Annotated in this window: 215 protein-coding genes, 2 tRNA genes, 5 pseudogenes, 1 CRISPR repeat array, 1 riboswitch and 1 other annotated feature (2 of these 225 cut by a window edge); of the genes and pseudogenes, 158 read left to right on the top strand and 64 right to left on the bottom strand. The window is 54.3% G+C overall.

Annotated elements, in window-relative coordinates; translation table 11 throughout:
* The 7 genes in view from MTP36_RS02475 to fabZ are tightly spaced (at most 12 nt apart) and all read left to right on the top strand, a layout consistent with a single transcriptional unit that may run on beyond the window.
* Nucleotides 1-650 carry the 3' portion of a beta-ketoacyl-ACP synthase 3 gene (locus MTP36_RS02475; RefSeq protein WP_249253240.1) on the top strand. 301 nt of this gene lie to the left of the window's left edge, so the window shows 650 of its 951 coding nt (coding positions 302-951); the start codon falls outside the window, past its left edge; it ends in the stop codon at nucleotides 648-650.
* Nucleotides 651-655: 5 nt separating this feature from the next.
* Nucleotides 656-1,591, top strand: a complete 936-nt coding sequence (locus MTP36_RS02480; RefSeq protein WP_249253250.1) for a nitronate monooxygenase — start codon at nucleotides 656-658, stop codon at nucleotides 1,589-1,591.
* Complete coding sequence (locus MTP36_RS02485; protein WP_249253252.1) at nucleotides 1,585-2,652, top strand: NAD(P)H-dependent flavin oxidoreductase; 1,068 nt, start codon at nucleotides 1,585-1,587, stop codon at nucleotides 2,650-2,652. Before MTP36_RS02480 ends, MTP36_RS02485 begins: the two co-directional genes overlap by 7 nt.
* Complete coding sequence (fabD, locus tag MTP36_RS02490; protein WP_249253254.1) at nucleotides 2,649-3,581, top strand: ACP S-malonyltransferase; 933 nt, start codon at nucleotides 2,649-2,651, stop codon at nucleotides 3,579-3,581. Before MTP36_RS02485 ends, fabD begins: the two co-directional genes overlap by 4 nt.
* Nucleotides 3,578-4,327 (top strand): 3-oxoacyl-[acyl-carrier-protein] reductase, encoded by a 750-nt coding sequence (gene fabG / locus MTP36_RS02495; RefSeq protein ID WP_015537417.1) that lies wholly within the window; start codon nucleotides 3,578-3,580, stop codon nucleotides 4,325-4,327. Before fabD ends, fabG begins: the two co-directional genes overlap by 4 nt.
* A gap of 12 nt (nucleotides 4,328-4,339) precedes the next feature.
* Nucleotides 4,340-5,578, top strand: a complete 1,239-nt coding sequence (fabF, locus tag MTP36_RS02500; protein WP_249253265.1) for a beta-ketoacyl-ACP synthase II — start codon at nucleotides 4,340-4,342, stop codon at nucleotides 5,576-5,578.
* Between the two features lie 3 nt (nucleotides 5,579-5,581).
* Nucleotides 5,582-6,052, top strand: coding sequence for a 3-hydroxyacyl-ACP dehydratase FabZ (fabZ, locus tag MTP36_RS02505; RefSeq protein WP_005921009.1), 471 nt, complete (start codon nucleotides 5,582-5,584; stop codon nucleotides 6,050-6,052).
* An 87-nt stretch (nucleotides 6,053-6,139) separates the two neighbouring features.
* Here fabZ and MTP36_RS02510 read toward each other — a convergent pair whose 3' ends face one another.
* Nucleotides 6,140-7,186, bottom strand: a complete 1,047-nt coding sequence (locus MTP36_RS02510) for a glycerophosphodiester phosphodiesterase (RefSeq protein WP_249253267.1) — start codon at nucleotides 7,184-7,186, stop codon at nucleotides 6,140-6,142.
* Nucleotides 7,187-7,266: 80 nt separating this feature from the next.
* Nucleotides 7,267-8,706, bottom strand: a complete 1,440-nt coding sequence (locus MTP36_RS02515; RefSeq protein WP_249253277.1) for a 6-phospho-beta-glucosidase — start codon at nucleotides 8,704-8,706, stop codon at nucleotides 7,267-7,269.
* Nucleotides 8,707-9,029: 323 nt separating this feature from the next.
* On the opposite strand from MTP36_RS02515, the gene MTP36_RS02520 reads away from it, so the two are divergent.
* The 5 genes from MTP36_RS02520 to MTP36_RS02540 all read left to right on the top strand — a co-directional run bounded on the left by MTP36_RS02520 (nucleotide 9,030) and on the right by MTP36_RS02540 (nucleotide 14,703).
* On the top strand, nucleotides 9,030-9,899 hold the full coding sequence (locus MTP36_RS02520) for a phosphoribosylaminoimidazolesuccinocarboxamide synthase (RefSeq protein WP_112090827.1): 870 nt from the start codon (nucleotides 9,030-9,032) through the stop codon (nucleotides 9,897-9,899).
* A 161-nt stretch (nucleotides 9,900-10,060) separates the two neighbouring features.
* A complete protein-coding gene (locus MTP36_RS02525; protein ID WP_118657852.1) occupies nucleotides 10,061-10,543 on the top strand; it encodes a MarR family winged helix-turn-helix transcriptional regulator in 483 nt (160 codons plus the stop codon).
* A gap of 29 nt (nucleotides 10,544-10,572) precedes the next feature.
* Nucleotides 10,573-10,719, top strand: a complete 147-nt coding sequence (locus tag MTP36_RS02530) for a hypothetical protein (RefSeq protein ID WP_155515372.1) — start codon at nucleotides 10,573-10,575, stop codon at nucleotides 10,717-10,719.
* A gap of 313 nt (nucleotides 10,720-11,032) precedes the next feature.
* On the top strand, nucleotides 11,033-12,784 hold the full coding sequence (locus MTP36_RS02535) for an ABC transporter ATP-binding protein (protein ID WP_249253279.1): 1,752 nt from the start codon (nucleotides 11,033-11,035) through the stop codon (nucleotides 12,782-12,784).
* Nucleotides 12,784-14,703 carry an ABC transporter ATP-binding protein gene (locus MTP36_RS02540; RefSeq protein WP_249253281.1) on the top strand — a complete coding sequence of 640 codons (1,920 nt, stop codon included), beginning with the start codon at nucleotides 12,784-12,786 and terminating at the stop codon, nucleotides 14,701-14,703. Before MTP36_RS02535 ends, MTP36_RS02540 begins: the two co-directional genes overlap by 1 nt.
* Here the strand turns inward: MTP36_RS02540 and MTP36_RS02545 are convergent.
* Complete coding sequence (locus tag MTP36_RS02545) at nucleotides 14,700-14,873, bottom strand: hypothetical protein (RefSeq protein ID WP_249253283.1); 174 nt, start codon at nucleotides 14,871-14,873, stop codon at nucleotides 14,700-14,702. The two genes, MTP36_RS02540 and MTP36_RS02545, sit on opposite strands and share 4 nt — an antisense overlap.
* A gap of 78 nt (nucleotides 14,874-14,951) precedes the next feature.
* Here MTP36_RS02545 and MTP36_RS02550 point away from each other — a divergent pair, with 78 nt between their 5' ends.
* On the top strand, nucleotides 14,952-16,721 hold the full coding sequence (locus MTP36_RS02550; RefSeq protein ID WP_249253291.1) for a glycoside hydrolase family 2 protein: 1,770 nt from the start codon (nucleotides 14,952-14,954) through the stop codon (nucleotides 16,719-16,721).
* A gap of 73 nt (nucleotides 16,722-16,794) precedes the next feature.
* Here the strand turns inward: MTP36_RS02550 and MTP36_RS02555 are convergent, their stop codons facing one another.
* The 5 genes from MTP36_RS02555 to MTP36_RS02575 all read right to left on the bottom strand — a co-directional run bounded on the left by MTP36_RS02555 (nucleotide 16,795) and on the right by MTP36_RS02575 (nucleotide 23,857).
* Nucleotides 16,795-17,922 carry a foldase gene (locus MTP36_RS02555; protein ID WP_249253293.1) on the bottom strand — a complete coding sequence of 376 codons (1,128 nt, stop codon included), beginning with the start codon at nucleotides 17,920-17,922 and terminating at the stop codon, nucleotides 16,795-16,797.
* Between the two features lie 35 nt (nucleotides 17,923-17,957).
* Nucleotides 17,958-21,473, bottom strand: coding sequence for a transcription-repair coupling factor (gene mfd / locus MTP36_RS02560; RefSeq protein ID WP_249253304.1), 3,516 nt, complete (start codon nucleotides 21,471-21,473; stop codon nucleotides 17,958-17,960).
* Between the two features lie 370 nt (nucleotides 21,474-21,843).
* Nucleotides 21,844-22,422, bottom strand: coding sequence for an aminoacyl-tRNA hydrolase (gene pth / locus MTP36_RS02565; protein WP_249253313.1), 579 nt, complete (start codon nucleotides 22,420-22,422; stop codon nucleotides 21,844-21,846).
* A gap of 133 nt (nucleotides 22,423-22,555) precedes the next feature.
* On the bottom strand, nucleotides 22,556-23,074 hold the full coding sequence (locus MTP36_RS02570; protein ID WP_055185468.1) for a hypothetical protein: 519 nt from the start codon (nucleotides 23,072-23,074) through the stop codon (nucleotides 22,556-22,558).
* 24 nt (nucleotides 23,075-23,098) lie between these two features.
* A complete protein-coding gene (locus tag MTP36_RS02575) occupies nucleotides 23,099-23,857 on the bottom strand; it encodes a DapH/DapD/GlmU-related protein (RefSeq protein WP_249253315.1) in 759 nt (252 codons plus the stop codon).
* A 417-nt stretch (nucleotides 23,858-24,274) separates the two neighbouring features.
* On the opposite strand from MTP36_RS02575, the gene ppdK reads away from it, so the two are divergent.
* The 14 genes from ppdK (at nucleotide 24,275) to MTP36_RS02645 (ending at nucleotide 37,618) form a co-directional block, all read left to right on the top strand.
* Nucleotides 24,275-26,941, top strand: a complete 2,667-nt coding sequence (gene ppdK, locus MTP36_RS02580) for a pyruvate, phosphate dikinase (protein WP_015537435.1) — start codon at nucleotides 24,275-24,277, stop codon at nucleotides 26,939-26,941.
* 118 nt (nucleotides 26,942-27,059) lie between these two features.
* Nucleotides 27,060-27,977, top strand: a complete 918-nt coding sequence (locus MTP36_RS02585; RefSeq protein WP_055185466.1) for a hypothetical protein — start codon at nucleotides 27,060-27,062, stop codon at nucleotides 27,975-27,977.
* Between the two features lie 267 nt (nucleotides 27,978-28,244).
* Nucleotides 28,245-28,817, top strand: coding sequence for a hypothetical protein (locus MTP36_RS02590; RefSeq protein ID WP_155515371.1), 573 nt, complete (start codon nucleotides 28,245-28,247; stop codon nucleotides 28,815-28,817).
* Nucleotides 28,810-30,480, top strand: coding sequence for a DNA primase family protein (locus tag MTP36_RS02595; protein WP_249253317.1), 1,671 nt, complete (start codon nucleotides 28,810-28,812; stop codon nucleotides 30,478-30,480). Before MTP36_RS02590 ends, MTP36_RS02595 begins: the two co-directional genes overlap by 8 nt.
* A gap of 71 nt (nucleotides 30,481-30,551) precedes the next feature.
* Complete coding sequence (locus tag MTP36_RS02600) at nucleotides 30,552-30,695, top strand: hypothetical protein (RefSeq protein WP_249253319.1); 144 nt, start codon at nucleotides 30,552-30,554, stop codon at nucleotides 30,693-30,695.
* Between the two features lie 80 nt (nucleotides 30,696-30,775).
* Nucleotides 30,776-32,515 (top strand): recombinase family protein, encoded by a 1,740-nt coding sequence (locus MTP36_RS02605; RefSeq protein WP_249253321.1) that lies wholly within the window; start codon nucleotides 30,776-30,778, stop codon nucleotides 32,513-32,515.
* Nucleotides 32,516-32,914: 399 nt separating this feature from the next.
* Entirely contained in the window at nucleotides 32,915-33,850 is a 936-nt protein-coding gene (locus MTP36_RS02610; RefSeq protein ID WP_249253322.1) for a DUF932 domain-containing protein, read from the top strand.
* An 11-nt stretch (nucleotides 33,851-33,861) separates the two neighbouring features.
* Nucleotides 33,862-34,200, top strand: a complete 339-nt coding sequence (locus MTP36_RS02615) for a DUF3848 domain-containing protein (RefSeq protein ID WP_249253328.1) — start codon at nucleotides 33,862-33,864, stop codon at nucleotides 34,198-34,200.
* Nucleotides 34,197-35,129, top strand: coding sequence for a YqaJ viral recombinase family nuclease (locus tag MTP36_RS02620; RefSeq protein WP_249253330.1), 933 nt, complete (start codon nucleotides 34,197-34,199; stop codon nucleotides 35,127-35,129). The genes MTP36_RS02615 and MTP36_RS02620 overlap by 4 nt, the downstream gene beginning before the upstream one ends.
* A gap of 59 nt (nucleotides 35,130-35,188) precedes the next feature.
* Nucleotides 35,189-35,905 (top strand): Sak single strand annealing protein, encoded by a 717-nt coding sequence (locus MTP36_RS02625; protein ID WP_249253332.1) that lies wholly within the window; start codon nucleotides 35,189-35,191, stop codon nucleotides 35,903-35,905.
* Nucleotides 35,906-35,917: 12 nt separating this feature from the next.
* Nucleotides 35,918-36,256: a DUF3846 domain-containing protein gene (locus MTP36_RS02630; protein ID WP_249253334.1), complete on the top strand. Its 339-nt coding sequence runs from the start codon at nucleotides 35,918-35,920 to the stop codon at nucleotides 36,254-36,256.
* A gap of 13 nt (nucleotides 36,257-36,269) precedes the next feature.
* Nucleotides 36,270-36,623, top strand: a complete 354-nt coding sequence (locus tag MTP36_RS02635) for an LPD28 domain-containing protein (RefSeq protein WP_249253336.1) — start codon at nucleotides 36,270-36,272, stop codon at nucleotides 36,621-36,623.
* Between the two features lie 141 nt (nucleotides 36,624-36,764).
* Nucleotides 36,765-37,481: a recombinase family protein gene (locus MTP36_RS02640; RefSeq protein ID WP_005920917.1), complete on the top strand. Its 717-nt coding sequence runs from the start codon at nucleotides 36,765-36,767 to the stop codon at nucleotides 37,479-37,481.
* Nucleotides 37,478-37,618: a hypothetical protein gene (locus MTP36_RS02645; RefSeq protein WP_005920915.1), complete on the top strand. Its 141-nt coding sequence runs from the start codon at nucleotides 37,478-37,480 to the stop codon at nucleotides 37,616-37,618. Before MTP36_RS02640 ends, MTP36_RS02645 begins: the two co-directional genes overlap by 4 nt.
* A 62-nt stretch (nucleotides 37,619-37,680) precedes the next feature.
* Here MTP36_RS02645 and MTP36_RS02650 read toward each other — a convergent pair whose 3' ends face one another.
* Nucleotides 37,681-38,013 (bottom strand): helix-turn-helix domain-containing protein, encoded by a 333-nt coding sequence (locus tag MTP36_RS02650; protein WP_249253346.1) that lies wholly within the window; start codon nucleotides 38,011-38,013, stop codon nucleotides 37,681-37,683.
* 141 nt (nucleotides 38,014-38,154) lie between these two features.
* Here MTP36_RS02650 and MTP36_RS02655 point away from each other — a divergent pair, with 141 nt between their 5' ends.
* Complete coding sequence (locus MTP36_RS02655) at nucleotides 38,155-38,415, top strand: hypothetical protein (protein WP_044959618.1); 261 nt, start codon at nucleotides 38,155-38,157, stop codon at nucleotides 38,413-38,415.
* A gap of 16 nt (nucleotides 38,416-38,431) precedes the next feature.
* Nucleotides 38,432-40,036 carry a hypothetical protein gene (locus MTP36_RS02660; RefSeq protein WP_249253348.1) on the top strand — a complete coding sequence of 535 codons (1,605 nt, stop codon included), beginning with the start codon at nucleotides 38,432-38,434 and terminating at the stop codon, nucleotides 40,034-40,036.
* 131 nt (nucleotides 40,037-40,167) lie between these two features.
* Here MTP36_RS02660 and MTP36_RS02665 read toward each other — a convergent pair whose 3' ends face one another.
* Both MTP36_RS02665 and MTP36_RS02670 read right to left on the bottom strand, forming a co-directional pair.
* Nucleotides 40,168-40,344, bottom strand: coding sequence for a helix-turn-helix domain-containing protein (locus MTP36_RS02665; protein WP_081028407.1), 177 nt, complete (start codon nucleotides 40,342-40,344; stop codon nucleotides 40,168-40,170).
* A 71-nt stretch (nucleotides 40,345-40,415) separates the two neighbouring features.
* A complete protein-coding gene (locus MTP36_RS02670; RefSeq protein ID WP_249253350.1) occupies nucleotides 40,416-41,519 on the bottom strand; it encodes a hypothetical protein in 1,104 nt (367 codons plus the stop codon).
* Between the two features lie 409 nt (nucleotides 41,520-41,928).
* Here MTP36_RS02670 and MTP36_RS02675 point away from each other — a divergent pair, with 409 nt between their 5' ends.
* The 15 genes from MTP36_RS02675 (at nucleotide 41,929) to MTP36_RS02745 (ending at nucleotide 59,247) form a co-directional block, all read left to right on the top strand.
* On the top strand, nucleotides 41,929-42,372 hold the full coding sequence (locus tag MTP36_RS02675) for a DUF4869 domain-containing protein (RefSeq protein ID WP_055185452.1): 444 nt from the start codon (nucleotides 41,929-41,931) through the stop codon (nucleotides 42,370-42,372).
* 67 nt (nucleotides 42,373-42,439) lie between these two features.
* Entirely contained in the window at nucleotides 42,440-42,712 is a 273-nt protein-coding gene (locus MTP36_RS02680) for a hypothetical protein (RefSeq protein WP_207685836.1), read from the top strand.
* 31 nt (nucleotides 42,713-42,743) lie between these two features.
* Complete coding sequence (locus tag MTP36_RS02685; RefSeq protein ID WP_249253352.1) at nucleotides 42,744-44,120, top strand: AAA family ATPase; 1,377 nt, start codon at nucleotides 42,744-42,746, stop codon at nucleotides 44,118-44,120.
* On the top strand, nucleotides 44,117-44,812 hold the full coding sequence (locus MTP36_RS02690) for a hypothetical protein (RefSeq protein ID WP_055185450.1): 696 nt from the start codon (nucleotides 44,117-44,119) through the stop codon (nucleotides 44,810-44,812). Before MTP36_RS02685 ends, MTP36_RS02690 begins: the two co-directional genes overlap by 4 nt.
* 562 nt (nucleotides 44,813-45,374) lie before the next feature.
* Nucleotides 45,375-46,202 carry a PRD domain-containing protein gene (locus MTP36_RS02695; protein ID WP_005920859.1) on the top strand — a complete coding sequence of 276 codons (828 nt, stop codon included), beginning with the start codon at nucleotides 45,375-45,377 and terminating at the stop codon, nucleotides 46,200-46,202.
* 194 nt (nucleotides 46,203-46,396) lie between these two features.
* Nucleotides 46,397-47,995, top strand: coding sequence for a PTS transporter subunit EIIC (locus MTP36_RS02700; RefSeq protein WP_249253361.1), 1,599 nt, complete (start codon nucleotides 46,397-46,399; stop codon nucleotides 47,993-47,995).
* Nucleotides 47,996-48,051: 56 nt separating this feature from the next.
* Nucleotides 48,052-49,479, top strand: coding sequence for a glycoside hydrolase family 1 protein (locus MTP36_RS02705; protein ID WP_005920853.1), 1,428 nt, complete (start codon nucleotides 48,052-48,054; stop codon nucleotides 49,477-49,479).
* A complete protein-coding gene (locus tag MTP36_RS02710; RefSeq protein WP_015537459.1) occupies nucleotides 49,472-50,329 on the top strand; it encodes a YitT family protein in 858 nt (285 codons plus the stop codon). The genes MTP36_RS02705 and MTP36_RS02710 overlap by 8 nt, the downstream gene beginning before the upstream one ends.
* A gap of 232 nt (nucleotides 50,330-50,561) precedes the next feature.
* Nucleotides 50,562-51,962 carry a Wadjet anti-phage system protein JetA family protein gene (locus MTP36_RS02715; RefSeq protein ID WP_005920849.1) on the top strand — a complete coding sequence of 467 codons (1,401 nt, stop codon included), beginning with the start codon at nucleotides 50,562-50,564 and terminating at the stop codon, nucleotides 51,960-51,962.
* Complete coding sequence (locus MTP36_RS02720; protein ID WP_249253363.1) at nucleotides 51,959-52,606, top strand: DUF4194 domain-containing protein; 648 nt, start codon at nucleotides 51,959-51,961, stop codon at nucleotides 52,604-52,606. Before MTP36_RS02715 ends, MTP36_RS02720 begins: the two co-directional genes overlap by 4 nt.
* Nucleotides 52,557-55,940: an ATP-binding protein gene (locus MTP36_RS02725; RefSeq protein WP_249253365.1), complete on the top strand. Its 3,384-nt coding sequence runs from the start codon at nucleotides 52,557-52,559 to the stop codon at nucleotides 55,938-55,940. Before MTP36_RS02720 ends, MTP36_RS02725 begins: the two co-directional genes overlap by 50 nt.
* A 202-nt stretch (nucleotides 55,941-56,142) precedes the next feature.
* A complete protein-coding gene (locus MTP36_RS02730) occupies nucleotides 56,143-57,138 on the top strand; it encodes a Wadjet anti-phage system protein JetD domain-containing protein (RefSeq protein ID WP_249253366.1) in 996 nt (331 codons plus the stop codon).
* A 245-nt stretch (nucleotides 57,139-57,383) separates the two neighbouring features.
* On the top strand, nucleotides 57,384-57,821 hold the full coding sequence (locus MTP36_RS02735; protein ID WP_249253368.1) for a DUF4869 domain-containing protein: 438 nt from the start codon (nucleotides 57,384-57,386) through the stop codon (nucleotides 57,819-57,821).
* Nucleotides 57,822-57,835: 14 nt separating this feature from the next.
* The gene (locus MTP36_RS02740; RefSeq protein ID WP_249253369.1) at nucleotides 57,836-58,798 is read left to right on the top strand and encodes a translation initiation factor 2; all 963 of its coding nucleotides are present in this window, start codon (nucleotides 57,836-57,838) and stop codon (nucleotides 58,796-58,798) included.
* A 23-nt stretch (nucleotides 58,799-58,821) separates the two neighbouring features.
* Nucleotides 58,822-59,247 carry an IS1096 element passenger TnpR family protein gene (locus MTP36_RS02745; protein WP_005920837.1) on the top strand — a complete coding sequence of 142 codons (426 nt, stop codon included), beginning with the start codon at nucleotides 58,822-58,824 and terminating at the stop codon, nucleotides 59,245-59,247.
* 193 nt (nucleotides 59,248-59,440) lie between these two features.
* Here the strand turns inward: MTP36_RS02745 and MTP36_RS02750 are convergent, their stop codons facing one another.
* The 4 genes and pseudogenes from MTP36_RS02750 to MTP36_RS02765 form a co-directional block, all read right to left on the bottom strand.
* Entirely contained in the window at nucleotides 59,441-59,581 is a 141-nt protein-coding gene (locus MTP36_RS02750) for a hypothetical protein (RefSeq protein WP_155515368.1), read from the bottom strand.
* Nucleotides 59,532-60,248, bottom strand: coding sequence for a DUF3846 domain-containing protein (locus tag MTP36_RS02755; RefSeq protein WP_249253371.1), 717 nt, complete (start codon nucleotides 60,246-60,248; stop codon nucleotides 59,532-59,534). The genes MTP36_RS02750 and MTP36_RS02755 overlap by 50 nt, the downstream gene beginning before the upstream one ends.
* An 89-nt stretch (nucleotides 60,249-60,337) precedes the next feature.
* Entirely contained in the window at nucleotides 60,338-62,011 is a 1,674-nt protein-coding gene (locus tag MTP36_RS02760; protein ID WP_249253373.1) for an AAA family ATPase, read from the bottom strand.
* A gap of 218 nt (nucleotides 62,012-62,229) precedes the next feature.
* Nucleotides 62,230-62,728: pseudogene (locus MTP36_RS02765) on the bottom strand (DUF3427 domain-containing protein); the annotation flags it as partial.
* A gap of 142 nt (nucleotides 62,729-62,870) precedes the next feature.
* Here MTP36_RS02765 and MTP36_RS02770 point away from each other — a divergent pair.
* Nucleotides 62,871-63,158 carry a hypothetical protein gene (locus MTP36_RS02770; RefSeq protein ID WP_055185439.1) on the top strand — a complete coding sequence of 96 codons (288 nt, stop codon included), beginning with the start codon at nucleotides 62,871-62,873 and terminating at the stop codon, nucleotides 63,156-63,158.
* A gap of 85 nt (nucleotides 63,159-63,243) precedes the next feature.
* Here the strand turns inward: MTP36_RS02770 and MTP36_RS02775 are convergent, their stop codons facing one another.
* Nucleotides 63,244-64,050 carry an AIM24 family protein gene (locus MTP36_RS02775; protein ID WP_249253375.1) on the bottom strand — a complete coding sequence of 269 codons (807 nt, stop codon included), beginning with the start codon at nucleotides 64,048-64,050 and terminating at the stop codon, nucleotides 63,244-63,246.
* A 622-nt stretch (nucleotides 64,051-64,672) separates the two neighbouring features.
* Between MTP36_RS02775 and MTP36_RS02780 the strand changes: the two genes are divergently transcribed.
* From MTP36_RS02780 to MTP36_RS02805, 6 genes are all read left to right on the top strand, one after another.
* Nucleotides 64,673-65,383, top strand: coding sequence for a LytR/AlgR family response regulator transcription factor (locus tag MTP36_RS02780; protein WP_118657822.1), 711 nt, complete (start codon nucleotides 64,673-64,675; stop codon nucleotides 65,381-65,383).
* Complete coding sequence (locus tag MTP36_RS02785; RefSeq protein ID WP_249253377.1) at nucleotides 65,380-65,850, top strand: hypothetical protein; 471 nt, start codon at nucleotides 65,380-65,382, stop codon at nucleotides 65,848-65,850. The genes MTP36_RS02780 and MTP36_RS02785 overlap by 4 nt, the downstream gene beginning before the upstream one ends.
* Nucleotides 65,756-66,664, top strand: a complete 909-nt coding sequence (locus tag MTP36_RS02790) for a GHKL domain-containing protein (RefSeq protein WP_249253379.1) — start codon at nucleotides 65,756-65,758, stop codon at nucleotides 66,662-66,664. The genes MTP36_RS02785 and MTP36_RS02790 overlap by 95 nt, the downstream gene beginning before the upstream one ends.
* A 262-nt stretch (nucleotides 66,665-66,926) precedes the next feature.
* Nucleotides 66,927-68,846, top strand: a complete 1,920-nt coding sequence (locus MTP36_RS02795) for a glycoside hydrolase family 2 protein (RefSeq protein ID WP_249253380.1) — start codon at nucleotides 66,927-66,929, stop codon at nucleotides 68,844-68,846.
* A gap of 112 nt (nucleotides 68,847-68,958) precedes the next feature.
* A complete protein-coding gene (locus MTP36_RS02800; protein ID WP_249253389.1) occupies nucleotides 68,959-71,985 on the top strand; it encodes a beta-glucosidase in 3,027 nt (1,008 codons plus the stop codon).
* Nucleotides 71,986-72,082: 97 nt separating this feature from the next.
* A complete protein-coding gene (locus MTP36_RS02805; RefSeq protein ID WP_118657817.1) occupies nucleotides 72,083-73,648 on the top strand; it encodes an MFS transporter in 1,566 nt (521 codons plus the stop codon).
* 82 nt (nucleotides 73,649-73,730) lie between these two features.
* Here MTP36_RS02805 and MTP36_RS02810 read toward each other — a convergent pair whose 3' ends face one another.
* The 9 genes from MTP36_RS02810 to MTP36_RS02850 form a co-directional block, all read right to left on the bottom strand.
* The gene (locus MTP36_RS02810; RefSeq protein ID WP_097778528.1) at nucleotides 73,731-74,675 is read right to left on the bottom strand and encodes a bile acid:sodium symporter family protein; all 945 of its coding nucleotides are present in this window, start codon (nucleotides 74,673-74,675) and stop codon (nucleotides 73,731-73,733) included.
* A gap of 108 nt (nucleotides 74,676-74,783) precedes the next feature.
* Nucleotides 74,784-75,043: a binding site (T-box leader), on the bottom strand.
* A gap of 201 nt (nucleotides 75,044-75,244) precedes the next feature.
* Entirely contained in the window at nucleotides 75,245-75,997 is a 753-nt protein-coding gene (gene cas6, locus MTP36_RS02815) for a CRISPR system precrRNA processing endoribonuclease RAMP protein Cas6 (protein WP_249253398.1), read from the bottom strand.
* Nucleotides 75,994-77,094, bottom strand: coding sequence for a type III-A CRISPR-associated RAMP protein Csm5 (gene csm5, locus MTP36_RS02820; RefSeq protein WP_249253410.1), 1,101 nt, complete (start codon nucleotides 77,092-77,094; stop codon nucleotides 75,994-75,996). The genes cas6 and csm5 overlap by 4 nt, the downstream gene beginning before the upstream one ends.
* Entirely contained in the window at nucleotides 77,091-78,056 is a 966-nt protein-coding gene (gene csm4 / locus MTP36_RS02825) for a type III-A CRISPR-associated RAMP protein Csm4 (RefSeq protein WP_249253418.1), read from the bottom strand. Before csm4 ends, csm5 begins: the two co-directional genes overlap by 4 nt.
* The gene (gene csm3, locus MTP36_RS02830; protein ID WP_249253425.1) at nucleotides 78,037-78,708 is read right to left on the bottom strand and encodes a type III-A CRISPR-associated RAMP protein Csm3; all 672 of its coding nucleotides are present in this window, start codon (nucleotides 78,706-78,708) and stop codon (nucleotides 78,037-78,039) included. Before csm3 ends, csm4 begins: the two co-directional genes overlap by 20 nt.
* Nucleotides 78,709-78,710: 2 nt before the next feature.
* Nucleotides 78,711-79,253: a type III-A CRISPR-associated protein Csm2 gene (gene csm2 / locus MTP36_RS02835; RefSeq protein WP_249253427.1), complete on the bottom strand. Its 543-nt coding sequence runs from the start codon at nucleotides 79,251-79,253 to the stop codon at nucleotides 78,711-78,713.
* On the bottom strand, nucleotides 79,237-81,648 hold the full coding sequence (gene cas10, locus MTP36_RS02840; protein WP_249253429.1) for a type III-A CRISPR-associated protein Cas10/Csm1: 2,412 nt from the start codon (nucleotides 81,646-81,648) through the stop codon (nucleotides 79,237-79,239). The genes csm2 and cas10 overlap by 17 nt, the downstream gene beginning before the upstream one ends.
* A 498-nt stretch (nucleotides 81,649-82,146) precedes the next feature.
* A CRISPR array of direct repeats spans nucleotides 82,147-82,585; the repeat unit is 32 nt; unit sequence GTTTCCGTCCCCTTGCGGGGATAAGTTGAAAT.
* 190 nt (nucleotides 82,586-82,775) lie between these two features.
* Nucleotides 82,776-83,144, bottom strand: a complete 369-nt coding sequence (locus MTP36_RS02845) for a hypothetical protein (protein ID WP_249253430.1) — start codon at nucleotides 83,142-83,144, stop codon at nucleotides 82,776-82,778.
* 71 nt (nucleotides 83,145-83,215) lie between these two features.
* Nucleotides 83,216-83,410 carry a hypothetical protein gene (locus MTP36_RS02850; protein WP_249238016.1) on the bottom strand — a complete coding sequence of 65 codons (195 nt, stop codon included), beginning with the start codon at nucleotides 83,408-83,410 and terminating at the stop codon, nucleotides 83,216-83,218.
* 154 nt (nucleotides 83,411-83,564) lie between these two features.
* Between MTP36_RS02850 and MTP36_RS02855 the strand changes: the two genes are divergently transcribed.
* Genes MTP36_RS02855 through MTP36_RS02865 form a run of 3 tightly spaced genes read left to right on the top strand, consistent with a single transcriptional unit; the run spans nucleotide 83,565 to nucleotide 86,628 of the window.
* Nucleotides 83,565-84,173 carry a TM1812 family CRISPR-associated protein gene (locus tag MTP36_RS02855; protein ID WP_249253439.1) on the top strand — a complete coding sequence of 203 codons (609 nt, stop codon included), beginning with the start codon at nucleotides 83,565-83,567 and terminating at the stop codon, nucleotides 84,171-84,173.
* 6 nt (nucleotides 84,174-84,179) lie between these two features.
* Nucleotides 84,180-85,184: a hypothetical protein gene (locus MTP36_RS02860; protein WP_249253441.1), complete on the top strand. Its 1,005-nt coding sequence runs from the start codon at nucleotides 84,180-84,182 to the stop codon at nucleotides 85,182-85,184.
* Between the two features lies 1 nt (nucleotide 85,185).
* Complete coding sequence (locus tag MTP36_RS02865) at nucleotides 85,186-86,628, top strand: TM1812 family CRISPR-associated protein (protein ID WP_249253443.1); 1,443 nt, start codon at nucleotides 85,186-85,188, stop codon at nucleotides 86,626-86,628.
* A gap of 803 nt (nucleotides 86,629-87,431) precedes the next feature.
* Here MTP36_RS02865 and MTP36_RS02870 read toward each other — a convergent pair.
* Both MTP36_RS02870 and serC read right to left on the bottom strand, forming a co-directional pair.
* Nucleotides 87,432-88,592, bottom strand: a complete 1,161-nt coding sequence (locus tag MTP36_RS02870; protein WP_249253445.1) for a phosphoglycerate dehydrogenase — start codon at nucleotides 88,590-88,592, stop codon at nucleotides 87,432-87,434.
* A gap of 15 nt (nucleotides 88,593-88,607) precedes the next feature.
* On the bottom strand, nucleotides 88,608-89,690 hold the full coding sequence (gene serC / locus MTP36_RS02875) for a 3-phosphoserine/phosphohydroxythreonine transaminase (RefSeq protein WP_015536611.1): 1,083 nt from the start codon (nucleotides 89,688-89,690) through the stop codon (nucleotides 88,608-88,610).
* Nucleotides 89,691-90,296: 606 nt separating this feature from the next.
* On the opposite strand from serC, the gene MTP36_RS02880 reads away from it, so the two are divergent.
* The 3 genes from MTP36_RS02880 (at nucleotide 90,297) to MTP36_RS02890 (ending at nucleotide 92,679) form a co-directional block, all read left to right on the top strand.
* Nucleotides 90,297-90,734, top strand: coding sequence for a BlaI/MecI/CopY family transcriptional regulator (locus tag MTP36_RS02880; RefSeq protein ID WP_249253447.1), 438 nt, complete (start codon nucleotides 90,297-90,299; stop codon nucleotides 90,732-90,734).
* Nucleotides 90,735-90,852: 118 nt separating this feature from the next.
* A complete protein-coding gene (locus MTP36_RS02885) occupies nucleotides 90,853-92,211 on the top strand; it encodes a citrate/2-methylcitrate synthase (protein WP_249253449.1) in 1,359 nt (452 codons plus the stop codon).
* A 15-nt stretch (nucleotides 92,212-92,226) separates the two neighbouring features.
* Nucleotides 92,227-92,679, top strand: a complete 453-nt coding sequence (locus tag MTP36_RS02890; RefSeq protein WP_249253450.1) for a MarR family transcriptional regulator — start codon at nucleotides 92,227-92,229, stop codon at nucleotides 92,677-92,679.
* A 68-nt stretch (nucleotides 92,680-92,747) separates the two neighbouring features.
* On the opposite strand, the gene MTP36_RS02895 is transcribed toward MTP36_RS02890, so the two are convergent.
* The 4 genes from MTP36_RS02895 to MTP36_RS02910 form a co-directional block, all read right to left on the bottom strand.
* A complete protein-coding gene (locus tag MTP36_RS02895) occupies nucleotides 92,748-93,854 on the bottom strand; it encodes a ComEC/Rec2 family competence protein (protein ID WP_249253458.1) in 1,107 nt (368 codons plus the stop codon).
* Nucleotides 93,827-95,884, bottom strand: coding sequence for a YgiQ family radical SAM protein (locus tag MTP36_RS02900; RefSeq protein WP_249253460.1), 2,058 nt, complete (start codon nucleotides 95,882-95,884; stop codon nucleotides 93,827-93,829). Before MTP36_RS02900 ends, MTP36_RS02895 begins: the two co-directional genes overlap by 28 nt.
* 12 nt (nucleotides 95,885-95,896) lie before the next feature.
* Nucleotides 95,897-98,761 (bottom strand): FtsK/SpoIIIE family DNA translocase, encoded by a 2,865-nt coding sequence (locus MTP36_RS02905; protein WP_249253462.1) that lies wholly within the window; start codon nucleotides 98,759-98,761, stop codon nucleotides 95,897-95,899.
* Nucleotides 98,762-98,855: 94 nt separating this feature from the next.
* Nucleotides 98,856-99,539 carry a ClpP family protease gene (locus MTP36_RS02910; protein ID WP_249253464.1) on the bottom strand — a complete coding sequence of 228 codons (684 nt, stop codon included), beginning with the start codon at nucleotides 99,537-99,539 and terminating at the stop codon, nucleotides 98,856-98,858.
* 255 nt (nucleotides 99,540-99,794) lie between these two features.
* On the opposite strand from MTP36_RS02910, the gene MTP36_RS02915 reads away from it, so the two are divergent.
* The 5 genes from MTP36_RS02915 to MTP36_RS02935 all read left to right on the top strand — a co-directional run bounded on the left by MTP36_RS02915 (nucleotide 99,795) and on the right by MTP36_RS02935 (nucleotide 105,400).
* Nucleotides 99,795-100,436 (top strand): redox-sensing transcriptional repressor Rex, encoded by a 642-nt coding sequence (locus tag MTP36_RS02915; RefSeq protein ID WP_055187049.1) that lies wholly within the window; start codon nucleotides 99,795-99,797, stop codon nucleotides 100,434-100,436.
* 4 nt (nucleotides 100,437-100,440) lie between these two features.
* A complete protein-coding gene (locus MTP36_RS02920) occupies nucleotides 100,441-101,046 on the top strand; it encodes a thymidine kinase (protein ID WP_249253466.1) in 606 nt (201 codons plus the stop codon).
* Nucleotides 101,047-102,024: 978 nt separating this feature from the next.
* Nucleotides 102,025-103,416 (top strand): ABC transporter substrate-binding protein, encoded by a 1,392-nt coding sequence (locus MTP36_RS02925; RefSeq protein WP_249253468.1) that lies wholly within the window; start codon nucleotides 102,025-102,027, stop codon nucleotides 103,414-103,416.
* Between the two features lie 186 nt (nucleotides 103,417-103,602).
* Nucleotides 103,603-104,532 (top strand): carbohydrate ABC transporter permease, encoded by a 930-nt coding sequence (locus MTP36_RS02930; RefSeq protein ID WP_005927102.1) that lies wholly within the window; start codon nucleotides 103,603-103,605, stop codon nucleotides 104,530-104,532.
* Between the two features lie 16 nt (nucleotides 104,533-104,548).
* Nucleotides 104,549-105,400, top strand: a complete 852-nt coding sequence (locus MTP36_RS02935; protein WP_442900242.1) for a carbohydrate ABC transporter permease — start codon at nucleotides 104,549-104,551, stop codon at nucleotides 105,398-105,400.
* Nucleotides 105,401-105,483: 83 nt separating this feature from the next.
* Here the strand turns inward: MTP36_RS02935 and MTP36_RS02940 are convergent, their stop codons facing one another.
* Nucleotides 105,484-106,302 carry a helix-turn-helix domain-containing protein gene (locus MTP36_RS02940; protein WP_249253472.1) on the bottom strand — a complete coding sequence of 273 codons (819 nt, stop codon included), beginning with the start codon at nucleotides 106,300-106,302 and terminating at the stop codon, nucleotides 105,484-105,486.
* 111 nt (nucleotides 106,303-106,413) lie between these two features.
* Between MTP36_RS02940 and MTP36_RS02945 the strand changes: the two genes are divergently transcribed.
* From MTP36_RS02945 to MTP36_RS02955, 3 genes are all read left to right on the top strand, one after another.
* Entirely contained in the window at nucleotides 106,414-107,970 is a 1,557-nt protein-coding gene (locus MTP36_RS02945) for a glycoside hydrolase family 28 protein (protein ID WP_055186956.1), read from the top strand.
* Between the two features lie 3 nt (nucleotides 107,971-107,973).
* Complete coding sequence (locus MTP36_RS02950) at nucleotides 107,974-109,119, top strand: glycoside hydrolase family 88/105 protein (protein ID WP_055186955.1); 1,146 nt, start codon at nucleotides 107,974-107,976, stop codon at nucleotides 109,117-109,119.
* Between the two features lie 160 nt (nucleotides 109,120-109,279).
* Nucleotides 109,280-110,044, top strand: a complete 765-nt coding sequence (locus MTP36_RS02955) for a M23 family metallopeptidase (protein WP_249253474.1) — start codon at nucleotides 109,280-109,282, stop codon at nucleotides 110,042-110,044.
* Between the two features lie 45 nt (nucleotides 110,045-110,089).
* Here MTP36_RS02955 and MTP36_RS02960 read toward each other — a convergent pair whose 3' ends face one another.
* Nucleotides 110,090-111,283: an MFS transporter gene (locus MTP36_RS02960; RefSeq protein ID WP_249253475.1), complete on the bottom strand. Its 1,194-nt coding sequence runs from the start codon at nucleotides 111,281-111,283 to the stop codon at nucleotides 110,090-110,092.
* 79 nt (nucleotides 111,284-111,362) lie between these two features.
* Nucleotides 111,363-112,007, bottom strand: coding sequence for a TetR/AcrR family transcriptional regulator (locus MTP36_RS02965; protein WP_249253477.1), 645 nt, complete (start codon nucleotides 112,005-112,007; stop codon nucleotides 111,363-111,365).
* A 177-nt stretch (nucleotides 112,008-112,184) separates the two neighbouring features.
* Between MTP36_RS02965 and MTP36_RS02970 the strand changes: the two genes are divergently transcribed.
* From MTP36_RS02970 to MTP36_RS03030, 14 genes are all read left to right on the top strand, one after another.
* Complete coding sequence (locus MTP36_RS02970; RefSeq protein ID WP_249253479.1) at nucleotides 112,185-113,477, top strand: NAD(P)/FAD-dependent oxidoreductase; 1,293 nt, start codon at nucleotides 112,185-112,187, stop codon at nucleotides 113,475-113,477.
* Between the two features lie 57 nt (nucleotides 113,478-113,534).
* The gene (gene cmk / locus MTP36_RS02975; protein ID WP_249253488.1) at nucleotides 113,535-114,200 is read left to right on the top strand and encodes a (d)CMP kinase; all 666 of its coding nucleotides are present in this window, start codon (nucleotides 113,535-113,537) and stop codon (nucleotides 114,198-114,200) included.
* Nucleotides 114,201-114,226: 26 nt separating this feature from the next.
* Nucleotides 114,227-114,838 carry a lysophospholipid acyltransferase family protein gene (locus tag MTP36_RS02980; protein WP_249253490.1) on the top strand — a complete coding sequence of 204 codons (612 nt, stop codon included), beginning with the start codon at nucleotides 114,227-114,229 and terminating at the stop codon, nucleotides 114,836-114,838.
* 2 nt (nucleotides 114,839-114,840) lie between these two features.
* Nucleotides 114,841-116,751 (top strand): bifunctional 4-hydroxy-3-methylbut-2-enyl diphosphate reductase/30S ribosomal protein S1, encoded by a 1,911-nt coding sequence (locus MTP36_RS02985; protein ID WP_249253492.1) that lies wholly within the window; start codon nucleotides 114,841-114,843, stop codon nucleotides 116,749-116,751.
* Between the two features lie 96 nt (nucleotides 116,752-116,847).
* Nucleotides 116,848-117,468, top strand: coding sequence for a GtrA family protein (locus MTP36_RS02990; RefSeq protein WP_097784729.1), 621 nt, complete (start codon nucleotides 116,848-116,850; stop codon nucleotides 117,466-117,468).
* Between the two features lie 20 nt (nucleotides 117,469-117,488).
* The gene (locus MTP36_RS15925) at nucleotides 117,489-117,623 is read left to right on the top strand and encodes a hypothetical protein (protein WP_005927141.1); all 135 of its coding nucleotides are present in this window, start codon (nucleotides 117,489-117,491) and stop codon (nucleotides 117,621-117,623) included.
* 18 nt (nucleotides 117,624-117,641) lie between these two features.
* Nucleotides 117,642-118,307, top strand: a complete 666-nt coding sequence (deoC, locus tag MTP36_RS02995) for a deoxyribose-phosphate aldolase (protein WP_005927144.1) — start codon at nucleotides 117,642-117,644, stop codon at nucleotides 118,305-118,307.
* A 38-nt stretch (nucleotides 118,308-118,345) separates the two neighbouring features.
* A complete protein-coding gene (locus tag MTP36_RS03000; protein WP_249253494.1) occupies nucleotides 118,346-118,501 on the top strand; it encodes a hypothetical protein in 156 nt (51 codons plus the stop codon).
* A gap of 22 nt (nucleotides 118,502-118,523) precedes the next feature.
* A complete protein-coding gene (locus MTP36_RS03005; RefSeq protein ID WP_249253496.1) occupies nucleotides 118,524-119,693 on the top strand; it encodes a GGDEF domain-containing protein in 1,170 nt (389 codons plus the stop codon).
* Between the two features lie 82 nt (nucleotides 119,694-119,775).
* Nucleotides 119,776-119,874: riboswitch (SAM riboswitch) on the top strand.
* A gap of 99 nt (nucleotides 119,875-119,973) precedes the next feature.
* The gene (gene metK / locus MTP36_RS03010; RefSeq protein WP_015536632.1) at nucleotides 119,974-121,128 is read left to right on the top strand and encodes a methionine adenosyltransferase; all 1,155 of its coding nucleotides are present in this window, start codon (nucleotides 119,974-119,976) and stop codon (nucleotides 121,126-121,128) included.
* A 344-nt stretch (nucleotides 121,129-121,472) separates the two neighbouring features.
* Complete coding sequence (locus MTP36_RS03015) at nucleotides 121,473-122,615, top strand: ribose-phosphate pyrophosphokinase (protein WP_118657789.1); 1,143 nt, start codon at nucleotides 121,473-121,475, stop codon at nucleotides 122,613-122,615.
* Nucleotides 122,616-122,943: 328 nt separating this feature from the next.
* A complete protein-coding gene (locus MTP36_RS03020) occupies nucleotides 122,944-124,851 on the top strand; it encodes an alpha/beta hydrolase family esterase (RefSeq protein ID WP_249253498.1) in 1,908 nt (635 codons plus the stop codon).
* A 207-nt stretch (nucleotides 124,852-125,058) separates the two neighbouring features.
* Nucleotides 125,059-125,763 (top strand): ABC transporter ATP-binding protein, encoded by a 705-nt coding sequence (locus MTP36_RS03025; RefSeq protein ID WP_249253499.1) that lies wholly within the window; start codon nucleotides 125,059-125,061, stop codon nucleotides 125,761-125,763.
* Between the two features lie 41 nt (nucleotides 125,764-125,804).
* The gene (locus MTP36_RS03030) at nucleotides 125,805-129,035 is read left to right on the top strand and encodes an ABC transporter permease (protein WP_249253501.1); all 3,231 of its coding nucleotides are present in this window, start codon (nucleotides 125,805-125,807) and stop codon (nucleotides 129,033-129,035) included.
* A gap of 283 nt (nucleotides 129,036-129,318) precedes the next feature.
* Here the strand turns inward: MTP36_RS03030 and MTP36_RS03035 are convergent, their stop codons facing one another.
* The 6 genes from MTP36_RS03035 to MTP36_RS03060 all read right to left on the bottom strand — a co-directional run bounded on the left by MTP36_RS03035 (nucleotide 129,319) and on the right by MTP36_RS03060 (nucleotide 137,985).
* Nucleotides 129,319-130,689: an NCS2 family permease gene (locus tag MTP36_RS03035; RefSeq protein ID WP_249253503.1), complete on the bottom strand. Its 1,371-nt coding sequence runs from the start codon at nucleotides 130,687-130,689 to the stop codon at nucleotides 129,319-129,321.
* 299 nt (nucleotides 130,690-130,988) lie between these two features.
* Nucleotides 130,989-133,742, bottom strand: coding sequence for an insulinase family protein (locus MTP36_RS03040; RefSeq protein ID WP_249253505.1), 2,754 nt, complete (start codon nucleotides 133,740-133,742; stop codon nucleotides 130,989-130,991).
* A gap of 48 nt (nucleotides 133,743-133,790) precedes the next feature.
* Nucleotides 133,791-134,102, bottom strand: a complete 312-nt coding sequence (locus tag MTP36_RS03045; protein ID WP_055185601.1) for a hypothetical protein — start codon at nucleotides 134,100-134,102, stop codon at nucleotides 133,791-133,793.
* A gap of 114 nt (nucleotides 134,103-134,216) precedes the next feature.
* A complete protein-coding gene (locus MTP36_RS03050; protein ID WP_055185602.1) occupies nucleotides 134,217-135,215 on the bottom strand; it encodes an ABC transporter permease subunit in 999 nt (332 codons plus the stop codon).
* 18 nt (nucleotides 135,216-135,233) lie between these two features.
* Entirely contained in the window at nucleotides 135,234-136,775 is a 1,542-nt protein-coding gene (locus MTP36_RS03055) for a sugar ABC transporter ATP-binding protein (RefSeq protein WP_097778563.1), read from the bottom strand.
* A 163-nt stretch (nucleotides 136,776-136,938) separates the two neighbouring features.
* A complete protein-coding gene (locus MTP36_RS03060; protein WP_249253506.1) occupies nucleotides 136,939-137,985 on the bottom strand; it encodes a substrate-binding domain-containing protein in 1,047 nt (348 codons plus the stop codon).
* 712 nt (nucleotides 137,986-138,697) lie between these two features.
* On the opposite strand from MTP36_RS03060, the gene MTP36_RS03065 reads away from it, so the two are divergent.
* The 10 genes from MTP36_RS03065 to MTP36_RS03110 all read left to right on the top strand — a co-directional run bounded on the left by MTP36_RS03065 (nucleotide 138,698) and on the right by MTP36_RS03110 (nucleotide 148,290).
* On the top strand, nucleotides 138,698-138,985 hold the full coding sequence (locus tag MTP36_RS03065) for a hypothetical protein (protein ID WP_005927190.1): 288 nt from the start codon (nucleotides 138,698-138,700) through the stop codon (nucleotides 138,983-138,985).
* On the top strand, nucleotides 138,982-140,427 hold the full coding sequence (locus tag MTP36_RS03070) for a terminase large subunit domain-containing protein (protein ID WP_249253507.1): 1,446 nt from the start codon (nucleotides 138,982-138,984) through the stop codon (nucleotides 140,425-140,427). Before MTP36_RS03065 ends, MTP36_RS03070 begins: the two co-directional genes overlap by 4 nt.
* 25 nt (nucleotides 140,428-140,452) lie before the next feature.
* Nucleotides 140,453-142,237 (top strand): portal protein, encoded by a 1,785-nt coding sequence (locus tag MTP36_RS03075; protein WP_249253508.1) that lies wholly within the window; start codon nucleotides 140,453-140,455, stop codon nucleotides 142,235-142,237.
* Between the two features lies 1 nt (nucleotide 142,238).
* Complete coding sequence (locus MTP36_RS03080; protein ID WP_249253510.1) at nucleotides 142,239-143,165, top strand: ribosomal-processing cysteine protease Prp; 927 nt, start codon at nucleotides 142,239-142,241, stop codon at nucleotides 143,163-143,165.
* A gap of 24 nt (nucleotides 143,166-143,189) precedes the next feature.
* Nucleotides 143,190-144,188 (top strand): N4-gp56 family major capsid protein, encoded by a 999-nt coding sequence (locus tag MTP36_RS03085; protein WP_117949255.1) that lies wholly within the window; start codon nucleotides 143,190-143,192, stop codon nucleotides 144,186-144,188.
* A gap of 10 nt (nucleotides 144,189-144,198) precedes the next feature.
* Complete coding sequence (locus MTP36_RS03090; protein ID WP_249253512.1) at nucleotides 144,199-144,411, top strand: hypothetical protein; 213 nt, start codon at nucleotides 144,199-144,201, stop codon at nucleotides 144,409-144,411.
* A 74-nt stretch (nucleotides 144,412-144,485) separates the two neighbouring features.
* A complete protein-coding gene (locus tag MTP36_RS03095) occupies nucleotides 144,486-144,869 on the top strand; it encodes a hypothetical protein (protein ID WP_249253514.1) in 384 nt (127 codons plus the stop codon).
* Nucleotides 144,870-144,881: 12 nt separating this feature from the next.
* On the top strand, nucleotides 144,882-146,762 hold the full coding sequence (locus tag MTP36_RS03100) for a hypothetical protein (RefSeq protein ID WP_249253516.1): 1,881 nt from the start codon (nucleotides 144,882-144,884) through the stop codon (nucleotides 146,760-146,762).
* Entirely contained in the window at nucleotides 146,750-146,935 is a 186-nt protein-coding gene (locus MTP36_RS03105) for a hypothetical protein (RefSeq protein WP_112090412.1), read from the top strand. The genes MTP36_RS03100 and MTP36_RS03105 overlap by 13 nt, the downstream gene beginning before the upstream one ends.
* Before the next feature lie 14 nt (nucleotides 146,936-146,949).
* Nucleotides 146,950-148,290: a cell envelope biogenesis protein TolA gene (locus MTP36_RS03110; protein ID WP_249253517.1), complete on the top strand. Its 1,341-nt coding sequence runs from the start codon at nucleotides 146,950-146,952 to the stop codon at nucleotides 148,288-148,290.
* A gap of 106 nt (nucleotides 148,291-148,396) precedes the next feature.
* On the opposite strand, the gene MTP36_RS03115 is transcribed toward MTP36_RS03110, so the two are convergent.
* From MTP36_RS03115 to MTP36_RS03130, 4 genes are all read right to left on the bottom strand, one after another.
* Nucleotides 148,397-148,473, bottom strand: a tRNA-His gene (locus MTP36_RS03115).
* Nucleotides 148,474-148,481: 8 nt separating this feature from the next.
* Nucleotides 148,482-148,555 (bottom strand) — tRNA-Arg (locus tag MTP36_RS03120).
* A 166-nt stretch (nucleotides 148,556-148,721) separates the two neighbouring features.
* Nucleotides 148,722-149,258 carry a phosphatase PAP2 family protein gene (locus tag MTP36_RS03125; RefSeq protein WP_249253519.1) on the bottom strand — a complete coding sequence of 179 codons (537 nt, stop codon included), beginning with the start codon at nucleotides 149,256-149,258 and terminating at the stop codon, nucleotides 148,722-148,724.
* A 28-nt stretch (nucleotides 149,259-149,286) separates the two neighbouring features.
* Nucleotides 149,287-149,850: a DUF1643 domain-containing protein gene (locus MTP36_RS03130; RefSeq protein ID WP_097778571.1), complete on the bottom strand. Its 564-nt coding sequence runs from the start codon at nucleotides 149,848-149,850 to the stop codon at nucleotides 149,287-149,289.
* Between the two features lie 179 nt (nucleotides 149,851-150,029).
* Between MTP36_RS03130 and MTP36_RS03135 the strand changes: the two genes are divergently transcribed.
* A complete protein-coding gene (locus tag MTP36_RS03135; RefSeq protein WP_249253521.1) occupies nucleotides 150,030-151,961 on the top strand; it encodes a BMP family ABC transporter substrate-binding protein in 1,932 nt (643 codons plus the stop codon).
* Between the two features lie 20 nt (nucleotides 151,962-151,981).
* Complete coding sequence (locus MTP36_RS03140) at nucleotides 151,982-152,647, top strand: metallophosphoesterase family protein (protein WP_249253523.1); 666 nt, start codon at nucleotides 151,982-151,984, stop codon at nucleotides 152,645-152,647.
* 124 nt (nucleotides 152,648-152,771) lie between these two features.
* On the opposite strand, the gene MTP36_RS03145 is transcribed toward MTP36_RS03140, so the two are convergent.
* The 9 genes and pseudogenes from MTP36_RS03145 to MTP36_RS03185 form a co-directional block, all read right to left on the bottom strand.
* Complete coding sequence (locus tag MTP36_RS03145; RefSeq protein WP_055185614.1) at nucleotides 152,772-153,062, bottom strand: DUF6465 family protein; 291 nt, start codon at nucleotides 153,060-153,062, stop codon at nucleotides 152,772-152,774.
* 527 nt (nucleotides 153,063-153,589) lie between these two features.
* A pseudogene (locus MTP36_RS03150) lies at nucleotides 153,590-153,727 on the bottom strand (glycoside hydrolase family 2 TIM barrel-domain containing protein); the annotation flags it as partial.
* Between the two features lie 66 nt (nucleotides 153,728-153,793).
* Nucleotides 153,794-154,780, bottom strand: a complete 987-nt coding sequence (locus MTP36_RS03155) for a TRAP transporter substrate-binding protein (protein WP_249253527.1) — start codon at nucleotides 154,778-154,780, stop codon at nucleotides 153,794-153,796.
* 132 nt (nucleotides 154,781-154,912) lie between these two features.
* Entirely contained in the window at nucleotides 154,913-156,214 is a 1,302-nt protein-coding gene (locus MTP36_RS03160) for a TRAP transporter large permease (RefSeq protein WP_005931714.1), read from the bottom strand.
* 3 nt (nucleotides 156,215-156,217) lie between these two features.
* Nucleotides 156,218-156,772, bottom strand: a complete 555-nt coding sequence (locus tag MTP36_RS03165) for a TRAP transporter small permease (RefSeq protein ID WP_005931716.1) — start codon at nucleotides 156,770-156,772, stop codon at nucleotides 156,218-156,220.
* A gap of 11 nt (nucleotides 156,773-156,783) precedes the next feature.
* Entirely contained in the window at nucleotides 156,784-157,818 is a 1,035-nt protein-coding gene (locus MTP36_RS03170; protein ID WP_249253529.1) for a TRAP transporter substrate-binding protein, read from the bottom strand.
* 216 nt (nucleotides 157,819-158,034) lie between these two features.
* On the bottom strand, nucleotides 158,035-158,826 hold the full coding sequence (locus MTP36_RS03175) for a response regulator transcription factor (protein WP_249253531.1): 792 nt from the start codon (nucleotides 158,824-158,826) through the stop codon (nucleotides 158,035-158,037).
* Nucleotides 158,823-160,310, bottom strand: a complete 1,488-nt coding sequence (locus MTP36_RS03180; protein ID WP_249253533.1) for a sensor histidine kinase — start codon at nucleotides 160,308-160,310, stop codon at nucleotides 158,823-158,825. The genes MTP36_RS03175 and MTP36_RS03180 overlap by 4 nt, the downstream gene beginning before the upstream one ends.
* A 131-nt stretch (nucleotides 160,311-160,441) precedes the next feature.
* Nucleotides 160,442-161,107: a Crp/Fnr family transcriptional regulator gene (locus MTP36_RS03185; protein WP_249253535.1), complete on the bottom strand. Its 666-nt coding sequence runs from the start codon at nucleotides 161,105-161,107 to the stop codon at nucleotides 160,442-160,444.
* Nucleotides 161,108-161,207: 100 nt separating this feature from the next.
* Between MTP36_RS03185 and MTP36_RS03190 the strand changes: the two genes are divergently transcribed.
* Complete coding sequence (locus MTP36_RS03190; protein ID WP_249253537.1) at nucleotides 161,208-161,927, top strand: ATP-binding protein; 720 nt, start codon at nucleotides 161,208-161,210, stop codon at nucleotides 161,925-161,927.
* An 89-nt stretch (nucleotides 161,928-162,016) separates the two neighbouring features.
* Here MTP36_RS03190 and MTP36_RS16020 read toward each other — a convergent pair whose 3' ends face one another.
* Nucleotides 162,017-162,088: an IS3 family transposase gene (locus MTP36_RS16020; protein WP_442900283.1), complete on the bottom strand. Its 72-nt coding sequence runs from the start codon at nucleotides 162,086-162,088 to the stop codon at nucleotides 162,017-162,019.
* Nucleotides 162,089-162,117: 29 nt separating this feature from the next.
* Between MTP36_RS16020 and MTP36_RS03195 the strand changes: the two genes are divergently transcribed.
* The 3 genes from MTP36_RS03195 to MTP36_RS03205 are packed head-to-tail and all read left to right on the top strand — an operon-like array spanning nucleotide 162,118 to nucleotide 163,918.
* A complete protein-coding gene (locus MTP36_RS03195; protein WP_249253539.1) occupies nucleotides 162,118-162,276 on the top strand; it encodes a hypothetical protein in 159 nt (52 codons plus the stop codon).
* Nucleotides 162,273-162,491 carry a plasmid mobilization protein gene (locus MTP36_RS03200; RefSeq protein WP_118658986.1) on the top strand — a complete coding sequence of 73 codons (219 nt, stop codon included), beginning with the start codon at nucleotides 162,273-162,275 and terminating at the stop codon, nucleotides 162,489-162,491. The genes MTP36_RS03195 and MTP36_RS03200 overlap by 4 nt, the downstream gene beginning before the upstream one ends.
* Before the next feature lie 44 nt (nucleotides 162,492-162,535).
* A complete protein-coding gene (locus MTP36_RS03205) occupies nucleotides 162,536-163,918 on the top strand; it encodes a relaxase/mobilization nuclease domain-containing protein (RefSeq protein WP_249254388.1) in 1,383 nt (460 codons plus the stop codon).
* A 66-nt stretch (nucleotides 163,919-163,984) separates the two neighbouring features.
* On the opposite strand, the gene MTP36_RS03210 is transcribed toward MTP36_RS03205, so the two are convergent.
* A complete protein-coding gene (locus tag MTP36_RS03210) occupies nucleotides 163,985-165,865 on the bottom strand; it encodes a DarT1-associated NADAR antitoxin family protein (protein ID WP_249253541.1) in 1,881 nt (626 codons plus the stop codon).
* On the opposite strand from MTP36_RS03210, the gene MTP36_RS03215 reads away from it, so the two are divergent.
* A complete protein-coding gene (locus MTP36_RS03215; protein ID WP_249253543.1) occupies nucleotides 165,849-166,163 on the top strand; it encodes a hypothetical protein in 315 nt (104 codons plus the stop codon). The genes MTP36_RS03210 and MTP36_RS03215 overlap by 17 nt on opposite strands.
* Before the next feature lie 36 nt (nucleotides 166,164-166,199).
* On the opposite strand, the gene MTP36_RS03220 is transcribed toward MTP36_RS03215, so the two are convergent.
* Nucleotides 166,200-166,535 (bottom strand): hypothetical protein, encoded by a 336-nt coding sequence (locus tag MTP36_RS03220; protein ID WP_249253545.1) that lies wholly within the window; start codon nucleotides 166,533-166,535, stop codon nucleotides 166,200-166,202.
* 604 nt (nucleotides 166,536-167,139) lie between these two features.
* Between MTP36_RS03220 and MTP36_RS03225 the strand changes: the two genes are divergently transcribed.
* The 27 genes and pseudogenes from MTP36_RS03225 to MTP36_RS03355 all read left to right on the top strand — a co-directional run.
* The gene (locus MTP36_RS03225) at nucleotides 167,140-168,294 is read left to right on the top strand and encodes a tyrosine-type recombinase/integrase (protein WP_249253547.1); all 1,155 of its coding nucleotides are present in this window, start codon (nucleotides 167,140-167,142) and stop codon (nucleotides 168,292-168,294) included.
* Nucleotides 168,295-168,345: 51 nt separating this feature from the next.
* Complete coding sequence (locus MTP36_RS03230) at nucleotides 168,346-170,571, top strand: Helicase associated domain protein (RefSeq protein WP_249253549.1); 2,226 nt, start codon at nucleotides 168,346-168,348, stop codon at nucleotides 170,569-170,571.
* A 90-nt stretch (nucleotides 170,572-170,661) separates the two neighbouring features.
* Complete coding sequence (locus MTP36_RS03235) at nucleotides 170,662-172,020, top strand: sugar transferase (protein WP_249253551.1); 1,359 nt, start codon at nucleotides 170,662-170,664, stop codon at nucleotides 172,018-172,020.
* Nucleotides 172,020-172,844 (top strand): glycosyltransferase, encoded by an 825-nt coding sequence (locus MTP36_RS03240; RefSeq protein WP_249253553.1) that lies wholly within the window; start codon nucleotides 172,020-172,022, stop codon nucleotides 172,842-172,844. Before MTP36_RS03235 ends, MTP36_RS03240 begins: the two co-directional genes overlap by 1 nt.
* Entirely contained in the window at nucleotides 172,834-173,871 is a 1,038-nt protein-coding gene (locus MTP36_RS03245; protein WP_249253555.1) for an acyltransferase family protein, read from the top strand. The genes MTP36_RS03240 and MTP36_RS03245 overlap by 11 nt, the downstream gene beginning before the upstream one ends.
* Nucleotides 173,872-173,915: 44 nt before the next feature.
* Entirely contained in the window at nucleotides 173,916-174,092 is a 177-nt protein-coding gene (locus MTP36_RS03250; protein ID WP_249253557.1) for a hypothetical protein, read from the top strand.
* 32 nt (nucleotides 174,093-174,124) lie between these two features.
* Nucleotides 174,125-175,411 carry a glycosyltransferase family protein gene (locus MTP36_RS03255; protein ID WP_249253559.1) on the top strand — a complete coding sequence of 429 codons (1,287 nt, stop codon included), beginning with the start codon at nucleotides 174,125-174,127 and terminating at the stop codon, nucleotides 175,409-175,411.
* Nucleotides 175,412-175,425: 14 nt separating this feature from the next.
* Nucleotides 175,426-176,238 carry a hypothetical protein gene (locus MTP36_RS03260; protein WP_249253561.1) on the top strand — a complete coding sequence of 271 codons (813 nt, stop codon included), beginning with the start codon at nucleotides 175,426-175,428 and terminating at the stop codon, nucleotides 176,236-176,238.
* 12 nt (nucleotides 176,239-176,250) lie between these two features.
* On the top strand, nucleotides 176,251-177,459 hold the full coding sequence (locus tag MTP36_RS03265) for a glycosyltransferase (RefSeq protein ID WP_249253563.1): 1,209 nt from the start codon (nucleotides 176,251-176,253) through the stop codon (nucleotides 177,457-177,459).
* Between the two features lie 7 nt (nucleotides 177,460-177,466).
* On the top strand, nucleotides 177,467-178,603 hold the full coding sequence (locus tag MTP36_RS03270) for a hypothetical protein (protein ID WP_249253565.1): 1,137 nt from the start codon (nucleotides 177,467-177,469) through the stop codon (nucleotides 178,601-178,603).
* Nucleotides 178,600-179,805: a glycosyltransferase gene (locus MTP36_RS03275; protein WP_249253566.1), complete on the top strand. Its 1,206-nt coding sequence runs from the start codon at nucleotides 178,600-178,602 to the stop codon at nucleotides 179,803-179,805. The genes MTP36_RS03270 and MTP36_RS03275 overlap by 4 nt, the downstream gene beginning before the upstream one ends.
* Entirely contained in the window at nucleotides 179,777-180,319 is a 543-nt protein-coding gene (locus MTP36_RS03280; protein WP_249253568.1) for an acyltransferase, read from the top strand. The genes MTP36_RS03275 and MTP36_RS03280 overlap by 29 nt, the downstream gene beginning before the upstream one ends.
* The gene (locus MTP36_RS03285; RefSeq protein ID WP_249253570.1) at nucleotides 180,316-181,596 is read left to right on the top strand and encodes a flippase; all 1,281 of its coding nucleotides are present in this window, start codon (nucleotides 180,316-180,318) and stop codon (nucleotides 181,594-181,596) included. Before MTP36_RS03280 ends, MTP36_RS03285 begins: the two co-directional genes overlap by 4 nt.
* Before the next feature lie 24 nt (nucleotides 181,597-181,620).
* A complete protein-coding gene (locus MTP36_RS03290; protein ID WP_249253572.1) occupies nucleotides 181,621-182,667 on the top strand; it encodes a polysaccharide biosynthesis protein in 1,047 nt (348 codons plus the stop codon).
* Nucleotides 182,660-183,226 (top strand): PglD-related sugar-binding protein, encoded by a 567-nt coding sequence (locus MTP36_RS03295; RefSeq protein ID WP_249253574.1) that lies wholly within the window; start codon nucleotides 182,660-182,662, stop codon nucleotides 183,224-183,226. Before MTP36_RS03290 ends, MTP36_RS03295 begins: the two co-directional genes overlap by 8 nt.
* Before the next feature lie 11 nt (nucleotides 183,227-183,237).
* Nucleotides 183,238-184,434 (top strand): polysaccharide biosynthesis C-terminal domain-containing protein, encoded by a 1,197-nt coding sequence (locus MTP36_RS03300; protein WP_249253575.1) that lies wholly within the window; start codon nucleotides 183,238-183,240, stop codon nucleotides 184,432-184,434.
* 33 nt (nucleotides 184,435-184,467) lie between these two features.
* Complete coding sequence (locus MTP36_RS03305) at nucleotides 184,468-185,655, top strand: UDP-N-acetyl glucosamine 2-epimerase (RefSeq protein ID WP_330220868.1); 1,188 nt, start codon at nucleotides 184,468-184,470, stop codon at nucleotides 185,653-185,655.
* 146 nt (nucleotides 185,656-185,801) lie between these two features.
* Complete coding sequence (glmM, locus tag MTP36_RS03310) at nucleotides 185,802-187,187, top strand: phosphoglucosamine mutase (protein ID WP_249253577.1); 1,386 nt, start codon at nucleotides 185,802-185,804, stop codon at nucleotides 187,185-187,187.
* Between the two features lie 213 nt (nucleotides 187,188-187,400).
* On the top strand, nucleotides 187,401-187,760 hold the full coding sequence (locus MTP36_RS03315) for a hypothetical protein (protein WP_015536669.1): 360 nt from the start codon (nucleotides 187,401-187,403) through the stop codon (nucleotides 187,758-187,760).
* The gene (locus MTP36_RS03320; RefSeq protein ID WP_249253579.1) at nucleotides 187,747-188,286 is read left to right on the top strand and encodes a hypothetical protein; all 540 of its coding nucleotides are present in this window, start codon (nucleotides 187,747-187,749) and stop codon (nucleotides 188,284-188,286) included. Before MTP36_RS03315 ends, MTP36_RS03320 begins: the two co-directional genes overlap by 14 nt.
* Nucleotides 188,287-188,405: 119 nt before the next feature.
* Entirely contained in the window at nucleotides 188,406-189,182 is a 777-nt protein-coding gene (locus tag MTP36_RS03325) for a hypothetical protein (protein WP_249253581.1), read from the top strand.
* Nucleotides 189,183-189,370: 188 nt separating this feature from the next.
* Entirely contained in the window at nucleotides 189,371-189,652 is a 282-nt protein-coding gene (locus MTP36_RS03330; protein WP_249253583.1) for a hypothetical protein, read from the top strand.
* Complete coding sequence (locus MTP36_RS03335; protein ID WP_249253584.1) at nucleotides 189,652-190,359, top strand: ImmA/IrrE family metallo-endopeptidase; 708 nt, start codon at nucleotides 189,652-189,654, stop codon at nucleotides 190,357-190,359. The genes MTP36_RS03330 and MTP36_RS03335 overlap by 1 nt, the downstream gene beginning before the upstream one ends.
* Nucleotides 190,360-190,886: 527 nt before the next feature.
* Nucleotides 190,887-191,147, top strand: coding sequence for a hypothetical protein (locus tag MTP36_RS03340; RefSeq protein ID WP_249253586.1), 261 nt, complete (start codon nucleotides 190,887-190,889; stop codon nucleotides 191,145-191,147).
* 33 nt (nucleotides 191,148-191,180) lie between these two features.
* On the top strand, nucleotides 191,181-191,447 hold the full coding sequence (locus MTP36_RS03345) for an N-terminal phage integrase SAM-like domain-containing protein (protein WP_249253588.1): 267 nt from the start codon (nucleotides 191,181-191,183) through the stop codon (nucleotides 191,445-191,447).
* 192 nt (nucleotides 191,448-191,639) lie between these two features.
* Nucleotides 191,640-192,155, top strand: coding sequence for a helix-turn-helix domain-containing protein (locus tag MTP36_RS03350; protein WP_097776410.1), 516 nt, complete (start codon nucleotides 191,640-191,642; stop codon nucleotides 192,153-192,155).
* A gap of 125 nt (nucleotides 192,156-192,280) precedes the next feature.
* A pseudogene (locus tag MTP36_RS03355) lies at nucleotides 192,281-192,730 on the top strand (replication initiator protein A); the annotation flags it as partial.
* Between the two features lie 256 nt (nucleotides 192,731-192,986).
* On the opposite strand, the gene MTP36_RS03360 reads toward MTP36_RS03355, so the two are convergent.
* Complete coding sequence (locus MTP36_RS03360) at nucleotides 192,987-194,192, bottom strand: IS110 family transposase (protein ID WP_154244678.1); 1,206 nt, start codon at nucleotides 194,190-194,192, stop codon at nucleotides 192,987-192,989.
* 273 nt (nucleotides 194,193-194,465) lie between these two features.
* Between MTP36_RS03360 and MTP36_RS03365 the strand changes: the two are divergent.
* The 6 genes and pseudogenes from MTP36_RS03365 to MTP36_RS03385 form a co-directional block, all read left to right on the top strand.
* Nucleotides 194,466-194,888, top strand: a pseudogene (locus tag MTP36_RS03365) (DUF6017 domain-containing protein); the annotation flags it as partial.
* On the top strand, nucleotides 194,888-195,724 hold the full coding sequence (locus tag MTP36_RS03370; protein WP_117475933.1) for a ParA family protein: 837 nt from the start codon (nucleotides 194,888-194,890) through the stop codon (nucleotides 195,722-195,724). The pseudogene MTP36_RS03365 and the gene MTP36_RS03370, both read left to right, overlap by 1 nt.
* Nucleotides 195,681-196,625 (top strand): ParB/RepB/Spo0J family partition protein, encoded by a 945-nt coding sequence (locus tag MTP36_RS03375; RefSeq protein ID WP_097791889.1) that lies wholly within the window; start codon nucleotides 195,681-195,683, stop codon nucleotides 196,623-196,625. Before MTP36_RS03370 ends, MTP36_RS03375 begins: the two co-directional genes overlap by 44 nt.
* A 67-nt stretch (nucleotides 196,626-196,692) precedes the next feature.
* Nucleotides 196,693-197,115, top strand: coding sequence for a hypothetical protein (locus MTP36_RS03380; RefSeq protein ID WP_249253590.1), 423 nt, complete (start codon nucleotides 196,693-196,695; stop codon nucleotides 197,113-197,115).
* An 8-nt stretch (nucleotides 197,116-197,123) separates the two neighbouring features.
* On the top strand, nucleotides 197,124-197,255 hold the full coding sequence (locus tag MTP36_RS15930) for a hypothetical protein (RefSeq protein ID WP_256466535.1): 132 nt from the start codon (nucleotides 197,124-197,126) through the stop codon (nucleotides 197,253-197,255).
* Nucleotides 197,242-197,679 carry a DUF3846 domain-containing protein gene (locus MTP36_RS03385; protein WP_330220880.1) on the top strand — a complete coding sequence of 146 codons (438 nt, stop codon included), beginning with the start codon at nucleotides 197,242-197,244 and terminating at the stop codon, nucleotides 197,677-197,679. Before MTP36_RS15930 ends, MTP36_RS03385 begins: the two co-directional genes overlap by 14 nt.
* Nucleotides 197,680-197,931: 252 nt before the next feature.
* Here the strand turns inward: MTP36_RS03385 and MTP36_RS03390 are convergent, their stop codons facing one another.
* Nucleotides 197,932-199,107 (bottom strand): IS110 family transposase, encoded by a 1,176-nt coding sequence (locus tag MTP36_RS03390; RefSeq protein ID WP_249253593.1) that lies wholly within the window; start codon nucleotides 199,105-199,107, stop codon nucleotides 197,932-197,934.
* Between the two features lie 252 nt (nucleotides 199,108-199,359).
* On the opposite strand from MTP36_RS03390, the gene MTP36_RS03395 reads away from it, so the two are divergent.
* From MTP36_RS03395 to MTP36_RS03530, 29 genes and pseudogenes are all read left to right on the top strand, one after another.
* Nucleotides 199,360-199,824 (top strand): PcfB family protein, encoded by a 465-nt coding sequence (locus MTP36_RS03395; RefSeq protein ID WP_249253595.1) that lies wholly within the window; start codon nucleotides 199,360-199,362, stop codon nucleotides 199,822-199,824.
* Complete coding sequence (locus MTP36_RS03400; protein ID WP_249253597.1) at nucleotides 199,821-201,587, top strand: VirD4-like conjugal transfer protein, CD1115 family; 1,767 nt, start codon at nucleotides 199,821-199,823, stop codon at nucleotides 201,585-201,587. Before MTP36_RS03395 ends, MTP36_RS03400 begins: the two co-directional genes overlap by 4 nt.
* Before the next feature lie 140 nt (nucleotides 201,588-201,727).
* Complete coding sequence (locus tag MTP36_RS03405; RefSeq protein ID WP_055186938.1) at nucleotides 201,728-201,943, top strand: Maff2 family mobile element protein; 216 nt, start codon at nucleotides 201,728-201,730, stop codon at nucleotides 201,941-201,943.
* Between the two features lie 84 nt (nucleotides 201,944-202,027).
* On the top strand, nucleotides 202,028-202,510 hold the full coding sequence (locus tag MTP36_RS03410) for a DUF3990 domain-containing protein (RefSeq protein WP_005943070.1): 483 nt from the start codon (nucleotides 202,028-202,030) through the stop codon (nucleotides 202,508-202,510).
* A complete protein-coding gene (locus MTP36_RS03415) occupies nucleotides 202,488-202,931 on the top strand; it encodes a hypothetical protein (RefSeq protein WP_112122232.1) in 444 nt (147 codons plus the stop codon). Before MTP36_RS03410 ends, MTP36_RS03415 begins: the two co-directional genes overlap by 23 nt.
* A gap of 15 nt (nucleotides 202,932-202,946) precedes the next feature.
* Nucleotides 202,947-203,324: a hypothetical protein gene (locus MTP36_RS03420; protein ID WP_133303651.1), complete on the top strand. Its 378-nt coding sequence runs from the start codon at nucleotides 202,947-202,949 to the stop codon at nucleotides 203,322-203,324.
* A gap of 327 nt (nucleotides 203,325-203,651) precedes the next feature.
* Complete coding sequence (locus tag MTP36_RS03425) at nucleotides 203,652-204,518, top strand: VirB6/TrbL-like conjugal transfer protein, CD1112 family (RefSeq protein ID WP_117506353.1); 867 nt, start codon at nucleotides 203,652-203,654, stop codon at nucleotides 204,516-204,518.
* A gap of 13 nt (nucleotides 204,519-204,531) precedes the next feature.
* The gene (locus tag MTP36_RS03430; RefSeq protein ID WP_112146658.1) at nucleotides 204,532-204,897 is read left to right on the top strand and encodes a PrgI family protein; all 366 of its coding nucleotides are present in this window, start codon (nucleotides 204,532-204,534) and stop codon (nucleotides 204,895-204,897) included.
* Nucleotides 204,869-207,241, top strand: coding sequence for a VirB4-like conjugal transfer ATPase, CD1110 family (locus MTP36_RS03435; protein ID WP_249253599.1), 2,373 nt, complete (start codon nucleotides 204,869-204,871; stop codon nucleotides 207,239-207,241). Before MTP36_RS03430 ends, MTP36_RS03435 begins: the two co-directional genes overlap by 29 nt.
* Nucleotides 207,238-208,971, top strand: a complete 1,734-nt coding sequence (locus MTP36_RS03440) for a C40 family peptidase (protein ID WP_249253601.1) — start codon at nucleotides 207,238-207,240, stop codon at nucleotides 208,969-208,971. The genes MTP36_RS03435 and MTP36_RS03440 overlap by 4 nt, the downstream gene beginning before the upstream one ends.
* 14 nt (nucleotides 208,972-208,985) lie before the next feature.
* Nucleotides 208,986-209,249, top strand: a complete 264-nt coding sequence (locus MTP36_RS03445; RefSeq protein ID WP_097785686.1) for a DUF4315 family protein — start codon at nucleotides 208,986-208,988, stop codon at nucleotides 209,247-209,249.
* Nucleotides 209,233-209,976 carry a DUF4366 domain-containing protein gene (locus MTP36_RS03450; RefSeq protein ID WP_249253603.1) on the top strand — a complete coding sequence of 248 codons (744 nt, stop codon included), beginning with the start codon at nucleotides 209,233-209,235 and terminating at the stop codon, nucleotides 209,974-209,976. Before MTP36_RS03445 ends, MTP36_RS03450 begins: the two co-directional genes overlap by 17 nt.
* 100 nt (nucleotides 209,977-210,076) lie before the next feature.
* Nucleotides 210,077-212,119, top strand: a complete 2,043-nt coding sequence (locus tag MTP36_RS03455) for a type IA DNA topoisomerase (protein ID WP_249253605.1) — start codon at nucleotides 210,077-210,079, stop codon at nucleotides 212,117-212,119.
* The gene (locus MTP36_RS03460; RefSeq protein WP_249253607.1) at nucleotides 212,119-213,006 is read left to right on the top strand and encodes an LPD16 domain-containing protein; all 888 of its coding nucleotides are present in this window, start codon (nucleotides 212,119-212,121) and stop codon (nucleotides 213,004-213,006) included. The genes MTP36_RS03455 and MTP36_RS03460 overlap by 1 nt, the downstream gene beginning before the upstream one ends.
* An 8-nt stretch (nucleotides 213,007-213,014) precedes the next feature.
* A complete protein-coding gene (locus tag MTP36_RS03465; protein WP_249253609.1) occupies nucleotides 213,015-213,530 on the top strand; it encodes a YodL domain-containing protein in 516 nt (171 codons plus the stop codon).
* Nucleotides 213,520-213,723: a transposon-transfer assisting family protein gene (locus tag MTP36_RS03470; protein WP_128117708.1), complete on the top strand. Its 204-nt coding sequence runs from the start codon at nucleotides 213,520-213,522 to the stop codon at nucleotides 213,721-213,723. The genes MTP36_RS03465 and MTP36_RS03470 overlap by 11 nt, the downstream gene beginning before the upstream one ends.
* 173 nt (nucleotides 213,724-213,896) lie before the next feature.
* Nucleotides 213,897-214,244: a DUF6054 family protein gene (locus tag MTP36_RS03475; protein WP_249253611.1), complete on the top strand. Its 348-nt coding sequence runs from the start codon at nucleotides 213,897-213,899 to the stop codon at nucleotides 214,242-214,244.
* A 1-nt stretch (nucleotide 214,245) separates the two neighbouring features.
* Complete coding sequence (locus MTP36_RS03480; protein ID WP_015565177.1) at nucleotides 214,246-214,632, top strand: DUF2500 domain-containing protein; 387 nt, start codon at nucleotides 214,246-214,248, stop codon at nucleotides 214,630-214,632.
* Nucleotides 214,633-214,666: 34 nt separating this feature from the next.
* Nucleotides 214,667-215,389: an AAA family ATPase gene (locus tag MTP36_RS03485; RefSeq protein WP_249253613.1), complete on the top strand. Its 723-nt coding sequence runs from the start codon at nucleotides 214,667-214,669 to the stop codon at nucleotides 215,387-215,389.
* 21 nt (nucleotides 215,390-215,410) lie between these two features.
* Entirely contained in the window at nucleotides 215,411-216,346 is a 936-nt protein-coding gene (locus MTP36_RS03490) for a hypothetical protein (RefSeq protein ID WP_249253615.1), read from the top strand.
* A 1,184-nt stretch (nucleotides 216,347-217,530) separates the two neighbouring features.
* Nucleotides 217,531-217,887 (top strand): TnpV protein, encoded by a 357-nt coding sequence (locus MTP36_RS03495; protein WP_207699186.1) that lies wholly within the window; start codon nucleotides 217,531-217,533, stop codon nucleotides 217,885-217,887.
* On the top strand, nucleotides 217,815-220,043 hold the full coding sequence (locus MTP36_RS16025) for a hypothetical protein (protein WP_442900246.1): 2,229 nt from the start codon (nucleotides 217,815-217,817) through the stop codon (nucleotides 220,041-220,043). The genes MTP36_RS03495 and MTP36_RS16025 overlap by 73 nt, the downstream gene beginning before the upstream one ends.
* Nucleotides 219,929-220,468, top strand: a pseudogene (locus tag MTP36_RS16030) (DEAD/DEAH box helicase family protein); the annotation flags it as partial. The gene MTP36_RS16025 and the pseudogene MTP36_RS16030, both read left to right, overlap by 115 nt.
* A gap of 720 nt (nucleotides 220,469-221,188) precedes the next feature.
* On the top strand, nucleotides 221,189-222,583 hold the full coding sequence (locus MTP36_RS03505) for a reverse transcriptase domain-containing protein (RefSeq protein WP_249253617.1): 1,395 nt from the start codon (nucleotides 221,189-221,191) through the stop codon (nucleotides 222,581-222,583).
* A complete protein-coding gene (locus tag MTP36_RS03510) occupies nucleotides 222,546-223,106 on the top strand; it encodes an HNH endonuclease (protein ID WP_249253619.1) in 561 nt (186 codons plus the stop codon). Before MTP36_RS03505 ends, MTP36_RS03510 begins: the two co-directional genes overlap by 38 nt.
* Nucleotides 223,107-223,321: 215 nt before the next feature.
* Nucleotides 223,322-225,274, top strand: a complete 1,953-nt coding sequence (locus MTP36_RS03515) for a helicase-related protein (protein WP_249253621.1) — start codon at nucleotides 223,322-223,324, stop codon at nucleotides 225,272-225,274.
* Nucleotides 225,271-225,603 carry a plasmid mobilization protein gene (locus MTP36_RS03520; protein ID WP_097785780.1) on the top strand — a complete coding sequence of 111 codons (333 nt, stop codon included), beginning with the start codon at nucleotides 225,271-225,273 and terminating at the stop codon, nucleotides 225,601-225,603. The genes MTP36_RS03515 and MTP36_RS03520 overlap by 4 nt, the downstream gene beginning before the upstream one ends.
* 102 nt (nucleotides 225,604-225,705) lie before the next feature.
* On the top strand, nucleotides 225,706-225,981 hold the full coding sequence (locus tag MTP36_RS03525; protein ID WP_097785779.1) for a hypothetical protein: 276 nt from the start codon (nucleotides 225,706-225,708) through the stop codon (nucleotides 225,979-225,981).
* Between the two features lie 53 nt (nucleotides 225,982-226,034).
* On the top strand, nucleotides 226,035-227,423 hold the full coding sequence (locus MTP36_RS03530) for a relaxase/mobilization nuclease domain-containing protein (RefSeq protein ID WP_097785791.1): 1,389 nt from the start codon (nucleotides 226,035-226,037) through the stop codon (nucleotides 227,421-227,423).
* Nucleotides 227,424-227,535: 112 nt separating this feature from the next.
* Here MTP36_RS03530 and MTP36_RS03535 read toward each other — a convergent pair whose 3' ends face one another.
* From MTP36_RS03535 to MTP36_RS03560, 6 genes are all read right to left on the bottom strand, one after another.
* Nucleotides 227,536-227,922, bottom strand: a complete 387-nt coding sequence (locus MTP36_RS03535) for a hypothetical protein (RefSeq protein WP_097785778.1) — start codon at nucleotides 227,920-227,922, stop codon at nucleotides 227,536-227,538.
* A gap of 336 nt (nucleotides 227,923-228,258) precedes the next feature.
* Nucleotides 228,259-228,699 carry a hypothetical protein gene (locus MTP36_RS03540; protein WP_005929376.1) on the bottom strand — a complete coding sequence of 147 codons (441 nt, stop codon included), beginning with the start codon at nucleotides 228,697-228,699 and terminating at the stop codon, nucleotides 228,259-228,261.
* Between the two features lie 95 nt (nucleotides 228,700-228,794).
* Nucleotides 228,795-229,307 carry a hypothetical protein gene (locus tag MTP36_RS03545; protein ID WP_015565839.1) on the bottom strand — a complete coding sequence of 171 codons (513 nt, stop codon included), beginning with the start codon at nucleotides 229,305-229,307 and terminating at the stop codon, nucleotides 228,795-228,797.
* Nucleotides 229,304-229,444 carry a hypothetical protein gene (locus tag MTP36_RS03550; RefSeq protein WP_156072621.1) on the bottom strand — a complete coding sequence of 47 codons (141 nt, stop codon included), beginning with the start codon at nucleotides 229,442-229,444 and terminating at the stop codon, nucleotides 229,304-229,306. The genes MTP36_RS03545 and MTP36_RS03550 overlap by 4 nt, the downstream gene beginning before the upstream one ends.
* Before the next feature lie 74 nt (nucleotides 229,445-229,518).
* Nucleotides 229,519-229,749: a hypothetical protein gene (locus MTP36_RS03555; protein ID WP_015565838.1), complete on the bottom strand. Its 231-nt coding sequence runs from the start codon at nucleotides 229,747-229,749 to the stop codon at nucleotides 229,519-229,521.
* Between the two features lie 471 nt (nucleotides 229,750-230,220).
* Nucleotides 230,221-230,686 carry the 3' portion of a hypothetical protein gene (locus MTP36_RS03560; protein WP_143406017.1) on the bottom strand. 380 nt of this gene lie beyond the right edge of the window, so only the last 466 of its 846 coding nucleotides appear in the window; its start codon lies off the right edge, out of view — the gene reads right to left on this strand; its stop codon occupies nucleotides 230,221-230,223.

The raw sequence follows: 230,686 nt of genomic DNA on the forward strand, positions 1-230,686 counted from the left end.
TGCCGGAAAACCGCCCTGCACTGGACGTGAACGCCGCATGCTCCGGCTTTTTGTATGGCACGGCGGTGGCGCGCGGCCTGCTGGCTACGCTGGGCGGGCAGTACGCGCTGGTCATCGGCACAGAGGCGCTCTCCCGCCTGATGGATCCCGCCGACCGTTCCACCTGTGTGCTGTTCGGCGATGGTGCCGGTGCAGCGGTGTTTGAACTGACCGACACCTCCGTGCCCTTTGCCATCACGCTGGGTGCCCGGGGCGATGCCGCCATCCATGCCGGCGGCCCCAGCCGCGCAGGCTCGGCACCCATCAGCATGGACGGCAGGGCGGTGTTCCGCTTTGCGGTGGATGCCCTGCCCAAATGCCTGCACAACGTACTGGACGAGACCGGCCTTACGCTGGACAATCTGGACTGGGTGGTCTGTCATCAGGCCAACAGCCGCATCATCGACCACTGCGTCAAGGCGCTGCACGCCGACGGTGCAAAGTTCTACAAAAACATGGATCGCCACGGCAACACCAGTGCGGCCAGCATCCCGGTGGCACTGAACGAGCTGGCTGAGAGCGGCCAGCTGCACCCCGGCCAGACCCTTGCCTGCATCGGCTTTGGCGGCGGCCTGACATGGGGCGGCATGATCGTGGAATATAAAGGATAAAGACCATGAAACTTTTAAACGAGATCTTGGGGACGAAATACCCCATCATTCAGGGCGGCATGGCAAACATTGCCACCGGCGAGTTCGCTGCTGCCTGCTCCAACGCCGGTGCGCTGGGCATCATCGGTGCGGGCGGCATGAATGCCGATACCCTGCGCCAGAACATCCGCCGCTGCCGGGAGCTGACCGACAAGCCCTTTGGCGTGAACATCATGCTCATGCACCCGCAGGCAGATGAGTTTGCCCAGATCGTGGTGGAGGAAAAAGTCGCCGTGGTCACCACCGGCGCAGGCAACCCGGGAAAGTACGTTTCCATGTGGAAAGCTGCCGGCATCAAGGTGATCCCGGTGGTGGCTGCTGCCGTGCTGGCACGGCATCTGGAGCCGCTGGGCATTGACGCCGTCATTGCCGAGGGCACCGAAAGCGGCGGCCATGTGGGCGAGATGACCACCATGGCGCTGGTGCCGCAGGTAGTGGATGTGGTCAGTGTGCCGGTCATCGCGGCGGGCGGCATTGCAGATGGCCGTCAGCTGGCGGCTGCGCTGGCGCTGGGCGCCTGCGGTGTGCAGGTGGGTACCTGCCTGCTGGCAAGCGAGGAGTGCCCCATCCACCCCAACTACAAGGCCGCGCTGCTCAAGGCCGGGGACAGTGACACCATCGTTACCGGGCGCACTGTGGGTGCACCGGTGCGTGTGCTGAAAAACCGCATGAGCCGGGAGTATGTCCGTCAGGAAAAGGCGGGCGCGGACAAGATGGAACTGGAAAAATACACGCTGGGCAGCCTGCGCCGCGCCGTCTTTGAGGGCGACACGGTAAGCGGCAGCCTGATGGCCGGTCAGGTAGCCGGAATGCTGCACGAGGTACGCCCCGTGGCCGACATCCTTGCCGACCTGTGGCAGGGCGGGAGGCAGCGCATTGCAGCGCTGAACACCGAATGCTGACCCTTGGCGGCAAGCCCCTGCAACTACCCATTTTGCAGGGCGGCATGGGCGTGGGCGTCTCGCTGGGCGGGCTGGCCGGTGCGGTAGCAGCCTGCGGCGGCATGGGGTGCATCTCCACCGCCGATGCAGGCTACCGCGAGCCGGATTTTGCCCGCGACCCGGCGGCAGCCAATCACCGCGCCCTGACCGCAGAGATTCAAAAGGCCAAGGCCATTGCCGGGGGCATGGGTCTGGTGGCCATCAACGCCATGGTAGCCACCCGGGACTATGCCGACGCCATCCGCACCGCCGTGGCGGCGGGGGTGGATGCCGTGGTCTCCGGTGCGGGTCTGCCGCTGGAGCTGCCGGGCATCGTGGGCACCAAAGAGGTGGCCATTGCGCCCATCGTATCCAGCGCCCGGGCGGCAAAGCTCATCCTGCGCCGCTGGGCAAAGGGCTTTGACCGCACCGCCGATTTTGTGGTCATCGAGGGCTGCAAGGCGGGCGGGCATCTCGGCTTTGCCGAGGAGGACCTGCTGGCCGACCGCTGCCAGACCTTGGACGAAATTCTGCCCGGGGTGCTGGCGGAGGTAAAACCCTACGAGGAGCAATACGGCCACGCCATCCCGGTATTTGTGGCGGGCGGCGTGTACACTGGTGCCGACATGGCACACTTTACAAAGCTTGGCGCTGCGGGTGTGCAGCTTGCCACCCGCTTTATCCCCACCTACGAGTGCGACGCCTCCCAGACCTACAAGGACGTGCTGCTGGCGGCAAAGCCGGAGGATGTGCGCATCATCCACAGCCCGGTGGGAATGCCCGGCCGCGCGCTGAACACCCCGCTGGTGCAGGCGCTGGCCGAGGGCAAGCGCTTCCCGCCCAAGCACTGCGCCCGGTGTCTCAAGACCTGCGACCCCGCCGCCGTGCCCTACTGCATCACCCACGCCCTCATCGAGGCGGTGAAGGGCAACGTGGAGGAAGGGCTCTTCTTCTGCGGCGAAAACGTGGGCAGGCTGGACCGGATGCGCACCGTGCGCGAGCTGATGGACGAACTTGTGACCGAATGGAGGCAGAATTTATGAAGCTTGCCGTACTTTACGCCGGTCAGGGTGCGCAGCACCCCGGCATGGGCAAGGAATTTTACGAAGCATCTCCCGCCTTCCGGGCGGCCTTTGACAGCGCAGCGCTGGATTTTGACCTGCACCGCGTCTGCTTTGAGGACCCGGACGGCGTTTTGAACCAGACCGAATACACCCAGCCCTGCATGGTGGCCTTTGCCTGCGGCGTGACCGCCGTGCTGGCCGAAAAGGGCGTAAAGCCCGCCTATCTGGCGGGGCTTTCGCTGGGCGAATACTCCGCGCTGCAGGCAGCCGGGGTATTCACCGCAAAGCAGGCCATCGAGTTGACCGCCTTCCGGGGCAAGGCCATGGCCGAGGCTGCAAAGGGCCTTGCCTGCGGCATGACCGCCGTGCTGGGGCTGGACAGAGAAAAACTGTCCGCCTGCTGCGAGCAGGCGGCTGAGGCAGGCTGTGTGCAGATCTGCAACTACAACTGCCCTGGGCAGCTGGTCATCGGCGGCGAAAAGGCCGCTGTGGAGCAGGCTGCCGCGCTGGCAAAGGAAGCCGGTGCCCGCCGCTGCATCCCGCTGAAGGTCAGCGGCCCCTTCCACACAAAGCTGATGGCTCCCGCAGGGGATGCGCTGGCACAGCGCTTTGCGGGCGAAAGCTTCGGCACCATGGAGACGCCGGTGCTGTTCAACTGTCTGGGGCATGAAAAGGCCGAGACCGACAGCATCCCGCAGCTGCTGGTAAAGCAGGTGCAGAGCAGTGTCTACATGGAAGATACCCTGCGCCGTCTGGGCGAGCTGGGTGTGGACCACATTCTGGAAGTCGGCCCCGGCAATGCCCTGAGCGGTTTTGTGAAAAAGACCCTGCCCGGGGTGGTCTGCACCGCAGTGGAGACCCCGGAACAGCTGGATGCGGTGCTGACCGCATGGAAGGATGCAGAATGAGTGAAGAAAAGCTGACCCGCGCCGCCATTGTTACCGGCGGCAGCCGGGGCATTGGCCGCGCAGTGTGCGTGGCACTGGCAAAGCAGGGCTGCAATGTGGTGGTGAACTACTGCCACGGCGCAGAGCCTGCGGAGCAGACGGCAGCCCTCTGCCGCGCCGAGGGCGTGCAGGCGGTGACCGTGCAGGCGGATGTATCCACCGCCGAGGGCTGCAAGGCGCTGTTCGATGCTGCCGCCGAGGCCTTTGGTCGGGTGGATGTGCTGGTGAACAACGCGGGCATCACCCGGGACAACCTGATTTTGCGCTTGACCGAGCAGGATTTTGACGCGGTGCTGGACACCAACCTGAAAAGCGCCTTTCTCTGCTGCAAGGAGGCCGCCCGTCGCATGGTGCGCCAGCGCTATGGCCGCATCGTGAACCTTTCCAGCGTGGTGGCGCTGCGCGGCAACGCCGGGCAGACCAACTACGCCGCCAGCAAGGCGGGGCTCATCGGCCTGACCAAGAGCCTTGCCCGGGAGCTGGCTGCGCGGAACGTGACCGTGAACGCGGTAGCACCCGGCTTTATCGACACCGACATGACTGCCGTGCTGCCGGAGGCGGTGCGCACCGGCATGACGCAGGGCATCCCCGCAGGCCGTGCAGGCCAGCCGGAGGATGTGGCACAGGCAGTGGCGTTTTTTGCCGCAGAACAAAGCAGCTATCTCACCGGGCAGGTGCTCTGTGTGGACGGCGGCATGGCAATGTAAAGGAGAACCCTTATGGAAAAACGCAGAGTTGTGATCACCGGCCTTGGCACGGTGAACCCGCTGGGTAACAATGTGGCCGACAGCTGGGCGGCAGCCCGTGCCGGTAAATGCGGCATCGGCCCCATCACCCAGTTCGACACCACCGACTTCAAGTGCAAGCTGGCCGGTGAGGTAAAGGATTTTGACCCCGCGACCGTGGTGGACAAAAAGGAAGTCCGCAAGATGGCGCGCTTCACCCTGCTGGCACTGGGCGCTGCCGCCGAAGCCATTGCAGACAGCGGCCTTGATACCGAGGCCGAGGGCAAGGACATTGGCGTCATCCTGTCCAGCGGCATCGGCGGTCTGCCCACGATCGAGGAGCAGCACGCCCGCGGCGAGGAAAAAGGCATGGAGAAGGTAAGCCCCTACTTTGTGCCCATGGCCATTGCCAACATGGCAGCGGCACAGGTGGCTATCCGCTTTGGTCTGAAGGGGATGTGCACCTGCCCGGTCACGGCCTGCGCCGGCGGCACCAACGCTGTGGGCGACGCCTTCCACCGCATCCGGGACGGCTACGAGTCGGTAATGGTCTGCGGCGGCGCGGAGAGCTGCATCAGCCCCTTGGGCATCGGCGGCTTTACCAGCATGAAGGCGCTTTCCACCGCCACCGACCCGGACGCTGCCAGCCTGCCCTTTGACGCCCGCCGCGGCGGCTTTGTCATGGGCGAGGGCAGCGGTGTGCTGGTGCTGGAAGAGCTGGAGCACGCAAGAGCGCGCGGCGCACACATCTACGCCGAGGTGGTGGGCTACGGTGCCAACTGCGATGCCTACCACTTTACCGCCCCGGCTCCCGGCGGCGCAGGTGCCATCGACTGCATGAAGCTGACCTTGGCGGATGCTGGGCTTGCACCGGAGCAGGTGGACCACATCAACGCCCACGGCACCGGCACCCACATGAATGATGCCTGCGAGACTGCCGCCATTCACGCGGTGTTCGGCGCACATGCCAAGGAGATGACCGTGGTCAGCACCAAGAGCATGACCGGCCATCTGCTGGGCGGTGCGGGCGGCATTGAAGCCGTGTTTACCGCGCTGGCACTGCGGGACCAGTTTGCACCGCCCACCATCCACTACGCCCAGCCTGACCCGGAGTGTGATCTGGATTATGTGCCCAACACCGGGCGGCAGCAGGAAATGCAGTATGCGCTGAGCAACAGTCTGGGCTTTGGCGGCCACAACGCCTGCATCGCCCTGCGCAGATGGGAGGGCTGACCCATGGCAGAGCCTCGTACCGTGCGTGAAAACGCCAACACCCTGAGCAGTGTGCAGATCGCAGAAATTCTGCCCCACCGCTACCCCTTTGCCCTCGTGGACCGTGTTCTGGACTACGAGCCGGGGCAGTGGGCCATCGGCCGCAAGTGCGTCACCCGCAACGAGGAATTTTTCAACGGCCACTTCCCGGCGCAGCCGGTCATGCCCGGCGTACTGCTGCTGGAGGCGCTGGCACAGACCGGTGCTGTGGCAGCGCTGAGCCTGCCGGAAAATAAGGGCAAGCTTGCGCTGTTCGGCGGCATCAAGAGTGCCCGCTTCCGCAAGCAGGTCACCCCCGGGGACGTGCTCACCCTCCACTGCGAGCTGGTGCAGCAGCACGGCGCTGTGGGCGTAGGCAAGGCCTCGGCATGGGTGGACGGCAAGTGTGCCGTCACCGCAGAGCTGACCTTTGTGCTGACCGAAGCAGCAGAATAAAATGAATGCAAAAAGAGATAGGCGATCCCTTTTCGGGAAAGCCTATCTCTTTTTTGCTGGGGTTATTTGTGCTTATTCCAAGCTGGCTTACTCTGCGGCGGCTGTCCCGGCGTCTGCTTCAGCAGTGGGGGCAGACTCTGCCGTGGCGGTTTCGGTTGGGGCGGTCGCCGCCTGCTCCTTCTCCACCCACTCCCGCACACGGTCGGGGCGGTTGGTGATGTAGGCATCGGCGCTGGTGCGCAGCAGGCTGCGGACGGAATCTTCCGTATCCACCGTCCACAAAGACACCTTGATGCCCATCTCGTGCAGTTTGTCAATGAAACCGGCGTTTTTGTAGGCGGTGTGGTACTCGCAGCTGACCCACTCCGGCACAAAGTCCAGACTGCGGATGTAGGCGGGCAGATCTCGCTGCGCCATCAGGTTTTTGTAGATCTCGTTCAGGCTCTCGCCGGGAAAGTTTGCCCGCAGCATACTTACCTTATCGGTCATCCAGCGGGTCATCCAGCTGCAATTTTCCTCGTCGGCTGCGCTCTCCGGCAGGGCAGCATCCATGGCTTCCATGTCCTCTATGCCGTTGGTCAGTCCCAGATCCTTCCAGATGATGGGTGGCGGCAGCAGCATGCTTTCCAGCTCGCCGTATACCAGTGCACCTACCCGCAGTTCGGGCAGCAGCTGCTTAGCCTGCCGCAGCAGCGCGTGGTTGAAGGAAACAAGAATCACCTGTTTTACCATCTCGGTCTGCTGCAGCACCTCCAACACCCGGGGCACAAAGTCCGGGTCGTTGTTCATGGTGGATTTCAGCTCCAGATGCACGGTGCATCCCGGCATCTGCTTGCACAGCTCCATGGCTTCCTGCAGGGTGGCGATCTTTTCGTCCTGATAGATGGCGTCCTTCCAGCTGCCGAAATCCAGCTCTTTCAGATCGCCCATGGTCATATCGTAGATCTTGCCGGAAATATCCGTGTGCAGATCGATCATATAGTCATGGTGGATCACAAGCCCGGCGTCAATGGTCTGCTGTACGTCCATCTCTACGCCGTCCGCGCCAATCTCCATGGCTTTTTTAAAGGCTGTCAGGGTGTTTTCCGGTGCAAGATAGGAAGCACCGCGGTGTGCAATGATCTGTGGTGTCATAAATTTTCTCCGTTATCGGTTCGTCCTCACACGTTTACGCCCCGGCGCTGCCATACCGCAAACAGTGCCGGGGCGCTTGCTCAGGTCAGATCCTCGCCGTCTGAAGCGATGACCTTTTTATACCAGTAAAAACTGTCCTTCCGGCTGCGGGCAAGGGTGCCGTTGCCGTCGTTGTCCTTGTCCACATAGATAAAGCCGTACCGCTTTTTCATCTCGCCGGTGGAGGCGCTTACAAGGTCGATGGGGCCCCATGTGGTGTAACCCATCAGGGGCAGACCGTCCTCGTTGATGGCCTTTTCCATCTCCTCGATGTGCGCCCGCAGGTAGTCGATGCGGTAGCTGTCGTGGATGGAGCCGTCCGGCTCTACGGTATCCACCGCGCCCAGACCGTTTTCCACGATGAACATGGGCTTTTCGTACCGGTCGTAAATGGTGTTCAGGGTCACCCGCAGACCCACCGGGTCGATGGCCCAGCCCCACTCGCTGGTCTTCAGGTAGGGGTTCTTCACCGATGCCGACACAGCGTTGCCTTCCGCATTCTCTGCCGCCATCAGCTCCTTATCCACCGTGATGCAGCGGCTGGAATAGTAGCTGAAGGATACAAAATCCACGGTGCCCTCCCGCAGCGTGCGGTCGTCCTCGGGCTGTGTGTGCAGCTGCACCCCGGCGCGCTCCATCCGCTTTTTAGCCCACACGGGGTAAGCGCCGCGCACCTGTACATCGGTAAAGAAGTAGTTGTCCCGGTCTGCCTCCTGCGCCGCCCGCACATCCTCCGGGGCGCAGGTGCGGGGGTAGAACTGCCCTGCCGCCAGCATACAGCCCACCATGGCGTCCGGCATTTTTTCGTGCGCCAGCTTTACCGCCTTTGCGCTGGCCACCAGCTCGTGATGGGCGGCCTGATACTTGACCTGCTCCACATTTTCGCCGGGGTAGAATACCAGCCCTGCACCGGTAAAGGACAGGTGCAGCAGCATGTTGATCTCATTAAAGGTGAGCCAGTACTTCACCTTGCCTTTGAAGCGGTCGAACAGCACCTCGCAGTAGTGGACGTAGGCGTCCACCATGCGGCGGTCTTTCCAGCCGCCGTATTTTTTGATGAGGGCAATGGGAGTGTCAAAGTGACAGATGGTGACCAGCGGCTCGATGCCGTACTTATGGCACTCGTCAAAAATGCTGTCGTAGAAGGCCAGTCCTGCCTCGTTGGGCTGGGCGTCATCGCCGTTGGGCAGGATGCGGGTCCATGCAATGGACAGCCGGAAGCACTTGAAGCCCATCTCTGCAAACAGGGCGATATCCTCTTTATAATGGTGATACAGGTCAATGGCCTCGTGGCTGGGGTAGAAATGTGCGTCATCGCAGCCCAGCATTTCCATATAGCCCGTTGCCACCGGAAAACGGTCCGGGCCGAAGGGGGTCACGTCCACCGTTGCCAGACCCTTGCCGTCTGCCTGCCATGCACCCTCGCACTGGTTGGCGGCGGTAGCGCCGCCCCACAAAAAGCCCTTGGGAAATTTGCCCATACTCTTTACCTCCTTGTTTACTTTTGCGCCCCTGCGGAGCGCAGATATACTCATACTACTATGATACCGCAACCGGCGGCACTTGTCCATGACTGCATTTTGCAAAGGCGGGTGTATTTGGGGATAAAGTACGACTTTTATCGTCAAAACGCCGAAATTCCCTGCTGTTTTTTGCGCACTTTTCACGATAAAAACACAAAACTTGCCCGTTTTTCTTTTATTATGTTCCTTTTAAACCGCGCGGCAGTATGGTAAAATAGTAAGGTAAGAACTGCGCCGCGCTGCTGCGCTGCTGAGAACATGGAAAAATGGAGTGTTTGATTATGACAGAGTTCAAACCCATCAAAGAAGGCAAGGTCCGCGAGATCTACGACAATGGCGACAGCCTGATCATGGTTGCTACCGACCGCATTTCTGCGTTTGACGTCATCCTGAAAAACAAGGTCACCAAAAAGGGCACCGTGCTCACCCAGATGAGCAAGTTCTGGTTCGATTACACCCGCGATCTGCTGCCCAACCACATGTTGAGCGTGGATGTGCAGGATATGCCGGAGTTCTTCCGCCAGCCCCAGTTCACCGGCAACAGCATGATGTGCCGCAAGCTGACCATGCTGCCCATCGAGTGCATTGTGCGCGGCTACATTACCGGCAGCGGCTGGGCAAGCTACCAAAAGACCGGTAAGGTATGCGGCATCCAGCTGCCCGAGGGTCTGAAGGAGTCCGATAAGCTGCCCGAGCCCATCTACACCCCCTCCACCAAGGCAGAGATCGGCGACCACGACGAGAACATCTCCTACGAGCAGAGCATCGACGTGCTGGAGAAGCAGTTCCCCGGTCACGGTCTGGAGTACGCCACTAAGCTGCGCGACTACACCATTGCCCTGTACAAGAAGTGCGCCGAGTATGCACTGTCCCGCGGCATCATCATTGCCGATACCAAGTTCGAGTTTGGTCTGGACGAGGACGGCAACGTGGTGCTGGGCGATGAGATGCTGACCCCGGACTCCTCCCGCTTTTGGCCGCTGGAGGGCTACGAGCCGGGTCACAGCCAGCCCTCCTTCGACAAGCAGTTCGTGCGCGACTGGCTGAAGGCCAACCCCGACAGCAACTACGACCTGCCGCAGGATGTCATTGACAAGACCATTGCCAAGTATCTGGAGGCTTACGAGCTGCTGACCGGCAAAAAGCTGTAAGCGTATCCCGTATCCATAAAAATCAAGGCTGCTGCGGAAAATTTTCCGCAGCGGCCTTTTTTGCACCCACCTCTTGACATTGAGCAGGGAGATGAGTAATATATGTATCGTATCAAACAGTTTCACATCGAACGATTTGACCGAAACAGAGGAAAACCATTATGTGTACACAACACCCTATTGAAGAGCACTGCAAGCTGGACCCGCCGTGGGATGGGCCGCAGGTTATTCCCGCCCAGCTGCGCCGGGTGGATAACCTGATCTTCCGCAGGCTGAACCAGTTTTCCCGCGCCAACGGGGTAGAACAGACCACCCCCATGCACGGGTGGATCATCGAGTATCTCTACCGCCACCGGGACGAGCCGGTGTTCCAGCGGGACATCGAGAGGGAGTTTTCCATCACCCGCTCCACCGTGACGAACATTTTGCAGCTGATGGAGCGCAAAGGCTACATCCGGCGGCAGAGCGTGCCGCAGGACGCCCGGCTCAAGCAGCTGGTTTTGACCGAGGAGGGCATCCAACGGCACGAAAAGACCCTGCTTTCCTTCCACCAGACCGACGATTATGTGGCCGGACTGCTGACCGAGGAGGAGAACGCAGAGCTGCTGCGGCTGCTGAACAAGCTGCGGGAGGCGTTGAAATAACGTTGCTTGCCGAGGGATGTTCTCTTTTGGTGGCAAAAGAGAACCAGAAAACCACCAGCGATTTCGACGCGCTGGAGCCACGAAAAAGGGGCTGCTCGCCCCTTTTAACCCCAAAGAAGTGGGCTACACCGGAAAAAACTGAAGATTCACGCCTGTTCGGCGTGAAGATCTTTTAACCGTTTTTTCCGGCTCCGCCGATTTAAAGCCCCTCAGTCTCGCTACGCTCGACAGCTCCCCCCGGGGGAGCGGGTACGCCCGAAAACTTTGCGGGTTAGCCTAAGACTTTCCCACCATGCCAAAGGCTCCCTCCCAGAGGGAGCTGTCGCCGCAGGCGACTGAGGGAGTTCAGCTACCTTTTCCGTCAAAGCGCCGAAAAAGGACTTGCTAAATTAGCAATTATGAACATTTTGCGAAACGTCTTGACATTTAAATTGTTTTGTATAAAATTGTTTTGTAACAAACAAATAAATTCAACAGGAGGGAACTCAGATGATCAAAAAGCTTGTGTCGCATCTGGGCGAGTATAAAGCCGCCTCGATCAAGACACCGCTCTTTGCTGCGCTGGAAGCCATTATGGATGTGCTGCTGCCCACCATCATGGCCTTTATCATCGATCAGGGCATTGAAAAGGGCGATATGAACGCCATCATCCGCTACGGCCTGCTTACCTTTCTGGTGGCAGCCATTGCGCTGGTGCTGGGCGTGCTGGCGGGCAAGTACGCCGCCGAGGCATCCACCGGCTTTGCCGGAAATCTGCGCGATGCCATGTATGAAAACATCCAGCATTACTCTTTTTCCAACATCGACAAATTTTCCACGGCAGGTCTTGTCACCCGCATGACCACCGACGTGACCAACGTGCAGAACGCCTTCCAGATGATTTTGCGCATGTGCGTGCGCGCCCCGGTGCATCTGGTGTTTGCAATGTTCATGGCTGTGGTCATCGGTGGCCCGCTGTCGCTGGTGTTCGTGGTGGCGGTGGCCTTTCTGGTGGCGGTGCTGGCTGCCATCATGATCCCCACCTTCCACATCTTTGACCGTGTGTTCAAGAACTACGATAACCTCAACGCCTCGGTGCAGGAGAATGTTTCTGCCATCCGCGTGGTAAAAAGCTTTGTGCGCGAGGGCTTCGAGAACGAAAAATACACTGCCGCCTGCGAGAGCCTGTACAAGCAGTTCGTCAACGCGGAAAGCCGCCTGAGCTTCAATAACCCCGCTATGCTGGTGGCGGTGTACGGCTGCAACATCGCGCTGAGCTGGTTCGGCGCAAAGTATGTGCTGCACGGTGCCATTACCACCGGCCAGCTGAACGCCCTGTTCGGCTATATCATGAACATCCTCATGGCACTGATGATGCTGAGCATGGCCTTTGTCATGATCGCCATGTCCGCCGCTTCTGCCAAGCGTATCGTGGAGGTGCTGGACGAGCACACCGACCTGCCCCCGGCAAAGCAGCCGGTGCAGCAGGTGGCAGACGGCAGCATCCAGTTTGACCACGTTACCTTCAAGTATAAGCACGGCAGCGGTCAGCCGGTGCTGAACGATATCAGCTTTACCATCCAGCCCGGCGAGACGCTGGGCATCATCGGCGGCACCGGCAGTGCAAAGTCCAGTCTGGTGCAGCTGATCCCCCGCCTGTACGATGCCGAGAGCGGCACCGTGCGTGTGGGCGGCGTGGACGTGCGGGATTATAACCTTGACGTGCTGCGCCGCGAGGTCTCCATGGTGCTGCAGAAGAATGTGCTGTTCAGCGGCACCATTCTGGATAACCTCCGCTGGGGCGATGCCAACGCCACCGAGGAAGAGTGCATCCGCATGGCAAAACTGGCCTGCGCGGATGAATTCATCCAGCGCTTCCCGGATAAGTACAATACATGGATCGAACAGGGTGGCTCCAACGTGTCCGGCGGCCAGAAGCAGCGCCTGACCATCGCCCGCGCCCTGCTGCGCAAGCCCAAGGTGCTGATCTTGGACGACTCCACCAGCGCCGTGGATACCGCGACCGATGCCAAGATCCGCAAGGCCTTCCGGGAGGAGATCCCCGGCACGACCAAGATCATCATTGCACAGCGTATTTCCTCGGTGCAGGATGCAGACCGCATTCTGGTGCTGGAGAACGGTCAGATCAACGGTCTGGGTACCCACGCAGAGCTGCTGGCGACCAACGCCATCTATCAGGAGGTCTACAACAGCCAGACGCAGGGCGGCGGCGATTTTGACAAGCAGGGAGGTGCGCAGTAATGGCAGTAAAAGAAGTACATGGCCCCGGCCCGCGGGGCGCACGGGGGCCGCGCCCCAAGGTGGAAAACCCGGGCAAGCTGCTCAAGCGCATTATGGATGAAGTGTTCCGCAACTATCTGCCTCACTGCATCCTTGTGCTTATCTGCATCGTGGTCAGCGCGCTGGCCAATGTGCAGGCCAGCCTGTTCTTGCAGACTTTGATGGACGATTACATCGTGCCCATGACCCGCCAGCAGAACCCCAGCTTTGCACCGCTGGCGGGTGCACTGGTGCGGATGTGCTGCATCTACCTTGTGGGTATTCTGGCCGCATGGGCCAACGCCCGCATTATGGTCAACGTAACGCAGGGCACGCTGCGCAATCTGCGCACCAAGCTGTTCACCCACATGGAAAGCCTGCCCATCCGGTATTTTGATACCCATCCCCACGGCGATATCATGTCCGTGTACACCAACGACGTGGATACCCTGCGCCAGATGCTCAGCCAGAGCATCCCGCAGCTGGTGTCCAGCGTCATCACCATCGTATCCGTGTTCTTCAGCATGTGCATGCTCAGCTGGCAGCTGACCATCGTTACCATGCTCATGGTGGCGCTGATGCTGTTCTGCTCCAAGCAGATCGCAGAAAGCTCCTCCAAGTACTTCATCCAGCAGCAGCGGGATCTGGGCAAGGTGAACGGCTACATCGAGGAGATGATGGAGGGCCAGAAGGTGGTCAAGGTGTTCACCCACGAGCAGCAGACCCTTGCCGGCTTCCGTGCGCTGAATGACCAGCTGAAGGAAAGCGCCAAGCAGGCCAACGCCTTCTCCAACATCATGATGCCGGTCAACGCCCAGCTGGGCAACATCAGCTATGCCATCTGCGCACTGACTGGTGCAGCCATGGCTGTGGGCGGCGTTGGCGGCATGACCCTTGGCACCGTGGTGGCTTTCCTCAGCCTGAACAAGGGCTTCAATATGCCCATCAGTCAGGTGTCCATGCAGGCCAACAGCGTCATCATGGCACTGGCCGGTGCCGAGCGCATCTTCAAGATGATGGACGAGCCCAGCGAGACCGACGAGGGCTATGTGACGCTGGTGAACGCCAAGTACGACCGCAACGACCAGCTGGTGGAAACTGCCGAGCGCACCGGCCTGTGGGCGTGGAAGCACCCCCACCACGACGGCACCGTTACCTACCACAAGCTGGCGGGCGATATCACCTTTACGGACGTAGACTTTGGCTATGTGCCGGAAAAGACGGTGCTGCATGACATCAACCTGTATGGCCGTCCGGGGCAGAAGATCGCCTTTGTCGGCTCTACCGGTGCGGGCAAGACTACCATTACCAACCTGATCAACCGCTTCTACGATATTCAGGACGGCAAGATCCGCTACGACGGCATCAACATCCACAAGATCAAAAAAGCCGACCTGCGCCGCTCGCTGGGCATCGTGCTGCAGGACACCCACCTGTTTACCGGCACGGTGATGGAGAACATCCGCTACGGCCGGTTGGAGGCCACCGATGAAGAGTGCATCGCCGCCGCCCGCCTTGCCAACGCCGATGGCTTTATCAAGCGCCTGCCGGAGGGCTACAACACCATGCTGACCGGCGATGGCGCCAACCTCTCGCAGGGACAGCGTCAGCTGCTTGCCATTGCCCGCGCAGCCGTTGCTGATCCCCCGGTGCTGATCCTGGACGAGGCGACCTCCTCCATTGATACCCGCACCGAGGCGCTGGTGCAGCGCGGCATGGACGGCCTGATGTACGGCCGCACCAGCTTTGTCATCGCGCACCGCCTGTCCACCGTCCGCAATGCAGACTGCATCGTGGTGCTGGAGCAGGGCCGCATCATCGAGCGCGGCAGCCACGACGAGCTGATCGCCAAAAAGGGCAAGTATTACCAGCTTTATACCGGTAATCTGGCCGAGAACTAAGCAATTTCCAACCTTCTCACAAAGCCGCCGCACAGCCATGCCGCCGTGCGGCGGCTCTTTTTTACTCCTATGAAGAAGCAATTCTGGAAAATCCGCAGATTTTCCAGAATTGCAAATATAAAAATAATTTTCCGCTGAAGATGGCCAAAGCGCACGCGGCGGCCATTCAAAATCGTCCGCTCCCCGGTATACAAACGCCCCGGGCTGTGCTAGAATGGAGCAAACGAGTAGAAAAGGCTGGTGAGTGTATGCATCCTTTGACGGAATATCCCCGCCCCGCCATGCGCCGGGACAGCTACGAGAACCTGAACGGCCCGTGGCAGTACGCCATCACCGCCTCGGCACAGCGCCCGGCGGGCTGGGACGGTGAGATCTTAGTGCCCTACGCGCCGGAGTGCCGCGCCTCCGGGGTGGGGCGCACATTGCAGCCCGGGCAGTGGCTGCACTACCACCGATATTTTGCGCCGCCCGCCGGGACGGGCGGACGGGTGCTGCTGCATTTCGGTGCAGTGGACTACGCCTGTGCCGTGCAGGTGAACGGCCATCTGGTGGGCGGTCACCGGGGCGGCTACTGGCCCTTTACGCTGGATATCACCGCGCAGCTCAACGGCACAGGCCGCAACAGCCTGTGGGTGGCGGTGCAGGACCCCACCGGCCACGGCACACAGGCGCGGGGCAAGCAGACCTTGCAGCCCGGCGGGATGTTCTACCCCGCGCAGAGCGGCATCTGGCAGACCGTCTGGCTGGAGCGCGTGCCGGAAAATTACATCCAGTCTCTCACCGTTACGCCGGACTACGATGCCCGCACCGTGACCGTGAAAGCCCATACCTCTGCACCCGGCGGCGCGGCGAACCTGTGGGCTGTAGTGCGCGCCGGGGGCGTGACCATTGCCGAGGACTGGGGCAGCGATGAGGCCGGCCAAGACGGTGAGGTGACGCTGCATATTGCGGACGAGTATTTCTTCCCATGGAGTCCGGACACGCCCTTTTTGTACGACCTGACCGTGGGCACCACGCAGGGAGAGGAAGAACAGTTCGACACTGTGCACAGCTACTTTGCCCTGCGCAAGTGGAGCTGCGCACCGGACGCAAGGGGCGTGCTGCGCTTTTGCCTGAACGATAAGCCTATCCTGCTCAACGGCCTGCTGGATCAGGGCTACTGGCCGGAGGGACTGTACACCCCGCCCTCGGATGCGGCGGTGGAGCGGGAGCTGAGCGAGGTAAAGGCGCTGGGCTACAACCTGCTGCGCAAGCACGCAAAGATCGAGCCGCAGCGCTGGTACTACCACTGCGACAGGCTGGGGCTTGTAGTCTGGCAGGATATGGTCAACGGCGGCAGTAAGTATAACCTGTGGTTCGTCACCTACCTGACCAATGTTTTGCAGCCGCTTATGCGCCGCCTGCCGGACAAGGCGGCGCTGTGGGGGCTGCTGAGCCGGGGGAGCGAAAGCAGCCGCACCGAATACCGCCGGGAGCTGGAAGATACGGTACAGGCGCTGCGCTGTCACCCCTGCGTGGGCTGCTGGGTGCCCTTTAACGAGGGCTGGGGACAGTACGATGCCGCCGGGGCGGTGCAGGCCATCCGCGCGCTGGACGACACCCGTCTTGTGGACGAAGCCAGCGGCTGGTACGATCAAGGCGGCGGGGATGTATACTCCCTGCACAACTACTTCTACCCCCTGCGGGTGCGCCCGCAGACCCGCACCATAGCCCTGAGCGAGTACGGCGGCATTGCATGGCCCATGCCCGGGCACGAGCCGCCCCGCAAGACTTACGGCTACGGCACGGCCAAAAGCCGGGAGGAGCTGACCGCCCGCTACAAAAAATTGCAGCTGGGCACGGTGCTGCCGCAGCTGCAAAAGGGGCTTTCGGCGCTGGTATACACCCAGCTGACCGACGTGGAGGACGAGGTGAACGGCCTGTTCACCTACGACCGCACCGCCATCAAGCCGGACGCCAACGCCGTCCGCTCGGTGAACGCCGCCCTTGCCGCAGAGTTTGCAAAAGTAATAAAATAAAAACAACGCCCGGGTTTTCCACCTCCCGCAGAAAGGATGTGGAAAACCCGGGCGTGTTGTTTTTACAAAGCCATTAGCTGTTGGCGCTGTTGGCGCTGGTGGCGTTCACGATCTTGGCGGCGGGCAGCTTGCTCATGGCAGAGCTGCTCAGGCTGTTATCCAGCTGAGCACCGTAGGCGGCAAGGGCGTCGTCCAGCTCCTCGCCCTTCAGGTCGCTCAGGATCTGGCTGCGCAGAGCATCCAGCGTGGAAACGCCCAGCGGGTCCAGACGGACGGCCAGCATCAGGGCGTAGCCGGAGTACTGGATGGCGGCTGCCTGCCCGTAGGCAAGGCCGCGCAGGGTATCGGCGGCACCCTCCTGCGTAAAGGCATCGGTCAGGTCGCTTTCGCTCAGCAGGTCGGTCTGCAGGGTGCTGGTGGAGGGAACCTCTGCGTCCAGCACGGCGCAGATATCGGTCAGTGCGCTGCTTGCGATGCTGTTAAAGACGGTCAGTTGGCTGGAAGTGTCCTCCGGGGCAGCGGCGTTGTAGCTGTCCGCAGCCTTCTGGGCAAGGGAGAGCATCTCGGCCTTCTGGTCGTCGCTGGCAAAAGCAAAGGTGCTGGTGTTGTACAGGGGCACGGTGATAAAACCGATCTCGTACATGGTGCTGTCCAGATGCTCGGTCAGCTCGCCGTCCTCCACAGGGGTCTCGCCGTCCTTGCCGTAGACAAGATCCAGCAGCAGGGTGTGCTTGTATTGCAGCTGCTGGAACAGCTTCAAGGTCTCCAGCCCGATGCCGTTGGCGGTGTAGGCATCGCCGTAGTTGTCCATCAGCTGCTGGGCGTAGCTGTCGGCGGCAGACTTCTGCTCCTCGGTCAGCTCACCGCCCAGTTCAGTAAAGCGGGCATCCACGGCGGCAAGGGTCTGCAAAGTCTCAAGGGTCTTTTGTGCCACATAGTCCTTTACCACGGCGGTCTCGCCGGTGTCGGCATCGGTGGTGATGGTGGCCTTGAGGAAGGACTTTACCTTGCTGGTGTCCTGCTCAGAGCCTGCCAGCTGCGCAGCCTGCTGGTAGGCATCGTACTGCGCCAGCAGATACAGGCCGCTGGTCACCTCAAAATCGCCGATCTTGCCCACGGTGTCCGGGGTGGAGAGTGCGCAGCCCACAAGGCTGACGGTCAGTGCAAGTGCGCATACCAGCGCAAGCAGTTTCTTTTTCATGCGTTTTGCTCCTTGTTTGTTTTTATAAAACCTGCTCAGTCACGTTTGCGCGTGCCAGCTCCCCCTGTTTGGGGCGCTTTTTCGCGTTCGGTGCCGGTCAGGATATCTGCCATTGCTTTCAGGATGTTTTGCAGCAGTTCCAGCGGCTTTTCGTCCGGCTGTAATACCACCGAGAGATAGGGCTTTGTGCCCGCGCCGGCGGTGACACGGCCATTGAAAGCCTGTAACAGGCCGCGGATCATGGCAAGGTCCAGCGTTTCCAGATTCAGCACAAGGGTATCCTTCTTCTGGGTCACCTCATACACGCCCACGGCAGCGGCCTGTACGCGGACAAGGGAGACGTTGACCAGATCGCTCACCGAGGGCGGCGGGTCGCCGTAGCGGTCGATAAGCTCGTCCAGCACATCGGCGGCGTCCTCCGGGGTCTGGATGGCGGCAATGCGCTTGTAGGCTTCGATACGTCCTGCGCCGTCCGGGATATACTTTTCCGGGATAAAGGCGTCCACCCGCAGGTCCACAAGACAATCGCTCTTGTCCCGCTGGACGGGCTCGCCCCGCGCCCGGGCAATGGCCTGTCCCAGCATTTTAACGTAGAGGTCGTAGCCCACGGCTTCCATGTGGCCGTGCTGGCTGTGCCCCAGCAGACTGCCTGCGCCGCGAATCTGCAAATCCCGCATGGCGATGCGGAAGCCCGAGCCAAAAGCGGTGAACTCCCGGATGGCAGAAAGCCGCTTCTGGGCGATATCGGTCAGGGTCTTGTCCCGGCGGAAGGTAAAGTAGGCGTAGGCCTTGCGGCCGGAGCGCCCCACCCGCCCACGGATCTGGTACAGCTGCGCCAGACCCATGCGGTCGGCGTCCTCAATGATGAGGGTGTTGCAGTTGCGCACATCAATGCCGGTCTCAATGAGAGTGGTGCAGACCAGAATGTCGATCTCGCCGTTCAGCAGGTGCTGCCATACGGGGTTCAGCTCCTCCTCGGTCATCTTGCCGTGGGCAATACCCACCCGCGCCCCCGGCACCATCTGGCTGACATGGGCGGCGCAGGCTTCAATGTTGTCCACCCGGTTGTGCAGGTAGTACACCTGCCCGCCCCGGGCAAGCTCCTTCTTCATAGCTTCGGCCAGAATAACGTCGTTGTATTCCAGCACAAAGGTCTCCACCGGCTGCCGCTCAATGGGCGGCTGCTCGATGGTGGAAAGATCCCGGATGCCGCTCATTGCCATGTTCAATGTGCGGGGAATGGGGGTGGCCGACAGGGTGAGCATATCCACCCCGATGAAGTTTTCCTTCAGCTTTTCCTTGTGCTTTACGCCAAAGCGCTGTTCCTCGTCGATGATGACAAGGCCGAGGTCGTGGAACTTCACATCTTTGGACAGCAGCCGGTGGGTGCCCACCACGATATCCACGCTGCCGGCCTGTAAGCCGCGTAACGTCTCCTTTTGCTGTTTTGCGGTGCGGAAGCGGGACAGCATCCCGATCTTCACCGGGAAGGCCTCCATGCGGGAGAGCAGGGTGTTGTAGTGCTGCCACGCCAGCAGGGTGGTGGGGGCCAGCAGGGCGCATTGCTTGCCGCCCATGATGCACTTGAAGGCGGCGCGCAGCGCCACCTCGGTCTTGCCCACGCCCACATCGCCGCAGAGCAGCCGATCCATGGGGTAACCCTTTTCCATGTCCTGCTTGATCTCGGCGGTGGCGTGCAGCTGGTCGTCGGTCTCGTCGTAGTCAAAGCGGGTCTCAAAGTCCCGCTGCCAGTCGCCGTCCGGCGGGAAGGCGTAGCCCGTGGCCTGACGGCGGCGGGCGTAAAGCTCGATCAGCTCCTGCGCCATCTCCTCGGTGGCTTTTTTCACCTTGGCGCGGGTGCGCTGCCACTCGGTGCCGCCCAGCTTTGCCAGCTTTACCTTTTCCTCATCGCCGGGGGCGGTGTAGCGGCTGAGCAGATCCAGCTGGGTCACCGGCACATACAGCACGTCCGAGCCGGAATACTGCACCTTGAGGTAGTCCTTGGTAGCGCCCTGCACCTCCAGCCGCTGGATACCGGCGTACATCCCGATGCCGTGGCTCTGGTGCACCACATAGTCCCCGGGCTTGATGTCCGAAAGGCTGGACAGGGCGTTTTTGTTCTTCTTGCGCTTTTTGGCTTCGGCGGCGGCTTCCTCGTCCAGCCCGTGGCGGCGGCTGGAAAGCACCGCCGCATGGGCAAAGGGGAAGGTGCACCCGGCGGTCAAGTGCCCGGGCAGCACCTGCAAAATGCCCTTGGCGGGGCGCACATCCCGGCTCATGCTCACGGCGTAGCCCTTGTCGGCAAGGTCGCGGGTCAGAGCGGCTGCGCCCTTGGGTGTGCCGGCAAACAGGGTGATGGCGTAGCCTTGGGCAATGAGCGGGTCTAAGTCCTCCCGCAGGGAGGCAAGGTCGCCGTTCCAGTTGGGGGCGGCAAAAGCCTCGGCGTTGATGAGGTCTTTCAGCTTGAACTCGTTCATCCCGCGCAGGAAATTCTCGCACAGCAGGGTGCTGTGGTTCTGGGCGGCAATGACAAGATCGTCCATGGTCTGGTACAGCACATCCAGCCCGGGGCAGAGTACGCCTTCTTCCAGCAGTCCGGTCAGCTCCTCGCTGCGGCGGAACTCAGTGGCCTTTTGGGCATCCCGGATGCCGCCAACTTCATCCAGAATGAACAGCGGCGCGTCCAGATGGTCCAGCAGCGTGGCGGGGGCGGGGTAGCGGATGCCGTAATATTTATCCATAGCCTCCGGCATCAGGCCGGAATCCAGCTGGGAAAGATCGGCTTCGGTGGCCTTTTCCAGCGCGGTGCGGTGCTTGCCGCGCGCCTTTTTGATGGCGCTGCGCAGCGCCTCGGCAGTCTCGGCGGTGCTGCCGAACAGCACCTCGCGGGCAGGGGAGAGGTATATTTTTTCCAGTGCGCCGTCCCGCCGCTGGGTCAGCAGGTCAAAGGAGGACATGGAGTCGATCTCGTCGTCCCAGTACTCCACGCGGGCGGGCTGACGCATATCCGGCGCGTAGATATCCACGATATCGCCGCGCACGCTGAACTGTCCCGGGCCGTCCACCTGACTGCGCCGCACATACCCGGCGGCAAACAGCCGCGCTACCAGTGCTTCGCGGTTATACACCATGCCGGGCTTTAAGGTCAGGGTATTCTGGATGAATTCAGCCCGGGGCACGGTGTACTGCAAAAGCGCTTCGGCGGGCACGCAGACGGCCTGCAGTCGCCCGCCCGCCAGTGCGCCCAGCACCGAAAGGCGGCGGTACTCATACTCGCGGCCTGCGCCCTCCACCGGGCGCAGCATAAAGTCCCGGGGCGGGAACACCGCAGCAGTAAGCCCCAGCGCCTTGAGGTCGTCCGCAAAGTGGGTGGCCTCGGCTTCGCCGGGGGTCACGATGCAGAGCACCCGCCCAAGGTCTTTTTGCAGGGCGGCATACAGCAGCGCCCTGCCTGCGGGCGGCAAGCCGAACAGCGCCGCCGGCCCGGCAGAGCCAAAGCTTGCGGCGACCTTCTGATATTCCGGGGTGGCCTTGAGTAAGGCTTCGTACATGGAAAAACCTCCTTTCCTGTCAGGATGCGGGAGAATAACGATTTTGAATATCCTCCGCTTATCGGGTTGCGGCACCCAGCATCCGCAGCGTGCCTTGGGCGGCACGTGCGTCTTGCTGGCCGCTGCCCCAACAACTCCTCCCTGTTTCCGCCACTGGCGGCGGTCGTCGTCGTTGCGCTCTGGATATTTTCAGCGGAAGAATTATTTATAATTTCGCGTTTGGAGCGACCGCGTTTGCGGAGCGCAGCGTAGCAATGAAAGCCCCAGTGGGGCTTTTAAGCGGCAGAGCGGTCTGCGCTAGCAGATGGAGGGGCTTTGCCCCGACAAGCTCTGCGGAGCGCTCCAAACGCATTTTTACGAGTGGGGGCGTTTACCCGTTATACTTGCTCTGTGCCAGACTGAGCTTGCCGTCCATGATAAGCTTTGCGGCGGCTTCAAGGTCAGAGTAGCGGTCGGCGATGGCCTTGGCGTCCTCGGGCGGGAACTTGCCCAGCACCCATGCGGCAAGGTCGTAGTCCGGGTGGGGCTTTGCGCCGATGCCGATGCGGATGCGGGGGAAATTCTCCCCGCCCAGCCGGGCGATGATGCTCTTCAGGCCGTTGTGCCCGCCCGCAGAGCCGGAGGGACGGATGCGCAGCTTGCCGGGTGCCTGCGTAATGTCATCGCACAGCACCAGCACATGGTCGGCAGGAATCTTGAAAAAGCCCGCCATAGGGGCGATGGAATCGCCGGAGAGGTTCATGTAGGTCAGGGGCTTCAGCAGCACTACCTTGTGGCCGTCCACCTCGCCCTGTCCCCACAGGCCTTGGAACTTGGTCTTGCCCACAGAGATGTTCCACTTGTCGGCCAGCGCGTCCAGCGCGGCAAAACCGGCGTTGTGGCGGGTGCCATCGTACTTTGCTTCGGGGTTGCCCAGCCCTGCAATGAGCCAGATATCGGTTTCATTCATGATATGATAATACCTTTTCCTGATAATAGTGTGATACAACATCTAAGTATAACATACGCGCGCGCAAAAAGATATACATTATAAGCAAAAAATACCCCCGTGCCGCAGGGCACAGGGGCAGAGAAGCATTATATTACAGGTTCAGCGTGATGGCAGAGGCTTTCCAGCGACCGTCCTCCTTCACCATGGTGATGGTGCCGGATACCTGCGCGGCGGTGCTGTCCGTGGAGGTCAGCAGGGCGGCGGAAAAGTCGTAGCAGTTTTCTGCCCCGGCGCGCTTTTTCAGGGTGAGGTCAGCGGGCACCAGCTTATCACCGGATTGCCCTGCCAGCGCAGTGATGCGGGTGGGCAGACGGTTTGCCATGACTTTATCAAGGCAGTCGGCTGTCATGGCATCGCCCAGCTGCGCCTGAAGAAAGGCGTACAGGCCATCGGTGTCCACAGCAGCAAGCCCCGGTTCACTGCCGGCGGGCGCGGCGGCATCCACGGCCTGCTCTACGGCAGAGGAGCAGGAGAGCAGCTGCTGCACCACGAACTCGGCCTGCTTTTTGGCGGGGTCGCTGCGCAGACGGGTCAGGGCAAACACGGCGGCAATGGCCGCGAAGAAAAGGACAAGGCTCAGCGCCTGCTTGCGAAAGCTTTCAGACTTCATACGTAGCTCCCTTCCGGCAGAGCGTTACTTGCTCTGCTCGTTTTCCAGCTTCTGCTTTTTGGCGATGTAGGCTTCCATCTTGGGCTCTGCCCAGCCGTCCAGATTGGTCTGGCGCTCCCGGGCAATGCCCAGTGCCTGTGCGGGCACATCCTTGGTGATGGTGCTGCCGGCGGCGGTATAGGCACCATCGCCCACCTTGACCGGGGCCACAAGGTTGGTGTTGCAGCCGATGAAGCAGTAGTCGCCGATCTGGGTGCGGAACTTATCCTTGCCGTCGTAGTTGCAGGTGACGGTGCCGCAGCCGAAGTTGCAGTACTTGCCCACATCGCTGTCGCCGATGTAGGTCAGGTGGCTCACGGTGTTGCCGCGGGCAAAGTTGGAGTTCTTGGTCTCCACATAGGCACCCAGATGCACGCCGTAATCGGTGACAGTGTTCACCCGCACATGGGTGAAGGGGCCGATGTTGTTGTGGGGGCCGATATGGCTGCCGTAGATCTGGCTGGCGTTCACGGTAGTGCCCTCGTCCACGGTGCTGTCCTCGATCAGGGTGTTGGGACCGATGACGCAGCCTGCGCCGATGACCGTCTTGCCCCGCAGGATGGTGCCTGCAAGAATGACAGCACCCGGGGCAATGACCACCTCCGGGGCAATCTGCACGGTGCGGCTGTCAATGACCACGCCGTTTGCAATGTGCTGCACAAGGATGTCCTCACGGGCAGCCTCGGCGGCGTCCAGCTGTGCCAGAGCAGCGGCGCGGGCCTGCTCAGAAATAGGATTCTGCATGAAAAAAATCTCCCTTCCCACCAAAGCGCGCGGCGGAAGAGAGGCAGAAAAGGCGACCGGAAAATTGTTGCCTGTCCGCCCCAGCACCCCGCTGCGGAAAGCTTTGTTCCGACAAAATAGAATTTGAAAAGTTACAGGGATAGAAAGTTGTATCCAACAGGACGAGAAATCGCGTGTACAAACAAAAAACCTCTCGAACTTTCTCCCATTCTATACTACCTTAAAACTTGGCAAATTTCAAGGGATTTGCATAAAAAATAACAGACAAATTCGGGATTTTGCATGGTGGAAAGGAATGGATTTTCTGGTATAATAGTTTAGCATTCATAAAACAATGTTCATCGTACGTTCAAGACAAGGCAAACGATGAGACCGCGGCCGCCATGCCGCCGGTCACGAATGGGAGGTAAACAACGCATGAGCAAAAAGTATCTGTACTACTTCAGCGAAGGCAATGAAGCTTTCGGCGGTGACAAGGTCACCATGAAGAACACGCTGGGCGGCAAGGGTGCCGGTCTGGCCGAGATGACCGCAGCCGGTATGCCGGTGCCGCAGGGCTTCACCATCACTACCGACGCCTGCACCCAGTATTACGCAGACGGCCGTCAGATCAATGACGAAATTACTGCTGACATCTTTGAGCACCTCAAGGGCTTGGAGAAGATCACCGGCAAGAAGTTCGGCGACAACACCAACCCCCTGCTGGTCTCCGTCCGTTCCGGCGCACGTCAGTCCATGCCCGGTATGATGGACACCATCCTGAACCTGGGCCTGAACGACGAGGCTGTTGAGGGTCTGGCTAAAAAGACCGGCAACACCCGCTTTGCATACGACTGCTACCGCCGCTTCGTGCAGATGTTCGCCGACGTCGTTATGATGGTCCCGAAGAGCCTGTTCGAGGTCGAGATCGACAAGATGAAGGAAGCCAAGGGCGTCAAGAACGACGTTGACCTGACTGCTGATGACCTGAAGGAACTGGTCGGCACCTTCAAGAAGATCTACGAGGAGAACGAAGGCCGTCCCTTCCCGCAGGATCCCCGTGATCAGCTGATCGAGGCTGTCAAGGCCGTGTTCCGCAGCTGGGATAACCCCCGTGCAAACGTCTACCGTAAGATGAATGAAATCCCCTACGAGTGGGGCACCGCTGTCAACGTGCAGCAGATGGCCTTTGGTAACTCCGGCGACCGTTCCGGCACCGGCGTTGCATTCACCCGTGACCCCGCCACCGGCGCTAAGAAGCTGATGGGCGAGTACCTGATCAATGCACAGGGCGAGGACGTTGTTGCCGGCGTGCGCACTCCTTCTCCCATCAGCCACCTGAAGGATCAGATGCCTGAGGTGTACGATCAGTTTGTCGAGATCGCTACCCGTCTGGAGAACTACTTCCGCGATATGCAGGATATGGAGTTCACCATCGAGGACGGCCACCTGTATATGCTGCAGACCCGTAACGGCAAGCGTACCGCACAGGCTGCTCTGCAGATCGCCTGCGATCTGGTGGACGAGGGCATGATCACCGAGCAGGAGGCTGTCCTGCGCGTGGAGCCCAAGCAGCTGGATACCCTGCTGCATCCCCAGTTCGATGCTGCTGCCCTGAAGGCCGCAGAGGTCGTCGGCAAGGGTCTGGCAGCTTCTCCCGGTTCTGCCTGCGGCCAGATCGTCTTTACTGCTGAAGAGGCAGAGGAGATGGTCAAGTCCGGCAAGATGAAGAAGGTCGTTCTGGTGCGTCTGGAGACCAGCCCCGAGGATATCGTGGGTATGCAGGTCTCTCAGGGCATCCTGACCGTCCGCGGCGGCATGACCAGCCACGCAGCCGTTGTTGCCCGTGGTATGGGCACCTGCTGTGTCTCCGGCTGCGGCAACGACAACGAGGTCAAGATCGATGAGGAGGCAAAGACCTTCGAGATCAACGGCCACAAGTTCGTTGAGGGCGACTGGATCTCCATCGACGGCTCCACCGGCAACATCTACGGCGAGCAGGTCGCAACCGTGGCAGCTACCGGCAACAAGAACTTCAACCGCTTCATGGGCTGGGCAGACGCAGCTCGTCAGCTGCTGGTCATGACCAACGCTGATAACCCGCGTGACGCACAGCAGGCAGTGGATCTGGGTGCTGAGGGCATCGGCCTGTGCCGTACCGAGCACATGTTCTTCGCTGAGGACCGCATCAAGGCTGTCCGCGAGATGATCTGCGCACGCACCGTGGAAGAGCGCGAGGCTGCTCTGGCCAAGGTCGAGCCGTTCCAGCAGGGTGACTTCGAGGCCATGTACCGCATCATGGGTGAGCGCCCGATGACCATCCGTTATCTGGACCCGCCCCTGCACGAGTTCCTGCCCACCAAGGACGAGGACATCAAGGAACTGGCTGCCGACATGGGCATGACCTACGAAGACCTGAAGAACGTGGTTGCTTCTCTGCACGAGTTCAACCCCATGATGGGTCACCGTGGCTGCCGTCTGGCTGTTACCTACCCTGAGATCGCTGCTATGCAGACCCGCGCTGTGATCAAGGCTGCTCTGAACGTCTCTGCTGAGACCGGCCATGTGATCACCCCGCACATCATGATCCCGCTGGTCGGCGAGGTCAAGGAGCTGAAGTTCGTCAAGGACGTTGTCGTCAAGGTTGCTGACGAGCTGATCGCTGCTGCTGGCGTTGACATGAAGTATCAGGTCGGTACCATGATCGAGATCCCCCGTGCAGCCCTGACTGCCGGCGAGATCGCCAAGGAGGCTGAGTTCTTCAGCTTCGGCACCAACGACCTGACCCAGATGACCTTCGGCTTCAGCCGTGATGACGCTGCCAAGTTCCTGGGTGCATACTACGAGAACAAGATCTACGAGAGCGATCCGTTCCAGCATCTGGATCAGGTCGGCGTCGGCAAGCTGGTCAAGATGGCTGCTCACGACGGCCGTGAGACCCGCCCCGATCTGGGTCTGGGCATCTGCGGCGAGCACGGCGGCGACCCCACGAGCGTGGAGTTCTGCCACAACGTCGGTCTGGACTACGTCAGCTGCTCTCCCTTCCGTGTGCCTATCGCACGTCTGGCTGCTGCTCAGGCTGCTATCAAAAATCCCAGAAAGTAAGATTGTTGCATGAAAATGCACTAATCGTGCAAAACATGGGAAGATAAACGTATGATAAACCCTCCCCGGTGAAACTGAATGGTTTTGCCGGGGAGGGTTTGTTTTTTAGGAGGAAACTATGGAATTGTCAGAAGGCGAAAAAATTATACAGGAAGCAATTAGAAGAAAAAAAGAGGATGAAAAAAGAGAGCGAAAGTGCAATCAAGAACTAAAAAAATGGGATGAAGTATATAAAGAAATCGTTTCACGATATGAAAATGTAAAGGAATCTCAGGAGACATTGACATTTCAAGAATACTGCCTGAAACAGTGGATGCGAAAAAATGGAGTTGAATTGAAGATATGTAAGATCACGGACGCAAAGGTTCAAAACTATCTTGATGAACAAGCAAAGAATAATGCTAAAAATAATAAGGCAGAAGATCCTGAATATAACCTTGACGTAAGAGAGAAAAGAGAAAAAATAGGAAAGGAAATTAAAAAGAAACTCAAAATTATCATCGGAAATGAATATAAGAAATTGGTTACAATGATAGCGGATAAAACACTGCTTACAGCATCAAATATGGTGTTCTTTGATTTGCTTTTAGAGAGAAAAGAAGATGAATGGAAGAACTTTGTAGATAGACGTGAAAATCAACTTACATATCAGTTAGTGCAGTATCAGCTATCGGACATTGTGCTAGAAGAAATAATAATTAGAGGTTTTCAATCATTATGGGAGAATAAGGCAATGCATTTTAGTAAGAAGGCGATGATGACTAGGATGCAAGACCTTTTAATTGAAGAAAAAATGGAACTGACAAAATCCAAGACATGGATTTTGATTGAGGCAATGTATAATACAATAACAGATTTTGATAATAATTATGATAGAAAAGAGAATAAAGCAGTATTTGATTTTGTGGATGGAGAACTAGAAAGCTGTATGGAGAAAATTACATACTGCTTAGAGACAATTGATTATGATATGGCTCATGATATGAAAAAGGAAGTGATACGCCAGTTAAAGCGGTATGAGAAGAAAAACGAATGAAAGGGTGTACGGATGAAAAAAGTTTTTAACTGATATATATGAAGTAATGTTGCAGAATGTTGAAAAAATAAGGACGGTTTTTGTATATTGAATTGAAGAAACAACAAATAGTATCAATATATGAACGGAATATGAACAACGGTGCTCTTTTTTGAAAAAGAGCACCGTTGTTTTTTACGTGAAGCTGAAAGCAGGGCTGAGTATAATCATACCTGCAAACGACAGATACATTGTCGAAGCAAATTATTATTTATTTGGGAGGTCATAATGATGACACAGAAAAGCAACGAAGAAATCTACAAATCACTGAGCGAGGAGGAACGCAATGTTACAGTGACCAGTGTTGAATTGACTGACAAGGCATTCAAAGGAAAAACTGACTACTCAGCTATTGCTCGATTAAATGGTAAGGTAGTCTTCCGTGAAGGAGAATATTTCTCCACCCTTGAGGGACTTCAGCTTTTTGTTTTCAAGAATGGAAAGCAGATCACGGCCTACAATTGGAAAATTGAGGATGGAACTAAGAACTTTCGGATTCTGTACAGCACGAAAACCGACAAATCTGGAAAAATCTTCTTCGGCCTTATTCTCAGAGGAGATGTACCAATCATCGTTGGTCATACCGAAGATATTGAACAGGAGACTCACTACGAGCTTTTGGTTCATGCTTGGGATACGGAAACTGGATACATCTGGGTTGGTGACAACCAGGATGGTGGACTGACGAGAATTGATTATCTCATTTCTGGCAATACGACAGGTAAGCAGAACTTCATCGAGAATCTTATCGCGCAAAGCTACGTTCAGAAAACTTCTAAGGAGGAAGAAAAGCATGAATAAAGCCGAATTCAAGGAAAAACGAAAGAAATTGCTTGAGCAGCGTGTCCGGCCGACTGAAGGGACAGAAGCTGTGTCCGCATGGGATTACGATTTCAATGATTCTAATGAAGTTCTCCAGTCTGGTGAGGTTGAGCTATTAGAGAATATGACGTCGATTGTCCCTGAGGATAGACCGAAGACCGGCGAGATATTTAAGGAGAAACGGAACAAGACACGGCATAAGTTGGATGCGCCGATACTCTCCGAACAGTTTTCGGACTATCCCGGTTCTCTCAATGCGAGAGATGCAGTACCACCAATGGTCTTGATGATGGATGACGTACCAGATGATGTGCAGAAAAGCACATTGTCTGATCCAGTAAGTCTTCCAACACCAGAACTGGCCGTCAAGAAAGTTTCTAAAGATCAGTCCCTCGTGGACTTGACAAGGAAAGTGAAAAAAAACGTCCACATCATTTCCTATGGAAATACGCTGTATTATTACAACAACTATTACTACACACAGCTTGATGCAAAGCAACTGATCAAGCTATATCGTAAGTATGTGGACTATGAACTCAATCATGAATCCAGCCTCCATGGGTATAAGGATCTCTACGAGTGTTTCTTGACGGATCCCCAAATTGAGTGCAGTGAATCGGAAAATGGGCCGATTTATGCACCTTTGAAAAATGGTGTCTTTGAACTTGTAGAGTGGAAGCTTCACCCACACAGTCCTGATCAAATAACCTTTACCTATATTAATGCAAAATACGATCCTGACGCAAAATGCCCGATATTTGAGGGCTATTTGCATCAGGTCACGGGCGGTGATCCCCAGCTGATGGAGCGATTTTGGATGGTAATCGGGTATTTGCTTATCTATCCTGCACGGGGAAAGTTTTTCATTTTCATGAAAGGCGTCGGAAATAGCGGTAAGAGCGTTCTGGGAAGCTTTATCAAACACCTGTACCCCAAAGAATCCATCAGCAATATCAAGCTCAAGCAGCTGACAAACCAATTTGGGATGGCATCCCTGGCAACTTCCGTCATCAATTTTGACATGGACATGTCCAGTTCCAAAATCAACGAGGAAGCGGCCTCCCGGCTGAAACAAATCACCGGAGGAGATTCAATGAATATTCCACGAAAATATCGCGATGATGCGTTGCTGGAAAGACGAATTAAGTTTGTCTTTTCTAGTAATCACCCGCTCTCCATTGACGGAGACGATGATGCTTTTCTGAAGCGTATCGTATATCTGCCCTTTAATTATGCAATCCCGGATAATCAGCAAGACCCGGATTTGGGAGACAAAATCTGGGCCGAGCGGGACGCCATTGTTACAAAGGCACTGTATTATGCGCGAAAGCTTGTACAATACAACTACATCTTCCCGGAGATTCCCTATGTGGACAGTGCGAAATATTCGCCTGTAAAAATGTTTGTGCAGGAGCGTTGTGATATAAGTGATATGGATGCAATGACTGCATTGGATGACTTGTACAATGCCTATCTGCACTTTTGCAAGGAGAAGAACATAGGAGTGTGCAAAGACTCGGATCTCAGAAATGCGTTGAAAGCTATGGGGTTTGAACACATACGTTCCAGATGTCCGGGCAATGACATGGTTATCCGCAGGAATGCTGTGTCAGCGTTCCGGGGTATCCGCCTTCGTCCGTAACGTCTGAATTTTCGATGATACGTTATATCTGTGAGCCGAAGCACGATCACAAGCACTACGGAGGTGTTACGATGATGGACGTTGACGAAAAGGCGATGGCTTACTGTCTGATCGAAGCTCTTTTTGCGGCAGGACTGCTGAACCTGCCTACCTATCAGAACTTCCTTCGGATGAAGCGTGAGCAGGAGGAAGAATCGCCTGCAAAGGCTTCGTAAGCGACAGAGAGAGGCTCTGGTGGAGATTTCTGCCAGAGCTTTTCTTTTTATCCTGAAATCTCAAAATGTGGAGGTAAAATATGCGAGTAGCAGTATATGCGCGTGTCTCAACCGAACATGAGGCACAGATCAATGCACTGGGAAACCAGTTGGAGTGGTATAAAATTGAAAGCTCCCGGCACTCGGACTGGGAAATCGTGGAGGTCTATGTGGATCAAGGCATCACCGGAACACAGGCACAGAAGCGGCCAGAGTTTTTGCATATGATAGAGGATGCAAAGAAAGGTAAATTTGACCTTATCATTACCCGTGAGGTGAGCCGGTTTGCACGAAATACAGTTGATACGTTGTCCTATATCCGTGAGTTGAAGGCTGTGGGCGTGAATCTATTTTTCATCAACGATGGTATCAACACGGCCACCGATTATGGTGAGCTTCGGTTGACGATTATGTCTTCCTTGGCACAGGATGAAAGCCGAAAAATTTCAGAGCGCGTCAAGGCGGGGCAAGAAATCAGTCGGGAGAAGCATGTTTTGTATGGCAACGGAAATATCTTGGGATACCGCAGAGAGAATGGAACCTATGTTCCAGATCCGGATCAGGCACAGACCGTAAAACTGATTTACCAGATGTATTCGACTGGAAAGGTTGGGCTTCAAAAAGTGGCAGCAGAATTATACAGGCTAGGCAGATTGGATGCAAGCGGCCATGTTTCGTGGGACGCTTCCAAGGTGAGCCGGGTGTTACATAATGCGACCTATAAGGGTTGTATCTGCTACAATAAATCCCACAGTGACGGCTACTTGACGCAAAAACGTGTCAAAAATCTGGACGAAAGCAGCTACGTCTATGTGAAAGGCGATTTTGAACCGCTGGTGTCAGAAGAAACGTGGGACAGGTGCCAGCAGATTCTGACTTCAAAATCAGAACGAGTAATCGATGAAAACGGAAAGAAGCACAAGTATATGCGGAACACGCCGAAATCCATCTGGACGGCAAAATTGCGTTGCAGTTGCGGTGCAGGATTTATTCAGTTCAAGTGGCGTGTGAACCGGGATGGTGCTGTAATTCATGGATTTCAGTGCTACCGCCGTACACGCAGGCCGAGCATCAGCTACTTGCAGGAACATGGCCTTGATTTGAGCATCAGCTGCCAAATCAAGGCCATCAGTGAGTGGAAGCTGGATTTGATGGCGGCAAAGGTGTTTGAACATCTCACATTTGACAAAGGCAAGACCGTCAAAGAGGTATACCGGATTCTGAACCGCTGCATGGCAGAGGAAAAGACTGTGCGTATTTCCAGAAAGGCAATGCTGGAAAAGAGCATCGCTAAGCAGAGAGAACGGCTGGACAAGTATATTGACCTGTGTGCTGATGGCATCATCACCAAACAGGAACTTATGGAACGTCGCAAAGGCTTAGACAACCAGATCGCAGATCTGCAATCTCAGTATGAGAGCGTAGAACAGGAGGATGAACGCAGTGGAGCGCTGGACATGAATCTGATCTCACAGAAGCTGGATGAATGGCAGCGGGCATCAAAGAACGATGTTGATCGGGAGCTTATCAACAGCTGTGTGGCGCAAATCACGCCTTTGACAAATGAAGAATTTCGCTGGGTACTCGACTTTCAGATGTCAGAGGTACAGGCGAGAAACGCCGCAGCGTATACGATGGATGGCTTTGTAGAGATGGCACGCTTTTCGATTTCCTTCGAGGAGGCAAAGGCTTTTAAGGCATACCGAAATCAGGGAATCCGCAAAAATGAATGGCAGGATCTCACGGTGGTTGTGGGAATCTGGTCGAAAACGCAGAAGTAGGAGACTGTGTCAGCTGTGCCGGTTGTGTCAGAGATTTTCAAAACAAGTTTTTTATATCCTTATATCTCCACCCATAAAACACCTGAAAGACACGAAAACACAAGACTGATTCGCAAAAACACGGACACATCGGACACACTTGGTACAAGTTAGGCGTATCTGAAGCAGATATAATGATATATTATACCCTTGGATAGAAAGACCAGTAAGCAATCACATCAGCTTACTGGTCTTTGATTTTTACAGAAAGACGGAGGAAAAATCAATGGCAGAAATCTTTGAAAAAGTATTGGTGGAGGTGATGAAAGCAGTCGGAAAAGGTGCTGCGAAAATCATTGTCTGGATGGCTCATCAAATCGAAAAGAAATAAGACAATCAAAAATTTTGGAGGTAAAGATTATGTCCGCAAACGTTGAAACCATGTTCTCTGTCCGTGAGACCCCTTGGCACGGTCTTGGCCGTATCGTGATGGATGCCCCTGCAAGTCGTGAAGCCTTGGAGCTGGCTGGTCTGGATTGGCAGGTGGAAAGCCGCAACATCTATTCCGGCACGGGTGCTATGATCCCCGGCTATCGTGCCAATGTCCGCAGCACCGATGAAGCTGTTCTGGGCGTGGTGTCTGACCGCTACCGCATTGTGCAGAACGAAGAAGCGTTCCAGTTCACCGATGACCTGCTGGGTGAGGGTGTTACTTACGAAACTGCCGGTTCCTTGCAGGGTGGCAAGAAAGTCTGGATGCTGGCAAAGCTGCCGGAGAAATACATCATCGCCGGAGATGAAGTGACCCCATATCTTGTGTTCTTCAATAGTCACGATGGCAGTTCTGGTGTAAAAGTAGCCATGACTCCGGTTCGTGTGGTCTGCCAGAACACTTTGAATCTGGCACTGGGTACTGCAAAGCGCATCTGGACTGCTCGCCATACCGAAAACGTTCTGCTCCGGGTGCAAGATGCTCGTGAAACCTTACAGCTTGCCAACAGCTATATGGGGGAACTGGGCAAGGGCATCCATGAGCTGACCACCATCAAGCTGTCTGATCGCAAGGTGCAGGAGTTTATCAACGAGTTTTTCCCTGTCACTGAAGATCTGACCGATGGCCAGCGGAAGAACAACCTGCGCTTGCAGGAAGATTTGAAGGCTCGCTATTATAATGCACCCGATCTGGAGTGGGTCGGTAAGAATGGCTGGCGGTTCGTGAACGCTGTTTCCGACTTTGCCACCCATGCAGACCCCATCCGTAAAACTCGCAACTACAACGAAAACCTGTTCCTGCGCACCGCAGAGGGCAACCCCATGATCGACAAGGCTTATAAAATGGTGCTGGCAGCAGCCTAAAGGAGCGAACTATGAATGATGTGAGCAACCGGGCTGTCCGGGAATTTTCTGAGTTCCTGAACAGCCTTGAAGCCGATTTTCCAAAGCCGACTTACACCACGGCATACGAGATCACGATGAAAAGCACTATCGTCAGTGCCTTGATTACGTTGGACACCGAAAAGCAGATGGACGAGCGTTTCTGGAACCATCTCCGGGTGCAGCGGAACATTCTGGATTTCCTGTATACCCTGTGGCTGGATGATGACCGCACCTTGGTGGATGAGTTTTCCACCATTATCAAAGACTTGGTGGAATATGATTTCTCTATCGTAGAAGAACAGCTGAAAGAGAGGCTGAACATTGCATGAAAAGGCTTGTATCTACATTGAATTTGTCCAAGGAAGATTGGCTTCGCTATCGCAAATGCGGCATTACCGGCACGGATGCCGGGGCTATCCTTGGCCTGAATCCCTATCGCTCTGCATTTCAGGTGTACCACGATAAAATCAGCGATACCATTGAAAATATCGACAACGAAGCCATGCGGCAGGGTCGTGACTTGGAGGATTATGTGGCGCAGCGGTTCTCCGAAGAAACGGGCTTTAAGGTGCGCCGTGCAAACGCTATCTACCAAAGCGAGGAACATCCGCTGCTTCTGGCAGACTTCGACCGCCTGATCGTTGGACAGAAGGCCGGGCTGGAATGCAAAACGGTCTCGCCGTTCTCCGCAGACAAGTGGGCAGATGGCAAAATCCCGGCTCACTATCTGGCGCAGGTTGACCACTACTTAGCCGTCAGCGGCTTCGACTGCTGGTATGTGGCGGCTCTGATTTTCGGCAGAGAGCTCGTGATCCACAAAATCGTGACGGATAAGCAAGTGCTTTCTGATCTTATTGATAAGGAAGAGCTTTTCTGGACGAACCATGTTGTGCCCCAGATTCCCCCTGCACCCAACGGTTGCGATTGTGACACCCAGCAGATCAACCAGATGTATGAGGTAGACAACCGAGACAAGACTGCTGACCTGAGTGCTCTGCATGGACTTCTGGATAAGCGGCAGGAGCTTTCCGAGCAAATCGAGCAGATGGAACAGGAAAAGACGGCCATCGAGCAACAGGTCAAGCTGCAAATGCAGGATGCCGCCTATGGCACAGCACCGGGTTATAAGGTATCGTGGGTATCCTCCGAAAGCAAACGAGTGGATTCCCAACGTCTGCGGAGAGAGCAGCCGGATATTTTCAACCAGTACAGCAAAAATGTAAGCAGCCGCAGGTTCACCATCATTCATGCGGCATAACATTTGTAATTGGCGGCAGGGAGTAAATGCTCTGCCGCCTTTTTTCTTGGAGGTTTATTATGTCCACAGAAAATCCATTCATAAAATTATTTGCGATTGACTTCAAAGATCATCTGGAAGTCAAAAAGTCCGGCAACACGGAGCTCAAATATGTGAGCTGGGCGTATGCCTGGGCAGAGGTGAAAAAGTTGTATCCTGCTGCCAGCTATGAGGTCAAGAAATTCAACGGCCTGCCCTATGTTTATGACCCCATAACCGGGTTTATGGTGTACACCTCAGTCACGATTGAGGGCGTTTCGCATGAAATGTGGCTGCCTGTACTGGATGGCGCAAACAAAGCCATGAAAGCTGTGCCTTATACCTACACCACTCCGAAATGGGACTACAATCCGCAGACCCGTCGCCGTGAAAAGATCGGCATGGAAGAACGTACCGTAGAAGCAGCCTCCATGTTCGATGTGAATAAGGCTATCATGCGGTGCTTGGTGAAGAACCTTGCTATGTTTGGTCTGGGCCTGTATGTTTATGCCGGAGAGGATTTGCCGGAAGATGCGGCACCGCAGCCGGAGGCTGAACCTCAAAAGCAGCTGAGACCGAGATCCGCTACCCCGAAGCAGGAACAGCCGCCCATGCCCTGCATCTGTGCCCGGTGCAATCAGCCCATCAAGAGGGTCAAGCTGAAGGATGGCTCCATCATGCAGGCGGCAGAGTTTGCAGCCACCCATGAGGGAATGTGCGCTGACTGCTATAAGGCTACAAGGCTAAACGTGGCATAAGGAGATTTTACGATGAAAGAGAAAAAAATCAAAGTCCTTGCGCTCATTCCAATGGAGCTGCCAAAGGAGATCGAGCTGGACAACACCCTTGAAGCCATGCAGAAATTTGTAGGCGGGCTGATTGAATGCATCACCTTAAGTGACACCGGTTCAGAGATTACACTGGTCTGCAATGATGAGGGCAAGCTGCTTGGCCTGCCTCTCAATCGTCCGCTGTGGGATGGAGCCGATGTTCTTGCCGGGCCGGGATTTCTGGCCGGATGTGACAACGAAGGGAATCTAACTTCCCTGCCGCAGAGTGCAATGGATTACTACAAAGAGACATTCAGGGCTTTTATCATTGAAATCTAAGGAGGAACGCTTTATGACCTTTAATGCAATGACCGAACGTTACGAAGAAATCACGGTTTGCGGAAAGCCTGCGCTGTTCACCAGCATCCGTATCAAGAGAGATACTGTCCCGGACGGCCTGTACGCCTACGATGTCCGGCATGATGATGAGTGCCGGGGCATCCCTTGTGAGATCGCGCCCTTTGTGATGGTCAACCACTGGGGCACCATCATCCTTGCGGAACCTCTGGAACTACCGAACAATGGGCGGCGATATATTGACGAGGACACCGACTGGAACTATGCTCCGTTTGGAGGAACAGAGAAAAATCAAAAGCCATGTGTCACAGTGGAAGAATTTATAGAGACCTATTTGAAGCAGGAATAGCAGAAAACTTGTGCCGAAAAGGTATTAAAAATGCCGTTCGTCATTTTAGCGTTATCAATCTGCTAAGATAAATTGCCCAATCTCGCTGTAATTGATACTTTTCTGCACCTACGGCATTTTTGATACAGAAAGAAAAAAGTTATGAGTATTTATGGCTATTGCAGAATTTCCACTGCAAAACAGAGTATCGACCGCCAGATCCGCAACATCAAGGCAGAATACCCGACTGCCCACATTGTACAGGAAGCCTACACCGGCACATCCATTTTTCGCCCGGAATGGCTGAAGCTCTACCGGATTCTGAGAGCCGGAGATGTGGTAGTGTTCGATTCGGTGTCCCGGATGTCCAGAAATGCAGAAGAAGGTTTTACTCTGTACGAAGACCTTTACCACAAGGGCATCCGGCTGGTGTTCTTGAAAGAGCACCACATCGACACCGAGACCTACAAAAAAGCCCTGTCCGGCAGCATTGCCATGACAGGGACAAATGTGGACTTCATCTTGAAGGGCATCAACGAGTATCTGATGGCCTTGGCAAAGGAGCAGATCAAACTGGCCTTTGAGCAGTCCGAAAAAGAAGTTGCCGATCTGCACCAGCGCACCCGTGAGGGCCTTTTGACCGCCCGGCTGAACGGCAAGCAGGTTGGCCGTAAGAAAGGCATTGGCTTTGAAACCAAAAAGTCCAAAGCAGCCAAGGAGAAGATCCGTGCCCATTGTAAGGCGTTTGGCGGCACATTGGATGACATGGAGTGCATGAAATTGACTGGACTTGCCCGGAATACATATTATAAGTATAAGAGGCAGATTCGGGCTGATTTGACTGACGAGGGAAAACTTAAAAAGGAAGAGCTGTTATGAAAAACGAAAAATGTGTAAAAGATGAACCCCATAGCGACTTTACAAAGGAGGAACAACAGGAATTTTTGAAGTTGTTGAATCGCATAACCCCGGAACAGCGTGAAGCACTGAAAAAAGTTCTGAAGTCCTTTATCTAATGAAGAAGGATGCCAGGTGACGCAATGGTCGCCGGCATCCTTCTTTTTTGTAAGGGTTTGCTTTATTCAGGCAGAAATGCCCGAATCAAATCCAAAATAGCGGTTCTTTGCGAGGGCGAAAGTCTATCCCAGATGGTCAAAAGGGATTTCTGCTCCTCTGTCAAATGGTGAACAGCAGCGTCCTCTTCAAAAAATTGCGAGAGTGTGATGCCAAAGCCGTGACATATTTTTTCAATAGAGGTCACATTAGGCTGAAGATTTCTTCTGCGCCACGTTGATAAGGTGGATTGCGTTAGACCGGAGTTCTCGGCAAGTGTGTATTCAGACCATCCACGAGCCAACCGCTCCCGGTCGATCCTTCCCAGAATGTCAAAGTTTGGTTTCTCGCGTTCCATGTCATAGACCTCCTTGGATAAATCGTAGTGTTACTTACGATTTTAAGGGTGGATAGCTTGACATGTAATTCTATAAATCGTATAATTTTTACAAGATAAATCCAATTACAGGCGAGTGCATTGAGCGTTATGGAAAAGGGGATGAATCGAAAACAGCAAGTTGCAAGGGTTCAATTCTGTGTGGCGGTACATTTGAGAAAGGTTGGAGCAAAAAAGATGGAAATGGTTGTCTTTATCGTGTATTGTGTGTTGAGTTACTGGGCGGTCGGGCAGACCATCTACGCAAACAAAATTCAAATTGGGCCAATGAAGGATATTTTCCTGACAAGATTTGTTCTTGGCGTGCTGCTGGGACTGATTTTGATTCCAGTGGCGATTCTGAAAAAGCTGTTCATCCATTGAGATGGGAGGAAACATCATGAAAGAACGATTTGAAATCTATGATGGCAGTGCAGAAGCTAAAAAAGCCAAAGGAAAATCCAAAAATCTGAGCGGCTTTCATCCGCTGTTTACCGCAGCTGCCCGCAGAAGCATTGCGCTGGATTCCTTAAAGATCTGGCTGCTGCTGGGGTTCGTTGTGGGCGTGGTGACAGGTGTTGCAACCGGTGCCGGAGCAGTGTCGGTCCTTTTGGGGCTTCTGATCGCCGCAGTGATCTACTTCGGCTTCCGGGATGATGTCTACAAAAAAGTATACGGCCCGGAGCATGATAGAGGCCAGCTGCCGTTGCCGGAAGGAATGAGCTGGGAGGAAGCCGTAGACCGCATCCGCCGTGGATTTGCCAACCCGGACGTTGAACAGGTCACAGATACTGCGGATGCCATGACCTTTTACAGCAAAAAGCGTGGTACTTATCAACTGAAAAACACAGCCGATGGTCTGAAAATGACCATCCTGACCAAACCGTCCAAAAGCAGTAAGAAAGAATATCTGTATGCAGTTTTCAGCAGCGTTCTGCTGTCGCAGGTGATCGCCATCCTGTACCCTGAAAAAATTTCTGCGGAGCAGGTGGAAGAAGAAAAGGCAGCGGTTCGGAAGCTGTTCGGCGCACACAAGATGCCGTTGTTGATTGAGCTGGCGATTACGGCGGCGTTTGTCGCGTTTGCGGTATATATGTTATATCCTGTGCTTTACTCAGACAATGCTCGCTCCAAAGGAATTTCGGACGGATACTTTAGTGCTTTTCCGGCAGGAGCAACGGTTGGCGAGGTATTGGACGATTTTTTTGCAAATGGAACGTGGGAAAACTATGAACAGGACGGAGTGACTTTTGTCCACTACAGCGGTGAGTGCGTCAGCACACAAACGGGAGAAAAAGCCACCGTTGGCATCTATTTCAAGTTGAATGATGACGGCTCTTTTGAAATCGACCGGATGACCATGGACGGTGAAACGATGAACCTATTAAGGCAGAACATCACGCTTTCCGAGATCAGTAACAGCTATTGCAACGATCATGGAATTGCCAGCAGCAATGCGCTTGACGAATTGGAAAATGCTTTGGATGATGCGCTTGCAGATTCATCTTCCAGCGTCAGCATGGCAGAACCTGAGAGCGAAACCTACACAGAGGATACGGATTCCGACAATTCTGCCCAGACGGCTACCAGATCAGACCGTAAAGTTGTTAGCACGAATGGAATGGATACCTATTCGGAACTTTCTGGCGAGATCTCTGTAGACGTCAACTCCTATGAGTTTGGAGAAATGCCGGAAAGCACGAAAGAGTACTACCTCAGCTATGGGAGTGATTTTAAGACTGCATGGCTGAATGCAATGTATACGGATGTATACGAATACAGTGGAAAGTATAGCAATCTGGATGCTTTGTCACGATTTATAGAGTATCTGAAGTTTTACGATGAAGCTACTGATTATATGGAAGTTGAGGGGATGATACAAGACCTTCATGAGATATGGTATGATTTTGACATCGAAACATTGACGGAGGAAGATGCGGGAGTATATGTGGACAGAGTGATTCAGATGGCTGAAGCCAACGGTGCTGAAATACAGATTTGGTAAAAGTACAAGAGTGTAAAATCCTTCTGGAAATTTGGCGGACGAACGCATTAAAAATCAATAAGATTAAATCCCGCTGGATTCCTGCTGCGGAGTCCAACGGGATTCTTTTTGCCCCAAACGAAGGATACGGCTCACTGACAGTGGCTCATATACTGGATCAGGTCTTGTTTGTAAACCTTCCAGAGTTTTCCCATCTTGAAGGCGGGAATTTCGCCGCTGTTCAGAAGACGAAGCAGTAGATTTCTTCCAACATGTGTAATTTCCATGACCTGCCGGAAGCTCAGGACATCGGGATAGTTGTCTAGCATTGAAAATCAACTCCATTCTTGTGATTCTGGTGAATTTTCGTTCTGTTTTGCACGGATCATTTTTTGTTCGCTCAAAGCCCTTGTATCCTTGTGCATAAGGGCGCACATGGAAATCTGCCGCATTGACGATCGTTCAGGATGCGGCAAGGGATGATCACGTCGTTGATCTCTAATTTTTCCAAAGCCTTTGCGATTTTCTTTTTATGATGTATCTTATCAGTCAGTTCCGGCTCATCCTGCGCTGCGATATACGCAGCGACAAGTTCTTTGGTATCGTCATCAAGGTTGCTCGTTTGTACGGCTTTCAGAGCAGTTGGAACGTTATACCACGAATGCTTGCCAAAAAAATCGACGGCATACCGATATAGAAAGAACGGAATATCATCGCTGATTTTATCAAAATAATGAAACAGCGCATGATTCCTAAACCGGAGTTTTGAAGATTCCAACTTATCGTGTTCAAATTCTTTCAGACTGGGGCGCTTTAATTGAATTTCATATCGAATCAGATTTTTTGAGCGTTCCAAATCATCTGGAGAAATCGGATAGCTCTCCTTTTCACAATTCAAGAGCTGCTGATGCTTGTCATAGAGTGCAAAATCGTACCATGTTTTTTCAAATTTACAGCTTCGGATCTCATTGTGCTGGTTATAGTGCAGTGCGCGACCTTTCCTGTACGGGTCAACGCTTCCTGCATAACGAATAATTTTTACCATCAGCGAGGGATCGCATTTCACATAGAAGTCTTGTGTAATATCCAACCGATGTATTTTCCATTTAACAGACTCCTCAATTTCAAGGAGTCCAAGCTGCTCCAATTCATCCAGAAATGCCTGCTCTTGCATGACCAAACCTTCTGGTGATAAGTCTGTTAAACTTAAACGAGATGGATCACCTGCAATCCGAGCGAGGTTCACACCAGATAACGTTATGTATCGCTTCTTAAAATCTGGATAATCTGCCAATGTGATGGTCAAACCGCCATCTTTTCTTTTATAAGAGTAGCCTTTTTTCGAGGAGCCATGATACGGAATCCGATAGTATTTTCCAGCGGATACCATTTTTTGAATTGCCATAAAAACTGTGCGTTTCGCTTCGCAATCCGTGTACGTTCCGTTCACTTCAAATGTATGAATGGAAGGTGCTAAAAGTGGGAGTTTCTTTGCCATTGTCATAAAAAACACCTCATTTTGTGATTTATCAGGATGTTATGAATCAAATAGAAATTGATCGGGAGGAACAACGACTATAAAAACGCATAGCATTCTATCTGGTGATTTATGACACTGTTATCCATAGATCGAAATCTAATAGAATGATAATAAACTGCTTTTTGGGGCTTTCTTATAGGGCGATTTGATCAAAGGCAGCGTATTTTCTATCTTTGCACTTCAAATTCATTGTGACAAATGAAAAAATCATTACAGATCACAGTAAATCCAGTTTCGACATTTGGGATGGTTTTCGTCCGATCAGACAGGTCTGGTTTTCTTTATCAAGAGCCAGCGGGCATTTTGTGTCTTGTTTTGTGAGTGGAAAGAAGGTACAATAATAGCAAATGACTCACATCTGCGAGGTGATACCATGCTGAACATCTACTTTGGAGATATGCCGGAGGCAGTCTACAATACGTCGGTCTATTTTAACTATACCTACGAGGACGAGTGGCTGACTTCTGACTTTGCTAAAGAGGTCATCAAGAAAATTGATAAGTCCGACGTCAAAGGCCCTCATGCGGTGGAAAGCCCGGTTCTGGGGGTCATCTCGCCGGAAAAACTGTCTGGCGGCACGAAAACGCTTTTGCTGATGGCAAACGACCCGGAAAAGGTATTCAATGCCTCGACTTGTGGCGATAACTGTGCACCTTTTATTCTGAAGCTGGCGAAAAAGAAGAACTTGACCATCAACCTGCGGCATCTCATGGATTTCGGCAAGAAGAAATTCCCGGTGGATGTGAAAGTACTGAATACCGGTGATGTGGTGCACAGCATGGAAGAACTGATGCCGATTGCATTTCAGTTTGTGTGACAGCTGAAAGTGAGTTTTTTTTTGACGAATTGAAATGAAATTCTGAGATTGATGTTTTTCGGTTGCTATGGTAAAAAAGCAGGTTGCTGATCTGCCCGCCATCGTCAGTAAAGACGAAGCCTATCAGAATGCTATAAAAAACTCAGATGCACGGAATGCTCGTGTTGAAAGCGACCGTGCAACGATGCAGGCGATTCTCGATTCCATGAGTACGACGATTGAACTGTATAAGGCAGTGAACGAAAACCCGGCACTCTGTAGGTGGATTCAGGATATGGTTTTTGCCAACACGTATCAGACTTCGCCGCCTGCCAAAGAAGATCAGCCTGATTTCGATTGAAACACCAAAAGATATGTGATAAAATCAACTTATGATAGGGGATTATGCCCATCACCGGGTGCTCGGCCTATCAATTCGCATGAAATCTGGATTTTGGAAGGAAGCAGCTATGCGTATTGACAATCTGACCTTGAAGAATTTCAGGAACTTTGAAAATGCCGAGATTCCGCTGAATCCTAAAATGAATATTGTGATCGGCAACAACGGAAGCGGAAAAAGTTCTCTGCTTATGGGTGCATTGACCGCCGCCAGCACTTTCTTCCTTGGAATTGACTATGCTTCTCCACGCAGCATTAAAGCGGAAGACGTTCGCCATGTGGCGTATGAAACCAATAAAATTTACCAGCAGCGCGAAGTTTATCCGGTTGAAGTGTCCTGTCAGGGTGTTGTAAACGGTAGTGCTTGTACATGGTCTCGCTCTCTGAGTGGACCAAAATCCAACACTACCTATGGTGCTGCATCGGATCTGAAAAAAATTGCATCGGAACTTCAAAAAGAAGCAGCACTTCCTTCTTCGCAAACGGTACTGCCACTCATTGCTTACTATGGTACGGGTCGCCTGTGGGCACAAAAACAGGCGAAGCAGAAGGAAAAACAGAAGCTGAAGTCCCGCTTTGAAGGCTATCAGGACTGCATCGCAGAGCAGGCCACGGACAAGCAGCTTATGGAGTGGTTCAGCGACATGACTCTCCTTGTCAGTCAGGAAGGACCTATTCCGCAGGTGAGTGCAGTCCAGCGGGCGTTGGAATGCTGCTTTGCGGATTTGATCGACCATGATGAAACGCAGCGCGTTAAGGTGGAATATCGCCAGAGGTATCGGGCGATTGTTGTTGAATACGTTAATCGGAATGGTGAACATGAGCTTCATCCGATGTCTGAGATGAGTGATGGATACCGGTCTGTGCTGAATATGGTAGCAGATATTGCGCACCGGATGGCTGTTTTGAATCCTCAGCTCGGCGATTCTGTTTTGGAAACACCCGGTATCATCATCATTGATGAGATTGAATTGCACTTGCATCCCGGCTGGCAAAAGCGAATTCTGAATGATTTGACAACGGTTTTTCCCAATATTCAGTTTATTGTATCCACGCATTCCCCGGAAGTGATTACTTCCTATAAGGATGCAAATCTTATTCTGCTGAAACATGAGGGCAGTGCAACACAAATCGATTCTGCCTATGGCAAGGATGTAAACACTGTTCTGCGAAGCATCCTGCTGGTTGGAGATCGTCCGATTGAAATTGAAAAGCTCTTTGATAAATTCTCGGAGCTTCTCCATAAGGAGGATTACGCAAAAGCCAAAGAGGTGCTGGGAAATCTGGAACAGATTTTGGGATATGATGATCCGTCCGTCTATGAGGCCAGAAGCAGTCTGGAAATCGAGCAAATGGAGTGGCCGGAATGAGGTATATCAAAAAGTCAGAAACGGAACCGCGAGACTTGCGAGAGTATAAAAAGAACTGTCGCAAAGCATCCCCGCCGTTAAAAATCACCTATAAAGATATGCCGAAGGACGGTACACGGCAGCAGTTGGCACGAGACCAAGGTTACCTTTGCGCATATTGTATGCGTCGTGTAAGTCTTGATCCGGCAGACCAACTCAACTATCTGAATATTGAACACCTTGATCCGCAAAATCAGTTGACGGATGAGGCAGCTACGGATTTTTCAAATCTTCTGGGCGTGTGTCCCGGAAATCGGAGTTCTACGGAAAATGCAAAAAAGACTTGCGATGCCTACCGTGGAATCTTGGAAGAAGATCAGCAGACAATGCGCTTGAATCCGCTGGATGAAGCTCAGATGGATACAATCTTCTACCAAAGAAATGGTGAGATAGGATCAACCGACACGGAACTTAACAAGGAACTTTCCGACAAGCTCAACCTGAACAGTGAAGCGGCCTACTTACCGCAAAATCGTGAAACTGCTTACAGTCAGTTGGTAAGATTTCTGAAAGCCAAAAAGCCCATAGGTGAATGGTCAAAGCCATTTCTTCAGCAGGCATGGCAGTTGTTTTGTACGCCGGACAAAACAGGGCTCTATCGGGAATATGTTGGGGTCTATGAATACTGGCTCAAGCATTGGATGAAGAAGTGATTTCGTGCTAAGTGTTAGTCTGCTATACCGGTGCTTGAAACACAAAGTCTGCTGCCAGGCTCAATATCATGTGTTTTATAGCCTGCTTAAAATAAAAACGGCATACCACCGTAAATCCCAATACTCTGTAATTTTGGCACCCGCCCAGGCTGCGATTAAGTCTCCCCGGAAATAAAATCTGATAGGACAAAGAAGAAAAAAGCTCTTAGCTTCTGTAATGGAGGCCAAGAGCTTTTTTGTATCTTGTTTTGTAAGCGGAAAGAGGTTCCAATAATAGAAAAGAAAGCGTACATTGGTCGAATAAGGTGGTGGATTTATGAATAGTTTAAAGTTAAAAGAAGAAGTATTTATGCACAAAAAATGACCGATAAAATTGTAAAAAAGGCGAATGGAATCTCTACGAATTTTATGTTAACATCTTATTACAACACGTGATTCCTCGGAAGCGTCAGTTGTACTTGTGAACAAAGGATAGTGCTCGGTAGAGTGTCTATACCTGCAGGTATAATTGTGACTGCAGTCCGAGGTTTTTTCTTTATCCGAAACGGAGAGGGTGGGTGCTATGCGAATTGTTCGGAAAATCAATAACAGTGCCGCTGTTGCTCAGGACTCCCGCGGGAAGGAACTGATCGTGATTGGTAAGGGCATCGGGTTTCCGGCGGTTCCATACGAACTGACGGATATGTCGCGGATAGACCGCACGTTTTACGATATCGACCCGCGTTATTTTGAGATGATCAGTACTCTTCCGCAGGAGATTCTTCTGGCGAGTGCCGACATTACAGAAGATGCGCAGGTCGTACTGAATACGACCCTTAACTCCAACCTGCCGCTGACACTGGCCGACCACCTGAACTTTGCGGTGGAGCGTTTTCGCAGCGGGTTGAACCTGACGATCCCCATTGCCTATGATATCCGTCATCTGTATCCCAATGAGTTTGATCTGGGCGTAAAAGCATTGGATATCCTGAAGGAATACACGGGGGTCTCACTTCCGGATTCCGAAGCGGTCAGCATTGCAATGCATTTGATCAATGCTGAAATCGAAAACAGCGAGATCCATTCCCTCGTAAAGGCGTTGGAGATTCAGGAAGGCGTGGAGTCCATTGTGGAGCGGGAAATGAACCTGAAACTGGATAAGGACAGCTACAGTTACTACCGGTTCACGATGCATATCCGCTATCTCATCCAACGGCTGATGAGCGGTACTCAGAGCGAAACGGGGAGTGGCAGCATGGTAAAGATGCTGGCCAATGATTACCCTAAAACATATATCTGTGCTAAAAAGATTGCGGCTTTCTTGCAAAAGCAGGAGAATTGGTGCTGTAATGATGAAGAGCTTCTCTATTTGATGTTGCATATCAACCGCGTCTGCCAGAAAAATACATAAACAGCTTCCGTTGCTTGGAGCGGCACTCGCCATTTGCGGGACGTGATCCGGGGACAGAGCGCATCCTACCTGAAAACGCTTGCGTTTTCAGGTAGTTTGAAGGCGCTTTGTGCCCGGATCTTTTATTACATATTGAATGAACAGCGGTGCAGGGCCCGCATCGTTTTTCAGATAAAAAATCAGGAGGATTAGCCATGAAACAGGATGCATTCTTTCAAACTATCATACATCGCATCGGTGGTGAAGGCAATGTTGCACGAAAACGTTTTGACGGAGAGCACCTGTATGTCACTGTGAAAGACAGCGGTATGGCAGATCTAGAAGAACTGAACCGTTTGGATGGGGTTTCCGGTACGGAACTGAACCGGAACATTCTGTCCGTTACCATCCAGGAAGATTTTTTGGAGGATGTTACAATGGCAAAAAATTTCAAACAGCTGGCGCAGAATATCATGACGTTGGCTGGAGCAAAGGAAAATGTTACTTCCGTATTTCACTGCATGACCCGTCTGCGTATGACGGTCAAGGACGTCAAGAAGGTAGACCAGAAAGCTATCAATGATCTGGACGGCGTGTTGGGCGTCACCTATCAGGGCGGTCAGCTGCAGGTCATCATCGGCAAGGATCTGCTGAAGGTTTATGAAGAGGTGCTGAAGCTGGGTTACAGCGATGGCGGTGCTGTGGACGAAAAACTGGACGGTGACCTGAAAGGCGAAAAGATTTCGGTTGGGCAGGCAGTGATTGGTTACATTTCCGCTGCCGTACAGCCTATGGTTCCGGCACTGATCGGCGGCGGTATGATTAAGGTGTTCCTGCTGCTGATCTCCAAGGTTTATGCTCCCTTTGCGGACAGTTCTACTTATACGCTGCTGAGCATCGTGGGCAATGCGGTGTTTTATTTCATGCCCATTCTGGTCGCTTATGGAGCGGCTAAGAAACTGGGTGCGACCCCCACGTATTCCATGGTCGTGGCCGGTGCACTGGTCGCTCCTGAATGGACGGCTATTGTAAGTGCTGGCGATCCAGTCACCATGTTTGGTATCAATGTTGCCCTGAAAGGATACGGCAGTTCTCTGCTTCCTGCGCTGCTGCTGGCAATCGTTGCGTATTATGTGGAAAAATTCCTGAACAAAGTGATCCCCGGCGTGTTCAAGCCTATCTTTGTCGGTACGTTGACAATGGCCGCCACCTATGCCGTCTCGATCCTTGCACTGGCGCCTCTGGGTCAGCTGGCAGGTACCTATGTCACCGCCGCGATCCTGTGGTTGTATAACATTGCAGGCCCCATCACGGTTGCTCTGTTTACGGCTCTGTTCCCCTACATGGTCATGACCGGTATGCACATGACCTTGGGAGCTCCCATGATCCAGCTGCTGTCGGAAACTGGTTTTGATCCCCTGTTCCGCCCCGGTATGCTGCTGTCCAACATGGCAGAAGGCGGCGCTTCTCTGGGCATCGCCATCAAGGCAAAGGACAAGGCAATCAAATCCGAAGCACTGTCCGTTGCAGTGGGCTGCATCTTTGCTAGTGTGACCGAGCCGGCCATTTACGGTTTTAACCTGCCGCTGAAGAAACCTATGTGGGCTGTTTCCCTCGGCGGCGCCATCGGTGGTGTCGTGGCTGCTCTGCTGGGTGCCCATAACTACGAGTATGGTTCTTCTTCCCTGTTTGCCCTGCCGATCTTTGAGGATACCATCGTGGCTATGGTTATTGCAATCATCGTGACGATCGTAGCATCCTGTGTACTTACGATTCTCTTTGGCTTTGACGAGGAAATCTTGAAGAAACACTGATCTCAAAATTTTGTTCGCCCCGGGGAGCGCATGCGTCCCGGGGCGTTGGAGGTATTATGAAACTTAAGTCCGATTTTTTGTGGGGTGGAGCACTTGCGGCTAACCAGTGCGAGGGTGCCTGGCAGGAAGACGGCAGGCTGCCTGCGTCTGCTGACTTTCTGCCGGATGCAGCCCACGGCAGATGGAATGCCATGCTGCATCCGGGAAACATTCTGGAAACGCGGTACGATTATTATCCTAGTCGGGAAGCAATTGATTTTTATCATCGATACAAAGAGGATATCCGCCTTCTTGCAGAGAGCGGGATCAAGGCGCTGCGTTTGTCCATTTCATGGACGCGGATCTATCCGACCGGGGAAGAGAACGCCCCGAACGAAGATGGCCTGCGTTTTTACGAGGAGCTGTTTACGGAGTGTCGTAGGTACGGGATAGAGCCGGTGGTCACCCTGTGCCACTTTGATGTGCCGGAAGCCCTGATCCGGAAATATGGTGCCTGGGCAGACCGCAGGCTGATTGCACTGTATGAAAAATACGCTGCCACCATGTTTGACCGCTACCGGAATCTGGTAAAATACTGGATGACCTTCAATGAGATCAACATGATCACCCACATCCCTTATCTGGGCGGTGGCCTGCTGGTGGACAAGGACGACCCGGAGTTCAACCAGATCGTGTACAATGCCGCGCATAACCAACTGGTGGCAAGTGCCTGCGCGGTGCGGATCGGTAAAAAAATCAACCCGAATTTCCGAATTGGATGCATGATGGCGGCCGGAAGCTTTTATCCCTATTCCTGTAACCCCAATGATGTGATGGAAGCACGTATCAGTAACAACAAAAATTACATTTTTCCGGATGTCCAATTGAACGGCTGTTACTCCGGATTCGCCCGGAATTACTTTGCAAAATTGGGCATCACGCTGGACGAACAGCCGGGTGATGACGAACTTCTGGCTCAGAACACCTGCGATTTTCTGGGGTTCAGTTACTATTCCTCCAGACTGATCTCCACGGATCCGGAGCATCTGAAAAATGTGGCGGATGGCAACGCCATTACTACCCTGCGCAACCCGTATCTGCAGATCACGAAATGGGGACGTCAGATCGACCCGGTCGGCCTGCGCGTGACCATGAATGATCTGTATGATCGCTATCACAAGCCGCTGTTCATTGTGGAAAACGGTTTGGGCGTGGAGGATACTCTGGAAGTGGACGGGTCCGTCCATGACCCCTACCGGGTGGAGTATCTCGATGCTCATATCACCCAGATGAAAAAAGCCGTTCTGGAGGACGGCATTCCCTGCATGGGATATCTGGTCTGGGGCATCATCGATCTGGTCAGCGCGGGCGGCGGTGAAATGGATAAGCGGTACGGACTGGTCTATGTAAATAAACATAACGACGGCACCGGAGACCTCGCCCGCTACAAAAAAGATTCTTTTGGCTGGTACGCACAGAAGATTCGGGAAGAGTGCTATGAATAAAGCATATAAGCAGTATTTTGATCTGATATTTGGCTCCACACTACTGACTTTGGGTATCTACCTGTTTGTCACCCCCAATGGTATCAACTTTGGCGGTGTGATAGGCCTGGCTCAGATTATAGAGATTTTTCTGCGTAGGTTCATTGCAATCCGCAGTGATGCAAACCTTGTTGGTATGATCAATTTCCTCATCAATGTACCGCTGTTCCTGATAGGATACCGGGTCATGAGCCGCAGGTTCTGCATCAAAACCATGCTCTCGGTAGCAGTGCAGACGTTGCTTCTCTCAGTACTTCCGCCGCTCAAAGCACCCCTTGTGGAGGATGTGCTGCTAAACAGTATCTTCGGCGCTATTCTCTGTGGTGTAGGTGTCGGCTATGCGCTGCGGGGCAGTGGGTGCTGCGGCGGCATGGACATTGCATGCATGTGTCTGGTAAAGAAATACCCGGATTTTAAAAGCGGACGGCTTTCTATTTATGTCAATGCGGTTCTCTTTTCGGTCTGCCTATTCCTTTTTGATTTGGAAACTACGATGTACTCCATCATCTTTGTGGCAATCCTGTATACGGTGGCAGATAGGTTTCACGACCAGAACATCAATGTGGCGGCCCTGATATTTACGGATGTTTCCACTGTGCAGACTGAAATCCTGCAGAAGATGGGCCGCGGCGTCACCTTCTGGAACGGATACGGTGCGTACACCAACCACCCTAAGAAGATCCTTTTCTGTGCCGTGAACAAGTATGAAATCGGGGAGCTGCAGGAAATTATTCACGAGCAGGATCCCAATGCCTTCGTCACATTCTTTGTAGGTCCTCTGATCCATGGCGGATTTGAAAAAAGGCTATGAGATTGAGGGTAATCACATAGAACAAATGAAGCGAAGAACGCTCTGCAATTTTGGCACCCGCTCAGGCTGCGATTAAGTCTCCCCGGAAATAAAATCTGATAGGACAAAGAAGAAAAAAGCTCTTGGCTTCTGTAATGGAGGCCAAGAGCTTTTTGCATCTTGTTTTGTAAGCGGAAAGAGGTTACAATAATAGAAAAGAAAGCGTATATCAGTCGAATAAGGTGGTAGGCCTATGAAGTTTTTCGAAGTGGTTCCCAGTGAACTTTTCTCGCCGTTGGCTTCGCCCAACCGTATTTTATATGCGGATGCACTGGACGTACTGTACGCAGCATACCAAGAAAACTTGAAAATACGGGAAGATGTCTTGTATTCAATGCTGCGCGGCAGGCTGGAGCAGGAACTGGCGGATGCTACGTTTGAAGATGAAGACATTGACGAAGAGGAACTGAGGGATATCTCTGGCCGCGCCCGTTTTTTGATCCGCAAGCTGTGTAGTAAGGGGTGGTTTGAGAAGGAACGTGGGGATGATTTTGAAGAGTACATCACGATTCCTAATTACAGCAGTCGCCTGCTGGAACTATTTCATCAACTCAGGGATGATAGTCCGGCTCGTGGATATTCCTATGTGTTCGGAACTTTCTCAGTCTTAAAGACCGCCGACGACAGCAACAATGCTTACGATAAAATGACGGCTCTCTATAGTGCCTACGATAACACAACGGCGCTGATTAGCTTGTTGCAAATGGTCTATCATAATGTGAAGCATTATTTTCAGACGCAGATCGATATGCAGGATGTCAACCAGGTGCTGGCTGCACACTTTAACGACTTCGGACAAAAGGTTGTGGAGGCATATATCCGTCCGCTGAAAATCAAAGATTCAGTGCCGAAGTATCGTGTGCCCATTCAGTCTGTGCTTAGGCGCTGGGAAGAGGATGATACCTTGCTGATGGCGATGGCAAATGAAGCATTGCGTGATAAGCGGGGCAAGACATTGGAAGACTGCCGTGCCGATCTGCTGAGGAAAATTTTCTGGATCGAAGAACGCTATGACAATTTAGAGAAGGACTATCTTGAGGAAATTGATACGCAGGTCCGGCGCTATACCAGAGCAGCAACACAGAAAATCGAGAACCTGACGAACCGAGATCAAAGCGTGCGCGGCAATTTGAATGTTTTGCTGACGGCACTGTCCAGAAACCGCAGGGCGGCTGAGCTGGTGGACCAGATACAACTGGCATTTCAATTGTATGAGCAGTCTTTTTTGTCAGAAAAAAGTCTGTGGTACCGTAAGCGCCCCGAAAAACGGACAAAAACCGCGTCGGTGCTGATACAAGATGATCAGGCACCGAATACGGAAGAACAGGTCAGAGCGGCACAGTTACTGCAATCGAAATATGGCCGGGCAGCAGTAAATGCTTACGTGCAGGGATGGCTGGGAGACGCTGACATTCGTTGCTCGGAGGAGCTCTCGCTTGAAGAGGACAAGGATTATATCATGAGTTTACTGGCAATCCTTGGAAGCAAGGATGCATCTGCCGGTTATGTGGTCCAGGAACTCGATGGCATTTTTTGCAAAAATGGCTATTCGATCCCGCAAATGCAGATCCGGAGGAAGGAGAAGAAGCCGTGAATTTTGATTTTGTTACCAATGCAACGGCAAAAGAACTGGAACAGTTCAAATCTGTCTGCAATCAGCTGCTCAGCCGCACATACATTGTGCGAACCATCTACCAGCCGGGAAAAGGCAGGGTGGACAACCCAGAATATCTTTTTCTATCACGGCACTATGAGGCTGTACAGGAGTACCTGAGCCTGCTGGACTGGGATTTGCGCAGGGATGAACTGAACGGATACTTTTATGTGTTGAACACAGACGAGGCTAACCGTTGCAACCTCAATAAAAAAGAAACGGCGATTTTGCTGGCATTACGGCTGATCTACGAAGAAAATATGGAGCGTTTGGGTTTGGAGCAGGATGCCGTGTGTACTGTGCGGGATGTGCTGGAAAAAGTGGTGACCGACTATCCCGTTTTTCCGGCTAAGCCGAATATGGAAGAGGTCAAACGCGCGTTTACGGTACTGGAAAACCATTCTGTGATTCAAAGACTGGAAGGAAAATTCAACCAGGGCAGCTGCAGGATCGCAATATTGCCCACCATTCTCTCTGCGGTCTCCAGCGAAAAGCTGAACTTGGTGGTGTCTGTTTTGAAAAAGGAGGAAACAGATGAAAAAGCTGAAGAAGATCCTGCTGATCAACTGGCTCTATTTCAGTAAGGAACTGATTGAAGTGGGCGACATCAATTTTCTGACAGGCAAGAACGGCGCCGGAAAGTCAACGGTCATCGATGCACTGCAGATCGTACTGCTGGGCGAGACCAACGCCCGCAACTTTAATCAGGCGGCCAACGAAAAATCGCAGCGCACACTGGAAGGCTATCTGCGCGCCGACATGGATGATAACAGCCCGTATTCCCGTCGTGGTAAGGACTTTTCCACCTATATTGTCTGCGAATTTCAGGATGAGATGGAGGGCAGCAGCTTTGTGACGGGCGTTACCTTTGACTGCCGCAGCGATGGAAGTTACCGTGATACATTCTTTATTTACACGGGGACACTGCCGGAAAATTGCTTTATTGAGCAGGGTGAGGCAATGGAGACTTCTGCACTTCGCCGTTTTTTGAAGCAGAACTATGCACGGGCAGAATTTTACGATACTCAAAAAGAGTATCGCTGCAACATGCTTGCAAAGTGGAACGTCCACAACGAGCAGGTCTTACGGATGATGAAGAAGGCTGTTTCGTTCCGGCCAATTGTGGATATCCAAAAATTTATTACGGAGAACATCTGTGATATTCCGGATAAACCCAATATTGAGCTGATGCAGCAAAACATCCGGGATTATAAACGGCACGAATTGCTGGCGCAGCGTCAGCAGGAAAAGCTGGATGCGCTGCAGCAAATCAGCAGGCTGTATCAGGAGATGAACCAAGCCATAGACCGCTGCCAGATCCAGAAGTTTCTGGTACGGTGGGCCGAAAAAGAAGCTGCGCAGACAGAGATCGACCAGAGGGAATTGGAACGAACTGAATGCAAGGAGAACCTTGCAAATGTGAATGAGCAACTGAAGGAGCTTGAGCGGCAGATCGAACAGAAAGAAACGCGCCGCAGTGAGCTGGAGCTGGCCTGTAGGCAGAGCAACGTTTTCCAGGAGGAAGAGCGTCTGCTCAACACGGAAAAGGCTCTGAGAGATGAGCAGAAAAAGCTGGAACAGGGTCTGCAAAATCTTGAAGTGGAGATTAAGCGGGAAGCACGGCATTTGCAGAGATTCTGTGGGGAGATACAAGAACTGGAACCGGAAGAACTTCTCATACCGGTGCAGGAAGCGGCGAACACTGTGCAGAAAGCATATGCTGTATTTACTGGGGACGAGAAGGGATTGTTTGCCCGGCCTGTGGAGTTGTTTGAAACGGGGCAGCAGGCAGCGGCTGAATTGTCGGATGCTGTCCGCAGTGCGGCTCATAAAACAGAGGATCGTATTGTAGAGCTGAAGAAGCAAGCCGACCAGAAAAGTGCGGTGCTTGCAAATCTGCGCAGGAACATCAAAGATTATCCCCATGGGCTTCTGCTGTTCAAAGACCGGCTGGAAAAGGATCTGGCGGATAAAACGGGGCATGCGGTTCCCGTTTATATTCTGGCTGATGTGCTGGAAATGGCAGATGAGCGCTGGCGTGGAGCGGTAGAAGGCTACCTAAATAACCAGAAATATTATCTGCTGGTGGAGCCGGGACGTTATCAGGATGCACTTAACATTTACGACCGGCTGAAGCAGGAAGCAGAGTACCGTGCGTTTGGTCTGGTAGATATCGGAAAACTGCGGGAAAAAGAAACACTTCGCCCGCTGCCCGGCAGTCTGGCAGAAAAGGTGGAGACAGAAAACAAGCTGGCACGCAGCTATGTGGACTATCTTCTGGGTCGGGTGATATGCTGCGACACGGCAGAACAGTTGCGCTGCTATAAGACGGCAATTACGGCAGAGGGAATGCTGTATCAGGGCTATGTGGCCCGCGCACTTCGGAAGGGCTGGATGGAAGACGCCTTCATCGGGCGGCGTGCGGTGCAGCTCCGCATCGACCATCTGGAAAAGGAACTGGCCTGTCTGCAGGAAGAGCTGCGGCATTGGCAGCCGCTCCAGAAGCAGCTGACCGGCCTGCAGGAGCCGCTTTTTACCCAAAGATTTGTCCGAATCGATGTGGCGCAAAAGCAGGAGGACTACCAGCGCGTCCAGACGATCATCAAGGAAATCGCAGAAGTCAAAAATCAGCTTTCCCAGTTGAATCTGTTCTGGTTGGATGAGCAGCGACGCATCATTGAACAGTTGAAAGAAGAAATCCTTGCATTCAATAAGGAAAAAGATGCGAAAAATGTGCAAAAAGGGAAGTTGGAAGACCGCATCCATCAGCTGGAATATGAGATCTTGCCGGAAAAATACCAACGGTATGAGGCCATCGAAGATGTTTTGAACGAGGAGTTCACGAAGGAATACCGAGAAACCATCGGCGTTCCCCGCTATCGGCAGGAGCTTGTCCGCTTGAAAAAGGCAGATGTCATCCGCAAAAACTTCGGCGACAGTTTGGCGCAGAGCACAAAGGCGATGGACGGGGCTCAGAAGAAACTGCTTGCAGCACGCAGAGAATATGCAGAACGGTTCAAACCCTGTGCATTCCAGATCGAGGTGATGGATAACACCGAATACGAGGAAGAACGGCGTACTCTGCAGGAAAGCGAGCTGCCCCGATACAAAGAAAAGATCCGGGCGGCACGGGAAAGCGCAATGGAGCAATTCCAGAACGATTTCCTTGCCAAACTGAAATCCAGCATCGACCAGGTGCAAGACCAGGTGCACAATCTGAACAAGGCCCTGCGCCAGGCACAATTTGGCACAGACAAGTACCAATTCCGCGTAGGGCCAAACCCGGATTATCTGGATTACTATAACATGATCACGGCAGATGAACTGATGGAAGGCGAATCCGGTCTATTCGCACTGCCCTTTCAGCAAAAATACGGCCCATTGATCGAAAAACTGTTCAGCCAGATCACAATGGCAGACGATACGCAGCTCAATGTCCGCAAACAGAGCGAACTGCAGGAGAATATCGTCCGCTATACAGACTTCCGGACGTATCTGAAGTTTGATTTGGAAACGACCGATCAGAACGGTTCCAAGCAGCTGCTTTCTCAAACACTGAATATGAAGTCCGGTGGCGAAACACAAACGCCATTCTATATTGCGGTGCTGGCCTCGTTTGCCCAGCTGTACCGCGTCAACGATGCTACCCGTTTTGGTAATACGGTGCGTCTGGTGGTGTTCGATGAAGCTTTCAATAAAATGGATAGTGACCGGATCACGGAGAGTGTACTCCTTCTCCGAAAGATGGGGCTGCAGGCGATCATCTGTACGCCGCCGGATAAGGTCTCGGACATTATGCCCATTGCAGACCGCACATTATTAGTGGACAAATCCGGATACCGGATGCATATTATTCCATTTGGAAAGGAGATGCAGAATGAAGGAAGCACAGGTGATCCTGAATCGTCTGCTGGATAAGTTTGAAAACAGTAAGCATCTTTCTGAACCCAACACATCCAGACGTCGGGTAATGCTGCGCATTGATAAAAGGGAGTTGCCGGAGTATCAATACGAAGATGCGGTGGTTCGGGATGCTTACAATATTGCAGCGCGGGAGCTGGAGCAGCAGGCTTTGGTGCGTCTGGAATGGGCGAGAAAGCAGAGCGTTCTCTCCTGCATTGTGCTGGATCTGGAACGGGTCGCACAGTGCTATGAATGCGCCGACAGAGTGCATCCGCGAAAAAAGGCAGAAGAGGTTGCAAACATCATCATGCAGAAGCTGGCAGACAATCCCGTTCCATGGATCGCGGCATGGAGGGATGCTGTATGTGCTCAGGTGCGGAACAGCATGAAAGTGCCGACGTATTGCAGGGGAAACGACGGTCTGCTGCAGGAGCTTTTGCTCACGTTTCAACGATATGCGGAGCTGTCCGGCAGTGTGACGATGCGTGCATTCAGCAGCCAGTGTTTTCACGATACCAAGTATTTTGAGCGAAATGTACGGGAGCTGTTTCTTACCATTGCACGAAAGTACAATACCCAACTGGCGGCGGCCTGTACAGAAGCGGAACTTGGTGCGCGGGATCAGCTTGCATTTCTGGGAATCTATGCCCGCCCGGAGCTTTACGAACTCTCGGGCGATTGCGCAATCTGCTTGAAGAAGGGAGAACTACGGCTCAGCGCAGCAGAACCTTATGGATTGGCTTTGCCCAGTACACTTGTGTCAGAGATTGTGGACATTGAACTGAAAAACATCTGCTGCATTACCTTTATCGAAAATAAAACGAACTATGATGAATATTTGCTGGCGGAAAAACAGCCGGAAGAACTTGTTGTTTATCACGGCGGCTTTCTGAGCCCGCGGAAGAAAAAACTTTTTGAAAAACTGGCTGCTGCGGCAGGGGAAACCATGCAAATTCGATTCTGGGCAGATATTGATCTGGGCGGTTTTTGTATGTTTGAAAACCTGCAAACGGTGTTTCCACAGCTTGAACCCATGCGTATGGAAGGGCGCTTTGTGGAACAGTACCACAAAAATGGCCTGAAGCGGCCGGAGCAGTATCTGAAGAAGCTGAAGGAAGAGCGGAATGCGGGAAGACATACGCTGTTTGTTGATGCAATTGATAAGATTTTGCAATATGGGGTCACAATCGAACAAGAAACATTTCTGGAGTAGAATTCGTGCGAAGATAAAAACGCTTGTTGCCCCATAAAAACGTACTATTATTCTTTCCAACGCTCTGCAATTTTGACATCCGCTCAGGCTGCAATTAAGTCTCCCCGGAAATAAAATCTGGTAGGACAAAGAAGATAAAAGCTCTTGGCTTCTGTAATGGAGGCCAAGAGCTTTTTGCATCTTGTTTTGTAAGCTGAAAGAGGGTACAATGATAGCAGAAGTACGCACATCGATGAGGTGATAAGATGCTGAACATTTTTTACGGTGATATGAAGGAAGCGGTGTACAATACGGCTTCTTATTTCAAATACGATTACGAGGAAGACTGGATCGTTGACCCGATGGTCAAGGAAATGATTCAGGATGTGGATAAGTCTACCGTTATCGACAGTGGTGTAATTGACAGCCCGGTCTTGGGTAAAATTCCACCGATTGGTTTGTCTGGTGGCGTAAAGACACTGATTTTGGTAAAGTTTGAGCCGGAGAAAGTGTTCAATGTATCGACTTGTGGCGACAACTGTGCAAAGTGGCTGCTCAAAATTGCAGAGCAGGAGGATCGCACGGTGAATCTGCACCACCTGATGGATTTTGGTAAAAAACCATTTACAGTAAAAGTGCTGAATACAAATCAAATCGTTCACAGCATGGAAGAACTGATTTTGGCCGCAGGTGAGTTTGTGTAAAGGGGCTGACAGAAATGAAAGGCATTCATAAAGTGGTTGTCGGCACAAAGTATCTAAAGTATGAGTTTGAACTGCGGCGCAACTTAACCGTCATTCGCGGGGATAGCGCAACGGGTAAAACGACCCTCGTGGATATGATTCGTACTCATATGAACGATGGAGAAAGTGGGCCGGTCACTCTAAATTGTGATAAAGGTTGCTATGTGGTAGAAGGAAATCTTTGGAAGGGACAACTTGACAATATTCAGGACAGCATTGTTTTTATCGATGAAGGAAACGAGTTTGTCAAGACCAAAGATTTTGCGCGTGCGATTCAGCAGACGGATAACTATTATGTTATCGTGACCAGAGAGGGTTTGCCGGCCTTGCCATACAGTGTGGAAGAAGTGTATGGAATCCGAACCTCTGGAAAGTATGGGACACTGAAACGGAGTTATCATTCGTTCTATCGAATTTACCCGGATAGTACGACTGAAAATATTAAACCGGAGAAGATCTTGACAGAGGACAGCAATTCGGGGTATCAGTTTTTTGATGCGGTCTGTAAAGAACAGCAAATACAGTGTGATACTGCGAACGGAAAATCTAATGTATTTTCCTATTTGAAGGTTCATAAGGATGAAAAGATTCTGGTGATTGCAGATGGTGCCGCTTTTGGCCCGGAAATGGACAGGGTGTTGCAGTTGGTGCAGACAAGAAAAAATCTGGCACTATATCTGCCGGAATCTTTTGAATGGCTGATACTTTCCTCTGGAATTTTGAAAGATGCAGAGACCACACAGATTTTGCAAACACCGTCTGGCTACATCGATAGTAAGGAATATTTTAGCTGGGAGCACTACTTTACGGCACTTTTGATAGAGAAAGCGGCTGGGACATATCTGAATTATACTAAGAAAACGCTGAATGAGGCCTATCTGAGGGATGGTGTGAAAAACGCGATTTTGGGACAGATGCAGAAAGTCGAATTGAAATAAAATCAAAAGAAAGTGGAATCGTAATGAGGATACAGTATACATTAAAGGTTTATCCGGCAGGGCTTGGGCGCAGCGTATACAGAACGATAACCATCTGTGGTACGGATACACTGGATCAGCTCTGCATGGCGATTTTGAATGCATTTGATTTTACGGCAGAGCATCTGTATGAATTTTGCATGGACAACAAGATGTACAGCGAAGACTGCTATCGATTCAATCCGATGGAAGATGACCTGTTTGACGAAGATGATGCAGAAGGAACCGATATTGCATTGGATGAACTGGGGCTGATCGAAGGACAAAAATTCTCGCTCCATTATGACTTTGGCGACGATTGGATGTTTGCCATCCGTGTGATGAAAATAGAAGAAGTAAAAAAACATCGCAAGCCGATGCTGCTCAGTTCAAAAGGAAGCGTTGAGCAGTACCCGGAGGGAGAAGAATGATGCCCAACGCTCTGTAATTTTGGCACCCGCTCAGGCTGCTATTAAAAAAACGAGAGCATAAGGGATTTATAGCGAGTTATCGTTAAAAATCAAGCTTAAAATAAGGCTCACCGTCAATTTTGACGGTAGGCCTTATTTGTTTTCTCATGTATGAGATGAATTGCGTTTAACACAGGGCTGCTTCCCAGAAGCATCACAGATACACCTCCACAGTCAGGTCGGTCCACGCTGCACGGCGGAACTGGTGGGGCATCTTGCTGGCTTCCCAGTAACGCTTGGCAGTTTCAAAGTCGATGGTGAAGGTAAGGATGGGCTTTTCCGATACAGCCATCAAATCGGTGCGCTCCTCTTTGGACTTCTTGCAGCCGGTGTTCAGCTTCCAGCGGTAGGAGTAATCGGCAATGGGGGGTGACCACTTCAACGAACCGGTCAATCAATTCGGGAGCAAGACGGGCACCGTGCACATCGAACTTCTGAGAGAGAAAATCGTGGATCTCTTTCATGCCCGAAGAAACCGTCTGGGGATCGGGCGCAGGGGAGATGGCTTTCAGCTCCTGCTCTAAGTGTGCAATCTCGTCATCTGCCTGTTTGCAGAGGGCTTGGTATTCCTCTCTTGGCAGTTTTCCGTCTGCACGCATGGCAGCGTAGTTCAGATTGCGCTTTTTGATTTTTTCGATAAAAGCTCTGAATTTCTCTTTGTAGAAATCCATTGCACTCTGCGGCAGGGAAGTCAGATTCCCTTCGTTGTCGCATCCGGCCAGAAATCCCGGCCCGGCAAGAACATCGGCTCCATCCCACAGCGGACGATTGAGCGGCAGGCCAAGCAGCTTGCCTTCATCATTGCAGACCAGTGTGACCGCTGAACCGGTGTCACTTAAGGTGATGCATTTGATCAGCCCGCCTACAAATTTCTGCATGGCTTCAAGGGTGTTGTCCAGCTCGATCTCCTTTGGCAGCTCCATTGGCAGGAGTGCAAGGACTTTGATTTTTTCTTCTTTCATTGTGTGCCTCCAAATAAAAACAGGACAATCCACTCGGACTGCCCTGCAAAAGTAAAGAGGAGCATCCGAAGATACTCCCCAGTAGATAATTATTTTTTCCTTACCATACAGCGTTTTTTGAAGAATGCAATGCCATAGCAGAGGATGTCATCATAGTCGTCCCGGAAGTCCGCCGCGTACATCCGGTCATTGATCTGCTGAATGGCAGTATCGCAAGCATCCGGCAGAGCATCCAGAGTTTTGGCATACTTGGCTTCAAAAATTGCCACACGACCATTGCGGATGTCCTTTACAATAACATCGCTGCGACCCTCGCCATGCTCTTTGTTAGATTCTACCACATAGCCAGCACCAGTAAAGATGCCTGCAAGGAAAGCGTGGTAAAAATCCTCCCGATAGTCATGGTAGCTGATGGTCATGCGAAGCAGCTTGGTCATTTCCTGTGTCAAAGCTTCGCTGTTTCCGCTCCAGACTGCATCAAACAAAGGGCTGCGGTTCCACGCCTTTGCACTGTCATCAAACCATTTGCTTACAGTGGTTTCAAAAATTTCCCGAATCTCTGCATTGGGAATCATCAGCGCAGAGCAACCATCCGGCAGCGAATCTGTCAGATCCTTATCCCGCACCTTGGTCAGATAGCCTGCCAGATACAACACACTCCAAAGATTTTCCTCAGAGGAGTGCAGATAATCGTAGGTCAGGTTTTCTTCAATGTGCTGAACAATAGAGCCGCCAGCCATCAGCGTTTCGAGCTTCGTGGTGATATTGTCACCTGCATAGTCGATGAAAGAACGGATGATGGCGTTATCACTGGTGTTTTTCCAATAGCTTTTCGGCTTCTGTGCTACACCATACTGGAAATCCCGCAGATAACTGATTACGTCCCACGGACAATAAATGTCTGCATCGCCAAAATGATAACCGTCGTACCATGCCTTGATTTCAGCAGACTGCGATTCAAGATCAGCATCTTTCAGCATTTGATCTACATCTGCCTGTGTAAAACCAAAGGATTCGCTCAACCGGGGAGAAAGAATCGTATCCGAAACGAAATTGTTCGTCCCGGTAAAAATGCTTTCTTTTGCAATTTTCAGGCAGCCAGTAACAACAGCAAAGTCGAGGGAGGTGTTGTCTTTGAGCGTGGTGCTCATCATAGCCCGCATCACGTCCAGCATCTGCGAATAATATCCGTTGCTGCTGGCTTTGGCAATGGGAACATCATACTCATCCAGAATGACGACCGCCGACTTTTTGAAATGGATTTCCAGCATCCGGGTCAATAGCAAAAAGCAGCTTTTTGTTTCATCCATGGATGCAGTGCGTCCCAGAATCCGCTTAAAGATGCCTTTGTCATCGTCGGAAATAGCAGCGTCATCCAAAAGAAACTGATAATCCTGAAATGCAAATGCCAGTTTCATGCACAGCATTCCATAGGCACTTTCAAAGGTCAGACCATCCGTGTCCTTGAAAGAGAAAAATACCACAGGACACTGGTTCATCCATTTTTTGCAAAGCTCTGTATTTTTGGAAATCGCCAATCCCTCAAACATCTGCTTGCTGTCTTTGCGGATATTCAGAAAATTTGCGAGAGTGCTCATGCCAAGAGTCTTTCCGAAGCGGCGAGGGCGAGTAATTTGAGTTACTTCAACCGGCCCTTTATCAAGGAGGTCAACGATCAGATTTGTTTTGTCGATATAATAGTATCCGTTGTTGCGCATCTCGGCAAAATCCGAGATTCCGACAGGAAACTGCAAATCTTTCATGCAATGCTCCTTTCCGCTCACAGAGGAGAGCTTTCAGAACTCACTACTGTAAGTGTACCATGAAATATAGAATCATACAAGAATTAAGTGACATCGAAATAGAGCAGTTTTATTATGCTACGTTCAATCTGGTGGCTTTGTAGCAGTCTGCGCACATTCCCTCATGGGGAGCTGCAAACTCTGCCGCCTGCATGATGGAGCCGTCCTCCTTCAGCTTGACCCTCTTGATGGGCTGGTTGCACCGGGCACAGATAGGTATACGCTCCTGCACCGCCAAAACGGGCATCTGCCTTGAACTCGCGCACGAACAGCAGCACCCGGCTTCCCTTTGCCCGGTGATGGATGTACCGCTGCCCGGTGGCAGAGTTTTCGGCGGTGGTGCTCTGGCTCTGCCAGTGGAACAGGCTTTCGTTGATGGAATAGTCCTTGTACATGGTGGTGGGGGAGTAATCCTTATCCGCTTTGTTCAGGGTCACAAAGAATACGTCCAGCTGCTTTTCCGGCAGCCACTTCACGCCCTCGCGGACAGTGGCAGGCTTCAAAAAGTCCAGTGCCACTAGCAGCTGGTCGCGGGTATAGGTGCAGTGCAGGTCCAGCGGACAAGCAAAGCCCACATCCACAGGTTCGTCGATAAAATCAATGCGGTCATATTGATACTGCAAAAGTGCCTGCAGCTCCCCCCAGCAAAACGGGACTATCCGAGAGAGCATACAGGTTATGATGCTACAATAAAAAGAGACTGATGCAGTGCAACCCGTGCATTGCTTTCGTTTGGTTGCAGGAGTAAAATAAAAATGATTTATTATAGATTGTCAGAACCTCTAAAAGGTGATAAGGTTTAAAATAACAGGCGACCATCATGGAGCCAAAAGCAACCGGTGTCAACAGCCGTGCAGAGGAGCTGTTTGTACAGCTTTTCTGTGAGGCTTTTGGCCCAGAAAAGACCGAAAATCTGCAGGTCCAGTACCCCTGTGTGGACATCTATGGTCGGCACCGCTATATCGACTTTGCGCTGGAATCTCCTGAGTCCAAAATCGCAATCGAAATTGACGGCGAGACCTACCACAACCCCAGCAAGGTGTCCGAAAACAAATACGCTGATGACCTCCTGAAACAGAAGTTCAGCGGCAAGCAAAAAAGCTCTTGACCTCTATATTAAAGGCCAAGAGCTTTTTGCAAAGATGATGCTGTAAAGAAGTAAAACAGTGAAAGCAATAAGAACAGGTGGTCAATTACTTTGCATTTTTTGCATGCGTTGCGCTAACCAGTGATTGAGAAGGCGTTAATGGAGCAAGCCATACTTTGCCAGTTCCCTTATAAACATTTACCAGACCCTCACCGGATGCGGCAGAACCAAGCAAGGTTTTTCCGGAACGTTCAACCGTAAAGCTGAGACTGCCGGACCAGCAAATCGCAAAGCTGCCATCAATTTTTAAAACGTCGTCTTGAAGGTCGATTTCTACGATTTCCGAACGGGGAACATTGCTTTCCAGTACACATACACCATTGCCAGCAAGCCGTAGATTGAAGAGCTCTTCATTTCCGAGTGCTGCAGAAGAAAGCGAGGAGCGTGCCTGAATCTCGTGCTTGACAGTGGATTCACAGGCCAGGAACATGCCGTCTTCCATTACAAGACCGCCTGTCCAGTCACCGACATTTTCGGTCAGAAGATATTTATAGGTGGGTTCGGTCACGAGCACACCCGTTCCGACGTACTCCGGCTTGATTGCGCTTTCTTTTGTGACGGAACTTTTTACCATTTTGCCTAAGAAGTCGCCAACACCCTTCAATCCGGTGGTTGCTTGCACGTTGCCAACAATGTACTGCATTGCGCCCGCTTGGAGAACAAGCCCAACTTTTCCGTTGAGATTGGCAATGGCCTGTTTCCGTTTGACATTCATCTGGCTCATATAGTATTCTTCCATTGCATTGCAAGGCGCTACGGAGAAATCGACATTGTGCTCAACAATGGAGAAGATACCCTTCTGTTCGGTGACGATGTGACTTGTCTGATTTGCCAGATTGTTGATTTTAAACATAAGCAAATACCCCATTTCAAAGCAGATTTCGCATTTTTGTATGCAAGATTTGGTGTCCGTAAAAATGCTTAGATAAGTAGTCACAGTACAACTGAATAACTCCTTAAAATTCAGTGTATCATACGTCAACTGAAAATACTATCATCAAACCACACAAAGCATTTGAGACTTTTTTGGCGAGGGGAGAGTATAGGAGTTGAAAGTTTGGCCAGTGAGAATATAAAAAAACAGGTTACTGATGCAAGTCGAAAAACTGCCGTTTGTAGCAGATCTGTAGCAAATCGAGCCTATTTAACGAATCAACGCCCTAAAAACCGAAAAGTCATCATGCATCACACGCAGGGGGTCTGGGGTTCAAGTGTGTTTTTTATTCACGGAGGTTTGCGTTTACGCAACGGAGCGGTAAACGATCAAAGGCAGGGTATCATCACGGCGATGGTGTCCTGCCTTTTTGCTTTGCAGAAGGAAGCTTGCGTTGTGCGAGCCTGACCGCTTCCTGCAAGACAGGCGTCTAAAAAACAGCCTTGTTTCAAACAAGGTTTTCCATTGCATTTCACGGAAAAGTGTGTTTCAATAAAAAGAGTGATACGGCGATCAGACGCAGAGAGAAGGTGGGGGCAGGATGTTCAGGATCGCAATCGTGGAGGATCAGGATGAAACACGGGAATGCCTGAACCGGTTCGTCCGGCAATATGCCGAGGAGCAGGGAGTACAGGTGGAGATCAGCCTCATTACAGACGGCTCCGAAATCGCAGAGCACTATACGCCGGGGTTCGACATCATTTTTATGGATGTGGAGATGCCCCGGCTGGACGGCTTTGGCGCTGCCGAAGCCATCCGGGCAGTGGATGCGGAGGTGGTGCTGGTCTTTGTGACCAACATGGCGCAGTATGCCATCCGGGGGTACGAGGTGGACGCACTGGATTATGTGCTGAAGCCGGTGAATTATTATCAGTTCTGCACAAAGCTCTCCCGCGCCATTCAGCGGGTACAGCGGCGCAGAGGCGGGCAGGTGGTGTTGCAGCTGGCGGGTGGCGGCATCCAGCTGCTGGACACGGCGGATATCTATTATCTGGAGACCCGCAGCCGGATGCTGTACTACCACACCGCCAAAGGAGAATTTGCGGTGCGCGCCAGCCTGCAAAGCGCCGAAAAGCAGCTTGCAGAGTACCATTTTGTCCGCTGCAACCAGTGCTATCTGGTCAACTTGGCCTACGTCAAGGGCATTGAAAGCGACTTTGCCCTTGTGAAAGACGACCGGCTGGAGATCAGCCGACGGCAGCGCACGGCCTTTCTTACTGCGGTGGCGTCCTACATGGGAGGTGTGCTGTGACCACATCCCTGCTGAACAGCCTGCTCCGGGCGCTGCTGCGCTGGGGTGCAGCAATGGTCTTTTGTCTGCCCTTGCGGCATCGCTCCTATTTCTGGGCGCGCGCCTGCGGGATGCTGTTCCCGCTGCTTTTACTGGCGCAGCTGCTGGACCCGCTGGCGCAGTCCACAACACTGTGGCAGCAGCAGCTCTTGCTGCTGGCGCTTTATATCTCCTTTTTTGCGCTGCTTGGTGGGATGATCTACCTGTGCACGGATATCAATAAAAAAAGGAGCCATGTACTGCGCGGTGTGGAGTCTGCTTATCGCGCAGTGCGCCTACGAGGGCTGGTGCTTTCTAGAGCTGCAATTTGCCCGGTATGGACACCCGCTGAACATGGCTTCCCCTTGGGCGGTTCTGGTACAATTGCTGTCCGGGGCGGTATTCTTTGCGGCAGTGTACATCCTGCTGGCACGGCAGCTGCCTTATAAAGGAGGGTATCATATCGGTCCCCGGCAGCTATTCAGCGCATTTTTTATCGGCATCCTGTTCATGGTACAGGCAGCGGTGCTGGACAATTTCCGCGCGGAACAGTTTCCGCGGAGCGTTATAGCCACCATTCTGATCGGGCAGTTCTATTTTATCACCCTGCTGTATTTTCAAAGTGAGCTGTTCAAGAAATCTGCCATGGAAAAAGAGATGAATGCCCTGAACCTGCTGTACGAGCGCCAGCGCCAGCAGTATCAGGTCGCCCGGCAGAATGTGCAGATCATCAATAAGCGCTGCCATGAACTGAAGGTGCAGATCGCCAATCTCCGCAAGCTGTCGCCTGAAGCGGTGCCGCCGGAGCGCATCGAGGAGGCCGAGCGCGCAGCCCGCCTTTATGACGCGAACCGCAACACCGGTAACGAGGTGCTGGATGTGGTGCTGACCGAGAAGAGCCTGCTGTGCGAGTCCCGGGGTATCCAGTTGAATGCCGTGGCAAACGGCAGTTGTCTTGGCTTTATCGAGGCAGGGGATCTGTACGCGCTGTTTGCCAATGCGTTGGATCATGCTGTGGAAAGCGCAGTGCAGACCGCCCGCCCGGAGTGCCGGGTCATCGACCTGCTGGTCTGTGTGCGGCAGGGCTTTGTGGTGGTGAATATCATCAGTCCGCTGCGCCCGCCGGAAAAGCAGGCAAACCGTTCTACACAGTATGAGCTGAAGGTGATCCGGCGTATCGTACAGAAATATAAAGGCACGCTGACCTTGGAAGAGCAGGGCGAATTCTTTGCGGAAAAGATCATCTTTCCGCTGCAAAAATAAGTTAAGGAAACGGCAGCCGCCGCAGAATTTTCGAAAACGGAAGTCCTGCGGCGGCTTTCTTTTTGTAGTTTGTTGGATACATCTGTTTGTGAAAAATATACAAATATATCGGTTCACATTTGGGAGCCGAAAACCGAATGCGCACGCAAAGCGACCGATTTTCGCGGGCATCTTGCGAAATGCGGTTGCTTTGATAAAATAACAACGAAAGAAAAATGTACGGAAAAATTACCGGAGCACAGCGAAAAACAGGAGGAATCGGATGCGTAGTATTGCAAAGCTTATGAAGGACTGGCAGTTTACCGGCCCGGACGGCGTGACCGCTGCCGTAGCACTGCCCCACACCTGGAACGCCGTGGATGGACAGGACGGCGGTAACGATTACTGGCGGGGTACCTGCACCTACCGCACCAGCTTTGCAGCACCGGCCTTTGACCCGGCACAGCAGCAGGTCTGGCTGCAGTTTGAGGGCGTCAATTCCAGCGCTGCCGTGCTGCTGAACGGTCAACAGCTCTGCACCCATGACGGCGGCTACTCCACCTTCCGGGCAGAGATCACGGAGCTGCTGCAGGCAGAAAACCAGCTCACGGTGCAGGTAGACAACAGCGTCAACGACCGCGTTTATCCCCAGAAAGCAGATTTTACCTTCTACGGCGGCATCTACCGGGATGTGAGCCTGCTGGTGGTGAACAAGAACCACATTGCACTGGGTCACTTTGGCGACACCGGCGTGAAAATCACCCCCGATCTGAAAGAGGGCAGCGCCGACATTCAGGTGGAGACGCTGGTGGAAGGCGAGGGCACTGTTGTGGTGGAGCTGCTGGATGCCGAGGGCAGCACCGTTGCAAAGGGTGAAGGCCCAAAGGCTTCCCTCCATCTGGAGGCTCCCCACCTGTGGAACGGCGTGAAGGATCCCTACCTGTACACCTGTATCGTCCGTTTGATGCAGGACGGCAAGCCGGTGGACGAAGTGACCACCAAGGTGGGTCTGCGCAGCTTCTCGGTGGATGCGAAAAAGGGCTTTTTCCTCAATGGCAAGCCTTATCCGCTCCACGGCGTTTCCCGCCATCAGGACCGCAAGGGTCTGGGCAATGCCATCACCCGGGAGATGCACGATGAGGATATGGCGCTGATCCGGGAGCTGGGTGCAAACACCGTCCGTCTGGCACACTACCAGCACGACCAGTATTTCTACGACCTGTGCGACAAGTATGGTATGGTGGTCTGGGCAGAGATTCCCTATATCTCCGAGCACCTGCCCAATGGCCGGGAAAATACCATCAGCCAGATGAAAGAGCTGATCCACCAGAACTATAACCACCCCTCCATCGTCTGCTGGGGCGTGTCCAACGAGATCACCATCTCCACCAAGGATAAGGCGGATATGCTGGATAACCATCGGGTGCTCAACGAGCTGTGCCACAAGATGGACCCCACCCGCCTGACCACCTTGGCCTGCTACGCCATGTGCGGCCCCTTCAACTCGGTGGCGCACATCACCGATCTGGTCAGCTGGAACCTGTATCTGGGCTGGTATGTGCCGGGGCTGTTTTTGAATGACCTGTGGATGGGCTTTTTCCATCTGGTATACCCCAACCGTCCGCTGGGCTTTTCCGAGTACGGTGCCGAGGGTATGCCCAATCTCCACAGTGCCCACCCCCGCCGGGGCGACCACACCGAGGAGTATCAGGCCAAGTACCACGAGTACATGCTGAAGTGCTTTGACCGCCACCCGTGGCTGTGGGCGACCCACGTCTGGAATATGTTCGACTTTGCAGCAGACGCCCGGGATCAGGGCGGCGAGCCGGGCATGAACCACAAGGGTTTGGTCACCTTTGACCGAAAGACCAAAAAGGACAGCTTTTACCTCTATAAAGCGTGGTGGAGCGAGGAGAACTTCGTTCATATCTGCTCCAAGCGGTTCACCGACCGCACCGAGAAGGAGATCGAGGTCAAGGTCTACTCCAACCAGAAATCCGTTACCCTGTATGCGGACGGCAAAAAGCTGGCAGAGCAGACCGGGGAGCATATCTTTAAGTTCCGCGTGCCGCTGCACGGAAAGGTGGAGCTGAAAGCCGTTGCAGGCGACTGCATCGACACCGCCTGCTTCCGCAGCGTGGCGGCCCCGAACCCCAGCTACAAGCTGGTAAAAACCAAGTCGAAGAGTGCGAACTGGGTCTGAGTACCGGTCCACACCTTGGAATAAATTGCCGCACTTTGGAAAATGGCTGCGCCACAGCGGCCATAAAAAAGCCTGCGGCGATCGCTGACACACACAAGAAAAGGAGAACAACATGAAGAAGGGCAAGAAGAAAGGCTCTGGCGTTGTACTGTGGAGCATCCTTACGGTGCTTTTTACGGTACTGTTCGCCGGTGCCTGCATCGGTTCCAATCTGGCATTTGCCAGTGCACAGGCCGTGAACATTGCACTGAAGACCCCCACCCACAAGACCGTGGGCAAGGACGACAGTGCCGTGTATTACGAGAGTGATTTCAGCAGTGTGGAAGAGCTGGAAGCACACGATAAGGAAATTGCAGAGCAGCTTACCGGTGAGGGTGCTGTGCTGCTGAAGAACGATAACAACACCCTGCCTCTGGCTGCGGGCAGCAAGGTGTCTACGCTCAGCCATTCCAGCGTGGACGTTGTGACCTGCGGTACCGGCTCTGCCGATATCGACACCTCCAAGGCTCCCACCTGGAAGCAGGCTCTGGAGGATGTGGGCTTTGACGTGAACCCGGTGCTGTGGGACTTCTACACCAACGGTGCAGGCAAGGACTATGTCCGCTCTCCCAGCAAGGGTACCAGTTTGGGTGACCGCTCTGCATGGCACATCAACGAAGTGCCTGTCTCCCTGTACAGCACGAACGTCAAGGCTGCGGATGCGGCAGCCGGTGCAAACATCGCCGATGTGCGCTCCAGCTTTGCCTCCTACGGCGATGCCGCCATCGTAATGCTCTCCCGTGTGGCCGGTGAGGGTGCTGATCTGGAGTACGGCGATTTTGTGGATGGCACCAATGTGCTGTCCCTGACCAACGAAGAAAAGGATATGCTGAAGATGGCCAAGGAGGAGTTTGCACGCACCATCGTGCTGATCAACTCCACCAACGCCATGGAGTGCGATTTCCTCAATGATCCCGAGTACGGCGTGGACGCCGCTCTGTGGATCGGCTACACCGGCTCTTACGGCCTGAATGCCGTGGCAGATATTCTGGCCGGCAATGTGAACCCCAGCGGCCATCTGGTGGACACCTACTGCTACGACAACACCACCGCACCCGGTCTGGTGGACTACTATGCAAACCAGTACACCAACTATGACGAGAAGGATACCAGCAAGTGGTATTCTGTTGCAAACGGCGGTCTGGACGGCAACGGTTACTACACCACCTATCAGGAAGGCATCTATGTGGGCTACCGTTACTACGAGACCCGCTACGAGGATGTGGTCATGGGCACCCAGAACGTGGGCGAGTACGACTACGCCTCCACCGTGGCCTATCCCTTTGGCTACGGCATGAGCTACACCACCTTTGACTGGTCCAACTTCCAGTCCTCCTACGATGCCGCTACCGACAGCTTCAACATCAGCGTGGATGTGAAGAACACCGGCTCTGTGGCAGGTAAGGAAGTGGTGCAGGCTTACTTCCAGTCCCCCTATACCGAGTACGATAAGGCAAACGGCATCGAGAAGGCTTCTGTGGAGCTGTGCGGCTTTGGCAAGACCCAGCTGCTGGCCCCCGGCGAAAGCGAGACTGTTACCATCAACGTGCCCCGCAGTGAGCTGGCCTGCTACGACGAGAATGTGGCACAGACCTATATTCTGGAGGCCGGTGATTACTACCTGACCGCCGCACACAATGCCCACGATGCTGTGAACAATGTTCTGGCTGCCAAGGGCTACACCACTGCCAACGGCATGACCGCCAACGGCGATGCCGCTTTCACTTACACCTACACCAACGGTGTGACCGATACCGAGACCTACTCCATCTCTGCTGTGACCGGCGAGAAGATCACCAACCAGCTGGATTCTGCCGACATGACCTACTACGGTTATGACGAGATGAATATGCTCACCCGTGCCAACTGGACCGGCACCTGGCCGGAGAAGATCGCCATTGAGGCCAACGATGCCTTGCTGGTGGATATCAACCCGTATCAGAGCTACAAGGGCATTGATGGCTCTACCACCGAGATGCCCACTATGGGTGCCGACAACGGCATGACGCTGGGCATGATGATCGGCAAGGATTACGATGATCCGGATTGGGACAAGCTGCTGGATCAGGTCACCTATGAGGAAATGGCCGAACTGGTGGGCAAGGGATATCACAACACCGCTATGGTGCAGAGCGTTTCCAAGCCTGCCACTACCGATGATAACGGCCCGCAGGGCTTTACCCAGACCCTGACCGGTGTAGCCACCTGTCATGCTGCTTACAGCGACGAAAACATCATGGCCGCCACCTTCAATGTGGACCTGATGAAGGAAGTGGGCATCTGCATCGGCAACGATATGCTGGATCTGGGCGCTTCCGGCCTGTACGGCCCTGCTATGAACATCCACCGCACTGCTTACTCCGGCCGCAACTTTGAGTATTACTCCGAGGATCCGTTCCTCTCCGGCAAGATTGCAGCCGCCGAGGTGGAGGGCATCCAGTCCAAGGGCGTGTATGTCTACATCAAGCACTTTGCCCTGAACGATACGGAATCCAAGTGCCGCTGCATTGCAACCTTCACCAGCGAGCAGGCCATCCGCGAAGTCTACCTGAAGAGCTTTGAGACCGCTGTCACTGAGGGCGGTGCCAAATGCGTCATGAACGCATTCGCCCGCATCGGAGGCATCTGGTCCGGCGCACACAAGGGCCTGCAGACCAACATCCTGCGCGGCGAGTGGGGTCTGACCGGCTTTAACCTGACCGACTTCTCTGGCAATGCCGCCTTTGCAAACTACGGCATCACCATGAAGAGCTTCGACGTGGCACAGGGTCTGCTGGCAGGCACCGACAGCTGGGATTCCAGTGCACAGCAGTGGACCAGCGAACTGATCAAGACCTATCAGGGTGACCCCGATATCACCCAGGCCATGCGGGAGGCTACCCACCGTATTCTGTACACTGTGGCCAACTCCAATGCCATGAATGGCTTTACCGCAGATACCAAGATCGTGGGGGTGACCCCGTGGTGGAAGATTGCACTGATCTGCGTTGATGTGGTGCTGGGCGTTCTGGTGGCTGTCAGCATCTTTATGCTGGTCAAGCGCATCAAGGCACGCAAGGCCGCAAAGGCGCTGACTGCCCCGGCGGAAGATCAGGAATAATCAGCCCTCCGAAAAATCAGATTTTCGCAAGTGGCAGCCTGCCCCGAAGGCGGGGCAGGCTGCCGCTTTTTTATCAAAGACAAAAGGAGAGACCGCAATGGGCGAACAAAAAACAACGGCGTCGAGTGTGAACCGCGCCAAAACCTACCAGCTGGTGCTGTTTCCGCTGAACAACGGCGCAACGAATGTGTACTATGTGCTGGTGCTTTCCTACATCGCAACCTTCGGCAGCAAGGTGCTGGCGCTAAGTATGCTGTTTGCTTCGGTGATGGTCACCGGTATGCGTCTGTTTGACGCCATCACCGACCCCATCATCGGTGCCCTCATGGACCGCACCAACGGCAAATTCGGCAAGTTCCGGCCTTTTATGGTCATCGGCAACCTCATCATGGCAGTCAGCATTCTGGTGCTGTACTGCCTTACCCCGCTCATCCCCGCCAGTGCCATGGGGCTGCGCTACGCTGCCTTTGTGGGGCTGTACGCCGTGTGGGTCATCGGCTACACCTTCCAGACCAGCTGCACCCGCTCCGGCCAGACCGTTTTGACCAATGATCCGAAGCAGCGTCCGCTGTTTACCATCTTCAACACCGTGGGCAGTCTGCTGGGCATGGGCGCTATGCAGTTCTTTGCTCCCATCCTTGCCAAGAACTATGAGGGCGGCTACGCCTCTGCCGGGTTCTTCCGCACGCTGGCGCCGGTGGGCATCGTCATCTCCATTCTGCTCACCCTGCTGGCCGTTATCGGCATCTGGGAGAAGGATCAGCCCAAGTACTTCGGCATCGGCGGCGAGGTCAGCGAGAAGGTCAAGCTGCGCGAGTACCTCCAGATCATCAAAAACAATAACCCCATGCAGCGGCTGATGGTGGCCGGTGCTGGCTGCAAGCTGGCACTTTCCATCGCCACCAACACCACCGTGCTGTGCATGCTGTACGGCTGCATGATGGGCAACTATGATGGTCTGTACCTGCCCATGATGGTGCTGGGCTATGTGTGCAGCGTGCCCTTCTTCCTGCTGACCGTCCGCACCAGCCAGAAAGAGGGCCAGAAGGCCAGCCTGATGAAGTACGTCACCGTGGCGCTGGTGTGCTATGTGGGCGTGCTTGTGCTGCTGCTGCTCTGGGGCCGCGGCGATGCCTTTACCCTGTCCATTCTGGGGGAGAACGGCCTGTCCCTGAACCTGTACACCATCCTGTTCATCGCCTTCTTTGGCATCGGCTACGGCGCGTACTACGCCACCGCCGATATGCCCATCCCCATGGTTGCCGACTGCTCCGACTACGAGACCTACCGCAGCGGCAACTACATCCCCGGTATCATGGGCACCCTGTTCAGCTTGGTGGACAAGCTGGTGTCCAGCCTTTCCGCTACCGTTGTGGGCATTGCGGTCAGCTTTGTGGGCCTGCAGAGCCTGCCCACTCAGTATGACCCCTACACCCCGGGCATGAACTGGGTGGTCATCGTGCTGTTCTGCATCATCCCTATGGTGGCTTGGGCGGCTACCCTCATCGCCATGAAGGGCTACACCCTGACCGGTGCCAAGATGAAGGAAATTCAGGCTGTCAACGCCTGCCGCCGCGACGCAGTGGCCAAGGGCATGAAGCTGGAAGAAGCCATGGACAAGTGGCAGACCATGGAGCAGCTGCCGGCAGAATACCGGAGCTGAGACGCTGCCTGCAATAAACAAAACAGGGGCTGCTGCACAGGGAAGAAACCTTGTGCAGCAGCCCCTTATTGATTGTATAAGATCAGTCCTTCTTCTCTGCGGTGCGGGCAAAGAAGTTGGCAAGGACAGCACCGGAAATGTTATGCCACACCGAGAACACAGCGCCGGGGATAGTTGCCAGCGGATACTGTGCAAAGTGGGCAGCGGCCAGCGAGGTGGCCAGACCGGAGTTCTGCATGCCGACCTCGATGGAGATCGCGCGGCACTTGGTGGTATCCAGCTTCAGCAGCTTGCCCACGCCAAAGCCGGTGAGGTAGCCCAGCAGGTTGTGCAGGATGACCACGGCAAGGATCAGCAGGCCGCTGGTCATGATCTTGGCGGAGTTTGCAGAAACAACGGCGCAGATGATGAGCACGATGGCGGTGGTGGAGACCAGCGGCAGCACGCGGACAGCATTCTGAGTGAAGGCATGGAAGAAGTGGTTGACCACAAAGCCCAGCGCGATGGGCACCAGCACTACTTTGACGATGGACAGGAACATATTTACAGGGTTCACATCCACGCGCTGACCGGCATACAGCAGGGTCAGCAGAGGAGTCAGGAAGGGTGCCAGCACGGTAGAAACGGCAGTCATACCGACGGACAGTGCAACGTCGCCCTTGGACAGATAGGTCATCACGTTAGAGGAGGTGCCGCCGGGGCAGGTACCCACAAGGATGACGCCGATAGCCAGCTCGGTGGGCAGGTGGAACAGCTGCGTCAGCGCCCATGCAAGGAAGGGCATCAGGGTGAACTGCGCAATGCAGCCAATGATCACGTCTTTCGGGCGGCTGAACACCACCTTGAAGTCCTCCGGCTTCAGGGTAAGACCCATGCCGAACATGACGATGCCCAGCAAGGTGTTGACCCATGCGGTCTTTACCACGCTGAAGGTGCCGGGGAACAGCAGCGCCAGTGCCGCCACCACAATGACGATGGCGGCCATGTACTTGCCCACAAAGTCGCTTACTTTTTCCAATGTTTTCATGATAAACTCTCCTTTTTCCTGAACACTTATTTTTGCGGATGTAAAGGCAATGAAACATCCGGGAAATGGCTTTCCCGCAAACAAAAACGCCTTTGCCCCTTACGGTTCGTAAGAGACAAAGGCGTATAAACTCCTCTGCGGTACCACTCTTATTGCCGGTGCAAAGCCCGGCCCCTCAGTGCGCATCCAACAATGCGCGGCCCGTGATAACGGGGGCCTGCCGTTCCCGCTTACTGGGGCGTAGACACCGCCCATTCAGCCGGAAAGCTCGGAGAGGATCTTCCCACGGATGCCCTGCACTGCCTTGCACCAGCCGGCAGCTCTCTGTAACATTCTTTCCGGGTACTCTTTCTCGTCATAGCCGAATATTTCACTGCCACGGAGTATACTCCCCCGGGGGACTGAAGTCAAGGGATATGACCCGTCTGTTTTTTCATCTGGTTCATATCATGAATGAAAGCAATTCAGGCAAGGCCTGTCCGGCTGGCTTTGCCGGGCATGGCTCCTGCAAAAAAAGGTGAAGTGACCGTGGGTCACTTCACCTTTTTTGTTTGCGGTAAACCGTGCTTTTATAGCGCACCGGTGCGCCCGATGGAGCAGACTGTGCCGCCCATACCGAGGGTCGTTTTGATGCCGACCCCGCCGTAGGGCGCGAAAGAAAGCAACGCGTTCCAAAGCTCCAGAAGCGGCGGCGCAAGATGCGCTTCGACCGTTACGCTGCCCTGAAAAGACGGAATGCGCGTTTCCTTCAGCGGATAACGTGTGGTGCGCAGGTTGTAGTCCACGATATGCAGCCCCTGCTGCAAAGCCAGCAGCGCATCATCATCCGTAAGAGCGTATTCCGGGAAAGCGGTGTTCCAATGCGCGGTCAGGCTTTGCAAAAGCAGCGTTTCCTGCGGAAAAATAGCATAGCGGCCGGACTGCTTGAAGGCGCAGGGCGACAGAAAAACGAGCTTTGCGCGGCTTTCATCGAAGGAACGACCAAAGCGGATCAGCTCGGCGGCGGAGACTGCCGGGGAAACACGGACTTCTGTGACCGGCAGGGGCGATTCGTGCAGCGGGATCTCCTTTACGGACGTCAGAAGGGGAGAGACGCTCTGCCGGACCGTCTCGTTCAGCAGATTGACCGTCCAGACCAGCGCCTGCTTTTCCGGCGAAAAATGCAGGAAATGCGCAATGGGGTGCTCCCCTTGCAGATGCAGGGCATCGCCAACGTCTGCCGGAAGCTGTGCCATCAGCCAGCCATACAGGCGGTAGGCCCATGCCTGCGGGACGCGTACCCCCGTGGGCGGCGTTAAAACAAGCTGAAACTGCTGGATCATAGGATACTCACCTCGCAATACCCATAGGGATAGAACTGGTCGCGAAAGCGGGCGTATTTCATGGTGTGCGGGGAGACGCCTTTTTCGATATCGCACTCATGCCCATGCTTGTGGAACATCTGTGTCATTTGCGCTGCCGTCCAGCGCAGCCCCTTTTCTTCGCCCAGATAGGGGTACGCCAGCGACTTGGCAAAAAAGCCGGAGCCGCCGCCAAGGATCAGGTGCGGCTGCTGCGGCAGGTTGACGGCACCGCTTGGCGCGGTGAAGTGCCTGCTGTATGTCTGCTCGTAATAAGTATCAAACTGCTGGATGGCATCCATAAGGGACTCTTTGGTAATACGCCCCTTCAGCACCGATTGATCCAGCGTCAGCTTAAAACGAACCTTAGCGCCGGGGATCGCGCATTCCCGGAACAGGGGAAGGCCTTTCTTGCTGTTCTTTGGAAAGGAACCGTCCGGAAGTACATCGAATTTTCCGCAAAGAGCCATCCGCTCATTCGGGATGGGCTTACTGTCGGAGACCTGAACACCCCGGAACAGGCTGTTGACCGCATCGGAAGCGATGCTGCCGTCCTCCTGAAGGCGCAGATGCAGCTGATTGATGTATTTTTCCTCCGGGAATGCGGCGTTATCGTCTGACGCAAGGCTGTGCCCGGTGCTCTGGTCGGCCCGAACGGCCTGCAAGAGCCATACGGTGCGCAGTGCACCCTTGAGGCTGCTGCCGGGAATGTACGCCCTGTCATGGGCATCCCGCTGGAAGGTGTAGAGATTTTTCGGCGGATTTGTAACGGCATCTCCCGCCTCGATCGTATAGCGGGTCAGCGCGTTCAGATCCGTATCAGAAACGCCGCAGTCCTCGGTCAGAAAATCCCGGAGATTGGACTGATTGCAGAGCATGAACTGGATGTACCGGTCGATCAGCCCGCGATCTGTCAGAAAGGTGAAAAATTTCTGTTCGTCCAGCAAGGAGGCTCTTCCGTTGCGGGTGCAATACAGGTACTCTGCTTTCGTGTACATGCGGCCGTCACCGATGAACAGGGGCGACCGCACGGTCAGGATCAGGTCGAATATTTGCAGATGATCCTGCTGTTTCATCATAAGGTCACCCCCATCAAGATCGGTTTGGAATAACGGTATGCCGGGTGCGTGTCGGTCAGGCTGACATCGTACAGCGCCCCCTGATAGGGGTGCTGCAGCACAGAGCCGGCGGCAAGGGCATACTGCGTTTTTTTCTTCAGCGGCGTTTCCACGCAGTCCGAGGCCATAAAGCCGCTGCGGCGCACCAGCTGGAAGGAGGCGTCTTTTAAAGCGCTGTCCAGCTCGTTCGCCTGCGGCAGGCTGGTGGTCAGCAGCAGATAGGGCGCACGGTTGGCAGCAAGCGCACGGCGCAGCCACTTGGTCTGCGCGTCAGGGGGCGTATTCAGGCAGAGCTTTTGCACTACATGGAATTTGCCGTAACCGGTGCTGACCCTGCCGCCGATCCCGGTGACGCCCAGCCCTTCCAGCAGGGCGTGCAGCTTTTTGTCCTGTCCGCTTTCCGAGACGCCGCAGATGAAATACAGCCCGCAGTTCGGTGCAAAGCGGAACAGCCCTACCTGATAAGGCTTGGTGTCTCCCTGCGCGGGGATATTTGCCTTGGTCTGCTCGTAATGCGTGCCGAAGCTTTCCGGCTGGTCATCGGGCGTAAAATGCCCTGCGTGCAGGCTTTTGGCATAGCGGTCAAAGGCCAGCACAGGGATCCACGCCATCTTTTTGACTTTTTTGCGCAGGGTGGTCTCCACCTCCTCGGTGGATTCCGATGCAGCGATGGGTTTGGGCAGATAGAACGTTTTGTCGTACCACGGCATCGTATCGCTGAACAGGAGTTTGCCCTGCCGGACGCTTTCGCATAGCCGCTCCAGCGCGGCTTCCCCCTGCTGGACGAGGGTCTCATGGCAAAGCGCAGAAAACAGGGTATCTGCCCGCAGTGTCTCCTCGGAGGTGTAGAGCGACAATGCGGAGTCCGAACCGCCGAAATGCACAGCGGTGTCGAACTGAAGCTTAAACAGAAAATAGTTCATAGCTGTCCACCTCATCAAAGAGGGCTTTCAGGCTGTCAAGTTCCACCGGTGCGCCGTAGTTTTTCAGCGTAAAGTTTTTCAGGCTGACGCGGCCGCTGCCGCGGGAGCCGTGACCGCCCAGATAATCCCATTGCAGCAGCTTCATGCCCTTGGCCAGCAGGGCAAGATCTTCCTCCACCTGTGCCGGGTCGGTTACATCGTAAACAATGCTGACGCCAAACACTGCACCGGCGATCACGCGCTCGATCTGGCGGGGGGTTGCCTGCGCGTTTGCACGGGAGATCGTGTTTTCGGTCTTGACCTCGGTCACGCGCACGCCCTTGTTGGAAAGTGCCTCTGCATTGGTCAGAAAGGCGTCTGCAAATTGCAGGCGGGAGCGGCGCACCGGCTCGGCGGAGCCGAACAGGCGCAGAATGCGTGCGTCGTCCGCACTGAGATCGGGCATATTCTCAATATCCTGACAGAGGCTGCGGGCCAGCAGGGTGCGCAGCTTGCCCTTCAGGCTGCTTCCGGGCACGATGGGCAGACCGGTATAGGGGTCGCGCACCACCGGGCTGTCCACAGCACCGATGGCAGAAAACGCAGAGGAACCGCCGATGTGCATACCGGTGCACACGATCAGATCGCACCGGATCAGAATTTTTCCATACATAATCAATTCTCCTTGCCGCCAAGGTAGCGGTGGAAAGCGACCAGCGCTTCCATGTAGTGTGCAAAACGGATCAGATCCGCACGGTCGGTGGAAATGCCCTTGAGGTATTCCCGCAGATGCGCTTGCGAAATAAAGTCTTTCATGGGATAAACTTTATCTTTACCGCTGCTCTTTTCTTTGTCACGGCCATTGCTTTCTCCTCTGTCACGGTCGCTGCCCTCTTCTTTGTTGCGGCTCTTGTTCTCTCCTGTGTCACGGCCATACTCGTAGGCTACGCGCACCCGCATCAGGTTGAGTTTGACCACACTGTCCGGTTTCAGCTTGTCCTCAGTGCGGATGCTTTCGTCATTATAGATATCGGTCACAAGGCTCAGCAGATTGCGGATCTTGCTGGTGGTTATGGTCGTGCCGCTGCTTATCAGGGCGCGCATAATGCGCTCGGCCTCGTCCACATAATTCTCCGGCACCTTTCTCGGTACGGTCTCCGGCGGGAGCGCCTTCTGCGGGTCTTTTCCGTCCCGGCTGTTGTTATTCCATTCTGCCATCTGTGTCGCCACCCTTTCTGTTCTGATACACATAAATGTAGATCGCGGTGATGAGCTGGTGACGCTGCACGGCATCAAAGGCCCAGTCGTCCATCATGCTGTGAGAAAATTGTTCGTAGAGCGGATAGTCCGGCGCGTTCTTTTCGGGGGAGAGCCGCGCCAGCAGATAGGCATACCGCGCAAGGTTGATGCGGTCGTTCTCCGCTTCCCGCAGCAGTGCCAGCAAATTGTAGAGCATGGAATTTCCGCGCGGGGTCTCGCCTTTGTCTGCGCAGCTGCGGTCATAGGCTTGGAAGAAGCGCTGCAAGCAGCCAACCTTTTCTTCCAGCACCTTTGTGCGGAAGGTGTCCCACGCATAGGTATGCCCCTGCTCCGGCTGCACCAGCAGATTGCCCTTTGCATCCCGGACGGCTTTGCGCTCCGGCGTAAACAGCGCCACGGCATTTTTACCGGGCAGATGCTTGGCGGCTTCCTCCAGTGCGGCGGTTTCCTCGGCAGAAAGCCGGATGGGGTAGTGGGGGTCGAAGATGCCGATGCCTGCGCTGAGAGTCAGCGCCCCGCAGGAAAAGGCGGTCAGATTGCGCTGGATGCGCTGCGCGGCTTCCAGAACATCGTTCCATGCGCCCACAAGGAACACGTCATCGCCGCCGGCATAGACGATACTTACCTGCAAACCGTCCAGAATGCCGTTGATATAGCCCTTGAAAAACAGGGACATCTGCCGGGAGAACGCCGAGGTGCGGGACAGGTTGACATAGCGCATCCGCCGCACCGGGTCTTTTTCGCTCTCCTGCTCAAAACCGGAGATGAACGCGTGGCCGAGATTGTCCACATCCATGCGGCAGACCGCAATGCGGCGCACGCCCGCAGCCTGCTCGGCCAGTTCATCCATGCTGTTTTTGGCGGCGTAATCGCCCACATACAGGTTGGTGGTGGAGGGAAGGGGGCTGTACGGGGTATTTTTGGTGTACATCCGCAGGACCGGCTCGCCGGAGGAAAGGCGCTTTTGCGCCGAAGCCCGGTCGGTCGTGGTCAGGTAGACGCTGCCGCCGTCCAGCGTGGGCAGCGTGCAGTCATCGGCTGCCGAGGGCTGACGGCTTACCACCAGCACGCTCCTGTGCTGAATTTTGTCAGAAAACTCCACAAACAGCCTGCACCACGGGCAAAGCTCGTCCGCAAGGGCGGCGCTGGTGCCGCACACCTTGCATTCCCGGCCATCCGGGTAAGCGGCGGCATCGTTCAGCAGCCGCAGATCTTCGGCGGTGTAGCGATGGAACTTGTGCTGTTCCAGCAGGCGGTTCACCCGGCGGAACAGCTCCTTATAGGGGCTGCTCTGGGCGGGGGTGTTGGTCAGGTCGTTGCCGGAGCAGGGCGTCCATGCGTTTGCCAGAAACAGCTGGGTGCCGAACTGCTGTTGCAGCCAGCGGTTGAACTGCCGGTTCCACCGGGTCAGGGTATCGGCCACGGCGGCGGTGTTGGGCAGCAGCACATAGCAGTGCCCGCCGCCGCTGTAAATCAGGTTGGCGCGGGACACGCCGCACCCGGCCAGAAGCTCGTCCAGATAGTGCTCCATGAACAGTTCCAGAAAGAACGACCGGCTGCGCAGGGAGCGCAGGGCGTTTTCGGTGCGGACGGTATAAAGGAACTTCTGGATGCGAGAAAAATCGGCGGTGTAAAGCAGAAAAACGCCCTTCCGGCAAAAATCGTTCTTTTGCTCAAAAAGCGTTTTACGCAGGTCGGTGATGTGGTTCGCCTGCACATATTCGCTAAGGCACGCCGCAATGGCTGCGGTGGTCTTGGCGTGGTCGAACAGGGAAATATCCGCGCCATCCCCGGGATAGATGCTGGACGGGAAACAGCCAAGCTGCGTTTCCAGCAGCCCCAGCAGCTTGCCAAGCTGCTCCGGCTGGGGCTGCAACTGCGGCAGCTGCGCTTCCAGCGTGCGCACGGCCTCGGCGTAGACGGCAGCGGAAAGCGGCTGGGACTTTTGCGGCAGTTTCAGGCTGCCGTCCTGCGGCTGCGCGGGCATCATCCAGCCGGGGTGGGAACCGTTCAGGTGGGTGAACACTGCATCCAGCGGAAGCTCCCGCCGGTAGGCATCGCTTTCGCCTTCGGTCTCCCGGCGGTCAGCCGCGCCGGAAAGCAGGTTGGCCAGATAGACCAGATACGCCGGGGAATCGGCTGGCAGTGTTTTTGCAGCACCACGCAGCGCGGCGGCGTGGTGGTAACGCACACAGTCCAGAACCGGGGTCCAGTCTGCGCCGGACAAAACGCCGTGCAAAAACTGGCAGCCCTGTTCACTGTGGCTGCCGCGCTGCCCACCGGCACGGTACACCGCTTTGCCGGTGTCGTGCAGCAGCCCGCCATAGGTGGACTGCAGGGTGAGAACGTTCAAAATACCATCTCCTTTACAAATTGTGGAAGAGTTGCACAACAAACGAAGAATATAGTTGTATATTTTGTGAGAGATGCTTTGATTTGGCTCTATTATAGCACATTTTGTCGCAATACAAAAGCCATGGCAGAGAAAATGCCGCAGCAGCTCTGTTCATAGAGAAAAAGCCCACGAAAACCGAAAAGTTAAGGCACGCAAAAGAAAAACTCCGCACCATTTTTGATGCGGAGTTTTTTGCCCCCTTGCGGGGATAAGTTGAAATAATTCAGCGAAGTAAAATCCGGAATCATCTTCTTTATGTTTCCGTCCCCTTGCGGGGAGAACCCTCTCAGTCACGGCTTACGCCGTGCCAGCTCCCCCGAAAGGGGGAGCTTAGTACAAGGTAAGTGGCAGCTGGAAAAGCTCTCCCTTCGGGAGAGCTGGCGCGCAGCGCCTGAGAGGGTTTTGCGGGGATAAGTTGAAATCCGAAGAAAAGCGTCTCCGCGCAGAGACTGAAAAGTTTCCGTCCCCTTGCGGGGATAAGTTGAAATGGTGATGATATCAGAGTCATGCCTCTGATCAAAGGGTTTCCGTCCCCTTGCGGGGATAAGTTGAAATCTAAACATCTCTGTTGTGGGTATCGGTAACTGCGGATGTTTCCGTCCCCTTGCGGGGATAAGTTGAAATTATGCTGCGTTTGGGCTAATCGTAAGAGAGTTCCATGTTTCCGTCCCCTTGCGGGGATAAGTTGAAATTTCAATAAGACTTATAGCGAAGACGAAGTTAAAGAGTTTCCGTCCCCTTGCGGGGATAAGTTGAAATACGTGCGCAAGTCGTGCGCACGCTGGAAAGGAGCGGTTTCCGTCCCCTTGCGGGGATAAGTTGAAATAACAAGTTGCATCCGCTCCTGCATCTGGTTACCCATTGTTTCCGTCCCCTTGCGGGGATAAGTTGAAATAGCAAAGCTGTTCTAAGAAAAAGAGAAAAATACTTGATTTCAGGGCAGCTTTCACAATTCCAAGACCAATATACCACAACCATACGAAAAATAAAAGAGCATTTTTGGCAGGAGGCTGGAAAAGCGGGTGCGAGCCGCCCACCGAAATGGAGAAACAGGCGGCTGAATGGGGGCAGCCGCACCGGGAAGTTCAGGGCGAGCCATAGCGGCGGAAGCCTGCAAAGGCGAAGATGCTGCGCTTCAGGGTGCTGCCGTCCGGGCAGGTGGTCTCCTGGCTCTTGCGGCGGGAGCAGGCGGCCAGCGTGGGGATGCCCGCGGCTTCCAGCCGCTGGACTACCCGGTACACAAAGGTGCACTCGCCCTGACAGAGCACGGCGTCCGGGTTAAGGTGCAGGATGTGGTCGGCGTATACCGTGGCAAGGGAGTCCAGCGCGGCCTCGTCGGCGGCGGGGTCGATGGCGGGAAAAGCAAGATCGACCACCGGGCCGTAGCGCTGCGCCGCCGCCTGCTGCTCGGCGCTCCACAGGGCGTAGGGGTGGTTGGAAAAGTTGATGAACATAGCGTGTACCTCCCGGTTCTTAAAAAAAGGCTCCCGTCCGCACAAAACGGACGGGAGCGCTGGCGCGGGGCTCACCGCTCGTCGATGCGGTGGCCGACGTTGTTGCCGGCCAGAGCGCCGGTAACGCCGCCAACGATGGCGCAGGGGATGGTGCCGGCAATGGCACCGACAGGGCCGCCCACGGCGATGCCGATGGAAGCGCCCTTCACGGCGCCTGCGACGGCACCGGCTGCGGCGCAGCCCAGAGTAGAGATCAGCTCAAACATGTTTTTCGCCTCCTTTCACCTACCAAAAGCCCACGGCAGGGGCGCAGTTAAGGCGGAAAAAAATAAATCTGCATAAATTTTTTAAGCCATTGTAGCAGCGGCCTTTTTATGGTATGATGCAAATAATGGATCTTATAAAAAGGAGTGTTGCCCTGTGCTAAAGACTTATATCACCACCGTGCCTTTGCAGGGAAAGCTGGACCCTATGCTGTACCAGCGGGAGCGGGCAGAGGCCCCCACGGCCACCTGCTTTCCCATCGTGCAGGTAATGCGGGATACCCTTGAACCCGGGGACACGGTGCGGCTGCTGGCCATCCGGCAGGAAAACGCCGATACCGCCCGCAACTATCAGCGCCTGCTGGAAGAACTGGCGCAGCTGGGCATTGCAGAAGCGCAGGTGGAGCCGGTGCCCCTGCCCGAGGATCAGCGCCCGGAAACGCTGATCGGCCTGTGCCGGGATCTGGTGGATGCCCTGCCGCAGGTCACCCGGGTGTATGCCTGCATCACCTACGGCTCCAAGAGCATCCCGGTGGTCACGCTGACCGCGCTTAGCTGCGCCGAAGCCACCCACACCGAGCTGGAGGTGGGCGGCGTCTATTATGGCGAGGTCAAGCGGGAGAACGGAAAGGTGGTGGGTGCGCGGCTTTACGAAATGTCGGCACTGTACCAGCTGGCCGGGCTGGTGGGCACCATGCGGGACAGCAAGACCGCAGAAGAGGTGTTCCGTCAGCTGATCTGGATGAGCCAGCACCGGGAGGACTGAACTGCCATGAAGAATGATAAAGTATGGGATAAGATCGATGCTTCGCCCCTGCTGCAGCTGCCGCCGGAGCAGCGCAAAGCGCTGCACGAGGCGGGGGATGAACAGTTCCGCACCCTCTGGGGCGATTGCTTTGCCGCTGCGCTGACCCTTGGACAGCCGGTGGACGGCGGGGACTTTTGCCGCATCTTCCTGAAGGCGTTCGACTTCTGGGTGCCGAAGCCCGGGCAGACCTTCAGCGCCTATCTGCGCAGCGCCCTGAAGCACCAGAACGCCCATGACGCGCAGCAGGAACAAATGGCGGTGACCGGCTTTGGCCGGGAGACCAACCGCAAGATCAAAAATGCCTTGGCTTATATGGCGAAGAACCAGATCACCGAGGAAAAGCTCTGCCACGACCCGGAAAAAGAGCAGCTGGTGGCCGATATTGCCGGGGTCGGGGTCAAGACCCTGCGGGAGACGCTGCGCAACAAGCAGTCGATCCTCAGCTTGGACGGCACCGACGGCGAGGAGACGGCACTGGAAACGCGGGTCGCCGCCCCTGCGCAAAGCGTGGAGGAGCAGGCCGAGCAGACCGGTGAGCTGCTGGCATGGCTGCACCGCGGCATCGGGCTGATGAGCTTGCAGCAGAAGGAGCAGTACGGCAAGACTGCCGGCCCGCTTTGGAGCAGCGTACTGCTGGGCTTTTTGCGCAACAGGGACGTGCTGCCCCCGGCAGAGGATACCCCCGCGCGGCTGGCAAACTGCGATGATCTGCGTCCGCTGGAACAGGACAACTGCCTGTGGGACATCCTGCTGCTGCATAAGTATGTGGCGTTTACCGTTCAGCCGCCCTATGCGCCCAAAGCGCTGGAATGCGCCGCGCTCCACGCCCTGCTGGACCCGGAGCGCAACCCGGCGCAGGATAAGACCGTGGCAGAATTTCTTGGTGTGAGCAGGGCGGCGGTGTCGCAGCGGCGCAAAACATGGCAGCAAAAACTGGTGCAGATGAAAACGGAACAGGAGGACGGATAAGATGGGACGCAATGTTTTACTGCTATATATGAGCATTTTCAACAAGAACCCGAAGATCCAGACCCAGACCCAGACCAACGAGGGCGCGGTGCGATATCTGATAGAGGAAGGAGAGACCCCGGACTGCATTCTGGCACTGTGCAGCGAGAGGGTGCGCAAAGAAGCGAAAGAGATGCCGGACGGCAGCACCCGCACCACGCTGGAATACTTCCGGGATAGCTTTCTGCCCAAGGTGCACATCCCGGCAGAACGGCTGGTGGTGATCGAGGTGCCGGACAGCATGGACGAAGAAACACAGTTTCAGGCTATCTCGCAGCTGCTGGAAAAGATCGAGACAGAGGACACCCTTTTTGTTGACCTTTCCGGCGGTTTGCGGGACGTGGCCATGCTGCTGGTGATCGCTGCCCGCTGCATGCGGGACCTGCGCAAAGTGCAGACCCGCCGGGTGATCTATGCGGAACTGCGCGGGGGAGAGTCTATCGTTCGCGACCGCACCCAGCTGTATGGTCTGTTCGACTTTGTTACCGCCATGGATCAGTTCTTCTCCACCGGCACAGCGCAAAAGCTGGAGAACTATCTGCGGAGCGAGGGCGAAAAAGACCCGGTGCTGCACACGCTGCTGACCCGCATCAACCAGTTCTCGGAAGATCTGGCACTGTGCCGGGTGCGGAAGCTGAACGACGATTTGAACCAGATCGCTCAGGCGCTGAAAGAAACGCCCAAGAAGAGCCAGAACCTGACCGACCTATTCTTCCAGATGCTGAAAGACCGTTTCAGCACCGAGTTTGCAGAACTGCTTTCCTCCGGCGAAAAGGCGCTGCCTGCACTGGTGAGCTGGTGCGCTGGCCACGGGATGTACCAGCAGGCGCTGACCCTGCTGTGCGAGCAGATGCCGGAATACGTCTGCCAGCATCTCTTTGTGCAGCCCACCCCCAAAGGCTGGGACTATCTGGCAGATCAGAAGCAGAACAGGGGCAAGCCGTGGGTGTACCCGCTGTTCCATTTCCATTTCTGCCGGTTGACGCTGTTGCAGAAGGAATATCCCTATACAACAGACCTGCGCCTGACCCTGAGCCGGGACGATGCAGAAGGCAATATGCTGTTCGGTGTAGCAAATGATACAGAAATGCACGACTATCTGGATATGGTGCTTGCCTCTGACCAGCTGGTCATCGACCCTGCCATCCGCCCGCAGCTGGAGCAGGCTGCCCTGCACTACCAGTGCGTGATGCAGTACCGCAACCAGATCAATCACGCCAGCGCCAACGACCTGGGCTTACAGAGCGAGCGCGTTCGGCCGCTGGATACCGAGCACATTAAAGAGACCCTGCAAAAGATCACCGTCTACCTGCATGAGATCCGCCCCTTGAAGCGGAACGTCCCGCAGGACATCGAGGCAATTCCCGTTGATGCGGCCATCCCCGCCGGAACGCCCGCCCGCTGACCCTAAAACAGAAGAATCCTGAAAAGCAAAGCCCCTCCGCACTGGTTCATACCAGCAGCGGAGGGGCTTTTTTGTCCCCTTACGGGGATAAATTGTAATCTGACCAGTTCACCAACGACACGCCCGACAAGGTGTTTCCGTCCCCTTGCGGGGAGAACCCTCTCAGTCACGGCTTACGCCGTGCCAGCTCCCCCGACGGGGGGAGCTTTCGCAGCTGCCGTTACCCTGTACTAAGCTCTCCCTTCGGGAGAGCTGGCGCGCAGCGCCTGAGAGGGTTTTGCGGGGATAAGTTGAAATCTCTGCTATCGTTCTCGTGTCAAAGACTGCAATCGAGTTTCCGTCCCCTTACGGGGATAAGTTGTAATGGTATCCTTCGGTAACCGTGGCTGCAGTAGCAAAGTTTCCGTCCCCTTGCGGGGATAAGTTGTAATCTGCGCCATATCAAGGCATGGAATATGAGCATCGTTTCCGTCCCCTTGCGGGGATAAGTTGTAATTTACTACAGGTATTGACATCAAGAAAGCCCTTGAGTTTCCGTCCCCTTGCGGGGATAAGTTGTAATAGCAAACTTCACCGGAAAAGCGCGAAAAATACGCGCAAAACAGGGAAGAACGCATAATACAAAACTTATTATACCTCTTTTTGCCGCAAAAGAAAAGAACGTTTTCAGGAAAAAAGGCCGGATTCCGGGGTGCGAAGCGGAAAGCCCGGCGGGCGCAAAATGCCCGCAGCGCACAAAACCCGCCCGGCGAGGCAGAAAGTGCTCCGGCAGGGCGGGTGTTTTTGGTGCTGCTTTGGGCGGTTTACAGGATGCGCACCCGGATGACGGCGGGGATGCTGCTCAGCTTCTCGCTCAGGCGGGCGTCCACGGCACCGGTGGCGTCCAGCATGGTGTAGGCCATGTTCTTTTTGCTCTTGTTCACCATGTTTTCGATGTTCAGACCCGCTTCGGTGGTCAGGGCGGTGATCTGGCTGATCATGCCCGGCTCATTCTTGTGGATGATGCAGATGCGTTTGCCGCCGGCGCGGGGCTGGTGCACCTCCGGCAGGTTGACCGAGTGGGTAATGTTGCCGTTGCGCAGGTAATCGCTCAGCTCCTGTGCCGCCATGATGGCGCAGTTGTCCTCGGCTTCCGGGGTGGAAGCGCCAAGGTGCGGGGTGCACACGATGCCGGGACGGCCCAGAATGGCCTCGGAGGGGAAGTCGGTCATGTAGCCGGACACCTTGCCGTTGTCCATGGCTTCCAGCAGGGCGGCGGTGTTCACCAGCTCGCCGCGGGCGTAGTTCAAAATCTTGACGCCGTCCTTGCACAGGGCAAGGGTCTGGGTGTTGATGGTGTCCTTGGTGGTGGGCAGGTAGGGCACATGGATGGTGATGTAGTCGCACAGGGGCAGCATATCGTTCAGGTTTACGCAGTGGTGCACCTGACTGCTCAGGTTCCATGCTGCTTCAATGGAGATGTAGGGGTCGTAGCCGTAGACCTCCATGCCCAGCTCGATGGCGCAGTTTGCCACCCGGGAGCCGATGGCACCCAGACCGATGACGCCAAGGGTCTTGCCCTTGATCTCGTTGCCCACGAACTGCTTTTTGCCCTTTTCCACGCTCTTTGCCATGGCCGGGTCACCGGCCAGTCCCTGACACCACTGGGCGGCGACGGCCACGTTGCGGCTGCCTGCGATGAGCATCCCGATGACCAGTTCCGCCACGGCATTGGCGTTGGCACCCGGGGTGTTGAACACCACGATGCCCTGCTCACTGCAGCGCTCCAGCGGGATATTGTTCACACCCGCACCGGCGCGGGCGATAGCCAGCAGATTGTTGTTGAAGGTGGTGTTCAAAAGGTCGGCGCTGCGCACCAGAATACCGTCCGGGGCGTCGGCATCCACCGTGACATCGAACTGGTTCTTGGGCAGCTTTGCCAGCCCCACCGGGCTGATGGCGTTGAGCGTTTTAATGGTGTACATATCTGAAACCCCTCTTTATGCATTCTCTTTGCGGAACTTCTCCATGAAGTCCACCAGCTTATCCACGCCCTCAGCAGGCATGGCGTTGTAGATGGAAGCGCGCATACCGCCTACCAGACGGTGACCCTTCAGGTTCACAAAGCCCGCCTCGGCGGCCTCAGCGCAGAACTTTTTGTCCATGTCCGGATTGGGGCTGGTGAAGGTGACGTTCATGGTGCTGCGGTAGCGGTGCTCCACAGGATTTGTGAAGAACTCCTGCCCGTCCAGATAATCGTACAGCACCTTGGCCTTGGCTTCGTTGATCTTTTGCATATTGGCCAGACCGCCGATGTCGTTTTCCAGATACTTGAGCACCAGACCGGTCATGTAGATGCACCAGCACGGCGGGGTGTTGTACATGCTGTCCTTCGCCAGCAGGGTGGTGTAGTTCATCATGGTGGGCACGTTATCTGCGGCGTGACCCAGCAGGTCATCCCGGATGATAGCAATGGCCATACCGGCGGGGGCTACGTTCTTCTGCACGCCAAAGTAGATGCAGCCGTACTTGCTGACATCCACGGGCTTGGAAAGGATCATGGAGCTCATATCTGCCACCAGCGGTACGCCCTCCACCTGCGGCAGCTCCACATATTGGGTGCCGAAGATGGTGTTGTTCTGGCAGATGTGGATGTAGCTGGCGTCCTTGTCGTAGTCGATGGCGTTTACATCCGGGATATAAGTGAAATTTTTATCCTTACTGGATGCTACGATTTTGGCCTCGCCGAACTTGGCGGCCTCCTTGGCAGCCAGACCCGAGAAGTTGCCGGACACGATGTAGTCTGCCTTGCCGGTGGTCATAAAGTTCAGCGGCACCATGGCGAACTGCTGGGTAGCACCGCCCTGAAAGAAGCCCACCTTGTAGTTATCGGGAATGTTCATCACCCGGCGCAGGGAAGCCTCGGTGTCCTTGATGATGGCATCGAACCACTTGCTGCGGTGGCTCATCTCCATGACGCTCTGACCGCTGTCGCCGTATTCCAGCAGCTCGGCCTGTGCCTGCCGCAGCACCTTTTCGGGCAGCATGCTGGGGCCTGCGCTGAAGTTATATACTCGTGCCATAATGAACCTCTCCTTTTCCTGTGATGCACCTATTACGCAGCACCGCCTGTTTTGCGGTGCGTCTGTTACTTTCCGTAGCCGTAGTATACCGGTTTTTCCCTGCCGAAAACAAGAGCATCTTTGCACAAAGATATGGCCCCTGTACCCCGCCTGATGGCACAAAGCATACAAATGTACGCCATGCGGAGACAAAATATAAGACAAATGTAAAAGATGCGCGCTATCCCTTGGTTTCATGCGGATTTTCCACCCTTGCAGCTTTGGCGGAAATGCGGTATACTGGAAATACTAAGACAAATGTAAAAGAAAACTCCCTCAGGCAAAACCTGATGGTTTTGCCAGCTCCCTCGGAGAGGGAGGCTCTGGCATGGCGGGAAGGTTTCTTATTGCATTTGATACTTTAGCACTGAGGGCGACGGCGTGCGCCCTCTCCGTCACGGCTTACGCCGTGCCACCTCTCCCAAAGGGAGAGGCAAGAGCACTGCCGGAAACTTTCGCATTACGCATAACGCTTTAGCAATGGGCTTTAAACCTTGGCTCCCCCTTTGGGGGAGCTGGCAAAGCCGATAGGCTTTGACTGAGAGGGCGCTCCCGCTAAAAAAAATTATGGAGGTACAACAGATGTACGGTTTACCAGATACCCTGCGGCCGCTTTCGGCGGCGGAAGAACAGGTGATGTTGGCGGTGTGGGCGTGCCCGGGCGCGGCGGCGCGGCGGGACATCAGCCAGAAGCTCAAGGCCACCGGCTGGGCGGCGGCTACGGTGCTGAATTTTCTCTACCGGTTGGAGGAAAAAGGCTGGGTCAGGTCGGCAAAGCAGGGCAACTGCAACGTGTATGTGCCGCTGGTCACCCGGCGGGCGTACGGCGTGTACTGTATGCGGCAGCGGCTGGACACCCTGTTTGACGGCGACCTTGCCGCCGCCGTTCATGCGCTGGTAAGCGAGAGCGGCTGCTCTCAGAGCGCCTTGGAGCAGGCCATCCGGGTGTTGGAGGAGAAGCATCAGGAGACGGAGGAGTACGACCTGTACGACCCCTACGGTTGAATTGTTTCATATTTTTTTACAAAATGTTGGTTGACAGCGAAGTATCCGTTCTGTAATATAAAAGCTATTGAAAAACGAGAAACTGATATGGACGAACAGGAAAGGAGCAGCCAGACACATGGATCATTTGCAGAATGTATTAAGCTACTTCGACCAGCAGCAGCCCCTTTGCGCAGAGCATGACCGCATCCCCAAGGACCTCTATCGGGAGTTCGGGGTCAAGGCCGGTTTGCGCGACGAGACCGGCAAGGGCGTGCTGGCAGGTCTGACCAACATCTCGGACATCCGGGCGTTCCAGTATGTGGACGGGGTCAAGCACCCGGCAGACGGTCAGCTGCTGTACCGCGGCTATGACGTAAAAGACCTCATCAACGGCAGCCGCGGCAGCCGCTTTGCCTTTGAGGAGGCGGGATATCTGTTGCTGTTTGGTCAGCTGCCCACCCCGGAGCAGCTGGAGCAGTTCTGCGCGGTGCTGGGCGAGTGCCGCACCATGCCCACCAACTTTACCCGCGATGTCATTATGAAGGCACCCAGCCACGATATCATGAACAGCATGGCGCGCAGCGTGCTGACGCTGGCGTCCTACGACCCCAAGGCGGCAGATTTAGATACCGCCAACGTGCTGCGCCAGAGCATCCAGCTGGCGGGCATCTTCCCCATGCTGGCGGTGTACAGCTACCACGCCTATAACCACTACGAAAAAGACGCCAGTATGTATATCCACCGCCCGGACCCCAGCCTTTCCACTGCAGAGAACTTTTTGCGGATGCTGCGCCCGGATATGCAGTACACCCCGCTGGAAGCCCGCGTACTGGACGTGGCGCTGCTGCTGCACGCCGAGCACGGCGGCGGCAACAACTCCACCTTTACCACCCGCGTGGTCACCTCTTCCGGCACGGACACCTACTCGGCCATGGCGGCGGCGCTGTGCTCCCTCAAGGGCCCGCGCCACGGCGGTGCAAACCTGATGGTCATGCACATGATGCAGAACATCCGGGACAACCTCCACGACATCGAGGACGACGAGGAGCTGGAAGCCTACCTGAAAAAGCTGCTCCATGGCGAGGTCTTCGACCGCAAGGGGCTCATCTACGGCATGGGTCACGCCGTCTACTCCCTGAGCGACCCGCGCGAGGTGGTGTTCAAGGGCTATGTGGAGCAGCTTGCCCACGAAAAGGGCCGGGATAAGGATCTTTCCCTCTACACCCGTATCGAGCGCATGGCACCGCAGCTGATCGCGCAGGAGCGCAAGATCTTCAAGGGCGTCAGCCCCAATGTGGACTTTTACAGCGGCTTTGTGTACGAGATGCTGGGCATCCCCATGGAGCTGTACACCCCGCTGTTTGCCGTGGCGCGCGTCATGGGCTGGAGCGCCCACCGCATCGAGGAGCTGCTCAGCGCCAACAAGATCATCCGTCCGGCCTACAAGAGCCTTGGCGGCACCCATGATTATATCCCGCGCAGCCAGCGGGCATAAAGGGAGGGCATCAGCATGGAAGAAATGCAGCAGCATCAGGGGGAATGGTTCTTCCTCCACGAGCTCAACGTGGATAAGGTGTTCAGCACCATCCAGCGGGCAGATTATCTCATCCTGTATTATATCAAGGTGGCGCAGGAGGAACACCCCGGCGAAAAACTCTATCTTGCCGATCTTGCCGCCGCCATGGGGCTGCGGGTGACCGAGCTTTCCAAGGGCATCGAGAAGCTGCAGGACAGCGGCTTTGTAACATGGAAAACCGACCGCGAGGCCGGGCGCACCTATGTGGAGCTTTCCAGCAAGGCGGTGGAGCTGATGGCAGAGGAGCAGGCGCTTTTGCAGCGCTGCTACCGCCGGATGCGTGCCGAACTTGGGGACGAGGAGCTGCGCCGCGCCGCTGCCACCATGCAGCGCGCCACTGCCATCCTGAAAGAAGAGCGGGAGAAGGAGTTTCCCGCTGCACAGTAACGATTATGAAAGAAAGACACCGGACAGCCTTGCAGGCCGCCGGTGTCTTTCTTTTTATAAAAATATTTTTATTTGATGCAGCTTGCGCAGGGGGTATAGCCTGCGGCAATGGCTTCGTCATAGCTGGAAAAGGGGACTTGGTTCTTTTCCGCAGGCAGGTTTGCGCAGGTGGGCAGATGGAACTTTTTGCTGTTCACATTGCCGATGTAGGCCTGCTGCGCGGTGCTGGAGGACGACGGGTCGGTGGGGTTCAGTTGGCTGTCCGGCACAAAGTGCTCGGTGCCCACGGTGAAGTTCTGGCCGTCACTGCCAATGGTGATGGTGCCCTGCAGGTCGGTGCGGTAGACGTCCACCTTTGCATCCCGCAGAATGCTTAACGTTTCCTCGTGGGGGTGGCCGTACTTGTTGCCCGTGCCGCAGGAGATGACGCCCATTTCCGGCAGCACAGCGTTCAGAAACAGGTAGCCGGTACTGGTGCTGGAGCCGTGGTGCCCTACCTGTAAAACATCAGCCTTCAGGTTGGCACCGCTGTTTACAAGGTCGGTCTCAGCGGTATTTTCCATGTCACCGGTCAGCAGAAAGCTGGTGTTGCCGTAGTCGATGCGCAGCACCAGCGAGGTGTTGTTGGTCTCGCTGTACTGCGTTACCGGGCCAAGCATGGTGACGGTGGCGTTGCCCAGCGGCCAGACCGTGCCCACGGAGGGCACCTCCAATTGTAAGCCCTGCTGCCGGGTGTACTTGACAAAATCGTTGAAGCATTTGGTGCTGCTCTCGGTCACCGGGCTGTAAGCGTGCCCCGCCGGAAACTTTGCCATTACGGCGGCAAGCCCGCCCACATGATCCTCGTGGGCGTGGGAGCAGAACACATATTGCAGTTGCTCCACCCCCTGCTTTTGCAGGTAGGATACCACCAGACTGCCGTCGTCCACATTGCCGCCATCGTAGAGCATGAACTGTCCGTCACACTCTACCAATACGCTCAACGCCTGCCCTACGTCAATGAAGTGCATCTCAAAGGGCTGGCTTGCCCCGGTGGAGGGCTTGACGATGTGTCCGCCGTTGCTGTCACAGGCGGTAAGCCCCAGCGCCAGCACAGCGGCCAGCGCCAGCGCAGCCAGCCGCAGGAACAGGCGGCGGGGGAGCAGGGTTATTTTTTCTTCTTTCCGGTTTTCCACGTTGCGTTCTCTTTCTGTTGATTATTCTTGGGTTTATGGCCGGGCGCAGAGTTGGGCGCAAAGCGTGCGCCCGGGCTGGGCTGACGGCCTGCCGGGGCGGCAGCGCGGGTATTTTTGCCGGTGCTGCGTCCCTTCTGGTTGGAATGTACGGTATAGGTGCCATCGTTGTGGATGGTCACCTCGGCGCTCTCTGCCCGGCGGGCGGTGCGCTGCACGGCGCGCCGGCCAACCGCGGGCACCAGCAGAGGGATGAGATCCTCCCGGTGGGTCAGCTGCAAGGCTTTGACCACTTTTTCCGCGTTGCGGGGCTCGTAGTACTGCAGCAGTGCACGCTGCAATGCCTTGCCCTCGGGGGTCTTTTCCACAAACACCGGCTTGAGGGTGTAGGGGTCAAGCCCGGTGTAGAACATACAGGTGCTCACGGTGCCGGGGGTGGGGTAGAAGTCCTGCACCTGCTCCGGGCGCATGTGGTTCTTATAAAGGTACTCGGCCAGATAGACCGCGTCCTTCAGGGTGCTGCCCGGGTGGCTGGACATGAGGTAGGGCACCAGATACTGCTTTTTGCCCGCCTTCTTGCTCAGCTCGTAGAACTTATCCTTGAACTTGTTGAAGGTCTCGATGGGCGGCTTGCCCATGTAGGCAAGGGTGTTGGGGGCGCAGTGCTCCGGGGCGACCTTCAGCTGTCCGGACACATGGTACTCCACCAGTTCCTTAAAGAAGGTATCGTCCGGGTCAGCCATCAGGTAGTCGAACCGGATGCCGCTGCGGATGAACACCTTTTTTACGCCCGGCAGTTCCCGCACCCGGCGCAGAATTTTAAGGTAGTCGCTGTGATCCACGATCATGTGGGAGCAGGTGGTGGGAGCAAGACAGTGCTTGCCGCCGGTGCACATGCCGCGCAGCATCTGCTCGCGGCAGGAGGGGAAGCGGAAGTTTGCGGTGGGGCCGCCCACATCGTGGATGTAGCCCTTAAAATCCGGCTCGTGGGTCATGCGCTCGGCTTCCTCCACGATGCTGTCGGCGCTGCGGCTGGTGACCCGCCGCCCCTGATGCAGCTGGATGGCGCAGAAGTTGCAGCCGCCGAAGCAGCCGCGGTTCTGGATGATGGAAAACTGCACCTCGCGGATGGCGGGTACGCCGCCCATGCTCTCGTAGATGGGGTGGTAGCGGCGGGTGTAAGGCAGGGCGTAGACCTTGTCCAGTTCTCCGCGCACCAGCGGCTTTGCGGGGATGTTCTGCACCAGATATTTTTCGCTCTGTTTTTGCACGATGATCTGGCCGCTGACCACGTCCTGATTGTCCATCTGGATGCGGCAGGCCTTGGCGTAGGCGGTCTTATCGCTGGCCACCTTTTTAAAACCGGCGCACTCCACATACCGCTGGGGCAGGTGGTCGAAATCGGTCAGGTAGCAGGTGCCGTTCACGTCCGTGATGGTCTCCACCGGCTCCCCGGCGGCCAGACGGCGGGCGATCTCCACGGTCTGGTGCTCGCCCATGCCAAAGCTGATGAGATCCGCGCCGGAGTCCTCGGCGATGCTGGGCAGCACGGTGTCCAGCCAGTAATCGTAGTGGGCAAACCGGCGCAGGCTGGCTTCCAGACCGCCTAAGATCACCGGCAGGTCGGGGTAAGCCTGCTTGGCAAGCTTGGTGTACACGGTGGCGCTGCGGTCCGGGCGGGCACCGGCCTTGCCGCCGGGGGAGTATTCGTCCTCGGCGCGGGGAATTTTTGCCACGGAATAGTGGCTGACCATGCTGTCCACGTTGCCGCCGCCGATGAAAAAGCCGTACTTCGGCTTGCCGAACCGCTTGAAGTCCTCGCAGTCGGTGTAGCGGGGCTGCGCCAGCACGCCCACCTTGTAGCCCTCGGATTCCAGCAGGCGGCTGATGATGGCGGTGCCAAAGCTGGGGTGGTCTACATAGGCGTCACCGCCTACCACCACAAAGTCCAGCTGCTCCCAGCCCCGGGCTTCCATGTCCGCCCGGCTGATGGGAAGAAATTCGGTGTAGATCTGGGGAGTAGAATGTTCCATAATGCTCCTTTATTATTCCTCCGGTTGGTTCATCTGCATTTCCAGCCACTGCTGGCGGCTGATGAGCACGGCGCGGGGCTTTGCGCCCTCGTAGGGGCCGATGATGCTCTTTTGCTCCATCTCGTCCATGATGCGGGCGGCGCGGGCGTAGCCCAGCTTGCAGCGGCGCTGCAACAGGCTGGTGGAGGCCTGACCGGCGTCGATGACCACATCCACGGCCTGCTTGAACATGGGATCGGAGCCTGCGTCCTCCTCGGCATCGGCACCGCCGCCGCCCTTTTTGCCGTCCTGAATGGCGTGCTTTTCCATGGCCTCGATCATGGCTTCGTCGTACTGTACGGTGGCGCTGGACTTGATGAAGTCCAGCACACGGCTGATCTCTTCATCCCGCACAAAGGTGCCCTGAATACGGGTGGGCTTGGGTGCGCCCACGGGCATAAAGAGCATATCGCCCTGACCCAGCAGCTTTTCTGCACCGGCACCGTCCAGAATGGTGCGGCTGTCCACCTGACTGGACACCGCAAAGGCGATGCGGCTGGGGATGTTGGCCTTGATCAGGCCGGTGATCACGTCCACGCTGGGGCGCTGGGTGGCAACGATCAGGTGCATACCGGCGGCACGCGCCTTCTGGGCGATGCGGCAGATGGAATCCTCCACGTCCTTGCCCACCACCATCATCAGGTCGGCCAACTCGTCGATGATAATGGCGATGTAGGGCATCTTTTCCAGTCCCGGCTGCTCGGCAGCCAGCTTGTTGAAGGACTTGATATCGCGCACATTGTTCTCCGCAAACAGGCGGTAGCGGCGCTCCATCTCCTGCACCGCGCTGCCCAGTGCACCGGCAGCCTTGCGGGGCTCGGTGACCACCGGCATCAGCAGGTGGGGGATGCCGTTATACTCGGCAAGTTCCACCACCTTGGGGTCGATGAGCAGCAGCTTCACGTCCTCCGGGCTGGAGCGGAACAGCAGGCTCATGATGATGCTGTTCACGCACACGGATTTACCGCTGCCGGTGCTGCCCGCGATGAGCAGGTGGGGCATCTTACACAGGTCGGTCACCTGCGCCACACCGGCAATGTCCTTGCCAAGGGCGATGCCCAGCGGCGAGGTCATGCGCAGAAAGCTCTGGCTTTCAAAGATACTGCGGATGTACACGGGGGTCTTTTTATGGTTGGGCACCTCGATGCCCACGGCGGGCTTGCCGGGGATGGGGGCCTCCATACGCACATCAGCCACCGCAAGGTTCAGGGCGATATCGTCTGCCAGCGAGGTGATGCGGCTGATCTTCACACCCGCCATGGGCTGCAGCTCGTACCGGGTAACAGAAGGTCCGCGGGAGATATCCAGCACCCGGGTGCGCACGCCGAAGCTTTCCAGCGTGTCCACCAGCTTCTGGGCGTTGGCCTTCAGCTCTTCCTGTGCGCCGGGGTCGCTTTCCTCCTGCGATTTTTCAAACAGCTCGATGGGCGGGTACTGGTACTCGTAGCTGTCCACCGGCTCGGTCTCCTCGGCAGGGGCGGTGGCAGCTGCCTGCTCCGAGACGGCGGGCTTTTCCATGGCCGCTGCCACCAGCGAGTTGATGTCCTTTTCCTCCACCGGCTCGGCGGTGATGCTGATCCAGCCGTCCTCGTCCGGCGCAGAGCGGAACGCCACGGCGTTCTCGGCACTCACCCGGGGCACGGCGGGCTGGATGGGCGCAGCTTCCGGCGGCTGCGGCATCTGCGGCTGCACCACCGGCGCTGCCGGCTGGACGATGGAAGTATCAAAAACAGGGGCAGGGGAAGCCTCTTCCGGCTGGGGGGCATCTTTGGCAAAGAAATCTGACGCAGCGGTGACTACCGGGTCTGCCACGATGGGCGGCGGCGTGGGTTTGGGCGCAGAACGCAGTGGGTCCTGCCCGAAGGTGCCGCCCGGCCCGACGATCAGCGGCTCAATGGGCTCGCTGCCGCCCTCGGAGAGAGCGGTGTGGTCGGGGCCAAGGTCTACGTCAAAAGCGGCGCGGGGACGCGCAACGCTGACCCGCACCGGGGTGATGGGCGGTGTGGCAGGCTCCGGCTGGGCAGGGGCGGCGGGCGCAGCTTCGGCGTCCGCAGCGTCTGCTTCCATCTCCTGCGTTACCTTATGCCCCCAGCGCAGCACGCCGGACATCCAGTCCGGCACCCCCAGATGCAGCCCGGCAGGCTCGTCCTCCTCGTCCAGCGGCTCGTCCTCGGTTTCGTCGTATTCCTCGTCGATCTCCTGCTCTGCCTGCCGGATGGCGGCACGCTCGGCGCGGCGGGCGGCGCTCTGCTCTGCAAAGGCAGAGCCGCGGGCGCGGATGCCGCCGGTGACGGCGCACAGCCAGACCCAGACCTCGGCGGGGGTAATATCAAAAATGTACAAGCTGCCGCACAACAAAAGCACGATCATAATGAGGTTTGCCGCCGGGCGACCGCACAGCAAAAGCAGCACGCCGCCCAGCACAAAGCCCATTGCGCCGCCGGAGAGCCATGCGCTGACGCCGTTGGCGTAGCAGGCAGAAAGCATTTGCAGCGCCGACAGTCCCTGCGGCTGGATATCGGAAAACACGATGACTGTGCCGCAGACAAAGATAAGCCCCAGCACCAGCTTGAGGATGCGGGACAGCAGCTCCTCGCCCCGGGTGTACAAAACGGCCAGACAGCACACGGCTGCACCCAGCACAAAGCTGCCGCAGCCGAACAGCCCGAACAGCACATCATGGAGCACCCGCCATGCGGAATCGCCCTGCACAAAGGCCAGCACCATCAGCAGCAGGCCGCCGAACAGGGTGCCAAGCCCTGCCGGGAGCCGCTGTTCTGCCTTTTTACGGCGGGCAGCAGTACGCCGTTTCGTTGATTTTCGTTTTTTTGTTGCCATTCTACTCTGTTCCCCAACTTCCCATAGACACAATAATTGATTCTACTATTGTACCACGCAAGGGCAAAAATGGCAAACCATAATGTTGTTTTTATTATTCCCGCTCGATCTCCCTGTACAGCCACGTCAGCGCGTCCGAAAGACCGCCCAGCTCGTCGATGAGCTTTTCCTTTACGGCGCGGCGTCCGTCCAGCACTGTGCCCATGTCCATGACCAGTTCCCCGGTGTGGAGCATCAGCTGGGTGTAGCGCTTTTCCGGCATGCCGCTGTGGGCGGCTACAAAACCGGTGATGCGCTGCTGCATCTGCTCAAAGCAGTGCATGGTCTGTGGTACGCCTAAGATTAGCCCGGAGTGCCGCACCGGATGCACTGTCATGGTGGCGGTGGGGACAATAAAGCTGTGCCGTGCGCTGACTGCCAGCGGGATGCCGATGGAGTGCCCGCCGCCCAGTACCAGCGTGGCGCTGGGCTTGGAGATACTGGCGATCAGCTCTGCCAGTGCAAGGCCGGTCTCCACATCGCCGCCCACCGTGTTCAGCAGCACCAGCAGCCCCTCGATGCGGGGGTCCTCCTGCACCGCCACCAGCTGGGGGATGACGTGCTCGTACTTGGTGGTCTTTTGCCCCTGCGGCGCTTCGGTATGCCCTTCGATCTGGCCGATGACGGTCAGGCAGTGGATGACATGACCGCCCCGGCTCAGGGTGACTGTGCCCAGATCCTCGATATCCTCTTTTTCCATCCGGTGCTGCTCTGCGAGGGTGTCTTTTGCCGTATCCATGCGCATTCTCCTTCCGTAGCGGGATCTTTGTGGGGTCAGTATCCCCCGGCATCCGGGGAAGTATACAGGAGAAAAGAAACAAAAAAACTTTGTGAATTTTTTGCTTTTTTATAAATAGGTATTTGACATTCGCCTTTCATGCTGTATACTTTAAATAATATAACAGGATAAAACGGAACATCTCTCTGCGCGCAAAGAAGCCCCTTGCATGGCGGCAGAAGCTGCAGCGCGTTGGGCAGAAAGGAGAATTTTGCTATGAACACCCCCCAAAAAGCATCGATCCCTGTGATCAAGCGTCTCCCCAAATATTACCGGTATCTGCGCTCCTTGCAGGACGACGGCATTACCAGCATCTCCTCCCGGGAGCTGGCTTCCCAGATGGGCACCACTGCCTCGCAGGTGCGGCAGGACTTTAACTGCATCGGTGACGTGAACGGACGGCAGGGCATCGGCTACTCGGTGGAGAACCTGCTTTCCATTCTGGAAAGCCTGCTGTTTGGCAACGGCGACCGTCTGCCCACCATTCTGATCGGCTGCGGCCGTCTGGGCAAGGCGGTGAGCCGCTTTATCACCACCGATACCAACGGCTACAAGCTGATCGCGGCCTTTGACGTGGCCGAGAACGAGGTAGGCAAGGAGATCAGCGGCATCCGCATCCGGCATATTGACGAGCTGGAAGCCTTCTGTGAGGAAAACAAGCCCAAGGTGGCGGTGCTCTGCGTCCCCCGCGATGGTGCACAGCAGGTGAGCGGACGGCTGGTGGATCTGGGCATCGAGGGCTTTTGGAACTTCTCCCACTATGACCTGTCGGTGCCTTACCCCGATGTGGTGGTGGAAAACGTCCATCTGGGCGACAGCCTGATGAGCTTGGGCTACCGTCTGCGCAATCAGGAGTGACGGCATGGCAAAATTGTATTTCCGCTACGGTGCCATGAACAGCGGCAAGAGCACGGCGCTGATGCAGGTGGCACACAACTACGAAGAGCAGGGCATGAAGGTGCTCATTTTGAAGCCGCAGGTGGATACCAAGGGCGGCGGGGAGCTGGTGAGCCGTCTGGGCGTGCGCCGCAAAGCAGACCTGCTGATCCCGCCGGAGCTGGACGTGTTCGAAGCCGTGAAGGCGGCAAACGATGCTTCTGGCCCACTGGCCTGTGTGCTGTGCGATGAGAGCCAGTTCTTTACCCCGAAGCAGGCCGAGCAGCTGTTCATGATCACGGTAGATCTGAACATCCCGGTGATCTGCTACGGTCTGCGAGCAGATTTTTCCCTCAAGGGCTTCCCGGGCTCTACCCGTCTGCTGGAGCTGGCACACACCATCGAGGAGATGAAAACGATCTGCACCTGTGGGCGCAAGGCCATCTGCAACTGCCGCAAGGTGAACGGGCAGTTCGTCTTTGAGGGTGAACAGGTAGCCATCGACCTTGAAAACGATGTGCAGTACGTCAGCATGTGCCCCCAGTGCTACTTCAAGGCGCGGCGGGCGTTCTATGCTGCAAAGAAAAACTGAGATACTTTTATGTTGTATACAAGCCGCTGCGCCGCGCTGGGTGCAGCGGCTTTTTTGCGTGATTTGCGGAAGAGCTACCCCCTCAGCCTCGCTGCGCTCTGCGGGGGAGGTTTTTGCTTGCCGGGGGATGTTCTCTTTTGACACCAAAAGAGAACCAGAAAAGTGCCAGCGATTTCGACGCGCTGGAGCCACGAAAAAGGGGTGGGCTGCACCGGAAAAAACTGAAGATTCACGCCTGTTCGGCGTGAAGATCTTTTAACCGTTTTTTCCGGCTCCGCCGATTTGAAGCCCCTCAGTCGCTGCGCGCCAGCTCCCCCAAGGGGGAGCTGGCACGCCCGCAAACTTTACGGTTTAACCGGGAACTTTGCCGCTATGCCAAGGGCTCTCCCTTTGGGAGAGCTGTCACCGCAGGTGACTGAGAGGGCGAGGACGCTGCCCTTGGGAAAGGTGGCTGCGAACACAGTGAGCAGACGGAAGGGGTATCTCCAACAAGCTGTATACAGACTGATATATTAATTTGCTGCGTTTCGCGGCCACTGATATATCAACTGGGCGAAATACGCACGTTTTTTGCGCTATTGATATATCAGTTCAGATTGGGCAGTTACTCGACAGAGGGGAGAGAAAGTGGGAAAAGAAGAGAGCAGCGGGGGCGGCAGAGCATAAAAAATTACTGGTAGAACGGTAAATGTAACAGAAATTATTGAAATTTTTGCCGTTCTTCCCATGTTGCATCCCAGATTTTTATGCAAGTCATTGAAGTATACAAGTTGCACAGTTTTTCAGCGCAAGTTTATTCATTTCGGCAAGGACGTCGAATCTGTTTCGAAAACAAGAGCAATATTTGTACGTTTTTATGCTGTATCACTGTAAATTGCATCTTTCTTTTTTTGGTGGCTTTTGTTATCATAATTGTATACAAGGGGGTATGTGCAGACCCCCTACATGAAGATGTTTTCTATTAGGAGGAGAACAAAAATGAGCAAGGCAATTTCTCGTCGTAACTTCCTGATGGCTACCGGCGCTGTCGGTGCTGCAGGTCTGCTGGCTGCCTGCGGCAGCAAGCCCGCTGCTTCTTCCACCGCTTCTTCCGCTGCTTCTCAGGCCCCCGCTGCTTCCGCAGATGAGAGCCTGGCCCTGTCTGACGGCCCCGTCAACCTGAGCATCAGCTGGTGGGGCGGCGACAGCCGTCACGCTGCTTACCAGAGCGCTCTGGAGGCTTTCCAGGCTGAGCACTCCAACATCACCGTGGAGCCCACCTTTGCCGCATGGTCCGGCTGGGAAGAGAAGATGGCTGCTGCCTTCATCGCAGGCAACGCTCAGGATGTCTGCCAGGTGAACTGGAACTGGCTGTACAACTACTCTGCCGACGGCAGCAAGTTCGTGGATCTGAACACCACCTCCAAGTTCATCGACCTGACCCAGTGGGATTCCGCTGCTATGGACGCTTGCTATGTGGCCAACAGCCAGCAGTGCGTGCCCGTCTCCATGACCGGTCGTATCTTCTACTGGAACATGACCACCTTTAATAAGGCTGGCATCACCGAGGTTCCCAAGTCTCTGGACGATCTGATGGCTGCCGGTAAGGCTTTTCAGGAGAAGCTGGGCAACGATTACTACCCCATGCACCTGGGCGCATACGACCGTATGATCCTGATGGTGTTCTACCTCGAGTCCAAGTACGGCAAGGACTGGGCTGATCCCGTTACCTCCACCCTGAACTACACCGAGGACGAGATCGCTGAGGGTCTGGCCTTCATCAAGAGCCTGGTGGACAACCACGTCATGATGAACCTGAAGACCTACTACTCTGCAAACTCCGATACCGCTACCCACCAGTCCAACGAGTGGATCACCGGTAAGATCGCAGGCATCTTCGAGTGGGATTCCGCTGCAAGCAAGTATTCTTCCGCTCTGGACGACAGCAACAAGGACGGCTTTACCGTCGGCGAGGAGATCAAGTTCGGCGACAACAACGGCGGCTTCTCCAAGGTGTCCATGGGTCTGGCTATCACCAAGACCTGCAAGAACGTTGCCGAGGCTGCTACCCTGATCAACTTCCTGCTGAACGAGGAAAAGGGCGCTTCCATCATGGGCTCTGAGTGCGGCATCCCCGCTTCCAAGGCTGGCCTGAAGTTCGCTCAGGACGCCGGCGCTGTCAAGAGCCTGGTTGCTGAGGCTAACGCCAAGGTCATGGCTTTCACCACCAACAAGCTGGATCCCCTGTTCGAGAATAACGACCTGAAGGCTTCCGGCACCGGCATCTATCAGGAAGTGTTCGACAACATCGACTACGGTGATCAGACCCCTGAAGAGGCTGTTGAGACTCTGCTGGACGGCATGGAGTCTGTTGGCTACACTATCGGCTAAGCTTACCTCTCTCTGACAGCGGTCAGAACCGGATATTCAGTATCTGAAATAAATAAGGGCATCTGCCGCCCGTACGACAGATGCCCTTGTTTTTTCGGTGAATGGTTATCAAACCTTGAATGAATTGTTGCCGGTCTGTGACCTGCTGCACTGTCTGCTTCAAATCCTGTAAAAGGAGGACTTTGGATGAAAAAAAGTAATGCGCCCGCAGGCGCACGAACTCCGTTCCAGAAATGGGTCGATAAGTATCAGGGTCTGTTTTATCTGATCCCCTGGATCATCGGCTTTCTCGTCTTTAAGGCGTTCCCCTTCGGTCAGTCGCTGTATTACAGCTTCACCGATATGAACTTCTTCAAGGACGGCACCAGCTTTGTTGGTCTGGCCAACTACATTACCGCATTCCACACCAGAAAGATCACCAAGGCGCTGATCATCACCTTCAAGTACGCCTTTATCACCGTGCCCCTGAAGCTGATCTTCGCGCTGTTCATCGCCTACATCCTGAACTTCAAGATCGCCTGCGTCAACCTGTTCCGCACTGTGTACTACATCCCCTCCATTCTGGGCGGCTCTGTGGCTATCGCCGTGCTGTGGAAGGCTGTGTTCAGCGTGGACGGTCTGCTGAACACCGTGGTGCGCGCTGTCACCTTTGGTGCGGTGCAGGGCCCCGAGTGGCTGTCTGACCCCAACTACGCTCTGTGGATCATCTGCTTCCTGCGTATATGGCAGTTCGGCTCCGCCATGGTGCTGTTCCTTGCCGCACTGAAGGGCGTGCCCGCAGACCTGTACGAGGCTGCTACCATCGACGGTGCCGGCAAGTGGCGTCAGTTCTTCTCCATCACCGTTCCGATGATCACCCCCATCATCTTCTACAACCTGGTTACTCAGATCTGCCAGGCTTTCCAGGAGTTCAACGGCCCCTACATCATCACCAACGGTGGTCCCCGTGGTTCCACTACCCTGATCTCCCTGCTGGTTTACAACTACGCATTCAAGTCCTACGACATGGGCATGGCTTCTGCTCTGGCATGGATCATGTTCATCATCGTCTGCATCCTGACGATCATTGCGTTCACCAGCCAGAAGAAGTGGGTCTACTACTCGGATGAAAGGTAAGGTGACCAATATGGGAATGAAAGCATCGAATAAGATCGCAACCTTCTTTAAGTACTTCGTGCTGATCCTGGTTGGTGTCATCATGATCTATCCTCTGCTGTGGATGATCAGCGCTACCTTCAAGGACAACAGCGAGATCTTTGCAGGCATCAGCCTGTGGATCAAAAAGCCTACGCTGGATGGCTACCGCAACGCCCTGAACAACTTCGGCGGCTCCATCAACATCCTGCAGGCTATGCTCAACACTTACAGCTACGTCCTCCCCAAGGTGATCTGCACTGTGGTGTCTGCCTGTATTGCCGCTTACGGCTTTGGCCGTTTCGACTTCCCCGGCCGCAAGCTGCTGTTCAACATCATGCTGGCCACTCTGTTCCTGCCGCAGGTCGTGCTGAACGTGCCCCAGTACCTGCTGTACAACAAGTTCGGCTGGGTGGACAGCCCCTTCTATCTGGCCATCTGGGTGCACTGCGCATTTGCTACCGAGACCTACTTCGTGTATCAGCTGGTGCAGTTCATGCGCAACGTCCCGCGTGATCTGGACGAGGCTGCCGCCATTGACGGCTGCTCCTCTTTCCAGACCCTGTACAAGGTCATCGTGCCCATGCTGGGACCCGCTCTGGTGTCCTGCGCACTGTTCCAGTTCATGTGGAGCTGCAACGACTTTATGGGCCCGCTGCTTTACGTCAGCACCCCCGGCAAGTACCCCATGTCCCTGTTCGTCAAGCTGTCCATGGACGGTGATACCGGCTTTGCATGGAACAAGATCCTTGCGCTGTCCCTCATCTCCATCCTGCCGCAGCTGATCGTATTCTTCTGTGCACAGGATCAGTTCGTTGAAGGTATCTCCGCAGGTGCCGTCAAGGGCTAATGCGCCATAAGAACATCTGACCAAGACCAACACCCCCTGTGCTGCTCCCAACGGATGGCACAGGGGGTGTTTTGGTTGATACATCATTTCGTCTGCTTTTTGCGGTACTGCAAAGGACTGATATCCATCACCTCGCGGAACACGCGGCGGAAGTGGGCTGCGCTGGCAAAGCCGGTCTGCTCGGCAATAGCGCTGATGGACAGCTCGGTGGTCTCCAGCAGTTTCTGCGCAGCCTCGATGCGGCGGTTGTTCAGGTAGTCCACGATGGATTGCCCGGTCACCCGCCGGAACAGGCGGCTGAGGTAGTAAGGGGAAAGGTAGAACTTTGCTGCCACCTCGGTAAGAGAGAACTTTTGCCGGTAGTTGGCGGCAAGATAGCCGCACACCTGCTCAATGGTCTCGTTGCTGGGGCGCGCCACAGCGCTGCTCTCGGCAAGGCACTCCTGCTCTACATAGTGCAGAATCAGCAGCAGGTACAGTCCGCCGGGGTAGTCCTGCTCCGGCATGGCAGCGCGCATCATCTCCAGCAGGGTGCGCAGGCGGCGGGTCCACAGCACCGGGCCGTACAGCACCGTTGCCTCGCCGGGCAAAAACAGCCGGGCAAAATCCTGCTGGGCGGCGCTGCGCAGCTCGTGCAGGGCGCTGAGCGGGAACCGGCAGCCCACCAGTTCCGGGACGGCTGCACCGGCGGCAGAGAGCACCGCGTCCCCCGCGCCCAGCAGCAGCGCACTGCCGGGGTTCAGCAGCAGATCGTTTTCCCCCATTTGCAGGGTGCAGCTGCCCTCGCTTACCAGCAAAAAGGTGCACATCTCCTCGTCTGCCGTCAGCTCCAGCTTGCTACCGTTCAGCCGCACGGTGTCTGCCTTTACCTTTGCGTTGATCTTTTCCCGTTCCGCTTTCATTTTGCGCATCCTTTCCGAGAATAACCCTCCCGGTAGCCGGGAGAGGGCTTTTCCTCATGATACCACGTCTGTCCCGTGGGGGCAAGACAAACTCACAGGAGGTTATTTCGCATGAATCTGACCCTGATCCGTTCCATGACCCGCAGCGCCGTTTTCGAGCTGGAAAACGAGCTGTGCTACCGTCCGGCACACCCCTTTACCGTTGCCCTGAACGGCAAGACGGTGTACGAGGCCTGCAACACCAATGTATTTTCTCTGTTCTCCCTGCTGCCCGGCACCACCTATACGGTGGAGGTGCAGGCCGAGGGTGAGACCCTGAAGCTGGATTTCACCACCGAGGCCGAGACCTTCTTTGTGGATGCTGCCCGCTATGGTCTGGTGGCCGATGGCGAGACCGACAACACCGTGCGGCTGCAGGCGGCGCTGTCCACCTGCCCCAAGGGCGGCACGGTGTATGTGCCCGCCGGCCGTTACCGCACCGCCAGCCTGTTCATGAAGAGCAACACCACCCTGTATCTGGAAAAGGGCGCTGTGCTGCTGGGCGATAACGACCGCACCCATTACCCCATCCTGCCCGGCGTGCTGCCCAGCGAGAACGAGGTGGACGAGTACTATCTGACAGGCTGGGAGGGCAACCCGCTGGACAGCTTTGCGGGTCTGTTGAACATCACGCAGGTGCATGACGTGGTGGTGACCGGTGAGGGCACGCTGGACTGTGACGCCGAAAACGGCGACTGGTGGGTGAACCCCAAGGTCAAGCGCATCGCATGGCGTCCCCGGGCCGTGGCTGCGGTGGACAGCGAGAACGTCTGCCTGCACGGCATCACGGTGCAGAACAGCTACTCGTGGACCATCCACCCCATCTTTGTCAAGCACCTCGACCTGCTCAACTTCAACATCAACAACCCCTACAACGCCCCCAACACGGACGGCATCGACCCCGAAAGCTGCGAGTATATCCGCATCATCGGCATGAATATCCATGTGGGCGACGACTGCATCGCCATGAAGGCCAGCAAAGTCTTTCTGGGCATGAAACTGAAGCGCAGCTGCGAGCACACCGTTATCCGCAACTGCCTGCTGGACAAGGGCCACGGCGGCATCGTCATCGGCAGCGAGATGAGCGGCGGTGTGAAGGACATGGTGGTGACCCAGTGCCTGATGGACCACACCGACCGCGGTCTGCGCGTCAAGACCCGCCGCGGCCGCGGCAACACCGCCGTCATTGACGGGCTGGTGTTCCGCAATGTGGAGATGCGGGGCGTCAAGGCACCCTTTGTCATCAATATGTTCTACTTCTGCGACCCGGACGGCCACGGCCCCTATGTGCAGTGCCGCGAGCCGATGCCGGTGGACGAGTACACCCCCAAGCTGGGCAGCCTGACCATGGAGAACATCGTGGCTACCGATGCCCAGTTCGCGGGCTGCTACTTTGATGGCCTGCCGGAGCAGCCCATCGAACGGGTGACCATGCGGGATGTAAGCATCACCTTTGACCCCAACGCCAAGGAGGGACAGGCAGCTATGGCCGACAACCGTCCGCTGGTGAAAAAGCTGGCCATCTATGCCGAGAACGTCAAAGAGATCGACCTGCACAACGTGAAGATCGAGGGTTACGAGGGCGAGCGGCTGCACTTTGCCAACGTAGGACATTTTGAGGAGGACTGACCCATGACCCATGAAGAGATCCTGTCCATGCTGGGCGACTATGTGGACTACCTGATCGCCAATTCCAGCGCCGAGGCACCGATGTGGAACATCGAGAAGGTGCGCAGCGGCAAGCCCAACAAGTGGAACTACATCGACGGCTGCATGATCACCGCCTGCCTGAGCCTGTACAAGACCACCGGCGACGAGAAGTATCTGGAGTTTTCCAAGGAGTTCATCGACTACTTTGTGCAGCCGGACGGCTCCATCAAGACCTACGACCCCAAGGAGTATAATCTGGACAACGTGAATCAGGGCAAGAACCTGTTCATTCTGTATGATATCTACGGGGACGAGAAGTACCGCAAGGCCATCGACACCATCCGCAGCCAGCTGCTCACCCAGCCCCGCACCAAGGAGGGCAACTTCTGGCACAAGGACATCTACCCGTGGCAGGTGTGGCTGGACGGCACCTATATGGCGCAGCCCTTCTACATGGAGTACGAGACCCGCTTCAACAAGATGCAGGGCTGCATCGACAGCTACAAGCAGTTCATGAACATCAAAAAGCACATGCGGGACGAAAAGACCGGCCTGTACTACCACGGCTACGATGAGAGCCGCCAGATGTACTGGGCAGACCCCGAGACCGGCTGCAGCCCCAACTTCTGGCTGCGCGCCATGGGCTGGTTCCTTGTGGCAATGGTGGATGTGCTGGAACGCATGGACGAGCAGCTGTACAACGAGTACCGCGGCATCATGGCCATGCTCAAGCAGACCGTAGAGGATATGCACAAGTTCCAGGACGAGCAGACCGGGATGTTCTGGCAGGTCATCGATCACCCGGAGGCCGAGGGCAACTATCTGGAGACCAGCGGCACCGCCCTGTTCGCCTACGCCGTGCTCAAGGGCGTGCGTCTGGGCTACCTGCCCAAACGCATGGCTGCATGGGCGGAGAAGGCTTTCTACGGCACCTGCGACCGGTACCTGTCCAAGAACCCGGACGGCAGCTTGCAGCTGGACGGCATCTGCCTTGTGGCCGGTCTGGGCGGCAAGGATCACCGTGACGGCTCTCTGGCCTACTACTTCAGCGAGCCGGTGGTCTGCAACGATGCCAAGGGCGTAGGCCCGCTGGTGCTGGCTTATACCGAAATGATCGCACGGAAGTAACCAAAAACGGGATACAGCAAGGCTGAGCAGCTGCAAAAAAGTGGCTGCTCAGCCTTTTTGCGTGTCTTTTTTGTCCCCTTGCATAAACCGCCCGCCGCTGTCCCACACTAAGCCCAGAAGAAAATCCCGTACACAAAACGGACAGATGGGAGTAACAAGCATGGAGCAGATCAAAAAATTTCTGCACGGCAAGGGCTTTGCTCTGCTGCTGACCGCAAGCCTGCTGGCTGCGGCTGCGGCAGGGGTGTGGGCGGTGCGCGCCCTGCGGGCAGAACTGCAAAAAAGTCTGGACGTGCCGGACGCCCCCGGCACCACCCAACAGACCGCCCCGGAAACAGAACCGGACTGGGACGCACAGGAGGACACCACATGGCAGCAGCCCGTGACCGACGTTGCAAACAGCAAGGCAGATGTGCCGCAGCAGGAGCACTCTGGTGCATCCTCTGGTGCGCAGTCTGGCTCTGGTTCGCTGCACGAACCCTCGGCACTGCAAGGCGCATCCTCGCCTGCCAGCAGTTCGGCACAGCCTGCCGCCGCGCCCTCTATGCCGGGGCGCGTGCTCAACGCCTTCAGCGGCGATGAGCTGGTGTATAACAAGACCCTTGGGGACTGGCGCACCCACAACGGCGTGGACTACGCCTGCACGCAGGGCGCTGCGGTAGCAGCACCCGTGGCGGGCAAGGTGGTGTCTGCCGGGGCAGAGGGCAACTGGGGCACCGTGGTGGTGCTGGAGGATGCCGCCGGCCGCAGTTGGCGGCTGTGCGGCGTGGCTGACCCGGACGTTAAGGCCGGGGAGACCGTGACCGCCGGGCAGAAGATTGGTGCGGTGGGCACGGTCGGCTGCGAGTGCGCCGAGGAAAGCCACATCCATGTGGAGGTAAAGCAGGGCGAAAGCTACCTCGACCCGGCAAAGCTGCCGGAGTAAGCAAACCATAAAAGGGGCTGCAACAGCGGCTCCTTTTTTGCTGTGTCAGGCGGTACGGCGCGTTTGCAGCAGCCAGAGAACCAGCGCCGAAAGCACCCCGGCTGCCAGCAGTACATCTGCGGGGCGTGCGGCCCAGTGCTGGAAGGCACTGCCATAGGCTGCCTGTCCGATGGGCTGGGTCAGGCAGGCCAGCACGGAGATGCAGGCGGTCGTCTTGCCCAGCTGTGCCTGCGGCACCAGCACTTGCAGCTGCGCAAAGAACCATACATTGAACAGCGCTGCCACAGCCATAAATACGGCCCCCAGCACCAGAATGCTGCCGAACTGCAGCACTGACACCCGGAGGGCAAGACCCAGCGCGGCGCACACGCCGCTGAGCGCCAGCAAAAGAGGTGTGCCGCTGCGGATGGGATGACGGACAAAGACGGTTCCGGCCAGCACGCCGCCCAGAATGCCGCCTGCGCTCAGCACCGCCTGCACAAGACCAAGGGAGGCATCACTTTTCTGCAAAGTCTGTACCACCAGCACCGGGACACCCACGGTGAGAGCCGGGACTTCCAGCAGGTTCACAGCCGCCATGGCGGCAGCTAACCGCAGCACCGCAGCCTGCCCGGTGAGGAACTGCGCACTTTCCCGCAGGTCGGTCCACAGAGAACGGACGGAGAGCCTTGTGTCCGATGGGACATCCTGTGGGATGCGCAGGCACAGCTCCATCCCGGCAGAAAGTGCAAAGCAGCAGCCGCAGAGCACCAGCAGACCCCGGATGCCGAGGTGCTCCAGCAGAACAGCACCCAGCAAGGGGCCGAGAAGTTCGTCCACGGTATCCACCAGCTGGATGACTGCGTTGCCGCGCAGCAGCTGGGTGCCGTTCAGCAGCAGGGGCAGGCAGGCGTGTACCACGGGCTGGTAAAGCCCCTGAATGGCGTACAGACTGCCCAGCACGGTCAGGACCAGCGGAAGCAGCGGCAGATGCGGCAACCCAGCAGCGGCTGCCGCCGAAATACCGGTGGTCACCAGATCCAGCAGTGCCATCAGGCGGGTCTTGCGGCAGCGGTCTGCCAGTGCGCCGCCGGTCAGCATTCCGACCAGAGCAGGCAACATAGCAAGAGCGGTGATGCCGCCGTACAGCGCAGCGGAACCAGTCTGCCGCAGCAGATACAGCGGCAGCGCAAACCGCAGGGCGGCATTGCCGAACAGGGAGACGATCTGCCCGAGGACGATGAGGAAAAATGTGTTCATGGGAACCTCCTGTTTTTGAATACAGACCATTGGTCTGTAAAGGCGCACAAAAAAGGGCGGAGCGTTCCGCCCGGAAAATTCAGCCCTTGACCGGTGTGCACAGCTGCACCAGCTGTTCGGCCTGTGCATCCGTCAAAAGATCCAGCCCAAGCGCGTGGGTCATCTGCTGAAACACGACGTTCCGCGCCCGCTGCTGAGCCGGTGTGGTGGGGCGCGTCTGGGGAGAAAGCCAGATGTCTGCCAGCACGAACAGCGCTTCGGCCAGCGCATTGGCATCGGCAGTGTGGATGGAGCCGTCTGCCATGCCCTGCCGGATCATGGGTGCAATACACTCCGGGGCTAAATGTGCTTCAATGTTGGTCAGCTCCATGGCAAGGAACTGCGGGTTGCTGCACAGGTGCGGCAAGGTCTGCGCGATCTGCTGCTGCCGCTGCCCGGCAAAGGATGCTGCAAACACCGCCTGCAGCTTTTGCAGCCCGGTCAGGGCCGGGTCGTCCCGGATATGGCGCAGCGGCTCCCACATCTGGTCGCCCAGACGGTCACCGACGCGCTGCGCGATCTCTTCCTTGGAGCGGAAATGATGGTACACCGCCCCTTTGGAAAGCTTTGTGGCATCAATGATGTCCTGCAGGGTGGTATTCTGGTAGCCCTTCTGGAGGAAGAGCAGGGCGGCGGCGTCCAGGATCTTTTCAACGGTCTGTTCCGGGTATTTGTTGCGCGGCATGGCGGATACTCCTTTTTACAAACTAACGGTCTGTAAAAAGAATACAGCGGCCCGGCGGCTTTGTCAAGAGGGTAAAGAACCGAAAATCCATTCATTTCCTGCGGCGCTGCATTGCTTTTGCGCGGGGTTTCTGGTATGATACAATAGAATCAACAGGCGATTTTGGGAGGATGACAGATGGCAAGGGTTTTGATCGTGGGAGCCGGGGCAGCCGGACTGATGGCGGCGGGTGCCGCCGTGCGGCAGGGACATCAGGTAACGGTGCTGGAGCATACCGAGAAGCCCGGGCAGAAGATCCTTGTCACCGGCAAGGGGCGCTGCAACGTGACCAACGACTGCCCGGCAGAGGAGTTTTTGCGCCATGTGCGCACGAACCCGCGCTTTTTGTACTCCTCGCTGGGGGCGTTCCCCCCGGCAAAGACCATGGAGCTGTTCGAAGGTCTTGGCGTGGAGCTGAAGGTGGAGCGTGGCCGTCGGGTGTTCCCGGTATCGGATAAGGCCGAGGAGATCCGGCAGGCGCTGCTGCGCTATGCGCAGGATGCCGACATCGTCCACGACGGCGCAAAAAAGCTGCTGCTGGAAGAGGTCGTGCCGGAGGCAGAGCCCGCCCCGGCGGCACCGGAAAACCCGCGCCACCCCAAAAAGAAAAAGGCTGGCCCGGCGTTGCGCTGCGTGGGCGTGCGGGGCACTTCCGGCAGGGAGTACCGGGCGGACGCGGTACTGGTGGCCACCGGCGGCGTGAGCTACCCCACCACCGGTTCTACCGGCGATGGCTACAAGCTGGCGCAGCAGGCGGGACACACCCTTGTGGAGCCGGTGCCCAGTCTGGTCAGCCTTGTCAGCCGTGACCCGGACTGCAAAAAGATGATGGGTCTGGCGCTGAAAAACGTCACCCTGACCCTGCTGGAGGACGGCAAGGCCATCTTTGACGAGCAGGGCGAGATGCTGTTTACCCACTTTGGCATCAGCGGGCCGCTGACCTTGAGCGCGTCCAGCCATCTGGGGGACATGAAAAAGCACAGGTACATTGCGGAGATCGACCTGAAGCCCGCCCTGAGCGAGGAGCAGCTGTACGACCGCATCACCCGGGACTTTGCCCTGCTGGCAAACCATGCGGCGCAGGGTGCGCTGGTCAAGCTGCTGCCCTCCAGTATGCAGCCGGTGATGGTGGCGCGCTGGGGCATTGACCCCGCCACCAAGGCAAACCAGATCACCCGGGAGCAGAAGCGGGAGCTGGTGCAGCTGATCAAGCACTGGCAGGTGCCCATTGACGCCCGGGGCGACCTTGCCCACGCAGTCATCACCAGCGGCGGCGTATCGGTGCGGGAGGTGGACCCCAAGACTATGCAGAGCAAAAAGGCGCTGGGGCTGTACTTTGCGGGCGAGGTGCTGGACGTGGACGCCTACACCGGCGGCTACAATCTGCAGATCGCTTTCTGCACTGCACAGAGCTTTGCGAATAACCTGTAAAAAAGCAGCGCAGTCCGTTTTGCTGTGTACTATATATAAATAAGGAGAACATATCACATGGTATCTGTTGCAATTGATGGGCCTGCGGGTGCAGGCAAATCCACTCTGGCACGCCGTCTGGCGGCAGAGCTGGGCTATATCTATGTGGACACCGGTGCAATGTACCGCGCCATCGGCCTGTACGCCCTGCGCGCGGGCAAGGACCCCAAGGACAACGCAGCGGTGGACGCCCTGCTGCCGGAAATCGAGCTGCGGCTGGCTTCCATTGCGGGCGAGCAGCACATCTACTTAAAGGACGAGGACGTGAGCACCGCCATCCGCACCGAAGCCGCGGGCATGGCAGCCTCTGCCGTGGGTGCAAACCCCGCCGTGCGGGCATTTCTGCTGGACTTGCAGCGCAGCATGGCAAAAAAGCAGGATGTGCTGATGGATGGCCGGGATATCGGCACGGTGGTGCTGCCGGATGCTACGGTGAAGATCTTCCTGACCGCCAGCCCGGAGGCACGCGCCACCCGCCGCTGGAAGGAGTATCAGGCCAAGGGCATCGACACCCCCTACGAGGAAGTGCTGGCAGATGTGAAGCAGCGGGACTATCAGGACACCCACCGCGCCGCCGCTCCGCTGAAGCAGGCAGAGGACGCCGTGCTGCTGGACACCTCGGAACTGGATTTTGAGCAGAGCCTTGACGCCATGAAGCAGATCATTGCCAAAAAGATCGGCTGATAAAACAAACAGGACAGGAATAGAAAATGGTACTATATTATATTCTGGTGCCCCTTGCGTGGCTTGTGTGGCACATCGGCTTCCGCATCCGGGTGGAGGGGCGCGAAAACCTGAAAAAGGTGCAGACGAAGGGCTGCATCCTTGCACCTACCCATGTGTCTGCCATCGACCCGGTGTTCATCGTCGTTACCCGGTGGGGCAGGCGGATGGTGGTGTTCGCCAAAAAGGAACTGTTCGAGATCAACGCCTTTCTGACCTGGTTCTTCCGCTGCTGCGGCGGCGTGTGCGTCCGCGGCACCAAGGACGAGATGGCGGTCATCTCCCAGACGGTGGAGGCCTGCAAGCAGGGCAAGACCCTGCTCATCTTCCCGGAGGGCACCCGCGAAAAAGAGGGCAAGCTTCTGCCCCCCAAGAGCGGTCTGTTCGTCATTGCCGCCGAGGCAGGGGTGGACGTTGTGCCCTGCCGCATCCTGTACGATACTCCGGACGGAAGAATGCACCTGTTCTGCAAGGTGCGGGTGATCTACGGTGAGCCGATGCCCGCAACGCAGTTTGCGATGGAAGGCCGCCGCGATACCAAAAAGCTCCGTGCCAACAAGCAGGCGCTGCTGGAAGCATGGGAAAAGATGGGGGCGTAAAAATGGAGATCCGTTTGGCGAAAACGGCGGGGTTCTGCTTTGGTGTGAACCGTGCCGTGGAACTGACCTACGGTCTGCTGGCAGAGGGGCATAAGGTGGCAACGCTGGGCCCGCTGATCCACAACCCGCAGGCGGTGGAGGATATGCGGCGCAAGGGTGCACAGGTGGTAAACACCGTGCAGGATGTGCCCGCCGGGTGCGAGGTGGTCATCCGCAGCCACGGGGTACCCCGCAGCGTTTACGATGAGCTGGAGGCAAACGGCATCCCCTACCACGATGCCACCTGCCCCTTTGTGCAGAAGATCCAGCGCATTGCCGCGCAGGCTGAAAAAGAGGGTGCGGTGCTGCTGGTGGCGGGGGATAAGACCCACCCGGAGGTGCAGGGCATTGTGGGACACACCCGGGGCGAGGTGTTCGTTTTTGCCGATTTAGCCGAGTTAAAGGCGTGGAACGGCCCTTCTGACCCCCAAAAACCCCTTTTTGCAGTTGCACAGACCACATTTCAGGTAACAAAATGGAAAGAAAGTTCGGAGTTTCTCAAAAAAGCCTATACAAACGCCCGAATTTTTGATACAATATGTAATGCGACGTGGGCGAGGCAACAGGAAGCGGAAGACCTCAGCCAAAAATGCGACATTGTTGTTGTCATTGGCGGTCATCATTCTTCCAATACCCAAAAGCTGGTACAGGTCGCCGCAAAACACACGCGTGCCGTAACGGTCGAAACAGCGAGCGAACTTCGGCCGGAATGGTTTGCAGATGTTAAAGTGGCGGGCGTGACAGCCGGGGCTTCAACGCCATCGTCTATTATTGAGGAGGTACTTAACAGTATGAGCGCAGAAATCAATGACAACATGAGCTTTGAGGAGATGCTGAACGCATCCGAAGAAAAGCGAGTTCATGCAGGCAGTATTGTGAAAGGAATCGTGACCAGCATCTCTGCCAACGAGATCCAGGTGGATATCGGTGCGAAGCAGACCGGCTTTGTCAAGCTGAGCGAGCTGACCGATGATTCCTCCGCCAAGGTCGAAGACCTGGTGAAGGTTGGCGATGAGCTGGACCTCATCGTCGAGAAGGTTATGGATCAGGATGGCGTCATCCAGCTCTCCCGTAAGAAGCTCGCATCCCGCAAGGGCATGGAAGAGATCGCCAAGGCAGCAGAATCCGGTGAAGTCGTCGAGGGCGATGTTACCGAGTTCAATAAGGGCGGCGTTGTCGTCAACGTCAAGGGCGTCAAGGTGTTCGTTCCCCGTTCTCAGGCCACTATGCGCCGCGACGAGGACTACACTGCTCTGGTCGGCCAGCACGTTCAGCTGGTCGTCACCGAGTGCTCTGGCCGCAAGATCGTGGGCAGCATCAACAAGGTGACCGCTGAGCAGAACAAGGCAAAGCGCGAGGAGTTCTGGGCAAACGTTGAGGTGGGCAAGACCTACACCGGCGTTGTCAAGAGCCTGACCTCTTATGGTGCATTCGTTGACATCGGTGGTGTTGACGGCCTGTGCCACATCAGCGAGCTGAGCTGGAACCGCATCAAGCACCCCTCCGAGGTCGTCTCCGTTGGTGACACCATCGAAGTGTATGTCAAGGATATCGACACCGAGAACCACAAGGTCTCTCTGGGCTACAAGAAGGCCGAGGACAACCCCTGGGAGCAGCTGAAGAACAACTACCCCATCGGCAGCACCTTCCACGCTCCGGTCGTTTCTCTGACCAAGTTTGGTGCATTCGTCCGCATCCTGCCGGGTGTTGACGGTCTGGTCCACATCAGCGAGATCAGCAATGACCGCGTTGAGAAGGTCTCCGACGCACTGAAGGTCGGCGATATGGTCGATGTGAAGCTGCTGGATGTTGACTTCGACAAGAAGCGCATCAGCCTGTCCATGAAGGCTCTGCTGAACGACGACGCTGAGTAATCAGCCCTTCGTGCAAAAGCATAGCTTCTGACACAATGCGATCTGCAGCCCCGTTGCCGGGAAAACGGCGGCGGGGCTGTTTTTGTTAACAAAGCCATGATAAAGTTTTTCAAAAAGCACTGGGAAGTGCTCAGTTACCTGATCTTTGGCGTGCTGACCACCCTGCTGAATATTGTGCTGTATGCACTGTTCAGCCGACTGTTCGGCTATACCGCCGCCAACAGCTGGGGCAATGTGCTGGATAACGCTTTGTGCATCCTGTTTGCCTACTGCACCAACCGCGCGTTCGTGTTCCGCAGCAAGACCACCGGCAAAGCGATGGCGAAAGAGTTCGGTACCTTTGTCACCTGCCGTCTGGGCACCATGGTGCTGGATGCCGTGATCATGATGGTGGGGGGCAATCTTTTTGCCGCACAGGGGGCGGCGCTGGTGGACACCGCCATGCAGGGTCTGCTGGGCGCCGTGGCGGGCTGGCTGGGTCCGGATACTACCCTCTACATGGCAAACAGCTTTGCCGGGAGCCATGCCGCCGTGGCAGATGGCTCCGCTGCCATTGCCGTCATCGGCGGGGCGGACGGCCCCACAGCCATCTTCGTCACCAGCGCCTACGATGCTCAGGCAATGTGGGGCCTTGCCGTGAAGGTCTTTTCCAATGTACTGGTGATCTTGCTGAACTATGTGTTCAGCAAGCTCATTATCTTTAAAAAGAAACAATAATTTTCAGGAGGTACGGTAGTATGAAACGTGGTCTGAAAGGGTTCGCATTCCTAGTCTCTGGTCTGGTGCTGGGCATCATTGGTGCAACGGCATCGGTGACTGCGATCGCACTCAGCGCTGTGGGCATGGCAAAGGTGCGCCGTGCCAGCAAGTAAAATAACGGAGGAACGAGCATGAACCGCGAAGAGATCCTGTCCCATGTCGATCATACCCTGCTGAAGCCGGAGGCCACTTGGCCCCAGATCCAGCAGCTGTGTGACGAAGCCATTGCAAACCACACCGCATCCGTCTGCATCAACACCTGCTACGTCAAGCAGGCTGTGGAGTATATGGCAGGCCGCATCCCCGTGTGCTGCGTGGTGGGCTTCCCTCTGGGTGCCATGGATACCGCCAGCAAGGCCTTTGAGGCCAAGACTGCCATCGCCAACGGCGCAGCCGAGGTGGATATGGTCATCAACATCGGCCGCCTGAAGAACAAGGAGTACGATGCCGTCCGCGAGGACATCCGTGCCGTGAAGCAGGCTGTGGGCGATAAGATTCTAAAGGTCATCATTGAGACTTGTCTGCTGACCGAGGAAGAGAAGGAAAAGATGTGCGACATCGTCTGCGAGGCCGGTGCCGACTACATCAAGACCAGCACCGGCTTCTCCACCGCCGGTGCCAACTTCCACGACGTGGAGCTGATGGTCAAAGGTGTGCATGGCCGCTGCAAGGTCAAGGCTGCCGGCGGCATTTCCACCGTGGAGGATATGGAGACTTTCCTTGCACTGGGCGCTGACCGTCTGGGCACCTCCCGCGCTGTCAAGATTTTGAACGGCGAGCAGGCAAAGGGCTATTAAGTTTTCTGCAAAAAAAGTATTTCGGCAAAGCTCTGGGCTTGGCTGAACTGCAAAGGATGATCTCTCAAGGGCTGCTGCACAAATTGCTGTGCAGCGGCCTTTTTTGCGCTCAAGCCTTGCAAGCAGGGCGCGGCAGGGTGTATAATACAGATAAATACTGTATAAAACAGGAGGCTGCCCGCTTTATGGGGTAAGGCGGGCAGAGGAGGAAATGCAATGAATATACCCGAGATCCTTGTGGCCAATGGCACAGGGGCGGTGCTGGTAAGCTTTCTGCTTTTATTGCGGGTGCGCGGCGAGAGTAAAAACAGCGTGGGAACAGAGCTGTTTTGCCGGATTCTGGTGGTGACATTGCTGGCACAGGCAACAGAGACGATCAGCTTTCTGCTGGACGGCGTGCCCGGCGCGGCAAGCCGGTTCTGGCTGTACCTGACCAACACCGTCTGCACCGGCGCTACCGTGTGCGTGGGCTATGCGTGGTGTTTGTATGTGGACTTCCGGGTCTACCGCAGCATTGGACGCCTGCGCAGAAGGCATCTGCTGCTGGGCGTGCCGCTGCTGGCGCTTTTGGTGCTGCTGGTGGCAAACCTTTTTGGCACGGGGTGGATCTTTTCCATTTCGGCGGACAACGCTTACCATCGGGGCCCGCTGAATATTTTGCTGTATCTGCTGCTGTTCGGCTATTACGCCGAGAGCGTGTGGCAGGTGCATAAAGCGAAGCGCGATGGCATTACGGTGGAATTTTTTCCGGTGTACTACTTCGTGGTCACCTGTGCGGTGGGCACGCTGTTGCAGGGCGCATTCTACGGCATGGCCTTTGGCTGGCTGTCGGTAGCCATCGCTTTTGTGCTTGTGGACAGCCAGACCCGCAGCCTGCGCGGCTATACCGATGAGTTGTCCGGCCTGTTTGGGCGCAAGTACATGAACTACTGTCTGGACCGCATCCACGCCACGCAGGAGAAGGACGTTTACGGCATCATGATGGACGTGAACTGCTTCAAGGAGATCAACGACACCTACGGGCACGCCGAGGGCGACCGCGCCATTCAGGAGATCGGGCACATCCTGTCCGGGGCGCTGGTGGCAAACTCGGTAGCCATCCGCATGAGCGGCGATGAGTTCATGGTGCTGATCCGTCACGGCTCGGAGGAGCTTCTGAATAAGACCTGCGCCGCCATCGAGCGGCGGGTGCAGCACTATAACGAAACCGCTCCGGTGGGCAGCTTTCAGCTGTCCTTCTCCACTGGTGTGGCAAAGTACGAGGGCGGCAGCGTGGAAAAGTTTCTGGTGGAGCTGGATCAGCGGATGTACGCGGAAAAGCGCGCTTTCCACGCCGCCCGGGATGGCCATGCCGCACCGGAGCAGGGAAATGCTCCATCAATTTAAAAGGAATGTCTAAAATAAGTGCGACTTATCTTGACAATCTGACGCTGCAATGATAGAATATGTGGCGTACCAATTGAATACCGACTTATCAAGAGCGGCTGAGGGGACAGGCCCTGTGAAGCCCGACAACCTGCGCGAGAGCGTAAGGTGCCAAATCCTGCGGGAAACCGGAAGATAAGAGTGCAACGCTCAGAGCTTTCGGCTCTGGGCGCTTTTATTTTTCAGAACAAACTTGATGGAATGGTAAATACACGCAACTGCAACATTTAGGAGGCAAAAAATGGCTAGACACCTGTTTACTTCGGAGTCCGTCACCGAGGGACATCCCGACAAGATCTGCGACCAGATCTCTGATGCAATTCTGGACGAGATCCTGACCCACGACCCCAACGCCCGCGTGGCCTGCGAGACCTGCGCATCCACCGGCCTTGTGCACATTATGGGCGAGATCACCACCAACTGCTATGTGGACTTCCAGAAGGTCGTCCGCGAGGTGGTGGCCGATATCGGCTACACCCGCGCAAAGTTCGGCTTTGACGCCGACACCTGCGCCGTCATCTCCAACATTGACGGCCAGAGCCCCGACATTGCACTGGGCACCAACGATCAGGTGGGCGGTGCAGGCGATCAGGGCATGATGTTCGGTTATGCCTGCGACGAGACCCCCGAGCTGATGCCCATGCCCATCAGCCTTGCCCACAAGCTGGCAAAGCGCCTGACCGAAGTGCGCAAGAGCGGCGAGATGGACTACCTGCGCCCGGACGGCAAGAGTCAGGTGACCGTGGAGTACGACGAGAACAACAAGCCTGTGCGCGTGGACGCCGTGGTCATCTCCAGCCAGCACAGCGAGAGCGTGAGCATGGAGCAGCTGCGGGCAGACGTGATGGAAAAGGTCATCAAGGCTACCATCCCCGCTGAGCTGCTGGACGAGAACACCAAGTACTACATCAACCCCACCGGCCGCTTTGTTGTGGGCGGCCCGCAGGGCGATACCGGCCTGACCGGCCGTAAGATCATCGTGGACACCTACGGCGGCTATGCACGCCACGGCGGCGGCGCTTTCTCCGGCAAGGACCCCAGCAAGGTGGACCGCAGCGCAGCCTACGCTACCCGCTGGGTGGCAAAGAACATCGTGGCTGCGGGTCTGGCAAAGCAGTGCGAGGTGCAGGTGGCCTACGCCATCGGCGTGGCAAAGCCTGTGTCCATCATGGTGGATACCTTCGGCACCGGCACGGTGGCAGACGAGAAGATCGAGCAGGCAGTGGAGAAGGTGTTTGACCTGACCCCCGCCGCCATCATCCGTGACCTCGATCTGCGCAAGCCCATCTACCGCCAGCTGGCCGCCTACGGCCACATGGGCCGCGAAGATCTGGGCGTGAAGTGGGAGAACACCGACCGCGTGGATGCCCTGAAGGCTGCCGTTGCTGCCCTGTAAAAAGCGTTTTACCCTGATAGAAGGTAAGTGAAGAGAAGAGCCGCTGCACCCGACCGTGCAGCGGCTCTTTTGCGTCACAGGGAAAAGAAAATGGTACGGTAAAAAGTATTACTTTTCCTCAAAAATCAGATAAACTTTGCGAAACGGTAAAGATTTGGTCGGGTTTTTGTAAGAAACTCACATTCTCTTGAAGGAAAAGGAAAAACAGCTGTGCAAGGCGCAGAAAATCCACACATGAAACAAATTGATATGGAACAATCGACAAAATGTGATAAAATAAAACTAGATATGCGCACTTGTGTGCATGGTACGGATGGTAAACAGCAATAAGGAGTTATGTGACTATGTCTATTGAAATTTCCCCTAAGTCCTTCTTTGAGCAGCCCAGTGTGGCGGATATGCGGCTGATCGCCTGCCCCGGTGCCGAGGAGCTGACCGGCCTGATCGACAAGCACCTTGTCCGTTGGGCAAAGGCTGCCGGAATTGAAAAAGACACCTTCATTATTTCCTGCGACTGCCCCCGCTTCCAGAGCGGCGACGCCAAGGGTCTGGTCAAGGAGTCTGTCCGCGGCGACGATATCTTTATCGTGGTGGACCCGGGCAATTACAGCGTCACCTACAAGCTGTTCAACTACGAGAATCACATGTCCCCGGACGACCACTTTGCAAACCTGAAGCGTCTGATTCAGGCTGTGGCCGGTAAGGCACACCGCGTTTCCGTCATCATGCCCAGCTTGTACGGCGGCCGTCAGCACCGCCGCGTGGTGCGCGAGAGCTTGGACTGCGCTGTGGCCCTGCAGGAGCTGCAGACCATGGGCGTGCGCAACATCATCACCTTTGACGCACACGACCCCCGCGTGCAGAACGCAGTGCCCCTGATGAGCTTTGATAACGCCATGCCCACCTATCAGGTGCTCAAGAGCCTGCTGAAGAAGGACCCCACCCTGTCCTTCGACAAGGAGAAGTTCACCGTGGTCAGCCCGGACGAGGGCGCTATGAACCGCAACATGTACTTCTCCAGCGTGCTGGGCTGCAACTTGGGTATGTTCTACAAGCGCCGCGACTACACCCGCGTGGTGAACGGCCGCAACCCCATCGTTGCCCATGAGTATCTGGGCGAGAGCGTGGAGGGCAAGACCGTCTTTATCGCAGACGATATCATTGCTTCCGGCGAGAGTATGCTGGAGGTCGCCAGCAACCTGAAGGAGCGCGGTGCTACCAACATCATCGCCAACGCCACCTTCCCCCTGTTCACCAGCGGTCTGGAGAAGTTCGACAAGGCTGTGGCAGACGGCACCCTGACCTACGTTGTGGGCACCAACCTGACCTACCGTATGCCCGAGCTGCTGACCCGCGACTGGTATGTGGACGTGGATGTTTCCAAGTACGCTGCCTACTTTGTGGTGGCCCTGAACCACGATATGTCTGTTTCCAGCATCATCGACCCCCTGAAGAAGATCGAGAACCTGCTGGCAAACCGCAAGTAAGAAGCTGTTCCAAAGCCCCTGCACCCTGCGTGCAGGGGCTTTTTGCGCTTTCATAGAGAAAAGAAAGTGTACCATGAGAAACAGCAGCGTTATAGGGTGCTTTCGCGAATCAGCTCTTTTCACAAAAAATAATATACTAATATATTAATTGTAACAAAAGGCACTAAATACTATTTACAAATCATGATATAAATGGTATTCTTTGTACAAGATTGAAGCAGGGAGGCACCTGCTGTGAAGAAAAAAGTCGGAGAAAAAGCAAGCGAGTCCGGCCTTCAAAGCTGGGCATAACAAAGTACGCAGACACGTACAAGAAGGAGAAAACACTATGAAACGCCGCGATTTTATGAAGCTTTCCGCCGCTACCGCGCTGGGTGCTACCGTAGCCGCTATGGCACCCTCGGCTTTGGCTGCGACAGAGCTGGACCAGACCAACGGAAATCTGCACACTACCGTAGATCGCAAGACCGCTGCTATGGGTCTGAGCGATGGCAAGACCTTTGCTTATGACCCGGAGAATCCATATTTGAATGTGAATGTGGGTCTGTTTCATGATGCGCAGGTAATGGTGGGCGGTCAGAATGTTGGTACTGCTACCTATTACCTGCCCGACGGCATGGATCCCTGGGCGCCGGCAGTTATCGTGCTGACCCCGGACAACACCACCGCAAAGGCGTTCTCCGGCTCGGTCACAGGCCGTATGTGGCGCACGGTGGCGTGCAAAAATAAGATCGCCGTTGCATTTTTCGGTCCTGAAAACGGCGGCAGCTGGAACCTTTCCCTGAGCTCTGCCGGTCGTGATGACGCAGCAGCGCTGGATGCACTGTATCAGCTCATGCGCAAGAAGGGTGTTAAGCTATCCGGCGCATTCTCCATGGACAAGTCCCACACTGCACTGGTGGGCTACAAGGAGGGCGGCGCAGCCGCTCTGCTGTTCGGCGCTCGCTGGGCAAGCGATTTCAGTTCCATCTGCGCCGTGGATGCCGTTGAGGTCCCGGCAGCTTCTCTGGAGGCAGTGGGCGGCGAGTATGTGCTGCCCTTCCCCGGCGACTCCACCCGCGGCGTGCAGGAGGAAGCCATTGCCGCAAAGACGGTGGATACTCCCGTTTGGTTCGTCCGTTCCAAGGCGGATACTACCAATAAGGCAGCGCTGAAGTTCTATCTGAACGCCAATCAGGCTGTGGCAAAGGGAAACGGCGTGTATGTCAGCAGCCGTACAGGCTCTGCCGCCGAGGTGTGGGTCACCGAAAAGGCACAGTGCCCGGCAGCCATCTGGGAAAAGTTCTCCGGTCAGTTCAAGCGCTTTATGGCACTGCAGCTGCCGGGCCGCGTAGCAAAGGCAGAGGACTTTACCCGTCGGGGCTTTGATATCCATGAGGAGTGGGTCAACGGCGAGCTGCGCCGCTGGATGGGCTATGTTCCGTCTACCTACACTGGCAGCAAAAAGGTGCCGCTGGTGCTGGTGATGCACGGCTACACCGCTTCCATGTATGCCATTGCCGAAGAGTCCCGCTGGTACGAGGTGGCAGAGCAGAATGGCTTTATCGTGGTGTTTGCGCAGGGCCTGGTACGTCCCGCAGACCTGATGGGCAACATTCCCACCGCCATGTGGCTGGCAGGTCCCTTTGCCGCACTGGCTGGTAAGGATACCGACCCCAGCGTGGATCTGGAGTTTATCAACAGTCTGCTGGACCGCATGGAGCAGGATTACAGCATAGACACCACCCGTGTGTATGCCACCGGTCACTCCAACGGCAGCCTGATGACTTGGGCTACCGCCTGCCGCTATGCAAGCCGGTTTGCTGCTATTGCTCCGGTCGGCTATATGCTTACCCCGCTGCCGGAGCTTGACCCCGCTGTTCTGCTGCCGACATGGGCTTTCCTGGGCGAGTACGACTCGGCAGGTGTGGCAGAGCTGGTGGAGGATAACGGTACGGTGAAGGCGCTGCAGGGCTGGAACGCCCACAACGCCACCAACGAGGCAGCTGTTGCAGAAAGCACCTCCTACGATGGCGCTTTTGTGACCAAGAGCTTTATGGGTGGCAACGCTCCGCTGGTGCAGTACACCGTGGTCAAGGATACCCCTCACGTTTACCTGCAGGAGGAGAGCGTTGCCATCTGGAATGAGTTCTTCTCCCGTTACAGCCGCGGTGCGGACGGCACCCTGTACTATCAGGGCAATGCCGTGACCGCCGGTAAGCATCAGCCCAGCGCAGACTGGTACGCTGCAAAATAAGCTGACAATGCCCGCCGCGCGGCGGTACAGAAGCTTTATATCTCGGGACACCGGAACGTCTGCGGACGCTCCTGTGTCCCTTTTTATGTTTTGCGGCGGCTTGTGTTAAGTTTTTGAAAATTCGTGCCGGGGGCTTTGCAAATCCCGGTGGGTTTATGCTATATTTAAGTTGAAATACTTTGCATTCCGACAGAAAGGAAAAACGCCATGGAGCATTTTGTGGAGTTTGAAGATGTCTGTAAATATTACCAGACCGGCAGTGTGAAGATCGCTGCCGCAGACCACCTGAATTTCTATGTGGACAAGGGCGAGTTCTGCATCATCGTGGGGCCCTCCGGCGCGGGTAAGACCACCCTGCTGAACATTCTGGGCGGCATGGACAGCTGCGACGAGGGCAACGTCTGGCTGGACGGCCGCAACGTGAGCCGCTTTTCCGCCCGGGAGTTGACCACCTACCGCCGGTATGACGTGGGCTTTGTGTTCCAGTTCTACAACTTGGTGCAGAACCTGACCGCGCTGGAAAACGTGGAGCTTGCCAGTGAGATCTGCCGCGACCCGCTGGACCCCGCCGAGACCTTGCGCAGCGTGGGTCTGGGCGAGCGGCTGAACAACTTTCCGGCGCAGCTTTCCGGCGGCGAGCAGCAGCGGGTGTCCATTGCCCGCGCACTGGCCAAAAACCCCAAGCTGCTGCTCTGCGACGAGCCCACCGGTGCGCTGGACTACCGCACCGGCAAACAGGTGCTGGGCCTTTTGCAGGATACCTGCCGCAAGACCGGACGCACCGTCATTGTTATTACCCATAACACGGCACTGACCGGTATGGCTGACCGCATCATTCAGGTGCGCAGCGGCCGCATCGTGTCCAATCGGGTCAACGAGCACCCGGTGCCGGTGGAACAGATCGAGTGGTGAGTACTGTGCAGAAAAGTTACCGCAAAAATATCCTGCGCGAGATGAAAAGCAGCATCAGCCGGGTGGTGTCCCTGTTTGGCATCGTGGCGCTGGGGGTGATGATGCTCACCGGCCTGATGTGCATTGCCCCCGATATGCGCACCGCTGCCCAGAAGTACTATGTGCAGCAGAATGTGTTCGACCTGCGGGTGCTGTCCACCCTTGGCCTCAGTCAGAGCGATATCGACGCCATTGCCGCTGTGGACGGGGTAGACGCCGTGCAGGCGGTGAAGTATCAGGACGTGGAAGGACACTGGACAGGGGACGAGCAGACCACGGTGGCGCGGCTGTATCAGCTGCCTGCCGACCCGCAGGCTGATACGCCGGAGAACATGAACCGTCTGGTGCTGCTGTCCGGCCGGATGCCGGAAGCTGCCGGGGAGTGCGTGGTGCATGTGATGGGCCACGGCAGCCCGGTGGAGCTGGGCACCCAGCTGACCCTGCCGGAAGAGACCGAGGGGGTCAGCGGGCAGGTGTTCACGGTGGTGGGCACGGTGCAGGACCCGCTGCATTTTTCCTCCGATTCCGAGAGCAGCACCGTGGGCGATGGTCAGCTGGACTGCATCCTGTTTGTGCCGGAGGGCACTTTGACCGCAGATTATTATACGGCGTGCTATATCAAGGCGGAAAACGCCGGACTGTATTGTAATTATTCCGATGAATATCAGGCGGCCGTGGATGCCGTAGCGGAAAAGCTCAAGGCCATCCAGAGCGTGCAGTGCACCGCCCGGCGGGAAGAGCTGATGGACACCGCCAACAACAAGCTGACCGAAGCGCGCGCGGAGTACGACAGCCAGAAGGCCGAAGCCGAGCGTCAGTTCGCTGAAGCCGAGGCAAAGCTTGCGGACGCACAGGCACAGCTGGATGCCGCCAAGGCGCAGCTGGAAGCCGGGGAAAAGGAGCTTGCTGCCCAGAAGGCTGCCCTGCCGGACACCATGCAGAGCGGTGCCGACAAGCTGGTGAGCAGCGAGGAGCAGGTGCTGGAATTTGAGGAACAGTTACAGCAAATCGAGATGCTGGTCAACCTGAAAAAGGTGGCAGACCCCCTGCTGACCTACGCGGAAGCTGCCCTGCGCAACGCCGAAAAGGCGCTGGACGAGGCCGAGCCGGAGGACGAGGACTATATTGAACTGCGGGATGCGCTGGCAAAGGCGCAGGCCGCTTACGACAACATCTATAACCAGCTGCAAGGCTATCAGCAGCAGCTGGATGCAGGCAAGCGGCAGATGTACAAGCAGGGGCTGATCTCCTCGCCAAACCTTTCCAACGACCAGCTGGTGACCGAAGCCAAGGCTGCGCTGCGCAAGATGAAATTGCAGCTTTTGCAGGGGCAATTGCAGCTGACCACCGGCACAGCCAGCGCCTACACCCAGTTCGATGCCGCACAAAAGCAGCTGGAAGAGGGCTGGGCAGAATATAACGCCGGGCAGACCCAGCTGGAAGAATCCCGTACCGAGTACGAGAGCCAGAAGGCCGAGGCAGAGCAGAAGCTGGCAGACGGCCTTGCCCAGCTGAACGATGCCGAAGAGCAGGTGAGCCAGATCAAAAAGGGCGAGTGGTATGTGCTGGACCGCACCTCCACCATGAGCTGCGTCACCTTTGCCCAGTACGCCGACCGCATGGACGCCATTGCCCGGGTGTTCCCGGTGTTCTTCTTCCTTGTGGCGGCGCTGGTGGCTACCACCACCATGACTCGTATGGTGGACGAGAACCGCCTGCAGATGGGCACTTTAAAGGCGCTGGGCTACTCCAACTTCAGCATCGCGGGCAAGTATTTGTTCTACGCGTTGCTGGCCACTATTCTGGGCAGCATCGTCGGCATGGTGGTGGGCTTTGTGGTGTTCCCCATCATTATCTGGAACGCCTATCAACTGGTGTTCACCCTGCCCACCTTCACCCTGTACTTCTACCCGGGCATGGCAGCTGCCAGCGTGGGCATCAGCGCTGCCGTCATCGGCTTTGCCACATGGTACGCCTGCCGTTCCAGTCTGGCGGAAAAGACCGCAGCTTTGCTGCTGCCCCGGGCTCCCGTGGCGGGCAAGCGCATCCTGATGGAGCGCATCACCCCGCTGTGGTCCCGGATGTCCTTCTCCCAAAAAACCACCGCCCGCAACCTGTTCCGGTATAAAAAGCGGTTCTTCATGACCGTGCTGGGCGTGGCGGGCTGCACCGCGCTGCTGCTCATCGGCTTTGGCATACAGGATTCCCTGCTGCCCATCGTCACAAAGCAGTCTACGGAGCTGACCCACAACGATATGTCCATCACCCTCAGCGACCCCAAAGCCCTGACCATGGAGCAGGGGCTGGCAGAGGAGCTGGACAGCAACAGCGCCGTGCAGAACTGGGGCGCGGTGTATACCAAATCCACTACCATCTACAATACCGAAGGCGAGAGTGCAAGCGTGAGCATCGTGGCTGCGGCCAAGGACAGCGACCTGACCCGGTACGTCACCTTCCGCACCCGCAAGGGACACAAGGCCATCAGCTTTGACAGCGGCAGCGCCATCCTGACCGAAAAGACCGCCGAGAACTTGGGCCTGCACACCGGTGATACCTTCTGGGTGGAAAACGCCGAGGGCATCCGGGTGGAGCTGACCCTGACCGGCATCACGGAAAACTATATGTTCACCCGGCTGTACCTCCCCCGCGCGCAGCTGGAAAGCCTGCTGGGCACGGCAGACATCCCGTGGAACACGGTCTACGGGCAGACCACCTGCACCGATGCTGCCGGGTATAACGCCCTGCGCACCGACCTGCTGGACTGCAACTATGTCAGCAGCATCAGCTTTACCGAGGACACCACCGAACTGTTCGATAACCTCATCGTCAGTCTGGGCTATGTGGTGGTGCTGATCATCATCTGCGCGGCGGCGCTGGCGGCAGTGGTGCTGTATAACCTGATCAGCGTCAACCTTGGGGAGCGCAAAAAGGAGCTGGCGACCATCAAGGTGCTGGGCTTCTACGATCAGGAAGTGTACCGCTACATCTTCCGCGAGATCGAGCTGCTGGCGCTTATCGGCTCCGGCGTGGGTCTGGCGCTGGGGGTGCCGCTGCACAAGTTCATCGTGCTGACCGTGGAGATGGATCAGCTCATGTTCATCCGCACCATTGCGCCCCGCAGCTACCTGCTGGCGGTGGCGCTGACCATGGTGTTTACCGTGGTGGTCTGCTTTGTGATGCGGCGGCACGTCCGAAGCATCAGCATGGTGGAAAGCATGAAAGCCCCGGAGTAATGTTTACAACACATTCATAAAATAAGCATAATTTCGCGGGATTTTTGGGGTATCATAAAGTCACCGGGAGGGGGAAAACCGCAAGCCCCCTCTTAGGGACATGATTCCTCCTATACCCCAAACCAAATACCGCAAAAGGCCGCGCCTCGTCTGAACCAGCAGATGGGGCGCGGCTGTTTTTGTAAGGGCTGCGGCCTCTTTTCAACTGCACAAAAAAAGCACCCCCTGCGGCCTGTACGGGCAGACCGCAGGGGGTGCTTGGCTTTTTTAGACGCTCAGGGAATTAAAGGCACACGTACTTGAGGATGAACAGCACGGTGAGCACATACATCAGCGGGCTGATCTTCTTCTCCTTGGCCTTGCCGGTGATCACATTGATGATGGTCCAGGAAATGATGCCGATGGCGATACCCTCGGAGATGCTGTAAGCAGTGGGCATAGCCAGAATGGTCAGGAAGGCGGGGATGCCCTCGCTGGGATCATTGAAGTCGATCTTGATGGCAGAGCCCATCATGTAGAAGCCCACGATGATCAGAGCCGGAGCGGTAGCAAAGCTGGGAATGGTGAGGAACAGCGGGCTGAAGATGGTAGCCAGCAGGAACAGCACGCCGGTGGTCATAGCGGTCAGACCGGTGCGGCCGCCCTCGGTAACGCCGGAGGCGCTCTCCACGAAGGTGGTGGTGGTGGAAGTGCCCAGCACAGCGCCCACGCAGGTGCCGATGGAATCCGCCATCAGTGCGCCCTTGATGTTGGGCAGACGGCCGTCCTCGTCCAGCATATCAGCCTTGGAGGCCACGCCGATCAGGGTGCCCAGCGTGTCGAACAGATCCACGAACAGGAAGGAGAACATCACGGCGAAGAAGTTCAGCAGGCCGACACCGGAGAAGTCGGTCTTGAACACCTGACCAAAGGTCTCGCCCAGTGCGGAGAAGTCGAAGCTGACAAAGGCGGTGGGGATGACGGAGTACATGCCGGCTTCCACATCGGGGACGTAGATGCCGGTCAGCTCGCACACGATGCCCAGCAGCCAGGTGATCAGGATGCCGTACAGGATGCCGCCCTTGACCTTTTTGACCAGCAGGATGGCGGTAATGACCACGCCCAGCAGAGCCAGAATAGCGCCCACGCCAACGCTGTGGAAGGTTGCGCCCTTGAAGTGCTGGTAGGTGACCAGCGTGGAATCGCTGTTGACGATCAGCTTGGCGTTCTGCAGGCCAACGAAGGCCACAAACAGGCCAATGCCCACGCTGACGGCGCTCTTCAGGGTCATGGGAATGGCATTGAAGATGCCCTCGCGCACATTGGTCAGGGACAGTGCGATGAAGATGACACCCTCAACAAAGACGGCCATCAGGGCCAGCTGCCAGCTGTAACCCATGGTCAGCACGACCGTGTAGGCAAAGTAGGCGTTCAGGCCCATGCCGGGAGCCAGTGCAAAGGGGTAGTTGGCCAGCACAGCCATCAGTGCGGTGGCAATAAAGGATGCCAGCGCGGTGGCGATCAGCACAGCCTTGGAATCCATGCCCGCAGCGGACAGGATGTTGGGGTTGACGGCAAGGATGTAAGCCATGGTCATGAAGGTGGTGATACCGGCCATGATCTCGGTCTTTACATCGGTGTGGTTTTCTTTCAGGTGAAAGAACTTTTCTAACATGAGAAACCTCCTGCTTCCAATAAAACACTCCGCCGGTTGCGGACGGCGGAGAAAGAACAGCTTCCATTCTATCAGCTGAAAACGTTTTTGTCCACACCGGAAACACACAAATTTCGCAATTTGTTCAAATTTTCTTAAATGAGTATGACTTATCTCACAAAAAATCTGGCTTTTTTTGGTAGTTTGGACGGAATGCAGGCAATTTGTGCAGAAAAAGTGTGTGTGGGAAAAAGTAGTTCCGAAACACCCTGCGGGTGTTTCGGAACTACAAATAAAATATTTTTACAAATGACCGGCGCTTACAGCGTCTCTACCCGGTCGAACAGATCCTTTGCCGCTTCCACGGCGTCTTTGCTGCCAAAGGCTACCCGCACACCGCCGGACAGCACGTCAGACAGGGCGGCGGCCTGTGTTTTGAGCAGGGCAGCGTCCACGCTGCACAGCGCCTTGCGGTCGGCGGCGCGCATCTCGTCTGTGATGCCGCAGAAGTACCGGCGGTCCAGCTCCCGGGCGGCGGCACGCGCCTTACGGGGCGTGTCCAGCTTGGCAGCAGTGCCCACGATGAACTCGTCCAGATCCCGGGCGGTGTAGTCCCGGGCGGCAAGGGCGGCGGGGGCGGCTGCAAAGGCATCGTAGCTTTCCCGCAGGTGGGGGTCCCGGTAGGTGTACAAAAATTCGATGCCGTCGGCACAGAGCATTCCGGTGCCGTAGGCACCGCCCACCTCCCGGATGGTATGCCACAGGTATTCGTAGCTCATCACCCGTGCCAGCACCCGGCGGCGGCTGTCCCGGGGCATGGGCCATGCCAGCACATCGTAGTTCACGCTGCCGTCAATGATAAAGGCTTCGTTCACCGGGGGCGTCAGGGGCTGGGTGTAGGGCTGCGCCGGGGTGCGCCGGGCGGCGGCAAAGCGGCTTTCCGGCAGCAGGGTGCGCAGCTTTTCCAGTGCGTCCTCGGTGCCGTGCAGGCTGACGGTCAGGGCGGCAGTTTGCAGCACCCGGCGGCGCACAGCATCCAGTTTTGCGCCCAGTGCGGACCAGTCGGCCTTTTCCAGCAGACTGCACAGGAAGTGGTAATAACTCACACCGGTGCAGGCTTCGTCCGCAGCGCCCTCTACATAATAATGGGCGCGGGCGCGGGTGGAGGCAAACTCGTTGCCCTGCTGGATGAACAGCTGCTCCATGCGCAATTTCAGCTGGTTGACCACCCGGGCATAGGCCGCTTCGGCGGCAGCGCTGGTAAGGGTGGTATCGTACAGCCACTCGCCGCCGATCTCCACCGCCTTTTCCAAGCTGCGCTCCAGCAGGCTCAGGCAGAGGGTGAGTTTCGCGTGGCAGGGAGAACCCTCCTGCCGCCCGGTCCAGAGATCCAGCTGGGCGCGGCTGTCGCCCAGCCATGTGCTGCGCAGGGTGTTCAGCTGCTGGGCGGTGTGGGCGGGGGTGTCCAGCTCGTCCAGCACATCGGTGAGCAGGTTCAGGTATTGTAGCTCCTCCGGGGTGACAGTGCCAAGATCATAGTAGAAATTCAGGTACAGGCTGCCGGCAGAGGGGTGGCGCAGCAGGGTGGCACCGGCCAGCTGCTCGGCGCTGCCCTGCGGGGCGGCATCGCCTGCGCCAAGGTCGGCGGCGGTGAGGGGGTGCTCCAGCACCAGCTTGCCATCGGTACGCGCCGGGGCGGCGGCGTCCTCAGTCTTGGGTGCGGTGGGAATTTGCACCACCTGCACCGGGGCGGGGGCAAACAGCTCCCGCAGCAGGGTGTCGAACCAGCCCTCCTCCAGCTTATTGCGCAGGGCGGCAAAGAGCTTGTCGGTATGCAGCAGCAGGGCGGCATCGCCGGTATGCAGCCAGCCGGTGGCGGCGTTGATGGCGTCCAGCACGCCGTCCGGCAGGCTGCCCGGGCGCTCCAGCGAGGCAAACTCGGCCTCGTTCAAAGCAGCCAGCAGCAGGTCGTGAGGAATGCCGGTCTTTAGCAGCTCGTCCACAGCCTTGCGTACAGCGGGGGCAAATTTGCGGGCAGAATCCACCGTAGCACCGCGCAGCAGCAGCTCCAAGGTGGGCTGCAGGGTGCTGTCGTCAAAGCCGATGTCGATATCTGCGCCCAACTGCTCAGCCAGCAGCGCGGCCTTGAGGGGGGAGCTGTTAGTGCTCAGCAGCGCGCCCAGCAAAATCTCCACACCCAGCTGCCGCTCTCGGTCGGCAAATGCGCCGGTGTACCATGCCAGTGCGCACTGCACCTCGTCCGGCTTGGGTTGGTCGGTGTAGTAGGGCAGCTCCACGAATGCGCCGGGCTGCTCGTCCTGCATGGTCAGGCGGGGACGGGCAGCGGTCTTGGGCATCTTGGACAGGTAGTCCTTATCCAGCCGCGCCAGCTTATCGGCCATGTCCATCTTGCCGTACAGGGTGATGCAGCAGTTGTCGGCGCTGTAATGGCGGCGGTACACCCGCTGGTATTTCTCGTAGGTCAGGGCGGGGATGGACGCCGGGTCGCCGCCGGACACAAAGCCGTAGGCGGTATCCGGGAACATCGCCCGTTGCAGGGCGTTTTGCAGCTGGGCATCCGGGGAGGCCAGTGCACCCTGCATTTCATTGTAGACCACACCGCTGACCGTGCCGTCTGCATCCCGGTGCCAGCCCTCCTGCTTGAACACGGCAGAGTCCACCATAGCCAGCGGGCAGAACACCGCGTTCAGGTAGACATCCATCAGGTTGCAGAAATCGGTCTCGTTTGGGGTGGCAAAGGGATAGACCGTTTTGTCCGGGAAGGTCATTGCATTGAGGAAGGAAGCCATGCTGCTTTTGAGCAGCTGCACAAAGGGGGAGCTGACCGGGTATTTTTCGCTGCCTGCCAGCACGGAGTGCTCCAGAATGTGGAACACGCCGGTGTCATCGGAGGGGAAGGTGCCGAAGCCGATGCCGAAGGCCTTGTTGACGTCCTCGTTCTCCACCAGCAGCACGGCTGCGCCGCTGACGTCATGGGTGAGCAGGGTCAAAGTACCGTGCTGCTCGGGGCAGTCCTCGGTGCGCAGGACGGTATAACCGGGATAGTGTGCCATTTTTATTCTCCTTTACGGAATGTTTTTCACAGGGGATGCGCCTGCGGCTCAGCCGCCGAACAGGCCGAAAAAGCTGGTGTGGGTCACGCCCAGCACAAGGAAAAGAGCAATCAGGGCGAACAGCACGCCGATGATGATATCCATCTGGTGCACCGTGAGCGGGAATTTATCGTAAAGCTTTTCCTTGGGGTTTACAAAATCCTTGTTGCCGTTGTCCAGCAGGCGCTTTTTGCCCTGCTCAAAATCGGCCTTCTGTGCCTGCAATTCAGCCTGCTGGCGGGCAAGTTCTGCCTCGCGGGCGGCCAGTGCGGCCTCGCGGCGTTCAAGCTCGGTCTGGGTGTCCGGGGTGGGCTGTGCCATGGAAAGTCCCTCCTGTAAGAATAAGATGTTTTTCCTTATGATACCACAAAAATGTGGACAAAAAAAGCACCCGCAGTGCAAAGACTGCGGGTGCAAAGGGGGATGATGAGGAGATTACTTCTTAGCCAGATACTTGCGGATATCAATGGCGACAGCCACGATAATGACAAGGCCCTGAACGATGTAGGTGTAAGAGGAGTTGACGTTCATGAACTGCAGAGCGACCTTCATCAGCTCAAAGACCAGAACGCCGACCAGAACGCCGGGAACAGTACCAACGCCGCCGGTGGTGGAAACACCGCCGATGGTGCAGGCTGCGATGGCGTCCAGCTCATAGCCCATTGCAGTGTTGACGGATGCGCCGCCGGACTTTGCAGCCAGCAGGCAGCCTGCCAGACCGAACATGCAGGAGGCCAGAATGTAGATGCGGATCTTGGTAGCGTGCACGTTGACACCGGCCACCTCAGCAGCAGCCTCGTTGCCGCCGATGGCGTACATGTACTTACCGTGGCGGGTCTTGTTGTACAGGAACCAGAAGCAGGCAGCCACAATCAGGGCAATCCAGATCAGCACGGGGACCTTCAGGATGGTGTTGGAGGCCAGAGAGGTGAAGTTTTTGTTCAAAGAGCCGATGGGGGTACCGCCGGTGTACACAAGGCAGATACCGTAGACCACCTGCTGCATACCCAAGGTAGCAATGAAGGGCTGCACCTTCAGGTAGCTGACCACCAGTCCGTTGCACAGACCCACGATGGCGCAGATGGCAATGACCAGAATGAACACCACGGGGGTGGACAGGGTGGGCATATTGGGGTAGAACTTGCCGGAAGCGCCTTCGGTCTGCGCAAAAATGCAGGCAAGGCAGGCGGCAAAACCAGCCAGACGGCCAGCGGACAGGTCGTTACCGGTGGTGATCAGGCAGCCGGAAATGCCCAGCGCGATGATGTAGCGGATGGACACGTTCTTGAACAGGTTGATCATGTTGGTGCCGGAGAAGAAGTTGGGGTGAATGATGCCAACGATCAGAGTGATGGCCAGCATCATCATGATAATGGCGTTGTTGCTGAGCCACTTGCCCACAGCCTTGCCATTCAATTTTTTGGTAGCTTCCACGATAGACAGCCTCCTTAATTACTGATTTGCCGCAGCTGTGTCAGGTGCGGTCTCGAACTGGGTAGCCAGCGCCATGATGTTCTCCTGCGTGGCATCCTTACCGTTGATAAAGCCGGTGATACGGCCATCGCACATGACCATGACACGGTTGGACATACCGATGATCTCGCTCATTTCAGAGGAGATCATGATAATGCTCTTGCCCTGCTTGGCCAGATCGGCGATGATGCAGTAAATTTCATACTTTGCACCGACGTCGATGCCGCGGGTAGGCTCGTCCAGAATGAGCACATCGGGGTTGTTGGCAAGCCAGCGGGCGATCAGCACCTTCTGCTGGTTGCCGCCGGAAAGGCTCTTGATCTGGGTCTTGGGGCTGGGCACCTTGATGGCCATCTTTTCCTTGTTGGTAGCCACCAGATCGAGGATCTTTTTGTTGTCCAGCATGATGGGGCCCTTGCGCAGGGCGTCCAGAGAAGCGATGGAGATATTATCGGCAACGCTCAGCACGCCCAGAATGCCGGTAGCACGGCGATCCTCAGTCAGCAGAGCAACGCTCTTGCGGATGGCATCGCGGGGCTGCTTGATGTTGACCTCTTCGCCCTTGATCCACACCTTACCGGAGGTATGGGCACGCAGGCCGAAGATGCCTTCCATCAGCTCGGTACGCTGCGCGCCCACCAGACCGGCAACGCCCAGAATTTCGCCCTTTTTCAGCTCAAAGCTGCAATGGCGGAAGGAACGGGGATGGATGGAGGTGAAGTCCTCCACCTTCATCATGACCTCGTCCGAGGGCACATTCTCCAGCGGGGGGAACAGGTTGGAAAGCTCACGGCCGACCATCTTTGCAATGATCTCTTCCTTGGTCATGTTGGCAACGTCCCACTTGCCGATGTACTGGCCATCGCGCATGATGGTGACTTCGTCCGCGATCACCTTGATCTCGTCCATCTTGTGGCTGATGTAGACCAGAGCAACGCCCTGCTCCTTCAGATCCCGCATGATGCGGAACAGGCTCTCGACCTCGTTCGCGGTCAGAGAAGAGGTGGGCTCGTCCAAAATCAGCACCTTACAGTTGGCGGAAACGGCCTTGGCGATTTCCACCATCTGCATCTGGGCGATGCTCAAAGAGCCCAGCTTTGCATGGGGGTCGATGTCCAGCTTCAGTTTCTTCAGCAGTTCATCGGTATCTTTGTACATTTTGGCATGGTCCACAACAGTGACGATGCCGTATTTCTTGGTGGGGTAGCGTCCCAGCCAGATATTCTCGGCCACGGTACGGGCCGGAATGGGCTGCAGTTCCTGATGCACCATGGCGATGCCGCGGTCCAGTGCATCCAGCGGGGTGGGGATGGTTACCTTCTGCCCCTCGTATTCGATCTCGCCCTCGTCCATCTTGTAAATGCCGAACATACATTTCATCAGAGTGGACTTACCGGCGCCGTTTTCGCCCATCAGAGCCATGACTTTGCCGGGACGGAGTTCCAGCTGTGCATGATCCAGGGCTTTGACACCGGGGAAGGTCTTGACCACGCCTTTCATTACCAGACGGTATTCTGACATTCCGCAAAAGCCTCCTTTTTGATTGTTTACAGGCGGGCAGTTTTTTTTTCCAAAATAAGGCGCGTGCGTGGAGACGTTTTCTCGCACGCACGCGCTTTTTAGCTTACATTCAAGCCGTTAAGGCCTGCTGCGCACCTTGCATTGGTTCCGGGAAACTTTGGTCTTACTTAATGTACTGAGAAGCGTTGTCCTTGGTGACCTTGACGTAGTCGACCCAGTAGAACTGCTCCACGTCCTTGCCCTCAACGAACAGCTTGGTAGCCTCGGCAGCCTTGGTAGCCTGACCCACGTCATCGTTCAGAACGGTACCGGTCATGTTGCCGTCCAGAACGTCCTGAACAGCCTCAGTCAGAGCATCGACGCCGACCAGATAGATGTCCTTGCCGACGGTGCGGTTTGCCTGCTGGATGGACTGCAGAGCGCCCAGTGCCATTGCGTCGTTGTTGCAGAACACGACTTCGATCTTATCGCCGTACTGAGACAGAGCGTTTGCAACGTCCTGCTGAGCGGTGGTCTGATCCCAGTTGTCCAGGTACTCGTACAGGCACTCAACTTCCTTGCCGGCATCGGTCAGAGCCTTGATGGAGTACTCGGTGCGGTACTGAGCATCGATGTTCTCGGGGTCGCCCTTGCACATAATGTAGGTGATCTTGCCGTCACCGTTGATATCGCCCTGAGTCTCGGTATCCAGGATCAGCTCGCCCTGATAAGTACCGGACTGACGTGCGTCAGCACCAACGTAGCAGCACTTACCCTTGTAGGACTCCAGCACGCTGTCCTCGGGCTGACGGTTGATGAACACGATGGGAGTGCCGGAGGGAGAAACGGTGTCAACGATGGTCTGAGCGGAAGTGGTCTGGACAGGGTTGATGATCAGCACGTCCACGCCCTGCTGCAGGAAGGTGTTGATCTGCTCGGTCTGGGTGTTCTGGTCGTTCTTGCCGTCCATGATGGTGACGGAGTAGCCCATATCCTTCAGGTAGCCTTCCAGATCGGAGCGGTACAGGGTCATGAAGTTATCAGCAAACTGATAGATGCAAACGCCGATGTTGGCAGAGCCGTTGGTAGCAGCGGCAGAAGCAGCGGTGGAAGAAGCAACGCTGGAAGCAGCGGTGCTGGTGGAGGAAGAGCCGCCGCAAGCGGTCATAGCAGCGGTAGCGCCCACAACAGCGGAAGCCTTCAGGAAGTCGCGACGAGAAATCATTTTCATAATAGTAATCTCCTTCATTTGTGTGTCACAGCATATTCACAGACACATTTGTCGCATGCGTCCGTAATCCCTGACAGTATTATACCCTTGTATGGGGGTGTTCCGCAAGAGAATAAGTTCACAAGATTGGTGCAAATGTTTTGTTACGTTTCTACAAAAGCGGACCAAAGGTTACAAAATCTTTTCGCGAATTATCACAATTTTTCATGCCGATGCAACCAACATACAAATATGATGCAGGTATGTAAAAAAAACATGCTTGAACATGACTGAATGTTGCATGACTGCTAAAAAACCGCGAAAAGGGGCGATACATTTCTTGAAAGATATTTTCAGGGATACTACACGGCGGAAAGAAAACGCCTTTTATACACGCTTACCGGAAGGGAAAAACAACACGGGTCGAGAAAAATGTTTACTCCCCGGGTGGGGCGGCACTGTACCTTTATAGTGATAGGGCGGGCAGTGCGCGGCGAACGTTTTTGTGGGAAGTACCCGAAATACAAGCGGTCGTTTTCTGCGTGCTACGCCGACCGGGAAAATAAAAATGACGCAGCTGCGTTGTACTTTGAAAATGAAAAATATACGGTTCGGATAATGTGTGCACAAAAATACCCAATGACCCCACAAAAGTGCACACTGTCGGGCACGGCGGGCGGGTGATATCCTGTGTACAGAGCCCGGGACACCGGACGAAAGGAGGAAGAACATCATGGGGCAGACAAAGCCCGCCGCCGGGCTGAAGAGCCTGAACCGCGCCGCCGATACCCTGAGCACCCTGCTGGCGCAGGAGGTGAAGGAGCTGAACGAGCGGCAGAAGGCCGCCCGGCGGGAAAACACCCCCGACCCCGGGATGATGAAGGGGCTGAAGGAGGCCACTGCCGTGCTCAAGGATCTGGCGGGTGTGGTAAAGACCCTGAACGATCAGGGCACAGAGCTGGAAGGAACAGAGTGCGGCGTGGTACTGCTGCCGCCGGTGGAACAGGAGGAGAAGGAATGAACAGAACCGAGCGGGCAGTCATTGTGTGGAAGCCGCAGCCCCGGCAGCTGGAATTTATGCGCAGACCGGAGCCGGAGGCGCTGTACGGCGGTGCGGCAGGCGGCGGCAAGAGCGATGCACTGCTGATTGAAGCGCTGCGGCAGGTGCATATCCCGCATTACCGGGCGCTGATCCTGCGCAAGACCTACCCACAGCTTTCCGACCTTGTGGATAAGAGCCAGATGTACTACCGCCGGGCTTTCCCGGAGGCGCAGTACAACGCTACCTCCCATGTATGGGTCTTTCCCAGCGGGGCAAAGATCTGGTTTGGCTCCATGCAGTACACCAAGGATCGCACCAACTATCAGGGCAAAGCTTACGATTTTATCGGCTTTGACGAGCTGACCCACTTTGAGTGGGACGAGTACAGCTACATGATGAGCCGCAACCGCCCCACCGGGCCGGGCACCCGGGTGTATATGCGTGCCACCACCAACCCCGGCGGCATCGGTCACGGCTGGGTGAAGGCGCGGTTCATCACGCCTGCCCCGCCCGGCACCCCCATTGTGGAAACCGTCACGGTACGCCTGCCGGACGGCACCGACCAGCAGATGGAGCGGGCGCGGGTGTTCATTCCGTCCAGCGTGTTTGATAACCCTGCCCTGCTGGCCAACGACCCCGGGTATCTGGCAAGCCTTGCCAGCCTGCCGGAGGCGGAAAAGCAGGCGCTGCTCTACGGCAGCTGGGACAGCTTTTCCGGGCAGGTGTTCACCGAATGGCGCAACGACCCGGCGCACTATCAGGATCAGCGCTGGACCCACGTCATCGCGCCCTTTGCCATCCCCAAGCACTGGCCCATCTGGCGCGGGTACGACTTCGGTTTTTCCAAGCCCTTTTCGGTGGGGTGGTATGCGGTGGACGAGGAGGGGCGGCTGTACCGCATCAAGGAGCTGTACGGCTGCACCGGACGCCCCAACGAAGGGCTGCGCATCGACCCGGTGGAGCAGGCAAAGCGCATCCGGGAGGCTGAGCAGAACGACCCGCTGCTGCGGGGCAGGGTGATCCATGGGGTGGCAGACCCCGCCATCTTTGACGAGAGCCGGGGCGAGAGCATTGCGGCCATGATGGAGCGCAGCCCGCATTTTCTGCGCTGGCAGCCCGGGGACCACACCCGGCTGGCGGGCAAGATGCAGTTTCACTACCGGCTGCGGTTTGCGCCGGACGGGCGTCCGATGCTGCAGGTGTTCAGCAGCTGCAAGCATTTCATCCGTACCCTGCCGAACCTTGTGTACGATGAGAGCAATGTGGAGGATATCGACACCCGGCAGGAGGACCACATCTACGACGAGTGCCGCTATGTGCTGATGGAGCATCCCATCAGCCCGCCCGAGGTTTCTGCCGCGCCGCCAAGGCCGGATGACCCGCTGGAGCTGCACCGGCAGGCGCGGTTCTACCGCATCTGAAAAAACAGGACAGAAAGGAAAGATTATGGAAGATACAAGAGCAGAAGCCCTGCCCATCGGCGCGGCAGAGGCGGCGGCTGCGCTGCAGACGCTGCAGCGCTACAAGGCGGGCAAGGCGGCGCTGGACAAGCGCCTGATCGATAACGAATTGTGGTTCCGCATGGGACACTGGAAAAACTATCGCGACCCGCTGATGCCCGGCAAGGCGCAGCCTTCCAGCGGGTGGCTGTTCAACAGCATCGCCAACAAGCATGCCGATGCCATGGACAACTACCCTGAGCCCATGGTGCTGCCCCGGGCGGCAGACGACCAGACCACGGCGCAGGCACTTTCCAGCGTGCTGCCGGTGGTGCTGGAGCAGGCAGATTACGAGCAGGTGTACAGCGATGTCTGGTGGCGCAAGCTCAAGCAGGGCACCGGCGTTACCGGCATCTTCTGGGACCCGGCGGCACGCGGTGGGCTGGGCGACATTGCGGTGCGCAGCGTCAACCTGCTCATGCTCTACTGGGAGCCGGGCGTGCAGGATATTCAGGACTCGCCGGACTTGTTCCACCTCAGCCTTGAGGACACCGCCCGGCTGACCGCGCAGTATCCGCAGCTGGCAGGGCACGCCGCCGGTGTGGTGGACGTGCCCCGGTACATCCACGAGGACGGCCAGACAACCGCCAACAAGAGCGTGGTGGTGGACTGGTACTATAAGCGCCCGGACGAGAACGGCAAATTGCGGCTGCACTACTGCAAGCTGTGCAACGGCGTGGTGCTGTATGCCAGCCAGAACGACCCGGCGCTGGCGGCGCGCGGATTATACGACCACGGCAAGTACCCCTTTGTGTTCGACCCGCTGTTCGTGGAGGAAGATTCCCCTGCCGGGTTCGGCTACATCGACGTGATGAAGGACTGCCAGAACGCCATTGATAAGATGAACCACGCCATGGACGAGAACGTGCTGCTGGCCTCCCGCCAGCGGTATGTGCTCAGCGATACCGCCGGTGTGAACGAGGAAGAATTGGCCGACCTGAGCCGGGACATCGTGCACGTTGTGGGCCGCCTGAACGAGGACAGCTTCCGTCCGCTGCAAACGGCGGGCTTGCAGGGCAACAGCCTGAGCTACCGCAACAGCCGCATCGAGGAGCTGAAGGAGATCAGCGGCAACCGCGACCTGACGCAGGGCGGCACCACCGGCGGCGTGACCGCCGCCAGCGCCATCGCTGCCTTGCAGGAGGCAGGCAGCAAGCTGAGCCGGGATATGCTCAAGAGCGCCTACCGCGCCTTTGCAAAGCAGTGCTACCTTATCATTGAGCTGATGCGGCAGTTCTACGACGAGCAGCGGGTGTTCCGTATCACCGGGCAGCGCGGCGAGAGCGAATTCGTGCCCTTCTCGGCACAGGGACTGCGCGCAAAGCCTGTGCCCGCCGTGGGCGGGGTGGAGCTGGGCAGCCGGGAGCCTGTCTTTGATATCGTGGTCAGCGCCGCCAAAAAGAGCACCTTCAGCCGCCTGTCCCAGAACGAGACCGCCAAGGAGTGCTACAAGCTGGGCTTCTTTGACCCCGCCAACGCGGACGCTGCCCTTGCGGCGCTGGAAATGATGGACTTTGAAGGGGTGGAAAAGGTGCGCGCCCGGGTGCGGCAGAACGGCACACTGGCGCAGCAGCTGTTGCAGCTGCAGGGGCAGATGGCAAGACTGTCTGCCGCCCTTGCGCAGCAGCCCGGCGGCACCCAAACGGCGCAGGACACCGCCGGCCATCCGGTACCGCTGCCGGTGGCGGCGGCTGCCCGCGCCATGAACTGGAACGGAAAGGAGGTGAAGTGAGATGATCAAGGTATGTTACAGCGAGCTGGACGGCCCCAAGGGGCTGAGCCTGCGGCTGGAAGCCGCCGGTCACGCGGGCTACGCGCCCGCCGGGCAGGATATCGTATGCGCTGGCGCAAGCACCCTGATGCAGGCGCTGGTGTACCTGCTGGCAGGGGAGGAGAACGCCCGCAGTGATGCTTGGGACGAGCCGGATGGCCCGCGCCTTGCCGTGGCGGTGCAGGCCCCGGTAGTACCGTGGGTGCAGGGCGCATTTGAGCTGGCCAAGGCGGGCTTTACCCTGCTGGCCGAGCGCTACCCGGATAACCTGCGCTTTGCGGATGTGAGCCGCAGCGGGCAGCAGAGCATGATGGACTTGCAGCTGTTTGCGGAAGGCGAAGCCGCCCCCGCGTTGAGCCCGGAGCAGAGCCGACAGGCGGTGGCTGCGGGCACCCTGAAGCCGGAAGCCCCAGCCGCGCAGCCGGAAGCGCCCCGGCAGATCCCGGCAGAGCCGGAAAAGCAGCCGGAAACACCCGCACAGCCGGAGCGCCCGGCGCTGCCGCCCCTGCCACTGCCGGTGCAGAACACGGTGCGCAGCCTGCACGCCCGCTGGGCGGCAGAGGAAGCAGCCATGCGCCGCAGCCAGCCGGGCTTTGACCTGAAAGAAGAGCTGAAGAACCCGGAGATGCGCCGCCTGATGCAGCTGCCCGGTATGCGGGTGCAGGACGCCTACCGCCTTGCCCACTACGAGGATGCCCTGCGTACCACAGCACAGACCGTGGAGCAGGGGGTAGTGGAGCGGGTGCAGCAGCGCGCCGCGCGTCCGCTGGAAAACGGCCTGCGCCCCGGTGCTGCCGCCTCGGTACGGCCGGACGTAGCCGCCATGACCCGCGCCCAGCGGGAAGCCTTGGAGCGCCGTGTGCTGCACGGTGCACAAATTGAACTTTAATCTGACAGGAGAAAGGAAAAAAGCATGATGAATTTTAACATCCAGCTGTTTGCGGACGCGCAGACCAATACCACCGGCACCATGTCGGTGGAGATGAAAACCTTTTACGAGAAGCGCCTGATCGATCAGGCAGAGCCGCGCCTTGTGCACGACCAGTTTGCGGATTACTACCCCGTGCCCCAGAACGGCGGCAAGACCATCGAGTTCCGCAAGTACGACAGCCTGCCCAAGGCCAGCACCCCGCTGACCGAGGGCGTTACCCCCAACGGTCAGGCCCTGAACGTGACCAGTATCACCAGCGACCTGCACCAGTACGGCGGCTGGACCCCGCTGACCGATGTGCTGCAGATGACCGCCATCGACAACAACGTGGTGCAGGCTACCCGCGTGCTGGCAAGTCAGGCCGGCCGCACCATGGACAGCATCACCCGCGATGTGCTGGCGGGCGGCACCAATGTCATCTACGCCCCTAAGCTGGGCGCAGACGGCACCGAGACCGCCGTTACCAGCCGCAAGGCGCTGGACAAGAGCTGCACCCTGACCCCGAAGCTGTTCTTTCAGGCGGCGGCGCAGCTGGGCGCAATGAACGCCGACCCCATCGGTGACAGCTACGTTGCCATCATCCACCCCTATGCGGCCTATGACCTCAAGACCTGCAAGGAGTTTATGGAGGTGCACAAGTACGCCGACCCCGACACCATGTTCCGCGGCGAGATCGGCAAGCTGGGCAACATCCGATTTATCGAGACCAGCGAGGCCAAGATCTGGAAGGATGATACCTGCCCGGCGGGTCTTGCAGTGTTCGGTACGCTGGTGCTGGGTGCCCACGCCTACGGCGTGACCGAGCTGGAGGGCGGCGGCCTTGAGCATATCGTCAAGCAGCTGGGCTACGGCGACGACCCGCTGAACCAGCGCGCCTCTGTGGGCTGGAAGGGCATGCGCGCCGCCGAGCGTCTGGTGGAGCAGTACATGGTGCGCATCGAGAGCGTGTCCAGCTACTCCGCCACCGCTGCCGCCAACTAAGGAGGTGCCCATGGCTGAAAAGAATGTGTGCATCCGGCTGTTCAAGGACAACAGCCGCTACAAGGGCGATCTGTTCGTCAGCGTCAACGGCGTGAACTACAAGATCCGCCGGGGCGTGGAGGTGGAGGTGCCGCCCGCTGTGGCCGAGGTGCTGGAGCACAGCCAGCGTCAGGACGAGCTGACCGCTGCCCGCATTGCCGCTGCGGAGAACGCGGCGCAGTAAAATCTGCACGATCAATGCTGCCCGGCTGGGAGAAATGCCCCCGGCCGGGCTTTTTATAAAAAGGATGTGATGAGATGACCATAGGAGAGGCTTTGGAGCGTGCCGAGCAGCTGCGCCCAAACTGCCGCATTGAGACCGAGACCCGGCTGCAATGGCTGCGGGAGGCAGATGCCCTGTTGCGCACAAAGCTGTTTGACCGCGCTGCCGCCGGGACGTTTGATGCCGTGGGCGCAGACCGTCCATGGGAGCAGCCGGTGCAGGACGACCAGACGCTGCTGGCACCGCCGCCCTTTGATGCGCTGTACCCGCACCTGCTGTGTGCGCAGATGGATGCCGCCTTGGGCGAGACCGACCGCTACGCCGGGGAGCAGGCGCAGTACAACGCCCTGTATGCAGAGCTGGCGGTCTGGCTGCGGCAGAACTACCCGCCCCGCAGCCGGGCGCAGTGGCGCTGGTAAGGGGGTGAGGCCATGGTACTGGCAGACAGAATGCGGCTTGCCAACACCCGGCAGCTGCTGCGGGCCTTTGGCGGCCTGAACGAGACTTACGGCTGTTCGGAGGCAGAGTACAGCGCCGGAGTGAACTTTTCCACCCGGGATTTTCCCGCCCTGAGCACCCGCACCCCGCGCCGCAAGCTGCGGGCGCTGACCGGGCTGAACGGGATGTACCACCTGAACGGTCTGCTGACCGTCTGCGGGCGGGACATCGTTTATACCCCGGACGATGCCGCCGCCCCGGCGGTGACGAAGCTGGACGCCGTGACCGATGGCCGCAAGGCGCTGGTGGGCATTGGCACAAAGATCCTGATCTTTCCGGACAAGCTGGCCTTTGATACGGCAGACGGCAGCGTGACCGCACTGGGAGCGCTGTGGACGGCGGCGGGCAAAAGCGTGACCTTTGCCCCCTGCGATGCCGCAGGCAAGACCTATCAGGTGGAGGTCTTTGGCCGGGAGGAGCCCGCCGAACCGGCAGACGGACAGCTGTTTTTAAAGGTAGAGGATGCCGACCATCCGTGGCGGTACGACAGCACGCTGGAGATGTACAGCAAAAACTCCGGCAGCTGGGCAGCCGTCCCGCTGGAATACTGCCGCATCACGGCGGCAGGGCTGGGCAAGCTGTTCCGGCAGTGGGACACCGTGACCGTGCAGGGTGCAGCCGCCGAGGCTGCGGGGCAGAGCCCGGAACTGAACGGAGATCAGATCGTGTATGACGTGGGTGAGGATTGGCTGCGGGTGCGCTGCACTCCGCAGGGCGAGTATTTCTACGGCACACTGGTGCAGAACACTGCCGCTGCGCAGTGGCAGAGCATGGATGGCAAGCAGCGCCGCAGTGTGAGAGCTGCACAGACGGTATCCATGGAGCGCCGGGTGCCGGAGCTGGATTTTGTGACCGAGTGCGACAATCGGGTGTGGGGCTGCAACAGCAAGGAGAACGTTATTTACGGCTGCAAGCTGGGCGACCCCACCAACTGGTTCAGCTACCGGGGCATCGCCGCGGACAGCTACGCCGTCACCGTGGGCAGCGATGGCGCCTTTACCGGGGCGGCTTCCTGCATGGGCTATGCGCTGTTTTTTAAGGAGAACACCCTGCACAAGCTGTACGGCTCCAAGCCTTCGGATTTTCAGCTTTCCAGCCTGCGCTGCCGGGGCGTGGCAAAAAACGCCGCCCGCAGCCTGTGTGTGCTGAACGAGACGCTGTATTATCTCTCGCCGGACGGCGTCATGGCGTGGGACGGCAGTCTGCCCACCAAGGTGTCCGGTGCGCTGGACGCCGCAAAGCTTGCCAACGTGCAAAGCGCCGTGGGCGGTGCACTGGATGGCCGGTACTACCTGCACATCTCCCGGGAGAGTGCACGTCTGCTGGTCTACGATACCGAGAAGGGGCTGTGGAGCGAGGAGGACGTCTGCTCCTGCGATATGACCAGCACCGGCGGGCAGCTTTATCTGTGGGACGGGCAGGCGCTGTGGGCGGCAGACCCCACCCGTGAGCCGGACTGGCAGACCACCGACGGTGTGGAGACGGACATCCCCTTTGAGCTGGTCACCGGCGATGTGGGGCTGGACGGCACCGAACAGCGGTATCTTTCCCGACTGACCCTGCGTCTGGACGCCGAACGCACCAGCACAGTAGAAGTGGCAGTAAGCTATGACGGCAGCGCGTGGGAGACGGTAGCCTCTCTTGCCACCCAAGGCAGCCGCCGCAGCTGTGATCTGCCCTTTGTGCCCCGGCGGTGTGGGTCGCTGCGGCTGCGGCTGCGCGGCAAAGGGCAGATCACTCTGCGCAGCCTTGTGCGCACCATCGCCCCGGCAAAGGGAAAATTATGGGAGGAGGATGCCTCATGGCAAGCATGAACGGCCTGAGCAAGCTGGGCCTGCCCAAGCTCAGCGATAACATGGACCCGGAGGATGCCCGGGCACTGCGCAGCTATCTGTACCAGATGCAGGAGCAGCTGCAGTATGTACTGACCAATCTGGATACGGAAAATATGTCCGACACCCTGCGCAGCAAGCTGCAGGGATTATAAGAAAGGAGAATTTTATGGCATCCAAAAAGAAGGAGGAGCTGCTGCAGCCGGACGTGCAAACACAGGCACAGCCTGCCGCGCAGCCCACTTACAGCACCGAGGGGCTGAACAGCCGCGCCGATGTGGAAAAGGCCATGGCAAACGCCAGTTACCGCCCCAGCCAGCAGGTGACCGATGCTGCCGATGCCCTGAAGCAATGGCAGCAGAACCGCCCCGCAGACTACCAGAGCAGCTATCAGGACAGGATCAACGAGCTGCTGGGGCAGCTGCTGGAGCGGGAGAATTTTCAGTACAGCTACACCCGTGACCCGCTCTACCGCCAGTATGAGCAGCTATATACCCAGAACGCCCACAACGCCAGCGCGGACGCGGCGGCGCAGGCGGCAGCCCTGACCGGCGGCTACGGCTCCAGCTATGCCACCAGTGCGGCGCAGCAGGCCTATCAGCAGCAGATCGGCGGGCTGTCCGCTGCCATTCCCACGTTGTACAGTCTGGCGCTGGATACCTACCAGAGCGGCGGCGAGGAACTGGTGAACCGGCTGGACCAACTGAACGGACAGGAGCAGAACGCCCAGACCCTGTATGACCGTCAGCTGCAGGACTACTACACCCAGCTGCAGCAGAAGGGCGAGGCCTACAACGATGCCTACGCCAAGGACTACGGCCAGTATCAGGAGCACCTGAACCGGCTGGATACCCTGCACGGCTACTACACCGCGCAGGAGCAGGCGCAGATCAATCAGCGCCAGCAGGCCTTTAATAATATCATGACCGTGCTGGGCATCATCGGGGATGTGGTGCAGCTGGCCATCAGCGGCACCACCGGTCTGGGCAGTCTGGCGGGCAGTCTGATGAACACTGGGTACAACATCTACGCCGGCAACCGCGCCTATGAGGCCGAGCGTGCCGATACCCAGTGGAGCCAGCAGATGCAGGAAAAGCAGCGTCAGGACGCACTGACCCAGCAGCAGTACGACAACACCGCCAGCGAGCGCGCCTATCAGGATGCGCTGAAGCAGCAGGCCTTCAACAATAACGTGACCAGCCAGAAGCTGAACATCGCCAAGGGCGAGTGGGCACTGAAGCAGGCTAACGCCCAGCAGAAGGCCGCACGGGCCGCCAGCAGAGCAGCGACTGCGGGCACAAAGTCCGGCAGCTCCAGCAGCGGAAAGACCACCGGCAGCAGCGGCTCTGCTTCCGGTGGCAGCCGCAGCGCCGTCAGCGCCGGAGTGCCCTACACAGCAGCGCTGCTGCACAGTCAGGGCAAGAGCGATGTGGCCATCACCTCCGCCCTGCGGCAGGAGGGCTATACCCCCGCCCAGATCGCAAAGATTTTACAGGAGATGAATAAATAAGAGAAAAGGCACCCCGGCAAAGCAGCTGCTTTGCCGGGGTGCCGTACTTTTTTATAGTATCCCGCCAAAAGAAAAAGTCCGCTGTTCAAAACAGCGGACTTTTTGGTGGGGTGCCCAGTGGGACTCGAACCCACGGTCTCCAGATCCACAATCTGGCGCGTTAACCGACTACGCTATGGGCACCACATAGATGCGCCCGAAGGGACTCGAACCCCCGGCCCACTGCTTAGAAGGCAGTTGCTCTATCCACCTGAGCTACGGGCGCACGTTGTTATCCCAATGGGTTCCTTTATGGCGGCAGTTCTGTGTCGGCACAGGCTGCGAGAGAAATAATACCATACCCATCGCATTCTGTCAAGGAAAATCTGAAAAAAGTTTCAATTTTTTTGCGCTGCGGGCAAAAATGGCTGTTCCAGCGTGTAGGAACGGCCTTACAGCAGCCACATTCCGGCACAGCCCAGCGCAAAGCCCAGTGCAAAGCCGCACACCACGTCCCGCACATGATGCACCCCGGTGAGCACCCGCAGGCAGCAGATGAGCAGGGCAATGCCCACCATCACGCAGCCCGCAGCGGGGTAGAAATACAGCCACACCGCCGCCAGCACGGCGGCGCTCAGCGCGTGGCGGGAGGGCATGGAGTGCCCCCGGCTCTCCTTTGCCACCAGCGGGGTGAAGCCGGGCTGCTCGTAGGGGCGGGGGAAGTGCAGCCGACTGCGCAGCAGCGTGCCGCCCCAGAACACCAGCCCCGGCACAAAGACGGAACGGGCGATGAGCACCATAAAGTCCAGCGAGGCCTGCTTCTGGGTGAGGAACAGCCGCGAGAGCCGGACGTTCAGCAGGCACAGCAGCACCGGATAGCACACAAAGGGCACCAGCGGCAGCCACCGGTCCAGAAAAACGACCAGCCGTTTTACAGCCGGATGGTTGCTGAACCAGTGATAGATGGGCTTATACTGTTCTGCGGTCAAAGCAGGTCACCTCCTGTCGGGGCGGACATCAGAAGCAGGTGTCCAGATAGTTTTCCACATCAAAGGGCTCCGGGGTGGAATCCTTGCGCAGGTACAGCGGGTGGTGCGGGTGCCCCTTTTTGCTGCGCTTGCCAAAGGTGACCCACGGGATCTCCCGCTCCCGCGTCAGGGCTACCATCTCCCGCATCAGGCCGGGCAGGTAGTCCCGCTTTTCGATCAGGGTGCCCCATGCCGCCCACATGGTGGGCTCGGTCTGCGCCAGCACGGCCTGCAGCCAGCGCAGGTTTTCATCGCACAGGGCGCGGTCGGGGGTTTTGTCCATATCGTTGGGGTCGGTGGCACGCTGGGGGTAGACGTTGAACATGATCCAGCTGTCAAAGCCGTTGGCGGCGGCCAGACGCTCCACGCTTTTTAAGGTGGGGTCCAGCGCGCCGGGCTGGGCGGTGCTGGGGTTGATGCCGATGCACACCAGCGGGTGCCTGCCCACCCGCCCCAGAACATAACGGTAGCTTTGGTAGGTGTGGGGCTCGTAATACCAGACGCCGCCGGCGTATTCGCCCGCCTTGAGCACGGGCAGAGAAACTGTCTGCATGATAGTAAACTCCTGTCGGTTTTGAATAGCATTCTTATCGTACCTGAATCTACCGGGAAAATCAACAGTTTTAGCCCTAAAATACTGCCTTATTTCTGTTTTTGTGGTATACTGGGGGTGTTCCGGTGCGGCAGGGGGACTGCGGCACCGCGCTTCGCTTACAGAAAAAAGGAGTTCTTATGCTGGAAGATTATAAAAGTGCACTGCGCGCAGGGCAGCGCGCCTATCGTGCCCGCATAGCCCGCGGCCAGTCGCCCTATCTGGCTGTTCTGGACGATGTGCTCAAGGGCGTGGATATTGTGGCGCAGGAGCCGCTGGGGCTTGTGGAGATCCCGTCGGATAGCCTTGTGGGCACTAAGACCAGCGGACGGCATACCGCCTTTTCGTATGACTTTATGCCCTTGCTGGAGCCGGATACCGAGTTTGCCGCCAAGTGGTCGAACCTGTGCGACGCGCATCTGGAAGAGGGCATCCATACCCCCATCATCGCCTTTGAGTACATGAACCGGTTCTATGTGCAGGAGGGCAACAAGCGGGTCTCGGTGCTCAAGTATTACGGCGCCGTCAAGATCCCGGGCACGGTCACACGGCTTATCCCTGCTCGCACAGATGACCTTGAGAATAAGATCTACTACGAGTTTCTGGATTTCTATAAGCTGTCCAAAGTGAACTATGTGCATTTCTCCAAGCTGGGCGGCTACAGCAAGCTGCAGACGCTGGTGTGCAAGGCCAGCGGCGAGGCATGGTCGGAGGACGACCGGCTGAACTTTGCCTCCTTCTACACCATGTTCCACCAGCAGTTCGAAGCCTTGGGCGGCAGATCCCTGGGGCTGACCACCGGCGATGCGCTGCTGGTGTATCTGTCGGTGTACCGCTACTCCGACACTTACGACGCCACCCCGGCGCAGGTGCGGCAGAACCTGGAAAAGCTGTGGAACGAGGTGAAGGTGCTTACCGAGCCCCACGGCGTGGAGCTTTCGCTGGACCCGCCCAAGAGTCCCGCAGAGCCGCTGCTGTCCAAGCTGAATATCTTCAGCCCCAGCAAGCAGCCCAGCGAGCTGCGGGTGGCATTTATCCACGAGTACAACGCCAAGATCAGCGCGTGGGTACGCGCGCATGACGAGGGACGCGAGGCGCTGGCCAAGGTTTTCCCGGACAAGGTGTATATCAGCTGCTACGAGGATGTGAACCCGGAGGTGGACGCGGAGCAGGTGCTGGAGGAAGTAGCCCACAACAATGCGGACGTGGTGTTCGCCACCAGCGTGCGGATGTACAACGCCTGCCTGAAGGTGGCGGCGCAACACCCCAAGACCCGCATCCTGAACTGCTCGCTGAACGCGCCGCACCCGCTGGTGCGCACCTACTACCCCCGCACCTATGAGGTGACCTATCTGCTGGGCATGCTGGCCGGTATCATGACCAAGACAGGGCACATCGGTTATGTGGCGGCAAACCCCGTGTACGGCGTGCCCGCGGCGATCAACGCTTTTGCACAGGGACTGAAGAGTGTACGCCCGGCGGGACGCATCTGGCTGCGCTGGGCCTGCCTGAACGATGCAGCCCACCCGCTGGATTTTGCTGACTGCCCGGAGATCGACATGGTCTACGCCCGGGACAGCCGGGAGCCTGCCAACACCCACCGGGACTATGGTCTGTGCCGCAAGCTGCCGGACGGCAGCCTGCAGCCGCTGGGTCTGCCGATCTGGCGGTGGGATACCTTCTATGTGGAGATCGTGCGCTCTATCTTTGACGGCAGCTGGGACAATGCAGCCACCACCCGCGCAGTGAACTACTGGTGGGGGCTGCGCAGCGGCGCAGAGGATCTGGAGTATCAGGAAACACTGCCCAGCGGTACGCGGCAGCTGCTGGATCTGCTGGAAACACTGCAGGGCTCGGACAATGTGCACATCTTCCCGGAAAAGCTGTATGATAACGAGGACAACCTGCACTCCCCGGAGAATAGAGTTTACAGCCCCAAAGAACTGATGGAGATGGATTGGCTGGATGCCTGTGTACACGGCAAGCTGCCCCATTACGATGAACTGGACGTCAAGACCCGTACCGTGCTGGCGATCAACGGACTGGACAACGTAAAGGGTCTGGAGAAATGAGCCGGCCTGACCAGAAAAGAATGGAGCATACGAACGTGAAAATTCTTGCTATCTCAGATGTCCCGTCCAAGGCGCTGTGGGACTATGACACCCGTGCCCGGCTGGAAGGCATCGACCTGATCCTCTCCTGCGGGGATCTGCCTAAAAAGTATCTGGAATATCTCACAAACTTTACCGCTGCGCCCATCCTGTATGTGCACGGCAACCACGACGGCAGCTACCAGACCCAGGGCGAGCCCGGCGGCTGCATCTGCGTGGACGATCAGGTGTACACATGGAAGGGTCTGCGCATCATGGGGCTTGGGGGCTGTCAGCGCTATAATAAAGAGGATACCTATCAGTACACCGAGAAGGCCATGCGCCGCCGTGTGCACAAGCTGGAGCATCAGGCGCACAAAAGGGGCGGCATCGACCTGCTGCTGACCCACGCCCCGGCCAAAGGGCTGAACGATGGGGACGACTGTGCCCACAGGGGCTTTGCGTGCTTCAACGAGATTTTGGACGAGTACCAGCCTAAATGGTTCATCCACGGGCACGTACACCTGAATTACGATGCAAAGCTGCCCCGGGTATGCACCCGCGGCAACACCACCGTGATCAACGCCACCGAGCGCTATGTATTCGAGATCCCGGACCCGGACCCGGCCGAGGAGCGTAAGACCCTTTGGCGGATGCTGGGGTTCTGAGCCGCTGCCTATGCAAAAAAAGACACCGCACAGCTGTGCGGTGTCTTTTTTTGTTGATGGAACCTTATTGTGGGAATGGCAGGCGCGGCAGCAGTGCGGTGCTGCCTGCGGCTCTGTGAAAAAATTACAGATCCAGTTTGCCGGAGAACTTGTTGATGACGTAGTAAGCTGCGCCCTCTTCGGGCTTGACGTACACCTTGCAGGACTGTACGCCGACCTTGTGGGTGGTGCGGTAGTCTGCCTTGGCGCGGTCAATGATGTCGGTGATGTTGTACTGCTCACCGCCCATCTCTACATACAGCTCAGGTGCCAGCGGCGGGCGGCCACGGCGGGCGGGAGCCTTGGTGGATTTGCGGGTCTTGCCCTCGGCAGCCGGAGCTTCGGCTGCGGGAGCAGAAACTTTCTTTTCAGGCATGATGCATAACCTTCCTTCTGTATTTGATCTGGTGCAGCGGGGCTGCACCGGCGGGCTCCAATGATTTATCGCAAGGCAGAAGCGGCGCGGGAAGCACAGACCCAGCTGCCTTATACGAACCGGTACGAAACTATTTGCGTAAAGAAGTTGAACCTATAATTATATAATATGTTTTTGAAATTCATTTGTAAAGCCTTTTTTGCAAAAAACATTGTAAAATCGGTAAGAAACGGCAGAATAAATGGCCGAAGCGGTATTTCAATACTTCTTTCCCGGGTATAGTACGACCTTTCGGCAAAACAGGCAGCCATTTTCGGGAAAGCTGGGCGACCCTGCGGGCACAAATACAGCGGGCAAAAACAATCTTCTGCGGGGGCAGAATAAGGTGGAATGGAACTGTCGGCAACGCAGGGGGCACAGCAAATAAAAAGCAGAAGCTGCCGCACAAAAAAAGAACCGCTCCATTTCCTGAGCGATATACCTGATCTGTACCCCTAATACTGGGTGTCCAGTATTAGGGGTACAGATCACTGGTGGGCGATCTTGTTGGTGCGGTTATAGACAGCATCGTCATCCACGCTCTCGTTGATGCGCACGCCCCACAGGATGATGCTGGGATGATTGCGGTTCTGCAAGATCATCTCTTGTAACATTGCACAGGCAGCGTCTTTCCATGCAGCATAACCTCAAAGCTGTGAGCCTTTTTATTTGACTTGTCCCTTTCGCTGTTGTCACTCTGCCTGTATCTCCTCCACCAGCGGCAGATAGTCGGCGCAATGTTTCCGGTATAGCGGCTGCACCAGCTGCCGGAAGTTCTGCATTTCTTCCTCGGGCAGCGGCAGCTCAAAGCAGCCGCCTGCAAGGGCTGCTTTGCGGGCAGCTGTTTCCTCCTGTGCCCAGAGCTGGCGCTCATACTGCGCCGATGCCCGGGCGCATGCCTGCAGGATCTGCCGGTATTCCTCCGGCAGTGCATCCCATGTGCGGCCGGAAGCCAGCTGCACTTCCGGTACGCGGCTATGCTCATCGGCCATATAGTACCGCGCCACCTTATAGTGCTCCATGGAATAGTAGGCCGGCCAGTTGTTTTCGGCGGCATCGATCTGCCCGGTCTCAAGCGCCGAGTATACGTCGCTATAAGCCGTGGTCTCCGGCACCGCACCCAGCAGGCGGATCATGTCGATCACGATCTGCGAGTTCTGCACGCGGATGGTCTTGCCCTGTAAATCGTTCAGGCTGTGCACCGGCTGACGGGCATAAAACGACCGGGCACCCGCGTCGTACCAGCTCAGGCCCACCCGTCCCTGCGCGGTAAAGTTCTGCAAAAACTCTGCTCCGATGCTGCCGTCCAGCACGCGCCACATGTGGTCGGCATCCCGGTAGAGATACGGCAGCAGCAGCACGTTGAGCCGGGGCAGATCGTCCGTGGCCACCGAGAGTGACACACGGGCAAAATCTACGCCGCCAATGGCAAGCTGTTCCCACACCTGCTGCTCCGAGCCGTACTCGCCGTTCGCCTTGACCTGAATGACCACCTTGCCCTCGGTCTGCTGCTGCACAAGGTCTGCAAAATACTGCGCGCCCTGCGTAGTGGGGTACCCGGCGGGCTGGTTGTCGGCATAGGTCAGCACATAGTCCGGTGTGGTCTGCGGCTTTGCGCCACAGCCTGCCAGCTGCAAGGCTGCAAAGCCCAGCCCGGCTAAAAAAGTCCGTCTGCGCATGGTGTCTCCCTCCCTTTGCAGATAGTATAGCGCACAAGACTGCCTTTGTGCAAGAGACAAGAAAAGGCGGTGCCCGCCGCAAAGCAGGTACCGCCTTTTTAGAAAAAGAAGAATAAGAAGGGAATGTCTCAGTTACATCAGGCCCATTGCCTGCGGCAGTGCGGTAGACACTGCCGGGATAAAGGTGACCAGCAGCAGTCCGCCGATGATGGCCACATAGTACATAAGCATGTACGGCATGACCTTGGAAAGCGAGGTGCGGCCCACCTTGATGCCCACGAACAGTGCGTTGCCCACAGGCGGGGTGATGTTGCCGATGCACAGGTTATACACGAGGATCAGACCGAACTGGATGGTACTCATGCCAAAGCTCTGGCAGATGGGCAGAAACAGCGGGGTGAAGATGAGGATGGCCGGGGTCACATCCATAAAGGTACCGGACACCAGCAGGATCACGTTCATGATGAGCAGGATGATGTACTTGTTGCTGGTCAGGCTCAGCAGGGCTGCTGCAACCGCATCCGGGATCTGCAAAAAGGCCATGACCCAGCCCAGAATGTTGGAAACACCCACAAGGAACACCACCATGCCGGACATCTTGGCAGAGTCCACGATGATCTTCCACAGGCTCTTCAGGTTGATGGAGCGGTAGCAGAAGGCAAGCACCAGTGCATAGACAACGGCAATGGCAGAGCCTTCGGTGGCAGAGAACACACCGCCGATGATGCCGCCGATGACCACGATGATCAGGGAGAGCGAAGGCAGGGCGCGCAGGGTGCAGACGCCGAGGTTTTTCCAGTCAAATTTGCCGGGTGTGCCTTTATAGCCCAGCTTGACCGCCAGCAGCACGCCCACCACGCAGCAGCACAGTGCCCAGATGATGCCGGGGATGTAACCGGCCATGAACAGCGCAGCCACAGAGGTGCCGCCGGACGCCAGAGAGTAGGTGATCAGGGCGTTGGACGGCGGGATCAGCAAACCGGAGCAGGAGGAAGCGGCGTTGGTGGCAGCGGTCACGGCGGGGTCGTAGCCCTGCTCGTCGGCACCGTCGCGGATCATGGAGCCAACAGCAGCAGCCGCAGCGGATGCAGAGCCGGAGATGGCACCGAACAGGGCGTTGGTGCCGATGTTGGTCACCAGCAGTGCGCCGGGCATCTTGCCCAGAATGGCCATGACGAAATCCACCAGACGCTTGGCGATGCCTCCCTGATTCATGATGTTGCCCGCCAGAATAAAGAACGGGATGGCGGTCAGGCTGAACTTGCTCATGCCCACAAAGGTGCGCTGGGCGGCGGTCAGCACGGCCACGTTCAGATCAATGGAAGAAAGGATGGCAGTCAGGGAAGAGACTGCAATGGCGTACGAGATAGGCACGCCGAGGAACAGCAGCACCAGCAGCACTGCCAGAATTACGAGTAACGCTTGAATTGCCACAGCTTAGTCCTCCTTATTTTCCTTGTCGGCATCGGCAGCCATTTCGGCTTCCACCTTTGCAAAGTCTGCATCCTCCGGGGTATCCAGACAGATGGAGCCGTTTGCAATGCCGATAATGTTCAGCACGGAATACACCAGAATGATCACGCCGCAGATGGGCATGACCCAGTAGAACACGCCCACGGCAACGCCCAGCGAGGAGGTCTGCTGTCCCATAGCCAGCTGGGACACCTGAAAACCGCCGAACACCAGAATGGTCGCGGAGAAGAGGAAGGCGATGACCTCGGCAAAGATGTGGAACGCCTTGCGCATGGTGGGGTTGAACCGGTCCACCAGCACGGGGATGTTCATGTGGCCGCGCTCGCCGGAGACGATGGTGGCACCCAGCATGGTGCTCCAGCCGAACAGATAACCCACCAGTTCCTCCGACCATGTGGAGGGAGAGTTGAAGATATAACGTACGATGACCTGATAGGTGGTCAGCACCACCATGACCGTCATGCTCAGACCTGCCAGCAGGTTGAGCACCTTGTTCAGGGTATTTCTCAGTTTTTCCATGATGCTCCTCCTCAGTCCGCAGTATGGGCAGCGTTGTGCTGCTGGATCAGGTCATAAATGGGCTGCAAGTCCGGGTTTGCTGCCAGCACGGAATCGTGCAGGGGAGCCATAGCCTCCTGAAACGGTGCAGTGTCCGGGTAAATAAAGTTGACGTGCTGCTCATTCTCGGCCTTATCTTTCGCCTCAGCCACAGCATCCTCCCAAGCATCCTGCTCGGTGCGCTTCACGATCTGGAAACCTTCTTCAAAGATCGCGCGCTCCTCATCGCTGAGCTCGTTCAGGAAGGCGTAGTTTGCCACCAGCAGATCCGGCACCATCTGGTGCATATCGTAGGAGTAATACTTGCAGATATCGCCGTGACCGTTATCGGTCAGAGCCAGCTCGTTGTTCTCGGCACCATCCAGAATACCGGCCTGCAGTGCGGTGTACACATCGCCGAAGCCCATGGGGGTCGCGGTGCCGCCCAGCAGACGCATCATTTCCACGTTGGTAGGCGACTGCTGCACGCGGATCTTCAGACCCTTCAGGTCGGAGGGCTGGTTGATGGGGGTCTTGATGGTGTAGAAGTTGCGGGTGCCGGCATCCAGCCATGCCACCGTTTCCAGACCGGCCTTCGAGGTGGTCTTGAAAATGGGGTCCGTCACCTCAGGGTCGTCCATGGCCTCGTGGTAGGCTTCTACGCTGGAGAACAGGTAAGGCAGGTTGAAGATCTGGTATTTGGCGCTGAAGGTCTCCATAATGGCATTGGACGCCACCACAAAGTCGATGGCACCGGTCTGGGTCAGCTGCACCATTTCGGTCTGGGAGCCCAGCAGCTCGCTGGGGTACACCTCCACGCGGTACTTGTCGCCCAGCTTCTCGTTGATGTAGTTGGCAAAGGCTTCCAGTCCCAGATGATCCGGGTGGGTCTGGGACTGCACATGGCCGATGCGCACGATCTTGCGGTCGTCACCGGAGCCGGCACCGCAGCCGGTAAGCATCATGCTGCTGGTCAGTGCCGCCGCGCCCATCAGCGACAGAAACGTTCTTCTCTTCATGAATGGCATCCTCTCTTTTCGCGTTTTTTCTATGATTTTATTTTAACAACTCGTTCATTTTTGCGAAACCGGATTATTTTGTGAAACGCAGCACGATTTTGTCTTTGTTGTATCCAAGTACAATTTTTGTGTTTTACGGACGAAAGAAACTGGCAAAAACAAAAAAAGCACCCGTTCCTCTCCTGCTGACAGGCAGGAAAGAACGAGCGCTTCCTATAATCCGATTTATCCCTGTACCGCTTTTTCCGCTGCGGCTACGCGGTATTCCGAAGGGGTCTGGCCGGTCAGGCGCTTGAACACCCTTGTAAAATAGTTGGCGTCGCTGTAACCCACAGCAGCGCCGATATCCTTCAGGCTCAGGCGCGGGTCCAAAATCAGCTGGCGCGCCTTGTTCACCCGGTATTCGTTCAGGTAGGCCGAAAAGTTCACCTTGAAGCACTGCTTGAACAGCTTGCAGAAGTAGGCGTCCGAGTAGCGCAGCGCGGCGGCAGCATCCTGCATGGAGATATCCTCCCCATAGTGGGCGTCGATAAAGCGGCTGATCTCGGCCCGGATGATGGCGGTGCGCATATCCTCGTCCTCTTCCCGGCGGAGGGGCTCTGCAGGCGCAGGGGGCTGTGCCGGGCGGGCAGGCAGCGGCACCGACACCTGCCGGATGGCATCTTCCACCGCGAATACCAACTCCTGCTCATTGTAGGGTTTGAGCAGATAGTCCATCGCCCGCACAGAGATCGCCTGCCGCGCATAGTCAAACTTATCAAAGCCGGTAAGGAACAGGATGGCGCAATTTTTGTCCGTTTCGCGGATCTTACGCGCCACCTCCAGCCCGGTGAGACCCGGCATTTCAATGTCCAGCACAGCCACCTGCGGCACTTCGCGGGCAAAAATTTCCAGAGCCTCTCTGCCGTTTTTGGCTTCATACAGGCTTATCAGGTCTCCCAGATACTTCTGCAAAGTCCGGCACAGCACCTTGCGCTCGATCAATTCATCCTCTGCCACCAGCAATTTGCACTTCACGAGAGCGTCTCCTCCTTTTCTTCCGGCTGCTGCGTTTGCGGCAGTTCAAACCGCACCACAGTGCCATGACCTGCGCGGCTGTACACCTGCATTTTGCCGCCCGGATACAGCATCCCGATGCGGCGGGAAATATTGCCAAGGCCAATGCTGCGGCCGGTCTGTTCGCTCTGCGCAATTTTAGTTTGCACAGCGTCCAGTTCCTCTGCGGTCATTCCCTTGCCGTTGTCCGCAACTGTGAGCACCAGCACCTTGTCCTGCATCCATGCCCGCAGCAGGATGCGTCCGCCTTCCTCGCGGGACTTGAGCCCATGCGAGTAAGCGTTTTCCACCACCGGCTGCAGCATAAAGGACGGCACCAAAACCGCCGCAGGCTGCACCCGGATGCTTTTTTCAACGGTAATGCGTCCATCGAACCGCATTTGCTGCAAATAAATGTAGTCCTCCAGCCCATCCAGTTCCTCTTCCAGCGTGATCTGCTGACGCTTGGTGCGCAGGTTGTGCCGGAACAAACTGCCCAGATGCACGATCATCTGGTCGGTGGTGGAAGCATCCTCCAGCCGCGCCATGCAGGAGATCATGTTCAGGGTGTTGAACAGAAAATGCGGATTCACCTGACTTTTAAGCACCTCCAGCCGGGTGTGCTCCAGATCCTTTTCCAGTGCAAGGTTCCGCACCTCTTCCCGGTGCAAAGCCTGCTGGGTGGTCAGCTGCTGCGCCATGGCGTGCTTCATCTGGTTAAAGGTTCCCGTCAGCCGCCCCACTTCGTCGCTGCTTTTCACCGGTAGGTCCGGGCTGGAAAAATCGCCATCGGCAATGCTGCGGGAGGACTGCGCCAGCCGCAGCAGCGGACGCACCACAGCGCGGCTCAGCACCCGGATGAGCAGCAGCATCAGCGCGGCTGCCGTCAGGAACAGCCCCAGATACAGCCACGGCAGATGCCGGATGTGAGCCGCCGTGCTGCTGTAAAGGGCGTTTTCCTGTTCCAGCGTGGCCTGTGTCAGACGTAGCGCATACGCGGCAAGGTAGTCCTGCAGTGCCATCACATGGTACATCTGTTCAATATAGGTATCTGCCGAGGGCGAAAGCTGCAAAAAGGCATCCCGCTCCTGCCGGTAACCCGCGTACCCCTGCAAAAGATTCCATGTGCGGGCATAGCGCTCCTCGCCGATGCGGGCATAATCGAAGGGCAGGGCCGCAAGGCTCTGCTCGGAAGCGGTGCAGGCGGCGGTATAGGCCTGTTTGGTTTCAGAAGTAGGCTGGCGCACATAGCGTGCGAAGGCCTGTGTTTCGTCCTTGAGGGCGTTTTGCACCGTGTAGCAGACGGCGTTGTCGGCCAGCAGCGTATCAAAGGAGCGTACCGTCCACTGACCTGCCATGGTAGCAATGCCAGTGGAAAGCATGGTGACCAGCAAAATCGCGGCAAGCCATGCCGTGACCCTGCTGCGCAGGGAGATGCCGCCCTGTGCGGTTTTGTTCCGTGCCATACGCTTTCCCTCCTGTCCTTGCAGCACCCGGCCTTTTTTATAAGTATAATAATCTCCCAGAAAAAGTGCAACTGCAAAAAAGCACCGGTTTCCGCAGGGGAGCCGGTGCTTGCAGGCAATGTGCCAGGCTGTCAGCGGGTCAACAACTGAAAATGATTCCGCTTGGTGACCAGCAGCCCTTCCTTTTGCAGCTTGGAAAGTTCTGCCGACATGGCGGCGCGTTCCACGCAGAGAAAATCCGCCAGCTGCTGACGGTCAAAGGGAATATCAAAGGAGAGGGACGCCTGCCGGATGGACTCGGCAGACAGGTAGGACAGCAGCTTTTCCCGGGTGGTGCGCTTGCTGACATGGGTGATCTTATCGTTAAAAAGCAGTATTTTGTTTGCCAGAACACTGACCAGATTGCGGATGAGTTTCTGGTGATGGTCGCAGGCGGTGGGGCAGGAGGTGAGCAGCCGCTTGACGTTCAGCAGCAGAATTTCGCAATCCTCCTCTGCCACCACGCTGATGTTCAGGATGGCACCGGGGGTGGCGGCGTAAGGTTCGCCGAAAAAGTCTCCGGTATTGCACTTGGACAGGATATTGCGGTGTCCCCAAAGATCCTCCTGTATCACAAGGGTGGAGCCGGACAACATAAGCCCCATGACCTCCGTGGAATCTCCGGCACGGAAAATGTAGGAGCCCCGGGGGCGGGTGATTGTCGCTGCACTGACACAGTGCAGGATGGACAAAATCTCATCGTCGGTAAGCCCGGTGAAGAAGGGGCAGTTCCGCAGAACAGGCAGATATTTTTGCATAAAAGCCCTCCTTGTTGGAATTCAAACATACAAGTTGCCTTTAGTATACTATAATAAGGGTGCAAATGCAAAAAAACACCCACAACAGGAGAGTATAGATATGATTCGGAAGATCATCCATATTGACGAAGAAAAATGCAACGGCTGCGGCTTGTGCGCAACCGCCTGCCATGAAGGTGCCATTGACATCATCAACGGCAAGGCAAAACTGGTGCGGGAGAATTTCTGCGATGGCTTTGGCGACTGCCTGCCGGGTTGCCCCACCGGTGCTATCACCTTTGAAGAGCGGGAAGCCCCCGCCTACGACGAGGCGGCGGTGCAGGAAAACAAAAAGAAGAAGGAATTGCAGGAAAAGATGAAGCATCTCCACGAGGGAGGCTGTCCCGGCTCCCGGATGCGGACGCTGGAACAGCCGGAGGCCGCAGAAAGCGCAGCTGCTGCCTCTGTGCAGCCGGTCTCTCGCCTGCGCAACTGGCCGGTGCAGATCAAGCTGGCACCCATCCATGCGCCCTACTTTGCAGGCGCAAAGCTTCTGATTGCAGCGGACTGCACGGCATACGCCTACGCCAATTTCCATCAGGAGTTTATGCGCGGCAAAGTGACCCTCATCGGCTGCCCGAAGCTGGATGCTGTGGATTACAGCGAAAAACTTACCGAGATCCTGCGCAGCAACGACATCCAGAGCGTGACCATCCTCCGCATGGAGGTGCCCTGCTGCGGCGGCTTGGAGATGGCCGCAAAAAAGGCACTGCAGACCAGCGGAAAGTTCATTCCGTGGCAGGTGGTCACCATCTCCATTGACGGAAAAATTCTGGATTAAAAGTACAGGGCAAACGATATGTACCCAGTTTTCTGGACACTGGATCAAAATTGAATAATTAAGAATCCATCATGGATGCTTCTCTGAATTTAGAGGGGAGGCATCCATTTTGTTTTCGCTTGGATTCTGCCGTTATTGTAATAGTCAATATACTCGGCAATCGCCTTGGAGAAGTCTTGAAAGGAGGAATGTGGACGAAAAGAGCCACGACCCGGAACAGGATGAGGAAGAACAGGAGGATGTACCTCGCTGCCCCTCGGTGCTGGCGGCGCTGGAGGAAAAATCGGACAAGCCGGAGCCGGTGAAGCCCTTCCGTAGTTATTACGACAAGGACGGTGATGCCCGGTGAGCGACCGCCGCGACCAGCAGCTCCATTTCCGGGTCAGCAAGCCGGAGTTGGAACGGATTCGGAACAAGATGGAATCCAGCGGCATTCTAAGCATTGGCTCATATCTACGAAAAATGGCGCTGGACGGATATTGTCTGTATCTGGATCTGCCGCAGCTGCGCCGTATGGCATATCTTTTGCATTTGAACGCCACAAGTGGCTCAAGTGTTCGTTAGCAAAGTGGCTCAAGCATTGGCTGTCACACGGGAGGTGATTCAGACTGGCCGCAACACGTTTGATCGCGCTACACAAGAACAAAGGCAAGTCGGTTGCGGCCTGCCTGAAAAGCCGCACGGACTATGCGAAGAATCCTGACAAAACGAACAGGGGAGAGCTGGTCAGCAGCTATGAGTGCAGCCCATTGACCGCAGACGAGGAATTTATGCTGTCCAAGCGGCAATACGAACTTTCTACAGGCCGCAGACAGAAAAATGATGTGATCGCCTATCAGATTCGGCAATCTTTCAAGCCCGGTGAGATCACCGCCGAGGAAGCCAACAAGGTGGGCTACGAACTGGCAATGCGCTTCACCAAAGGCAAATACGCTTTTATTGTTGCCACCCACACAGACAGGGAACACATCCACAACCACATTATTTATAACTCCACTGCGCTGGATGGAACCCGAAAATTCCGGGATTTTTTCTTTTCAGCGTTGGCGGTGCAGCGGTTGAGTGACCTAATCTGCTTAGAGCATCAGCTCTCCGTCATTGAGATAAAGCCTTACCGGGAGCGGCAGAAGCGCACGCTCTACCCGCCCAAAGAGAGCAATCGTGACCGGCTCTGCAGCGTGATCGATAGGATTCTGGCTGAAAAGCCCAAGGACTACGAGGATTTCCTGCAAAAGCTGGAGCAGCAGGGCTATGAGGTCAAACGCGGAAAGTACACCTCTGTCAAGGGCGCACGGCAGAAACGATTTATCCGGTTCCGCACTTTGGGGGCAGGGTACAGCGAGGAAGAACTGAAAGCTGCCCTTGCCGGAGAAGCGGAGCATCGGCCACGGCAAAAGTGCCCGGCACCGGAGCAGAAATTTCAGATGCTGGTGGACATTCAGGCAAAACTAGCCGAGGGAAAAGGCGCGGGCTTTGCCCGCTGGGCAAAGCAGCACAACTTAAAAGAGATGTCCCGGACGCTGGTTTTCTTGCAGGAAAACCAAATCGGCAGCATCGAGGAAATGCAGGAGCGTGTGGACGCTGCAACTGCACGCTATCATGAACTGGGCGATTCCATTAAAGCGTCAGAGAAGCGGCTGGCAGAAATCGCGGTGCTGAAAGCGCACATCATCAACTACGCCAAGACGCGGTCTGCTTATGATGCCTACCGTAAGACCGGATACAGCAAGCACTTTCTGGAAACGCACCGCACAGAGATCACGCTGCACAAAGCGGCGAAAGCGGCGTTTGATGAAGCCAATTTAAAAATGCTCCCCAAGGTCAAGGAGTTAGACGCGGAATATTCCAAGCTGCTGACAGAAAAGAAAGCACGCTACCCGGACTATCGCAAAGCGAAAGAAGAAATGCAGGAGCTTCTTCGAGCGCAGAAAAATATTGAACTTTTCTTCGATGAGGAAAAGAAGCCAGAGCAAACCGAACATTCCAGATAAACAATACGACCCTGAGAACTTTGCCGCTTATCCGGCAGGGTTCTCAGGGCCTTTTTTGCTTATTGCTTAGTCTGTACTCAGAGCAGCATTTCCGGTGCTTTCAAGTTGTTTAGCAATCATGCTTTCCAGTTCCTGCGTGATCGTTGCGCAATTTGCAACACGGTAATTCCAGAAATAAGAAACACCTTCGCACTCTTCCACGGATAAATCGCTGTTGACCAAAAGCAAGCTTTCTGGTGTCACGTTCAGCTTTTCGCACAGAGAAGCATATTTTCCATAATCAATGCTTCGGCTGGAGGATTTGGCTTCTACCCAGAAAAATTTTCCATTGATGGAGAACACGACATCCAGCTCATGCGTGTTTCCTGCGGATGCCGTTTCTGAAAGAATCACATTGGAGCAAACCGAAACTTCTGCGCCCTGCTCCTCCTGATAGCGGTTCAGAATCTGCTGAACTTGATGCTCTACAAAAAGTTCCAGCCACTTTCCGCTCAAAAAATGCCGGACGGTCTCATTTTGCGCAAGTTCATAGACGATATTCTGCGGGTAAATCACAATGGCTGCAAAAAGTCCCATTTTGTCCCACGTCTGAGCAATCTCTGAAAGTGTGGCAAAGGATTTTTTGGACGCACCCTTTGGGATACGGAACGAAAAAGAGCCGTCGCTCTGCATATGTGTTCGGATAAACTGCAAGAAATCCACCACCACCGGATCGCAAAGAGCCTCGCCTGTTTTCCATGCCATCCGCTGAACAGCAATCGGTGGGAGTTTTTCCGGCACGACCTGCTGAACGATTTTATACCCACAGCGTTCCAGATGCTCCAATGCGGTCAAAGGCTTCTGGATTTTTGCTTTGACTTCGGGCTTTTCTGCGCCGGATGTATTCTCGGCCAGATAGTTGAACTTCCATCCGTATTCCCAAGCAGGCGAACGGGTCAGTACTCCGACCGCATGAAATCCGCTGTCATGATCCTCCATCGGAAATGTGAACTTGTTCTTATGAACATTGGTTTGGAGCGTTTTGTTTTTCAGTGCTTTCTGATAAGCGGCAAGAAAAAATTCCTTTCCCTTATACGCCAGCTCACTGGAATTGTTTGCAGAAAGACCAGCATTTTTTGCCAAAGAGAGGAGCAGACCGGTCGCTTTGGGCAGTTCAAGGATATGTTCCATCTGCGCACCGTCCGGAATATTTGCATGATCGGACTGCGACGATTCGTCTGCCGGAATCTCCTTTGCTGGTGCAGAAACCTCGGGTGCCTTTTTTGAAGCAATTTCAGATTTTCCAGACTTGGGCAAGGGCTTTGGCTCCGTGTAAACTTCCGCAATGAATGATTCATAGGAATCGATGCACGGAAGTTTTCCTGCCGCTGCAAGGCCTACATAGATTGCAGCCGCCCGCGAGGAATCGCCATAATACTTTTTAGAATCCGCTGCGGCAGCAATATCAGAAAAGGCATTATATCTGCTCAGCTGCGCAGCCTTTTCCGGGAACTGCTTCAACGCACGGCAGTAGAGCCACTCAAAAAATGAATCCGGGTGCGGCTCTATCGGATACTCACTTCCTTCTAAAGAGTAGCGTAGCAGCTTTCCATTGGTTCGCAGCCGAGTGTCCTTATGGACTTTGGATGGCGCACAGGTCAGAAGGTCAGCGAATGGACCACCATGTTCAAATACCATGGCGGCTTCAAAAACCGTGCTGATGGGCACATCCTGCGCAACAGAATCCAGACGCAGCAGAAGCCGCAGAGAAGAAACAGCCTCACCCTCCGGCTGAACGGATGCAGAGCTGACTTCCAGAATTGAAACATCCGGGTCTGTTGTATGGACGGCATCATGGACGGCACGGATATTCTGCCGCTTGCTACCTTTTATCCACGTGAATGTCACCGGCTGTTCTTTGCAATAGGGGTAGCCGGATATGGGAAAACAAATGGTTCGTGTAGCCATGAACACCTCCAACTTTTTAGGACAAACAGGTTTGTGTAAATCAAGTATAGCACAATCCCGGATGTGCTGCATAGCACTATTTTCTGCTTCCGGGAATCTATCTGTGCAAAAAGTGCCGATACCACAGGCATCGGCACTCAGATCAAAAAAGCGTTTTGCAAAAATGCGTAGCCTGCATCCACCGGATGCAGAACACAAGGGGTTTGGGCACAGCCCAACAAGCATTTTGAATTTGGATTTTGAAAAATCCGATTCAAAAATTGCAAGTTGGTACCAAGTTGCACTGCTTGCGACGTAGATGTTTCCGTCAACTGCTGCGTCAGAAATTTTCAGATCATTTCAACTTTGCGAGGATATCGTCTGCGCTCACGCCGCTTGCCAGCAGCTTTTTCAGCACGTCCTCTGCTTCAGCTTTCTTTGCGGATTCCGCTGCTTTAGTTTCAGCTTTGACTTTTTTAGCTTCGATTCTGGCGATTTCCTTGTCGATAGATTTCAGTTCTGCTTTCTTGGCTTTCAGGTCAGCTTTCAGCGCATCAATGTTCGCAGTGATGGATGCAATTTCAGCGGCAGCGGCTTCCTTTGCAGACTGCTTTTCAGCAATCTGTGCAGCAAAGTCAACGGTTGCTTTTACGGTCTTGGTCTTGTTCTTGCTTCCTTTAGGACGGGGCATAGGGGACACCTCCAATGTTTTTTGATGGTTTCAGTATAACACTCGTTTTTTATGTTCGCAAGAGGTGCAGTTTGTAGAATAAAAATATTTTTCGATTGAAACAATAAATCGATTTTGGAATATGCACCGGCGTGGGTTGCCAACTCGTTGGAGAATATCTCCCGCTGGTCGCAGAGCGGTTCAAAGCATTTGGCAACGGCATCTTTTACAGTCGTGATGAAGTTCACCTCAATATGATGCTGCAGAGTTCGTGCGGCTGTGCATACGCATCTGCGTATGCTGCAAAAGTATTTTATGATACAGAGAATGTGCAGCCGCGTAATGGCAAAGAATATATTTAATAAAAAAAGTATCCTCCATATGGAAAATGGAGGATACCGATCTTTCGACATCGTTGTTTGAATTCTTCTATTATTTTATCATGGTTATATCTGGGAATCAATAGAAACCCTTACAAATGCATCCCACATGACCTTAGAAAAAACCTCGCAGAAGCTGAAAGTTTTTTGCACATTGCCCAGTTCTACATGAAAAATCCAGCTGAAAACGAAGGTGGACAAAATAAGTGGTCAGATGGGTGTCCAAGATGCAGGAGGAAACAGAAATGGCACGACGGGGAGAAAACATTCATAAACGCAAAGATGGTCGGTGGGAAGGCCGCTATATCAAAGCGCGCACACCGGAGGGGAAAATCCAGTGGGGCTACGTCTATGGCACAGTCTACGCTGAGGTCAAACGTGTGCTGATTCAAAAGAAAGCAGAGGCAGGCTTCTACAATCTAAAGAGAACCGACCTGACCTTTGAAGCACTGGCTGAGGTATGGCTGCACTCCCAGCGGAATGCAGTAAAAGAATCCACCTATGCGCATTACTCGTACACGCTGCACAAATATCTTCTTCCGGTTTTGAGTAAAGTGCCAGTCGCATCCCTTGAGGAAAGCTTTCTGGAACAAGCTATGCAGCAGATCATCGCGCCCATAGATGCCGCACACAAGCCGCTGGGGAACTCCTCTGCCCGGGAATGCCTCTCGATGTTACGGCGCATCTGCAAATATGCCGCGCACTTGCGCCTGATTCGTCCGATGGAGCTGGAAGTAGCGCTGCCAAAAGCCATCGACAAAATTTCTGTACCCCTCTCCCCGGCGGAGCAGCAGCGGCTTTATCAGTATGTACAGGAGAACCCAACGCCCCGCAAAATTGGCTTATTATTAGGGGTGGAATTGGGGCTGCGTATTGGTGAGATCTGCGGCTTACAATGGGGCGATTTCGACCTAAAACTCGGAACGCTAAAAATCAACCGGACAGTCTGCCGAATTTCCTGTGGAGATGGTCACACGAAGGTGGTCATCCAGACGCCCAAATCCCGCACCTCCCGCCGGGAAATTCCAATCCCGAAGCAGCTGCTTATTATGCTGAAAAAGCTGCGCGGATGTGTCAGCAATGCTGCATGGTTTCTGTCCGGCAACGAGTCCAATCCCACCGAACCCCGCTGCTACCGGAAAAGCATCAAAGCATATCTGAAACAGGCAACTGTCCGGCAGGTACGTCCGCACGCGCTGCGCCATACCTTTGCAACGACCTGTCTGCAGGCGGGGTGCGATATAAAGACCCTCAGCGAATTGTTAGGACACGCTAACGCCAACATCACCTTGCAGCGCTATGTGCACTCTGACCTGACTCGAAAGCGCCGGGAGATGAACCGAATTTTCTCCCATCAGGTGTCCATGAGGGGCGGGAAGACACTAAATATGACGCAGTAATGTATAATTTCTATGCCGTTCCTCCATTTTCCATGTGGAGGATACCCCTTTATGCGGGAAGGGGTGAACAAGGTGGCATTGCGTCTGTTTGAGCACAACGAGAAAGCATATCATGCGGCAGTCCGGATGATGGACCAGTATGGCAAGGCTGCCATTGTTCATCCGACCGGCACCGGAAAGAGCTACATTGCGTTCAAGCTGATCGAGGACAACCCAGAGAAGGTCGTAATCTGGCTTTCTCCCAGTGAATATATCTTTAAGACCCAGCTGGAGAGCCTGAAAAGAAACGACCCGGATTTTCCGTTGGCAAACGTTCACTTTTACACCTACGCCAAACTGATGTGCTGCACGCAGACACAGCTGGACGAAATTGCGGCGCAGAAGCCTGCCTATATTATACTCGATGAATTCCACCGTGCCGGTGCTGAATGTTGGGGCGAAAGCACGGTGGCTTTATTAAAGTTATGCCCGGATGCAAAGCTTCTGGGGCTGACAGCGACAAACATCCGATATCTGGATAATAACCGCGATATGGCTGAAGAGCTTTTCGATAGCCGTGTTGCGAGTGACATGACCCTTGGCGAAGCAGTCGTCAGGGGTATTTTGCCTGCCCCGAAATATGTGACCACAGTTTATCAGTACCAGAAAACGCTTGCAAAGTATCAGGCACGGGTGGATAACCTGCGGGCACCGGGCATTCAGGATGTGAATCAGAAATATCTGGACGCCCTGCGCCGCGCTTTGGAACAAGCGGATGGGTTGGACAGTGTTTTTGCCCATCATATCACGAATAAGGCTGGCAAGTACATTGTGTTCTGCGCCAACAAGGAGCACATGGACGAGATGGTGTCCCATGTGCCGGAGTGGTTCGCCGGGGTCAACCCGGACGTGGTGGTATACGAGGCTTACTCGGATGATCCGAATACGGACAAGGCGTTTGCGGACTTCAAGACGGATACGACCAACCGGCTGAAGCTGCTGTTCTGCATCGATATGCTCAACGAGGGCGTCCATGTGGAAGGTATTTCGGGCGTCATTTTGTTCCGGCCTACCATCTCGCCCATCATCTACAAGCAGCAGATCGGACGCGCCTTGACCGCTGGTGATAATACGACACCACTTATCCTAGATGTTGTCAACAACTTTGAAGGTCTGACCAGCATTTCCGGTCTGCAAAGTGAGATGCAGGAGGCGGTTCATCGGCTCTATGCCAACGGTGAGGGTGACAAAATCGTCACCGAGCGGTTTGAGGTCATCGAGCAGGTGCACGACTGCCGGGTGCTGTTTGAGCAGCTGCAGGCAAGCCTTTCTTCCAGCTGGGAGCACTACTTTTCCGAGGCGAGCATTTACTACGCAGAGCACGGCAACCTGAATGTCCCGAAACTGTATAACACGCCCAGCGGTCTGAGCCTTGGGGTGTGGCTGGTGACCCAGCGCCGGGTGCGCGAGGGGCAGATCCAAGGAAATCTGACCGAGCAGCAGATCGCACGGCTGGACAACATCGGCATGGTCTGGGGCAACCGGAAAGAAATTGCGTGGCAGCACGGATTTGAGGTTGCCAAGAAATACCACGATACCTACGGGAACCTGATGGTGCCCGGAAAATATGTAGACCCGGACGGCTACCCTTTGGGACAGTGGATCATCAAGACCCGGCAGCAAAAGCTGAACGGCCGCTTAAAAGAAGAACGCATCGCACAGCTGGATGAGATCGGTATGGTGTGGAACATTTTCGATGCCAAGTGGGAAAAGGCTTATGCACTGGCTGCAGTCTATTACGAGGAAAACGGAAACCTGAATATCCCGCGTTCCTATGTAACAGCGGCTGGTGAACGGCTGGGGCAATGGGTCGCAAGCCAGCAATGGGCGTACCCGAAAGGAAAGCTGACGGACGAACAGGTCGAACGGCTCAACAGAATCGGGATGTACTGGGGCAACCGCAATGACCGCCAGTGGAACGAGGGATATCAGGAAGCGAAGCGCTACTTTGATGCCCACGGCAACCTGAATGTACCAGCCGATTATGTGTCACCGGGTGGTTACAACCTTGGAAATTGGGTCAAGCGGCAGCGTTATACCCGCCAGAATCCTGAAAAAAGCTGCGCTGTGCTGACAGAGGAGCGTATTGCAAAGCTGGATGCAATCGGGATGCGGTGGGAGAAAGCGGATTCGAGACCGCGCCGGTTGGAGTTGGCACAAGGACCTCATAGGGAAAGCGAAAAACTGAATGTTTCAGCTAACCACAAAACGGGGGAAGATATCGGTTTGTGTAGTTGATAGCGCGATCCAAAGCACTTGCTGCAATTTGGGTCGGAGAAGTTACGTGAGTCGTAAAAAGAAAATCTAAAGGAGTTATTGGAGAGGATTATGTCAAAGTTTCAGCATGATGTAATGTTGCGGATTGTAAAGATCTTGAATGTTCTGATGATCGAGCTGCCGTTTGCGGCCTGCTGGTTCCTGTACTACTCGCACCAGACCTATGCAAATCTGGAATGGAAGGGTCATTTTGCGATTTTAGGCCTGTTTTTTATCCTGTACATTGTACTCGGTAAAATCTACGATGCGTTCTGGATGTCGATGCAGCGGGTCTCGGAGCTGGTGTACGGCCAGATCCTTGGCGCGATGGCAACCGATGGTATTTTGTACATCGTGATCTGCCTGATGTCCGCAAAGCTCTGCAACCTGTTGCCGGGTATTGCGGCAATTGTGGGGCAGCTGGTGATGGCTGCGATCTGGGCATCTTGTGCACATAAATGGTACTACAAGACCTTCCCGCCGCAGAAGACAGCAGTTGTCTACGATGTACGTCATGGTATGGAAAAGCTCATCAACGAGTACGGTCTGAGCCAGAAATACGATGTGCAGGTTACCCTGAGCGTGTCGGAGTGTCTGGCAGACCTGAGCATTCTGGACGGTATGGAGACTGTTTTTGTCAGTGGTGTTCACAGCCATGAGCGAAACATTATTCTGAAACACTGCGTAGGGAAGGGCATCAATATGTTCGTCATTCCCCGTGTTGGTGACGTTATCATGAGCGGCGCATGGCCGATGCATATGTTCCATCTGCCGATGCTGCGTGTCGGTCGCTACATGGCAAGCCCGGAGTTCCTGTTCATCAAGCGCGCGATGGACATTGTAATCTCACTGCTGGCACTGATCATCTTGAGCCCGCTGTTCCTGATTACAGCCATTGCGGTCAAATCCGATGGTGGTCCCGCCTTCTATAAGCAGGTACGTCTGACCAAAGACGGCAAGCAGTTTGAGATTTTGAAGTTCCGCTCTATGCGTGTGGATGCGGAAAAGGATGGTGTGGCACGTCTTTCTACTGGCGACAAGGATGACCGTATTACAAAGGTCGGTCATATCATTCGCGCTTGCCGTCTGGACGAGCTGCCCCAGTTGCTGAACATCCTGAAGGGTGATTTGTCTGTTGTGGGCCCTCGTCCGGAGCGCCCGGAGATCGCCGCACAGTACTGCGAGGAGATGCCGGAGTTTGCGCTGCGTCTGCAGGCAAAGGCGGGGCTGACCGGCTATGCACAGGTGTATGGTAAGTATAACACCACCCCCTACGATAAGCTGCAGATGGATTTGATGTACATTGCGCATCCCAGCCTGATCGAGGATTTGAAAATCATGCTAGCAACCGTGAAAATCCTGTTTATGCCTGAAAGCACGGAAGGTGTGGCAGAGGGGGCGACTACGGCGATGGGGCAGGAGACGAAGTGATGCAGAATTACAGCGTTTTAATGTCTGTTTATCACAAAGAAAAACCGGAATATTTGAGACAGGCAATAGAGAGCATACAAGCGCAGACGCTCTCCACAAATGATTTCGTGCTGGTATGTGATGGACCTCTGAACGAACCATTGGATAGCGTAATCGCAGCGAAGCAACAGGAGATGGGTGAATCTCTGAATGTTGTCCGCCTCGCGAAGAACGGTGGACTTGGCAACGCACTCAATGAAGGCATCAAGCATTGCAAAAATGAGCTGGTTGCCCGGATGGACAGCGATGACATCGCTTATCCGGATCGATGTGAAAAACAGATCGCTGTGTTTAACACACATTCGGAGGTGAGTATTTGCTCCGGTATCGTGGAGGAGTTTACTACTGATCCGCACACAGTCGATACAAGGCGTGTGCCGCCCGAGACAAATGCGGAAATCGTAGAGTTTGCAAAGAAGCGCAATCCGTTTAATCACCCCTGCGTGATGTATAAGAAATCCGCAGTCGAGGCAGTTGGCTCCTATCAGGATTTCTATCTTCTGGAGGATTATTACCTCTGGCTCCGGATGCTGATGGCAGGATATCAGGGTTACAACATTCAAGAGCCGCTGCTCCATATGAGAGCTGGCTCGGATATGTATTTAAGAAGAGCCGGTTGGAAATACGCCAAGACGCAGGCCAAGTTGTTCAAATTTATGAAACAGCAAGGCTTTATTGGAGAAGGACAGTACATAAAGAGCTGCGTGATTCGCAGCGGGTCGGCGCTGGCTCCCAACTGGCTGCGGAAGTTTATGTTTGAGAGGGTATTAAGGGATGCAGGCTAAGACAGAAAACCGAAATCAATTTGTGGATGTCATGCGTGGCATAGCGATGCTTCTGGTTGTTCTGCAACATACAATGAGTGGATGTACGGTCGGAGCAGAAAACACATTTGTGTTTAATATTGCATGGTCCTTGCAGATGCCGTTGTTTATCTTGATTAGCGGATATGTAACGAAATATAGCCGCCCAATCTCTGATGGTAAGGGGCTGTGGAAATATGTGAAGCGTAGAACGGTTGCTTATATGCTGCCGTGGGCTGTATGGAGTTTTTTGGTTAGAGGTATCATTTTTGGAGAGGATAGTTTCCTAAACGTTAAGCATCTCCTGTGGAATATGGATTCAGGTTATTGGTTCCTTGCAACGATTTGGACGATTAGCATGATTTTTGGCATTGCCTCTTTCATTGCAGAGCGGGTGAGCAAAGAAAACCTGCTGCAGAAGCAGATCGTACTTCTAGGGTGCTACTTAGTGGGAATGGTTCTGCTGGTTGGAATTGGCGCAATTTTAGGACTTTCGTTCTTTGCAATCAAATTGACGCTCTATTATATGCCTTTCTACTATGCAGGGTTCTTGTATGGTCAGTTTGATGACAGGATGAAGGAATCTGAGATTGGCAAAAAGATGATTGATAGTATAGTCGCAATCTGCTTTGCGGTGTGGCTGTTCATTATTCTTAGATTTCCGCTTTATGAGATGTCGGATGGCAGCTTTGCGATTATCTTGCGTGCGGCAACATCGTTGGCTGGATGTATTGCAGTATGTGGTCTCTGTAGGGGAATCTTCTCCAGTAAAATCGGGGGGGGGGGTACTCTTGCATGGGTCGGAGAGCACTCGTTGGAAGTGTATCTCACGCACTATCTGCTTCTCAGCTTGATCAAGTCGGACAAAGTGCCGATTGTGTACAGTCCGGTGGGGCTGGGCCTGGTTCTGGTCAACTATGTGATTACGGTAGCACTTACTGTGATGGCAATAGTGATGATGAACCCAAATGCCGTGCTGAGCTTTGTATTAACCGGAAAGAAAAAGTAAGGGGGTTTTTCTTTTGGGCAGGAAAACAAAGCTTAGAAATTTACATGATGCATGGTCTGCTTCTCAATATCTTCAAAAGCAGTGTTGCAATCCAATTTAGCAGTATTGAAGGGTATTTACTGACTGCCGGAAACTTCGCCCTGACAGTAGGGCTGTGTGCAGTAGTTATCCGTCTGCTCGATCAAAATGCCGTACTCAAGAAAGTATTAAATATTCGATAAAAGTTCAAAGGAGAAACGATATGCATCCGAGAGTGCTGATCGTAGGAACGGTTCCATATAACACAAAATCAACGTCACGCGCTTTTGATGCGTACTTTCACTATTGGGAGAAAGAGAATATTGCACAGATATTCTCTAATACAAAGAAGCCGTGCAAGGGGCATTGCGAGACGCTTTTCCAGATTACAGACCATCGTATCTTGCAGCGGTGGATGGGGAAGAAAGTCGATACTGGCGTAATTTATCATTATGATGAGCTTGACACCGAGTGGAAAGACAATGATTTGGAACTCGGAAATGCAAAAGCAGAAGCTGCCTACAAGTTCGGTGGAAAGCATACGCCTCTTACACATTTGCTCAGGGGAATCCTCTGGCGTAAGAGATTCTGGTGCACGGAGAAGCTAAATAATTGGCTAGATGACTTCAAACCAGAATGCGTGTTTCTGGCTTTTTCGGACGACTATTTTATCCCGCAGATTGCAATGTATGTCGCCAAGAGATATAACGTGCCAATTATCTCCTGCATTGGCGATGACTATTATTTCAATGTGGAAAAAACGCTGAATCCGATCTATCACCTTTATAAATCGACCTACAAGAAATTGATTGACAAGGTTCTGGCTTGGCCGGGTAGTGCGATTTACATCAGCGACAAGATTCGGGATAAGTATAATTCGGAATTTGGACTGGACGGCGAAACGGTTTATTTGACTTCTACGGTTCAGCGTAAACCGTTCAGCGTAATTAACAAAGATTGCCCGGTTATTACTTACTTCGGAAATATCGGTATGGGACGCAACAACTCCCTGAACGATATTGGCTACGCCCTTGGAAAAATCAATCCAGAATATATGCTGGAGGTTTATTCCAACGAAAAGGACGAGCAGGTCTATTCTGTATTCAAGGACAATAAAAATGTCAAATATATGGGTTCTGTGCCGTACACGCAGGTTCAAAAGCGCATGGCAGAAAGCGACATAACTGTTATTGTAGAGGGATTTGAGGAAAAGGACATCAACCTTTCACGGTATTCACTCTCTACGAAGGCAGCGGACGCATTGGCGAGTGGTGCATCCATTCTAACATATGGCTCGCTAGAAAGCGGCATCATTGAGTATATGCAGTCAACGGATGCGGCAATGGTTTGTACGGATAAAGCTAAATTGGTGGATTCGATTACACAGCTGATTTCTAATCAGGAAATTCAAAAGAAATACTACGAACAGGCGATTGTGATGACAAGAGAGCATCATAATCTGCAGGCTAGCTGCAAGACCTCAGAAAATGTGGTTGCAAAGGCAATCCAACATATGAAATAAGTGGCAGAGGATACATGGTGATGGAGAACAACTTTTCAATTATTATTTCGACGTGCGACAAGTTTTCGGATTTGTGGGATGCACATATTTTGCTTTTGAATCAGAATTGGGCAGACCGAAACGTGGAGACGTTTTTAGTAACCGATAAACCCACTGATCGTACTTTTGAAAATGTAACAGTGGTGGCAGCAGGCGAAGGCACGGAAATAACGGAACGTCTGAGAGCAGTGATGCCGCTGATTAAGACAGAGTATGTTCTCTTTACCTTGGATGACTATTTCCTGACGGAAAGGATTTCGACTCAGGCGGTCAACGAAGATATTCAGATCATGGAAAAGCATCAGATTGATTATCTGCGTCTGTTTGTTATGACCATGAAGAGTCTGAGAAACAGAAAAGCTGAGGAATTGGAACAGGGTATTTTTCTGCTGGACAATCATGCAGGCGATTACATTGTCAGTCTGTATGCGGGCATCTGGCGTAAGGATTTCATGGAAAAGACACTGACAAAAACGTTGAATGCCTGGCAGTATGAGGTTGCGTTGACGAATATGGCACGACAGCTGAATGCCCGTTGCGCAGATAGCCGACGCGGGGAATTCCCTATTCTTGACGTGATTCGTAAGGGAAAGGTGCTGACGAAGGCACGCAAGTATTTCGATGGGAATCCTATTTATAAAGGTGACCGAGAGGATATGCGAGTTAAAGATGAATGGATGCTTGAATTCCGGACGTGGCTTCGTGAGTGGCTTCCGAAGCCGCTGTTCAATCTCTCAAAAGCAATCATGAGGCGTAGAGGATATACATTTTTTAGCGATAACCAGTGAGAGGTACGAGGGATGCGTATTGTGCAGATTAACGGTGGGGCAAAAGGAAGCACCGGAAAAATCATGATGGGGATTGCCGAGGTAGCAAGAGCGCAGGGTCACGAGGTAATGTGTGCGTCGCCTATTACCACAACGAACCGTGATGCAGGTGAGGACTGCGGCTATTATCGAATCGGAACATTTAATAGTCGTCGGTTAAATGTTGCGCTTGCCAGAATCACAGGATTCAATGGGTGCTTCGCATGGTTTGAGACATATAAACTTTTGAAGAAGATTGATGAATTCAAGCCCGATATTATTCATCTGCACAGCCTTCATAATTCATATATTAATTTGCCAATGCTATTTTCGTATATAAAGAAGCATGAAATTCCGGTTGTATGGACTCTGCATGATTGCTGGGCGTTCACTGGACAATGTCCACATTTTACAATGGCAAAATGTGATAAATGGAGAACAGGTTGTTTTAATTGCCCTCAGTATAAAGAATATCCAGAAGCATTGTATGATAATACAAAGCGAATGTGGAGGTTAAAGAAAAAATGGTTTACTGGGGTAAAAAATTTGACTGTTGTTACTCCGTCAAAATGGCTGGCGAATCTTGTGAATGAATCTTATTTAAATGAATATCCAGTAAAAGTTATTAACAATGGCATCGATTTGCATGTATTTAAGCCAACAGAAAATGAATATAGGAATAAGTGGGGCGTTAAAGAGGGACAGAAAGTTATTTTGGGAGTTTCATTTGGCTGGGGAGTAAAAAAAGGTCTGGATTGCTTTATAAGATTGGCGTCTGAACTGGATGGAAATCTGTTCAAAATTGTTTTAGTTGGAACGGATGAAAAAATTGATAAGAAGTTGCCCGCTAGTATAATAACAATTCATAGAACGCAGAATCAAAAAGAACTTGCAGGCATTTATACCGCAGCAGATGTTTTTGTGAATCCGACCAGAGAAGAAGTTTTAGGATTGGTGAATGTTGAAGCACAAGCATGCGGGATACCTGTGATTACATTTCGCACTGGTGGAAGCCCTGAGTGCATTGATGAGAATTCGGGTGTAGTGGTTGATTCTTATGAAGAAATGTTAGAAGCAATCATAAATAATAACTGTGCGGACGTTAGCCGAATTACATGCATTAATTCTGCTTGCAGATTTAGTGAAAAGGTGAAATATGGTGATTATATAAAATTATATAGTGATATGGTAGGAGGTTTTTAAAGTATTAATGGTTGAAAAACATGCGCTTCGAGAATTTAAGGTATCTTTCCATGACATCCAACTGTTTGCGGCGTTCTTATTCTTTCTGCTTATTCCATTAAAAAACACTGGAATTATCCACTATGTGATTTGGCTTGGTGTTATTGCAACAACAGCAAATATCGCTTTGACGATTTACAATAACGGCGCAAAAAGAAAATATATAGTATTGTTTTTTGTACTTCTCATTGATATTGTTGTGAGTCTATTTACAACGGATGAACCGTTTGAAAGTGGATTGCTTTATGCCATAGTTTGTTATTTTTCATTATTTTGGGTTATAGCATTAAATAATACTTTTTTGCAGAATAAAAAAACGATTGATACAGTATATAGATTTGGAATACTAAGTGGATTGCTGTTCTCTGCTTATTCACTAATGCCGTTTGCATATTATAGAGATAATAATACAGTTTCACCGACGCTTACATTGTATTTTGGAAACAGTAATCTTGCAGGAATTTATATTTTTGCGGTAATTTGCATTGTCATGATTTATCTAAAAAATGCAAGGAAAAAAGCTTTCGTTGTTATACTTGTTACGTATTTGTTGTATTTACTATGGATGACAGGCGCAAGAACATGTATGATTGCGGCTATATTTGTAGTTGCAAGTGCAATACTGCCTATAAAAATTAGAATTCCCAAAATGATTGTGGCTCTATGCTTTGCATTTCCAATATTGTTCGTTCCAATGTATCTGATGCTATTTAGAAGTGGATATGCTGACCTAATGATAATGGGCAAGTCACTATTTTCAGGTCGTCAAGGAACATTTACTGACTACCTTTCTTTGTTACGTACTAATTTTCAATGGATAGTTGGAAATTTAGGCGAGGCGAGCTTTGCTAATGCCCATAATGCACCGTTGGCACATCTTTGCTCTACAGGTTTATTGGGAACAATACTCTTTTATGGGATGATGCTTAAAAAAACCTTGGCGTGTTGTGAAAATGATAATCCAGTTGCACGGACTGCTTTGATTTGTATTTTGGGGTTGTTTATTCAATCCAGTGGAGAAGCAAGTATTTTTCTGGGAGGATTTCCGGGAATAGAGTTTGTTTATGTGCTTTTCTATCTGGCGGGAAGGAAGGAGCCTTTATGAAAACTGTAATGGTTTCTAATTTTATGAATCATCATCAGCTTCCTTTCTCACATGGAATTTTAAGTCAAGATGGTGTGGAGTATACATTTGTTGCCTTAGAAGCGATTCCGCAAGAGAGACTTGATATGGGGTATGAGGATATGAATCACAAATACCCGTTTGTGCTTTGTGCCTACGATTCTGAGGAGAAAATGCATCAGGCCGAAAAACTAATTGATGATGCAGATGTAGCGATATACGGCTCATGCCCGGATAGTCTGATTGTGCGCCGCACGAGCAAAGGAAAACTGTGCTTTAAGTTTAGCGAGCGCTACTTTAAGGAAGGAACGGGGTTGTTGCAGATCCCGCACAATTTTGCGAGTGCGTGGAAGCATTTGAAACCGTTTGAAAAGGGACCGTTGTATTTCTGCTGTAGCAGTGCCTATACTTCTGCGGATTTGAATTGCTACACAAATTTTAAGAGAAGAACCTTTAAGTGGGGGTATTTCCCGGAGACCAAAAAATATGATGTCGCTGAATTGATGAAGCGAAAGCTATCGGTTACGTCAGCAGGATGGAAGCATCCTCAGGCTTCAATCCTATGGGCTGGCAGGCTTATAGGATGGAAGCATCCGGATGCTTCCATCGAGTTGGCAGCATCGCTTAAAGAAAAGGGATACTCCTTCAGAATGAGTGTTATCGGCAATGGAGAGATGGAAGCGCAGCTCCATGAAATGATTCGGAGCAAAGGCGTAGAAGATTGCGTAGAAATGCTTGGCGCAATGTCTCCGGATGAAGTACGTGCTCATATGGAAAGAGCCGATGTGTTCCTGTTTACCAGTGATTTTAATGAGGGATGGGGAGCCGTTTTAAATGAATCGATGAACAGTGGATGTGCGGTTGTTGCAAGCCACGCAATTGGCTCAGTGCCTTTCTTAATCAAGGATGGCGTAAATGGTCTGATTTACGAAAACGGGAATCAAAAGCACTTTGAAAAACAGGTCTGTAGATTGTTGGACGATGACGCCTATAGAAGAAAGATGGGCGAGAATGCTTATGCCACGATTTCAGATACATGGAATGCACAGGTGGCATCCGGGCGATTTGTTGAATTAGCAAGGGAAATCATCAAAGGCAACACGGCGCAGACTTTGTTTGAAGACGGTCCCTGCAGCAGCGCAGAAATATTGGATAATGGATGGTATCATGCAAATGAATCTTAAAAGAATGCTGCATTTAAATGGCATCAAGAGAACGCTAAACCTGTTTTTGATTAACCATGTATTTGTCGGAACGAAACCGCTTGCGTGCAATATGAAACGAAAATTGCTCCGTGGAATCGGGTGTCCAGTCGGAGACGGGACGACAATAGTTGGCCCTATTGAATGCAAAGGTACCATTGCGATTGGAAATAATTGTTGGATTGGAAAAAACTGTAAGGTCAATGGAAACGGTACAGTCCAAATTGGCGACAATTGTGATCTTGGTCCAGAGGTTACGTTTCAAACGGGCGGGCATGCAATTGGAGATAGAACCCGAAGAGCCGGTGAGGGCGAGATTTATCATCAGGTGATTGGAAACGGAACATGGATTGGAGGTAGAAGTACGATTTGCAACAATTCAACTGTAGGTAATGGCTGTGTTGTAGCTGCTTGTGCGTGTGTGGTACATGATGTACCGGATAATACTTTGGTTGGTGGTGTTCCGGCAAAAGTCATTAGGAGTCTAGAAGTATGAAGATACGAGATTTACTGAGCAGTAAGGTGACAAGAAATGCAAGCTGGATTATTGCCGGACGGGTATATCACATGCTGCTTGCGTTTTTTGTTGGATTACTTACGGCACGATACCTGGGACCAAGCAATTTCGGACTGATTAATTATGCTGCAACATACACATCTTTCTTTGCATCATTCTGTACGCTTGGAATCAATTCGGTTATCGTAAAGAATTTTGTGGATCATCCCGATGAGGAAGGCGAAACCGTTGGATCGGCGATTGTCCTTAGAACGGTTTCCAGCGTCTTATCAGTACTTATGATGGTGTGTATCACGCTGATCGCTGATAAGGGAGAGACTACGACGCACATTGTGGTGTTTCTCTGCGGCATTGGTGTGGTTTTCCAAGTGATGGACACCCTGGACTATTGGTTTCAATCAAAACTTGAATCGAAATACTCTGCTTTTGCGACGGTAATATCATATACGGTTGTTTCCGCTTATAAAGTGTGGCTGTTGGCAACAGGAAAAAGCGTAGAATGGTTTGCCATTTCGACTTCTATCGACTACATGGTGGTGGCTGTTGTCCTTCTTGTCATGTATAAAAAGCACAACGGCCCTCAGTTTAAGTGCTCAGTACGCAAGGCAAAAGAATTATTCTTTAGTAGCTATCACTTCATTTTAGCTGGCTTGATGGTTTCGATTTACGGCAGTACGGATAAGTTCATGCTGAAACAAATGTTGAATGAGTCGGAAGTGGGATTTTATTCAACGGCAGTTTCACTGTGCAATACATGGGTGTTTTTGCTGACTGCAATAATTGATTCTCTGTACCCGGTTATTTTGCAGTCTTTCGATAATAAGAAGCTGTTTGAACGCAAGAATAAGCAGCTTTATGCAATTGTGTTCTATGTGTCTGTGGGTGTTTCACTTCTCTTTTCGCTCTTGGCGTCTCCGATCGTGAGTATTTTGTATGGTGACGCATACGTCCCAGCTGCAGCTCCGTTGAGAATCATTACATGGTATACGGCTTTTTCCTATCTGGGGGTAGCCAGAAATGCATGGGTCGTTTCTTACAGTAAACAAAATTATCTCAAATATTTGTATATCGGAGCAGCAATAACAAATGTATTGCTGAATGCAATTATGATTCCCTTGTGGGGAGCGTCTGGTGCTGCGTTGGCATCGTTGCTGACGCAAATAAGCACAATCCTTTTGTTTCCGGCCCTTATAAAAGACTTGCAGCCAAATGTCAAACTGATGATTGATGCAATTCTTTTGAAGGATGTTTTTTGATAAAAGATTGGGAGGAAAATTAAAATGTCTGCATTTGATAACGCAACCCTTATGATCACTGGTGGTACTGGTTCTTTTGGTTCTACCGTTCTGAAGCACTTCTTGGATTCTGACCTGAAGGAGATTCGTATCTTCTCCCGTGACGAAAAGAAGCAGGACGATATGCGTCATGAGCTTCAGGCCAAGCACCCTGACACTGCTAAGAAGGTCAAGTTCTACATCGGTGATGTCCGCAACCCCCAGTCCATCCGTGACGCAATGCCCGGTGTTGACTACATCTTCCATGCTGCCGCTCTGAAGCAGGTCCCGTCCTGCGAGTTTTTCCCCATGCAGGCGGTTCAGACCAACATCATCGGTACTGATAACGTCTTGCACGCTGCAATCGATGCAGGCGTTAAGCGTGTCGTCTGCCTGTCCACCGATAAGGCAGCTTATCCCATTAACGCCATGGGCATCTCCAAGGCTATGATGGAGCACGTCATCTATGCCAATGCCCGTGTAGCTGCTGAGCGTGGTGGCACGACCATCTGCTGCACTCGTTACGGCAACGTTATGTGCAGCCGTGGTTCCGTTATCCCTCTGTTCATCGACCAGATCAAGGCGGGCAACCCCATCACCATCACTGACCCCAACATGACCCGCTTCCTAATGAATCTGGACGAGGCTGTGGATTTGGTCTTGTTCGCTTTCCAACATGCAAATCCTGGTGATTTGTTCATCCAGAAGTCTGATGCTTCCACCATCGGCGATCTGGCTAAGGCTGTCCAGCAGTTGTTTGGTGATACCGGCACGAACATCATCGGCACTCGTCACGGCGAGAAGCTGTTCGAGACTCTGATGACCCGTGAGGAGCGTCTGCGCAGCCAGGATATGGGCCATTATTTCCGTGTTGCTGCGGATAACCGTGACCTGAACTACGATAAGTTTGTCGTCAACGGCGAGGTACATACTATGGCAGACGAGTCCTACACCAGCCATAACACTACCCGTCTGGATGTGGAAGGCACTGTTAAGAAGATCCTGACCACCGAATATGTCCAGAACGCACTGAAGGGCATCCCGAATGTCTAAAGAAAAGTTGCTGCTGGTTGGAGCCGGTGGCTTTGGCCGCATGGTGGCTGAACAAGCGATGATAGAATATAACTGTGCCTTTGTAGACGATGGGCAACCTGTGGGCACTGACATCTGTGGCATTCCGGTGGTTGGCAGTCTTGCTGATTTGCCGGAGCTGCGGAAGGAGTACGGCTTGCTGGTGGTGGGTATCGGCAACAATCGGTTCCGGGCACAGGTGTATGAGAAGGCGAAAGCCCTTGGCTTTGCTTTTCCCAATATCGTTGCGCCAAGCGCCTACATCAGTCCATACGCAAAGCTGGGCTGTGGCTGCGTGGTGCTGCAAAATGCCTGTGTCCAGAATGGTACGTCCGTTGGCAACGGTGTTCTGCTGAATGCCGGAACGGAAGTCCACTGTGATGCAGCGGTAGGGGACTACGCCCTGATTTACACCAACAGCGTCATTCGCACTGGTGCGACTGTGGGCAACTTTACCCGCATTGGCAGCAACTGCACCATCTGCAATCATGCAACTGTGCCGGATGGCGCAGATATTCCGGACTGCACCGCAGTACACTAAGAGGTGAGAGAATGAACATTCTAGTCACAGGTGCCAAGGGCATGGTGGGGACCGCCCTGTGCAATAACCTGAAAAACATCCGGGATGGGAAGAACAAGACCCGCCCGGCATTGAATATTGAAGAAATCTACGAGTATGACCTGAACTCCACCCCGGCGGAGCTGAATGAGTACTGCCGTAAGGCAGACTTTGTGTTCAATCTGGCTGGTGTGAATCGTCCGGAGAATCCCGAGGATTTCATGAAGGGCAACTTCGGCTTTGCATCCGACTTGCTGAACTGCCTGAAAAAGCACAACAACAAGGCAACTATCATGCTATCCTCCTCCATTCAAGCCACGCTGGCAGGCCGCTTTGGCAACAGCGAGTACGGCCGCAGCAAGAAGGCTGGCGAGGAGCTGTTCTTCCAGTATGCTCAGGAGACCGGGGCAAAGGTGGCTGTCTATCGCTTTGTGAACCTGATGGGACACAGCTGCCCCAAGTACAACAGTGCTGTCAGCACCTTCTGCTGGGCAGTCGCCAATGACGAGCCCTTCACTGTCAACGACCGCAGTACCGAATTGGAACTGCTGTACATCGACGATTTGGTAGAGGGAATGTTCGACCTGCTGGAAGGCAAGGAGCAACACTGTGAGTTTGACGGTGTGGAAACCGTTCTGAAGACCGATGGCCGCTATTGCTGTGTTCCTGTGACCCACAAGGTCACGCTGGGCGAAATCGTGGATCTGCTGCAAGAGTTCAAGGCACAGCCGACTACGCTCATGATGCCGAAAATGCCGGACGGCTCCTTTGCTAAGAAGCTGTACTCCCTGTATCTGACCTATCTGCCCACCGACAAGTTCAAGTACGCCCTGAAGATGAACGTGGACAACCGTGGCTCCTTCACCGAGTTGGTCCATACCGCCGACTGCGGACAGGTAAGCATCAATATCTCGAAGCCCGGCATTACCAAAGGGCAGCACTGGCACAACTCCAAGTGGGAGCTGTTCATTGTGGTGGCAGGTCACGGACTGATTCAGGAGCGAAACATCAACACCGGCGAAACGGTGGAGTTTGAGGTTTCCGGGGATAAGATCGAGGCTGTCCACATGATTCCCGGCTGGACCCACAACATCATCAACCTGTCGGAGACGGAGAATCTGGTGACGGTGATGACCTGCAACGAATTTTTTGACCCGAACCATCCGGACACCTTCTTCGAGCCGGTGTAAGAGAAAAATACTGGTTGACGTTAGGAGATTTTTATGGAACACAATTTTACATGGAAAAATGATGGACGCACCAAGGTCATGATCGGCTGCGGCACCCGCCCGGAGATTATTCGTCTGGCAGCTGTCATCAAGCGCTGCCGGGAATATTTTGACTGCTGCGTGGTCTATTACAATCAAAACTGGGACAGAAACCTCTCCACCGTGTTCTGGGAGGATTTCGAGCTGAAAAACACCTTCGGGGAGTATGGCCCGGACATTCTGGTGCCAGTAGTGGGCGAGAATCTGGGTGTGACCTGCGGAAACATTCTGGGGCGCAGCTATGAGCTGCTCAGCGAGTTGCAGCCGGAGGGCTATCTGGTGCTGGGCGATACCAACTCCTGCCTGTCTGCCATCTCTGCGAAGCGGTTGCACATTCCGTTGTTTCACATGGAGGCCGGCAACCGCTGCAAGGACGAGTGTCTGCCCGAGGAGACCAACCGCCGCATCGTGGATGTGATTTCTGACGTGAATATGTGCTATTCCGAGTTCGCCCGGAAGTATCTGGCAGATACTGGCCTACCCAAGGAGCGCACCTACCAGACCGGCTCTCCCATGGCAGAGGTGCTGCACATGAATCTGGAGAAGATCCAGAAAAGCGACGTGCTGGAGCGTCTGGGACTGGAGAAGGACAAGTACATTCTGCTGTCTGCCCACCGTGAGGAGAACATCGACTCTGAAAAGAACTTCATGAGTCTGTTTACTGCCATCAATGCGCTGGCGGAGAAGTACGATATGCCCATCCTGTATTCCTGCCATCCCCGCAGCAAGCATCGTCTGGAACAGAGTGGCTTCCAGCTGGACCCTCGCGTCCGGGTCAACGAGCCACTGGGCTTCAACGACTACAACAAGCTGCAAATGAACGCTCTGGCAATCGTCTCCGACTCCGGCACGCTGCCCGAGGAGTCTAGCTTCTATCTGTCTATTGGTCATCCCATCGCCGCCGTGTGCATCCGTACCAGTACGGAACGTCCTGAGGCACTGGAAGCCGGCGACTTCATTCTGGCTGGTATTACCACACGGGAGCTGCTCAACGCCACCGATATGGCCATTGAGATGAAGCAGAAGGGCGTTCTGGGCAAACCCTGCCCCGATTATGTGGACGAGACCGTGTCCATGAAGGTGGTTCGTATCATTCAGGGATATGTGAATGTGGTCAATAAGATGGTGTGGAGGAAGTACTGATTATCTACACAACGGCCATGCATCAGCATGGCTGTGCTGCTCAAATGTGCTACCTCTCCGTGGTGAGCAGCAGGCAACGGATAATTATCCGGCTAAAGGCACATTTCTATTCGTCAATTCACTCTTTGGATGAGGAAAAAACTATAATGGGAAAGTATTTTGGAACCGATGGCTTCCGTGGAGAAGCTGGAATTACTCTGACTGCCGACCACGCCTACAAGGTTGGCCGTTTTCTGGGCTGGTATTATAACGCTCTGCGTGAGCGTAACGGCAACAACGAGCCTGCCCGCATCGTCATCGGCAAGGATACCCGCCGCAGCTCTTATATGTTCGAGTATAGTCTGGTTGCTGGCCTGACCGCTTCCGGTGCAGATGCTTACCTGCTTCATGTCACGACCACCCCGTCTGTGGCCTACATCGCCCGTGTGGATGACTTTGACTGCGGCATCATGATTTCTGCCAGCCACAACCCCTACTACGACAACGGCATCAAGCTGATCGACTGCTACGGCGAGAAGATGCCCGAGGAAATCCTGTTGCTGGTAGAGGACTACATCGACGGAAAGCTCCATGTGTTCGACAAGGACTGGCCGGAGCTGCCCTTTGCTCACCGGGAGCACATTGGCTGCACTGTGGACTATGTTTCTGGTCGTAACCGCTACATGGGCTATCTGATCAGCCTCGGTATCTACTCCTTTAAGGGTGTCAAGGTCGGTCTGGACTGTGCCAACGGCAGTTCCTGGAACATCGCTAAATCTGTGTTCGATGCTCTGGGAGCTGATACCTACGTCATCAATGCACAGCCCAACGGCACCAACATCAACAACAATGCGGGCTCCACCCACATTGAGGGTCTGCAGAAGTTCGTGGTAGAGAAGGGGCTGGACATCGGTTTTGCCTATGATGGCGATGCTGATCGTTGCCTGTGTGTGGATGAAAAGGGCAATGTCATCACTGGCGACCATATTCTGTACATCTACGGCTGCTACATGAAGGAGCGTGGCAAGCTGCTGACCAATACCGTCGTTACCACGGTCATGTCCAACTTTGGCCTGTATAAGGCCTTTGATGAGAAGGGCATCGGCTACGCCAAGACCGCAGTGGGTGACAAGTACGTCTATGAGTACATGGCAAAAAATGGCTGCCGCATCGGCGGTGAGCAGAGTGGTCATATTATCTTCAGCAAGTACGCCAGTACGGGTGATGGTATCCTGACCAGTCTGAAAATGATGGAAGTAATGCTTGCCAAGAAACTGCCCATGAGCAAGCTGGCTGAGCCTTTGAAGATCTACCCGCAGGTTCTGGAAAATGTCCGTGTGACCGACAAGAAAGCTGCACAGGATGACGAAGCAGTGCAGGCAGCAGTCAAGGCCGTAGCTGAGGCACTGGGCGATACTGGTCGTATTCTGGTGCGCGAGTCCGGCACTGAGCCTCTAGTGCGCGTGATGGTAGAAGCCCCTGATCATGACACCTGCCAGAAGTACGTGTCGCAGGTCGTGGAGGTCATCAAGAACAAGGGCTACGCTGTCTGAACGTAACTTGATAAAGTATACGGACTAATGTATATTTCACCTGTGCTCTTGAAAACTAGTTTTTAAAGGGTTATATTTGAACCGTGGGAAATTTCTCACGGTTTTTCCGCTCGAAACTTTGCACACCTCTACGCGGTGAGCGGCAGGCAACACAGTAAAAGGTGCTGTGGCGAAGATGCAGATATTGTATTTTATGAATTGGAGGAACACAGCATGAGACACTTCGATGAGCTTGATAAGCGTCTTGATTACATTGAGTTCCGGCAGGAACTTTTATTTGAAAACACTGATTTGACCAGATTGCTTTTTGAATATGAAATTGACCGTAAACAATACAAAAAGATTATGGATTTGATGGAGGCATACAGAAAAAAGCTGGATAATAAGGAAAGTGTAAATCATGGCACATTCGAGACGGAGATGTTCCGAATTGTTCCTGAGTGTCATGAAGATTACCACATGTGTGAATATATTGCTAGAGCGTTTATGGATGAACACCGTTGGGAAGAAGTTTTTCCGGCTCTGTATGGAGATATGCCAAAATATAAATTTTTAAAGAGTGAAAATGGGTGAATGGTTAATGGCTTTTTTTGGCTTCTCTCAATTCAAAACATTTTGGAATTGGATTGGGTTGGCTGCGGATCTATTTGGAATTATGGCTTTAGCGATAACGATTTGGCAGATTATGCAAGTTAAAAGCAAAGTGAATTCTTCTATAGATGCCATGAATGAGCTGAAAAGACTCCAAGAGCAAGAGCTACTTAAAAAGATTTTTAAAGAACTAGAAGGTCAGCAAGAAAACCTGAATTGGCTATTAGAAAAACATGGACAGAGTGGATATCGGGGGACAATATTCGAAGAAAAAAATGCAGTGATAGTAACAACTTTAACACATTGCGTTAATGAATTGCCAATCAAATATAAGGAAATCTCTGACCCAATACGGTCAACGGTACTAGAACTACGCAGTTATAATGGTGAAGGTAAAAAGCATCTCGAAGAAGCAGAGGGCTATTTGTACAGCGCAATACAAGCCGTTAAAGTAGCGGAAGAACAGTTTTCGGTAGATAATATAAAAATGATTGCGCATTCGGACTAACCAGCAAAAAATGTGAGACAAGGTGTTAGCGCCGTGTGGACTGAAATCCAGAAGTTCACACGGCATATTTTTGAGCACGATATATAGTTTATGACGGAAATAAAATGAGGTGAAAATCAGTGAGTAATACACGCGCGCGCAAGCCCGGCGGTGGGCGGAAGCCATCAAAGCCAGAGTACAGTGCAGCCAAGAACCTGGCACAGCAGATGAAAGCAGCTGCTGACCTATATATGGATAAAATGAGCCTGCAAGCCACCGCAGATGCCCTGTCCCTCAACCCTATCAAGGTTCGGAAGCTTCTCATCACAGCCGGGGTCTACGAGTCGGACACGGCAAAGCTCGTCCAGCAGACCTTTAATGCCTTCAGAGAAACACAAAGCTATTCTGCTGCTGTCACTTCCACTATGTCGGCTTTGCAGCTGTCCCGTCCCTCTGTGACCTCTTATCTGCCGTATGAGAAAGGCGTGTACTTCCCGGAGGAAGCTGAAGCGGCGAATATCAGTGCAGGTGCAGAGAGACAGCGTCACTATCGAGCGGTGGTTGCGCTGAAGAAGGATCCCTGCGAAGTAAATCTCTGGAAGTGCGTGGTGGCTTTTCGGGGATACAAGTTCAAGACGATGTCCGGCTTGCCCTTTACCTATACGCTGAAGAAGGGCAGGGGCGATGAGTTCACCAAGGAGCTGTGGATCGACCGCAGAGAGGACAGCAAGAGCCTTGCGTGGAGCTCCGTGATGCTGGCGTATCATAATATCGGTAAAATCGGAGAGGTAGTGGACAGACCCAAGGCTCTGGGAGATATCCGGGGTGTGTCGTATATCTATGGGTTGTTCTACCGCTTTGGCCTGATCGACGTGCCGGACAAGGCTAAGGAGAAGATGGGAGGAAAGAAACACTAACGGTTGTGACGGTGTTGTGATGCGCGAGTTGCGCAAAATCAACAGAGCTTCGAAAATATTTTCGTAAATTTGTAGTTGATAACTAAAACCGATCGCAGTATAATCGAGTCGTAAACACCAATTTGGTGTGAAAAATCCAAATTAAACCACCGCAAATACAACCTAAAAAATGAGAAGGAGGCCCCTCGATGCGTGATGACAACAAGCTCCACCGTGAAAAGAGATACGTTGAAGTGGACGTTCGCTTTACACCTGATGGCAAGATCCGCCCTCTTGCCATCAACTACGACAAAAGCCATATCTATGGAATCGACCGTGTTTTGGCTGTCAGGCGTGGCACATCGCGCCTTGGCGGGAAGGGGCAGTGCTTCACCTGCATGATCTGCGGGCAGAAGCGGAATCTCTGGCTTGAACAGGGCAAGTGGTTCGTGGAAGCCTACTGCTCTGTGCCGGAAAGCTGTGTTTCGTAATGGCAAGGTACTTATCCCACGCAGACTTTTCGCGCATAGCGGGTAAGTATATCGACCAGTACTATACCTGCTTCGGGATCAGCAAAGATGACCCGTCACCTATTAACCTAGAGCAGTTTGCAAGTTCTGTTCTTGGGCTGAATGTGAAAATGCTGCCGCTGTGCAGCGATGGCAGCATCCTCGGGTTGACCGTTTTCCAGAAATGCAGGTTTACTGTGATTTTGGAGGATGGGACAAAGCTTGTAGAGGTTTTTATGCCGAGGGACGTTGTAATCGATTCCGCCCTTGCGGCAGACAGCTGCACCGGATGCCGGAATTTCACGATAGCGCATGAAGCGGCACACCATATTCTGGCTGACCTGTTCCCGAACGACTACGGAAAAGCAGTCAAGTGCCGTGGGCACATTGCCTATCGGGAACGAAACGGACAACCCTCATGGGAGGAATGGCAGGCAAATACCCTTGCGGCAGAGCTGCTGATGCCAACATTTCTGGTCAACGCTGAAATAGAACGGGCAGCGCTGTGCCTGCCGAATGGAATCCTGTACCAATCCGCATCTGACCCGAACTATGAAAAAATTCTGGAGATGGCTGCGCGGATGGGAGTATCGTGGTCTGCTATCAGGATCAGACTACAACAGGTGCAGGTCATAAAAGGAAAACCCATCCACTGCCATCCATTGGACATCGTCCGTTTTGGAGAATAAATATGATTCAGTCAAACAATCGCTCTTTTAAAAATAAACCACTAAACAATATACAGCAGGCGCAATTCAGCATCGGCTGGAGGTTTTGTCCTGTTTGCGGTAATAAGCTATACAAAAAAATTGATGGGTGTTCCGGCACACTGCAAGTAAAATGCAGTAAGTGCAAGGAGACCCTGAGGCTTGACCTGGCGTTCAGACGCCGGTGATTTTCCAGTCATTTTAACAAATACGGGTGCATTGCACCCTGAATATGGACTGTTCGCTCCGAGCAACGGGCCATTGCCGCAAGGCAATGTATGAAACGCGCACCAAATAGCCGGGCAACAGCTGATAGAGTGATTCTACTTTTAGAACCGCTCTGTTAGTTGGTTGTCCGGCTATTTTTTTAGCCTTCAGGTAGCCTGCTCCCGTAAAAAGGAGCAGGCTTTATGTTTGTCCGGTTTTCGTGGATGCCCCAAGCGGCGAAATATCCGTAGCCTTCCAAATTTTCGACTTTTCACGACTTATCGAAAATTTGGAGGTTACACATGAGTTTCAATAATGGTAATGAACGTCGCAAGCTGAACGCAAAGTGGGAGCAACTCCGTGTGCAGTACCGCGAAGCCGGAATGAGCGAAGAGGCAATTCAGGCGATGTATGAGTTTGATCTGGGCGTCCTGAACAGTGAACGCGCCTATGATGCCAACACGGTGGCAGTCTGTGATGGCGAAAATGACGTTGACGCAAGGAAAGCAATGGTACCCGGAAAAGACCATTGCCCTTTACATATAGTGTTTTCTTTTAAATAATTGACATATTGAACTGGAAAGGAGAGGACAGGAATGAGCGAGATCGCAGCCTGCACTTTGATTCAGGAAGCGACCGTACAGCAGCTTCTGGATTGGCACAGGGAACTGACCGATGCCCTTCAGTATGCCGTTGACAGTAACTGGCTGAAAACGAACCCCGTCAAGACGGTTGACCCCTGCCTTGATAACTCCCCGGTACTTTTCAACGATTTTCTCATGGACTGGTTGAAAATGATGAAGTCCCGCGTGGCAATCACGACCTATGCAAACTACGAGATCGTCATCACACGCCGCAGATAAAAAACAAAACTCCCCCAGACAAGCTGAGGGAGCTTCTTTTTATGCCGGTGGTGGGGGTCTCCCGCGCACTGAGCGACAGCCCGCAGGGCTGATCGCTCGCCCTGCAAAGCAGGGCCGTGCTGTTCGACCCGCTCACACGCCGCAGATAAAAAAGAAAACTCCCCCAGACAAGCTGGGGAAGTTCTCTTTTTTATGCCGGTGGTGGGGGTCGAACCCACACGTGTTATTAGCACAAGGGATTTTGAGTTTTTATCCTCATCTTCCATCTGGTGTCATCCAGTGATATCTAGTGATATCTGGTTCCCACTGTGCAAAGGAAAAATTCACGCCTCAACGAACAATAATTTGAAATATCCACGATTTTTCGATGCGTTTTTCCTCTACTCTGTTTTTTCGGTTTGGACCGCCCAAATGGAAATTGGAGGGATGTTCAGGAGGGATGCAGGGCAAAACGCTCCTCTGCTTAGGCACAAAACGAAAGGAAAGTCAAGGATAATGAATCAAAATCAAGCAAAAGAGTATTATAAAAAATTATTTGTGAACTATCCTGATGTGCTGTCTGTCGAAGAAGCAACAACTTTACTCGGTTTCAAAAGCCAGACTGCCATCATCAGAAGAATCCATCAACATAGAATTCGCTGCCTGAAAGTCGGACGATCTTTCATGATTCCGAAAGAATATCTCATCGACTATCTTTTGGATAGCTAAATTATATAGCCATTATATTACATAGCGCACCACTTTTCAATAAGAAAAGAGTGCGCTTTTTATTTTCAAACGAAAGGCGGTTGATTTTTTGAACACAAGCTGGAGCAAAACGTTGAAAAAGCCACATGACCCTTGACTACTTTTACGGACAAGCCGGAGAACTGTTTTCATTCTACCGCATTCCCAAGGCTCTTTTTCAGGAGCCACGGTTCCAGAGTCTGTCCACCGATGCAAAAACCCTGTACGGCATCCTGCTGGACCGCATGAGCCTGTCTGTGAAAAACGGCTGGCTGGACGAGCAGAACCGGGTGTTCATCATCTTCACGATAGAGGATGTCAAGAGGGCGTTGTGTTGCGCAGACAACAAAGCGACCAAGCTGCTCCGGGAACTCGAAAAGTTTGGTCTGATTGAACGAAAACGCAGAGGTCTGGGAAAGCCAAGTTTGGTGTATGTGAAGAACTTTTCGGCAGAATCGTCAAAATCAATATTCCAAAATCGTGATTTTCACGATTCTGGAGGCTTCAAAAACGCAAGTCAAGACCCTTCAAAATCACGATGTAATAAGACTAAAGACCTGCTAATAAAAGTCAAGTCCCAAAACAAGAAAATTCGCTAACCGACCGCTGCCCATGACAAACAGTATTCAAATGCTGGTCAAAACACAGCGAGGGCGACGGAGGGGATAGCAAAGCAAGCCCAGCCAGCCCTCGCAAAATCAGGATAGCATTTGAATGCTTCGGTTTGTCAAGGGTTCGCTGCGCCAGCTAAGCGGTTCTTTGAATTCAGCTCAGGCTCAAGAGGAAATTACGACCAAAAACAAATATCCATGCTTATTTTGAGTGTTTGGAGTCCATTACAGCTTTCACTCTAGCATAATAGATTCGCAAGAACTTGTTGGCTGAAGCCATCATGTAAACTTTGTAGGGTTTTCCCTCAGAGCGCTTTTTGTTCATGAATTGAAAAACCGGCTCATCCTGAGGTTGTGTCTTCAAGATGACAGTCATAATCAGAAAGAGCGTCCTACGTAGAACAGCCGAACCCACTTTACTAATTCCGCTATCGTTGCCCACAATCTTGCCAGAATCATTTGGCTGCGGTTCAATTCCTGCAAATGCAATGAGTGATTTCTTGGATGAGAAACGACGGACATCTCCGATCTCAGCCATCAGTTGAGGACCGAGAGAAGGGCCGACGCCGTACATTTCCATCACAGTATCAAATTCCGGAAGCTGTTGAGAAAGGCGAAGCATCTCCTGCTGGAATGCAGCCACGGACTGAGATACGGCTTTCAGCTGAGCGACCTGTTGCTGAATAAGGAGTTTTGAGGTTGGGGATTTTGGAAGAGAAGCAGCATTGACTGCACAGGCATAGATCGTATCCGATTTTGAGCGAGTGAAATTATATCCGTGCTTCTGACACCACTTTAAATACTTTTTAGCAAAGGCATCAGAGGAAAGGCTTGAAACACACTCACTGTGCCAGAAGTCTCCAATGAAATCGACCCATTTTTCGCACCCGTTGCTCTTTGCGGGGCTTGAAAATAGCTTGTTTGCATCTGGAAAGGTCAGGTCAAGAGATGAGATCAGATTATTCTTCAGCATAGTACGAACTGCCACGGCTTGCTGGTACTGACGATAACAATTCTTCAAAGCCAGCCGGGTATCATCTTCGGGAAGATACTGTCGTAGCCGTGTCCACTTGTCGAGCGTATAGTTGGCGATTTTAACAGCGTCTTTTCTATCCGTTTTGACACGTCTTAAACTGTTGTTGTCATAGTCATGAATCAGAACAGGATTGACTACGGAAACGAATAAGCCCGCATCGTGTAAAACGAAAGCAACTGGTTTGTGGTAATTCCCGGTGGCTTCCATGACGACACGGGTCTCTCCGTCCAAAGCTTTGAGCTTCCCAGCCAGATCGTTCAGGCTTTGGGCGGTGTGTAAAACTTCAAAGGGTTCGAGTACTACTTCTCCAAAGGGGCGCATGACGCAAACCATGCTCTTTCCTTTGGAAACGTCAATGCCTACAGCGTTCATAACGGTTCCTCCATTACTTTGTATTTGCAACCGGAATCCATCTTTTACTCGTTGCCGATTCAATCTATTGGGTGACACGAACGCTCCGCTTGGCGGGTGGCTCAACCTGCTTAAAACGAATGCTACAACAAGAGAGATGGTCAACTGTCTTTAGAACGGGCGTAGAAGCCCAGAGAATGATGCGTTAGCCGATTACTCTCTTATTGTAGCTTAGGTACGAGTTGGAATGGAATATGGCTGGCTGCCATATCCGGTTCCATGTTTATTGTAATAGAGAATGATACTGAAATGAGTGAGACTGATCCATTCAATTCTGAAGAAGCGGATGGGATGAGCAAACGCACCCAACTGGAAGAATATTTTTCTCAGTCTTTGGAGATAGACCTTTTGCTCCGGCTCTGCCCGGATGACAAGGACATTATCTACCAGATCGTAGACTTGCTGGTGGACACCTGCGCTACCAACCGTAAGCTGCTGCACATTGCTGGGGACGATAAGCCCGCCGAGGTGGTATGCAGTCGGTTTATGAAGTTGAACGCCGACCACATCCGCTTTGTGCTGAAGTGCTTTGCAGAGAACAGCAGCCCGATCCGTAACATGAAACAATATCTGCTCGCTTCTCTGTACAACGCGCCCACCACCATGCAGCTTTCCTACCAGAACCAAACCAACCACGACTTAGCGAATCGGAGGTGATGAAAATTTCAAAGAAAGCAACCACGATAGCCATCGTCAACCAGAAAGGCGGCACCGGCAAGACCACCACCTGTGAAAATCTGGGCATCGGGCTGGCGATGGAGGGCAAAAAAGTTCTGCTGGTGGACACTGACCCGCAGGGCAGTCTTACCATCAGCATGGGCTGGCAGCAGCCGGACGAGCTGCCTGCCACATTGTCTACTCTGATGCAGAAAGCCATGAACGACCAGCCTATCCAACCCGGTGAGGGCATCCTGCACCATGCAGAGGGCGTAGACCTCATCCCTGCCAACATCGAATTGGCAGGATTGGAGGTGGCTCTGGTAAACAGCATGAACCGGGAAAAGATGCTCAAACAGGTGTTGGACGGAGCAAAACGGGAGTACGATTATATCCTGCTGGACTGTACTCCCTCCCTTGGTATGCTCACCATCAATGCACTGGCGGCGGCAGACACTGCTTTGATACCCGTACAGGCTCAATATCTTTCTGCCAAAGGTCTGGAGCAGCTTTTGCAGACAATCTGTAAGGTACACCGGCAGAAAATCAATCCGAAGCTGAAAATCGAGGGCATCCTGCTCACCATGACGGACAGCCGCACCAACTATGGAAAGCAGATCGACACTTTGATTCGTCAGGCATACGGTAGTAAAATCAAGGTGTTCGACCAGACCATTCCCCGGTCTGTTCGTGCTGCTGAAACCAGTGCCGCCGGCAAGAGCATTTTCCAGTATGACCCCAAGAGCAAGGTGGCAGAAGCCTATCAATCTCTTGCGAAGGAGGTGTTGGTGGATGCCGAAAAGCGGCTTAAACGTAGCACTGAAAGGTCTCGATGATATTTTTTCGACCGAAGAGTCCCGGCAGGAAGAACAGCGGGAGCAGGTACAACAGATTCCCGTCAGCGAACTTTTCCCGTTCAAAAACCACCCGTTCAAAGTTCTGGACGATGATTCCATGACCCGGACGGTGGAAAGCATTTCGCAGTTCGGTGTGCTTGCGCCGCTGATTGCCCGCCCCAGACCAGAGGGCGGCTATGAGATCATCTCCGGGCATCGTCGGAAACACGCCGCAGAGCTTGCAAATCTGGACACCGTGCCTGTCATTGTGCGAAATATGGAGGATGATGCCGCCACGATATTGATGGTCGATTCCAATTTGCAGAGAGAACACATCCTGCCCAGCGAGCGGGCATTTGCGTACAAGATGAAGCTGGATGCAATAAAAAATCAAGGTGCTAGGTCAGATTTAACTTCGTCCCAAGTTGGGACGAAGTTGAGAGCCGATGAAAAAGTAGCAAAAGATTCAGGCGAAAGTCGCAATCAAGTCCAGCGTTTTGTGCGTCTGACGAACCTTGTCCCTGAATTGCTCGACATGGTGGACGAGAAAAAAATCTCTTTTAACCCTGCGGTAGAACTGTCCTATCTGGACGAAAAACAGCAACAGGATTTTTTAGAAGCAATGGATGCTTCCCAGAACGCACCATCTCTTTCACAAGCCATTCGGATAAAAAAGCTGGCGCAGCAGGGTGAGTTTGACTATGATGCAGTCTACAACATTATGAATGAGGAAAAGAAAAGCGAACTGGACACCGTGACCATCAAAAACGAAACCCTGCGGAAATACTTTCCACGCAATTACACGCCCCGGCAGATGGAAAGTATCATCATCAAGCTGCTCGACCAGTGGCAACTAAAAAAGCAACAGGCAAAACAGAAGAAGCAGGAAGAAGCGCGCTGATCGCAGACTGAACCAAAAGACCCAGTTCCGGGTCTTTTATTTTGCAAAAATTTTGGAGGAAACGTCTATGAACTTTACTACCACTCACATCCGTTCCGAGAAAGTCACCATTAATACTCGCATCTACACGATTCTGAACGGCAGAAAAAAGCCTGGTGAAGTCTATCTCGCAGCCATTGCCCCGGATATGGAGCTGACCGTCATCACGCTGGATGAGGCTCCCGGCATCCTGCCCTGCTTTGAGGAGGATAATGCTTGCCTGAACCTCCCTGATACCTCACTGCTGCTCTGCTACAATCCGGCGCAAGTGCTGAAGATAGGCGGCAAGCACTATCTGACCGGCCCGGTGATTCTGGTCCGCACCAACATGGACGGCGAGGTCATCTCGCTGACCATTGATGAGGTCTACCTGTTCCAGAAGTATCTGGCAAGCCACAGCATCACCCTGATGGCAGACGACCAGAAGTTGCCCTGCATCTGCATCGACTGAGGTGTGCCATGCTGAACTTTTTTATCGGATTCGCATTTTTTGAAGCGGGTGCTATTTTCGGATTCTTCGTGGCGGCTCTGATGCAGGCGGCACGGAGCGGTGAGATCAGACTGAACGGAAAGGAGGATTCGCATGGCTGAAAACACCTTGTCGGTGCTGAAAATTGCGCCGGGACAGTATCCACAGCAGGTCGAGATCGATAACGACCTGAAGGCTTTGCAGCAGGCGGTGGGCGGTTCCATCGGCGCAAGCTATCCCTTTGCCGACCCGGTTGCCATCGTTTATAACGATGACGGCAAGCTCATGGGACTGCCCCTGAACCGTGCCCTTCGGGATGAAAACGGAGAAATGTACGATGCCGTTGCCGGAACCTTTCTGGTTGTGGGGCTGGGCGAGGAGGATTTTGCATCCCTGACCCCGGAACTGGCGCAGAAGTATGAGCAGCTTTTTCATCAGCCGGAAGCCTTTCTGAAGCTGGGCAACCGTCTGCTGGTGCTGCCGGTGCCTGATGAACCTCCCACAGAAAAGCCCCGCACCAAGCCCCCGGCAGAGCATGAACGCTAAAAGCATCCTGCTGCACGGGAGACTAACTATTAAAAGTCAAGCCCCAAAATGAAAAAATCCGCCAACCGACCGCTGCCCCTGACAAACAGCATTCAAATGCTGGTCTTGGAACAGCGAGGGCGACGGAGAGAACAGCAAAGCAAGCCCGGCCAACCCTCGCAGAAACAGAATAGCATTTGAATGCTTCGGTTCGTCAAGGGTTCGCTGCGCCAGCTAAGTTTCTGTTGGAATTAGCTCAGGCTCAGGAGAAAATCATGCAGCTGTAAGATATGTTTTTCCAGACTTCTGCAAAGCGTAGATCAGCCGCACGAGTTTCTTCATGGCATGGGACAGGGCAACATTGTAGTGTTTTCCTTCGGCACGTTTTTTGGCAAGGTATTCAGCAAAGACAGGATTCCAGTAGCAGACGTACTTGGTTGCGTTGTAAAGGGCATGTCGCAGGTAGCGGGAGCCATGTTTTTCCATGTGAGCATAGCAGTTCGTGAGTTTTCCGGACTGGTATGTAGATGGAGAGCAGCCAGCGTAAGCAAGAATTTTGTCAGGAGAACTGAAATTGGAGAAATCCCCGATTTCTGCAAGGATCACAGCAGCGGAGTTTACTCCCATACCGGGAATCGAGAGAATTGGTGGATTGAGCTCATCTATGATTTTCTGAATAGAATCTTCAATTTCGTCGATCTCGGAGGCAAGTTCTTGAATGAGTTTAATGGTATGCTTCAATTCCAAAGATTTGGCAGGCATGACAGAGCCAATAGAAGCTCTGGCTGCCTCTCGAATCTGGATGGCTTTCTCTTTTCCGTAGCGTCCTTTGGACGCTGTTGTAAGAAGGTTTGTCAGCTTGGTAAGATGGACTTCTGAAATTTGCTTTGCACCGGGATATTCGCTGAGAAGTGCGTAGATTGAAGTGCCATGGATAGACGAAACAAGCCCTTCCAATTCGGGAAACAGAATCGTAGCCAATCTGGACACCGATTGCTTTAGTTTAGCGCATTCCTGAACTTTATCAAATCGGTATCTTGTTAGTGACTTTAGCTCTTCGTTATGGTATGCTATATCCGTGTAGGACTTGAGGTCTACATCGGACAATAGCATAGTTGCAATCGTTCTTGCATCCACACGATCGGTTTTGGTTTTGCGAAGGCTGAGACTTTTTCGGTACAGGTTGGTGTGCAAAGGGTTAATGACATAAGTTGGCAGACCGTTGTCAAGAAGGAACCCAAGAATATTGTAGCTGTAATGTCCGGTAGCCTCAAGTCCTACTTTTATTTTGTCTGACTTTTTGGTGCAGTTTCGAATCGTTTGAAGCAGCTGCTTAAATCCATCCATGTTGTTGGGGATGGTAAAGCAGTCAGCACGAACCATTCCGTCTGAATCAAGAATACAGCAGTCATGCTTATCCTTGGCAACATCAATTCCAACACAAACCATTTTGATACCTCCGGTATATTTATTTCGATGCTGTTCAGGACCACAGACTTCTTTGCTCTTGTAACCTCGTTCTAAATAAACCGTCTGGCGGTATCTAACTGATTAACATTTCAACAAAGAAGCTGTGGTTGGAGCCTCCCGAAAACCGTCTTTGCGGTAGGTGATGTTCCACCAATCCACAGCATCCTGAACTTATTGTAGCATTCCGCTGGAGAGCGGTCTATAAATACTACTATTTTATTATACGAGGTGATGGCAGTGCAGGAAGAAATTGAACAGAAGTCATTCAACATTATGATCTCCACCACAAAGCTGTCCGCCCGGACCGTTCTGCGGGCGGTAAAGGCAGCTTTTCGGCTGTACCAGTCCAAAGCATCCCAAGGCAAGCAGAGCGTCCGCACCCTGTTGCGGCAAAACCGGGGCGTGTCCAGCGTGGAGATCAGCAAGACCGGCATCCGTGGTCTGGAACGCTATGCCAAAAAGTACGGCATCGACTACGCCATCCGCAAGGACAGCTCTGAGGTGCCGCCCCGGTATCTGGTCTTTTTCAAAGCCCCGGACGCAGAAGCCTTCCATTCGGCGTTCAAAGAGTATTCGGCATCTCTGCTGAACAAAGACAAATGCCCCTCGGTGCTGGCACGATTGCAGGAACTGGTGCAGGCGGCGGCAGAACTCCCCGGCAAAGTCCGGCATAAGGAACAGGAGCGTGGACTGTGACCACGAAAAAGCTGACAAAGCTGCTGGCGCTATATCTGCCCTATATCCTGTTGGGGCTGGTGGCAACAAACTTCGGTGAAGCATGGCGGCTTGCCGAGGGCAAGGAACTGGGCGATAAGATCATGTCCATGATGGGCACCGTTCCGCTGGCATTTGCAAACCCGCTGCCTAGCCTGCATCCGCTTGATATTCTGGTGGGCTTGTGCTGCGGCGCAGGGCTGCGACTGGCGGTCTATCTGCGTGGCAAAAATGCCAAGAAGTACCGCCACGGCGTGGAGTACGGCTCTGCCCGGTGGGGCACCGCCAAGGATATTGAGCCGTTCATGGCACCCAAGTTTGCCGATAACATCATCCTGACCAAAACAGAACGGCTGATGATGAGCAACCGCCCGCCTGACCCCAAGAACGCTCGGAACAAAAACGTGTTGGTGGTGGGCGGCTCCGGCAGCGGCAAAACCCGGTTCTGGCTCAAGCCCAACCTTTTACAATGTCACAGTTCCTATGTGGTCACTGACCCGAAAGGTAGTATCGTGGTCGAGTGCGGGAACGCACTTCTGAAAAACGGCTACAAGGTCAGGATTCTGAACACCATCAACTTCAAAAAGTCCATGCATTATAACCCCTTTGCCTATGTTCACAGCGAAAAGGACATTCTGAAACTGGTCACGACCCTGATGACCAACACCAAGGGTGAAGGCAGCGGCGGGGACCCATTTTGGGAGAAAAGCGAGCGGCTTTTGCTGACCGCTCTGATCGCCTATCTGCATTATGAAGCCCCGGTGGAGGAGCAAAATTTCGCCACCCTGCTGGAAATGCTTAACACCATGCAGGTGCTAGAGGACGACGAGGAATACCAGAATCCGGTGGATCTGCTGTTTGAAGAACTCGCAAAAAAGAAGCCCAACAGCTTTGCCGGGCGGCAGTACAAACTTTATAAGCTGGCTGCCGGAAAGACCGCAAAATCCATCCTGATCTCCTGCGGCGCAAGGCTCGCCCCCTTCGACATTCAGGAACTGCGTGACCTCACCATGTATGATGAGCTGCAACTGGACACGCTGGGCGATAAGAAGACGGCGCTGTTCCTCATCATGTCGGACACGGATTCCACCTTCAACTTTCTGATTTCAATGGTCTACACCCAGCTTTTCAATCTGCTGTGCGATAAAGCAGACGATGTGTACGGCGGCAAACTGCCCATCCATGTGCGCTGCCTGATCGACGAGTGCGCCAACATCGGGCAGATTCCCAATCTGGAAAAGCTGGTGGCCACCATCCGCAGCCGTGAGATCTCCGCCTGCCTTGTTTTGCAGGCGAGAAGCCAGTTGAAAGCCATCTACAAGGACAATGCGGATACCATCGTAGGCAACATGGACAGCCAGATATTTCTGGGCGGCTCCGAACCCACCACCCTGAAAGACCTGTCTGAAATGCTGGGCAAGGAAACCATCGACGCATTCAACACCTCGGACACCCGTGGCAACAGCCCCAGTTACGGCACTACGTTCCAAAAGATGGGGCACGAATTATTGAGCCGGGACGAGCTGGCGGTGCTGGACGGCGGCAAGTGCATTTTGCAGTTGCGTGGTGTTAGACCTTTTCTTTCTGACAAATACGACCTGACCCAGCACCCTAACTATAAGCTGACCTCCGACTACGACCCAAAAAACACCTTCGATATTGAAAAATATCTGAACCGAAAAGAAAAAATCCACCCCGCTGATGAGTTCATCGTGGTGGACGCTGATTCGCTCCCGCCTGCCTGACTCGGTAGGCGGTTTTAATTTATCCCGGTCAGAAAAGTGCACCAGAAAATCAACCTTGCTGCGGTTATGCAGTGTAAAACAATAAGATTTCGGGTGTGTACAAATGATCGAAAACGCTTTATAATAAAGGAGAAAAGACTATGGAATTCTTCAACTCTGCTATCGAAGTTCTTCAGACTCTGGTCGTGGCTCTGGGTGCCGGTCTCGGCGTTTGGGGTGCCATCAACCTGCTGGAAGGTTATGGTAACGACAACCCCGGCTCCAAGTCTCAGGGCATGAAGCAGCTCATGGCTGGCGGCGGCGTTGCGCTGGTCGGCATTACCCTGATTCCCCTGCTGAGCGGCCTGTTCGGTTAAGAACGGCGGGCGGCGGTTGCCGCCCGGTACATATTATAATAAGGAAATCCATAGTAACCATCTCACATACAGAAGGTGACGCAGATGAGCGAGATTTTATTGTATCATGGCAGTAAAGAAGAAGTTGTCTATCCCGAAATCCGTATCACACGGTATACAAAGGACTTTTCTTGGGGATTCTACTGCACGAACAACTATCAGCAAGCCTACCGCTGGGCAGACCGCCGTTCTGCCGACGGCCTTGTGAACGTCTACCGCTATGTAGAAAATCCCGACCTGAAAATCCTGCGTTTCCCTGAAATGTCGGACGAATGGCTGGATTTCATTGCAAAATGTCGTGCAGGCGAAACCCATCCCTACGATATTGTGGAGGGACCCATGGCAGACGACACCATTTGGGATTACGTCAACGGATTTACGTCCGGGCAGATCAGCCGTGAAGCATTTTGGGCCTTGGCGAAATTCAAGCATCCAACACACCAGATCAGCTTTCACACCGTAAACGCTTTGCACTGCCTGACCTTTGAGAGGAGTGAACCCATCCATGACCGAAAAGCAGAAAAATGATGTTCTCTATGTTTGCAGCCTGATTGAGACCATTGCCCGCAAGACCAAAAATCATCGGCAGGATGTGATCCGTCACTTTACAAAAGCCGACATCGAACGGCAGCTCCGGCTGGCAGAAGTAAACCATTGCCTGTCCTTTGAGCAGGTTTCGGATGAGCTGATTGAAGATCTCAACATCCCGGAGGGGGATTTTGATACCGCCGCAGAGTGCCGCTACACGGTTCCTTCTGCAACCTCCATCGGAATGCTGTACCAGGGGCTGGTGCTGTCCACCATGAAGGATGATGATGCAGCACAGGCAATTCTGGATGTTTTTTCGTCGTTTATCACGGATGAGATCTCCGATTTCAATTCCAACGTATACTACACCAATCCTGATTATCTCCGCTGCTCCTATCTGGAGGGCAAAATGCTTGCTTGAGAAAGGATTGTTATAATGGCAAAAAATCAACATAATGCAGGGCTTCATTATAGACCTCTCAATCAACTTGGATTATCAAACTTCAATGATTATATAGAAAATCCCATTGATAGTCGTTTTAAGTTTAATCCGCCCCCTCTAAAATGTGGTAAGCTTTTTGGACTTTGCAAAGCTGATCGTCAAAAAGAAAAGCTTCAGAAACATTGCCCGTGGCATCCGCTTCTAAAAATGAAGGCATTCACATTAGAGATCAACGGAGAGGCTGAATACATTTGGTATTGTAAAGAATGCGATTGTTATTATATGAACCCCTTTTGGCGAAATGGAGAAAAACGCATCCTTGATGTTTATCATAAGGTTCCTGTTCGCCGACTTATAAAAACAGCTATATAGCTTTGATTATGATTTGCCGATTGCCGAAAAGCAGTCGGCTTTTTTGTTTCCGTCGAACACTTTTTGTGTTTGCTCATATCATTTCATCTATCATTCATCAATCAAAAATGATAGATGAAATGAGGGCATTGTTCCATACGGCGGCTTGAGCAGCAGCGGAAAGCCCTCTGCAGCTTGCAGTTTTATTAAATGTCCGTGCTCCAAGCCGCGTTTTTATCCACCCATCCATGAAAGGCGGTGCTATTATGCAGTTTTTGACCCACATTATTTTTCTCCTGAATCTCCTCAAGACCCTTATCAACCATTTCAGCTAAGGACGGTGACTGAATGGAAACCGTTCTCAAAGCCATTGCCGACTGGATCAAAGGCATCCTGACGGCAGGCATTATGTCCAATCTCTCCGGCTTGTTTGATGATGTGAACACCCAAGTGGGCAACATCGCACAGCAGGTGGGCACCAAGCCCTCCAGCTTTGAGCCACGGGTGTTCGCCATGATCGAATCGCTGTCCCGGAACGTGGTGCTGCCCATTGCAGGCATCATCCTGACCTTTATCGCCTGTTACGAACTGATCGAGATGATTACCCAGCACAACAATATGGCACAGTTTGAGCCTGCCCTCATCATGCGCTGGATTTTTAAGACTGCTATTTCGGTGTGGCTCATCAGCAATACTTTTGACATCGTGATGGCGGTGTTCGATGTCACCCAAAAGGTGGTATCCGATTCCAGCAGCATCATTGCCGGAAATACCCGTGTCAACGACATTGGCTTGTCCATGCTGCAATCCAGCCTGATGCAGATGGACGTTGGTCCCCTGTTCGGGCTGTTTTTGCAGTCCTTCTTCATTGGCATCACCATGCGCATCCTGTCCATCGTTATTTTCGTCATCGTCTACGGAAGAATGATTGAAATTTACTGCATGGTGAGCCTTGCGCCCATCCCCATGGCGACCTTCGGCAACCACGAGCAGAGCCACATGGGGCAGAACTACCTGAAATGCCTGTTTGCACTGGGTTTTCAGGGCTTCCTGATCTTGATTTGTGTTGCCATTTATGCGGTGCTGATCCAAAGCGTAGCGATTTCCGGGGATGCCATCAACTCCATTTGGAGCATTGTGGGCTACACCGTTCTGCTCTGTTTCAGCCTGTTCAAGACCAGCTCGGTGACGAAATCCGTCCTCGGAGCGCACTAAAGGAGGTGCTTTATTGGCTGCGTATATTTCAGTTCCCCGTGACCTGACGAAAGTGAAATCGAAGGTCGCGTTCAACCTGACCAAACGGCAGCTTGTCTGCTTTGGCACAGCGGCTCTCATTGGAGTGCCGCTGTTTTTTGTTCTCCGGGATTCCGGCGGCAACACTGCTGCCACCCTCGGTATGATGGCGGTGATGCTGCCGGCGTTCTTCCTTGGGATGTACGAGAAAAACGGTCAGCCCATGGAAAAGCTGCTGTCGTACTATGTGCAGTCCCGGTTTGTCCGCCCGAAGATCCGCCCCTACAAGACCAACAACTACTATGCGATTTTGATGAAGGGAGGCGCAACCTATGATTCCGTTTTGGAAAAAGACCGGTAAGGACGGCAAGAAAAAACCGCAGAAACCCGCCGTGCCCCGGACCGCCCAGCAGTCCATCCCCATGCAGCGGATGTTTGAGGATGGCACCTGCCGGGTGAAAGCAAACTACTACACCCGCACCATCCAGTATCAGGACATCAATTATCAGTTGGCGCAGCAGGAGGACAAGACCGCCATTTTCGAGGAATGGTGCAGTTTTCTGAACTTCTTCGATTCCAGCATTAAGTTTGAATTGTCCTTTGTGAACATGGCAACCGACAGCACCGAGTTTGAAAAGAGCATCCGCATTCCGTTCCAGAAGGACGGTTTCGATGATGTTCGTGCGGAGTACAGCCAGATGCTGCGCCAGCAGCTTGCCAAGGGCAATAATGGTCTGACCAAGACCAAATTCATCACCTTTGGTGTGGAGGGCGAGAGCATGGCACAGGTCAAGCCCCGGCTCGACCACATCCAGAATGACCTGCTGAATAACTTCCACCGGCTGGGGGTGCAGGCAAAATCCCTGAACGGTGTCCAGCGGCTGAAGCTCATGCATGATATGTTCAACATGGATGGCTCATCCAAGTTTCACTTTGACTGGAAAGACCTTGTGAAAAGCGGGCTTTCCGCGAAGGATGCCATTGCGCCCACCGCCTTTGCCTTCAAGAACAGCCGCACCTTCCAAATGGGCGGTATCTTCTGCGCCGTCAGCTTTCTGAGCATCACGGCATCCGACATCAGCGACCAGCTTTTGAAGGATTTTCTGGACATGGATTCCAGCCAGATCGTTACCATGCACATCCAGTCCGTTGACCAGAACCGTGCCATCAAGACGGTGAAGCGCACCATCACGGAACTGGACCGCAGCAAGATCGAGGAGCAGAAAAAAGCTATCCGTGCCGGGTATGATATTGACATCATTCCGTCGGATTTGGCGACCTACGGCAGGGATGCCAAGGCTCTGCTGAAAGAATTGCAGAGCCAGAACGAGCGGATGTTCCTCGTCACTTTTTTGGTGCTGAACACCGGCAGGACTGAACAGGAACTGGAAAACAATGTTTTTCAGGCATCCAGTATTGCCCAGAAGCACAACTGCAACCTGTGCCGACTGGACTTCCAGCAGGAGCAGGGTCTGATGAGCAGCCTGCCGCTGGCAGACTGCCAGATCGAAATTCAGCGGGGACTGACCACCAGCAGCACGGCTATCTTCATCCCCTTTACCACGCAGGAATTGTACCAGAGCGGAAAAGAATCGCTGTACTACGGTCTGAATGCTCTGTCCAACAACCTGATTATGGTGGATCGCAAGAAGCTGAAAAACCCGAATGGCTTGATTCTGGGTACTCCCGGCTCCGGTAAAAGTTTCTCGGCAAAGCGTGAAATTGCCAATGCGTTTCTGGTGACGGACGATGATATTATTATCAATGATCCCGAAGGCGAATACTCGCCGCTGGTGAACCGGCTGAAAGGTCAGGTCATCAAAATCAGCCCCAACAGCACCCAATTTGTCAACCCCATGGACATCAACGCCAACTACTCCGAGGAGGATAATCCGCTGTCCCTGAAAGCCGACTTTATTCTTTCTTTGTGTGAGCTGGTGGTGGGCGGCAAGGAAGGTCTGCTGCCGGTGGAAAAAACCGTCATTGACCGCTGTGTGCATCTGATTTACCGCAAATATTTTGCGAACCCCTGCCCGGAGAATATGCCCATCCTTGAGGACTTGTACAACGCTCTGCTTCAGCAGGAGGAAAAAGAAGCCCACCATGTTGCCACGGCTCTGGAAATCTACGTCAAGGGCAGTCTGAACCTGTTCAACCATCGCACTAACGTGAACGTCAATAACCGCATCGTCTGCTACGACATCAAGGAACTGGGCAAACAGATGAAGAAACTCGGTATGCTCATCGTGCAGGATCAGGTGTGGGGGCGTGTCACGGCAAACCGCAGCAGCGGCAAGTCCACCCGGTATTATATGGATGAGATGCACCTCCTCTTAAAAGAGGAGCAGACCGCCGCTTATTCCGTGGAGATCTGGAAGCGTTTCCGCAAGTGGGGCGGTATTCCCACAGGGCTGACCCAGAACGTGAAAGACCTTCTTTCTTCTCGTGAGGTCGAGAATATTTTCGAGAACAGCGACATGATCATCATGTTGAATCAGGCTGCGGGAGACCGCCAGATTCTCGCAAAGCAGCTCAACATCAGCCCTCATCAGCTTTCCTATGTGACCCACTCCGGCGAGGGCGAAGGGCTGCTGTTTTTCGGTAATGTCATTCTGCCGTTTGTGGACCGTTTCCCCACCGATCTGGAACTCTACCGCATTATGACCACCAAGTTGGGTGAAGTCTCGGAGGGCGCGCAGAAATGAGTGAACCGAAACTGAACATCAAAGAGGAATCGTCTACCAAAAAGACCCGTTCTCCCCCGAAAAAAGCCAAGGTAGAGCAGACGGTGCCCAAAAAGAAAAAGCTGAAAACCGATGCAGATAAAGCTGCGGAAAAGGCACAGCATCTGCGGTTTGGCAAGGCGGAACTGACCCCGGACGAACTGAGCCGGTTGAGTAAGGCGCAGAAGCGAGAGATGTACGCTGCCCATGCCGCCCGGTCTGCGGCGCATCACGAAGTTGACCAGTACGAGGATGACAATGTGGGCACGCAGGCGCTGAGCGAGGGCGAAAAGGCGGCAGGAAATGTCCGGGATATTTCCAAGAGCCGCTATGCCCGGAAGCTCAAGAGGAAAGCCAAGATGCAGGGCAAGAAGGGTGCCAGAAACGCAAAATCTTCCGTGCAGAAGCCAACTGCGGCACAAGATACAGGCGCATCCGGCACCGGCGAGGGCGGTTCCAACTGGCTTTCCCGATGGCGGCAGAAGCAAGACATCCGGCAGAGCTACTATGCTGCCGCCCGGTCGGGTACGGCGGCGCAGACCGCAGGTGGCAAAGCGGCATCCAACGGTGCATCTGCTGCCCGGTCCGGCGTGGAACAGGCGGTAGAAAAGGGCAAAACTGCCGTCAGCACCGCCGTAAAGGGGCTGGTGAATGCCGCAAAAGGCAACGCACACGTTCTGGTGATTGTGGGCGTTTTTCTTTTGCTCGTCCTCATGGTGATGTCGGGCTTTTCCTCCTGCGGTATCCTCTTTTCGGGCGGCACACAGGTGTCCGGGCAGACCATATACTCTGCCGAGGATCGGGACATCTGGGGTGCAGAGCAGGACTACAAAAAGCTGGAAAAGGAACTGGATAAAAAGATCAAGCGCACCCCCACCGACCACCCCGGCTACAACGAGTACCAGTACCACCTTGACCCCATTGAACACGACCCGTGGCAGCTCACTTCATTCCTGACCACTCTGTATGATGATTACACCCGGTCGGAAGTGCAGGGCAAGCTGAAGGAGACCTTCAAAAAGCAGTACAAGCTGACCACATGGGTGGAGGTGCAGATTCGGTATAAGACGGTCTGGGTCATCAGTCCGGCAGGTATCCCTGTTCCTACCCAAGTGCCGTATGAGTACAAGATTTTCCACACCAAGTTGGTGAACCGTGGCTTGGAGGTGGTCATCCGGGAGGAACTGGACAACGACCAATGGAAACGCTACGAGATCTTTCAGGACACCTTGGGCGGCAGACCGTATCTGTTCAACGGCGGACTGTCGCCCGGTGGCTCCGATGGCTCCGGCACACCCGGTATTGATTATCAGGTTCCGGCAGAAGCCCTGACGGACAGCGAATTTGCCGCCATCTACAAGGAGGCGCAAAAGTATGTGGGCACACCCTATGTGTGGGGCGGCTCTACCCCGGAAACCGGTTTTGATTGCAGCGGCTATGTCTGCTGGGTGTACAACCAGAACGGCTACGATGTAGGGCGCACTACCGCCAACGGTCTGTGGAACAAGAGCCAGCACATCTCCGAAGCCGATGCAAAGCCCGGTGATCTGGTTTTCTTCAAAGGCACCTATGACACCCCCGGCATGAGCCATACTGGAATCTATCTCGGCAACGGCATGATGGTCAGTGCCGGAGACCCCATCAAGTACGCAAACATTCACTCGTCCTACTGGGAGAAGCATCTCGCCGGGTTCGGACGGCTTTCAAAATGATTGGAGAAGTTACTATGAGCGAAAAATCGGATAAACTGCGGGCGATGCTGGCAAAAGAGAAAGAACGCCGCATCAAGCTGAACAATCGCATCGAGATCCTGGAGCGGCGCATTCAGGAGGAAGATTCTGCCGAGGTCAACGAGATGGTGCGGACGGCAAAGGTCACGCCGGAACAGCTCGCCGCCCTGCTGCGGCAGTCTGCCACCACCACCCCGAACCCTGCTGCGCTGTCTGCCGTGGGTGCAACTTTCGAGAAGGAGGATGCAGATGAAGATTAAGAAACTGGGCGCACTGCTGGTATCGGTGGCACTGTGCGCTGGCATGGCGGCTCCCGCTTTTGCCTATGGCGGTGAGCCTGTGGAGGAAGTGGAACAGCCCGTCCTGACTTCTACCACCGATGAAGAAGATGTAGTCACCGTGACCGATGAGGAGACCGGTGCCCTGACCCCGGAGGGCAACTTGACGCTGGTGGACGATTACCACACCGACTATTCCGATGGCAGCGGTCAGCAGTTCATTACGCTGGTGTCGAAGTCGGGTGCGACTTTCTATCTGGTGATTGACCGCAACGCCAAGGGGCAGCAGACCGTTCACTTTATGAACCTTGTGGACGAAGCCGACCTTCTGGCTCTGATGGAGGAAGATGCTGCCGATGCCTACACCGCTGAAAAAGAAGCAGCGGCGCAGGCGGAACAGGACAGGCTGAAAGCCGAGGAAGAAGCGAAAAAAGCCGCCGAAGAAGCGGCAGCATCCGGCACGGAACAGCCCAAGGAAAACAAGGTCACAAAGATCGCATCCGGCTTTTTGGGTGTGGTGGTGCTGATTGCACTGGCAGCAGGTGGCGGCTTCTATTTCTATCACCAGCAGATGCAGAAGAAAAAAGCCGAAAAAGAAGCCCTCGACCCCGATGCAAACTACACCGAGGACAAGGGCGATTTTGAGATCCCTACCGATGTGCCGGACGAGGACGAAACCCCGGACGAGCAGGACACTGAACCCATCTGATTTCAAGGCGGCATTTTGCCGCCGTACATATCCAAATGAAAACAGATTGGAGGGAACGCTTATTTCAATTCTAGTTGTAGCAGAAAAGCCCTCGGTTGCCATGTCCTACGCCAAAGTCCTCGGTGCCACCAACCGTCAGGACGGCTACCTTGAGGGCAACGGTTATCTGGTAAGCTGGTGCGTGGGTCATCTGGTGGAGCTTGCTCCGCCCAATATCTACGATGCCAAATACGTCAAGTGGAGCATCGCAGATCTGCCCATCCTGCCGGAAAGGTGGCAGTATCTGGTGTCTGCGTCCACCAAAAAGCAGTTTGGTATCCTGCAAAAGCTGATGGACCGCCCAGATGTGGATAGCATTGTCTGTGCAACGGATGCAGGGCGTGAGGGCGAACTAATCTTCCGCCTTGTCTACCAGCAAGCGGGCTGCAAAAAGCCCTTTTCCCGCCTGTGGCTGTCCAGCATGGAGGAAAACGCCATCCGAGAGGGGTTCGCCCATCTCAAACCGTCAACTGAATACGATGCGCTGTACAACGCAGCACTTTGCCGGGAACGTGCCGACTGGATGGTCGGCATCAATGCGTCCCGGCTTTTTTCATGTCTGTACGGTCAACCTTTAGCGGTCGGTCGGGTCATGACTCCGGTGCTTGCCATGACGGTGGTGCGGGAGGCTGCGATAGCCGCTTTTGTGCCGGAAAAGTTCTACACGGTGGATCTGGAACTGACCAGCGGATGCACGGCATCCAGCCGCCGCATTCCTGAAAAATCCGTTGCAGAAAACCTGCTGGAAGCCTGTCGAAGGGAGATGGTGGCAACGATCCAGCGCATCACCCGCAAGGAAAAATCCGAGAATCCGCCGCCGCTGTACGACCTGACCACCCTTCAGCGGGACGCCAACCGCCTGCTGGGGTACAGCGCACAGCAGACGCTGGACTATGTGCAGAGCCTGTATGAGAAGAAACTTACCACTTATCCCCGGACTGATAGCTGCTATATCACCGACGATGACGAGGAAATGCTGGAGGTGCTGACCGAGGAACTGGAAGGCTTTTTTGACATTACCCCAGAAGATGTGGACGAGGCTGTGCCCCGGACACGGCGCACCGTCAACCGGGAAAAAGTCACCGACCACCACGCCATCCTGCCCACCCGCAGTATGCTGCAAGCCGATCTGGAAGCGCTGCCTAAAGGCGAGCAGAACGTTCTGAAGCTCATCATCGCCCGGACGCTGATGGCAGTCAGCAAGCCCTTCCGGTATCTGGAAACCCTGCTGACCACCGAATGTGCCGGGGAGGAATTTACCGCCAAGGGCAAGGAGGTTCTGGAAGAAGGCTGGAAAGCGGTGGAACGTAAGGTGCTTGCCGACATCCTGAACCGAAAACAGGAACTCACCGCCCTGCCCAATGCGGCAGAAAACGAGTGCGGCATCCTTAACGCAGAGCTGAAGGAGGGTCAAACGTCCCCGCCGAAGCACTTTACCGAGGACACCCTGCTGCACGCTATGGAGACCGCCAGTGCGGACAGTATGCCGGAGGGCGTGGAGCGTCAGGGCATCGGTACCCCGGCAACCAGAGCCGCCACCATCGAAAAACTGGTGCAGAAGGGTTTTCTGGAACGCAAGGGCACCAAGAAAAACAAGGTGCTTCTGCCCACGGACAAGGGCAAAGCCCTCATTACTGTGATGCCCGAAGAGATCCAATCCCCGGAAATGACCGCCGATTGGGAAACGAAGCTGCTGCGTATTGAGCGCAGCGAAATGGAGCCGGGTGAATTTATGACTGAGATCAATACGATGATTACCGAACTGGTAAAGAACACGGAAATGAAAAAAGGAGCGAATGCACTTATGAAAAACAAAATCATTGGTGTCTGCCCCAACTGCGGTGCAAACGTTGTGGAGCGTGAAAAGGGCTGGTTCTGTGAATCCAACCCTTGCCGTTTCGTGCTGTGGAAGGACAATGCGTTCTTTAAGCGTCTGGGCAAGCGTCTGGACGCCCATGTGGCAGACAAGCTGCTGCGGGATGGTCGGGTCCGCTTGAAGGACTGCAAGAGCGCCAAGGGCAAGACCTACAACGCCACCGTGCTGCTGTCCTGTGAAGCCGATGGCCGCAGCAAGTTTTCTCTGGAATTTGAGGGTGGTTGCTGATGGAGCAGAAAAAAGAAGCGGTCTACCTTATCAACGATGAACGCTATCTCCACCTCCGGGAAAACGGTGCAGGAGTCGGCTTTGCCACCTACAACAAGGTAACTGGTGAGCCGCTGGAAAGCGGGCAGATCTCGGAAAAGAACCTGCCGCCCGATGGCAGGAACGCCATTTCTGCCGCCCGGAACTGGTATCTGTTTGAACTTTTGGACGATGACCGCAAGGTCATCCAACAGGAAAGCGTAAAGATCCTCGAAAACATCCCGCAGGCGGGCATCGGCAGGCGGCGCATCTGGGAGCCGGAAACGCTGCCGAAGGATGTTCGTCTCATCAACAGCCACTATGATGACCTCTACCGCATTCCCGATGGCGGAGTGGTACAGGTGGATTACCCGGATGGGCGCAGTTTTACGGCACGGGTGGAACATCTGGATGATTATCACTTTGACATGGGCGGTCTGGGCAATGTGTTCCACATCTGCCAGTTTGCCGAGGTCATGGAACGGAACCATGCCGACTTCTACCCGGAAATTCAGACACAAGACGAGCAGGCTGCATGGGAACTGGGCGGCAAAGGCTACCTTGCCATCCAGTCCTGTGAGGATGGATGGGACTACACACTCTACCACAGCGATTATTCTGTGATGGACGGCGGGCAGTTGGATGCCCCGGAACTGACCATTCAGGAAGCCCGTGAGCAGATTCTGGAAGCACACCACATGGAAAAGGGCCGGCGGCTGTTGCAGGACTACGATGCCGTTATGGATAAAGTTGCAGAAGCCGAGGAACGGAGCGCAGACCATCGCTCTTCCACACTGGAAAAGCTGGCAGAACTGGCAAGTGATACGTCTGCGCCAAAATCGTCTGCACGTTCTGCGCCAGAACTGTGAGGTGGACGATGCAGCAAAAATGGAACCAGAATTTTGACGGTGAACCCATGACGGACATCCCGCAAAAGTTTCTGAACGCAGGGTGCGATGTTTATATGGTGATGCAGCTGCGGCATGACGAAAAAATCCTCAATGAAAGATTTGCTTCCATGCGGGAACTGCATCGTCGGGGCAAAACGCCAGACCCGGAGCATTATGAGGTCACCTACTATGCTGATTTGCCCGCCATGTGGCAGGATGTGCCGAACAACGAGATTTTGGAAGAACTATTTCAGATGTTCAACCTCTCCCGTCCGCAGGATTTTGAGGGACACAGCCTGTCGGTCAGCGATGTGATCGCACTCAAACGCAATGGCGAGGTGTCTGTGCATTATGTGGACAGCATCGGCTTCAAAGATTTACAGGGGTTTCTGGACAAGCAGCCGGAACGCCATTCGGTACTGATGAATCTCAAGGAAAAGTGCGATGCCCCGGAGTGCAATCCAACCGTCTGCCGGAAAGCGAGGGATGCCCATGAACTTTAACCACGAAGAGCTCATGCTGATGATGCTCTACAACTCCGGCACCCGGCTGGGGCTTATCCACGAACTGCGGCTGATGCAGTGCTACCTGATGCCCGATGAAACCGCCCTGCGGGAACTGTCGGAGGGTGTTATCGAAAAGTTGAAACTGCTGACCGATGCAGAGTTTGCCGAATTGGAATTTCCCCCGGACTGATTATTGCCGCCTACGGGCGGCGTACATAAAGTATTTTATTCTTCCAAAAGATATGCTATAATCAAATTAGACAAAATTCCTCTCTTCAAACGATTTCTCCGCAATTTTCCTGTGGCTCTGCTCGTATCAAAAATAAGGGACCGATTTTTAATTGTCAGAACGGAGGAACCATTATGGCAATCTTTGAAAAGACCATCCGGAATCAGAATTTTGACCAGCTGCTCCGGAAGCTGGAACAGGAGATCCCGGACAGCAGTTGGTCGGCAGATTTAGAGGCAGGCAGCGATTTCAAAGAGGGCAATACCCGGTGCAGTGTCCGGGTGTTTGAACGGTACAGCATGATGGGCGGCAACCGCCTGAGTCTGACGCTGACCATGTTCCAGAATGGAGATAACCCGATTCGGCTGTCTGCAATTACCGCAGGCGGCAGTCAAGCGGTCTTCTTCAAAATCAATACCATTGGAGAAGAATCTTTTCTGGATGACGTAAAGAACCTGCTGGAAGAAATTTTGGAGGAGTAAAATGTTTTTTGGATGGTTTGACGCTATATTCAGCTTCATTTTCCCAATCCTGTTCCTGCTTTTTATGGGAATGTTTTTCTTTGCCCTAATTTCAAATCTCCGCACATGGAATAAAAACAACCACTCGCCGCGGCTTACCGTTCCGGCAACGGTGGTGGCAAAGCGTACCGATGTTTCGCATTCCAGTAGTGCCAATGCCGGAGATGTGTCCGGTGCGCACGGATACGACACCAGCACGTTCACGTCATACTATGTGACTTTTCAGGTGGAAAGCGGCGACCGCATGGAACTTGAAGTAGATGGTTCGGACTACGGAATGCTTGTGGAGGGCGACATTGGAAAGCTGAGTTTTCAGGGCACCCGCTATCTTGGGTTTGAGCGGAACTAATCGTTCTCCTACATTATATAGTAAGGAGTGCTGTATGAACGATCTGTTTATCCAAGGGCTGACCATCGACTGGAACAGAGTGCGCCCATACAATTATGTTCGTCAGATTCCTGCCATCAGCGGAATCGACACTTTTACATTCCATAAGCCCATTACGTTCTTTGTTGGCGAAAATGGAAGCGGAAAATCTACGCTTCTGGAAGCAATCGCTGTTGCTTACGGCTTCAACGCAGAGGGTGGAACGAAGAACTATTCATTTTCCACATACAACTCCCATTCGGAACTATGTGAGGCTATGACGATTTCCAAGGGGTATCGCAGACCAAAGTTCGGGTATTTTCTCCGGGCAGAGAGTTTCTATAATGTAGCCACCAAGGAAATCGACTATTCCGATGACGATCATCCCTCCAAAGGCTATCACCAAAAATCACACGGTGAAAGTTTTCTCGCCATTGCGCAGGACTACATGGGTGCAGATGGAGTCTATATTTTTGATGAGCCGGAAGCAGCTCTATCTCCGCAGCGGCAGCTCACGTTGCTGATCAACATTTATCGGTGTGCCCAAGAAGGGGCGCAATTCATTATCGTATCACATTCACCCATTCTCCTCGGAATGCCTGATGCTGAAATTTTCAGCTTCGACAATGGCACGATTCATCCTTGTCAGTATGAAGATACGGACAGCTACGTTATCACCAAAACATTTGTAAATAATCGGCAGCATTTTTTGAACCAGCTTCTGAACGAAGAACTGTAATGCCGGGAAAGGACATTCCATATGAGTGATTCTACGTTGAAAGAACTTTGGCAGCAGGTCTCAGAAAAGAAGAACTGTGAAGCAAAGCAGAAAGAACTGACTGCCCAGAGAGATACGCTTGCTGATCGTCTGAAAAAGCTGGAAAAATCCAAGCTGGCAGAACAGGCTGATGTGGACCGTCTGGAGGGGCACAGCCTTGCCGCATTTTTCTATCAAGTGATTGGAAAAATGGATGAAAAGCTGGACAAAGAACGTCAGGAAGCCTATGCAGCCCGTGTCAAGTACGATGCGGCTCTCCATGACCTTTCTTCCGTTGATGCCGACTTGGGGCAGATTCAAAATAGACTGGCACGGCTGTCCGATTGCGAAAGGCAGTATCAAGCTGCTCTTTCCGAAAAAATCAAAAGCATCAAAGCCTCTGCCCACCCGGCTGCACAGCAAGTTGCGGAAAGCGAAAGCCGTATTGCAGCACTGAAAGTCCAAAAGCGGGAACTGCTGGAGGCCATCAACGCAGGAAAGACTGCCCTGCATACGGTCAATGAAGTTCTGGAAACCCTCGACAATGCCGAGGGCTGGAGTACATGGGACGTAATGGGCGGCGGTTTGATGGCCGATCTTGCCAAGTATGAAGAACTGGACGATGCTCAGGAACAAATCGAACAGCTTCAAGTGGAACTGCGGCGGTTCAAAACTGAACTTTCCGATGTCGAGATCACTGCAGACCTTCAGGTCACGGTAGACAGCTTTCTGAAATTTGCGGATTTCTTCTTTGATGGCCTCTTTGCAGACTGGGCAGTTCTGGATCACATCAACCAGGCACAGAGCAGAGTGGAAAACACCAAGGATCAAATCAAGCGAGTCCTTGCACTTCTGAAAAAGATGCGCGAAGATGTTGATGTCCAGATCGCTGACGAAAAAGAAAAGCAGGAGCAGCTTGCGGTGGAAACCGAGCTGTAAGGTTAGAGCGTTCGCTTATGTAATATGCTCAATTCGACAACTCGGAATTTGACAAAGGAACGTGACCATATGAAAAACAACAGCCCGCAAAAGCACGCTTTCATTTCTTGTCTCATCTTGGTAACAGGAATATTGCTCGTGGTAATAGGCGCAATGACAACAAAGGAGTACAAAATCAACCTGTGCCTGTTAATCGGTGCAATAGTTGTTATTGGCGGCATTGTATATCATCTCATTATGATGAAATGTCCTTATTGTGGCTGCTCGCTTGTTGGTTATAGACCAATCCCTAAAGAGTGCCCAAAGTGTCATAAAAAGTTTGAATAATAATCGATCTTTATTACACCCTTTGCGGGCAACCCCAAAACGGTTGCCCGCTATTTTTATACCCTAAAATCTGAAGAAGGAGGCCAAAATGCCAAGCAAAACCGAAGAATACCTCGCCCTTGCCCAGCGCACGGCGAACGGCTTGACCCGGTATTGGGAAAGCTGGACGGACTACCTGACCACCGCATCCCGACTGTACAAGTATCCCTTTGCGGACCAGTTGATGATTTACGCCCAGCGCCCGGATGCCACCGCCTGCGCCGACTTTGACATCTGGAACAACCGGATGAACCGTTATGTGCGCCGGGGTGCCAAGGGCATCGCCCTGCTGGACGAATCCAGCGGATTCCCCCGGCTGCACTACGTCTTTGACGTAAGCGACACCGGGGTGCGCCGCAATTCCCGTGACCCGGAGGTGTGGCAGCTCGGTCCCGATTTGGTGCAGCCGGTTTCGGAAATGTTGAGCAAGACCTACGGCATCAGCGGAGAGCGTGTCAGCCAGCAGCTTGCGGATGTTGCGGGGAAACTGGTGGCGGATTACTGGGACAACAACGGCGGGGACATTCGTGCCATCGTTGACGGTTCGCTCTTGATGGATTATGATGAAGCCGGGGTGGAGATGCAGTTCAAGTCTGCCGCCGCCATCAGCGTCACCTACACGCTGCTGGAACGCTGCGGCATTGAGCCTGCCGGGTGGTTCGACAAGGACGATTTTCAGGCAATCTACAATTTCTCAACCCCGGATAGTGTCTACGCCCTCGGCGCAGCAGTCAGCGACATGAGCCGGGAGGTGCTGCGTAACATCGAGCGCACCGTAAAAACAACCATTCGCCGCCGCAATGCAGAAAGGAGCCAATATGAATACGAACAGCAGGAACGTGACTTACTCGACCGTCGGGGACTACCAGCTCCCGAACCTAACCCTGAACCAGCCCCGGAAGCCGCTGGGCAAGTACGGCAGGCTGCGCCGGACGTACCTGATGAACCATCGCCCGGTACTGTACAACACGATGCTCCTGAACGGGAGCCTGTACCCGCACCTGATGGAGGTGGAGCAGACGGCAGAGAGCCAGATGCAGCAGACCATGCAGGGACTGCTGAAGCAGAACCCGGCCCCGGACAAGGAGCAGAATCAGATGGCATGGGTGCAGCAGATGAACAGCCTGCGGGCACAGGCAGAGGAACTGGTGCTGATGGAATTGATTTACAGTTAAGTTTCTTTGATGCCCACATTCCCACCGAAGTCCAGCAAATTGAAAAAATCGACCAAGCGGAGAGCGAAAAAACGCCCTCCGCTTTTTCGTTATCTCAAGCGGAAATTGAGAACGAACTGCGCAAGCACGGTTCAGGATTTATGGGCGGTAAACAGCGCATTATGGCAATGTACCAGACCCAGCCTGACCGCAGCCTCCGTGCCAAGACTCTGGCAAAGGAGTACGGTATCGGTGGGCACTCCCACGATTTTTTGGACGGAAGCCGGGGCTTTGTGAACCACGATGGGAGAGGAATGGAATTTGACCATTACCCCGAACACAAGAAATTCACGTTAAGCTGGACGCAGGTGGAAAAGTATATCGACCTGATGATCCAGTCCGACCGTTATCTGACGGACAAAGAAAAGGAGCATTACACGCCCCCTGTGCCCATCACCGTAGAGCCAGATGCTACCTTGACCCATGCCAAAAACCTGATCCGGGATTTCTGTCTGGAGGAATATGATTCTGAACCGGACTTTTCTGACCTGTCCAAGATCGGCATTGCCTACACCCACGCCACCGATGAGGATATTCCTATTCAAGTTAATGTGGATTTGGTGGGATACCGGGTGGAACGGTATCTGGGTGAAGTGCTGATCGACGAGCGGCAGTACGAAAGTCTGGAAGATCTGACCGAAACTGAACTGGAAGCTCTGGATTTTTCGGAATTGGTCAGTGTCACGGATGAAGAACTGGAGCACTACCACAGCAAGGCGGAGGAACGCCCGGCATTGCTGCCGCTGGATGCCGCCACCGAGTACAATGCCCTGAAGGAGCAGCACCCGGATGCGCTGGTGGGCTTTGAGCAGAACGGACAGTTTGAGTTTTACGCAGATGACGCGCAAAAAGTCAGTGAACTTCTGGGCGGCAAACTTCTGGAAAGAGAAACAGCACTGGGCACCGTCCCGGTCATCGGCTTTCCCCGCGACCAGTGGGCGCACCGTGCCAAGCAGCTGTGGCAGTGCGGCGAGAACGTCTATCTTGCCGGGCTGAACGAGGATGGCACCCACCACCAAACCAAGTATCTTCGCCGAGAGGACTATCTGCCGCTGGGCACTACCATCCACATGGAGGGGCGCGCTTTCCGGGTGGATAACGTCAACTTCGATAAGGACAGCGTGACCATGCAGGATGTGGCACTGGCAGAAATGCGGATGCCTATTTTCAGGGAGGAACCGCTGGCAGTTGTCCGGGAGTTGTACGAGGAGCAGGATATGATGGGACACCCCCTGCCCGATTACAAGGTCGGTGACAATGCTATCATTGACCTTCCTACCCGAACCATCGAGGGGAAAATTGGCTATGTCGGTGAAACGGATGTTCGCATCGACACCAGTGCGCACGGACAGTCATGGGATAACGAAGTTATCAATAAGAAACAATTCGAGGAGGGCTTGCGGCAGAACGAACCAAATTCTACCCGGCCAGTTCGTACTGAAAAAACGGTTGCCGTATACCCCGCCAAGGAAAACAATCTGCCGTTTGACATTGTAATTCAGACGATAAGCACAGAATCGCCCACAGTTGAAGCGGAACGCCCCACACTTGAACCTGCCGGAAACTTCCACATCACGGATGATGATTTGGGTGTCGGAGGCCCCAAACAGAAATTCGCCCGGAACATCGAAGCCATCCGTACCCTGTTCAAGCTGGAACAGGAACACCGGGGTGCCACCGCCGAGGAGCAACAGGTGCTTTCGCAATATGTGGGCTGGGGCGGTTTGGCAGATGCCTTTGACCCCGGCAAAGATAGTTGGGCAAAGGAATATGCAGCGTTGAAAGGGCTGCTCTCCGAGGATGAGTACGCTGCTGCCCGTTCCAGCACCCTGAACGCCCACTATACCAGCCCTACCGTCATCCGTAGTATCTACGATGCCGTGGAGCGCATGGGTTTCCACAGCGGTAACATTCTGGAACCTAGTATGGGCGTGGGCAACTTCTTTGGAATGCTGCCGGACAGCCTGGCAGACAGCCGCTTATACGGCGTGGAGCTGGACAGCATGGCGGTAATACGTTGCTTGCACACGAAGTTGGTGCGGGCAAGACCTACGAAATGGCGGCATCCGCTATGGAAGCGAAACGGCTGGGGCTGTGCCAGAAATCCTTGTTCGTAGTGCCCAACCATCTGACGGAACAATGGGCATCGGATTTTCTGAACCTCTACCCCAACGCCAAACTTTTGGTGGCACGGCGCAAGGATTTTGAGACCGCAAACCGCAAAAAATTCTGCGCCCGCATCGCCACCGGCGACTACGATGCTGTCATCATTGGGCACAGCCAGTTTGAGCGCATTCCTCTGTCCTTTGAGCGGCAGGAGCGTATTATTCAGGAGCAAATTTATGAAACGCTTGCCGCCATCAATGAGCTGAAAGTCCACGCAGGCGAGAATTTCTCCATCAAGCAGATGGAAAAGACCCGGAAAACGCTGGAAACCAAGCTGGAAAAACTGCGCTCCGATGAGCGTAAGGACGATGTAATCACCTTTGAGCAACTGGGCGTTGACAGGCTCTTTGTGGACGAGAGCCATTTCTACAAGAACCGTGCGAAACGTTGTGCATAAGCCCTTGTTGACAGCAAGGACGAAAAGCACCATGTGATTGCACTTAGCAATAAGAAAATATCACAGAGAACTTTAATCTCGAAATCAGAGGTGAAATTCCTCTGCCGTACAGAACCAATGTCGAGGAACAGAATTTCAGAGAATAGGTCAAAATTCAAGATAGTACGAGAGCTAATACTCCACTGTGCGTTGCCACCTGTAAGTGTGCATTGTACAGAGCGTGGTGAAGACGTAACCTGAAAACCTAAACCTCTGCAAAGAGGCATGGATAATAATGGTGCGGGCTTCCGAAACCTATGGCTATCCGATAGGGAAAGCTATGCAGCATCGTAAGAGCGAACGACATCTGAAAGGGTGACCCTTGGAAAAAGTGTGTGTGGCTGGTTTTTCTGCACACGCCCTGTGGGATGAAATCCCCATCAGGAATCATGCAGCAACTGTGGTTCAAAGCATGGTTAGATTTTCCCGGTGTAAGGTAGCAGCCTAAGGGTTTCAGAACAAGGATAGAGATTAAGGAACGTTTGAGAGCCTGTTGTTGGAGCGTTACAGCGCAGTGAACGCAACAGGAAGTCAGCCGTATCATAGTAGTCTGGGCTGGGTAATGCCAGTCAAACGGAATTGAAATATTCCATGGCGAAGGATACGAGTCAAATCGATTTGTAAATTTCACAAAATGAAAATCCTATAACTCCCTGAAAGATGGGTGACGAACTGCGAGGTGAAAACCTTGTGCATTTGAACGTCAGATTTTCAACGGAAACGGAACTTAAAAAGATTCAGGATTTTCTCTATGAGAAGTCCGGTCAAGGAGTATCGTTCACCGGTCTGGTGGAAGCGATGGTAAATGAAGTGACCATTGTAACCGCCGTCCACAATATCAAGTCCAACAAAGGCAGCAAAACTGCTGGCGTGGATAAGATAAAAATGGACAAATACCTTCAAATGCCCAAAGATGAGCTTATTTTATTGATTCAATCGAGTTTTCGCAACTACCGCCCCAAACCAGCCCGCCGTGAATATATCGAAAAGAGTAACGGCAAGAAAAGACCGCTGGGTATCCCCACTGTATTGGACAGGATCATACAGGAGTGCGTGCGTATCATTATCGAGCCGATCTGTGAAGCGAGATTTTATCCGCAAAGCTACGGCTTTCGCCCCTATCGGGCACAGAAACACGCAATCCGGGGTATCATCAATGTCATAAATGCTGGATGTAAATCGCCCGACCAACCCGTGTGGGCTATTGAGGGTGACATCAAGGGATGCTTCGACAATATCAATCACCGCCTGCTGCTCCAAAAACTCTGGAGAATCGGTATCCATGACAAGCGTGTGCTGAAAATTATCAGTCAGATGCTAAAAGCTGGATATATGGAAAATGACCTGTTTCATGCAACAGAGCTTGGTACACCGCAGGGAGGAATCCTCTCACCGCTTTTATCCAATGTTTATCTCAACGATTTCGATTGGTATGTTGGTCGTATGTATATGGAGCCGCACAGACAGTGCAAGCATAAAGGCAACGACACAAGGCGTTTGAAATGGGCTGGTGTAACGCCAAAGTACAATTATCGCTACGCCGATGATTGGGTGATTCTGACGTCAACGGAGAAGGAAGCACTCCGCTTGAAACGTGTCTTGACAAAATATTTTCGGAACAGAATGAAACTCGAATTGTCGCAGGAAAAGACCTATGTAACAGACCTGCGGACAAACGGTATACACTTTCTTGGCTTTGTGGTAAAGGCCGAACGAAAACGGAAAACTCCTGACCCGGCAACATGGACGAAACATCTGGTTGGAAAGCCGCTGCCGGATATGGAACGGTTAGGAAAGAAGATTAAGAAACTGCTCGAAGAAGTGCACCGCATAGAACTTTGTCAAAAAAGTCAATGTGCAGGCTGCGCAAATTCAGTACGTCAACTCTGTCATTATGGGTATGGCACAGTACTTGCAGACATCCATCTGCTCTCATGCCTACCATGCGATAGACCGCAGAGTAAACAACGCTGCACTGACTGTATGGAAAAAGCTGTACCCCAAACGGTACAACTCCATGCAGGTGCCGCTGAAGGTGCTTTGCAATCTTCCTGACCGACACAAGGGCTACGACAGTAAGACATTTGCTGTATGGGTCGAAGGAAAATGGTTTGGTATAACTTATGCGTTCATCACGCATAGTCACTATGAACCCAAGCCATTTGACCAGAAAATGACGCCGTATACAGTGGAAGGGCGCAGACGGTATGTGAGCTATCGTGCTAAGCACAAGCCACTGCCATGTGACCGTCCATCCGTTAACTCCCCGAACGATATTGCAATGTCAGCATACGCAAAGGGAAGGATGAATTTTGAGTATTATATGAACCGGGAGTATGCTTACAGCAGGGACAAAGGAAAATGTAAATGCTGTGGAAATGCCTTCTCACCCGTGCTTCAAAAGCATTGTCACCACGTTAAAAACAAGCTTCCACTTGATAGAATCAATAAAGTGCCAAATCTGGTTTGGCTGTGTGAACCATGCCACCGCATGGTTCACAACAGTCCAATACCGCCTGAACTTGATGCAAAGACGGTAGGCAAAATCATGAAATACCGCGAAAAACTTAAACTGTGAAATTTACAACCACTCTGTGTCCGTGAGAACACAGCAGTGTTGAAATCTGAAGGAAGAAAGTAAATCGATTTGATGGTACGCCGGGTGCGCTGAAAGGTGCACGCCCGGCGTGAGGTGGGGGAAAACTTGGAGATTACTTCAAAAAGTTACCTATCACAACAAAGCAGACTACTCTGCGGACTGCTTCGCAGCCGCAGAGGTGCTGCACATTCTTTTTGACCACAAAAATGCGGAATGTCGCTGGATTATCCACCAGCGAAGCCCAGAAATCCAGCGATATGTTCGGCAAGTGCCGCTATCTGGACGAGATCACCGGCGGGCGTGGCGTGGTATTCGCTACCGGCACCCCGGTGAGCAACTCCATGACCGAGTTGTACACGGTCATGCGGTACCTCCAGTACAGCACCTTGCAGCAGAAAAAGCTGACGCACTTCGACTGCTGGGCATCCACCTTTGGTGAGACGACCACGGCCATTGAACTTGCCCCGGAGGGTACCGGCTACCGTGCCCGCACCCGGTTCGCCAAGTTTTTCAACCTCCCTGAGTTGATGTCCATGTTCAAGGAGGTTGCGGACATTAAAACTAGCGACCAGCTTCATCTGCCGGTGCCGGTCGCAAAGTTTGAAACCGTGGTGGCAAAGCCGTCCGAAATTCAAAAGGAAATGGTGCAGGAACTGAGCAAACGTGCTGCAGAAATCCACTCCGGTGCAGTGGATGCCTCCGTGGACAATATGCTCTGCGTCACAAACGATGGGCGCAAAATCGGCTTGGACGTTCGCTTGATGAACCCCATGCTGCCAGATGATCTCAACAGCAAATTGAACGTATGCGTTCAAAATGTGTTGAAAATCTGGGAGGAGGGTAAAGAACAGAAGTTGACCCAACTTTTGTTCTGCGACCTCTCGACACCGAAAAACGATGGCAATTTCAACGTCTACGATGACATTCGCAAAAAGCTGATCGCCGCCGGTGTGCCGGAAAACGAGATCGAATTTATCCACAATGCTGACACCGAAGCAAAAAAGGCGGCGCTGTTCTCCAAAGTGCGCTCCGGCGATGTGCGAGTTTTGCTCGGAAGTACGGCAAAAATGGGAGCGGGCACCAACGTGCAATCCCGGCTTGTGGCGGTGCATCACTTGGACGTTGGCTGGAAGCCCAGCGACATGACCCAGCGCAATGGTCGCATCATCCGGCAGGGCAATATGAATAAGGAAGTCAAGGTGTTCAATTACGTTACGGAAGGGACATTTGACAGTTATTTGTTCCAAACTTTGGAAAATAAACAGCGGTTTATCAGCCAAATCATGACTTCAAAATCCCCGGTGCGCTCCTGCGAGGATGTGGATGAGCAGGCGCTATCTTACGCCGAAATCAAGGCACTGTGTGCCGGAAATCCGCTCATCAAGGAGAAGATGGATTTGGATGTTCAGGTCGCAAAACTCAAGGTTCTGAAAGCCGACCACCAGAGCCAGAAATTCCGCTTGCAAGACAAGCTGCTGACAAAATTCCCGGCTGACATTCAGGAAACGAACGCCCACATCGCCGGGCTGAAAGCGGACGCGCAGCTTGCCGCCGCCCACCCGCAGGGCAAGGAGGAGTTCTGCGGTATGACCATCAGGGGCGTGACCTACGACGAGAAAAAGACCGCCGGCGAACGTCTGGTGCTCGCCTGTTCCGAACTGCCCAACGCCGAAGAAAAAGTGATCGGCAGCTACCGGGGCTTTGAGCTGTCCCTGCGGTTCGACACCTTCCGCACGGAGTATCAGGCACTTTTGAAGGGGCAGCGAAAGTACACGGTGCCTTTGGGCACCGACCCACTGGGCAACATCATCCGTCTGGATAACTCCCTGAACAACTTCCCGGAACGCATCACCGCCGCAGAAAACGAACTGGATACCCTGCATCAGCAGCAGGCGGCGGCGCAAATTGAGGTGGAAAAGCCCTTCCCGCAGGAGGAAGAACTGGCTGAAAAATCAGCACGGCTTGCAGAGCTGAACGCTCAGTTGGATGTGGACGAAAAGAGCCACGAGCCGGAACAGGACGAGGAAGAACAGGAGGACGAGTCTCGCCGCCCCTCGGTGCTGGCGGCTCTGGAAGAAAAATCCGACAAGCCGGAGCCGGTGAAGCCCTTCCGCAGTTATTACGACAAGGATGGTGATGCCCGGTGAGGGAAAAACGGGATGAAACCATCATCCTGCGCTTGAGCAAAACAGAAAAGAACCGTATCTATGAAAAAATGCTCAGCATGGGCATCCGAAGCCTGAGTGCCTATATCCGCAAGATGGCACTGGACGGCTATTGCCTGCACCTTGACTTGAAAGACCTGCAACGCATGGCATATCTCTTGCAGATGTGCAGCAACAACCTGAATCAGTACGCCAAAGCCGCCAATGAAAATGGTCGGGTCTATGCCGCCGACATGGAGGACCTGCAGCAGCGGCTGGATGAACTGATTGAGATTGGTCGGCAGATTCTTTCCCGGCTGGCTGATCTCTAAATTTCTCCCCGCAGTTGGAGGGCTGCGGGGGTACATAGGCGGCAACACCATTGACAGGCTCATGCTCTATCCATATACTGAAAGCAGAAAGGCGGTGTCAATATGAAATTCGTAGCAAGAGTTCTCCTGTTTCCTGTGGTTCTCCTGAGTGCATTTCTGGTACTGATGCTGAAATGGACGCTGAACCTGTCGGCGTTTGTGCTGGCACTGCCCATGCTGTATATTTTCGGCTGCGGCCTTTATACACTGTACTGCCAGGAGTGGATGCAGTTTTTGATCTTGCTGGTGGCGGAGTTTGGCTGCTTCCTGCTCCTCACCGCCGGAACGGTCATTGTAGAAGCCGTGGAATGGTTCAGCGGCTGGATTGCAGAATTATAAAATTTTTATGCCGCCACTGTGCGGCATTTTCTTTTTGCCGGGAGGTGGTCAAACTGGCTGCAACAAGATTGATTGCACTGCACAAAAACAAGGGGAAATCCGTTGCGGCCTGCCTGAAAAGCCGCACGGATTACGCCCAGAACCCGGACAAGACACAGCAGGGCGAACTGGTCAGCAGTTACGAATGCAGTCCTTTGACGGTGGATGAAGAATTTATGCTGTCCAAACGGCAGTATGAACTTGTCACTGGGCGCAGACAAAAAAGTGACGTGATTGCCTATCAGATCCGGCAGTCGTTCAAACCCGGCGAGATCACCGCCGAAGAAGCCAACAAGGTGGGTTATGAGCTGGCAATGCGTTTCACCAAAGGCAAGTATGCGTTTATCGTTGCAACCCACACGGACCGGGAACACATTCATAATCACATTATCTACAACTCCACTGCGTTGGACAGCATCCGGAAATTCCGGGATTTTTTATTGTCCGGGCTGGCTGTGCAACGGTTGAGCGATCTGATCTGCTTAGAGCATCAGCTTTCCGTCATTGAGATAAAGCCCTATCGGGAGCGGCAGAAGCGCACACTCTACCCGCCCAAAGAAAGCAATCGTGACCGTCTATGTGGCGTGATTGACACTGTTCTGGCGGAAAAGCCCAAAGACTACGAAGATTTTCTGCAAGGACTGGAGCAGCAGGGTTATGAGGTCAAGCGTGGAAAATACACCTCCGTCAAAGGCGCACGGCAGAAGCGATTCATCCGGTTCCGCACTTTGGGCGCAGGATATAGTGAAGAAGAACTGAAAGCTGTTATCTCTGGGGAAGCCGAACACCATCCCCGGCAGAAGCAGAAGCGCATCGTACCGGAACAAAAGTTTCAGATGCTGGTGGACATTCAGGCAAAGCTGGCCGAGGGAAAGAGCATGGGGTATGCTCGCTGGGCAAAGCGATATAATCTGAAAGAAATGTCCAAGACGCTGATTTTCTTACAGGAGCATAAAATCGGCAGCATTAAAGAAATGCAGGAACGTGTGGATGCAGCAACTGCTCGCTATCACGAGTTGGGCGATTCCATTAAAGCTGCAGAAGCGCGCATGACCGAGATTGCCGTTCTGCGGACGCACATCGTTAATTACGCCCGGACACGTCCGGTTTATGATGCCTACCGCAAAGCCGGGTACAGTAAGAGATTTCTGGAAGCCCACCGGGAAGAAATCACGCTGCATAAGGCTGCAAAAGCTGCTTTTGATGAAGCTGGATTGAAAAAGCTGCCAAAGACTAAGGACTTGAGCATCGAATACGCTGAACTTCTGAAAAAGAAGAAAGAAGCATACCCAGACTACCGGAAGGCACAAGATGAGATGCAGGAGTTGATGAAAGCTCAGAAAAATGTAGAGATGTTTTTTGCAGAGGAAAAAGACACAGCCGAAAAAGAGCCAACACGATAAACGAAATCCGCCGAGGATTCTTCCCGTTTTTTTCGGGAGGATTCCTCGGCGGATTTTTGCTTTTGAAAACTGATTTCTAAGAATGTGAATTCAAAATACCAAAATTATTCAGTCAAGCCAAAAAGGTAAACCACACAAATGCAGCAGTTGCACATATCATCAGAACCAGTAGTATCGTACTTGCAAGTTTCTTCTCAATGGAAACTTTCTGATTTTTGCATAGGACAATCTGCTGAAGATTGTGAAATTCGGCTTCGCTGACATTTCCATTTAATGCTTTCCATGCAGTGCAGCGATCTGTAACCAGCAAAAAATCGGACAGCATTTCCATAAAGATGACAGCGAAAAATGCCAGAGAAAAGAACCACATCCCATTCCATTGAAGTTCTGTCAACACCCTCTGAAGGCTTGAAGGCTTTAATGACACTAACGAAATAATGTAAATCAACGTGTTGCAGAATTCTCTTGCTAATGGCCCTTTTTGTTTAAGAAAATCCATTTTCAACCCTTTCCTTACAAACGGAGTGACTTAACCACCAATGGCCTGATAGTAATCCGTTTTAGAACGAATCAAAGAACCGTTTGACTTGTATTCTTTGACAGTTTGATGGTAGCAATTTTCGAAATATGTATTCTATTTTTTCTGCATTGGAATCACCACTTTTTTGATAAAATTAGGAGCCATCACTTTCCGACAGCCATTCGTCTAGGATTCTTGATGCTATTTCAGCATATTCTTCATCTGTAGAAATAGATTTCAAATATTTGTAAAGAGTATTTTTTCTTCTGCCGCCCCAATATAGGGATAACCGGAATTCCCCAGCATCTCTTTTATTCAGGATTTTTCTACTGAAATCCGGATTCCAAATCCTCCCTCTGAGTATGCAATGCTTATCCATGTTTCATCTTTTCTTAGCAAAACGCCTGTCGAAACGCTTTCTGAAGCCGATGCCTCTTCAGCGTATCCTAAGGTTTTCAATTGGTCAATATATTTTTGTATTTCTTCTTCAGAGATATTATTATAAAAGATTGCATAATACCCAGCATTAGAACCATCCAATATATATTCTATCGTTCCACTTTCCGGCTCACAAATAAGCCTAGTGTATTCATTATCCGGCCAAACTGAAGTATAAATACATTTTACATCAGACGGATTGGTTCCTCCATGTGTAGCAAATTTTCCCTGACCTGAAAAACGAATGCAAAGAAAGACCAATATCAAAACTATAAAGGCAACCGCCATACTGCTAAAAAATTCCAATTTCTTATTCATTTGGCTTGCTCCATAATCCAAACGTACAAAGCCACGATTCTTTTCTTTCGGCTCTAAAGAATCGTGGCTTTTATCCCCATTATCTAATGCTTTTATTACGGAATCGTGATGTCGTAGGAAATGGAGAACTGGCCACCGTTTGCCAAAGCATTCAATGCTACAGCAGTTCCAGAAACAAATACTGTACCGCTTGTTCCGCTACTAGCTTTCCTACCGGTATCCACATCTGTACTAATCGTTTCGTCCCCGGTTGCGACTTCAGAGAAGTATTTACTTGTCGATTGGCCATTCATGGTAAGTTTGACATTTCCTGTCATACCTGTAAATTCCGGCTTTGGCGATGAGTACCACGGAACGTAAAGTTCAACATGAACCTGTACGCCATCATTCTTATCATAGGTTGCGTAGGAATTAACCCGAACGTTAGCAATTCCTACCTGCATAGCCATGCCAGGTTCCAAGCACTCGCTTAGAGGTGCATCATACCTTCCAATAACAACAGGTTGTTTGTCATCCGTTGGGGCCGCTGCAAAAGCAGAGATAGAACAAAGCGAAAAGACCATAACCACCGCCATACAAAGCGCAAGCAATCTTTTCTTCAAGGTCATTTTGAGTCATCTCCTTTTATTTTTGCATAAAATGTGACAGCATATCGAATAAGGTACTTTGCAATCACAAGAAAAGCAATCGCCATGACTGTTGCTGTCGATACAATTGTCAAGATTTCCGGTACGCTAAATTTCATAAATGTACCTCAACTCATGCTCAACTTGTTTTCAAGGAAATTATCTGCATTGGAATCACCTCCATCTGAAGCATTTATATGCTAAAGACTCCTATTATTTTTTGCATTTTCGACAGTAATAAGCATCTGTTAGTATCGTCGGTCCCCCATAAATAGTCTTTCTTTCCTATAGCTATCCCGCCTTCAAAAATGATTTTTGAAAGACGTGATTTTTTCAGACTTTCTTGAGGAAACCACATCGCTGAAACTCCCTGCGTGACGATTCCTCCAAGCTGCATATCGCTTCCACAATAAATGCACTTCATTATCTCTATTCCTCTGGAGTGGATTTATCTCCCAAAATATTGAGCATTAACACAACGCACAAAAAGAGAAACGATAAGATATAAGGTTGAACATATCCTTCCTCATATAAACACAATGTATTGCCTGATTGAACAACATTCACCTTGGTGAAACAATCTGTATAGCTATAACTTGTTTCTTCTGAGAAGGGCATCAGCTGAGATAAATCATATCGGTTCCATATAAAGAAACGTTTTGCCGTTATAATATAATATTGCTTTCCATCGGTTAGTAAAAAATCAATTGAAGATTTCGATTCGGTCGATTTACAATCAACAAGAGTTAACATAGAATTTGAAACGCTTTCAAAATTTTTATTTGATAACACTTGCAATTTATCAAAAGAATACGGAAATCTTACGATAGAAATTAGCCATAGCAATATTATAATAGCACCGAAATGTCTGAAACATTTAACAATCTTATATTTTTTAGTTCCACGCATAAATATTCCAATTACTGTATGTAAACAGATAATTATAGATTGTCATTCCAAAATTTTGATTTCCCCAAGATGTTGTGGGGTAATACTCGCCATCCGTGTAGGTGTTATTAAACTTATTTCCACTTTCCGTTATAACATACTTGGTTCCCCAAAAACTATTTTTGTGAGAAGAGTGGTTAATATCAGTCAATGTGTATTCAATTTGTTCATACTGCGAATTAAGGTTACACTGTGGAATGGTGAATTGCACGGCCGTCATAGCAAAACCAAAATATGCGAGTGCAGTTTTGGAAATTGCAAGTGCCGGAGCAGCAGGTAATGACAAGGCACCTGCTACAACTGATGCCAACCCTGCCAAATCTCTATATGTTCCATTAATATCATATTTTTTGTTTCCTGTTTCTTTCACATAATCCACATATGCTCCGCAGATTCCCGTTCCGGTTCCATCT

This window comes from Faecalibacterium sp. I4-1-79 (assembly GCF_023347235.1).
Lineage (GTDB): Bacteria > Bacillota > Clostridia > Oscillospirales > Ruminococcaceae > Faecalibacterium > Faecalibacterium tardum.

Coding starts and splice junctions, on each gene's coding strand:
- MTP36_RS03220 (WP_249253545.1), bottom strand. CDS start 166,535: ATGCCCCGTCCTAAAGGAAGCAAGAACAAGACCAAGACCGTAAAAGCA.
- MTP36_RS03300 (WP_249253575.1), top strand. CDS start 183,238: ATGAACATTCTAGTCACAGGTGCCAAGGGCATGGTGGGGACCGCCCTG.
- MTP36_RS02535 (WP_249253279.1), top strand. CDS start 11,033: ATGATCAAAAAGCTTGTGTCGCATCTGGGCGAGTATAAAGCCGCCTCG.
- csm2 (WP_249253427.1), bottom strand. CDS start 79,253: ATGGCAGAATGGAATAACAACAGCCGGGACGGAAAAGACCCGCAGAAG.
- MTP36_RS02540 (WP_249253281.1), top strand. CDS start 12,784: ATGGCAGTAAAAGAAGTACATGGCCCCGGCCCGCGGGGCGCACGGGGG.
- MTP36_RS02845 (WP_249253430.1), bottom strand. CDS start 83,144: ATGTTCATCAACTTTTCCAACCACCCCTACGCCCTGTGGAGCGCCGAG.
- MTP36_RS02485 (WP_249253252.1), top strand. CDS start 1,585: ATGCTGACCCTTGGCGGCAAGCCCCTGCAACTACCCATTTTGCAGGGC.
- MTP36_RS02555 (WP_249253293.1), bottom strand. CDS start 17,922: ATGAAAAAGAAACTGCTTGCGCTGGTATGCGCACTTGCACTGACCGTC.
- MTP36_RS02620 (WP_249253330.1), top strand. CDS start 34,197: ATGAAAAGGCTTGTATCTACATTGAATTTGTCCAAGGAAGATTGGCTT.
- MTP36_RS03460 (WP_249253607.1), top strand. CDS start 212,119: ATGGAGCAGAAAAAAGAAGCGGTCTACCTTATCAACGATGAACGCTAT.
- MTP36_RS15925 (WP_005927141.1), top strand. CDS start 117,489: ATGAAACGTGGTCTGAAAGGGTTCGCATTCCTAGTCTCTGGTCTGGTG.
- MTP36_RS03105 (WP_112090412.1), top strand. CDS start 146,750: ATGGCAAGCATGAACGGCCTGAGCAAGCTGGGCCTGCCCAAGCTCAGC.
- MTP36_RS03015 (WP_118657789.1), top strand. CDS start 121,473: ATGTCTATTGAAATTTCCCCTAAGTCCTTCTTTGAGCAGCCCAGTGTG.
- MTP36_RS03270 (WP_249253565.1), top strand. CDS start 177,467: ATGGTTGAAAAACATGCGCTTCGAGAATTTAAGGTATCTTTCCATGAC.
- MTP36_RS03405 (WP_055186938.1), top strand. CDS start 201,728: ATGGAATTCTTCAACTCTGCTATCGAAGTTCTTCAGACTCTGGTCGTG.
- MTP36_RS02930 (WP_005927102.1), top strand. CDS start 103,603: ATGAAAAAAAGTAATGCGCCCGCAGGCGCACGAACTCCGTTCCAGAAA.
- MTP36_RS02685 (WP_249253352.1), top strand. CDS start 42,744: ATGATAGGGGATTATGCCCATCACCGGGTGCTCGGCCTATCAATTCGC.
- MTP36_RS03435 (WP_249253599.1), top strand. CDS start 204,869: ATGATTCCGTTTTGGAAAAAGACCGGTAAGGACGGCAAGAAAAAACCG.
- MTP36_RS03350 (WP_097776410.1), top strand. CDS start 191,640: ATGCCGGTGGTGGGGGTCGAACCCACACGTGTTATTAGCACAAGGGAT.
- MTP36_RS02710 (WP_015537459.1), top strand. CDS start 49,472: ATGAATAAAGCATATAAGCAGTATTTTGATCTGATATTTGGCTCCACA.
- MTP36_RS02755 (WP_249253371.1), bottom strand. CDS start 60,248: ATGAAAGAAGAAAAAATCAAAGTCCTTGCACTCCTGCCAATGGAGCTG.
- MTP36_RS02805 (WP_118657817.1), top strand. CDS start 72,083: ATGGGCGAACAAAAAACAACGGCGTCGAGTGTGAACCGCGCCAAAACC.
- MTP36_RS02585 (WP_055185466.1), top strand. CDS start 27,060: ATGGAATTGTCAGAAGGCGAAAAAATTATACAGGAAGCAATTAGAAGA.
- MTP36_RS02480 (WP_249253250.1), top strand. CDS start 656: ATGAAACTTTTAAACGAGATCTTGGGGACGAAATACCCCATCATTCAG.
- MTP36_RS03360 (WP_154244678.1), bottom strand. CDS start 194,192: ATGAACGCTGTAGGCATTGACGTTTCCAAAGGAAAGAGCATGGTTTGC.
- MTP36_RS02880 (WP_249253447.1), top strand. CDS start 90,297: ATGGAGGTACAACAGATGTACGGTTTACCAGATACCCTGCGGCCGCTT.
- csm4 (WP_249253418.1), bottom strand. CDS start 78,056: ATGAACTATTTTCTGTTTAAGCTTCAGTTCGACACCGCTGTGCATTTC.
- MTP36_RS03335 (WP_249253584.1), top strand. CDS start 189,652: ATGGCAAGGTACTTATCCCACGCAGACTTTTCGCGCATAGCGGGTAAG.
- MTP36_RS02795 (WP_249253380.1), top strand. CDS start 66,927: ATGCGTAGTATTGCAAAGCTTATGAAGGACTGGCAGTTTACCGGCCCG.
- MTP36_RS02640 (WP_005920917.1), top strand. CDS start 36,765: ATGAGTATTTATGGCTATTGCAGAATTTCCACTGCAAAACAGAGTATC.
- MTP36_RS02650 (WP_249253346.1), bottom strand. CDS start 38,013: ATGGAACGCGAGAAACCAAACTTTGACATTCTGGGAAGGATCGACCGG.
- MTP36_RS02645 (WP_005920915.1), top strand. CDS start 37,478: ATGAAAAACGAAAAATGTGTAAAAGATGAACCCCATAGCGACTTTACA.
- MTP36_RS02680 (WP_207685836.1), top strand. CDS start 42,440: ATGGTAAAAAAGCAGGTTGCTGATCTGCCCGCCATCGTCAGTAAAGAC.
- MTP36_RS02950 (WP_055186955.1), top strand. CDS start 107,974: ATGACCCATGAAGAGATCCTGTCCATGCTGGGCGACTATGTGGACTAC.
- MTP36_RS03190 (WP_249253537.1), top strand. CDS start 161,208: ATGATTCGGAAGATCATCCATATTGACGAAGAAAAATGCAACGGCTGC.
- MTP36_RS02960 (WP_249253475.1), bottom strand. CDS start 111,283: ATGAACACATTTTTCCTCATCGTCCTCGGGCAGATCGTCTCCCTGTTC.
- MTP36_RS03540 (WP_005929376.1), bottom strand. CDS start 228,699: ATGAATAAGAAATTGGAATTTTTTAGCAGTATGGCGGTTGCCTTTATA.
- MTP36_RS03450 (WP_249253603.1), top strand. CDS start 209,233: ATGCAGATGAAGATTAAGAAACTGGGCGCACTGCTGGTATCGGTGGCA.
- MTP36_RS02780 (WP_118657822.1), top strand. CDS start 64,673: ATGTTCAGGATCGCAATCGTGGAGGATCAGGATGAAACACGGGAATGC.
- MTP36_RS03370 (WP_117475933.1), top strand. CDS start 194,888: ATGAAAATTTCAAAGAAAGCAACCACGATAGCCATCGTCAACCAGAAA.
- MTP36_RS03420 (WP_133303651.1), top strand. CDS start 202,947: ATGGCAAAAAATCAACATAATGCAGGGCTTCATTATAGACCTCTCAAT.
- MTP36_RS02900 (WP_249253460.1), bottom strand. CDS start 95,884: ATGGAACATTCTACTCCCCAGATCTACACCGAATTTCTTCCCATCAGC.
- MTP36_RS02985 (WP_249253492.1), top strand. CDS start 114,841: ATGGAGATCCGTTTGGCGAAAACGGCGGGGTTCTGCTTTGGTGTGAAC.
- MTP36_RS03390 (WP_249253593.1), bottom strand. CDS start 199,107: ATGGTTTGTGTTGGAATTGATGTTGCCAAGGATAAGCATGACTGCTGT.
- MTP36_RS03065 (WP_005927190.1), top strand. CDS start 138,698: ATGGGGCAGACAAAGCCCGCCGCCGGGCTGAAGAGCCTGAACCGCGCC.
- MTP36_RS02600 (WP_249253319.1), top strand. CDS start 30,552: ATGATGGACGTTGACGAAAAGGCGATGGCTTACTGTCTGATCGAAGCT.
- MTP36_RS02655 (WP_044959618.1), top strand. CDS start 38,155: ATGAATCGAAAACAGCAAGTTGCAAGGGTTCAATTCTGTGTGGCGGTA.
- MTP36_RS02705 (WP_005920853.1), top strand. CDS start 48,052: ATGAAACTTAAGTCCGATTTTTTGTGGGGTGGAGCACTTGCGGCTAAC.
- MTP36_RS03440 (WP_249253601.1), top strand. CDS start 207,238: ATGAGTGAACCGAAACTGAACATCAAAGAGGAATCGTCTACCAAAAAG.
- MTP36_RS03465 (WP_249253609.1), top strand. CDS start 213,015: ATGCAGCAAAAATGGAACCAGAATTTTGACGGTGAACCCATGACGGAC.
- cas6 (WP_249253398.1), bottom strand. CDS start 75,997: ATGATCCAGCAGTTTCAGCTTGTTTTAACGCCGCCCACGGGGGTACGC.
- MTP36_RS02520 (WP_112090827.1), top strand. CDS start 9,030: ATGACAGAGTTCAAACCCATCAAAGAAGGCAAGGTCCGCGAGATCTAC.
- MTP36_RS03040 (WP_249253505.1), bottom strand. CDS start 133,742: ATGGCACACTATCCCGGTTATACCGTCCTGCGCACCGAGGACTGCCCC.
- MTP36_RS03250 (WP_249253557.1), top strand. CDS start 173,916: ATGATGCATGGTCTGCTTCTCAATATCTTCAAAAGCAGTGTTGCAATC.
- MTP36_RS03505 (WP_249253617.1), top strand. CDS start 221,189: ATGGGTGACGAACTGCGAGGTGAAAACCTTGTGCATTTGAACGTCAGA.
- MTP36_RS03045 (WP_055185601.1), bottom strand. CDS start 134,102: ATGGCACAGCCCACCCCGGACACCCAGACCGAGCTTGAACGCCGCGAG.
- MTP36_RS15930 (WP_256466535.1), top strand. CDS start 197,124: ATGCTGAACTTTTTTATCGGATTCGCATTTTTTGAAGCGGGTGCTATT.
- MTP36_RS03545 (WP_015565839.1), bottom strand. CDS start 229,307: ATGACCTTGAAGAAAAGATTGCTTGCGCTTTGTATGGCGGTGGTTATG.
- MTP36_RS02790 (WP_249253379.1), top strand. CDS start 65,756: ATGGCTTCCCCTTGGGCGGTTCTGGTACAATTGCTGTCCGGGGCGGTA.
- MTP36_RS03020 (WP_249253498.1), top strand. CDS start 122,944: ATGAAACGCCGCGATTTTATGAAGCTTTCCGCCGCTACCGCGCTGGGT.
- MTP36_RS03445 (WP_097785686.1), top strand. CDS start 208,986: ATGAGCGAAAAATCGGATAAACTGCGGGCGATGCTGGCAAAAGAGAAA.
- MTP36_RS03295 (WP_249253574.1), top strand. CDS start 182,660: ATGTCTAAAGAAAAGTTGCTGCTGGTTGGAGCCGGTGGCTTTGGCCGC.
- MTP36_RS03510 (WP_249253619.1), top strand. CDS start 222,546: ATGCAGGTGCCGCTGAAGGTGCTTTGCAATCTTCCTGACCGACACAAG.
- MTP36_RS02525 (WP_118657852.1), top strand. CDS start 10,061: ATGTGTACACAACACCCTATTGAAGAGCACTGCAAGCTGGACCCGCCG.
- MTP36_RS03425 (WP_117506353.1), top strand. CDS start 203,652: ATGGAAACCGTTCTCAAAGCCATTGCCGACTGGATCAAAGGCATCCTG.
- MTP36_RS03210 (WP_249253541.1), bottom strand. CDS start 165,865: ATGGCTACACGAACCATTTGTTTTCCCATATCCGGCTACCCCTATTGC.
- MTP36_RS03135 (WP_249253521.1), top strand. CDS start 150,030: ATGCTGGAAGATTATAAAAGTGCACTGCGCGCAGGGCAGCGCGCCTAT.
- MTP36_RS02660 (WP_249253348.1), top strand. CDS start 38,432: ATGAAAGAACGATTTGAAATCTATGATGGCAGTGCAGAAGCTAAAAAA.
- MTP36_RS02885 (WP_249253449.1), top strand. CDS start 90,853: ATGGATCATTTGCAGAATGTATTAAGCTACTTCGACCAGCAGCAGCCC.
- MTP36_RS03055 (WP_097778563.1), bottom strand. CDS start 136,775: ATGTCAGAATACCGTCTGGTAATGAAAGGCGTGGTCAAGACCTTCCCC.
- MTP36_RS03535 (WP_097785778.1), bottom strand. CDS start 227,922: ATGGATTTTCTTAAACAAAAAGGGCCATTAGCAAGAGAATTCTGCAAC.
- MTP36_RS02915 (WP_055187049.1), top strand. CDS start 99,795: ATGAACACCCCCCAAAAAGCATCGATCCCTGTGATCAAGCGTCTCCCC.
- MTP36_RS02515 (WP_249253277.1), bottom strand. CDS start 8,706: ATGGGCAAATTTCCCAAGGGCTTTTTGTGGGGCGGCGCTACCGCCGCC.
- MTP36_RS03165 (WP_005931716.1), bottom strand. CDS start 156,772: ATGGAAAAACTGAGAAATACCCTGAACAAGGTGCTCAACCTGCTGGCA.
- MTP36_RS02745 (WP_005920837.1), top strand. CDS start 58,822: ATGAGGATACAGTATACATTAAAGGTTTATCCGGCAGGGCTTGGGCGC.
- MTP36_RS02625 (WP_249253332.1), top strand. CDS start 35,189: ATGTCCACAGAAAATCCATTCATAAAATTATTTGCGATTGACTTCAAA.
- MTP36_RS03415 (WP_112122232.1), top strand. CDS start 202,488: ATGACCGAAAAGCAGAAAAATGATGTTCTCTATGTTTGCAGCCTGATT.
- MTP36_RS03025 (WP_249253499.1), top strand. CDS start 125,059: ATGGAGCATTTTGTGGAGTTTGAAGATGTCTGTAAATATTACCAGACC.
- MTP36_RS03180 (WP_249253533.1), bottom strand. CDS start 160,310: ATGGCACGGAACAAAACCGCACAGGGCGGCATCTCCCTGCGCAGCAGG.
- MTP36_RS02670 (WP_249253350.1), bottom strand. CDS start 41,519: ATGACAATGGCAAAGAAACTCCCACTTTTAGCACCTTCCATTCATACA.
- MTP36_RS03410 (WP_005943070.1), top strand. CDS start 202,028: ATGAGCGAGATTTTATTGTATCATGGCAGTAAAGAAGAAGTTGTCTAT.
- MTP36_RS03345 (WP_249253588.1), top strand. CDS start 191,181: ATGAGCGAGATCGCAGCCTGCACTTTGATTCAGGAAGCGACCGTACAG.
- MTP36_RS02570 (WP_055185468.1), bottom strand. CDS start 23,074: ATGAAGTCTGAAAGCTTTCGCAAGCAGGCGCTGAGCCTTGTCCTTTTC.
- MTP36_RS03285 (WP_249253570.1), top strand. CDS start 180,316: ATGAAGATACGAGATTTACTGAGCAGTAAGGTGACAAGAAATGCAAGC.
- MTP36_RS03230 (WP_249253549.1), top strand. CDS start 168,346: ATGCGGGAAGGGGTGAACAAGGTGGCATTGCGTCTGTTTGAGCACAAC.
- MTP36_RS03305 (WP_330220868.1), top strand. CDS start 184,468: ATGGAACACAATTTTACATGGAAAAATGATGGACGCACCAAGGTCATG.
- MTP36_RS03260 (WP_249253561.1), top strand. CDS start 175,426: ATGGTGATGGAGAACAACTTTTCAATTATTATTTCGACGTGCGACAAG.
- metK (WP_015536632.1), top strand. CDS start 119,974: ATGGCTAGACACCTGTTTACTTCGGAGTCCGTCACCGAGGGACATCCC.
- MTP36_RS02610 (WP_249253322.1), top strand. CDS start 32,915: ATGTCCGCAAACGTTGAAACCATGTTCTCTGTCCGTGAGACCCCTTGG.
- MTP36_RS02665 (WP_081028407.1), bottom strand. CDS start 40,344: ATGCTAGACAACTATCCCGATGTCCTGAGCTTCCGGCAGGTCATGGAA.
- MTP36_RS03095 (WP_249253514.1), top strand. CDS start 144,486: ATGACCATAGGAGAGGCTTTGGAGCGTGCCGAGCAGCTGCGCCCAAAC.
- MTP36_RS02695 (WP_005920859.1), top strand. CDS start 45,375: ATGCGAATTGTTCGGAAAATCAATAACAGTGCCGCTGTTGCTCAGGAC.
- MTP36_RS02630 (WP_249253334.1), top strand. CDS start 35,918: ATGAAAGAGAAAAAAATCAAAGTCCTTGCGCTCATTCCAATGGAGCTG.
- MTP36_RS02945 (WP_055186956.1), top strand. CDS start 106,414: ATGAATCTGACCCTGATCCGTTCCATGACCCGCAGCGCCGTTTTCGAG.
- MTP36_RS02595 (WP_249253317.1), top strand. CDS start 28,810: ATGAATAAAGCCGAATTCAAGGAAAAACGAAAGAAATTGCTTGAGCAG.
- MTP36_RS03480 (WP_015565177.1), top strand. CDS start 214,246: ATGTTTTTTGGATGGTTTGACGCTATATTCAGCTTCATTTTCCCAATC.
- MTP36_RS02510 (WP_249253267.1), bottom strand. CDS start 7,186: ATGACACCACAGATCATTGCACACCGCGGTGCTTCCTATCTTGCACCG.
- MTP36_RS02860 (WP_249253441.1), top strand. CDS start 84,180: ATGAAGAATGATAAAGTATGGGATAAGATCGATGCTTCGCCCCTGCTG.
- csm3 (WP_249253425.1), bottom strand. CDS start 78,708: ATGTATGGAAAAATTCTGATCCGGTGCGATCTGATCGTGTGCACCGGT.
- MTP36_RS02920 (WP_249253466.1), top strand. CDS start 100,441: ATGGCAAAATTGTATTTCCGCTACGGTGCCATGAACAGCGGCAAGAGC.
- fabD (WP_249253254.1), top strand. CDS start 2,649: ATGAAGCTTGCCGTACTTTACGCCGGTCAGGGTGCGCAGCACCCCGGC.
- MTP36_RS02970 (WP_249253479.1), top strand. CDS start 112,185: ATGGCAAGGGTTTTGATCGTGGGAGCCGGGGCAGCCGGACTGATGGCG.
- MTP36_RS02700 (WP_249253361.1), top strand. CDS start 46,397: ATGAAACAGGATGCATTCTTTCAAACTATCATACATCGCATCGGTGGT.
- mfd (WP_249253304.1), bottom strand. CDS start 21,473: ATGTACGAAGCCTTACTCAAGGCCACCCCGGAATATCAGAAGGTCGCC.
- MTP36_RS02725 (WP_249253365.1), top strand. CDS start 52,557: ATGAAAAAGCTGAAGAAGATCCTGCTGATCAACTGGCTCTATTTCAGT.
- MTP36_RS03555 (WP_015565838.1), bottom strand. CDS start 229,749: ATGAAGTGCATTTATTGTGGAAGCGATATGCAGCTTGGAGGAATCGTC.
- serC (WP_015536611.1), bottom strand. CDS start 89,690: ATGGCACGAGTATATAACTTCAGCGCAGGCCCCAGCATGCTGCCCGAA.
- MTP36_RS03380 (WP_249253590.1), top strand. CDS start 196,693: ATGAACTTTACTACCACTCACATCCGTTCCGAGAAAGTCACCATTAAT.
- MTP36_RS03110 (WP_249253517.1), top strand. CDS start 146,950: ATGGCATCCAAAAAGAAGGAGGAGCTGCTGCAGCCGGACGTGCAAACA.
- MTP36_RS02910 (WP_249253464.1), bottom strand. CDS start 99,539: ATGGATACGGCAAAAGACACCCTCGCAGAGCAGCACCGGATGGAAAAA.
- MTP36_RS02850 (WP_249238016.1), bottom strand. CDS start 83,410: ATGTTTGAGCTGATCTCTACTCTGGGCTGCGCCGCAGCCGGTGCCGTC.
- MTP36_RS16025 (WP_442900246.1), top strand. CDS start 217,815: ATGGGTGCAGCAGATGAACAGCCTGCGGGCACAGGCAGAGGAACTGGT.
- MTP36_RS02890 (WP_249253450.1), top strand. CDS start 92,227: ATGGAAGAAATGCAGCAGCATCAGGGGGAATGGTTCTTCCTCCACGAG.
- MTP36_RS02870 (WP_249253445.1), bottom strand. CDS start 88,592: ATGTACACCATTAAAACGCTCAACGCCATCAGCCCGGTGGGGCTGGCA.
- MTP36_RS02740 (WP_249253369.1), top strand. CDS start 57,836: ATGAAAGGCATTCATAAAGTGGTTGTCGGCACAAAGTATCTAAAGTAT.
- MTP36_RS02690 (WP_055185450.1), top strand. CDS start 44,117: ATGAGGTATATCAAAAAGTCAGAAACGGAACCGCGAGACTTGCGAGAG.
- MTP36_RS03130 (WP_097778571.1), bottom strand. CDS start 149,850: ATGCAGACAGTTTCTCTGCCCGTGCTCAAGGCGGGCGAATACGCCGGC.
- pth (WP_249253313.1), bottom strand. CDS start 22,422: ATGAATGAAACCGATATCTGGCTCATTGCAGGGCTGGGCAACCCCGAA.
- MTP36_RS03245 (WP_249253555.1), top strand. CDS start 172,834: ATGCAGGCTAAGACAGAAAACCGAAATCAATTTGTGGATGTCATGCGT.
- MTP36_RS02955 (WP_249253474.1), top strand. CDS start 109,280: ATGGAGCAGATCAAAAAATTTCTGCACGGCAAGGGCTTTGCTCTGCTG.
- MTP36_RS03090 (WP_249253512.1), top strand. CDS start 144,199: ATGGCTGAAAAGAATGTGTGCATCCGGCTGTTCAAGGACAACAGCCGC.
- ppdK (WP_015537435.1), top strand. CDS start 24,275: ATGAGCAAAAAGTATCTGTACTACTTCAGCGAAGGCAATGAAGCTTTC.
- cmk (WP_249253488.1), top strand. CDS start 113,535: ATGGTATCTGTTGCAATTGATGGGCCTGCGGGTGCAGGCAAATCCACT.
- MTP36_RS03490 (WP_249253615.1), top strand. CDS start 215,411: ATGAGTGATTCTACGTTGAAAGAACTTTGGCAGCAGGTCTCAGAAAAG.
- MTP36_RS02770 (WP_055185439.1), top strand. CDS start 62,871: ATGGAGCCAAAAGCAACCGGTGTCAACAGCCGTGCAGAGGAGCTGTTT.
- MTP36_RS03075 (WP_249253508.1), top strand. CDS start 140,453: ATGGAAGATACAAGAGCAGAAGCCCTGCCCATCGGCGCGGCAGAGGCG.
- MTP36_RS02865 (WP_249253443.1), top strand. CDS start 85,186: ATGGGACGCAATGTTTTACTGCTATATATGAGCATTTTCAACAAGAAC.
- MTP36_RS03035 (WP_249253503.1), bottom strand. CDS start 130,689: ATGTTAGAAAAGTTCTTTCACCTGAAAGAAAACCACACCGATGTAAAG.
- MTP36_RS02715 (WP_005920849.1), top strand. CDS start 50,562: ATGAAGTTTTTCGAAGTGGTTCCCAGTGAACTTTTCTCGCCGTTGGCT.
- MTP36_RS02905 (WP_249253462.1), bottom strand. CDS start 98,761: ATGGCAACAAAAAAACGAAAATCAACGAAACGGCGTACTGCTGCCCGC.
- MTP36_RS02935 (WP_442900242.1), top strand. CDS start 104,549: ATGAAAGCATCGAATAAGATCGCAACCTTCTTTAAGTACTTCGTGCTG.
- MTP36_RS03375 (WP_097791889.1), top strand. CDS start 195,681: ATGCCGAAAAGCGGCTTAAACGTAGCACTGAAAGGTCTCGATGATATT.
- MTP36_RS03485 (WP_249253613.1), top strand. CDS start 214,667: ATGAACGATCTGTTTATCCAAGGGCTGACCATCGACTGGAACAGAGTG.
- MTP36_RS03280 (WP_249253568.1), top strand. CDS start 179,777: ATGGATGGTATCATGCAAATGAATCTTAAAAGAATGCTGCATTTAAAT.
- MTP36_RS03475 (WP_249253611.1), top strand. CDS start 213,897: ATGGCAATCTTTGAAAAGACCATCCGGAATCAGAATTTTGACCAGCTG.
- MTP36_RS02760 (WP_249253373.1), bottom strand. CDS start 62,011: ATGAAAGATTTGCAGTTTCCTGTCGGAATCTCGGATTTTGCCGAGATG.
- MTP36_RS02940 (WP_249253472.1), bottom strand. CDS start 106,302: ATGAAAGCGGAACGGGAAAAGATCAACGCAAAGGTAAAGGCAGACACC.
- MTP36_RS03455 (WP_249253605.1), top strand. CDS start 210,077: ATGTCCTACGCCAAAGTCCTCGGTGCCACCAACCGTCAGGACGGCTAC.
- MTP36_RS03005 (WP_249253496.1), top strand. CDS start 118,524: ATGAATATACCCGAGATCCTTGTGGCCAATGGCACAGGGGCGGTGCTG.
- MTP36_RS03265 (WP_249253563.1), top strand. CDS start 176,251: ATGCGTATTGTGCAGATTAACGGTGGGGCAAAAGGAAGCACCGGAAAA.
- MTP36_RS03330 (WP_249253583.1), top strand. CDS start 189,371: ATGCGTGATGACAACAAGCTCCACCGTGAAAAGAGATACGTTGAAGTG.
- MTP36_RS03030 (WP_249253501.1), top strand. CDS start 125,805: ATGAAAAGCAGCATCAGCCGGGTGGTGTCCCTGTTTGGCATCGTGGCG.
- MTP36_RS03100 (WP_249253516.1), top strand. CDS start 144,882: ATGGTACTGGCAGACAGAATGCGGCTTGCCAACACCCGGCAGCTGCTG.
- MTP36_RS02980 (WP_249253490.1), top strand. CDS start 114,227: ATGGTACTATATTATATTCTGGTGCCCCTTGCGTGGCTTGTGTGGCAC.
- MTP36_RS02925 (WP_249253468.1), top strand. CDS start 102,025: ATGAGCAAGGCAATTTCTCGTCGTAACTTCCTGATGGCTACCGGCGCT.
- MTP36_RS03395 (WP_249253595.1), top strand. CDS start 199,360: ATGGCAGTGCAGGAAGAAATTGAACAGAAGTCATTCAACATTATGATC.
- MTP36_RS02965 (WP_249253477.1), bottom strand. CDS start 112,007: ATGCCGCGCAACAAATACCCGGAACAGACCGTTGAAAAGATCCTGGAC.
- MTP36_RS02800 (WP_249253389.1), top strand. CDS start 68,959: ATGAAGAAGGGCAAGAAGAAAGGCTCTGGCGTTGTACTGTGGAGCATC.
- MTP36_RS03170 (WP_249253529.1), bottom strand. CDS start 157,818: ATGCCATTCATGAAGAGAAGAACGTTTCTGTCGCTGATGGGCGCGGCG.
- MTP36_RS02675 (WP_055185452.1), top strand. CDS start 41,929: ATGCTGAACATCTACTTTGGAGATATGCCGGAGGCAGTCTACAATACG.
- MTP36_RS03140 (WP_249253523.1), top strand. CDS start 151,982: ATGGAGCATACGAACGTGAAAATTCTTGCTATCTCAGATGTCCCGTCC.
- MTP36_RS03155 (WP_249253527.1), bottom strand. CDS start 154,780: ATGCGCAGACGGACTTTTTTAGCCGGGCTGGGCTTTGCAGCCTTGCAG.
- glmM (WP_249253577.1), top strand. CDS start 185,802: ATGGGAAAGTATTTTGGAACCGATGGCTTCCGTGGAGAAGCTGGAATT.
- MTP36_RS03275 (WP_249253566.1), top strand. CDS start 178,600: ATGAAAACTGTAATGGTTTCTAATTTTATGAATCATCATCAGCTTCCT.
- MTP36_RS02590 (WP_155515371.1), top strand. CDS start 28,245: ATGATGACACAGAAAAGCAACGAAGAAATCTACAAATCACTGAGCGAG.
- MTP36_RS03145 (WP_055185614.1), bottom strand. CDS start 153,062: ATGCCTGAAAAGAAAGTTTCTGCTCCCGCAGCCGAAGCTCCGGCTGCC.
- MTP36_RS03470 (WP_128117708.1), top strand. CDS start 213,520: ATGAACTTTAACCACGAAGAGCTCATGCTGATGATGCTCTACAACTCC.
- fabZ (WP_005921009.1), top strand. CDS start 5,582: ATGGCAGAGCCTCGTACCGTGCGTGAAAACGCCAACACCCTGAGCAGT.
- deoC (WP_005927144.1), top strand. CDS start 117,642: ATGAACCGCGAAGAGATCCTGTCCCATGTCGATCATACCCTGCTGAAG.
- MTP36_RS03290 (WP_249253572.1), top strand. CDS start 181,621: ATGTCTGCATTTGATAACGCAACCCTTATGATCACTGGTGGTACTGGT.
- MTP36_RS03215 (WP_249253543.1), top strand. CDS start 165,849: ATGGTTCGTGTAGCCATGAACACCTCCAACTTTTTAGGACAAACAGGT.
- MTP36_RS03525 (WP_097785779.1), top strand. CDS start 225,706: ATGAAATTCGTAGCAAGAGTTCTCCTGTTTCCTGTGGTTCTCCTGAGT.
- MTP36_RS02635 (WP_249253336.1), top strand. CDS start 36,270: ATGACCTTTAATGCAATGACCGAACGTTACGAAGAAATCACGGTTTGC.
- MTP36_RS03060 (WP_249253506.1), bottom strand. CDS start 137,985: ATGAAAATGATTTCTCGTCGCGACTTCCTGAAGGCTTCCGCTGTTGTG.
- MTP36_RS02605 (WP_249253321.1), top strand. CDS start 30,776: ATGCGAGTAGCAGTATATGCGCGTGTCTCAACCGAACATGAGGCACAG.
- MTP36_RS02990 (WP_097784729.1), top strand. CDS start 116,848: ATGATAAAGTTTTTCAAAAAGCACTGGGAAGTGCTCAGTTACCTGATC.
- MTP36_RS02810 (WP_097778528.1), bottom strand. CDS start 74,675: ATGAAAACATTGGAAAAAGTAAGCGACTTTGTGGGCAAGTACATGGCC.
- MTP36_RS03070 (WP_249253507.1), top strand. CDS start 138,982: ATGAACAGAACCGAGCGGGCAGTCATTGTGTGGAAGCCGCAGCCCCGG.
- MTP36_RS03225 (WP_249253547.1), top strand. CDS start 167,140: ATGGCACGACGGGGAGAAAACATTCATAAACGCAAAGATGGTCGGTGG.
- MTP36_RS03080 (WP_249253510.1), top strand. CDS start 142,239: ATGATCAAGGTATGTTACAGCGAGCTGGACGGCCCCAAGGGGCTGAGC.
- MTP36_RS02550 (WP_249253291.1), top strand. CDS start 14,952: ATGCATCCTTTGACGGAATATCCCCGCCCCGCCATGCGCCGGGACAGC.
- MTP36_RS03235 (WP_249253551.1), top strand. CDS start 170,662: ATGTCAAAGTTTCAGCATGATGTAATGTTGCGGATTGTAAAGATCTTG.
- MTP36_RS02735 (WP_249253368.1), top strand. CDS start 57,384: ATGCTGAACATTTTTTACGGTGATATGAAGGAAGCGGTGTACAATACG.
- MTP36_RS03550 (WP_156072621.1), bottom strand. CDS start 229,444: ATGAAATTTAGCGTACCGGAAATCTTGACAATTGTATCGACAGCAACA.
- fabG (WP_015537417.1), top strand. CDS start 3,578: ATGAGTGAAGAAAAGCTGACCCGCGCCGCCATTGTTACCGGCGGCAGC.
- MTP36_RS03240 (WP_249253553.1), top strand. CDS start 172,020: ATGCAGAATTACAGCGTTTTAATGTCTGTTTATCACAAAGAAAAACCG.
- MTP36_RS03315 (WP_015536669.1), top strand. CDS start 187,401: ATGAGACACTTCGATGAGCTTGATAAGCGTCTTGATTACATTGAGTTC.
- MTP36_RS02575 (WP_249253315.1), bottom strand. CDS start 23,857: ATGCAGAATCCTATTTCTGAGCAGGCCCGCGCCGCTGCTCTGGCACAG.
- MTP36_RS03340 (WP_249253586.1), top strand. CDS start 190,887: ATGAGTTTCAATAATGGTAATGAACGTCGCAAGCTGAACGCAAAGTGG.
- MTP36_RS02615 (WP_249253328.1), top strand. CDS start 33,862: ATGAATGATGTGAGCAACCGGGCTGTCCGGGAATTTTCTGAGTTCCTG.
- MTP36_RS03085 (WP_117949255.1), top strand. CDS start 143,190: ATGATGAATTTTAACATCCAGCTGTTTGCGGACGCGCAGACCAATACC.
- fabF (WP_249253265.1), top strand. CDS start 4,340: ATGGAAAAACGCAGAGTTGTGATCACCGGCCTTGGCACGGTGAACCCG.
- csm5 (WP_249253410.1), bottom strand. CDS start 77,094: ATGATGAAACAGCAGGATCATCTGCAAATATTCGACCTGATCCTGACC.
- MTP36_RS02775 (WP_249253375.1), bottom strand. CDS start 64,050: ATGTTTAAAATCAACAATCTGGCAAATCAGACAAGTCACATCGTCACC.
- MTP36_RS03185 (WP_249253535.1), bottom strand. CDS start 161,107: ATGCAAAAATATCTGCCTGTTCTGCGGAACTGCCCCTTCTTCACCGGG.
- MTP36_RS03495 (WP_207699186.1), top strand. CDS start 217,531: ATGAATACGAACAGCAGGAACGTGACTTACTCGACCGTCGGGGACTAC.